Annotated in this window: 202 protein-coding genes, 3 tRNA genes and 3 pseudogenes (1 of these 208 running past the window's edge); 110 read left to right on the forward strand and 98 right to left on the reverse strand. The window is 63.3% G+C overall.

The window, feature by feature from the left end; all coding sequences use genetic code 11:
* The first annotated feature begins 497 nt into the window (after positions 1 to 497).
* The 5 genes from A4C63_RS20785 (at position 498) to A4C63_RS20805 (ending at position 4723) form a co-directional block, all read left to right on the forward strand.
* Positions 498 to 839, forward strand: coding sequence for a hypothetical protein (locus tag A4C63_RS20785; RefSeq protein WP_063914372.1), 342 nt, complete (start codon positions 498 to 500; stop codon positions 837 to 839).
* A gap of 198 nt (positions 840 to 1037) precedes the next feature.
* Positions 1038 to 1937, forward strand: coding sequence for a TauD/TfdA family dioxygenase (locus A4C63_RS20790; protein ID WP_063914373.1), 900 nt, complete (start codon positions 1038 to 1040; stop codon positions 1935 to 1937).
* 18 nt (positions 1938 to 1955) lie between these two features.
* A complete protein-coding gene (locus A4C63_RS20795) occupies positions 1956 to 2975 on the forward strand; it encodes an ABC transporter substrate-binding protein (RefSeq protein ID WP_063914374.1) in 1020 nt (339 codons plus the stop codon).
* Positions 2976 to 2981: 6 nt separating this feature from the next.
* Positions 2982 to 3845: an ABC transporter ATP-binding protein gene (locus A4C63_RS20800; protein WP_063914375.1), complete on the forward strand. Its 864-nt coding sequence runs from the start codon at positions 2982 to 2984 to the stop codon at positions 3843 to 3845.
* Between the two features lie 14 nt (positions 3846 to 3859).
* On the forward strand, positions 3860 to 4723 hold the full coding sequence (locus A4C63_RS20805) for an ABC transporter permease (RefSeq protein WP_063914376.1): 864 nt from the start codon (positions 3860 to 3862) through the stop codon (positions 4721 to 4723).
* A 118-nt stretch (positions 4724 to 4841) separates the two neighbouring features.
* Here the strand turns inward: A4C63_RS20805 and A4C63_RS20810 are convergent, their stop codons facing one another.
* Positions 4842 to 5402: a WYL domain-containing protein gene (locus A4C63_RS20810; RefSeq protein WP_063914377.1), complete on the reverse strand. Its 561-nt coding sequence runs from the start codon at positions 5400 to 5402 to the stop codon at positions 4842 to 4844.
* Positions 5403 to 5609: 207 nt separating this feature from the next.
* On the opposite strand from A4C63_RS20810, the gene A4C63_RS20815 reads away from it, so the two are divergent.
* The 11 genes from A4C63_RS20815 (at position 5610) to A4C63_RS20865 (ending at position 16050) form a co-directional block, all read left to right on the forward strand.
* A complete protein-coding gene (locus tag A4C63_RS20815; protein ID WP_063914378.1) occupies positions 5610 to 6404 on the forward strand; it encodes a tetratricopeptide repeat protein in 795 nt (264 codons plus the stop codon).
* Positions 6405 to 6638: 234 nt separating this feature from the next.
* Positions 6639 to 7091: a MarR family winged helix-turn-helix transcriptional regulator gene (locus A4C63_RS20820; protein WP_063914379.1), complete on the forward strand. Its 453-nt coding sequence runs from the start codon at positions 6639 to 6641 to the stop codon at positions 7089 to 7091.
* Positions 7088 to 9175 carry an FUSC family protein gene (locus A4C63_RS20825; RefSeq protein WP_063914380.1) on the forward strand — a complete coding sequence of 696 codons (2088 nt, stop codon included), beginning with the start codon at positions 7088 to 7090 and terminating at the stop codon, positions 9173 to 9175. The genes A4C63_RS20820 and A4C63_RS20825 overlap by 4 nt, the downstream gene beginning before the upstream one ends.
* Positions 9172 to 9384: a DUF1656 domain-containing protein gene (locus A4C63_RS20830; protein WP_003255905.1), complete on the forward strand. Its 213-nt coding sequence runs from the start codon at positions 9172 to 9174 to the stop codon at positions 9382 to 9384. The genes A4C63_RS20825 and A4C63_RS20830 overlap by 4 nt, the downstream gene beginning before the upstream one ends.
* Entirely contained in the window at positions 9381 to 10256 is an 876-nt protein-coding gene (locus A4C63_RS20835; protein ID WP_063914381.1) for an HlyD family secretion protein, read from the forward strand. Before A4C63_RS20830 ends, A4C63_RS20835 begins: the two co-directional genes overlap by 4 nt.
* On the forward strand, positions 10253 to 11671 hold the full coding sequence (locus tag A4C63_RS20840) for an efflux transporter outer membrane subunit (protein WP_063914382.1): 1419 nt from the start codon (positions 10253 to 10255) through the stop codon (positions 11669 to 11671). The genes A4C63_RS20835 and A4C63_RS20840 overlap by 4 nt, the downstream gene beginning before the upstream one ends.
* A gap of 528 nt (positions 11672 to 12199) precedes the next feature.
* Positions 12200 to 12526, forward strand: coding sequence for a type II toxin-antitoxin system RelE/ParE family toxin (locus A4C63_RS20845; protein WP_063914383.1), 327 nt, complete (start codon positions 12200 to 12202; stop codon positions 12524 to 12526).
* A 13-nt stretch (positions 12527 to 12539) separates the two neighbouring features.
* Positions 12540 to 12824: a helix-turn-helix domain-containing protein gene (locus tag A4C63_RS20850; RefSeq protein WP_063914384.1), complete on the forward strand. Its 285-nt coding sequence runs from the start codon at positions 12540 to 12542 to the stop codon at positions 12822 to 12824.
* Positions 12825 to 13175: 351 nt separating this feature from the next.
* Positions 13176 to 13451, forward strand: a complete 276-nt coding sequence (locus tag A4C63_RS20855; protein ID WP_063914385.1) for a hypothetical protein — start codon at positions 13176 to 13178, stop codon at positions 13449 to 13451.
* A complete protein-coding gene (locus A4C63_RS20860; protein ID WP_025337270.1) occupies positions 13448 to 13699 on the forward strand; it encodes a DUF3077 domain-containing protein in 252 nt (83 codons plus the stop codon). The genes A4C63_RS20855 and A4C63_RS20860 overlap by 4 nt, the downstream gene beginning before the upstream one ends.
* Before the next feature lie 407 nt (positions 13700 to 14106).
* Positions 14107 to 16050 (forward strand): FTR1 family protein, encoded by a 1944-nt coding sequence (locus A4C63_RS20865; RefSeq protein ID WP_063914386.1) that lies wholly within the window; start codon positions 14107 to 14109, stop codon positions 16048 to 16050.
* Positions 16051 to 16200: 150 nt separating this feature from the next.
* Here A4C63_RS20865 and A4C63_RS20870 read toward each other — a convergent pair whose 3' ends face one another.
* Both A4C63_RS20870 and A4C63_RS20875 read right to left on the reverse strand, forming a co-directional pair.
* Entirely contained in the window at positions 16201 to 16446 is a 246-nt protein-coding gene (locus A4C63_RS20870; protein ID WP_015268535.1) for a TIGR02647 family protein, read from the reverse strand.
* Positions 16447 to 16516: 70 nt separating this feature from the next.
* The gene (locus A4C63_RS20875; RefSeq protein WP_063914387.1) at positions 16517 to 16819 is read right to left on the reverse strand and encodes a hypothetical protein; all 303 of its coding nucleotides are present in this window, start codon (positions 16817 to 16819) and stop codon (positions 16517 to 16519) included.
* Between the two features lie 148 nt (positions 16820 to 16967).
* On the opposite strand from A4C63_RS20875, the gene A4C63_RS20880 reads away from it, so the two are divergent.
* Positions 16968 to 17630 (forward strand): glutathione S-transferase, encoded by a 663-nt coding sequence (locus tag A4C63_RS20880; protein ID WP_063914388.1) that lies wholly within the window; start codon positions 16968 to 16970, stop codon positions 17628 to 17630.
* A gap of 105 nt (positions 17631 to 17735) precedes the next feature.
* Here the strand turns inward: A4C63_RS20880 and argH are convergent, their stop codons facing one another.
* Positions 17736 to 19130: an argininosuccinate lyase gene (gene argH / locus A4C63_RS20885; protein ID WP_063914389.1), complete on the reverse strand. Its 1395-nt coding sequence runs from the start codon at positions 19128 to 19130 to the stop codon at positions 17736 to 17738.
* Positions 19131 to 19426: 296 nt separating this feature from the next.
* Here argH and A4C63_RS20890 point away from each other — a divergent pair, with 296 nt between their 5' ends.
* From A4C63_RS20890 to A4C63_RS20920, 7 genes are all read left to right on the forward strand, one after another.
* On the forward strand, positions 19427 to 20170 hold the full coding sequence (locus A4C63_RS20890; protein ID WP_063914390.1) for a LytTR family DNA-binding domain-containing protein: 744 nt from the start codon (positions 19427 to 19429) through the stop codon (positions 20168 to 20170).
* Between the two features lie 243 nt (positions 20171 to 20413).
* On the forward strand, positions 20414 to 21355 hold the full coding sequence (gene hemC / locus A4C63_RS20895; RefSeq protein ID WP_063914391.1) for a hydroxymethylbilane synthase: 942 nt from the start codon (positions 20414 to 20416) through the stop codon (positions 21353 to 21355).
* The gene (locus A4C63_RS20900) at positions 21352 to 22119 is read left to right on the forward strand and encodes a uroporphyrinogen-III synthase (RefSeq protein WP_063914392.1); all 768 of its coding nucleotides are present in this window, start codon (positions 21352 to 21354) and stop codon (positions 22117 to 22119) included. The genes hemC and A4C63_RS20900 overlap by 4 nt, the downstream gene beginning before the upstream one ends.
* 45 nt (positions 22120 to 22164) lie before the next feature.
* Positions 22165 to 23265, forward strand: coding sequence for a uroporphyrinogen-III C-methyltransferase (locus A4C63_RS20905; protein WP_063914393.1), 1101 nt, complete (start codon positions 22165 to 22167; stop codon positions 23263 to 23265).
* Positions 23262 to 24500: a heme biosynthesis protein HemY gene (locus A4C63_RS20910; protein WP_063914394.1), complete on the forward strand. Its 1239-nt coding sequence runs from the start codon at positions 23262 to 23264 to the stop codon at positions 24498 to 24500. The genes A4C63_RS20905 and A4C63_RS20910 overlap by 4 nt, the downstream gene beginning before the upstream one ends.
* 221 nt (positions 24501 to 24721) lie before the next feature.
* Entirely contained in the window at positions 24722 to 25228 is a 507-nt protein-coding gene (locus tag A4C63_RS20915) for a disulfide bond formation protein B (protein WP_063914395.1), read from the forward strand.
* A 230-nt stretch (positions 25229 to 25458) separates the two neighbouring features.
* Positions 25459 to 25929 (forward strand): Rsd/AlgQ family anti-sigma factor, encoded by a 471-nt coding sequence (locus A4C63_RS20920; protein WP_063914396.1) that lies wholly within the window; start codon positions 25459 to 25461, stop codon positions 25927 to 25929.
* Between the two features lie 9 nt (positions 25930 to 25938).
* Here the strand turns inward: A4C63_RS20920 and A4C63_RS20925 are convergent, their stop codons facing one another.
* The gene (locus tag A4C63_RS20925) at positions 25939 to 26577 is read right to left on the reverse strand and encodes an FKBP-type peptidyl-prolyl cis-trans isomerase (protein WP_063914397.1); all 639 of its coding nucleotides are present in this window, start codon (positions 26575 to 26577) and stop codon (positions 25939 to 25941) included.
* Positions 26578 to 26956: 379 nt separating this feature from the next.
* Between A4C63_RS20925 and A4C63_RS20930 the strand changes: the two genes are divergently transcribed.
* Positions 26957 to 28084 (forward strand): AlgP family protein, encoded by a 1128-nt coding sequence (locus A4C63_RS20930; protein ID WP_063914398.1) that lies wholly within the window; start codon positions 26957 to 26959, stop codon positions 28082 to 28084.
* Here the strand turns inward: A4C63_RS20930 and A4C63_RS20935 are convergent.
* Complete coding sequence (locus tag A4C63_RS20935; RefSeq protein WP_063914399.1) at positions 28060 to 28542, reverse strand: TIGR02444 family protein; 483 nt, start codon at positions 28540 to 28542, stop codon at positions 28060 to 28062. The genes A4C63_RS20930 and A4C63_RS20935 overlap by 25 nt on opposite strands.
* Positions 28543 to 28592: 50 nt before the next feature.
* Here A4C63_RS20935 and A4C63_RS20940 point away from each other — a divergent pair, with 50 nt between their 5' ends.
* The 3 genes from A4C63_RS20940 to A4C63_RS20950 all read left to right on the forward strand — a co-directional run bounded on the left by A4C63_RS20940 (position 28593) and on the right by A4C63_RS20950 (position 31922).
* Positions 28593 to 30503, forward strand: a complete 1911-nt coding sequence (locus A4C63_RS20940; RefSeq protein ID WP_063914400.1) for an ATP-binding cassette domain-containing protein — start codon at positions 28593 to 28595, stop codon at positions 30501 to 30503.
* The gene (locus A4C63_RS20945) at positions 30503 to 31090 is read left to right on the forward strand and encodes a mechanosensitive ion channel family protein (RefSeq protein ID WP_063914401.1); all 588 of its coding nucleotides are present in this window, start codon (positions 30503 to 30505) and stop codon (positions 31088 to 31090) included. The genes A4C63_RS20940 and A4C63_RS20945 overlap by 1 nt, the downstream gene beginning before the upstream one ends.
* Positions 31091 to 31289: 199 nt before the next feature.
* Positions 31290 to 31922 (forward strand): LysE family transporter, encoded by a 633-nt coding sequence (locus tag A4C63_RS20950; RefSeq protein ID WP_063914402.1) that lies wholly within the window; start codon positions 31290 to 31292, stop codon positions 31920 to 31922.
* Between the two features lie 110 nt (positions 31923 to 32032).
* Here A4C63_RS20950 and A4C63_RS20955 read toward each other — a convergent pair whose 3' ends face one another.
* Together A4C63_RS20955 and A4C63_RS20960 are read right to left on the reverse strand one after the other, a co-directional pair.
* Entirely contained in the window at positions 32033 to 32785 is a 753-nt protein-coding gene (locus A4C63_RS20955) for a slipin family protein (RefSeq protein ID WP_063914403.1), read from the reverse strand.
* 2 nt (positions 32786 to 32787) lie between these two features.
* On the reverse strand, positions 32788 to 34134 hold the full coding sequence (locus A4C63_RS20960) for a nodulation protein NfeD (protein WP_063914404.1): 1347 nt from the start codon (positions 34132 to 34134) through the stop codon (positions 32788 to 32790).
* Between the two features lie 98 nt (positions 34135 to 34232).
* Between A4C63_RS20960 and A4C63_RS20965 the strand changes: the two genes are divergently transcribed.
* From A4C63_RS20965 to A4C63_RS20975, 3 genes are all read left to right on the forward strand, one after another.
* Positions 34233 to 34691 (forward strand): aminoacyl-tRNA deacylase, encoded by a 459-nt coding sequence (locus tag A4C63_RS20965; protein ID WP_015268554.1) that lies wholly within the window; start codon positions 34233 to 34235, stop codon positions 34689 to 34691.
* A 61-nt stretch (positions 34692 to 34752) separates the two neighbouring features.
* The gene (locus A4C63_RS20970) at positions 34753 to 34995 is read left to right on the forward strand and encodes a DUF2789 domain-containing protein (protein ID WP_063914405.1); all 243 of its coding nucleotides are present in this window, start codon (positions 34753 to 34755) and stop codon (positions 34993 to 34995) included.
* Between the two features lie 68 nt (positions 34996 to 35063).
* Complete coding sequence (locus tag A4C63_RS20975; protein WP_063914406.1) at positions 35064 to 35702, forward strand: hypothetical protein; 639 nt, start codon at positions 35064 to 35066, stop codon at positions 35700 to 35702.
* Between the two features lie 6 nt (positions 35703 to 35708).
* Here A4C63_RS20975 and A4C63_RS20980 read toward each other — a convergent pair whose 3' ends face one another.
* The gene (locus A4C63_RS20980) at positions 35709 to 36146 is read right to left on the reverse strand and encodes a CBS domain-containing protein (protein ID WP_063914407.1); all 438 of its coding nucleotides are present in this window, start codon (positions 36144 to 36146) and stop codon (positions 35709 to 35711) included.
* A 217-nt stretch (positions 36147 to 36363) separates the two neighbouring features.
* Positions 36364 to 38094 (reverse strand): dipeptidase, encoded by a 1731-nt coding sequence (locus A4C63_RS20985; protein WP_063914408.1) that lies wholly within the window; start codon positions 38092 to 38094, stop codon positions 36364 to 36366.
* Between the two features lie 269 nt (positions 38095 to 38363).
* Here A4C63_RS20985 and A4C63_RS20990 point away from each other — a divergent pair, with 269 nt between their 5' ends.
* The gene (locus A4C63_RS20990) at positions 38364 to 39773 is read left to right on the forward strand and encodes a PLP-dependent aminotransferase family protein (protein ID WP_063914409.1); all 1410 of its coding nucleotides are present in this window, start codon (positions 38364 to 38366) and stop codon (positions 39771 to 39773) included.
* Here A4C63_RS20990 and panB read toward each other — a convergent pair.
* Genes panB through A4C63_RS21035 form a run of 9 tightly spaced genes read right to left on the reverse strand, consistent with a single transcriptional unit; the run spans position 39761 to position 49613 of the window.
* On the reverse strand, positions 39761 to 40576 hold the full coding sequence (gene panB / locus A4C63_RS20995) for a 3-methyl-2-oxobutanoate hydroxymethyltransferase (protein ID WP_063914410.1): 816 nt from the start codon (positions 40574 to 40576) through the stop codon (positions 39761 to 39763). The genes A4C63_RS20990 and panB overlap by 13 nt on opposite strands.
* A gap of 47 nt (positions 40577 to 40623) precedes the next feature.
* The gene (locus tag A4C63_RS21000; protein WP_063914411.1) at positions 40624 to 41877 is read right to left on the reverse strand and encodes an ATP-grasp domain-containing protein; all 1254 of its coding nucleotides are present in this window, start codon (positions 41875 to 41877) and stop codon (positions 40624 to 40626) included.
* Positions 41858 to 43114, reverse strand: a complete 1257-nt coding sequence (locus A4C63_RS21005; RefSeq protein WP_063914412.1) for a methylaspartate mutase — start codon at positions 43112 to 43114, stop codon at positions 41858 to 41860. The genes A4C63_RS21000 and A4C63_RS21005 overlap by 20 nt, the downstream gene beginning before the upstream one ends.
* A gap of 2 nt (positions 43115 to 43116) precedes the next feature.
* Entirely contained in the window at positions 43117 to 44613 is a 1497-nt protein-coding gene (locus tag A4C63_RS21010; RefSeq protein WP_063914413.1) for a hypothetical protein, read from the reverse strand.
* Positions 44610 to 45848, reverse strand: a complete 1239-nt coding sequence (locus A4C63_RS21015) for an acetyl-CoA carboxylase biotin carboxylase subunit family protein (RefSeq protein ID WP_063914414.1) — start codon at positions 45846 to 45848, stop codon at positions 44610 to 44612. Before A4C63_RS21015 ends, A4C63_RS21010 begins: the two co-directional genes overlap by 4 nt.
* A 34-nt stretch (positions 45849 to 45882) precedes the next feature.
* A complete protein-coding gene (locus A4C63_RS21020) occupies positions 45883 to 46341 on the reverse strand; it encodes a cobalamin B12-binding domain-containing protein (RefSeq protein ID WP_063914415.1) in 459 nt (152 codons plus the stop codon).
* Positions 46338 to 47561 carry an MFS transporter gene (locus A4C63_RS21025; RefSeq protein ID WP_063914416.1) on the reverse strand — a complete coding sequence of 408 codons (1224 nt, stop codon included), beginning with the start codon at positions 47559 to 47561 and terminating at the stop codon, positions 46338 to 46340. Before A4C63_RS21025 ends, A4C63_RS21020 begins: the two co-directional genes overlap by 4 nt.
* Positions 47554 to 48624, reverse strand: a complete 1071-nt coding sequence (locus A4C63_RS21030) for an LLM class flavin-dependent oxidoreductase (RefSeq protein ID WP_063914417.1) — start codon at positions 48622 to 48624, stop codon at positions 47554 to 47556. Before A4C63_RS21030 ends, A4C63_RS21025 begins: the two co-directional genes overlap by 8 nt.
* 59 nt (positions 48625 to 48683) lie before the next feature.
* Positions 48684 to 49613 (reverse strand): asparagine synthetase A, encoded by a 930-nt coding sequence (locus A4C63_RS21035; RefSeq protein WP_046616403.1) that lies wholly within the window; start codon positions 49611 to 49613, stop codon positions 48684 to 48686.
* A 187-nt stretch (positions 49614 to 49800) separates the two neighbouring features.
* On the opposite strand from A4C63_RS21035, the gene A4C63_RS21040 reads away from it, so the two are divergent.
* The 3 genes from A4C63_RS21040 (at position 49801) to A4C63_RS21050 (ending at position 53885) form a co-directional block, all read left to right on the forward strand.
* Complete coding sequence (locus A4C63_RS21040) at positions 49801 to 51117, forward strand: MFS transporter (RefSeq protein WP_063914418.1); 1317 nt, start codon at positions 49801 to 49803, stop codon at positions 51115 to 51117.
* Positions 51114 to 52502 carry an amidase gene (locus A4C63_RS21045; RefSeq protein WP_063914419.1) on the forward strand — a complete coding sequence of 463 codons (1389 nt, stop codon included), beginning with the start codon at positions 51114 to 51116 and terminating at the stop codon, positions 52500 to 52502. The genes A4C63_RS21040 and A4C63_RS21045 overlap by 4 nt, the downstream gene beginning before the upstream one ends.
* Positions 52503 to 52565: 63 nt before the next feature.
* Positions 52566 to 53885 (forward strand): OprD family outer membrane porin, encoded by a 1320-nt coding sequence (locus A4C63_RS21050; RefSeq protein WP_063914420.1) that lies wholly within the window; start codon positions 52566 to 52568, stop codon positions 53883 to 53885.
* Positions 53886 to 53891: 6 nt separating this feature from the next.
* Here A4C63_RS21050 and A4C63_RS26005 read toward each other — a convergent pair.
* Both A4C63_RS26005 and A4C63_RS21055 read right to left on the reverse strand, forming a co-directional pair.
* Positions 53892 to 54067 (reverse strand): annotated as a pseudogene (locus tag A4C63_RS26005) (FAD-dependent oxidoreductase); the annotation flags it as partial.
* Positions 54068 to 54174: 107 nt separating this feature from the next.
* Positions 54175 to 54251 (reverse strand) — tRNA-Arg (locus A4C63_RS21055).
* Between the two features lie 207 nt (positions 54252 to 54458).
* Between A4C63_RS21055 and A4C63_RS21060 the strand changes: the two genes are divergently transcribed.
* The 8 genes from A4C63_RS21060 (at position 54459) to A4C63_RS21095 (ending at position 61655) form a co-directional block, all read left to right on the forward strand.
* Positions 54459 to 55208 carry a GntR family transcriptional regulator gene (locus A4C63_RS21060; protein WP_063914421.1) on the forward strand — a complete coding sequence of 250 codons (750 nt, stop codon included), beginning with the start codon at positions 54459 to 54461 and terminating at the stop codon, positions 55206 to 55208.
* Positions 55205 to 56929, forward strand: coding sequence for a fumarate reductase/succinate dehydrogenase flavoprotein subunit (locus A4C63_RS21065; protein ID WP_063914422.1), 1725 nt, complete (start codon positions 55205 to 55207; stop codon positions 56927 to 56929). Before A4C63_RS21060 ends, A4C63_RS21065 begins: the two co-directional genes overlap by 4 nt.
* Before the next feature lie 63 nt (positions 56930 to 56992).
* Positions 56993 to 57238: a ferredoxin family protein gene (locus tag A4C63_RS21070; protein WP_046616397.1), complete on the forward strand. Its 246-nt coding sequence runs from the start codon at positions 56993 to 56995 to the stop codon at positions 57236 to 57238.
* Positions 57239 to 57356: 118 nt separating this feature from the next.
* Positions 57357 to 58763 carry an ABC transporter substrate-binding protein gene (locus tag A4C63_RS21075; protein ID WP_063914423.1) on the forward strand — a complete coding sequence of 469 codons (1407 nt, stop codon included), beginning with the start codon at positions 57357 to 57359 and terminating at the stop codon, positions 58761 to 58763.
* A gap of 15 nt (positions 58764 to 58778) precedes the next feature.
* Positions 58779 to 59561, forward strand: a complete 783-nt coding sequence (locus A4C63_RS21080) for an ABC transporter permease (protein WP_063914424.1) — start codon at positions 58779 to 58781, stop codon at positions 59559 to 59561.
* Entirely contained in the window at positions 59561 to 60412 is an 852-nt protein-coding gene (locus tag A4C63_RS21085; RefSeq protein ID WP_063914425.1) for an ABC transporter ATP-binding protein, read from the forward strand. The genes A4C63_RS21080 and A4C63_RS21085 overlap by 1 nt, the downstream gene beginning before the upstream one ends.
* Positions 60409 to 61374 carry a HEAT repeat domain-containing protein gene (locus A4C63_RS21090; RefSeq protein WP_063914426.1) on the forward strand — a complete coding sequence of 322 codons (966 nt, stop codon included), beginning with the start codon at positions 60409 to 60411 and terminating at the stop codon, positions 61372 to 61374. The genes A4C63_RS21085 and A4C63_RS21090 overlap by 4 nt, the downstream gene beginning before the upstream one ends.
* Entirely contained in the window at positions 61374 to 61655 is a 282-nt protein-coding gene (locus tag A4C63_RS21095) for a gamma-butyrobetaine hydroxylase-like domain-containing protein (protein WP_063914427.1), read from the forward strand. The genes A4C63_RS21090 and A4C63_RS21095 overlap by 1 nt, the downstream gene beginning before the upstream one ends.
* Before the next feature lie 152 nt (positions 61656 to 61807).
* On the opposite strand, the gene A4C63_RS21100 is transcribed toward A4C63_RS21095, so the two are convergent.
* Both A4C63_RS21100 and A4C63_RS21105 read right to left on the reverse strand, forming a co-directional pair.
* Positions 61808 to 62671 carry an ABC transporter ATP-binding protein gene (locus tag A4C63_RS21100; RefSeq protein WP_063914428.1) on the reverse strand — a complete coding sequence of 288 codons (864 nt, stop codon included), beginning with the start codon at positions 62669 to 62671 and terminating at the stop codon, positions 61808 to 61810.
* Positions 62668 to 64269 (reverse strand): ABC transporter permease, encoded by a 1602-nt coding sequence (locus A4C63_RS21105; protein WP_256202961.1) that lies wholly within the window; start codon positions 64267 to 64269, stop codon positions 62668 to 62670. The genes A4C63_RS21100 and A4C63_RS21105 overlap by 4 nt, the downstream gene beginning before the upstream one ends.
* Positions 64270 to 64566: 297 nt before the next feature.
* On the opposite strand from A4C63_RS21105, the gene A4C63_RS21110 reads away from it, so the two are divergent.
* Positions 64567 to 65604: an ABC transporter substrate-binding protein gene (locus A4C63_RS21110; protein ID WP_063914429.1), complete on the forward strand. Its 1038-nt coding sequence runs from the start codon at positions 64567 to 64569 to the stop codon at positions 65602 to 65604.
* Between the two features lie 37 nt (positions 65605 to 65641).
* On the forward strand, positions 65642 to 66547 hold the full coding sequence (locus A4C63_RS21115; protein ID WP_063914430.1) for a TauD/TfdA family dioxygenase: 906 nt from the start codon (positions 65642 to 65644) through the stop codon (positions 66545 to 66547).
* Positions 66548 to 66647: 100 nt separating this feature from the next.
* Here the strand turns inward: A4C63_RS21115 and A4C63_RS21120 are convergent, their stop codons facing one another.
* Positions 66648 to 67562 (reverse strand): LysR family transcriptional regulator, encoded by a 915-nt coding sequence (locus A4C63_RS21120; RefSeq protein WP_063914431.1) that lies wholly within the window; start codon positions 67560 to 67562, stop codon positions 66648 to 66650.
* Positions 67563 to 67718: 156 nt separating this feature from the next.
* Between A4C63_RS21120 and A4C63_RS21125 the strand changes: the two genes are divergently transcribed.
* From A4C63_RS21125 to A4C63_RS21145, 5 genes are all read left to right on the forward strand, one after another.
* Positions 67719 to 70091, forward strand: a complete 2373-nt coding sequence (locus A4C63_RS21125; protein WP_371106122.1) for a TonB-dependent receptor — start codon at positions 67719 to 67721, stop codon at positions 70089 to 70091.
* A 17-nt stretch (positions 70092 to 70108) separates the two neighbouring features.
* Entirely contained in the window at positions 70109 to 71785 is a 1677-nt protein-coding gene (locus tag A4C63_RS21130) for an aryl-sulfate sulfotransferase (protein WP_063914433.1), read from the forward strand.
* A 338-nt stretch (positions 71786 to 72123) separates the two neighbouring features.
* On the forward strand, positions 72124 to 73566 hold the full coding sequence (gene gabD, locus A4C63_RS21135) for an NADP-dependent succinate-semialdehyde dehydrogenase (RefSeq protein ID WP_015268576.1): 1443 nt from the start codon (positions 72124 to 72126) through the stop codon (positions 73564 to 73566).
* Between the two features lie 183 nt (positions 73567 to 73749).
* Entirely contained in the window at positions 73750 to 75027 is a 1278-nt protein-coding gene (gene gabT, locus A4C63_RS21140) for a 4-aminobutyrate--2-oxoglutarate transaminase (RefSeq protein ID WP_063914434.1), read from the forward strand.
* Positions 75028 to 75163: 136 nt separating this feature from the next.
* On the forward strand, positions 75164 to 76423 hold the full coding sequence (locus A4C63_RS21145) for a response regulator (protein ID WP_063914435.1): 1260 nt from the start codon (positions 75164 to 75166) through the stop codon (positions 76421 to 76423).
* Between the two features lie 191 nt (positions 76424 to 76614).
* Here A4C63_RS21145 and A4C63_RS21150 read toward each other — a convergent pair whose 3' ends face one another.
* Positions 76615 to 77643 (reverse strand): sensor domain-containing diguanylate cyclase, encoded by a 1029-nt coding sequence (locus A4C63_RS21150; protein WP_063914436.1) that lies wholly within the window; start codon positions 77641 to 77643, stop codon positions 76615 to 76617.
* A gap of 100 nt (positions 77644 to 77743) precedes the next feature.
* On the reverse strand, positions 77744 to 78928 hold the full coding sequence (gene desA, locus A4C63_RS21155; RefSeq protein WP_063914437.1) for a delta-9 fatty acid desaturase DesA: 1185 nt from the start codon (positions 78926 to 78928) through the stop codon (positions 77744 to 77746).
* Between the two features lie 146 nt (positions 78929 to 79074).
* Between desA and dibA the strand changes: the two genes are divergently transcribed.
* Positions 79075 to 80970, forward strand: coding sequence for a phosphodiesterase DibA (dibA, locus tag A4C63_RS21160; protein WP_063914438.1), 1896 nt, complete (start codon positions 79075 to 79077; stop codon positions 80968 to 80970).
* A 93-nt stretch (positions 80971 to 81063) separates the two neighbouring features.
* Here the strand turns inward: dibA and A4C63_RS21165 are convergent, their stop codons facing one another.
* From A4C63_RS21165 to tcyJ, 9 genes are all read right to left on the reverse strand, one after another.
* Positions 81064 to 81708 (reverse strand): methionine ABC transporter permease, encoded by a 645-nt coding sequence (locus A4C63_RS21165; RefSeq protein WP_008096606.1) that lies wholly within the window; start codon positions 81706 to 81708, stop codon positions 81064 to 81066.
* Entirely contained in the window at positions 81698 to 82807 is a 1110-nt protein-coding gene (locus tag A4C63_RS21170; protein WP_063914439.1) for a methionine ABC transporter ATP-binding protein, read from the reverse strand. Before A4C63_RS21170 ends, A4C63_RS21165 begins: the two co-directional genes overlap by 11 nt.
* Before the next feature lies 1 nt (position 82808).
* Positions 82809 to 83609, reverse strand: a complete 801-nt coding sequence (locus tag A4C63_RS21175; protein WP_063914440.1) for a MetQ/NlpA family ABC transporter substrate-binding protein — start codon at positions 83607 to 83609, stop codon at positions 82809 to 82811.
* Positions 83602 to 84987: an LLM class flavin-dependent oxidoreductase gene (locus tag A4C63_RS21180; protein WP_063914441.1), complete on the reverse strand. Its 1386-nt coding sequence runs from the start codon at positions 84985 to 84987 to the stop codon at positions 83602 to 83604. Before A4C63_RS21180 ends, A4C63_RS21175 begins: the two co-directional genes overlap by 8 nt.
* Positions 84987 to 86168, reverse strand: a complete 1182-nt coding sequence (locus A4C63_RS21185) for an SfnB family sulfur acquisition oxidoreductase (RefSeq protein ID WP_063914442.1) — start codon at positions 86166 to 86168, stop codon at positions 84987 to 84989. The genes A4C63_RS21180 and A4C63_RS21185 overlap by 1 nt, the downstream gene beginning before the upstream one ends.
* A gap of 141 nt (positions 86169 to 86309) precedes the next feature.
* Positions 86310 to 87551 (reverse strand): SfnB family sulfur acquisition oxidoreductase, encoded by a 1242-nt coding sequence (locus tag A4C63_RS21190; RefSeq protein ID WP_063914443.1) that lies wholly within the window; start codon positions 87549 to 87551, stop codon positions 86310 to 86312.
* A 326-nt stretch (positions 87552 to 87877) separates the two neighbouring features.
* Entirely contained in the window at positions 87878 to 88636 is a 759-nt protein-coding gene (gene tcyN, locus A4C63_RS21195) for an L-cystine ABC transporter ATP-binding protein TcyN (RefSeq protein ID WP_063914444.1), read from the reverse strand.
* A 2-nt stretch (positions 88637 to 88638) separates the two neighbouring features.
* Positions 88639 to 89307 carry a cystine ABC transporter permease gene (gene tcyL, locus A4C63_RS21200; protein ID WP_063914445.1) on the reverse strand — a complete coding sequence of 223 codons (669 nt, stop codon included), beginning with the start codon at positions 89305 to 89307 and terminating at the stop codon, positions 88639 to 88641.
* Positions 89304 to 90098, reverse strand: a complete 795-nt coding sequence (gene tcyJ / locus A4C63_RS21205; protein WP_063914446.1) for a cystine ABC transporter substrate-binding protein — start codon at positions 90096 to 90098, stop codon at positions 89304 to 89306. The genes tcyL and tcyJ overlap by 4 nt, the downstream gene beginning before the upstream one ends.
* A gap of 393 nt (positions 90099 to 90491) precedes the next feature.
* On the opposite strand from tcyJ, the gene epsC reads away from it, so the two are divergent.
* Together epsC and betT are read left to right on the forward strand one after the other, a co-directional pair.
* Entirely contained in the window at positions 90492 to 91424 is a 933-nt protein-coding gene (epsC, locus tag A4C63_RS21210) for a serine O-acetyltransferase EpsC (RefSeq protein WP_063914447.1), read from the forward strand.
* Positions 91425 to 91756: 332 nt separating this feature from the next.
* Positions 91757 to 93718, forward strand: coding sequence for a choline transporter BetT (gene betT / locus A4C63_RS21215; protein WP_218186509.1), 1962 nt, complete (start codon positions 91757 to 91759; stop codon positions 93716 to 93718).
* A 114-nt stretch (positions 93719 to 93832) separates the two neighbouring features.
* Here betT and tauD read toward each other — a convergent pair whose 3' ends face one another.
* From tauD to tauA, 4 genes are read right to left on the reverse strand one after another with little or no spacing between them, the layout of a single operon-like run.
* Positions 93833 to 94666: a taurine dioxygenase gene (gene tauD, locus A4C63_RS21220; protein ID WP_063914606.1), complete on the reverse strand. Its 834-nt coding sequence runs from the start codon at positions 94664 to 94666 to the stop codon at positions 93833 to 93835.
* A 48-nt stretch (positions 94667 to 94714) separates the two neighbouring features.
* The gene (tauC, locus tag A4C63_RS21225) at positions 94715 to 95554 is read right to left on the reverse strand and encodes a taurine ABC transporter permease TauC (RefSeq protein ID WP_063914449.1); all 840 of its coding nucleotides are present in this window, start codon (positions 95552 to 95554) and stop codon (positions 94715 to 94717) included.
* A complete protein-coding gene (gene tauB / locus A4C63_RS21230; RefSeq protein ID WP_023660883.1) occupies positions 95551 to 96339 on the reverse strand; it encodes a taurine ABC transporter ATP-binding subunit in 789 nt (262 codons plus the stop codon). Before tauB ends, tauC begins: the two co-directional genes overlap by 4 nt.
* A 27-nt stretch (positions 96340 to 96366) precedes the next feature.
* Positions 96367 to 97338, reverse strand: a complete 972-nt coding sequence (tauA, locus tag A4C63_RS21235; protein WP_063914450.1) for a taurine ABC transporter substrate-binding protein — start codon at positions 97336 to 97338, stop codon at positions 96367 to 96369.
* 550 nt (positions 97339 to 97888) lie between these two features.
* On the opposite strand from tauA, the gene A4C63_RS21240 reads away from it, so the two are divergent.
* The 8 genes and pseudogenes from A4C63_RS21240 to A4C63_RS21275 all read left to right on the forward strand — a co-directional run bounded on the left by A4C63_RS21240 (position 97889) and on the right by A4C63_RS21275 (position 105050).
* On the forward strand, positions 97889 to 99229 hold the full coding sequence (locus A4C63_RS21240) for an OprD family porin (RefSeq protein ID WP_063914451.1): 1341 nt from the start codon (positions 97889 to 97891) through the stop codon (positions 99227 to 99229).
* Positions 99230 to 99396: 167 nt separating this feature from the next.
* Positions 99397 to 100035, forward strand: a complete 639-nt coding sequence (locus A4C63_RS21245) for a peroxiredoxin (RefSeq protein ID WP_015268594.1) — start codon at positions 99397 to 99399, stop codon at positions 100033 to 100035.
* Positions 100036 to 100321: 286 nt separating this feature from the next.
* A complete protein-coding gene (gene ssuE, locus A4C63_RS21250) occupies positions 100322 to 100915 on the forward strand; it encodes an NADPH-dependent FMN reductase (protein WP_063914452.1) in 594 nt (197 codons plus the stop codon).
* 84 nt (positions 100916 to 100999) lie between these two features.
* On the forward strand, positions 101000 to 101965 hold the full coding sequence (locus A4C63_RS21255) for a sulfonate ABC transporter substrate-binding protein (RefSeq protein ID WP_063914453.1): 966 nt from the start codon (positions 101000 to 101002) through the stop codon (positions 101963 to 101965).
* A gap of 59 nt (positions 101966 to 102024) precedes the next feature.
* Positions 102025 to 103173, forward strand: a complete 1149-nt coding sequence (ssuD, locus tag A4C63_RS21260) for an FMNH2-dependent alkanesulfonate monooxygenase (protein WP_063914454.1) — start codon at positions 102025 to 102027, stop codon at positions 103171 to 103173.
* Positions 103174 to 103183: 10 nt separating this feature from the next.
* Complete coding sequence (gene ssuC / locus A4C63_RS21265; RefSeq protein ID WP_063914455.1) at positions 103184 to 103981, forward strand: aliphatic sulfonate ABC transporter permease SsuC; 798 nt, start codon at positions 103184 to 103186, stop codon at positions 103979 to 103981.
* Positions 103926 to 104790 (forward strand): annotated as a pseudogene (gene ssuB, locus A4C63_RS21270) (aliphatic sulfonates ABC transporter ATP-binding protein). Before ssuC ends, ssuB begins: the two are co-directional and overlap by 56 nt.
* A gap of 44 nt (positions 104791 to 104834) precedes the next feature.
* Positions 104835 to 105050, forward strand: coding sequence for a molybdopterin-binding protein (locus tag A4C63_RS21275; RefSeq protein ID WP_003255829.1), 216 nt, complete (start codon positions 104835 to 104837; stop codon positions 105048 to 105050).
* Positions 105051 to 105189: 139 nt separating this feature from the next.
* Here A4C63_RS21275 and A4C63_RS21280 read toward each other — a convergent pair whose 3' ends face one another.
* The 4 genes from A4C63_RS21280 to A4C63_RS21295 all read right to left on the reverse strand — a co-directional run bounded on the left by A4C63_RS21280 (position 105190) and on the right by A4C63_RS21295 (position 110260).
* Positions 105190 to 105822, reverse strand: a complete 633-nt coding sequence (locus tag A4C63_RS21280) for a TetR/AcrR family transcriptional regulator (protein WP_063914456.1) — start codon at positions 105820 to 105822, stop codon at positions 105190 to 105192.
* Complete coding sequence (gene gshA, locus A4C63_RS21285) at positions 105822 to 107399, reverse strand: glutamate--cysteine ligase (RefSeq protein ID WP_172827544.1); 1578 nt, start codon at positions 107397 to 107399, stop codon at positions 105822 to 105824. Before gshA ends, A4C63_RS21280 begins: the two co-directional genes overlap by 1 nt.
* 153 nt (positions 107400 to 107552) lie before the next feature.
* The gene (locus A4C63_RS21290) at positions 107553 to 107936 is read right to left on the reverse strand and encodes a PaaI family thioesterase (RefSeq protein WP_003257433.1); all 384 of its coding nucleotides are present in this window, start codon (positions 107934 to 107936) and stop codon (positions 107553 to 107555) included.
* On the reverse strand, positions 107936 to 110260 hold the full coding sequence (locus tag A4C63_RS21295; protein ID WP_063914458.1) for a Tex family protein: 2325 nt from the start codon (positions 110258 to 110260) through the stop codon (positions 107936 to 107938). The genes A4C63_RS21290 and A4C63_RS21295 overlap by 1 nt, the downstream gene beginning before the upstream one ends.
* A gap of 217 nt (positions 110261 to 110477) precedes the next feature.
* Here A4C63_RS21295 and ompR point away from each other — a divergent pair, with 217 nt between their 5' ends.
* Both ompR and A4C63_RS21305 read left to right on the forward strand, forming a co-directional pair.
* On the forward strand, positions 110478 to 111218 hold the full coding sequence (ompR, locus tag A4C63_RS21300) for a two-component system response regulator OmpR (protein WP_012270052.1): 741 nt from the start codon (positions 110478 to 110480) through the stop codon (positions 111216 to 111218).
* Between the two features lie 13 nt (positions 111219 to 111231).
* A complete protein-coding gene (locus A4C63_RS21305) occupies positions 111232 to 112545 on the forward strand; it encodes an ATP-binding protein (RefSeq protein WP_063914459.1) in 1314 nt (437 codons plus the stop codon).
* Positions 112546 to 112660: 115 nt separating this feature from the next.
* On the opposite strand, the gene rimK is transcribed toward A4C63_RS21305, so the two are convergent.
* Both rimK and A4C63_RS21315 read right to left on the reverse strand, forming a co-directional pair.
* On the reverse strand, positions 112661 to 113566 hold the full coding sequence (gene rimK, locus A4C63_RS21310; RefSeq protein ID WP_015268602.1) for a 30S ribosomal protein S6--L-glutamate ligase: 906 nt from the start codon (positions 113564 to 113566) through the stop codon (positions 112661 to 112663).
* Positions 113563 to 114012, reverse strand: coding sequence for an ATP-dependent zinc protease (locus A4C63_RS21315; RefSeq protein ID WP_170931083.1), 450 nt, complete (start codon positions 114010 to 114012; stop codon positions 113563 to 113565). The genes rimK and A4C63_RS21315 overlap by 4 nt, the downstream gene beginning before the upstream one ends.
* A gap of 142 nt (positions 114013 to 114154) precedes the next feature.
* On the opposite strand from A4C63_RS21315, the gene A4C63_RS21320 reads away from it, so the two are divergent.
* Positions 114155 to 114556 carry an RNA-binding S4 domain-containing protein gene (locus A4C63_RS21320; RefSeq protein WP_013970457.1) on the forward strand — a complete coding sequence of 134 codons (402 nt, stop codon included), beginning with the start codon at positions 114155 to 114157 and terminating at the stop codon, positions 114554 to 114556.
* A gap of 111 nt (positions 114557 to 114667) precedes the next feature.
* Here A4C63_RS21320 and A4C63_RS21325 read toward each other — a convergent pair whose 3' ends face one another.
* Positions 114668 to 115462, reverse strand: coding sequence for a phosphatase PAP2 family protein (locus tag A4C63_RS21325; RefSeq protein WP_063914460.1), 795 nt, complete (start codon positions 115460 to 115462; stop codon positions 114668 to 114670).
* A 122-nt stretch (positions 115463 to 115584) separates the two neighbouring features.
* On the opposite strand from A4C63_RS21325, the gene hslO reads away from it, so the two are divergent.
* From hslO to A4C63_RS21340, 3 genes are all read left to right on the forward strand, one after another.
* Positions 115585 to 116484 (forward strand): Hsp33 family molecular chaperone HslO, encoded by a 900-nt coding sequence (hslO, locus tag A4C63_RS21330; RefSeq protein WP_063914461.1) that lies wholly within the window; start codon positions 115585 to 115587, stop codon positions 116482 to 116484.
* Between the two features lie 179 nt (positions 116485 to 116663).
* Positions 116664 to 118205 carry a phosphoenolpyruvate carboxykinase gene (locus tag A4C63_RS21335; RefSeq protein ID WP_063914462.1) on the forward strand — a complete coding sequence of 514 codons (1542 nt, stop codon included), beginning with the start codon at positions 116664 to 116666 and terminating at the stop codon, positions 118203 to 118205.
* Between the two features lie 226 nt (positions 118206 to 118431).
* On the forward strand, positions 118432 to 118872 hold the full coding sequence (locus A4C63_RS21340; RefSeq protein WP_063914463.1) for a thioesterase family protein: 441 nt from the start codon (positions 118432 to 118434) through the stop codon (positions 118870 to 118872).
* Positions 118873 to 118927: 55 nt separating this feature from the next.
* Here A4C63_RS21340 and A4C63_RS21345 read toward each other — a convergent pair whose 3' ends face one another.
* From A4C63_RS21345 to fdhD, 3 genes are all read right to left on the reverse strand, one after another.
* Positions 118928 to 119410 (reverse strand): glycine zipper domain-containing protein, encoded by a 483-nt coding sequence (locus tag A4C63_RS21345; protein WP_063914464.1) that lies wholly within the window; start codon positions 119408 to 119410, stop codon positions 118928 to 118930.
* A gap of 316 nt (positions 119411 to 119726) precedes the next feature.
* Positions 119727 to 122072: an FdhF/YdeP family oxidoreductase gene (locus tag A4C63_RS21350; RefSeq protein ID WP_063914465.1), complete on the reverse strand. Its 2346-nt coding sequence runs from the start codon at positions 122070 to 122072 to the stop codon at positions 119727 to 119729.
* A gap of 5 nt (positions 122073 to 122077) precedes the next feature.
* Positions 122078 to 122908, reverse strand: a complete 831-nt coding sequence (fdhD, locus tag A4C63_RS21355) for a formate dehydrogenase accessory sulfurtransferase FdhD (protein ID WP_063914466.1) — start codon at positions 122906 to 122908, stop codon at positions 122078 to 122080.
* A gap of 174 nt (positions 122909 to 123082) precedes the next feature.
* Here fdhD and lysM point away from each other — a divergent pair, with 174 nt between their 5' ends.
* Complete coding sequence (lysM, locus tag A4C63_RS21360; protein ID WP_063914467.1) at positions 123083 to 123523, forward strand: peptidoglycan-binding protein LysM; 441 nt, start codon at positions 123083 to 123085, stop codon at positions 123521 to 123523.
* A 111-nt stretch (positions 123524 to 123634) separates the two neighbouring features.
* Here lysM and yrfG read toward each other — a convergent pair whose 3' ends face one another.
* Positions 123635 to 124297 carry a GMP/IMP nucleotidase gene (yrfG, locus tag A4C63_RS21365; RefSeq protein WP_063914468.1) on the reverse strand — a complete coding sequence of 221 codons (663 nt, stop codon included), beginning with the start codon at positions 124295 to 124297 and terminating at the stop codon, positions 123635 to 123637.
* 64 nt (positions 124298 to 124361) lie between these two features.
* Here yrfG and nudE point away from each other — a divergent pair, with 64 nt between their 5' ends.
* Both nudE and cysQ read left to right on the forward strand, forming a co-directional pair.
* A complete protein-coding gene (nudE, locus tag A4C63_RS21370) occupies positions 124362 to 124928 on the forward strand; it encodes an ADP compounds hydrolase NudE (RefSeq protein WP_015268611.1) in 567 nt (188 codons plus the stop codon).
* Positions 124925 to 125743 (forward strand): 3'(2'),5'-bisphosphate nucleotidase CysQ, encoded by an 819-nt coding sequence (gene cysQ, locus A4C63_RS21375; protein WP_063914469.1) that lies wholly within the window; start codon positions 124925 to 124927, stop codon positions 125741 to 125743. The genes nudE and cysQ overlap by 4 nt, the downstream gene beginning before the upstream one ends.
* A 129-nt stretch (positions 125744 to 125872) precedes the next feature.
* Here cysQ and A4C63_RS21380 read toward each other — a convergent pair whose 3' ends face one another.
* From A4C63_RS21380 to rfbC, 4 genes are read right to left on the reverse strand one after another with little or no spacing between them, the layout of a single operon-like run.
* Positions 125873 to 126328 carry a YiiD C-terminal domain-containing protein gene (locus A4C63_RS21380; RefSeq protein ID WP_063914470.1) on the reverse strand — a complete coding sequence of 152 codons (456 nt, stop codon included), beginning with the start codon at positions 126326 to 126328 and terminating at the stop codon, positions 125873 to 125875.
* A complete protein-coding gene (locus A4C63_RS21385) occupies positions 126325 to 127734 on the reverse strand; it encodes a sigma-54 dependent transcriptional regulator (protein ID WP_063914471.1) in 1410 nt (469 codons plus the stop codon). The genes A4C63_RS21380 and A4C63_RS21385 overlap by 4 nt, the downstream gene beginning before the upstream one ends.
* Positions 127731 to 129545, reverse strand: a complete 1815-nt coding sequence (locus A4C63_RS21390) for an ATP-binding protein (protein ID WP_063914472.1) — start codon at positions 129543 to 129545, stop codon at positions 127731 to 127733. The genes A4C63_RS21385 and A4C63_RS21390 overlap by 4 nt, the downstream gene beginning before the upstream one ends.
* 42 nt (positions 129546 to 129587) lie before the next feature.
* The gene (rfbC, locus tag A4C63_RS21395; protein WP_063914607.1) at positions 129588 to 130133 is read right to left on the reverse strand and encodes a dTDP-4-dehydrorhamnose 3,5-epimerase; all 546 of its coding nucleotides are present in this window, start codon (positions 130131 to 130133) and stop codon (positions 129588 to 129590) included.
* Positions 130134 to 130413: 280 nt separating this feature from the next.
* On the opposite strand from rfbC, the gene aguA reads away from it, so the two are divergent.
* Together aguA and A4C63_RS26850 are read left to right on the forward strand one after the other, a co-directional pair.
* Positions 130414 to 131520, forward strand: a complete 1107-nt coding sequence (gene aguA / locus A4C63_RS21400; protein ID WP_063914473.1) for an agmatine deiminase — start codon at positions 130414 to 130416, stop codon at positions 131518 to 131520.
* 186 nt (positions 131521 to 131706) lie between these two features.
* Positions 131707 to 131904, forward strand: a complete 198-nt coding sequence (locus A4C63_RS26850) for a hypothetical protein (protein WP_082888390.1) — start codon at positions 131707 to 131709, stop codon at positions 131902 to 131904.
* Positions 131905 to 132036: 132 nt separating this feature from the next.
* Here A4C63_RS26850 and A4C63_RS21405 read toward each other — a convergent pair whose 3' ends face one another.
* Positions 132037 to 134136: a TonB-dependent siderophore receptor gene (locus A4C63_RS21405; protein WP_063914474.1), complete on the reverse strand. Its 2100-nt coding sequence runs from the start codon at positions 134134 to 134136 to the stop codon at positions 132037 to 132039.
* A 505-nt stretch (positions 134137 to 134641) separates the two neighbouring features.
* Here A4C63_RS21405 and A4C63_RS21410 point away from each other — a divergent pair.
* Positions 134642 to 135961 (forward strand): OprD family porin, encoded by a 1320-nt coding sequence (locus tag A4C63_RS21410; protein ID WP_063914475.1) that lies wholly within the window; start codon positions 134642 to 134644, stop codon positions 135959 to 135961.
* A gap of 134 nt (positions 135962 to 136095) precedes the next feature.
* Here the strand turns inward: A4C63_RS21410 and A4C63_RS21415 are convergent, their stop codons facing one another.
* The 3 genes from A4C63_RS21415 to A4C63_RS21425 form a co-directional block, all read right to left on the reverse strand.
* Positions 136096 to 137760, reverse strand: coding sequence for an FMN-binding glutamate synthase family protein (locus A4C63_RS21415; protein WP_063914476.1), 1665 nt, complete (start codon positions 137758 to 137760; stop codon positions 136096 to 136098).
* A 115-nt stretch (positions 137761 to 137875) separates the two neighbouring features.
* Positions 137876 to 139264 carry an ATP-binding protein gene (locus tag A4C63_RS21420; protein WP_063914608.1) on the reverse strand — a complete coding sequence of 463 codons (1389 nt, stop codon included), beginning with the start codon at positions 139262 to 139264 and terminating at the stop codon, positions 137876 to 137878.
* 1 nt (position 139265) lies between these two features.
* The gene (locus A4C63_RS21425; RefSeq protein WP_063914477.1) at positions 139266 to 139985 is read right to left on the reverse strand and encodes a response regulator; all 720 of its coding nucleotides are present in this window, start codon (positions 139983 to 139985) and stop codon (positions 139266 to 139268) included.
* Positions 139986 to 140125: 140 nt separating this feature from the next.
* Between A4C63_RS21425 and A4C63_RS21430 the strand changes: the two genes are divergently transcribed.
* Positions 140126 to 142423, forward strand: a complete 2298-nt coding sequence (locus A4C63_RS21430; protein ID WP_063914478.1) for a TonB-dependent siderophore receptor — start codon at positions 140126 to 140128, stop codon at positions 142421 to 142423.
* A gap of 431 nt (positions 142424 to 142854) precedes the next feature.
* Here the strand turns inward: A4C63_RS21430 and A4C63_RS21435 are convergent, their stop codons facing one another.
* Positions 142855 to 143061: a DUF3079 domain-containing protein gene (locus tag A4C63_RS21435; RefSeq protein ID WP_063914479.1), complete on the reverse strand. Its 207-nt coding sequence runs from the start codon at positions 143059 to 143061 to the stop codon at positions 142855 to 142857.
* A gap of 177 nt (positions 143062 to 143238) precedes the next feature.
* Here A4C63_RS21435 and A4C63_RS21440 point away from each other — a divergent pair, with 177 nt between their 5' ends.
* Both A4C63_RS21440 and A4C63_RS21445 read left to right on the forward strand, forming a co-directional pair.
* The gene (locus tag A4C63_RS21440) at positions 143239 to 143592 is read left to right on the forward strand and encodes a type II toxin-antitoxin system HigB family toxin (protein ID WP_063914480.1); all 354 of its coding nucleotides are present in this window, start codon (positions 143239 to 143241) and stop codon (positions 143590 to 143592) included.
* Between the two features lie 46 nt (positions 143593 to 143638).
* Positions 143639 to 144112, forward strand: coding sequence for a type II toxin-antitoxin system HigA family antitoxin (locus tag A4C63_RS21445; RefSeq protein WP_063914481.1), 474 nt, complete (start codon positions 143639 to 143641; stop codon positions 144110 to 144112).
* Positions 144113 to 144542: 430 nt separating this feature from the next.
* On the opposite strand, the gene A4C63_RS21450 is transcribed toward A4C63_RS21445, so the two are convergent.
* The 5 genes from A4C63_RS21450 to A4C63_RS21470 all read right to left on the reverse strand — a co-directional run bounded on the left by A4C63_RS21450 (position 144543) and on the right by A4C63_RS21470 (position 147679).
* A complete protein-coding gene (locus tag A4C63_RS21450) occupies positions 144543 to 145574 on the reverse strand; it encodes a hypothetical protein (RefSeq protein ID WP_172827545.1) in 1032 nt (343 codons plus the stop codon).
* A gap of 295 nt (positions 145575 to 145869) precedes the next feature.
* The gene (locus A4C63_RS21455; RefSeq protein ID WP_256202962.1) at positions 145870 to 146502 is read right to left on the reverse strand and encodes a DUF3106 domain-containing protein; all 633 of its coding nucleotides are present in this window, start codon (positions 146500 to 146502) and stop codon (positions 145870 to 145872) included.
* Entirely contained in the window at positions 146477 to 147058 is a 582-nt protein-coding gene (locus tag A4C63_RS21460; RefSeq protein WP_063914483.1) for a DUF6036 family nucleotidyltransferase, read from the reverse strand. Before A4C63_RS21460 ends, A4C63_RS21455 begins: the two co-directional genes overlap by 26 nt.
* A 198-nt stretch (positions 147059 to 147256) precedes the next feature.
* A tRNA-Thr gene (locus tag A4C63_RS21465) sits at positions 147257 to 147332 on the reverse strand.
* A 98-nt stretch (positions 147333 to 147430) separates the two neighbouring features.
* Entirely contained in the window at positions 147431 to 147679 is a 249-nt protein-coding gene (locus tag A4C63_RS21470; RefSeq protein WP_063914484.1) for a hypothetical protein, read from the reverse strand.
* Between the two features lie 570 nt (positions 147680 to 148249).
* Here A4C63_RS21470 and A4C63_RS21475 point away from each other — a divergent pair.
* Positions 148250 to 148540, forward strand: coding sequence for a DUF3077 domain-containing protein (locus tag A4C63_RS21475; protein ID WP_003257466.1), 291 nt, complete (start codon positions 148250 to 148252; stop codon positions 148538 to 148540).
* Positions 148541 to 148891: 351 nt separating this feature from the next.
* Here A4C63_RS21475 and A4C63_RS21480 read toward each other — a convergent pair whose 3' ends face one another.
* The 5 genes from A4C63_RS21480 to A4C63_RS21500 form a co-directional block, all read right to left on the reverse strand.
* Positions 148892 to 150097 (reverse strand): methyltransferase, encoded by a 1206-nt coding sequence (locus A4C63_RS21480; protein WP_063914485.1) that lies wholly within the window; start codon positions 150095 to 150097, stop codon positions 148892 to 148894.
* A gap of 128 nt (positions 150098 to 150225) precedes the next feature.
* Positions 150226 to 150915: an ABC transporter permease gene (locus A4C63_RS21485; RefSeq protein ID WP_063914486.1), complete on the reverse strand. Its 690-nt coding sequence runs from the start codon at positions 150913 to 150915 to the stop codon at positions 150226 to 150228.
* Positions 150915 to 151607 carry an ABC transporter permease gene (locus A4C63_RS21490; RefSeq protein ID WP_063914487.1) on the reverse strand — a complete coding sequence of 231 codons (693 nt, stop codon included), beginning with the start codon at positions 151605 to 151607 and terminating at the stop codon, positions 150915 to 150917. Before A4C63_RS21490 ends, A4C63_RS21485 begins: the two co-directional genes overlap by 1 nt.
* Positions 151608 to 151661: 54 nt before the next feature.
* Complete coding sequence (locus A4C63_RS21495; RefSeq protein ID WP_063914488.1) at positions 151662 to 152417, reverse strand: ABC transporter substrate-binding protein; 756 nt, start codon at positions 152415 to 152417, stop codon at positions 151662 to 151664.
* Between the two features lie 11 nt (positions 152418 to 152428).
* On the reverse strand, positions 152429 to 153202 hold the full coding sequence (locus A4C63_RS21500) for an ABC transporter ATP-binding protein (protein ID WP_003257472.1): 774 nt from the start codon (positions 153200 to 153202) through the stop codon (positions 152429 to 152431).
* A 664-nt stretch (positions 153203 to 153866) separates the two neighbouring features.
* Here A4C63_RS21500 and gabP point away from each other — a divergent pair.
* Entirely contained in the window at positions 153867 to 155252 is a 1386-nt protein-coding gene (gene gabP, locus A4C63_RS21505; protein ID WP_013970487.1) for a GABA permease, read from the forward strand.
* Between the two features lie 179 nt (positions 155253 to 155431).
* On the opposite strand, the gene A4C63_RS21510 is transcribed toward gabP, so the two are convergent.
* Positions 155432 to 155875: a hypothetical protein gene (locus A4C63_RS21510; protein WP_013970488.1), complete on the reverse strand. Its 444-nt coding sequence runs from the start codon at positions 155873 to 155875 to the stop codon at positions 155432 to 155434.
* 239 nt (positions 155876 to 156114) lie between these two features.
* Between A4C63_RS21510 and A4C63_RS21515 the strand changes: the two genes are divergently transcribed.
* Positions 156115 to 156348: a hypothetical protein gene (locus A4C63_RS21515; protein ID WP_063914489.1), complete on the forward strand. Its 234-nt coding sequence runs from the start codon at positions 156115 to 156117 to the stop codon at positions 156346 to 156348.
* A gap of 56 nt (positions 156349 to 156404) precedes the next feature.
* Here A4C63_RS21515 and ppk2 read toward each other — a convergent pair whose 3' ends face one another.
* The 7 genes from ppk2 to A4C63_RS21545 all read right to left on the reverse strand — a co-directional run bounded on the left by ppk2 (position 156405) and on the right by A4C63_RS21545 (position 162496).
* Positions 156405 to 157385 carry a polyphosphate kinase 2 gene (gene ppk2, locus A4C63_RS21520; RefSeq protein WP_063914490.1) on the reverse strand — a complete coding sequence of 327 codons (981 nt, stop codon included), beginning with the start codon at positions 157383 to 157385 and terminating at the stop codon, positions 156405 to 156407.
* A gap of 259 nt (positions 157386 to 157644) precedes the next feature.
* Positions 157645 to 157809 (reverse strand): hypothetical protein, encoded by a 165-nt coding sequence (locus tag A4C63_RS26605; RefSeq protein ID WP_172827546.1) that lies wholly within the window; start codon positions 157807 to 157809, stop codon positions 157645 to 157647.
* 3 nt (positions 157810 to 157812) lie between these two features.
* Positions 157813 to 158535, reverse strand: coding sequence for a zeta toxin family protein (locus A4C63_RS21525; protein ID WP_063914491.1), 723 nt, complete (start codon positions 158533 to 158535; stop codon positions 157813 to 157815).
* 215 nt (positions 158536 to 158750) lie between these two features.
* Positions 158751 to 158826, reverse strand: a tRNA-Phe gene (locus A4C63_RS21530).
* 90 nt (positions 158827 to 158916) lie between these two features.
* A complete protein-coding gene (locus A4C63_RS21535; RefSeq protein WP_003257478.1) occupies positions 158917 to 159189 on the reverse strand; it encodes an oxidative damage protection protein in 273 nt (90 codons plus the stop codon).
* Complete coding sequence (gene mutY, locus A4C63_RS21540) at positions 159186 to 160253, reverse strand: A/G-specific adenine glycosylase (RefSeq protein ID WP_063914492.1); 1068 nt, start codon at positions 160251 to 160253, stop codon at positions 159186 to 159188. Before mutY ends, A4C63_RS21535 begins: the two co-directional genes overlap by 4 nt.
* A complete protein-coding gene (locus tag A4C63_RS21545; RefSeq protein WP_063914493.1) occupies positions 160250 to 162496 on the reverse strand; it encodes an AsmA family protein in 2247 nt (748 codons plus the stop codon). Before A4C63_RS21545 ends, mutY begins: the two co-directional genes overlap by 4 nt.
* A 284-nt stretch (positions 162497 to 162780) precedes the next feature.
* Between A4C63_RS21545 and A4C63_RS21550 the strand changes: the two genes are divergently transcribed.
* From A4C63_RS21550 to hisF, 5 genes are all read left to right on the forward strand, one after another.
* Positions 162781 to 164442, forward strand: coding sequence for an OFA family MFS transporter (locus tag A4C63_RS21550; RefSeq protein WP_063914494.1), 1662 nt, complete (start codon positions 162781 to 162783; stop codon positions 164440 to 164442).
* 246 nt (positions 164443 to 164688) lie between these two features.
* Positions 164689 to 165282 carry an imidazoleglycerol-phosphate dehydratase HisB gene (hisB, locus tag A4C63_RS21555; RefSeq protein ID WP_003255736.1) on the forward strand — a complete coding sequence of 198 codons (594 nt, stop codon included), beginning with the start codon at positions 164689 to 164691 and terminating at the stop codon, positions 165280 to 165282.
* On the forward strand, positions 165283 to 165921 hold the full coding sequence (gene hisH / locus A4C63_RS21560; RefSeq protein WP_063914495.1) for an imidazole glycerol phosphate synthase subunit HisH: 639 nt from the start codon (positions 165283 to 165285) through the stop codon (positions 165919 to 165921).
* A 70-nt stretch (positions 165922 to 165991) separates the two neighbouring features.
* Entirely contained in the window at positions 165992 to 166729 is a 738-nt protein-coding gene (gene hisA / locus A4C63_RS21565) for a 1-(5-phosphoribosyl)-5-[(5-phosphoribosylamino)methylideneamino]imidazole-4-carboxamide isomerase (RefSeq protein WP_063914496.1), read from the forward strand.
* Between the two features lie 10 nt (positions 166730 to 166739).
* A complete protein-coding gene (gene hisF / locus A4C63_RS21570) occupies positions 166740 to 167510 on the forward strand; it encodes an imidazole glycerol phosphate synthase subunit HisF (RefSeq protein WP_025337372.1) in 771 nt (256 codons plus the stop codon).
* Positions 167511 to 167630: 120 nt separating this feature from the next.
* Here the strand turns inward: hisF and choV are convergent, their stop codons facing one another.
* From choV to choX (A4C63_RS21585), 3 genes are all read right to left on the reverse strand, one after another.
* Positions 167631 to 168809, reverse strand: a complete 1179-nt coding sequence (gene choV, locus A4C63_RS21575) for a choline ABC transporter ATP-binding protein (RefSeq protein WP_063914497.1) — start codon at positions 168807 to 168809, stop codon at positions 167631 to 167633.
* Positions 168806 to 169654, reverse strand: coding sequence for a choline ABC transporter permease subunit (gene choW / locus A4C63_RS21580; RefSeq protein WP_172827548.1), 849 nt, complete (start codon positions 169652 to 169654; stop codon positions 168806 to 168808). Before choW ends, choV begins: the two co-directional genes overlap by 4 nt.
* A gap of 80 nt (positions 169655 to 169734) precedes the next feature.
* Positions 169735 to 170682, reverse strand: a complete 948-nt coding sequence (choX, locus tag A4C63_RS21585; RefSeq protein ID WP_063914499.1) for a choline ABC transporter substrate-binding protein — start codon at positions 170680 to 170682, stop codon at positions 169735 to 169737.
* Positions 170683 to 171135: 453 nt separating this feature from the next.
* On the opposite strand from choX (A4C63_RS21585), the gene A4C63_RS21590 reads away from it, so the two are divergent.
* Entirely contained in the window at positions 171136 to 172512 is a 1377-nt protein-coding gene (locus tag A4C63_RS21590) for an L-serine ammonia-lyase (protein WP_063914500.1), read from the forward strand.
* A gap of 498 nt (positions 172513 to 173010) precedes the next feature.
* On the forward strand, positions 173011 to 174117 hold the full coding sequence (locus tag A4C63_RS21595; protein ID WP_025337376.1) for a GlxA family transcriptional regulator: 1107 nt from the start codon (positions 173011 to 173013) through the stop codon (positions 174115 to 174117).
* 119 nt (positions 174118 to 174236) lie between these two features.
* On the opposite strand, the gene A4C63_RS21600 is transcribed toward A4C63_RS21595, so the two are convergent.
* The 5 genes from A4C63_RS21600 to choX (A4C63_RS21620) form a co-directional block, all read right to left on the reverse strand.
* Positions 174237 to 174494 carry a hypothetical protein gene (locus A4C63_RS21600; protein WP_046614493.1) on the reverse strand — a complete coding sequence of 86 codons (258 nt, stop codon included), beginning with the start codon at positions 174492 to 174494 and terminating at the stop codon, positions 174237 to 174239.
* A 368-nt stretch (positions 174495 to 174862) separates the two neighbouring features.
* Positions 174863 to 175339: a thioesterase family protein gene (locus A4C63_RS21605; RefSeq protein ID WP_063914501.1), complete on the reverse strand. Its 477-nt coding sequence runs from the start codon at positions 175337 to 175339 to the stop codon at positions 174863 to 174865.
* A gap of 10 nt (positions 175340 to 175349) precedes the next feature.
* Complete coding sequence (locus A4C63_RS21610; RefSeq protein ID WP_063914502.1) at positions 175350 to 176315, reverse strand: L-carnitine dehydrogenase; 966 nt, start codon at positions 176313 to 176315, stop codon at positions 175350 to 175352.
* Between the two features lie 18 nt (positions 176316 to 176333).
* The gene (locus tag A4C63_RS21615) at positions 176334 to 177218 is read right to left on the reverse strand and encodes a 3-keto-5-aminohexanoate cleavage protein (protein ID WP_063914503.1); all 885 of its coding nucleotides are present in this window, start codon (positions 177216 to 177218) and stop codon (positions 176334 to 176336) included.
* 121 nt (positions 177219 to 177339) lie between these two features.
* Positions 177340 to 178284 (reverse strand): choline ABC transporter substrate-binding protein, encoded by a 945-nt coding sequence (choX, locus tag A4C63_RS21620; protein ID WP_063914504.1) that lies wholly within the window; start codon positions 178282 to 178284, stop codon positions 177340 to 177342.
* Between the two features lie 147 nt (positions 178285 to 178431).
* On the opposite strand from choX (A4C63_RS21620), the gene A4C63_RS21625 reads away from it, so the two are divergent.
* Positions 178432 to 179376 carry a GlxA family transcriptional regulator gene (locus A4C63_RS21625; RefSeq protein WP_063914505.1) on the forward strand — a complete coding sequence of 315 codons (945 nt, stop codon included), beginning with the start codon at positions 178432 to 178434 and terminating at the stop codon, positions 179374 to 179376.
* A gap of 97 nt (positions 179377 to 179473) precedes the next feature.
* On the opposite strand, the gene A4C63_RS21630 is transcribed toward A4C63_RS21625, so the two are convergent.
* On the reverse strand, positions 179474 to 179875 hold the full coding sequence (locus A4C63_RS21630) for a lysozyme inhibitor LprI family protein (RefSeq protein ID WP_063914506.1): 402 nt from the start codon (positions 179873 to 179875) through the stop codon (positions 179474 to 179476).
* A gap of 286 nt (positions 179876 to 180161) precedes the next feature.
* Here A4C63_RS21630 and A4C63_RS21635 point away from each other — a divergent pair, with 286 nt between their 5' ends.
* The 7 genes from A4C63_RS21635 to A4C63_RS26020 all read left to right on the forward strand — a co-directional run bounded on the left by A4C63_RS21635 (position 180162) and on the right by A4C63_RS26020 (position 189676).
* A complete protein-coding gene (locus A4C63_RS21635) occupies positions 180162 to 181139 on the forward strand; it encodes a dipeptidase (RefSeq protein WP_023382781.1) in 978 nt (325 codons plus the stop codon).
* 77 nt (positions 181140 to 181216) lie between these two features.
* Positions 181217 to 181747 (forward strand): DUF5943 domain-containing protein, encoded by a 531-nt coding sequence (locus A4C63_RS21640; protein ID WP_046614486.1) that lies wholly within the window; start codon positions 181217 to 181219, stop codon positions 181745 to 181747.
* 15 nt (positions 181748 to 181762) lie between these two features.
* Positions 181763 to 183823, forward strand: coding sequence for a dimethylglycine demethylation protein DgcA (gene dgcA, locus A4C63_RS21645; RefSeq protein ID WP_063914507.1), 2061 nt, complete (start codon positions 181763 to 181765; stop codon positions 183821 to 183823).
* A gap of 187 nt (positions 183824 to 184010) precedes the next feature.
* On the forward strand, positions 184011 to 185963 hold the full coding sequence (gene dgcB / locus A4C63_RS21650) for a dimethylglycine demethylation protein DgcB (protein ID WP_063914508.1): 1953 nt from the start codon (positions 184011 to 184013) through the stop codon (positions 185961 to 185963).
* Positions 185963 to 187195 carry an electron transfer flavoprotein subunit alpha/FixB family protein gene (locus A4C63_RS21655; protein ID WP_063914509.1) on the forward strand — a complete coding sequence of 411 codons (1233 nt, stop codon included), beginning with the start codon at positions 185963 to 185965 and terminating at the stop codon, positions 187193 to 187195. The genes dgcB and A4C63_RS21655 overlap by 1 nt, the downstream gene beginning before the upstream one ends.
* Positions 187196 to 187205: 10 nt before the next feature.
* Positions 187206 to 187976, forward strand: coding sequence for an electron transfer flavoprotein subunit beta (locus A4C63_RS21660; RefSeq protein WP_003257512.1), 771 nt, complete (start codon positions 187206 to 187208; stop codon positions 187974 to 187976).
* Positions 187977 to 188851: 875 nt separating this feature from the next.
* Positions 188852 to 189676 (forward strand): RHS repeat-associated core domain-containing protein, encoded by an 825-nt coding sequence (locus A4C63_RS26020; protein ID WP_082888391.1) that lies wholly within the window; start codon positions 188852 to 188854, stop codon positions 189674 to 189676.
* Between the two features lie 27 nt (positions 189677 to 189703).
* Here A4C63_RS26020 and gbcA read toward each other — a convergent pair whose 3' ends face one another.
* Entirely contained in the window at positions 189704 to 190996 is a 1293-nt protein-coding gene (gbcA, locus tag A4C63_RS21665; RefSeq protein WP_063914510.1) for a glycine-betaine demethylase subunit GbcA, read from the reverse strand.
* 294 nt (positions 190997 to 191290) lie between these two features.
* Here gbcA and gbcB point away from each other — a divergent pair, with 294 nt between their 5' ends.
* Positions 191291 to 192391 carry a glycine-betaine demethylase subunit GbcB gene (gene gbcB, locus A4C63_RS21670; protein WP_063914511.1) on the forward strand — a complete coding sequence of 367 codons (1101 nt, stop codon included), beginning with the start codon at positions 191291 to 191293 and terminating at the stop codon, positions 192389 to 192391.
* A gap of 135 nt (positions 192392 to 192526) precedes the next feature.
* On the opposite strand, the gene A4C63_RS21675 is transcribed toward gbcB, so the two are convergent.
* Positions 192527 to 194152, reverse strand: coding sequence for a methyl-accepting chemotaxis protein (locus A4C63_RS21675; protein WP_063914512.1), 1626 nt, complete (start codon positions 194150 to 194152; stop codon positions 192527 to 192529).
* A 276-nt stretch (positions 194153 to 194428) separates the two neighbouring features.
* Here A4C63_RS21675 and A4C63_RS21680 point away from each other — a divergent pair, with 276 nt between their 5' ends.
* From A4C63_RS21680 to A4C63_RS27135, 4 genes and pseudogenes are all read left to right on the forward strand, one after another.
* Positions 194429 to 194659: a hypothetical protein gene (locus A4C63_RS21680; RefSeq protein WP_063914513.1), complete on the forward strand. Its 231-nt coding sequence runs from the start codon at positions 194429 to 194431 to the stop codon at positions 194657 to 194659.
* Positions 194656 to 194958, forward strand: coding sequence for a cell division protein ZapA (locus tag A4C63_RS21685; RefSeq protein ID WP_003257516.1), 303 nt, complete (start codon positions 194656 to 194658; stop codon positions 194956 to 194958). Before A4C63_RS21680 ends, A4C63_RS21685 begins: the two co-directional genes overlap by 4 nt.
* 224 nt (positions 194959 to 195182) lie before the next feature.
* Positions 195183 to 196211 (forward strand): annotated as a pseudogene (locus A4C63_RS27130) (cache domain-containing protein); the annotation flags it as partial.
* A gap of 135 nt (positions 196212 to 196346) precedes the next feature.
* Complete coding sequence (locus tag A4C63_RS27135) at positions 196347 to 197075, forward strand: methyl-accepting chemotaxis protein (RefSeq protein WP_370464271.1); 729 nt, start codon at positions 196347 to 196349, stop codon at positions 197073 to 197075.
* A gap of 106 nt (positions 197076 to 197181) precedes the next feature.
* Here A4C63_RS27135 and A4C63_RS21695 read toward each other — a convergent pair whose 3' ends face one another.
* Entirely contained in the window at positions 197182 to 198222 is a 1041-nt protein-coding gene (locus tag A4C63_RS21695) for a low specificity L-threonine aldolase (RefSeq protein WP_063914515.1), read from the reverse strand.
* Between the two features lie 220 nt (positions 198223 to 198442).
* The gene (locus A4C63_RS21700; RefSeq protein ID WP_063914516.1) at positions 198443 to 198880 is read right to left on the reverse strand and encodes a hypothetical protein; all 438 of its coding nucleotides are present in this window, start codon (positions 198878 to 198880) and stop codon (positions 198443 to 198445) included.
* A gap of 352 nt (positions 198881 to 199232) precedes the next feature.
* Between A4C63_RS21700 and A4C63_RS21705 the strand changes: the two genes are divergently transcribed.
* The 7 genes from A4C63_RS21705 (at position 199233) to fdhA (ending at position 208308) form a co-directional block, all read left to right on the forward strand.
* The gene (locus tag A4C63_RS21705; RefSeq protein WP_063914517.1) at positions 199233 to 200486 is read left to right on the forward strand and encodes a serine hydroxymethyltransferase; all 1254 of its coding nucleotides are present in this window, start codon (positions 199233 to 199235) and stop codon (positions 200484 to 200486) included.
* A 15-nt stretch (positions 200487 to 200501) separates the two neighbouring features.
* Positions 200502 to 201752 (forward strand): sarcosine oxidase subunit beta family protein, encoded by a 1251-nt coding sequence (locus A4C63_RS21710; protein ID WP_063914518.1) that lies wholly within the window; start codon positions 200502 to 200504, stop codon positions 201750 to 201752.
* Positions 201753 to 201766: 14 nt separating this feature from the next.
* Complete coding sequence (locus A4C63_RS21715) at positions 201767 to 202102, forward strand: sarcosine oxidase subunit delta (protein WP_039613194.1); 336 nt, start codon at positions 201767 to 201769, stop codon at positions 202100 to 202102.
* Positions 202099 to 205116, forward strand: a complete 3018-nt coding sequence (locus A4C63_RS21720) for a sarcosine oxidase subunit alpha (protein WP_063914519.1) — start codon at positions 202099 to 202101, stop codon at positions 205114 to 205116. Before A4C63_RS21715 ends, A4C63_RS21720 begins: the two co-directional genes overlap by 4 nt.
* 182 nt (positions 205117 to 205298) lie before the next feature.
* Positions 205299 to 205931, forward strand: coding sequence for a sarcosine oxidase subunit gamma (locus A4C63_RS21725; RefSeq protein ID WP_063914520.1), 633 nt, complete (start codon positions 205299 to 205301; stop codon positions 205929 to 205931).
* Positions 205932 to 205943: 12 nt separating this feature from the next.
* Entirely contained in the window at positions 205944 to 206801 is an 858-nt protein-coding gene (purU, locus tag A4C63_RS21730) for a formyltetrahydrofolate deformylase (RefSeq protein WP_025337397.1), read from the forward strand.
* Positions 206802 to 207108: 307 nt separating this feature from the next.
* Positions 207109 to 208308, forward strand: coding sequence for a formaldehyde dehydrogenase, glutathione-independent (gene fdhA / locus A4C63_RS21735; protein WP_039613198.1), 1200 nt, complete (start codon positions 207109 to 207111; stop codon positions 208306 to 208308).
* Positions 208309 to 208505: 197 nt separating this feature from the next.
* Here fdhA and A4C63_RS26025 read toward each other — a convergent pair whose 3' ends face one another.
* Positions 208506 to 209459, reverse strand: a complete 954-nt coding sequence (locus A4C63_RS26025; protein ID WP_082888392.1) for an RHS repeat-associated core domain-containing protein — start codon at positions 209457 to 209459, stop codon at positions 208506 to 208508.
* Between the two features lie 240 nt (positions 209460 to 209699).
* Between A4C63_RS26025 and A4C63_RS21745 the strand changes: the two genes are divergently transcribed.
* Complete coding sequence (locus tag A4C63_RS21745; RefSeq protein WP_063914522.1) at positions 209700 to 210275, forward strand: DUF2780 domain-containing protein; 576 nt, start codon at positions 209700 to 209702, stop codon at positions 210273 to 210275.
* Between the two features lie 137 nt (positions 210276 to 210412).
* Here the strand turns inward: A4C63_RS21745 and A4C63_RS21750 are convergent, their stop codons facing one another.
* Entirely contained in the window at positions 210413 to 211762 is a 1350-nt protein-coding gene (locus A4C63_RS21750; protein ID WP_063914523.1) for an APC family permease, read from the reverse strand.
* A 245-nt stretch (positions 211763 to 212007) separates the two neighbouring features.
* The gene (locus A4C63_RS21755; protein ID WP_063914524.1) at positions 212008 to 212895 is read right to left on the reverse strand and encodes an acyltransferase; all 888 of its coding nucleotides are present in this window, start codon (positions 212893 to 212895) and stop codon (positions 212008 to 212010) included.
* Between the two features lie 182 nt (positions 212896 to 213077).
* Between A4C63_RS21755 and A4C63_RS21760 the strand changes: the two genes are divergently transcribed.
* Positions 213078 to 213578 (forward strand): ATP-dependent zinc protease, encoded by a 501-nt coding sequence (locus A4C63_RS21760; RefSeq protein ID WP_063914525.1) that lies wholly within the window; start codon positions 213078 to 213080, stop codon positions 213576 to 213578.
* 114 nt (positions 213579 to 213692) lie between these two features.
* Here A4C63_RS21760 and A4C63_RS21765 read toward each other — a convergent pair whose 3' ends face one another.
* The 5 genes from A4C63_RS21765 to aceE form a co-directional block, all read right to left on the reverse strand.
* Complete coding sequence (locus A4C63_RS21765; protein ID WP_063914526.1) at positions 213693 to 214316, reverse strand: glutathione S-transferase; 624 nt, start codon at positions 214314 to 214316, stop codon at positions 213693 to 213695.
* A gap of 3 nt (positions 214317 to 214319) precedes the next feature.
* Positions 214320 to 214988, reverse strand: a complete 669-nt coding sequence (gene msrA, locus A4C63_RS21770; protein ID WP_003255654.1) for a peptide-methionine (S)-S-oxide reductase MsrA — start codon at positions 214986 to 214988, stop codon at positions 214320 to 214322.
* A gap of 212 nt (positions 214989 to 215200) precedes the next feature.
* Positions 215201 to 217891 (reverse strand): bifunctional diguanylate cyclase/phosphodiesterase, encoded by a 2691-nt coding sequence (locus A4C63_RS21775; RefSeq protein WP_063914527.1) that lies wholly within the window; start codon positions 217889 to 217891, stop codon positions 215201 to 215203.
* A 304-nt stretch (positions 217892 to 218195) separates the two neighbouring features.
* Positions 218196 to 219833 carry a dihydrolipoyllysine-residue acetyltransferase gene (aceF, locus tag A4C63_RS21780; RefSeq protein WP_063914528.1) on the reverse strand — a complete coding sequence of 546 codons (1638 nt, stop codon included), beginning with the start codon at positions 219831 to 219833 and terminating at the stop codon, positions 218196 to 218198.
* 13 nt (positions 219834 to 219846) lie between these two features.
* Complete coding sequence (aceE, locus tag A4C63_RS21785; RefSeq protein ID WP_046614465.1) at positions 219847 to 222492, reverse strand: pyruvate dehydrogenase (acetyl-transferring), homodimeric type; 2646 nt, start codon at positions 222490 to 222492, stop codon at positions 219847 to 219849.
* A 383-nt stretch (positions 222493 to 222875) separates the two neighbouring features.
* On the opposite strand from aceE, the gene glnE reads away from it, so the two are divergent.
* Positions 222876 to 225809, forward strand: coding sequence for a bifunctional [glutamate--ammonia ligase]-adenylyl-L-tyrosine phosphorylase/[glutamate--ammonia-ligase] adenylyltransferase (gene glnE / locus A4C63_RS21790; RefSeq protein WP_063914529.1), 2934 nt, complete (start codon positions 222876 to 222878; stop codon positions 225807 to 225809).
* Between the two features lie 203 nt (positions 225810 to 226012).
* Positions 226013 to 226028, forward strand: the beginning of a protein-coding gene (waaF, locus tag A4C63_RS21795) for a lipopolysaccharide heptosyltransferase II (RefSeq protein ID WP_063914530.1). The gene runs 1034 nt beyond the window's last position; only the first 16 of its 1050 coding nucleotides appear in the window; the start codon lies at positions 226013 to 226015; the stop codon falls past the right edge of the window.

A 226028-nucleotide genomic window follows, 5' to 3' on the forward strand; every position in this document is an offset into this window, starting at 1 on the left:
GTTAAGGCACGCAATCAACTGCGCGAAGCCCTCAGGGTCATTCTTGACTTGAAAATGCGGGATTTTCTCAGGGAAAAAACCCACATCCAGAGTCGCTTGCGAAACATCGAGACCAACGAAGTAGGAAATCATCGCCACGCCCTCTTACACTGAAGAAGTGAGAGCACTCTGACTTAGCCCTAGCTTGTGATTTCGAGTTCGCGGCTCATTCAACTGTTCGGGCTTATGGTCAGAGTGAGAGGTGGATGGTGACTAGGCTCCCACTCGTGCTTTAGGCACCGCTGGCTATCAGTCTGCCATCCACTGCTCTCACCCTTTTGAGTTTAATGGGCCTTGAAGACACAAGCTGGCTTGCCGGCGATTGGCCGCTCAGCGGCCACGGCTCTTTCCTGACATCCTGCGACAGCGCATACTCTGGCGCCGGGCCGGCGTGCCCGGTGATCTTTGCCTATGCTGCTGTCTACCATCAAGGAACCAACGTGACGAGGAACACCGCCATGTTCTACGTGCAACGCGACGCCGCTGGCCAGTTGCTGCGGGTAGAAGCAGCCGCTTTTGACCAGTTCACCGAAATGCTCCCCGCCGACCATGCCGATATCCAGGAATGGTTTGCCGATGACGTCGTGGAAAACAGCCTCAACCAGCTCAAGCAAAGCGACCTCGACATGATCCGCGTGCTCGAGGACCTGATCGACGTGCTGACCGCCAAGGGGGTGTTCAAGATCACCGACCTGCCCCCCGGTGCGCAGGCCAAGCTGCTTAACCGTTCTACAGCGCGCAAGGCGCTCAGCAGCCTGAACAACCTCATCGATGAAGAAGAGCAGGGCGGGCTGATCTGACTGCGCAACGCCCTTACAGCAGTTTTATGGTTATTCATTAACGGTATTTAAAATATAACTCTTATGACTTTATAGTCACCTCCACTGCGTACCCGTCGACCAATCGATGCGCCGCACGACTTGAACCCACACGGGAAATCCCCGTGCGTTTCTGATCGTTGCGCGCCATTGAAGTCGCGCACTGCGTGGGAGTGAAAAATGTCAGCCGCCTCGAACGCCTTGTCGATCATCGACAGCGCCCAGCCGCAACGCTTCGAAATCCGCCCGTTCTCCGGTGCCGTAGGCGCCGAGATCATCGGCCTGGACCTGGCCAGACCGGTCAACGCCGAGGATTTCACCCGTATCCATCGCGCCCACCTCGACCACCATGTGCTGGTGTTCCGCGACCAGCGCATCAGCCCTGACCAGCAGATCGCCTTCAGCCGCCGCTTCGGCCCATTGCAGATCCATGTGCTCAAACAGTTCCTGCTCGCCGGCCATCCCGAGATCCTGATCGTTTCCAACATCATCGAAAACGGCCAGAACATCGGCCTGGGCGATGCTGGCAAGTTCTGGCACTCGGACCTGTCGTACAAGGAACTGCCCAGCCTTGGCTCCATGCTGCATGCCCAGGAGCTGCCCAGTGAAGGCGGCGATACCCTGTTCGCCGACATGCACAAAGCCTGGGACGCCGTACCCGCATCCCTGCGCAACGTGGTCGAGGGCCGCAGTGCCGCCCACTCCTACACCGCCCGTTACGCCGAGACCAAATTCGAAGGCAACTGGCGCCCGAGCCTGACCGCCGAGCAGTTGGCGCAGGTACAGGAAGTCATCCACCCGGTGGTCCGTACCCACCCGGAAAACGGCCGCAAGGCGCTGTTCGTCAGCGAAGGCTTCACCACCCGCATCGTCGGCCTGCCAGACGACGAAAGCCGCGACGTGTTGCAGCAGCTGTATGCCCTGAGCGTGCTGGAGCAGAACATCTACCGCCACCAGTGGCAGCCCCACGACCTGGTGTTCTGGGACAATCGCTCGTTGATCCACCTGGCCACCGGCTGCCCCGCACACCTGCGGCGCAAGCTGTACCGCACCACCATCCAGGGCGATGCCCCGTTCTGACGACTGAGGAAACCCATCATGCGTAAATCCATCAGCCGCCTGGCGGCAAGCATTGGCCTGGGCGCAAGCCTGGTCGTCGGCAGCCTGGCGGCCCCCGCAACGGCGCAAGCAGAAGGCAAGATTCGCATCGCCGAGCAGTTCGGCATTGTCTACCTGCTGCTGAACGTAGTGCGTGACCAGCATCTGATCGAAAAACATGGCAAGGAGCAGGGCATCGACATCGAAGTCGATTGGGCTCAGCTGTCGGGTGGTTCGGCCATCAACGACGCACTACTGTCCGGTTCGGTGGACATCGCCGGCGCCGGTGTCGGCCCGCTGTTGACCGTGTGGGACCGCACCAAGGGCCGACAGAACGTCAAGGCCGTGGCCTCGCTGGGCAACTTCCCGTACTACCTGGTCAGCAGCAACCCCAACGTGAAGACCATTGCCGACCTCTCCGACAAAGACCGCATCGCCGTACCGGCGGTAGGCGTTTCGGTGCAGTCACGCTTCCTGCAGTACGCCGCCGCCCAGCAGTGGGGCGACAAGGAATACAACCGCCTCGACAAATACACCCTGGCCGTGCCGCACCCGGATGCCACTGCCGCGCTGCTGGCCGGCGGCACCGAACTCAACGGGCACTTCTCCAACCCGCCGTTCCAGGACCAGGTGCTGGCCAACAAGAACGTGCACGTGGTGCTCAACAGCTACGACCTGCTCGGCCCCAACTCGCCCACCTTGCTTTTCGCCACCGAGAAATTCCGCAAGGACAACCCCAAGACCTACAAGGCCTTCGTCGATGCGCTGGCCGAAGCCGCGGACTTCGCCCAGAAGGACAAGGCGGCCGCCGCCGACACCTACATCCGCGTGACCAAGGCCAAGATCGACCGCGACACGCTGATCAAGCTGATCGACAACCCGCAGTACGAGTTCACCGTCACGCCCAAGAACACCTACAAGCTGGCCGACTTCCTCTATCGGGTAGGCGCCATCAAGCACAAGCCGGAATCGTGGAAGGACTACTTCTTCCAGGATGAACGCCCGCTGCAGGGGAGCTGACCGATCATGACCGCCCCATTGCCAGGCCACACGGCCAGCAACCTGAGCCGTGTCGCCACGCCGCCCTTGCTCAAGGTGGATAACCTCAGTCTCGAATACCGCACCGCGCAACGCGTGGTGCGGGCCACCCACCAGGTCAGCTTCGAAGTCGACCGTGCCGACCGTTTCGTGCTGCTCGGCCCCTCCGGCTGCGGCAAGTCCACCTTGCTCAAGGCCGCGGCCGGGTTCATCTCGCCCCAGGAAGGGCAGATTCTGCTGCAAGGCCAGCCGGTCAACGGCCCTGGCCCCGACCGCATCGTGGTGTTCCAGGAGTTCGACCAGCTGCCGCCGTGGAAGACGGTGAAGCAGAACGTCATGTTCCCGCTGCTGGTGTCGGGCCAGCTGAAACGCGCCGAAGCCGAGGAGCGGGCACTGCACTACCTGGAAAAAGTCGGCCTGGCAGCCTTTGCCGATGCCTACCCGCACACCCTGTCGGGCGGTATGAAGGCGCGCGTGGCGATTGCCCGGGCCTTGGCCACGCAGCCGAAGATCCTGTTGATGGACGAACCGTTCGCGGCACTTGATGCGCTGACCCGACGCAAGATGCAGGAAGAATTGCTGCTGCTGTGGGAAGAGGTGCGTTTTACCCTGCTGTTCGTTACTCACTCCATCGAAGAAGCACTGGTGGTCGGCAACCGCATCCTGCTGCTGTCGCCCCACCCGGGGCGGGTGCGCGCCGAAGTGCACAGCCACCAGTACGACCTGGGCAGCCTGGGGGGCAGCGACTTCCAGGCCAGTGCCCGGCGCATCCACCGTTTACTGTTCGATGAGGCGGATGCGCCTGAACAGCCCGACGATCTTGGTTTCAACGATATCCGCATCGCCTACTGACAGGAGCTTCAGCCATGACCACTACACCTGTACGCCAGGAATACGAGGTGCAGCTGGAGCCCCTGCTCAGTGTGCCTTTGGAGCGCCAGCTACCGCTGGCGCAACGCCTGTGGCAGCACGGCTGGCTGCGCAAGGCGGTCATCCTGCTGGTGATCGCCGTGCTGTGGGAGGCCATCGCCCGCTACCAGGGCAACGATCTGTTGCTGCCGACCTTCCTGCAGACGGCCACGGCGCTGTGGGACGGCCTGGTCAGCGGGGAGTTGCCGGCCAAGGTTGGCGTGTCGCTGGTGATTTTGCTCAAGGGCTACCTGCTGGGGATCATCCTGGCCTTCGGCCTCACCAGCTTGGCGGTGTCGACCCAGCTTGGGCGCGATCTGCTGGGCACGCTGACCTCGATGTTCAACCCGTTGCCGGCGATTGCCCTGTTGCCCCTGGCCTTGCTGTGGTTCGGGCTGGGTGACAACAGCCTGATCTTCGTGCTGGTGCACTCGGTGCTGTGGGCGCTGGCGCTGAACACCTATGCCGGCTTCCTCGGCGTGTCCGAGACGCTGCGCATGGCTGGACGCAACTATGGCCTGAAAGGGCTGCGGCTGGTGCTGCACATCCTGGTGCCGGCGGCGCTGCCGTCGATCCTGTCGGGGCTCAAGATCGGCTGGGCGTTCGCCTGGCGCACACTGATCGCTGCCGAGCTGGTGTTCGGGGCCAGCAGTGGCAAAGGCGGGTTGGGTTGGTACATCTTCCAGAACCGCAACGAGCTATACACCGACAAGGTGTTTGCCGGGTTGGCGGTGGTGATCCTGATCGGCTTGCTGGTGGAAGGACTGGTGTTCAATACCCTGGAGCGGCTGACGGTGCGGCGCTGGGGGATGCAGCGCTAGCAGGTAAACCTGTACCGGCCTCTTCGCGGGCTTGCCCGCTCCCACAGGAAAACCACACGTTTCAGAATCTGTAGAGCACCTGTGGGAGCGGGCAAGCCCGCGAAGAGGCCGGCACAGGCTACAAATTCTGGTACTGCGCAGCCGCATTGCTCAGGATCCTGCCAATCTCCTCCCGTAAGCCGGCAGGCTGCTCCACCACCACCCCATCCCCATGGCTCAACAGCCACCAGCGCAGCGGCCAGCCATCACTCACTGTGGCCCGCAACCGATGCCCGTGCTCCAGCGGCGTCAGCTGCATGTCACTGCTTAGCGGCGCATCCCGCAACTGCCGCGCCAGCGCATCGCTGATCCGCGCCACCAACCCCACCCCCTCACCCCGGGCCGGTTGCAAGGCATCGCCACGCAGGTGCGTCAGCAAGTCGAAATTGCCGCGCAGCTCGCCCACGGCGCTTGCCGACCAGTGCCAGCCAAACGGGATGCTCTTGTCATTGCGTTCCAGCGGAAATATTAGCGACAGCTCATTGAGGTCGCGCTCGACAGTGCGTTTGCTGACAGTGAAGCCCACGTCACGCAGGCGCCATACCAGCTCGGCGCTGGTAATACCTGGGGAACGGCTGGGCAGTTGGCGCAGCAGCGCCCACTGCCGGCTGAGGGTGGCGCGAGTGGTGGCGAACGGCAAAAGATAACGTCCTTGTCTAGGCTTGCCGCAATAGGATGGCGGCAGGCGTGGGTCATGGCAATTGGCCACAGCCTGCTCAGATCAAGGAAGTCGCATTTGGTTGCCTGGTGCCGAATCGTTCGCGACAGGTTTTGACGCTACGTCACGCAGAATCACGCCTCATCACAGCCAAAGGTTGGGGCTGTGTGTCGTTCAATGAGGATGAACATGTCTGCTGCCAGCAATATCCATTCGCTGCTTGCCCGCCTTTTGCCCGAGCGGGTCATTGCCCCACCGGCCGCTGTCGGGAGGCGACAGCGACTGTTTGTCGGGATAGGGATGCCCAGCCAGCGTTCGCTGCTGGTCAGCCGCCTGGACGAAGCCAGCGACATGCAGGCGGTGTATGTCGACCTGCGCCGCCAGGCCTTGCAAGGCAACGTGGCGGCGCTCAACGACCTTGGCTGGATCTGGCTCAACGGCAAATACTGGCGTGCTGACACCGTGTTGGCCGGCCACCTGTTGCGCATGGCGGCCCTGCAGGGCAATGCCGCGGCGTGGTTCAACCTTGGGCAGCAACATTACTTCGGCAAGGGCATCGAGCCCTCTTACGTGCAGGCGGCGGAATGCTACCGGCAGGCGTTCGAGCGGGGCATGCTGCATGCTGCTGCCGCGCTGGGTGACCTGTACGAGGAAGAGGTGTGTAACGGCGGCCAGCAGTGGCAGGTCGACCTGGTGCAGGCTTACCAGTGGTTCCTGCGCGGGGCCGAGCGGGGCGAGGCACGCTGTCGTTTCGAGGTGGGTTACAGGTTGATGCACGGGCTGTACGTGGAGGCTGACCTCAAGGCCGCGCTCTACTGGCTGGAGCTGGCGGCAGCGGCGGGGGTGGTGCAGGCGGCCGAGGAGCTGGCGGTGCACTTCAGCAGCGGCGACGAGGTACGGTACCAGGAGTGGCGGGACCGAGCGGTGCAGATGGGCAGCACACTGGCCTTGACCATGAAGCTGGAAGACCAGATACAGCCCTGAATTTGCTGTTGCCTGTACCGACCCTTTCGCGGGCTCGCCCGCTCCCACAGGGATCGCACAAACTTCAGGTCCTGTGAGATCCCTGTGGGAGCGGGCAAGCCCGCGAAAGGTCTAGTACAGACAAAAGCATGAACAACATTTCACCCAAGCTATCCGTCACCCCCGGTTGACGACAGGGGTAGGCACAGGCGTATATTGATAGTTAGCAAACTATGAATATCCTTGGTTCCTGTCATGTCCCTTGATCTCCTGCGCCTGCAAGTCAGCAGTGGCATGGTGGTTGCCGCCCGCCATTGGCGGCGCATTTGCCATACCGCCCTGACCGGTTACGGTATTTCCGAGGCCTGCGCCGCGCCGTTGCTGATGATCGTGCGCCTGGGCGACGGCGTGCATCAGGTGGCCGTGGCCCAGGCCGCCGGCCTGGAAAGCCCATCGCTGGTGCGCCTGCTCGACCAACTGTGCAAGGCTGGCCTGGTATGCCGCAGCGAGGACCCGCTGGACCGCCGCGCCAAAGCCCTGAGCCTGACCGCCGAGGGCCGCGCCCTGGCCGAATCCATCGAAGCCGAACTGGTGCGCCTGCGCCGCGAGGTGCTGCAGGATATCGACCAGGCCGACCTGGAAGCCGCCTTGCGCGTGCTGCGTGCCTTCGAAGCTGCCGGCCTGGGCAACACAGGCGGGGCGGCATGAACGGTTTCTTCAGCTCGGTGCCCCCCGCCCGCGACTGGTTCTATGGCGTGCGTACCTTTGCCGCCTCCATGATCGCCCTGTACATCGCCCTGCTCATGCAGTTGCCGCGCCCCTATTGGGCCATGGCTACGGTGTATATCGTTTCCAGCCCGTTCCTTGGCCCCACCAGCTCCAAGGCCCTGTACCGTGCCGTGGGTACGCTGCTCGGCGCCGGCGGGGCGATTTTCCTGGTACCACCGCTGGTGCAGTCGCCGTTGCTGCTGAGCATCGCCATCGCCCTGTGGACCGGCACCTTGCTGTTCCTTTCGCTGAACCTGCGCACCGCCAACAACTACGTGCTGATGCTGGCTGGCTACACCTTGCCGATGATCGCCCTGGCTGTGGTCGACAACCCGCTGGCAGTGTTCGACGTGGCGTCTTCCCGCGCCCAGGAAATCTGCCTGGGGATCGTCTGCGCGGCGGTGGTCGGGGCGATCTTCTGGCCACGCCGGCTGGCGCCGGTTGTAGTCGGTGCCACCGGCAGCTGGTTCACCGAGGCGATCCGCTACAGCGACACCTACCTGGCCCGTGATGTCAGCGCCGACAAAGTTGGCGGCATGCGCGGGGCGATGGTTGCCACCTTCAACTCGCTGGAGCTGATGATCGGCCAGCTCGGCCATGAAGGCGCCGGTCCGCACACCCTGAAGAACGCCCGCGAGTTGCGCGGGCGCATGATCCATCTGCTGCCGGTGATCGACGCCCTCGACGACGCCCTGGTAGCCCTCGAAGGCCGCGCCCCGGCTCAGTTCGCCCAGTTGCAACCGCTGCTCGATGCCGCCCGCGAATGGCTCAAGGGCACCGCCGACAGCGCCTCGGTCGCCCGCTGGACCGCCCTGCACGAACAGATCGAGCGCCTGCAACCCGGCGCCGCAGCCCTCGACCAGCGCGCCGAACTGCTACTGTCCAACGCCCTGTATCGCCTGACCGAATGGGCCGACCTGTGGCAGGACTGCTGCAGCCTGCAACACGCCCTGCGCAGCGACGATGCCCAACCCTGGCGCGCGGTGTACCGCCACTGGCGCCTGGGCCGCCTGACGGCGTTCTTCGACCGTGGCCTGATGCTGTACTCGGTGGCCTCCACCGTGCTGGCGATCATCGTCGCCTGCGGCCTGTGGATCGGCCTGGGCTGGAACGACGGCGCCAGCGCAGTGATCCTCGCTGCCGTGTCGTGCAGCTTCTTCGCCGCCATGGACGACCCGGCGCCGCAGATCTACCGGTTCTTCTTCTGGACGCTGATGTCGGTCATCTTCTCCAGTCTCTACCTGTTCCTGGTGCTGCCCAACCTGCACGATTTCCCGATGCTGGTGCTGGCCTTCGCTGTGCCGTTCATCTGCGTCGGCACCCTGACCGTGCAGCCGCGCTTTTACCTCGGCACTTTGCTGACCATCGTCAACACCTCGACCTTCATCAGCATCCAGGGCGCCTACGACGCCGACTTTTTCACCTTCCTCAACTCCAACCTGGCGGGGCCCGTGGGGCTGCTGTTCGCCTTCATCTGGACCCTGGTGATGCGCCCGTTTGGCGTGGAGCTGGCGGCCAAGCGCATGACCCGCTTCGCCTGGCGCGACATTGTCGAAATGACCGAGCCGGCCACCCTGGCCGAGCACCGCCAGGTCGGTGTGCAAATGCTCGACCGCCTGATGCAGCACCTGCCGCGCCTGTCGCAAACCGGCCAGGACAGCGGCGTGGCACTGCGTGACCTGCGCGTGGGGCTGAACCTGCTCGACCTGCTGGCCTATATGCCGCGTGCCGGCCAGCAGGCTCGCGAACGCCTGAACACGGTGATCGAGGAAGTTGGCGCGCACTACGCCGCCTGCCTGCGCGCCGGTGAGCGTCTGCACGCTCCGGCCGCGCTACTGCGCAACATGGAGCGCGCGCGCCTGGCGCTGAACCTTGATGAGCTGTACGAGCGCGGTGATGCCCGCACCCACCTGCTGCACGCCCTGAGCGGCCTGCGCCTGGCGCTGCTGCCGGGCGTGGAGGTGATGCTCGAGCCAGCCGAACAACCGCAACTGCCCCCCGGCCTCGACGGAGCGCCCCTGTGATTGGTGAACTGGATATCAGCGGGGTATTCCTGCCCACGCTGCTGGTGATGATGTTTGGCACCTACCTGCTGTTCCTCGGGGTGCACGCGGTGCTGGTGCGCCTGCATTTCTACCGCCTGGTCTGGCACCGGGCGTTGTTCAACGTTGCCCTGTATGCCGTGCTGCTTGGTGCGGTGGACCACTTTTGCCGAAACCTGATGCTGCCATGAAAAAACCTTTGCTGACCCTGGGCCGTGTGGTCCTGACCTTGCTGGTAGTGACCTTCGCCGCCGTGCTCGTGTGGCAGATGGTGGTCTACTACATGTTCGCCCCCTGGACCCGCGACGGCCACATCCGCGCCGACGTGATCCAGATCGCCCCGGACGTGTCCGGGCTGATCCAGAAGGTCGAGGTGCGTGACAACCAGACCGTCAAACGCGGCGATGTGCTGTTCACCATCGACCAGGACCGCTTCACCCTGGCCCTGCGCCAGGCCAGGGCGACCCTGGGTGAGCGCCAGGAAACCCTGGCCCAGGCCTCCCGCGAAGCACAGCGCAACCGCAAGCTGGGCAACCTGGTGGCCGCCGAACAGCTGGAAGAAAGCCAGTCCCGCGAGGCCCGTGCCCGTTCCGCCGTCAGCGAAGCGCAGGTGGCTGTCGATACAGCCCAGCTCAACCTGGACCGCTCGGTGGTGCGCAGCCCGGTGGACGGTTACCTCAATGACCGCGCACCGCGTGATCACGAATTCGTCACCGCCGGCCGCCCGGTGCTGTCGGTGGTCGACAGCGCCTCGTACCACGTCGATGGCTACTTCGAGGAAACCAAGCTTGGCGGTATCCACATTGGCGATGCCGTGGACATTCGCGTCATGGGCGACAACACCCGCCTGCGGGGCCATGTGCAAAGCTTTGCCGCCGGTATCGAAGACCGCGACCGCAGCAGCGGCGCCAACCTGCTGCCCAACGTCAACCCGGCGTTCAGCTGGGTACGCCTGGCCCAGCGTATTCCGGTGCGCATCGCCTTTGACGAAGTGCCGCAGGACTTCCGCATGATCGCCGGGCGAACCGCCACGGTGTCGATCATCGAGGGCCAGCGCCCATGAAACAGCTGATCCTGGCAGGGCTGTGTCTGTCGCTGGGGGCCTGCATGATGGTTGGCCCCGACTACGAAGTACCGAAGGACGCGGCGGTGCAACGCAGCGACCTTAACGGCCCGCTGCGCCAGGATGCCGACAGCGTGGTATCGGCACCAGTGCCCGAGGACTGGTGGCAGCTGTACCAGGATCAACGGCTGAACGAGCTAGTGCGCCAGGCCCTGAGTGCCAACACCGAACTGCGTGTGGCTGCCGCCAACATTGCCAAGGCACGCGCCCAGGTCGAGGTGGCTGAGTCGCAAGGTGGCTTCAACGGCGGCGTCAAGCTTGGCGCCCAGCGCCTGCAGGAGTCGGGTGAAGCCTTCCTGCTGCCCGAGAAAGTGCCGGTGGCCAACATCGGCGAGGCCATCATCAGTGCCTCGTACCAGTTCGACCTGTGGGGCACCTTCAAGCGTGGCACCGAGGCGGCCAAGGCCAATGCCGACGCAGTGCAGGCCGCCGCCGACACCGCCCGCATCACCCTGGTGGCGGACGTGGTCAAGGCCTATACCCAGGTGTGTTCAGCCAACGAGGAATACCACATTGCCCGCGAGTCGCTCGACCTGCAGGAGCAGAGCGTGAAGCTCAACCAGCGCCTGCGCGATGCCGGGCGTGGCGACGAAACCCAGGTCACCCGCTCGCAGACCCAGTTCAAATCCTTGCGCGCCGAACTGCCACGCTTCAAGGCGGAGCGCGAGACCGGCATGTACACCCTGGCCGCTTTGTTGGCCAAACCGGTCGACCAACTGCCTGCCGGCACTGCCGATTGTGCCGAGCTGCCGCACCTGAACCAACTGGTCCCGGTGGGCGATGGCGCTGCGCTGCTCAAACGCCGCCCAGATGTGCGCCAGGCCGAACGCCAGCTGGCTGCTGCCACCGCCTACATCGGCGTGGCGACTGGCGCCCTGTACCCGGATATCAGCATCGGCGCCCAGGTGGGCACCATCGGTATCCTCGAGAACCTCGGCGAGCCGTCTACCAACCGCTGGGGTTTCGGCCCACAGATCAGCTGGACCATCCCCACCAACGGCACCCGCGCCCGCATTCGCATGGCCGAAGCCTCGACCCAGGCGGCGCTGGCGAACTTCGATGGGGTGGTGTTGAACGCCATTCGCGAGACCCAGACCCGCCTGGCGCAGTACAGCGCACTGCTGGACCGCCGCGACGCGCTGGCCGAGGCGGAGAAGTCGGCCAAGGAAGCGGCGGACCAGACGCACCGGTATTACCAGGCTGGGCGTGAGTCGTTCCTGGCCGATCTACAGGCGACGCGCACCTATACCGACATGCGCGCGCAGTTGGCAGCGGCCAATAGCCAGGTGGCGCAGGGGCAGATTGGGGTGTTTCTGGCGTTGGGTGGGGGGTGGAAGGGCACTGCCAAGCCTTGAGGCCCAATCGCCGGCAAGCCAGCTCCCACAGGTACTCCACCGCTTTTGAGGCCTGTGGTTCACCTGTGTGAGCCGGCTTGTGCATGCCTTGAAGTTGGTGCGGACCATGTGGGAGTTGGCTTGCCGGCGATCGAGGGCAAAGCCCTCGCCTAGGTTCTAGAGCTGTAAGACATTTCCGAACCAGAAACCAAATGCTTCAGTTCGGACGCCATGTCGAATTATCCTACAGCACCTGTCGGAAGGTGCTGTCTTGGCTGGGAAGCACACCAGGTTTAATGTCCTCGGCTCGCCTTTTCAGGTGAGTTGCCTCACTTCTGTTGCCCAATCCTTTCTGTTTTAGTCGGTGTCGACAATAGACATTTACAGGCTTGATGTTATATCGGTATCGATATAATTTGTGTGCAGGCTCCTGGAATCTGTGCATTGCCATGTACGCCAGAAAGGTGCAGCGGCATGACCAAACACACGGGTGAGGCATGAGGCGCAAGCACAGCTGGCGATTGGAGCGATGGCGAAGGGGCATGCGGCATGTGGGACGGTCAGAAGCCTATCGAATGGGTAGGCGGCAGCAAGGATGATGTGCGCAGGTTTCCACCAGTGGCGAGGCAGCGGGCTGGGTATCAGCTGGACTTGATCCAGTCCGGTGAAGAACCTACCGACTGGAAGCCGATGGAGAATGTGGGGCAGGGTGTTCGGGAGATCCGCATCAAGTGTAAAGACGGTGCTTTTCGCGTGTTCTATGTTGTAAACCGCCCGGAGGCTGTCTATGTCCTGCATGCATTCCGCAAGACAACTGAAAAGACGGATAAGCGCGATATTGATGTGGCGAAAGCCCGATTCAGGTCGCTGGACTGAGAGGTGATCAACAATGGCGAATGAACGCTCGGCATCTGTATGGGACGCGCTGGCCGATACGCCAGAAGAGGCTGACAACCTTCGGCTGCGCTCGCAGTTGATGCGGACTTTGGTCAAGACGGTACGTGCCTGGGATCTACCTCAGAAGGATGCGGCGCGTCGGCTACATGTCACTCAACCGCGCTTGAGTGAGCTGTTGAACGGGAAGATTGACAAGTTCTCTCTGGATGCACTGGTGAATCTGCTGGCCAATGCCGATCTGGAAGTGGATTTCACGGTGAAGAAAAAGCTCGCCTGAATCGGCCGTTTTCAGCAAACACTGAGATGGGGATCCGTAAGACATTTCCGAACATGAAACCAAATGCTTCAGTTTCGGCTTTCTGTCGAATTATCCTACAGCACCTGTCGGAAGGTGCTGTCTTGGCTGGAAAGTGTTCCCAGAATACTGTCGTGGGGTCGCCTCGCAAGGCGATCGGGCGTGAGACACCCGGATTTCATTCGGTAGCACCGCTTTATGGCGGTCGTGTGCGGACAGGCTTTGGCCTGGCCGGGGTTACCGTATGTCCCGTGTCTCACACCGTGCACGACTGCCACCCAACTTCGTGAGACAAGGAGGAGAGCAGTTCAATCCCCCATACGGAGTTCCGCCATGAACAAGCTCGTCCCCGATCCACCTGTTACCGATCTGCTTCTGCTCGACCCTCCCGCGCTCTCGCTAATCGATCCACTCAGCCCCAAAGACGGCGAAGAGCTGATCAGCGCCCTCACCCTGACCATCGACCACACCACCACAGTCCTGCTCGACAACCCTCCCGGCGACATGCGCAATGCCATGGGCATGAACATTCGTTTGCTCTGCCGCCTGATCAATGCCGTGTGCGACCGCACCCATGCAACCCACCGCGATCAAGGAGCGACCCGATGAGCAATGACCCCAGAGATTCTGCAACCGCCGGGGTGGAAACCTTCGACCTGTTCCGCCTGCAGCCAAACGTACCGTTCAGCCATGCTTTTTCGCAGTTATCGGTGTTACTCGGCTGTATCCGCCACCTGACCACCGAGGCGGAGATGGAGAATGACCGCATTGCCGGTAGCGCTGCGCGGATACTCAGCGAGATGGCCAAGGCCTTGATCGATGATATGGAGCGGGGGATGAACAAGGTTCTTCAATAGCCATCAGGAACCTAGGGCCGCATCAGGAGGCTCCGCGTTAGGGCTGGAAGGGATCGCCGTTAGAGGTTCTTCGCCTGTGAGAGCGAGCGCCGCCCGCGCGGCGCATCGCGAGCAAGCTCGCTCCTACATCTGTTTCGGGCCAATTATTCCTGAGGCATGGGCGCGCGGCCCCTTTTTATTCACCTCGATATTGCGTGGGACAAACAAGGCGATCGCGCGCTGGTACAGGCGACACTGGCCCGAAACAAATGTAGGAGCGAGCTTGCTCGCGATGCGCCGCGCGGGCGGCGCTCGATCTCACAGGCGAAGAACCTCTAACGGCGGACATCCCACTTCATCAGATTTGTACCAAGATTTTTCATGAAATCCGCCCGGCACCCTTGAGCGAAGCTAAGTGGAAGTGAACAATGTTCTCTTTCGCATTCCCTTCGAGACTGGCCATGAAAACCCGTTCCCGTCTGCTTGCCTGGCTGCCGGCTTTATTGCTCGGCCCGGTACTGGCGCTGTGCAGTGCCCTGGCGCTGGCCGAAGCCCCCGCCGAGGCCACCAAGGCTTTGCACCTGCTCGACTACATTGGCGCCGACTACCCGCCGACCGTGCAGGATGGCAAGGTCATCGACGATGGCGAATACCGCGAGCAGCAAGAGTTCAGCGCGGTATTGGCTGAGCTGGTGAAGGGTCTGCCTGCCAATACCGAGCAAGCGGCACTGGAGCAGGGCATCCAAGCGCTGCGCCAGGCCATCGACCAGCGCCAGGACGGCCCGGTGGTGGCCAAGCAGGCCCGCCAACTGGGCGCGCGCCTGGCAGTGGCCTATGAGGTCAGCCAGGCCCCGGTAATCACCCCGGACCCGGCCCGTGGTGCTTCGCTGTACGCACAAAACTGCGCGATCTGCCACGGTGAAACCGGTGCCGGTGATGGACCGGCCGGCGTGGGCCTTGAGCCTGCACCCGCCAACCTGCGCGATGTATCGCGCCTCGACCAGTTGAGCCTGTTCGACCTCTACAACACCCTGGCCCTGGGCATCGATGGCACCGAGATGCCGTCCTTTGCCGACCAGCTGGATGACCGCCAGCGTTGGGACGTGGCTGCATACATTGCCGGTTTCACCGCCAATCCACAGCCTGGCAAAGGCGACAAGACCTGGAACATCGCCGACCTGGCCCGGCAAACCCCGGCCGAAGTCGCCGTCAGCGAAGGCGCCACGGCCGTGGAGGCTTTCCGCGCCCAGCGCGCCCAGCCGCCGCAGGTCAAACGTGGCCCGGCACAATTGCTCGAATACACCGCCAGCACCCTGGACAAGAGCCTGGCGGCCTACCGCGCAGGTGATCACGACCAGGCCTATGACCTGTCAGTAGCGGCCTACCTGGAAGGCTTCGAGCTGGTGGAAAGCTCGCTGGACAACATCGATACCCAGGCGCGCAAGGACACCGAAAAATCGCTGATGGCCTACCGTCAGTCGCTGCAGGACGGCTTGCCCGTGGCCCAGGCCGAACAACGCCTGAGCGAAGCCAAGGCCAAGCTGGAGCAGGCTTCCAGGCTGCTGGGCAGCGATGGTCTGAGCTGGTCGCTGAGCTTTGTATCCGGCTTGCTGATCTTGCTGCGCGAAGGCCTGGAGGCGATTCTGGTGCTGGCGGCGATCCTGGCCTTCCTGCGCAACACCGGCCAGCAGTCGGCAGTGCGCAGCGTCAACATTGGCTGGGGCCTGGCGCTGGTCGCCGGTTTCGCCACCTGGGCCCTGGCGGCCTACGTGATCGACGTCGGTGGCGCCCAGCGCGAGCTGCTGGAAGGCTGCACGGCGCTTTTCGCCGCGGTGATGGTGCTGTGGCTTGGCGTGTGGATGCACGACCGCCGCCATGCCGCCGCCTGGAAGGACTACATCAAGAGCAGCCTGGTCAGTGGCGGCGGACGCTTCGGTTTTGCCGTGCTGGCGTTCTTCTCGGTATACCGCGAACTGTTCGAAGTGATCCTGTTCTACGAAACCCTGTGGCTGCAGGCCGGCCCGGCCGGGCACCAGGCGGTACTGGCGGGCGGTGCCACGGCGCTGGTGCTGCTGGTGGGGTTGGCCTGGGTAATTCTGCGTGGTTCGGCCAAGCTGCCGCTGTCGCTGTTCTTCAGCATCAACGCCGCGCTGCTATGTGCCTTGTCGGTGGTGTTCGCCGGGCATGGCGTGAAGGCACTGCAAGAGGCCGGGGTGCTGGGCACGCGGCCGGTGGCGTTCTTCGAATTCGACTGGCTGGGGATCCACGCCGATGCCTACTCGCTGTCAGCGCAGGCGCTGGCCTTGCTGGCCATCGTGTTCTTGTACGGGCGCTCGCGCCTGGCGGAAAGGCGCAGGGCAGCGGCCAACTGATCGCCTGACAGGCTGGCGCGGCCCCCTGTGGGAGCGGGTTTACCCGCGAAGCAAGCGGCGCGGTGTATGGCACCGGCTTCGCCGGTGTTCGCGGCTAAAGCCGCTCCCACAGGGACCGCGCGAGTTTCAAAGTTTGAGCAAGACCGCCATTCAAGCCGGCTGTGGCGCCTTGAGAATGTTCTGCAACAGCTGGACACTTTCGACGGCGTCATGACCCAGGCTGGTCAGGTAGCCGCCATCAGGTTGATCGGTCAGCCCCTTTTCATGCAGGCGTTGCGCGGCGGCCACCAAGGCAGGGGAAGCGTTCTTGTGAATCTTGATGCCTTCCTGGCTGCTGTCGTGCTTGAACAGCGAAAGGACTTCCAGTTCAGCGATCAGATCGGGGGTAAAAGGCATGGCGACTCCTGACTTCCAGACAAGGATGACGGCACCGTTCTACGGTGCCTGATCTTCGAGTGTAGCCGGGTTATTCGTCCTCGCCTTGATCCATCTCAGGCGGTAACTCTGGCAGCGCCCGCAGCGCGCTTTCATACCACTCGCTGTTGAACGCGCGGTCTTCCACCAGCATGTTGTCGATCTCGAAGGCCAGCACATGGGCCATCAGGTTGAGAATGTCTTCACGCTCATAGCCAACCAGGGTCAGCTTGTTGAAGGTGGCCTTGGCCGCAGGCGGCTCGCCGCTTTCTATCTGGTTCTCGATAGCCTGGGTCAGCGTTGCCTCGGCGAAGGCTTCGTCGTCGTCATTGTCGATGTCGGTGGGCTCGCTCATGGCGGTACTCCTAGGATGGGATGCACAGTGTGCCACGCCTGTGGCAGCAATGCCCGGGCATTGACGGGGTGCATGACGCTGGTCAGGGGGCGGCTGATCGGTCTATAAAAGCCGGGCCAACCCCTTACGGCCTGGAGGCTGTTACCTCATGCTCAAGCTTTATGGATTCTCGGTCAGCAACTACTACAACATGGTCAAGCTGGCCCTGCTGGAAAAAGGCCTGCCCTTCGAGGAAGTCACCTTCTATGGCGGCCAGGCGCCCCGGGCGCTGGAAGTGAGCCCGCGAGGCAAGGTGCCGGTGCTGCAGACCGAACACGGCTTCCTCAGCGAAACCAGTGTGATCCTCGACTATATCGAGCAGACCCAGGGCGGCAAGGCGCTGCTGCCGGCCGACCCGTTCGGGCAAGCCAAGGTGCGTGAGCTGCTCAAGGAAATCGAGCTCTACATCGAACTACCGGCGCGTACCTGTTACGCCGAGTCTTTCTTTGGCATGTCGGTGGAGCCGCTGATAAAGGAAAAAGCCCGTGCCGACCTGCTGGCCGGTTTTGCCACGCTCAAGCGCAACGGCCGCTTCGCACCCTATGTGGCGGGTGAGCAACTGACCCTGGCAGACCTGATGTTCTGCTTCTCGGTCGACCTGGCCTGTGCCGTGGGCAAGAAGGTGCTGAACATCGACTTCCTGGCGGACTTCCCGCAGGCCAAGGCGTTGTTGCAGCTGATGGGCGAGAACCCGCACATGGCGCGGATCGTGGCGGACAAGGAGGCGGCGATGCCGGCCTTCATGGAGATGATTCGTAGCGGCAAGCGCTAAGTCTGGTGTTGGACCCTTCGCGGGCACGCCCGCTCCTACAGGGAAACGATGTACCTGTGGGAGCGGGCGTGCCCGCGAACGAGGGCGAAGCCCTCGCAATGGGCCTTAACGCGAAGTCAGCAGCGCCTTGCCGCGGGCCACGGCGGCACGCACCTGCGCCGGCGCAGTACCACCAATGTGGTTACGGGCATTCACCGAGCCTTCCAGGGTCAGCACGGCAAACACGTCCTGCTCGATCTGGTCGCTGAACTGGCGCAGTTCGTCCAGGCTCATTTCGGCCAGGTCCTTGCCGGTGTCCACGCCATACTTCACCGCGTGGCCCACGATCTCGTGGCAGTCACGGAACGGCAGGCCACGGCGTACCAGGTAGTCGGCCAGGTCGGTGGCGGTAGAGAAGCCGCGCAGGGCCGCTTCACGCATGATGGCGTGCTTGGGCTTGATTGCCGGGATCATGTCGGCAAAGGCACGCAGCGAGTCGCGCAGGGTGTCGGCGGCGTCGAACAGCGGTTCCTTGTCTTCCTGGTTGTCCTTGTTGTAGGCCAGCGGCTGGCCTTTCATCAGGGTCAGCAGGCCGGTCAGGGCGCCGAACACGCGGCCGCTCTTGCCACGTACCAGTTCTGGCACGTCCGGGTTCTTTTTCTGCGGCATGATCGAGCTGCCAGTGCAGAAGCGGTCTGGCAGGTCGATGAACTGGAACTGCGCGCTGGTCCACAGCACCAGCTCTTCGGAGAAGCGCGACAGGTGCATCATCGCCACGCTGGCGGCGGCGCAGAATTCGATGGCGAAGTCGCGGTCCGACACGCCATCCAGCGAGTTGCCGGCCACGGCTTCGAAGCCCAGCAGCTTGCAGGTGAGTTCGCGGTCGATCGGGTAAGTGGTGCCGGCCAGTGCGGCGCTGCCCAGGGGCATGCGGTTGGCACGCTTGCGGCAGTCGACCAGGCGCTCGTAGTCGCGGCTGAGCATTTCGAACCAGGCCAGCAGGTGGTGGCCGAAGGTGACCGGCTGGGCCGTCTGCAGGTGGGTGAAGCCGGGCATGATGGTTTCCGCTTCACGCTCGGCCTGCTCCAGCAGGCCCTGCTGCAGGCGGGTGATTTCGGCCAGGATCAGGTCGATTTCGTCACGCAGCCACAGGCGGATGTCGGTGGCCACCTGGTCGTTGCGGCTACGGCCGGTGTGCAGCTTCTTGCCGGTGATGCCGATACGGTCGGTCAGGCGTGCCTCGATGTTCATGTGCACGTCTTCGAGATCGACGCGCCAGTCGAATGTGCCGGCCTCGATCTCGCCCTGGATGGTCTTCAGGCCATCGATGATGGTGTCGCGCTCGGCATCGCTGAGCACGCCGACCTGCGCCAGCATGGTGGCATGGGCGATCGAACCCATGATGTCGTGGCGGTACAGGCGCTTGTCGAAATCGACCGAGGCGGTGAAACGGGCGACGAAGGCGTCGACGGGTTCACTGAAGCGGCCGCCCCAGGACTGATTGGTCTTGTCGGTGCTCATGGATTCACTCATTGCAGGCGTGAACGAAAAAGAGGCGCCGATGATAGCAGGGTTGGGCGGGCCGCCGCAGGGCGCTGGTCGAGAGAAATGCACGGAAAACGGCAGAGAAGGATTTGCAGGAATGAACGGCAGTGTTCCACGGACCGTCTACAGTTGGACTGAGGACTGGCAGTGAATCTGCCAGCCGAGTGAATCTTTGGCCATCGCACCGGTCTAGAGCGTGACCTTAGTGTCGCTCGAACCATACCTGTCTACGCTATACCTGTGCGAGACTCATTCAGGAATCCAGCGCAATTATGAATGTCCTGATCGTTGATGACGAACCCCAAGGCCGTGAGCGCCTTAGCCGGCTGCTCGGCGAACTGGAGGGTTACACCGTGCTGGAGCCTAGCGCCACCAACGGCGAGGAGGCCCTGGCGCTGATCGAAAGCCTCAAGCCCGATGTGGTCCTGCTGGACATCGGCATGCCAGGCCTGGATGGCCTGCAGGTTGCTGCTCGCCTGTGCGAGCGCGAGGCGCCGCCGGCGGTGGTGTTTTGCACCGGGGACGATGAATATGGTGCCGAGGCTTTCAAGGACAGTACCCTCAGCCATGTGACCAAACCTTTCCAGGCCCAGGCCTTGCGCGATGCCCTGCGCAAGGCCGAAAAGCCCAACCGCGGCCAGTTGGCGGCGCTCACCCGACCGGGTAATGAAGGTGGCGGCCCGCGTAGCCACATCAGTGCCCGTACGCGCAAAGGCATCGAGCTGATCCCTTTGCCCCAGGTGATCTACTTCATTGCCGACCACAAGTACGTGACCTTGCGCCACGAGGCCGGGGAAGTGCTGCTCGACGAGCCGCTCAAGGCCCTGGAAGACGAGTTTGGCGAACGCTTCGTGCGTATCCACCGCAACGCGCTGGTCGCCCGTGAGCGTATCGAACGCCTGCAGCGCACCCCGCTGGGGCATTTCCAGCTGTACCTGAAAGGCCTGGACGGGGACGCCCTGACCGTCAGCCGGCGCCATGTGGCCGGTGTGCGCAAGATGATGCAGACCCTCTGAGCCCTTTGCGCAAGTCTGTGGATTTGCTCGGGCCTTGTGGGAGCGGCCTTGTGTCGCGAAAGAGCCGCAAAGCGGCCCCAGCAAATTATGCATCGCTGCCGAAACCCAGGGGCCGCTGTGCGGCCCTTTCGCGACACAAGGCCGCTCCCGCAGCAAACCACGCATGGCCTGTTGATCCGTATCTGCTAGCGATACCGGCGATGCTGTTATCATCGACAGCATTTCTCTGGATCGGGGCGTTCCATGTCCACTCGCGAAATCCGCATTGCCACCCGTAAAAGTGCCTTGGCCCTGTGGCAGGCCGAATACGTCAAAGCCCGCCTCGAGCAGGCCCACCCCGGTCTGCTGGTAACCCTGGTGCCCATGGTCAGCCGTGGTGACAAGCTGCTCGACGCTCCGCTGGCGAAGATTGGCGGCAAGGGCCTGTTCGTCAAGGAACTGGAAACCGCCTTGCTGGACAATGAAGCCGACATCGCCGTGCATTCGATGAAGGACGTGCCCATGGACTTCCCCGAAGGCCTGGGCCTGTACTGCATCTGCGAGCGCGAAGACCCGCGCGATGCCTTCGTCTCCAACCGCTTCGCCAGCCTCGACGCGCTGCCGGCCGGCAGCATCGTCGGTACCTCCAGCCTGCGCCGCCAGGCCCAGTTGCTGGCGCGTCGCCCGGACCTGCAAATCCGCTTCCTGCGCGGCAACGTCAACACTCGCCTGGCCAAGCTGGATGCCGGTGAATACGACGCCATCATCCTTGCCGCCGCCGGCCTGATCCGTCTGGGCTTCGAAGACCGCATCACCTCCACCATCAGCGTCGATGACAGCTTGCCGGCTGGCGGCCAGGGCGCGGTGGGCATCGAGTGCCGCAGCGCCGACCACGAAATTCACGCGCTGCTGGCGCCGCTGCACCATGCCGACACCGCCGACCGGGTGGTGGCCGAGCGTGCCTTGAACAAACGCCTGAATGGTGGCTGCCAGGTGCCGATTGCCTGCTATGCGGTACTGGAAGGTGACCAGCTGTGGCTGCGTGGCCTGGTTGGCCAGCCCAGCGGCGGCACGCTGCTGGTGGCCGATGCCCGCGCGCCTCGTACTGCCGCCGAAACCCTGGGCGTGCAAGTGGCCGAGGACCTGCTGGGGCAGGGTGCCGAGGCCATCCTCAAGGAAGTCTACGGCGAGGCCGGCCACCCGTGAGCCAATGGCGCCTGTTGCTGACCCGGCCTGCCGAGGACTGTGCGGCACTGGCGCAAAGCCTGGCGGCGGCGGGGGTGGGCAGCAGCTGCCTGCCGCTGTTGGCGATCGAGCCCGTCGCTGTGGGTAACCAGCAACGCCTGTTGCTGGAAGGCCTGCCGGGCTTCCAGGCGATCATCGTGGTCAGCAAGCCGGCTGCCCGGTTGTTGCTTGAGCAACTGGCCGAGGCCGGCCTTCAGCCACCCGTGCAAGGTTGGTTCACTGTGGGCGAGGCGACCGCCGCCGTGCTGCAGGGTGCGGGCCTGGCGGTGAGCGTCCCGCCACGTGGTGATGACAGCGAAGCGTTGCTGGCGCTGCCAGCCCTGCGCCAGGCAGTTGCTGTGCCGGCGCCACGGGTCTTGATCGTTCGTGGCGTCGGAGGTCGCGAACTGCTGGCAGAGCGTCTTGCAGAGCAAGGTGCTAGTGTCGATTATCTGGAACTGTATCGTCGCTGCCTGCCGGCTTACCCGGCGGGCACCCTGATGCGCCGCATCGAAGCGGAACGCCTCAATGGCCTGGTGGTCAGCAGTGGGCAGGGTTTTGAACACTTGCAGCAGATGGCCGGTGCCGACTGGCTGCAGCTGGCGCGTCTGCCGCTGTTCGTGCCCAGTCCTAGGGTCGCCGAACAGGCCAGGGCCGCCGGGGCCCAACAGGTTGTGGATTGCCGTGGCGCCAGTGCCACGGCCTTGCTGGCAGCCGTGCAGCGCAGCGCTGCACCTGCCTCTTAAGGCGCTAAGCTGAACGCGATGCGCCCCCATGCAAAGGATGGATACGTGAGCGAGACTGTCTTGTCCAATAACGATCAGCCGTCGGCACAAGCGCCGGCGGAACCCGTCACCACCCCACCTGCCAAGCGCTCCGGCAGTGGCCTTGCAACGCTGGCCCTGCTGTTGGGTGCGGCCGGGGTGGCGGTAGGTGGCTGGGGTGTCTGGCAGGTGCGTCAACTGCAAGGCAGCGAATTCAACCAGGGCCAGCACATCGAGGCGCTGAACCAGCGCGCCGAGGCCCTGCAGCAGCGTGAGCAGCAGATCAGCGCGCAACTGGCCAGCCTGCCGGCGGCCAGCGAGCTGGAAGACCGCCGCCGCCTGGTAGCGCAGTTGCAAGGCGACCAGCAACGCCTCAGCCAGCGCCTGGAAACCGTGCTGGGCGAAAGCCGCAAGGAATGGCGCCTGGCCGAAGCCGAGCACTTGCTGCGCCTGGCCACCCTGCGCCTGTCGGCGCTGCAGGACATCACCAGTGCCAAGGCCTTGGTCGAGGGTGCTGACGAGATCCTGCGCGAGCAGAGCGATCCGGGGGCCTTCGCCGCCCGTGAGCAGCTGGCGCGTAGCCTGGCCACGCTCAACAGCACCCAGCAACCGGACCGTACCGGCTTGTTTCTCAAACTGGCCGCGCAGCGCGAGCTGGTGCAGCAACTCAGCGCCCAGTCGCCGGAGTTCGAAACCAATGCCGACGCCCTGGGCGCTCTGACCGCCGATGGTGATGGCGCCAGTCGCCTGTCCCAGTGGTGGGCCGAGATCTCCAAGTACTTCCAGATCGACTTCAACGCCGATGACAACGTGCGGCCGCTGCTGGCCGGGCAGCAACTGAACCAGCTGCGCCTGGCCCTGAGCCTGACCATCGAACAGGCCCAGTGGGCAGCGCTCAATGGCGATAGCAAGGTCTACACCCAGGCGCTGGACGACGCCCGCAGCGTGCTGCTGGCCAACTTCAACGCCGACAACCCGCAAAGCAAGGCCATGCTTGACAGCCTCAATGCCCTGGCCGAGCAGCCGGTGTCGGTGGTTACCCCCGACCTCAGCGAAAGCCTGGCCGCAGTACAGGCCTATATCCAGCGCCGCCACCTGCCGGCCGAGGCTGAAGGGGGCAAGCCATGAAGCGTGTCTACCTGCTGGCCGTGCTGGCGATCGTGGTTGCGGCGGCGCTGGGTATTGCAGTCGCCAAGCACAGCGGCTACGTGCTGATCTCCTATGGCAGCTTCCGCTACCAGTCGGGGTTGTGGGCGGCCCTGGCCGGCTTGCTGGCTGTGGTTGTGCTGCTGTGGCTGGTGCGCTACCTGGTCGGCCTGGTGCTGACTTCCAGCGGCGTGGTCAACCCATGGTCGCGGCGTAATCGCAGCCGGCGCGTTCGCCTGGCCATCGAGCAAGGCCAACTGGACCTCGCCGAGGGCCGTTGGGCCAGTGCCCAGCGCCACCTGCACCGTGCCGCAGAGGCCGAGCGCCACCCGTTGCTGTATTACCTCGGTGCCGCGCGTGCTGCCAACGAGCAAGGCCGAACCGAAGACAGCGATAACCTGCTGGAGCGTGCCCTGGAGCGCCAGCCGCAAGCGGAACTGGCTATCGCCCTGACCCATGCGCAGTTGCAGATGGACCGTGGCGAAAGCGATGGCGCCCTGGAAACCCTGCTGGCCATGCAGGAGCGCCACCCGCACAACAGCCAAGTGCTGCGCCTGCTGCAGCGCCTGCACCTGGAGCGCGGCGACTGGTCGGCACTGATCCGCCTGCTGCCCGACCTGCGCAAGGGCAAGGTGCTGCCGGCTGCCGAGCTGGCAGCCTTGGAGCAACGTGCCTGGGGCCAGAACCTGTGCCTGGCCACCACCCGTGGCGAGGACGCGCAAAGTGCCCGTCAGGCCCTGGAGCGCGCCTGGCAGCAACTGACCGCGGCCCAGCGCCAGGAGCCACAGCTGGTGCTGGCCTACGCCGAGCAATTGCGCCAGGTGGGTGCCCAGAGTGAAGCCGAACAAGTGCTGCGCACCGCCCTCAAGCGTGAATACGAAAGCCACCTGGCTCGCCTGTACGGCCTGGTGCGCGGCGATGACCCGGTGCGCCAGCTGCAAACTGCCGAAGGTTGGCTCAAGGCCCACCCGCAAGACGCCAGCCTACTGCTGACCCTGGGCCGCCTGAGCCTGCAGAACCGCCTGTGGGGCAAGGCGCGCGACTACCTGGAAAGCAGCCTGCGCATGGAGCGCAACCCCGAGGCCTGCGCCGAGCTGGCGCGCCTGCTCGCCGGCCTTGGCGAGACCGAGCGCAGCAACCAGCTGTTCCAGGAAGGCCTGGGCCTGTTGGACGAGCGCCTGCTAGCCCTGCCTTTGCCAGAAGGCGTACGCGCCTGACCTACCCCAGGGCCCGCGCCAAGGCGCGGGCCCTGGGGGCGGGTAACTTGTCTCTTGATGTAAGTTAGATCTGCAGTCCACTTCTTCAGACGTTTCCTACCTCATGGCTGGAAATTTCCTTCGCGATTCAGCGACTTGTCATTGCTGTCGCGCCTTGAAACAAAGCGTGTCTTTCCACTACCGTTTCAAGCCACTTCATTATCCCGGGACCTTCACCGCCCATGCTGCCGGCCCGTTTGCGCACCTTTTTTCTACCTGCCTGCCTCGCTGCACTGGCGGTACTGGCCGCGTCCTTCCACCTGGAAAACGTCCTGGGGCTGATGCCTTGCCCGTTGTGCTTCAGCCAGCGGCTGCTGCTTGGCGTGTACGCGCTGCTGTGCCTGGCGGCAGTGCTACAGGCACCGGGTACGGCGGGCATTCGCTGTTACGCGCGGGCGACGCTGGGCTGTTCGCTGGCCGGTGCGTTGCTGGCAGCACGGCATGTCTGGTTGCAGGGGGCTGACGGGGCCATCCCTGTCTGCCCGGTGCCGATCGGGCGGCTGTTGGAGCAGTCCTGGGGCGAGGCGGCTCGGCAACTGTTGTTCGGTGGCCCGGATTGCAACTCGCTGACCTGGAGCTTTCTCGACCTGACTTTGCCCGAGTGGAGCCTTCTGGCTTTTCTGCTTTTGGCGGTGCTGCCCTTGAGTTGCCTGCTGGCGTATCGTTTCCGCACCCTGGCGAGAACATGACCTGGCGCAAGGCTGGGCCATTGGCGCGACCAATGGCCGTGTAACAGGGTATTAAACACTTGTATGAACTTTGTCCGCTGCGTACCTTGAAGGGCAGCACGCACGGGAATAATCTCCCAGCACGCATACCGAAAACACAACTGCTCGATGCCGCCTGCTGATGTCACCTTTGTGCTGCACGGTCGTGGTGCGAGGTGCAGCGGCATCTACCCAGAAGGGAAGAGATCGCCATGCTCGATAGTTGTCAGAACGCTCAGGAACGCTGGGGTGGGGTTCACAAACTGATCGACCGCTGGCTGGAGGAGCGCCAGGAACTGGTGCAGGCTTTCCGCGCACTGCGCGAAGCCAAGCCGGCCTTCGCCGACAAGGACACCAACGGGGAGTTTTGCGCGCTCCTTGTCGACTACGTTTCGGCGTGGCACTTCGAGGTCTGCGAGCAACTGGTCAGTGAGGCCAAGGCTTTCGGAGACGAAAAGGCGCTGAAGCTGGCCGAAGAGATCAACCCTCGGATCAACGACAGTACTCAGATCGCACTGGCCTTCAATGACCATTGCGCCAAGGGTGAGTGCAAGGACACCGAACGCTTTGCCGAAAAGCTGGGCAAGCTGGGTGGCCTGCTGCACGAGCGCTTCGAACTGGAAGACTGCCTGATCGAAGTGTTGCACAACGCGCACAAGGAAGAAGGTGCGGTCCAGGCCTGAGGGTTGGCGTCAGTCGCCAACCGCCAGCAGTTCGATCTCGAACACCAGGGGTGTGTAGGGTGCGATCAGGTCCCCTGCGCCCTCGGCGCCATAGGCTTGCGCCGACGGAATCACCAGGCGCCATTTGGCGCCGGCGTGCATTCGCGGCAGGGCCACCTGCCACCCTTCGATCACCGAATCCAGGCTGAACCATTGGGGCGTCTGGTTCTGGTCGAACACCGAGCCGTCTGGCAGCCTGCCCACATAGCGCACCTGCACCTTGCCACCGGCTTTGGGCTGCGCGCCCGTACCTGCTTGCAGTTCGCTGTAGAGCACGCCCTCCGGTAGTTCGTGCACACCATAACTACCACGCTCGTTGGCCATGAAGCGTGTTTCGGCAGCCTGCAGCTTCTGCATGGCGGCATCGCCTTCCTGCGTTTCATGCTGCTGGAGCACGGCCTGCATGCGTGCCTTGTCGAGTTTCAGCGGTTGCCCCTGGTAGGACTGGCGCAGGCCTTCGATCAGCGCATCCAGTTGCAGGCCCGGCATCTCTTGGCGCAGCCGCTCACCCAGGCTGGCGCCGAGGCTGTAGGCAAGGTCATGTTCGTCGCTGTCGGCCAGGGCGATGGGGGCCAGCAGGCATAAACCTAAAACAAGATATCGAGGCATGGTCAGTTCCTGCGCCAATGAGCGGGGAAGTATGCCAGTGTTCCGTTTTGTATTGTGTGCTCGCGGTCCTTGTAGGAGCGGCCTTGTGTCGCGACAGGGCTGCAAAGCAGCCCCGGCAATATCTGTGGTGGTGCTGAAATCCAGGGGCTGCTCCGCAGCCCATCGCGACACAAGGCCGCTCCTACAGGGGGCTGTGCATTACAGATAAGTGGCAAATATCAGCAATGATTTATTCAGCAACTACACTTGCTCGGAGCTGCAAGATAACAACTTTGCCCAGGCATGCAACGCGGCGTAAATATTACTGTCAACATGCCCTAGCGGCGGTAGCAGCAGAAGCATAGTATGAGCCGCAATCTCGTCAGCCAGGAGGTAAACCATGTCGGCCAAAAAGAAGCCAGTAAGTACGCCGTTACACCTGCTCCAGCAACTTTCGGGCAGCTTGCTCGAACACTTGGAGGATGCCTGCTCGCAAGCGCTGGCTGATGCGGAAAAACTGCTGGCCAAGTTGGAAAAGCAGCGTGGCAAGGCCCAGGAAAAACTGCACAACGGTCGCCTGAAACTGCAAGACGCGGCCAAGGCAGGTAAAGCTAAGGCGCAGACCAAGGCGCAAAAAATCATTGGCGAACTGGAAGAACTGCTCGACTCCCTCAAGGAACGTCAAACCCAGACCCGTTCTTATATCCAGCAACTCAAGCGCGATGCCCAGGACAGCCTCAAGTTGGCCCAGGGTGTAGGCAAGGTTCGCGAAGCTGCAGCCAAGGCGCTTGATCAACGTGCTGCCAAGACCGCCAAACCCGCTTCCAGGGCTGCTGCCGCCAAACCTGCAGCCAAACCAGCTGCCAAGGCTACTGCTGCGGCCAAACCTGCAGCCAAGCCAGCCGCCAAGGCCACAGCTGCGGCCAAACCTGCAGCCAAGCCAGCCGCCAAGGCCACTGCTGCGGCCAAACCTGCAGCCAAGCCAGTTGCCAAGGCTACTGCTGCGGCCAAACCTGCAGCCAAGCCAGCGGCCAAGGCCACTGCTGCAGCCAAACCTGCAGCCAAGCCAGCAGCCAAGGCCACTGCTGCAGCCAAGCCAGCTGCCAAGGCTACTGCTGCAGCCAAACCAGCTGCCAAGGCTACTGCTGCAGCCAAGCCAGCTGCCAAGGCCACTGCTGCAGCCAAACCTGCAGCGAAGCCCGCTGCCAGAGCCACTGCCGCTGCCAAACCTGCGGCCAAGCCCGCTGCCACAGCCAAGCCAGCGGCGGCCAAAGCACCAGCCAAAGCCGCTGCTGCCAAGCCAGCCGCGAAGCCAGCTGCCGCCAAGGCTCCAGCACGTGCGGCCGCCAAACCCGCCGCCAAGCCAGCAGCTGCCAAGCCTGTTGTCAGCAAGTCAGCCGAAGCCAAACCGGCTACGCCTGCCGCCAGCACCCCAGCCGCCGCGACCAACTCGGCCACCCCGGCAGCTTCGGTAGCACCATCGGCACCCGCCAGCACCCCGGCTCAGGCACCGTCTTCGGCGTCCTGAAACGTTGCCGCCGCGACGCGCAATCGAACCAGCGCGTCGTGGTGGCGGGCCTGGTCCGGCACCAGCCGGGCCAGCCAGTCGTCCACGGGCTCATGGGCGCCTGCCGGCCACTGTCGCGAACGCTCCTGCAAGCGCTCAAGCAAGGCTTTCTCGGCCTGTAGCTCCAACCCCTTCACCTGCTCACGCAACGCCGCCAGCTGCGCATCATTTTGCGCTGCTGCTCGCCACTGTTGGCGCAAGCTACGTAATGGGTTGACCACTTCGCGCTGCCAGGGCTCGGTAACCTCGCGCAATGCCTGTACGCGTTCGTCCCGCACGGCCACGCCACGCGCCTGCAGCCAGGTTGCGCACAGCAGCAGACAGACATCGCCACCCTGCGCCTGCAGGGCGAGGCAGGCCGCTTCCACGCCGGGCCTGGCATACAGGGCCAGGGCGTGATTCCACAGGTCGGTGTGCATGGTTCCACTCGCGCTATGGGCCGAGGAAGCTGGTAGACTCCGCGACCATCATGATCAGACTATCCAACCTCACTTTACAGCGTGGTCCGCAGCGCTTGCTAGAAGGCGCCGAGATGACCCTGCACACCGGTCACAAGGCCGGCCTGATCGGCGCCAACGGCGCCGGAAAATCCAGCCTGTTCGCCTTGCTGCGCGGTGAGCTGTCACCCGATGCCGGCGATTGCCAGCTGCCCGGTGACTGGCGCATCGCCCACATGCGCCAGGAGGTCGACACCCTCGACCGCCTGGCCGTGGACTATGTGCTCGACGGCGACGCGCGCCTGCGCAAGGTCCAGGCCGAACTGGCCGCGGCCGAGCAGGCCCACGACGGTACCGCCCTGGCGCGCCTGCACATTGAGCTGGATAGCGCCGACGGCTATACCGCCGACGCCCGTGCACGCAAGTTGCTGGCCGGCCTGGGCTTCACCAACGAGCAGATGGACCGCCGCGTCGGTGACTTCTCCGGTGGCTGGCGGATGCGCCTGAACCTGGCCCAGGCCCTGATGTGCCCGTCCGACCTGCTGCTGCTCGACGAGCCCACCAACCACCTGGACCTGGACGCTATCCTGTGGCTGGAGGACTGGCTCAAGGGCTACCCCGGCACGCTGTTGCTGATCTCCCACGACCGCGACTTCCTCGACGCTGTGGTCGACCATGTGCTGCACGTCGAGCAGCGTAAGCTGAACCTGTACAAGGGTGGCTACACCGCCTTCGAGCGCACCCGTGCCGAGCGCCTGGCGCAACAGCAGCAGGCCTACGAGAAGCAGCAGGCCCAGCGTGCGCACATGGAAAAGTACATTGCCCGCTTCAAGGCCCAGGCCACCAAGGCCCGCCAGGCACAGAGCCGGATCAAGGCCCTGGAACGCATGGAGGAGCTGTCGGCGGCGCATGTCGATTCGCCGTTCGACTTCGTCTTCCGCGAGTCGCAGAAAATCTCCAGCCCGCTGCTGAGCCTGTCCGAAGGCCGCCTGGGTTACGGTGACAAGGCCATCCTCGACAAGGTCAAGCTGCAGCTCACCCCCGGTGCGCGCATTGGCCTGCTCGGCCCCAACGGTGCCGGCAAGTCGACCCTGATCAAGAACCTCGCGGGCGAGCTCGAGCCGCTGTCGGGTCGCCTGGTGCGCGGCGAGAACCTGGCGGTGGGCTACTTTGCCCAGCACCAACTGGACTCGCTGGACGACAAGGCCAGCCCGTTGCTGCACCTGCAGCGCATCGCCCCCACCGAGCGCGAGCAGACCCTGCGCGATTTCCTGGGTGGCTTCGACTTCCATGGCGACCGTGTCGACGAGCCGGTGGTGAACTTCTCCGGTGGTGAAAAAGCCCGCCTGGCACTGGCACTGATCGCCTGGGAGCGGCCGAACCTGCTGCTGCTCGACGAACCGACCAACCACCTCGACCTGGAAATGCGCCTGGCGCTGACCATGGCCCTGCAGGAGTTTGCCGGTGCCGTGGTGGTGGTGTCGCACGACCGTCACCTGCTCAAGAGCACCACCGACGACTTCCTGCTGGTGGCCGACGGCAAGGTCGACACCTTCGATGGTGACCTGGACGACTACAGCCGCTGGCTGGTCGAGTATCGCCAGCGCAGCGCGCCGGCCAGTACCGCTCCGGTCAACCCGGACAAGACCGACAAGAAAGCCCAGCGCCAGGCTGCCGCAGCCTTGCGTCAGCAACTGGCCCCGCACAAGAAGGCCGCCGACAAGCTGGAAACCGAGCTCAACCAGGTGCACGCGCAGCTGGCCGAGATCGAGGCCGCGTTGGGTGATGGTGGCCTCTACGACGCGTCGCGCAAGGACGAATTGCGTGACCTGCTGGCGCGCCAGACCAAGCTCAAGCAGCGCGAAGGCGAACTGGAAGAGGCCTGGATGGAAGCGCTGGAAACCCTCGAAAGCATGCAGGCCGAGCTCGAGGCGCTGTCCTGATGGAGGAACTGCGTTCGCTGCTGCCAGGGCAATGGATGGACACCTTCTGGCTGGGCTTGCAGATCCTGTTGATCCTGGTAGCGGCCTTCGTCCTGCAGCGCATCGTTGCACGCGGGCTGAGCCGCCTGAGCCAGCGTTACCCGTTGCCGCCGGAACTGCTGGTGCCGGTGCGTGGCGGCCTGCGCTGGCTGATCATGGGCAGCGCGTTGCTGTTTGTGCTGGAGCGCCTGGGTGTGTCGGCGACGGTGCTGTGGACAGCACTGTCCGGCTTCGTCGCGGTGGCGGCGGTGGCCTTCTTCGCCATGTGGAGCGTGCTGTCCAACCTGCTGTGCGCGGTGCTCATCTTCACCGTCGGGCCGTTTCGCATCGGTGACGTGGTCGAACTGGTCGACACCCTGGACAAGCCGGGCGTGAAAGGCCGGGTGATCGCCATCAACCTGCTGTTCACCACCCTGATGGAAATGCCCGAGGCGGGTGGGGCGCTGGTGCAGGTGCCCAACAGCCAGTTCTTCCAGAAGTCGGTACGGCGCTGGCGGGGGACTGAGGTGCAGTCCATGCACAAAGAGTCGTCCGCCGAGGCTGACTGAACCTGCATCGGCCTCTTCGCGGGTAAACCCGCTCCCACAGGTATTGCGCTGTCCTCAAAGGCTGTGGATTCCCTGTGGGAGCGGGCAAGCCCGCGAAGAGGCCAGTACAGGCAAAATAAATCCTGCAAAATTTACTGGTTATTTTTTCACCAACACCTTAGCTTAACGTTTTGCAACAGATGTTCGAGCGAGGTGTGTGATGTCGATGGAAGTGTGGTTGGGCTTCTTTGCCGCCTGTTGGGTGATCAGTCTTTCACCCGGTGCCGGGGCGATTGCCTCGATGTCCAGCGGCCTGCAATACGGCTTCTGGCGTGGTTACTGGAACGCCCTGGGCCTGCAACTGGGCCTGATCATGCAAATCGCCATCATTGCCGCCGGCGTCGGTGCCGTCCTGGCCGCCTCGGCCACGGCCTTCCAGGTCATCAAATGGTTCGGTGTCGCCTACCTTATCTATCTGGCCTACAAGCAGTGGCGTGCCCTGCCCATGGACATGAGCGATGAGTCCCCCGTGCGCCCGATCGGTAAACCGCTGAGCCTGGTTTTCCGTGGCTTCCTGGTCAACGTCAGCAACCCGAAGGCGCTGGTGTTCATGCTGGCGGTGCTGCCGCAGTTCATCAACCCGCATCAACCGCTGTTACCACAGTATGTGGCGATCACGGTGACCATGGTCACCGTGGATATGCTGGTGATGGCGGGGTACACCGGATTGGCTGCGCGGGTGTTGCGCTTGCTGCGTACGCCCAAGCAGCAGAAGCGTTTGAACCGGACGTTTGCCGGGTTGTTCATTGGTGCTGCAACCTTCCTGGCGACTCTGCGCCGCGCGCCAGTCTGACAGATCGTATGTAGGCCATTCGCGGGCTTGCCCGCTCCCACAGGTATTACTGCAGCCCTGAGCGCAGCGCAGTACCGGTGGGAGCGGGCAAGCCCGCGAATGGGCCACCTCTATTTTTGCTTGTCCACCATCCCTTTGAGCAAATCCACCGGCAGCGGAAACACGATGGTCGAGCTCTTGTCCCCGGCAATAGCCCCCAACGTCTGCATGTAGCGCAACTGCATCGCCCCCGGCTCCTTGCTCAGCATCTGCGCCGCCTGCATCAGCTTCTCCGACGCCTGCAACTCACCCTCGGCATGGATCACCTTGGCCCGCCGTTCACGCTCGGCCTCGGCCTGGCGGGCAATGGCGCGCACCATCGATTCGTTGAGGTCGACGTGCTTGATCTCCACGTTGGCCACCTTGATGCCCCAGGCGTCGGTCTGTGCATCCAGCACCTGGCGAATGTCCGAGTTCAGCTGCTCGCGTTCGGCCAGCAGTTCATCCAGTTCGTGCTTGCCGAGCACCGCACGCAGTGTGGTCTGGGCCAACTGGCTGGTTGCCACGAGAAAGTCCTCGACCTGAATGATCGCCTTCTGCGGATCGAGCACGCGGAAGTACAGCACGGCGTTGACCTTGACCGAGACGTTGTCGCGGGTGATCACATCCTGCGGCGGTACATCCAGCACCACGGTGCGCAGGTCGACCCGAACCATTTGCTGGATCACCGGGATCAACAGGATCAGCCCCGGCCCCTTCACCTGCCAGAAGCGCCCCAGCTGGAATACCACGCCGCGCTCGTATTCGCGCAGGATGCGGAACGCCGACAGCAACAGCATCGCCAGAACGATCAGCACCGCGCCGAAGCCCAATTGCATGAACATGGTCATTCTCCTTGCGCCGCGGGCGCGGCGGCGCTCACTTCCAGCATGACGCCATGGCGCGCGGTCACCCGCACGTTCTGGCCCGCTTGCAGTGGCGTTGCACACTGCGCCTGCCATTGCTCGCCCTGGGCCAGCACAAAGCCACAGAACGGGTTGCCCGCCATCACCTGGGTGACGGTGACCAGGCTGCCGACGAGGCCGGCGTCACCGCTGACCAGCGCCCGTCGGCGGGCCTTGAGGGCCATGCCCAGCACGCCGCCGATCAGCAGCGCCGAGAGCACCGCCAGGGTGCCGATCAGGGCCAGCGGGATACCGAAACCGGGGGCATCGGTGTCGATCAGGATCAGCGCGCCGACCACGAAGGCGACGATGCCGCCAAAGCCGACCACGCCGAAACTGGGCAGGAAGGCTTCGGCGATCATGAAGGCGATACCGAGCAATATCAGCGCCACCCCGGCGAAGCTCACCGGCAACAGCTGCAGGGCATACAGCGCCAGCAGCAGGCAGATGCCGCCGACTACGCCACCTACCGTCGAGCCGGGGTTCATGAACTCGAACAGCAGGCCGTACACGCCGATCATGATCAGGATCAGCGCCACGCTGGGGTTGGTGATTACCGCCAGCACGCGTGTGCGCCAGTCCGGCAGATGCTCGACCAGGCTGGCACCGGCGGTCTGCAGTTGCTGGGGCTGGCCAGCGACAGTGAGCGTTTTGCCATCGAGCTTGCGCAACAGGTCGGGCAGGTCGTCGGCCACCTGGTCGATCACGTCAAGCCGCAAGGCCTCGCTGGCGGACAGGCTGACCGCCTCGCGCACGGCCTTTTCCGCCCAGTCGGCATTGCGCCCGCGCAGCTGCGCCAGGCCGCGAATGTAGGCCGCCGCATCGTTGACCTGCTTGCGCGCGAGGGTTTCGTCATCGCTGCCTTTGGCCTTGTCGTCCTTGGGTGTGCCCGGCGGGGCGCCGATCTGCACGGGCGTGGCGGCACCCAGGTTGGTACCGGGTGCCATGGCCGCAACATGGCTGGCGTAGAGGATATAAGTGCCGGCGCTGGCGGCGCGGGCCCCGCTGGGGGCGACGAAGGTGGCGACCGGCACGGGGCTGGCGAGAATCGCCTTGATCATCTGGCGCATGGCGCTGTCCAGCCCGCCCGGGGTGTCCATACGGATAACCACCAGTTGCGCGCCCTGCGCCTGGGCCTGGCCGAGGCTGCGTACCAGGTAGTCGGCACTGGCCGGGCCAATGGCGTCATCGATGCCCAGCACCCAGACTGCACCGGGCGCTGCCAGGCCGCCTGGCGTGATGCCAAGCAGCAACAGCAGCAACAGCCAGCGCCAGCAGCGGGCGATCACCTGTCGTCACCTCGTTTGCCTCTATTGCACAAGTTTAGCCCTGCCTGCTGGTACCCGGCCTAAAATTGGAAATTGGGGGGCGAAACCGGAGGTGCATCATGCGTATGGCAAAGACCCTGCAGGATCGCCTGGACAAGGCCAACTGCGACTACGACATCATTCCCCATCCTCATTCGGCCACCAGCCTGGAGTCGGCCCGTACGGCCGGCGTACCCGCCGAGCGGGTCGCCAAGTCGGTGATGCTCGATGACCGTCATGGCAACTACATCATGGCCGTGCTACCGGCCAACCGGCATCTGGACATGACCAAGGTACGCATGTCCGGGGCCTGGCAACTGACCCGTGAAAGCGGCCTGCCGAGCCTGTTCGGCGACTGCGAGCGCGGTGCCGTACCGGCCCTTGGCGATGCCTACCAGATAAAAATGCTGGTCGACCCGAGCCTGACCCGCCAGGGCGATGTCTACCTGGAAGCGGGTGACCACGATCACCTGATCCACATGAGCATGGAGCAGTACATGAAACTGGTGCCGCACGCCGAAGTGCGCGAGCTGTGCTGATGTTTTCACACCAATGCCGGGCGGGCGTCGTGGACGGCTTGCCTGGCTCTCAGGAGGAACCATGGAAGCGCCGATCCATCCGTTTGCCGAACTGTTCAAACAACTGGGCCTGCCAGACGATGCGGTGAGCATCGATCAGTTCATCGCCAGCCACTCGCCACTGAAGAACGACATCAAGCTGGTGGATGCTCCGTTCTGGAACGCTTCCCAGCGCGAGTTTCTCAAGGACAGCATCAACGAGGACGCCGACTGGGCGGAGCCGTTCGATCAACTCAACGAAGCGTTGCGTCGCCCTCGAAAATAAAGCGCCGAGTGGCACCTGACGAGTGATTGGCCGTTGCTATGCTCAGGAAAACAAGAGGGGATAGCGCGATGAAAGATCCCTACGCACCAGGGTTCTGGTGCTCCGTGACGATCCTGGGCACCCTGACGGCCAGTTACTTCTATGGCATCAGGCAGACGCAACAGATGAACCAGGCGGTGCATTTCCTGTATGCCGCTGCCGCTGTCACTGTGGCGGTTGCACTGGTGGCACTGGCCTGGATCGCCTGGCAGCAGCTGCACCTGAACAAGCGCGAAGTGGTGCAGGGGCGAACGTTGCTGACCATCTGGAACACCAAGGTTGCGCTGCGCCGCGTCGAGACGGTGTTCGACCGCTATTTCTGGGGCAGTTACTGGCATTCGGGGCGCACCTTCGAAGAGGTCATGGGCGAACTCAAGGGCACGCCGCTGGAGCAGAGCCTGGATGCCCTGAAACGCCAGTGCCGCCTGCTCGACCGCGAAATTCATGACCACCATCACCATTGGCTGGCCAATGCCCGCGACCTGTCCAGCGTGGCCCAGGCCATGGCCCGTGAACGCTACCAACTGGATCTGGGCGAGCCAACCCGCAGCGGCCATGGCAATACCGCTGTGCTCAACCGGGACCTGGAAGTGCTGGTGTACACCTGGTCGGCGCGCCTGCGCAGCTTCGACCATCAACTGGACGAACTGGAGCGCGCCTACCATTGAGGCGTTTCATTCACCGCGGATGTATTGCTCCAGTTGCAGGATCAGGCTGGCCTGTTCGGCGATGGTTTCCTTGACCAGGTCGCCGATCGACAGCAGGCCGAGCAGCTCGCCATTGCTGACCACCGGCAGGTGGCGCAGATGGCGATTGGTCATCAGGTTCATGCAGTACTCGAGGTTCTGCTTCGGTTCCACGGTGACCACCGGCGCACTCATGATTTCGCGCACGGGGGTCGCGGCGGACGAGCGGCCCTTGAGTACCAGTTTGCGCGCATAGTCCCGTTCACTGACGATACCCACCACCTGGTTGCCCTCGACCACGGGCAGCGCACCGACGTTTTTCTCCGCCAGCAGCTTCAGGGCGTCGAGTACCGAGTCATCCGGGCCAATGGTGTACACGGTCTGGTGCTGGGACTTGGTCTTGAGGATCTGTTCGACGGTCTTCATACGGGCCTCTGCGGGTGGAAAAAGCGATGTCTCGGAGTAAATAAAGCATCCGGTACGGCGCTCTGCACGGCAATGCAGGAAACGGCATCGAGTCGATTGAAAAACGTCATGAATGGTCGCCTGTGCCGGCCTCTTCGCGGCTAAAGCCGCTCCCACATCGAAACCTGTGCGATCCCTGTGGGAGCGGCTTTAGCCGCGAAGAGGCCGGTACAGCCAATCAGAGCTTCGGCAGCTGCCCGATCCGTGCCACCATCTCGCTCACCACCTGCAAGTCCAGCATGAACTGCTCAACGGTCTTGAACTCGTTGTCGTTGTGCCCGGTGTACTTCACATCCGGCATGGCCAGGCCGAACTGCACGCCGTTGGGCAGGTCATGTACCGAGGTCGCACCCGCCGAGGTACCAAACTCGTGCTTCATGCCCAGGTTCTCGGTAGCCACGTCAAGCAAAGCCTTTACCCATTCGCCCTCGGGGTTGCGGTACATCGGCTCATCCAGGCTGTAGTCGAAGGCCACCGAGGTGTGGCTTTGCCGGGTCCATTTGCCGAGTTTGTCGGCCAGTTCGTCCTTGATCGTGGCAATTGGCTTGCCTTTCGGAATGCGCAGGTTCACCGCCAGTTTCAGGCCTTTTTCATCCACCCCGACAAAGGTCAGCGAGGCAGTCAGCGGGCCCATGAACGGGTCCTTGAAGGCCACGCCGAGCTTGTTGCCCAGGTAGTCCAGGCCCCAGTTGTCGGCGGCGTAGCGGGCGGCGTCGGTGAAGTGGTTGTGCTTGAGCGGTACATCCTGGCCAAGGCCGTTGATGAAACCGAGCATGCGCGCCACCGGGTTTACCCCGGACTCCGGTTCCGAAGAGTGGGCGGAAACGCCGGTCACGGTGAGCAACACCTGCTTGCCGTCGGCCTTGGCGGCGATGCTGAAGTCGCCGCCATTGCGCTTCGCGTATTCGGCGCCGGCTTTTTCCAGCTGGCTGGCCAGCTTCGCCGGGTTGTCGGTGACCAGGGTCGCGACCGAGGTGGTCGGGATCTGGTTGGTGGCCAGGCCGCCGGTCAGGTTGACGATCTCGGCGCCCTTGCCACTGGCCTGGCGCTTGCTGAAGCTGGCCATGACCGTGCCGTAGCCTTTCTCGGCGATGACTACCGGGTAGCCGCCATCGAGGGCCAGGTTGTAGTCAGGCGTGGGGTTGCGCTCGAAGTAGTAGGGGATGGCATCGCCGCTGGTTTCTTCGGTGGTGTCGATCAGCAGCTTGAACTGCCGGGCCAGCGGCAGGTTCTCGTCCTTGGCCACTTTCAGTGCGTACATCGCCACGACAATGCCGTTCTTGTCGTCTTCGGTGCCGCGGCCGTACATGCGGTCGCCGACCAGGGTGACCTTGAACGGGTCCAGGCGCGTGCCATCGGCCAGCTTCCAGTTGTCCGGGTTGACCGGCACCACGTCGGCATGGGCATGGATGCCGACCACTTCCTTGCCACTGCCCAGCGAAATCTCGTATACCCGGTTGTCGATGTTGCGAAATGCCAGGCCGAAGCTCTCGGCAAGGGCCTTGATCTTGTCAGCGATCCTGAGGAATTCGGGGTTTTCGTGCTGCGGTGTGCCTTCGACGCTGAAGGTCGGGATGGCCACTAGTTCACGCAGGGTTTCGCTGGCGGCCTTGCCGTACTTGATGCGGGTGTACAGGCCGAGCAGGCGGTTGATTTCGTTCTGCTGCTCGGCGGCCAATGGCTTGCCGGCCAGGTAGGCATCGAGGGTTGCCACGAGGTTGTCGGCCTTGGCCAGGTCGCTGCCTTTGAGCTTGCCGAGGAACTGCTTGAAGTCGCTTGGGTCGCTGCCGTCAAACGCTTTGACGATGGCAGCTGACTGCTGCTGGGTGAGATTGGCCTGGGCCGGCTGGGTGAACAGCCCGATGCTGGCCAGCAGCAGGGTGGTGGCGGTGATTTTTTTCAGGTGCATGGTTGTGTGCATTCCTTCGCCAATCATTGTGTGGGTTACCCGTCAGGAAACGGGAAGACGCCCACGCTAACACCAATGACCCTTGGCACGGGAGTACCAGAAGCGCGACATGTCGCACAAACGAAAAAGTCCCGGGCAATTTGCCGGGGCCTTTCTGTGCTTCTGTCCCGTCCTGAGCAAGGTTCATACCTACAGCCCGGGGCCTAGCGCAGCGCGCGGGATTCGCGTGTAACCTGTGCCTGCGCTTTTTCACAAGTGACCCCGTGAGTATGGAAGCAGACAACAACACCAAGTCCCACTACACCTACCAGGCCGTGTACCGGTACCTGCTCGATTGGATCGAGGCCTCACCGTCGGACGTTGAACAGCGCCTGCCGTCGTTGCGCCAGCTGGCCCAGCGCCTGAACGTGTCGGTGTCCTCCACCAAGTACGCCTATTCGCTGCTCGAAGATGAGGGCCGTGTGTACGCGAGGCCCAGGCACGGTTATTTCACCCGAGCCAGCAAGACGCCGCTGCACGGCGAATGTTCACCCAGCCTGCTCGATACGGTGTTCTCCAGCGCCCGCCAGCCCGGCATGCTGGCCCTGAGCAGCGACGCGCCGGCCATGCTGCTGTCGCTGGAGAAACCGCTGCTGATGATCGAGCGTGAACTGGCGCGCCAGTACCCCCGCTCCCATGCGCCGCTGTACCAGCCGTTCGGCGAGCCGGAGCTGCGCGGTGTGCTGGCCGACCGCTACACTCGCTCGCCCCAGCGCTACTGGCATGCCGAGCATGTGTTCATCGGCTCGGACCTGCGCAGCATCCTCGAGCTGTCGCTGCGCGCCCTGGGCTTGGAAGGCCAGGTGGCGCTGGTCGAGTCGCCTTGTTCTTGGGCGGTGCTGCGGCAGTTGCTGGCTGCGCGCATGACCATCGTCGAGGTGCCTTTGCGCGCCGACGGCCGTTTCGACCTGGAGCAGTTCCGTCAGTTGCTGCATGCCCAGCCCGTGCGCCTGGCGGTGCTGTCATCGGCCACCAATGTGCCCCAGGGCGGGTTGATGCCGGCCGCGGACAAGCGGCAGATCTCCCGCTGGCTGGCCGAGCGGGATGTGTGGCTGTTCGAGAACGATGGCTACGGCGAGTTCTGCTTTGAGGCGTCGCCGGCCCGCTATCGCGACTTCGCCGACCCCAACCGCTTGCTGGTGTTTTCCACGCTCGACAAAGTCATCGGATCCGAGGCGCCCTATGGATATCTGCTGTGTCGGCGCCAAACCGAGCAGTTGCAGCAGCTGTTTCTGGAACGTGCCTTCCGCCTATCGCCGATACGCCAGAAGGCCATCGCCAAGATGTACACCTCCCGCCGGGTTGACCAGCACTTGCAGTTGCTGCGCGCCATGCTGCGCGAACGCATGCAGCACATGCAGGGCCTGCTGGAGCTCCACGGCCAGGGTTACCTGCGCTGGGTCGCGCCCCAGGGCGGGGCCAGCCTGTGGCTGGAAGCGACCCGGCCGGTGGAAATGCGCCGGGTATTCCAGCGCCTGCTGAGCCAGCGCATCGTCATCGCGCCCGGGGAAATCTTCAGTCAGCGGGGCCTGTGGCGTAGCCATCTGCGCTTGTGCTACACGCTGGACTGGAGCAAGGACATTCCCCAGGCGCTGCAGCGCCTGGTCAAGGCGATCCAGGACGAGGCTCAGACGCCGTAGCAGTGCTCAAGCGTAGGGAAGGTGCCGTCACGCACCTCGTCTGCGAAGTGTGTGCAGGCCTGGCGAATCACACCGGCGACATCGGCGTACTGCTTGACGAACCGTGGCACATGCTCACCCCCCAAGCCCAGCAGGTCCTCGGTGACCAGCACCTGGCCGTCGCAGGCCGGGGAGGCGCCGATACCAATGGTTGGCTTGTCGCTGGCCTCGGTTATGGCCCGGGCCACCGGCTCGGCGACGCCTTCGAGCAGCAGCGCGAAGGCGCCCGCTCGCAGGTTGGCGCGTGCATCGGCCATCAATGCCGCGCCGCTTTCCGAGCTCATGCCTTGGGCCTTGTAGCCGCCCATGACGTTGACGAACTGCGGCATCAGGCCGATGTGCGCCATCACCGGCACACCGCGCTCAACCAGAAATTCCACGGTGCCGGCCAGCACCTGGTTGACTTCCAGTTTCACCCCGGCGCAGCCGGTACGGGCAAGCACCTCGGCGCAGTTGCGAAACGCCTGCTCGGGGCTCTCCTGATAGCTGCCGAACGGCATGTCGGCGATCACGCAGGCCAGGCGCGTGCTGTCGACCACCGCGCGGGTATGGGCGATGGTCTCGTCCAGGCGCATGCCCAGAGTAGAACTGCGGCCGTAGCCGACCATCGCGGTGGAGTCACCGACCAGGATGAAGTCGACCAGGGGGTCGATTACCTGGGCAATCGCGCTGGAGTATGCCGTCAGCGAGACGATCTTCTGACGGCCTTTCATGGCCACCAGTTGCGGGACAGTCATTCGTCCGTTACGGATATGCGTGCTCATCAGTGTCTCCTTAGTGGTGAAACGGCCCCGGTAATCGGGGCTCCCGGTTACAGCCAGTCTTGCTCCCACGTCCGCCAGGCGAGTTGGTCCTGGCGGATGCGGTCAGGTTGCGGATGGACCATGAACACGGCCCCCGGCGAACTGTTGAGGTCGACGGTCGGCGCCAGGGCGCGGCCGTCGCTGAAACGCCAGCGGGCGCTGTGGTAAGAGGCCAGCTGGTCGAGGTGCGAGGTTACCCGGCCCAGGTCGAAGCGACCCTGGCCACGGGCGATCAGGTTGAGGGTGCAGGCCGCCTGCAACTGGCGATAGCGCCGTGGGCGCTGCAGCAGGCGCGCTGGGGTCAGGCAGGCCTCGACGGTCAGGCTGACCTGGTCGGCGCCGGTGGCAGCCTGCAGGGCGGGTGGGTTGGCCAGACCGGACAGGCGCGCGCCGGTTTCCAGCAGGCGTGGCCCGGCGGCGGTGAGGATCACCTCGGTGTGCGCCGGGCCCTCACCGATGGCCAGGGCATCGAGCACGCCCTCGACATAGCCGACCAGGGCCTCCAGGCACGGGTCGTCGGGGGCCAGCAGGTATTCGCTGTCGTAGATCTTTCGCCCATCCTCGCTCAGGGTCTTGGTGCAGCGCCAGGCGTCGCTGAGCCAGTGCCGGCCTTGGTGGCTGACGGTGTTGATCACGTACTCGTCCCCTTCGAGGTACTCCTGCACCAGCACTTCATGGTTGTCGCACATCATCAGGTTGGTGCCGCCGAGGATGGCGTCGGCGGCATCGCGGACCTGGCTGGCGTTGCGGCAGATGAACACCTGGTCGGAGCCGGCGCTGTCCAGGGGCTTGACCACCACCGGCCGCGCGCCATGGGCCTGGAACCAGGTGCAGGCCTGCTCGGCGCTGCCGGTGCGCAATTGCGCTGCCACCGGCAGACCTGCGGCGGCCACCTGCTCGGCCATCAGCGCCTTGTCGCGGCGCGCTGCCGACAGCGCCGGGTCGTTGCCCGGCAGGCCAAGGGTGGCGGCGAGGCGGTCGGCCAGTTCAACGCCGAACTCGCTACCGGTCAGCACGGCTTCGGGGTGCTGGGCCGCCAGCACCTGACACAGTGGCTCGAAGCCGACCTCGTGCAGTTGGTAGCGCTGGGCGAACAGGGCCTGCGGGCAGCTGGCGGCGAAGGCGGCCGGCATGTCCCGTCGCGAGCTCACATGCAGCAGCGGGCGGTGCTCGGCCAGGGCACGAGCGAGGAAGGCCCCGGTGGAGTAGGCGTCTACCAGTACCAGTGGGCGCTGGCCGGGTTCAATGCAAGGGTTGGTCATAACGGTTCACCATGTAGTACAGCATCTGGAACAGTTGGTTGGCGCGCACGCCGTGTTCGGCGTTGCCTGCCGCATGGCTACGCGCAAGCGGCAGGCCGCCCAGGGTGGCCCAGCGCAGCGCACCGTGGTCGTCGATCAGGGTGGTGGCGCGGCCGGCGTTGTCGGAGTGCAGGCAGTAGGGAATATCCAGCAAGCCTCGGGCGAAGGCCTGTAGCAGCGCAATGCCCAGGTCGGCGTGCAGGTCGAGCACGGCGTCGACCAGTTGCCTGGTTTCCATCAGGATTTCCTCGTAATAGCCTTGGTTGGCGGGATCGAGCGCCGCTGGTGCCTGCGTCGCGCTGCTGCTGGCCATGTCCAGCGCCTGAAGGTTGTCGCGCACCGAGGGAATCTGTCGGGCTTCGGCCACGGTCTTGACGATCAGCCGTTCGCAACCGGTGGCCTTGGCCAGGCGGGCGCTGTCGACGATCAACCGGCGGGCGCCATGTTCGGTGCAGGGGAACACGCCCATGTAGGTGTACACCACCACGTGCCAGTGGATATCGCCCAGGTAGTGCGCCGCCAACTGGCGCAGGGCGCGCAGCGCGCCTTGGTCCTGGGCCATGCTGGTGCCCTGGGCATAGCTCAGCGACACGCTGCGGATGCCGTACTGGCGAAAGAACATGGCTTCGAGCAGGCCGACCGCCAGCAGCATCGAGGGTGGGCATAACTGACCCAGCAGGCAGCCGCCGAAGCTCTCGATATGGCCATGCGCGGTGCCCTCGGCCAGCGCACGGCAGCTTTGTCCCCAGGCGTCCACCGCACGCAGCAGCGGCAAGCGGCTGTAGGGCATGCAGTAGGACACAGGGCCGCCTTCGGTGGCATCCAGGCCAACTGCGGCCATGCGCTTGAAGATGTTCTGCGGCTGGGCCGTGCCATGGCGTACCTGGATCGGAAAGTGCTCGCTGTAGAGGCCGTCGAGCATGCCGCGCAGGGCTTCCAGCGGGTGGCTGACGATGGGAAAGCCATTGAGCGGGCTGCCGTCGTTGAGGCAGCGCAGGGCGCTCTGGTAATCGCCGACACGGGTGTAGCTGTCGAGGGTGATGGTGCCCAGGGCGCCTGGCTGGCGGGCCACGGCCTCCAGGCCAGCACGCATGCTGGGGATGTCGGCGAAACCCATGCGCGGCTGCACCACGAGCTGCCCGCGCTCGCGGGCGCGTTCGATGAAGCGCTGGAAGTGGCTGGTATTGGTGCTGGCCATGGTCAACGTCCCGACACCAGTTCGACCACCTGTTCACCGGTGATCGGATCGTGACGCACGATCCGGCCCTTGTGCGGGTCGCCGGCGCGCACTCGGGCGATCAGCGAGGCATCGCTGTCGAAATCGATGGGCGCGTGCCGGTAAAGGCTGCGCAATGCCGCCAGCGGCAGACCGCTGACCTCACCGAGCCATTGGCCGAGCATCTCGTCCTCGGCCTGGCCGTCAAGCAGCGCGTGCAGGTCTTCCAGGCGCCCGACAATCTGAGGATGACGCAGGTTCAGGTATAGCGCCAGGTCACGGCCATGGCTGACGAAGGGCGAGAACTGCATGCAGACAAGCTGCTCTTCGTCGAGGTCAAAAGCCGAGCGGGCGAAGCTGTCGGCCAGGGCGCGCCGGTTGGCCATGCCGGTGGCGCCGGCGTAGGGCGCCAGGGCCAGCTCGATAAGACGATCGGGCATTTCCTTCTTGCGCATCAAGGCCTGGGCCAGTTCCAGGTATTCGGCCAGGCCATCGTCGTAGCTGCGTCCCTGCACCTGCTCGGCCTTGAGCCCGCGCAGGTGGGCCATGAGCATCGGGTTGGCGCAGTCCGACTCGGTGAAGCTGAATGCCAGCTCCTCGAAACGGAAGCCGAGGAACTCGGTGATCAGCTCCCAGTGGTCGTCGACCCGGTAGCTCACCAGGTCGTAGATGCTGATGAACGCAGGTTCCCCGCCGGCGTTACCGGTACTGACCCGACGCTCGTCAAGTGCGGCGTCGAAGCCTTCGCCGAGCAGTTCGATGAAGTAGGCCTGGGCGATACCGTCCAGCGCCTGCAGCAGCCCGCGAAAGCCTTGGCGGCGGCAGGCCTCGACGTTCAGCCCCAGGCGTTCGGCCAGGCGCATGATCCAGGTGAAGTAGTGCTTCTGTTCCTTGCGCGAGTCGCCGGTGACCACCGCATCGACGCCACCCTGCCACCAGGCGGCGCGGCCGAAGAAGTCGGCCACCGCAAGGTTGCAGCTGTTGCAGAAGGTCGGGCGCCCGTCGCCGGCGGTGCGGTGGCCGTTCATCAGCACGTCGAAGCGGTTCATCGCCTTCACCTGGCTGGGGAAGGGCAGGTGGCGTTCGAACGGGCGGATCTGCCGGTGGTCGACCACCAGCATCTCGACCCGCGCGTCGCCGTACAGCGCCAGGGCATGGTAGACCCGGTCGATGTTGGCCATCACCGCGTCGGCCACCCCGGCATGACGCATGTTGGCGATGCGCAGGTGGAAGGTGCGACCATGGGTGACGGCCAGGTGCAGCTGGGTCGCGCGCAGCAGCGACACGGTATAGGAGCTGTCCTTGCCGCCGCCATAGGCGACCATCAGGCGGTAGTCGGCCAGGCCTGCCAGGCCTCCGGCGGCCTCGATCAGGCGTTCGCCGAACACGCGCACGGCGTTCTGGTCGTTGTCGCTCAGGTAATGGGTGAGCCGGGCCAGCAGCGCGGCGTCGTCGTGTTCGGTACGTGCGGCGTGGTTCATGCTGGTTGCGTCTCCAGGCGGTAGTGTTCGATGACGTGTCGGATGTCTCGCTCGATGCCGGCCTGGTCGCTACCGGTGAAAATGAAACGTCCGCCCTGCAGCGCGTCGTAGCCGCCGCCAGCCTCCAGCACCTCGCCGGGCTGGGGCAGCAACTCGCGCCAAAGCGAAGCGACCTGGGGGCGCTGCGACGGTGCTTCGAGCACTGTGCACGGCAGTTGCCGCGGCTTGGGGATGATCAGCCAGCCGCCGCTGGGGTCGCTGTCCTGGCCGGGCAGGGTGGCAGGCTCGCCGAGCAGGTTCTTCAGCCAGTGCTCATAGAGATTGACGCCGAATACCCGGTTGATCAGGTGTGGCACCTCGCTGCCGCCAACCCGCGCACCCACTTCCAGGAATACCAGGCGACCGTCCTCGCACACGAACAGCTCCAGGTGGAACGCGGTGTCGCGCAGCCCCAGCGCCTGCAGGCACTGGCGACTGAAGTCGGCGATGCGCGTACGCAACGGCGAGGCCTGCAGCAACACCGAGCCCAACGGCTGGTGCCGGGCGAAGTCCAGGCAACTGTTGAGGTAGCGCGACACGGCCTGGAACGGCACCTGACCGGTAGCGTCGGTGTAGCCGTCGATGTGGTATACCTGGCCCTCGACGAAGGCCTCCACTTCGTGGCGCGCCAGGTCGACGCCGTCGAGCGCGGCCAGCAGCTGGCGCTCGTCATCGACCCGCACCACGCCGATACTGGCGGCGCCGTCCACCGGCTTGACGATCAGCGGGTAGCCGGTCGCGTTGGCGAAGTCCAGGGTGTGTTCCAGGTTATGGCAGCGGGTGAAGGCCGGCACGGCCAGGCCATGCTCTTGCAGCACGTGTTTCATCCGCGCCTTGTCGCGGTACACATCGACTTCGTCCGGCCCATGGCCGGGAATGTTCAGTGCCTGGCGCACCTGGGCGGCGATTTCGAGGGTGAATTCGGACAAGGCGATCAGCAGGTCGACCGGGCCGACCCGTTCGATCACTTCAGTCACTGCGGCCAGCAACTGAGGGTACTGGTTCACGTCCTCGACCTGCACCATGTGGGCGATCTGCTCGCGCGGCGTCAGCACGCCGAGCGCGCCGGGGCCGTCGACCACATAACTGATGCGGTGGGCATGGTGATCGAAGAAGGCTTCGTAGCGGGTCAGTTCGTTGTCCCAGCGCTGGCCGTCGTGGAAGCGCGGCCAGCGGTTGACGATCACGATATGCATGGGTTCGTTCCTTGTTCGGGCAACAGAATGGGGCTCAGGTCCAGTGCGTCACGTCGCCGGTGCCGAGCACCAGCGAGTGACGGGCCTGGGCCAGGCGATCGAGGTGGCGCTGGAAGGCGTCGAGGGCGTCGGCCTCGGTGAACACCGCGTCGTACCCGGCAGCCAGCAGTTCCTCGTGGACCGCGCGGGTCTGCGCCTCGGAGGTGGTCAGCTTGCCGCCAATCACAACGTGCAGGTGCGGGTGCTGCTGGCGCAGCACGCGGATCAGTGCCAGGCCCTGGGAGTAGCCGTGGCCGTTGACACTGCTGATCACCAGCAGATGCGCGTGTCGGTGCTGGTCGACGGCGTCGAGCACGGCCTGAGCCGGTGTGCAGCTGCCCAGGTTCTTCACCTCCAGGCCGCGCTCGCCCAGCCACAGTTGCAGGTACACCAGGTTCCACATGTGCGAGTCGGATTCGACCGTGGCCAGCAGGCACAGGGGTTGGCTTTTCATCGGGATGCCTCCATGGCTGGGTTGTCAGTGCCAAGTGCGGCGTTCAGGCGCCGCGTGGTCAGGTGGAACAGCAGGGCGCCCGGCACGCTCAGCAGCAGACCCAGGGCGAGGATCAGGCCCTGAATGCCGTAGCGTTGGCCGATGCTGGCGCTGAGCAGGCCGCCCAGCGGGTAGGACGCCAGGTTGAGCAGGTAGAAAGGGCCCATTACCTTGCCCAGGTGCTTGCGCGGGATCACCTTGATCCGCTGGGTGCGGTTGAACACGTTGAACAGGGTGCAACCGGCCATGGCCAGGACGAAGCTGGCACCGTAGGCGAGTACGCCATTGGCTATGCCCATGGCCAGGATCCCGCCGCACAGCACGGCGAAACCCAGCGCGCCCACCTGGTGGATCGACAGTCTTGTCAGCAACCACGGCACCAGCAGGAAGTTCAGCAGGCCCAAAGCCCCGGCGGCGCTGTTGATCAGGCCGAAGGCAGCGTCGGTGGCCTGGAACACGTCGCTGACGACGAAGGCATTGGCGCTGAGCACGCAGGCGAAGGCCAGGTTGATGCTGCAATTCAGCAGCGCCAGGCTGATGATCGGCGGGTTACCCAGCAGCAGCTGCCAGCCCTGGCGCAGGGCGGCGAGCACAGGTTGCCGAGCACTGTCGGCGTGGGCGTTGGGCAGACCGCGCCAGCACAGTGCTGCCAGCAGCAGCGCGACGGCGGCCAGGCCCAGCAGCGCCAGCTTGCCGCTGTACAGCACTAGCGCGGCGGCGCAGGCCGGGCCCAGCACCTGCGCCAGCAGCTCCATGTTCTGCACCAGCGACTGGGTGTGGGCCAGGCGCTCGGCCGGCGCCACCTGCGGCACGGTGCGCTCCACGGCCATGCGCACCGGAGCCATCAGCAGCGACAGCAGTACGCCGTTGGCCGCCAGCGCCCAGACCGTCAGGGCCGGCGCCAGGCTGCAGCACAGTACGGTCAGCCCCAGGCTGGCGGCGCGCAGCACGTTGGCCCACTGCAGCAGATTGCGTCCGCCTACACGGTCCGCCAGCACCCCGGCGAACGGGTAAGCGAGCAGCGCCGGCAGCCATTCCAGGGCGAACACCAGCCCGGAATAACCCAGGCTGCCGGTGACCTGGTAGACCATCAGCGGGACGGCGAACAGCACCGTCTGTTCGGCCATCAGGCCCAGCAGCAGGCCGGCGCCGAAGCGGCGCAGGGGCGGGTGCTCAGCCATGCTGGCGGTCCAGGTCGGCTTCAAGTTCGCGCAAGCGTGGCAGCACGTGCTGGCAGAAGCGGCGCATCTCGTCGCGGGTCGGCCAACCGGAGAAGATGAACTCGCTCACCCCGGCCTTCTTGTACTCAAGCAGGTAGGCGGCCACTTCCTCGTAGCTGCCCACCACGCACAGCGCCGGGCCGCCTCGGTAGGCCACAGCACCCGACCAAAGCATCGGCGACAGCCAGTCGTGATGGGCACCCTCGGCCAGACGGAACGATGTCTTGACCGCCTCGGAGTCGCAGCGGGCGACAAACTGGCGCACCCATTCGCGGTGCTGCTGGTCGGGGTTTTCCATCATTGCGTCGACCTCGGCCAGTGCCTCGTCGCGGGTTTCTCGCGCCAGCACGTGCATGCGTATGCCTACCGAGCGTCCGGCCGCGAGTACTTCGCGCGCGGCCTCGGCGATGCCTTCGGGCGTGTCGCCGTAGCGCAGCCAGCAGTCGCTGTGGGATACCGCGACCTGCTGGGCGATGCCTGAGGCGCCGCTCAGATACAGGCGTGGCCGCTCGAAGTCCTTGAACGGGAGGCCCAGCTGGGCCTTGTCCAGCTGGTAGAAGTCGCCATGGTGGCTGAGTGGCGTTTCCCCGGCCCAGAAGCGCCTGAGAATCTCGATGAACTCGCAGGTGCGCGCATAGCGGCCATCGTGGGCAACGTAGTCACCGTAGTACGCCTGCTCGTCCGGCGAGATGCCGGCCACCAGGTTCAGGGCGATGCGCTTGTCGGACATCCACGACAGCGTGTTGACCACCTGGGTGAACAAGGTCGGGTGCAGCAGCCCGGGGCGGTAGGCAAGGATGAACTTGACGTTGCGAGTTTCACGCACCAGCGCGCCGATCATCGGCAGCGGGTCGGGCATGTGGTAGCTGATGCCCATCAGCAGCGAGTCGATGCCCAGTTTGTCGGCCTCCTGGGCGAAATCGACGATACCGGCGAAGTCCAGGCGCCCGGTGTCGTACTTGTCGGAGGCTTTCTGCTGGCCGCTGTCGAGCGGCGAGCACCAGTGAATGCGCAAGGGGGTCATGCGGGTGTCTCCGGAAAAGGCCCGCCGTCAGAGCGGGCCGGTGCGAGGGAGTGAGGGGCTCAGAACAGGAAGTCGCTGCCGACACTGCGGTCGAACAGGGCGACATCGCGGATATGGCGCTTGCCGCAGATGAAGCGCAGCAGTCGTTCAATGCCCAGGCCGCCGCCGGCGCTGGGGTGCAGCAGCCCCTGGCGGGCTGCTTCGAGGAAGTTGCCGAACGGGGTCAGGTCCATGTCCAGCTCGTTCATGCGGTAGAGGATCTGACCGTGCTCGTACTCCCGTTCGGCGCCCGATAGTGCCTCGCCATAGCCCTCGGGCCAGACCAGGTCATAGTTGTTGTAGTGGCCGCGTTGGCCGGGGGTCTCGCGGTCGTAGAACTCGCGGCGGTGGTTGGTGATGAAGAACGGCGTATGGGCCTTTTCCGACATCAGGCGCTCGAAGTCATCGCCCAGTTCGGCCTGCAGTTCGTCGGTGCTGTACACCGGGAAGGCGGTTTCGTAACGCGGCAGTTCACGGCCCAGCTGGGCCAGTTGCGCGGCGCAGTGTTGGCGCACCTCGTCCAGGGTGTGCTTGACCATCTGCTCGATCAACTGCATGGCCTGCTGCATGGTGCCGCCGCGAATCTCGAAGTCGAACTGGGAGAACTCCAGCAGGTGACGCTGGGAGTCCTTGATCTCCGGCTTTTCCAGGCGGATGTTCGGCGCGACGATGAAGATGCGCTCGTGGCCGCGGGCGGTCAGGGCCAGCTGCTTGTGGAAGATCATGCTGGCGGTGAGTTTCAGGCGCCGCTGCTGGTACTGGATCTCGGCCGGGTACACCGCGTGGTTCAGGGGGTCGGTGATCGGCGACATCAGTATCGGCAACAACTGGCGGAAGTCACGGTCGAGCAAAAAGGTCTGCAGGGCGTGCAGCACACGGCCACGGATAATAGCCACTGCTTCGACGTCCGGGTGGTCAAATGCGGCGATCTGGCGCTGAATTTCTTCCATGTTGGGGCCATCTTGTGGGTCAAAGGTGGCCCGATTATTGGCTTTCGCTGTCAAAACTCAATGTACAGATTCAGGTGAAAAAGCGACCCAGACGCGCTTTTTATTGTCCTGTCCGCCTGCGACGGTGACCATGAGCCCGACCGGTTCTGCCGCGCCTTCGTTACCCGATTACAGGACACCCATGCCAATGACGGCCCACCCTCGACCCGTTTCCACGCGCTTCGGCCGCGCCGACTACAAGACCCTGGGCCTTGCCGCGCTGGGCGGCGCGTTGGAGATCTACGACTTCATCATCTTCGTGTTCTTCGCGCTGATTCTCAGCGAGCTGTTTTTCCCACCGCACATGCCCGAATGGCTGCGCTTGCTGCAGAGCTTCGGCATATTCGTCACCGGCTACCTGGCGCGGCCGCTGGGGGGCATTCTGCTGGCGCACTTCGCCGACCGTCTGGGGCGCAAGCGTGTGTTCAGCCTGAGCATCCTGATGATGGCGTTGCCGTGCCTGCTGATCGGCCTGATGCCGACCTACGCGCAGATCGGTTACTGGGCGCCGTTGCTGTTGCTGGCCCTGCGCATCCTGCAGGGCGCCGCCGTAGGCGGCGAAGTGCCCAGCGCCTGGGCGTTCGTCGCCGAGCACGCACCGGCCGGCCACCGCGGCTTCGCCCTGGGCATGTTGCAGGCCGGGCTGACCTTCGGCTACCTGCTGGGCGCGGTCACCGCGGCGGTGCTGGCGCGGGTCTATACCCCACAGGAGATGCTCGATCACGGCTGGCGCTTGCCGTTCATCCTGGGCGGTGTGTTTGGTCTGGTCGGTGTCTGGTTGCGTCGCTGGCTCAGCGAAACGCCGGTATTCGTCGCCCTGCAGGCCCGCCGCGCAGCCGACCCGGAGCTGCCGTTGCGCACCGTGCTGCGCGGGCACCGGCGAGCCATCGCCCCGGCACTACTGCTGACCTGCCTGCTGACCTCGGCAGTGGTGGTGTTGGTGGTGATTACCCCGACGGTGATGCAGAAGCGCTTCGGACTGCCGGCGGACCAGACCTTCGCCCTGAGCAGCCTGGGTATCGTCTTCCTCAATATCGGTTGCATCCTCGCCGGGCGCATGGCCGACCGCCTCGGCCCCTGGCGCGCCCTGGCGATCCACAGCGCCCTTCTGCCCGTCGGGGTGGCGGCGCTGTACGCCAGCCTGATTTTCGAATTGCCGCTGATCGGCGTGGCCTACGCGCTGGCCGGCCTGTGCTGCGGCGTGGTCGGGGTGGTGCCGTCGATCATGGTCGGGCTGTTCCCGGCGGCCATTCGCGTGTCGGGGATATCCGTCACCTACAACATCGCCTACGCTTTGTGGGCGAGCGTTACACCGTTGCTGCTGATCGCCCTGATGCCCTGGAACCAGTGGGTCGCGGTGGGCTTCAGCGTGCTAATGGGCGCAGTGGGGCTCTGCTGTGTGCGCCTGTTCGCCCAGCGCGGGCCGGACGTCGAAAACGCCGGTATGCCGGCAGGTGCCAAATGAGCTGCGGCCCTTTGCAGTGGCTGTCGGTGGCCGAACTGACGGCGCTGTATGATCGCCGCGAGCTGTCGCCACTGGAGTACCACCAGTACCTGATCGACCATGTACAGCGCCGCGAGCCGGCCCTGAATGCGCTGTGCCAGTTCACCCCTGAGCTGGTGCTGGAGCAGGCCGCTGCGTCCACCCAACGTTGGGCCAGGGGCGCGCCGCTCGGGCCGTTGGATGGCGTGCCGGTGACCTTGAAATCGTTGATTGCCACCCGTGGGCAGCTACTCGATCAGGGGTGCGCGGGCCTGGAGCCGCGCCTGGCAGTAGCCGACGCGCCACCGGCGGCGCGCCTGCGCGAGGCGGGCGCGGTACTGCTGGGCAAGACCTGCGTGCCGGATTTCGGCATGTTGTCCTCGGGCCTGTCGAGCCTGCACGGCATCACCCGCAACCCATGGAACACGGCACTCAACCCCGGTGGCTCGAGCGCCGGGGCGGCGGCCGCGGCAGCGGCGGGCTACGGCCCGCTTCACCTGGGCACCGACATCGGTGGTTCGGTGCGCCTGCCGGCCGGCTGGTGCGCGCTGGTGGGCTTCAAGCCGACCCTCGGGCGCATACCCATCGACCCGTATTATACCGGCCGCTGCGCCGGGCCCATGACCCGCACGGTAGACGACTGCGCGGCGATGATGGCGGTGCTGGCACGCCCAGACCAGCGTGATGCCACCAGCCTGCCGGTGGCCGAGCTCGACTGGGGGCTGCCCCCGGTGAGCGTGCGCGGCCTGCGGGTGGGGCTGCTGCTTGAACCCGGCTGCGGCCTGCAGCCCGACGCGCAGACCTGCGCCGCGGTGCGCGCCGCCGCCGGGCTGTTCGAGGCGCAGGGCGCCAGGCTGGTGGAGGTGGCGCCATTGATGGAGCGTCGTCTGCTCGACGGCCTCGACCGCTTCTGGCGCGCGCGGCAGTGGAGCGAACTCCGCCAGCTGGCGCCCGAGCGCCTGGCCCAGGTGCTGCCGTACATCCGCCAGTGGGCCGAGCCGGCCCGCCACATGACGGCGGTGGAGGCGGTGGAAGGCTTCAACCAGACCTTCGAGATGCGCCGGCGCGCTGCGCGGCTGTTCGAGCAGTGCGACCTGCTGCTGTCGCCGACCAATCAGGTGCAGGCCTATCCCGCCGAGCTGGCCTCCCCCGGCAACGACCCGCAACTGCCGTTCGAACACATCGTGTTCACCGTGCCTTGGAACATGGGCGAGCAACCGGCGCTGTCGATCAACTGCGGCTTCAGCGACCAGGGTATGCCCATTGGCTTGCAGATGGTCGCCCCGCGCTTCGCCGACACTTGGCTGCTGCGCCTGGCCAAAACCTTCGAAACCTGGCGCGGGCCGATCCGGCACTGGCCCGAGTGACCCCATGCCGTGCCAGGCAGGCGCGGCACCGACCTTCGTTCACGGACAGGACACCCCTTGCACATGCAAAGACGCACACTCCTGTGCTGCGCCCTCATCACGCCCTGCGTGGCTGCTGGCCAGCCCGGCTTCATCGACGGCAGCCGTCTGGACCTCAACCTGCGGCACTACTACTCCAACCAGCATACGCAGGGCGACACCTACCTGGCGATCCGCAAGGACGGCCGCCTGACCCCCACGCGCCTGCGCGAGACCTGGGTGCAGGCGGCGATGCTCGACTATGCGTCAGGCTACACTCGCGGCGTGCTCGGCATTGGCGTGGATGCCTCGCTGTACAGCGCGATCAACCTGAGTCGCGGCCATGGCCGGGTGGCCAACGGTGGCGACCGGGTACTGGTGGACAGCGACGGCGACGCCATCCCCACCTGGAGCCGCCTGGCTGTCGGCGCGCTGCGCCTGCGCCTGGCCGGCAGTACCTTGCGGGTTGGCCGACAACGCCTGGACAATCCGATCCTGCGCTACAAGGATAACCGGGCGCTGCCGTCGAGCTTTCAGGGTGTGGCGCTGAGCGACCAGAGTATCGCTGGCCTGCAACTGGACGCCGGGCGCTTCGACCGGGCAATTCCGCGCACCGGCACCGGCAGCGAGCGGCTGACCAGCACCTTCGGTGACCGGGCGGTGAAGGCCGATTCGATCAGCTATGTCGGTGCCCGTTACAGCGGCGCGCTGTCTGCCAGCCTGTACGGCTCGCACCTGGCAGACACCTGGCAGCAGCTGTACGTGGGGCTGGGCGGCACGCTGGGCGATCGGGCCAAGCTGGCTGTGCGCCCGGCCTTTCACTACTACCGCACCCGCGACAGCGGCCAGCAGCAGCTGGGCTACATCGACAACCAGGCCTGGAGCCTGGCCACCACGCTGGCGCACCAGGCCCATGGTCTGACGCTGGCCTGGCAGCAGGTCGAGGGCAACGAGTATTTCGACTATGTGTGGGAGTCGACCGGCAACTACATGGCCAACTCGCTGTATTCGGACTACAACGGCCCGAACGAACGCTCCTGGCAGTTGCGCTACGACTTCGATGCCAGCGCCTACGGCGTGCCGGGCCTGAGCCTGGGGTTGTGGCACGCCAAGGGCTGGGGCATCGATGGCAGCCACTACCAGGGCGACCGCAATGGCCGCCACGCCGGATACAACGTGCGCGGTCTGCGCGGCGCGCGGCATGAAGAGAATGGCCTGGTACTCGGCTACGTGCTGCAGGGCGGCGCCTGGCGCGACACCAGCGTGCGTACCATCGTCTACAACCATCGCGCCCATGGCGGGCAGATCGATGGCAGTTACGACGAAGTGCGGCTGGTGGTCAACATGCCGCTGCGATTGTTCTGAACTTCCTCAACCCAGCGCCTTGTGCCGCCGGTACCAGAGCGTGCCCAAGGCCAGCAGCAATGCGGCCCAGTGGGTCACGTTCAGGCCGTGCCTGGCATAGCGCTGGGAATAGAATACGTTGGGGGGCGTGCCGGCCGACTTGAGCGAAACGGTTGGCGGTGATGCTGATCTCCGGCCCATTGATAGTCCAGGCGCACATCGGCCATTTGCGCTGTGGCAAAGTGACTTTCAGGACCAGGGCAGATTCTGCGCGGAAGCGCCAATCCCTTGTGACACAAGGGAAAGAAGATGGCGCACTCGGCGGGATTCGAACCCACGACCCCTGCCTTCGGAGGGCAGTACTCTATCCAGCTGAGCTACGAGTGCAACGCGCACGCATGATACCCATCTGTGGTGGTGGCGTCCATCACCTTGATCTGTAGCCATTTTTCCCTTTAGCCGTGAAGCGGACGGCAATGGCACTCAAAAATGCCTCTATCCATATGCAATATCGATATTTCCACAGTCGCTGTTATGCCCTCTATTCTCTGGTCACAACTTGTTATAACAAGTAATCGATCAGTGAAGAGACCTATGGCCGAACTGCTTCCCCTGTCCCCGGTACCGCTTTACACCCAGCTCAAGGAATTGCTGCGCGAGCGCATCCTCGATGGCACTTATCCGCCACATAGCCGCATGCCCTCGGAAAGCGAGCTGGGCAAGGCCTTCGACGTCAGCCGCATCACCGTGCGCCAGGCGCTGGGCGACCTGCAGAAGGAGGGGCTGATTTTCAAGATTCATGGCAAGGGCACCTTCGTCGCCAAGCCCAAGGCATTCCAGAACGTCAGTACCCTGCAAGGATTGGGCGAGTCGATGTCGCAAATGGGTTATGAGGTAATCAACCGTCTGCGCAGCTTCCGACATGTGCCGGCCAACGCCTTGGTGGCCACACGGCTACAGGTCGAGGAAGGTAGCCTGGTCACCGAGATCCGCCGGGTGCGGCTGATCAACCGCGAGCCGGTCTCGCTGGAGCTGACCTGGCTACCCAAGGCTGTCGGCGAAAAACTGGAAAAGGCCGACCTTGTCACCCGCGACATTTTCCTGCTCCTGGAAAACGACTGCGGCATTGCCCTGGGCCACGCCGACCTGGCCATCGATGCCGTGCTGGCCGACAGCGACCTGACCCAGGCCCTGGATGTTGAAGAAGGCTCGCCGATCATGCGCATCGAGCGCCTGACCCATGCCGCCGACGGTACGCCACTGGACTTCGAACACCTTTACTACCGCGGCGATGCTTTCCAGTACCGCCTGCGCATCGACCGCCAGAAGGGGAGCAAGGCATGAGCATCCAGACCCAGGACTACGACATCATCGTCATCGGTGGCGGCACCGCCGGGCCGATGGCGGCGATCAAGGCCAAGGAGCAGAACAAAAACCTGCGTGTGCTGCTGCTGGACAAGGCCAACGTCAAGCGCAGCGGTGCCATCAGCATGGGCATGGATGGCCTGAACAACGCGATCATCCCCGGCCACGCTACCCCCGAGCAGTACACCAAGGAAATCACCGTGGCCAACGACGGCATCGTCAACCAGGCCACGGTGCATGCCTACGCTACCCACAGCTTCGAAACCATCGAGCAGCTCGACCGCTGGGGCGTGAAGTTCGAGAAGGACGAGACCGGCGACTACGCGGTGAAGAAGGTTCACCACATGGGCGCCTACGTACTGCCCATGCCCGAAGGCCACGACATCAAGAAAGTGTTGTACCGCCAGCTCAAGCGTGCCCGGGTCGAGATCAGCAACCGGATGGTCTGCACCCGTGTGCTGCTCGATGGCGAAGGCGCTGCGGCTGGCGTGCTGGGCTTCGATTGCCGCAGCGGCGAGTTTCGCGTTTTGCGAGCCAAGGCGGTGATCCTTGCCTGCGGCGCGGCCGGGCGCCTGGGCTTGCCGTCGTCGGGTTATCTGATGGGCACCTACGAGAACCCGACCAACGCCGGTGATGGCTATGCCATGGCCTACCATGCAGGTGCCGAACTGGCCAACCTCGAGTGCTTCCAGATCAACCCGCTGATCAAGGACTACAACGGCCCGGCCTGTGCCTACGTCACCGGCCCACTGGGTGGGTATACCGCCAACAGCAAGGGTGAGCGCTTTATCGAGTGCGACTACTGGAGCGGCCAGATGATGTGGGAGTTCCACCAGGAACTCGAGGGCGGCAATGGTCCGGTGTTCCTCAAGCTTGATCACCTGGCCGAGGAAACCATCCAGAACATCGAAGAGATCCTGCACAGCAACGAGCGCCCCAGCCGGGGCCAGTTCCACGCCGGGCGTGGCACCGATTATCGCCAGCACATGGTCGAGATGCATATTTCGGAGATCGGTTTCTGCTCGGGGCATTCGGCGTCGGGGGTGTGGGTCAATGAAAAGGCCGAGACCAGCGTCAAAGGGCTTTATGCCGCGGGCGATATGGCAGCGGTGCCGCACAACTACATGCTCGGGGCCTTCACCTATGGCTGGTTTGCCGGTGTGAACGCTGCGCATTACGTGATCGGGCGCGAGTTCGCCGAGGTCGAGGCCGAACAGGTCGAGCGCGAGCGCGCGCGGGTGTTCGCCCCGCTGCAGCGTGAGCATGGCCTGCCACCGGCCCAGGTCGAGTACAAGCTCAGGCGCATGGTCAACGATTACCTGCAGCCGCCGAAGGTGACCCGGAAGATGGAGATCGGCCTGGCACGCTTTGCCGAGATCGAGCGTGACCTGGACCAGATGAAGGCCAGCAACCCTCATGAACTGATGCGTGCAATGGAAGTTTCGGTGATTCGCGATTGCGCGGAGATGGCCGCGCGGGCCTCGCTTTTCCGCGAGGAAAGCCGCTGGGGGTTGTACCACCACCGTGTGGACTTCCCCGAGCGCAACGATGGCGAGTGGTTCTGCCATTGCCATCTGAAAAAGGGCGAGAGCGGAGAAATGACCAGCTTCAAGAAAGCGGTCGAGCCTTACCTGATTGCGTTGGGCGCAGAAGAGCAGATCGCCTACGACCAGCTGCGGGTAAAGGCCGATGCAGCCTAGGCGACCTGTGCCCTGTGAACACTATCGAAGAACGAGGGCCGCAGGCCCCGAGGACGTCGTGAAATGGCCTACCAGCCGCAAGAAATCTTCTTTCGCAGCAGTGCCCCGGTCACCATCGACGAAGACAAGTGCATCGCCGACAAAGGCTGCACCGTCTGCGTCGAGGTTTGCCCCATGGACCTGTTGGCGATCAACCCGGCCACCCAAAAGGCCTACATGGCCTTCGACGAATGCTGGTACTGCATGCCCTGCGAAAAGGACTGCCCCACCGGTGCGGTGAAGGTCGACATCCCGTACCTGCTGCGCTGACGCATCCCGCCATCCGGCGCACCACCGGACGCCCTCCTGCTGTGCCCCTCGTTTCCCACCACCCAAGCCGGGCGGCGGAGACGACCCAACTCTTATAACGACTCGAGGGGAAACACCCATGCGCCTTGTTGCAACCGTGGCCGGCCTCGCGCTGGCGCTCACCGGCCTGAATGCCAGCGCCGAAACCATCCGCATCGCCATTGGCACCCAGGACACCACCATCAACTGCGCCACTGGTGGCCTGCTGATACGCGAGCTTGGCCTGCTGGACAAGTACCTGCCGCATGACGGCAAATACAAAGATGCCAGGTATCAGGTGGAGTGGAAGAACTTCACCAGCGGTGCGCCGCTGACCAACGAAATGGTCGCTGGCAAACTCGACTTCGGCGCCATGGCCGACTTCCCCGGGTCGTTCAACGGCGTTGCTCACCTGGATGCCGGCAAGCGCAGCCTGTTTGTAAGCGTGCTGTCGGGCAGCGTACACGGCAGCGGCAACGGCATCGTCGTACCTGCGGCGTCCAGCGTGCAATCGCTGGCTGAACTCAAGGGCAGGACCATTTCCGTGCCGTTCGCCTCCACCGCCCACGGCATGCTGCTGCGTGCCGTAGCAGCCCAGGGCTGGGACCCGCAGAGGGATGTGCGAATCATCGCCCAGGCGCCGGAAATCGCCGGTTCCGCCCTGCGTAGCAACCGCATCGAGGCCCATGCCGACTTCGTGCCGTTCGCCGAACTGTTCCCCAACCGCGGCTTCGCCCGCAAGATCTATGACGGCGCCCAGGCCAACGCACCGACCTTCCATGGCGCCCTGGTCGATGCAGGTTATGCGAAGAAATACCCGGAAGTGGTCACCGCCTACCTGCGCGCCAGCCTCGAAGCCGATCGGCTGATCGCTGCGGAACCTGAGAAGTACAGCGAGTTGATCGAGAAAGTCACCGGCATCGAAGCCGAGGTCAATTACCTGTTCCACGGCCCACTCGGCTTGCAGACCCGCGATCTGACCTGGAAGCCTGAATACCGTCAGGCGGTTGCCACTTCCATCGATACGCTCAAGCTGCTTAAAAAGACCGACCGCGGCCTCGACACCGACAAGTTCATCGACGACCAGTACATCCGTGCGGCCTTCAAGGAGGCTGGCCTGGACTACGACAAGGCGCTGAAGGACTACGACCCGCAGCCACTCAAGGCCAATGACGCGCTGACAGGCAAACCGATCACCGACTTGAGCCGTCTGGCGCAGATCTGGGTGCGCGGTGAAGGCAAGGTCCGCCACTACGCTTCGCCGGAGGCCGCGCTTGGCGCCTTGGCCCAGCTGGAGCAGGAGGGCAAGGACATCCGCGCCATATACGCCCAGGCCGCCGACAGCGGAATCAAGTTGCTGGCGAACCAGGCCTGGTTCGTACGCAACGCCAAGGGTGAACTGGCGGCGTTCCTGCTCAAGGACCAGGCCGAGCAGTATGCCAAGGCCCATGGCGGTGAAGCGCTGGACTTCGTCAGCGCCAACCAGAAGCTGGTCGCCCAGCGCTAATCGGGAGGCACCGACATGACCTGCAACCTCAAGCGCTGGCCGGTGCGCCTGACTTCGCTGCTGGCCTGCCTGCTGTTCTGGCAGGTCGCGGCGAGCATCAGGCTGGACCTCGGGCTGCTGACGTTCACCTATGTCCCCACACCGAAGGCGGTGCTGGAAGCTGCCTGGCAGTTGCTGACCTCCAGCACCCTGCTGGCGCACCTGGGCAGCAGCCTGTCGCGGGTGTTTGCCGGTTATGCCACCGCGGCGCTGATTGGTGTGGCTCTGGGGTTGTTGATCGGTCGCTCGAAATGGGCAGAGGACACCCTGTTGCCGCCACTCGAAGTGCTGCGGCCGATTCCGGCGGTGGCGTGGATCCCGCTGGCGATACTGATGTTCCCGTCGTCGGAACTGTCGATGGTGTTCATAACGTTCACTGGCGCGTTGTTCCCCATCCTGCTGAACACCGTGCACGGCGTCGAGGCCATCGACCCGCGCCTGGTAGCATCGGCGCGCAGCCTCGGTGCAGGGCGTTGGTCGATCCTGCGCGAAGTGGTGTTGCCTGGGGCGTTACCGAACATCGTCACGGGCCTGGCCATCGGCATGGGTACCTCATGGTTCTGCCTGGTCACCGCCGAGATGATTTCCGGACAGTTCGGGATCGGCTACTACACCTGGGAGTCCTACACCTTGCAAAACTACCCGGACATCGTCGTCGGCATGCTGCTGATCGGCGTGCTGGGCATGGGCAGCAGCGCCCTGGTCAAACGACTTGGGGAGTTGGTCACGCCTTGGTATCGCACGCGGAGGGCCAGCTGATGAACAGTTATCAACCAGCGCCAGGGCGTATCGACGGGCATGGCCTGTCGATTCGCCTGGGGCACGGCAGCGAAGCATTCGAGGCGGTGCGGCGTCTGGACTTTGCCGTAGAGCCAGGCGAGTTCGTCTGCATTCTTGGCCCTTCCGGTTGCGGCAAGTCGACGTTGCTCGGCGCCCTGGCCGGGCACCTGGTGCCCAGCAGCGGCCAGTTGAGCGTGGATGGCCAGACCGTTGCCGGGCCGTCACCGCAGCGTGGCATGGTGTTCCAGCACCACACCTTGCTGCCCTGGCGTAGCGTGCTCGACAACGTGGCCTTCGGCTTGAAGATGCAGGGTCAGGGCCGCGCCGAACGTCGCCGGCAGGCTCGCGAAATGCTGCAACTGGTGGGGCTGGACGACTTTGCCGAGCGCTGGCCCAGCCAGCTGTCCGGCGGTATGCAGCAACGGGCCGAGATTGCCCGGGTGCTGATCAACCGCCCGCGGCTATTGCTGATGGACGAACCCTTCGGTGCCCTGGATGCGCAAACCCGTACACGCATGCAGGAGCTGTTGCTGGATATCTGGGCAAGCATCCGCACCACCGTGGTGTTCGTCACCCACGATATCGACGAGGCGCTGTTCCTGGCCGACCGTATCCTGGTGATGAGTCCGCGACCTGGTCGCTTTATCGAAGACCTGCACCTGGAATTTCCGCGCCCACGCCGCGCCAGCCTGCTGACCAGCCCTGAATTCACTCACCTCAAGCGTCACTGTCTGGCCTTGCTCCGTCACGAGGAAGGCCGCGAACTTCCGCGCCTGACCCCGCTGGGCCTGCCGGACACTGAGCACCCACCGCTACGGATCGCGCTATGACTGAACGAACGACTGACAACCCCGACATCCTTGCTCTGCTGCCTCGCCTTGGTGCCGCTGACGCAGGTGTGCGCCGCATCGCCCTGATCGAACTGGCCGACCTGGAAGACCCGGATGGCTTGCCATGGCTTACCGATGCACTGCTGGTGGATGCTGCCGACGAGGTGCGTGCCGAGGCCGCGCGCCTGCTCGAGGCCTGGGAAGAACCCGAAGTTGTGCAGGTCCTGTGCGCTGCGCTGGCCGATGCTGCCGAGCCGGTACGGCTGGCTGCCGCGCAGAGCCTCAGCGAACTCAAGAGCCTTGAAACCGGTCAGCTGATCCTGCCATGGGTCAAGCATGCTGATGCCTTCGTCCGTGCCAGCGCCCTGCGTGCCTTGCGCGAGCTGCGCCTGGAAGACGCTGCGGCGCCTGCACTGCTGGCCCTGGCCGATGACGACGCCGCGGTCCGGCGTGAGGCCGTGGGTATTCTTGGCTGGCTCAAGCACCAACCGGCGTTGCCAGCATTGGCAAAGCTTGCCGAAGACGAGCCGGACACCGAGGTGCGCCGCGCGGCCATCGGTGCGCTGGGCCTCGCGCGCGACAGCTCGGTGGTGCCAGCATTGGTGGCTGCATTGACTGACAAGGCCTGGCAAGTGCGCGAAGAAGCCGCCACCACGCTAGGCAAGGTGGGCCTGGCCCCAGCAGGCCCAGCACTGGTAAATGCCCTTGCCGATGACTTCTGGCAAGTACGTTTGCGTGCGGCTAGGTCTCTGGGGCGGCTGCGTCATGCTGCGGCACTGGACGCGCTTGGCGAGTTGCTTGGCCACGGTATTGCCAACCTGCGCAAGGAGGCGGCTCTGGCCCTGGGGGAGCTGGGCCAGGCGCGTGCCTTGCCGGTGCTGCAGGCCGCCGAGGCCGATAACGACCCCGAGGTGCGCAAGGCTGTGCGGATTGCCATGGCGCAACTGCGCGGGGCCTCCTGATGAACGCCCCACAAGCTATTCGCAACATGCGCGGGCCTGGGCAACTGGTGCTGCAATGGCAAGACGGCGAACATAGCCTCAGCCATGCCCGCCTGCGCGGTGCCTGCCCCTGTTCGCAATGCCGGGCGGCACGGCTGCAGGGGGGCATCAGCCTGGTGCGTGATGATGTGCGCGTGGTGCAAATCGAGCCGCAAGGATATGGCGTACAACTGGTGTTCAGCGATGGGCATGAGCGGGGTATCTACCCTTGGGCTTACCTGCGTGACCTGATTGCCCAGTGAGTCTTTTTCGCGGGCATGCCCGCTCCCACAGGTTTGATGCGAGGCTCAGAAAATGCGCGGTTCCTGTGGGAGCGGGCAAGCCCGCGAACACCGGCGTAGCCGGTGCCAGCCACCGCGTTGGATTCTTCGAGGGCATGCCCGCTCCCACAGGCTCAGAGCGCAATCAGCTCCGGCCTGAGCCCTTCGACCCGTCGCACCGGCGGCGCCAGGTAGCCGCCATCCCCGGTGATCTGGTGCAGCACCTTCTCTCGCAGCCCGTGAAGTGCTACGCCCGTACGCAACCGTGGGTGTGGCAAGTCGATCTCCACCACCGACTTGATCCGCCCCGGCCTCGGCTCCAGAACCACCACCCGGTCGGCCAGGTAGGTCGCCTCTTCGGCGTCATGGGTTACCAGTAGCGTGGTGATGCCGGCACGTTCGCGAATGGCCAGCAGCTCGTCCTGCAGTTGCTGGCGGGTCAGTGCATCCAGTGCGCCGAACGGCTCGTCGAGCAGCAGGATACGCGGGCTGGCTACCAGGCCTCGGGCAATCGCGACGCGCTGGGCCATGCCGCCGGACAGCTGGTGTGGATAGGCCGACTCGAAGCCGACCAGCCCCACCAGTTGCACGAACTCGTGTACCCGCCGCGCGCGTTCACCCTGGGTTAGCGGTTCGTTGACCAGGCCCAGGGCAATGTTCTGTTCCACGCTCAGCCAGGGGAACAGCCGGTGTTCCTGAAACACGATGCCGCGTTCGCTACCAATGCCGCTGACAGTGTGGCCGTCGACACGGATGTTGCCGCTGTAGTCGGTATCCAGCCCTACCAGCAGGCGCAGCAGGGTGGACTTGCCACAGCCGGAAGCGCCGACGATGGCGATGAATTCGCCTTGGTTGATCGACAGGTTGAAGTTGCGGATGGCTTCCAGCGGCTGGCCATCGACGCTGAACACTTTGCCGACCCCCTCGAAGCTGACCAGAGGCGGGGAGGCATCGGGCTGGTTGGCCGCGTGCAGGTGCGAGGTATTGAAGGCGTTCATGCGGTTCTCCAGCGCGTGGCGCGTGATTCGAGGCGTTGTCCAAGGGTGCCGAGCAGGGCACCGACCAGGCCGATCAACAGCATGGCGGCCATTACCTGGTCCATGCGGAACAGTTGCTGGGCGCCGATCATCAGGCTGGCGATGCCGCCGTCCGAGGGCATGAAGTATTCGGCGCCGATGGTGCCCAGCCAGGCGTAGATCAGCGACAGGCGCAGGCCGGCGAAAATGGCCGGGGCCGCACCAGGCAGCACTAGCAGGCGCAGGCGTTGCCATAGGGTCAGGCGCAAGGTACGCGCCGCTTCGCCAAGCTGTGGCGAGAGGCTGGCGATGCCGCGCTGGGTGGCGATCAGCAACGGGAAGAACGCAGCCATGCCGACGAATACCTGCTTGGCCCCTTCACCCAGGCCGAACCAGGCCGTGAGCAGCGGCACCCAGGCAAACAGCGCTACCTGACGCAAGGCCGACAGGCTAGGCCCGAAGACACGTTCGGCATTGGCCGAAAGCCCCAATAGCAAACCGACCAGCAGGCCAGCGCCACCGCCCAGCAGCAAGCCGGCCAGGGCGCGCTGCAGGCTCAGCAGCAAGGCCTGCGGCAGCGAACCATCAGCCAGACCGGTCAGTAGGGTGCGCAACACTTCAAGTGGCGAGGTCAGGATGTTGCTGTCGACCCAGCCAAAGCTGCTGCAGGCCTGCCACAGCGCTAACAGTGCCAGTGGTAGCAGCAGGCTTTGCCAACCTTGCGGCACGGGGCCACGCTGCTGCTCTCCTGTGGCCGCTTGCGGCCAGTACAGCAGGCGCTTTTCCAGGGCGGAGAAACTGCGCTCGAGCAGCGCGCCGACCAGGCCGATCACCAGGATGCACAGCAGTACCAGGTCGAGCATGAACAGCTGTCGTCCCCACACCATCAGGTAGCCAATCCCTTCGCTGGAGGCCAGCAGTTCGACCGCCAGCAGCGAGGTCCAGCCGGTGGCCAGGGCCAGGCGCACGCCGGTGAGGAAGGCGGGCAGGGCAGCCGGCAGCAGCAGGCGCAGGAACAGTAGATGGCGAGGCAGGCGCAGCACTGCAGCGGCCTCTCGCAGCTTGGGCTGGGCATCCCGTACACCGACCAGCGTGTGCAAGGTAACGGGGACCACCACGGCTTTCACCAGCACCACCAGCTTGAGCAACTCGCCGATCCCGAAGAACAGCATGAACAAAGGGATCCAGGCCAGGGTAGGAATCTGTGCCAGTGCCACGAAGGTCGGCAGCACCAGCGTCTGCGCTCGCCGCGAAGCACCCAGCCAGACACCCAGCAGCAACCCGCTGCCGATGCCGACCGCCAACCCCCAGAACAACCGCTGCAAGCTTATCCACAGATGCCCCCACAACTCGCCGGAGCCAAACTCCACCGCGCTCTGCCACACCAATGCGGGTGCCGGCAGAATCTGCTCGCTCATCCAGTGCTCCCGGCTGGCCACTACCCACAGCAATGCAACCAGCACAGGCAAGACCCAAGGCAACAGGCGGGCGCGATCCTTGTGGGAACGGCCTTGCGTCGCGAAAGGGTCGCGCAGCGCCCCCCGGAGCCACCCCCGACCTCTGCTCAGAACTCCATTCATCGGCCATCTCTCGAAGCGTTGTTAGGTTATTCATTTAGGGAATTAAAAATTCCAAAAAATGACTTTCAAGAGATAAGAGCATGCGCTTCATGCATACGGAAGCCTCTCGCCGTTGCGTTTTCCTCATATTTTCCATGCATTTTCCGCAAGCCAGCCGCAGGCCCGCATGCCGCCTGATTTATGCCTTCCAGTTACTGAAGAATGAAGTTTTGATCTTTGTAGGTTCTAACCAGACCTGCCTAGCTTCTGGCCAAAGCGCCGGCCATCGCCGGTGGCAGCCTGCCAAGGAGCCTTGCCATGAAAACCCCGCTGCGCCACCTGATCACTGCCCTTGGGCTGGCCTTCACCCTCAGCGCCCACGCGGCTGAACCGGCCAAGCCCGCAAGCATCCGCATCGCCGTGCCCGACCTCAGCGCGGGCAGCAAGCCCAGCGCCGGTGGCGTGGTCGACGTGCTGCGTGACCAGCAACTGCTGGAGAAAGAATTTGCCAAGGACGGTATTCGTATCGACTGGCACTTCTTCAAGGGCGCCGGGCCGGTGGTGAACGAGGCGTTGGCCAACGGCCAGGCCGATTTCGCCTACCTCGGCGACCTGGCCGCCATCGTCGGCAAGGCCAATGGCCTGGATACCCGCGTGCTGTCGGCGGGCGTACGTGGGGTAAAGAGCTACCTGGGCGTGGTGCCCGGCTCCGGCATCAAGACCCTGCACGACCTCAAGGGCAAGCGCGTGGCGGTGTTCCGTGGCACCGCCAACCAGCTGTCGTTCGCCAGCGCCCTGGCCAGCCAAGGGCTGAGCGAGCGCGAGCTGAAGGTGATCAACCTGGACTTCAACGCCGCCAACGCCGCGCTGGCCGCCAAGCAGATCGACGCCACCTGGGGCCTGTCCAACCTGCTGTCGCTTCGCGAGCGCGGGCTGGTCGAGCTACCGGTCAACTCGCGTGACCTGGAAGGCGCTGGCAGCACCCAGGCGGTGCTGCTGGGCACTGGCGATTTCATCCGCAAATACCCCGAGCTGGTGCAGCGCCTGGTCAATGCCCAGCAACAGGCCAGCGCCTGGCTGCGCGACGAACACAACCGCGAGGCCTACGTCGAGCTGGTGGCCAGCAATGCCAACTGGCCGCGCAGCATCCTCAGCGACGACTTGGCCAAGGAAGACCTTGCCCATTACTTCGATCCACGCCTGGACGCCGAATTCGTCGGCCAGCTGCAGCAGGGCGTGGACCTGGCCGCCAAGGAGCGCCTGATCCGTCGCAGCTTCCAGGTGGCCGACTGGATCGAACCGCGCTTCCTCGATGCCGCCCTGCAACAGAAACAGGCCGTGCAGGCCGCCCGCTGAACTTCAGAAACCCGACAATGACCGCAAGGACACGACCATGAGCAACGCCGCCCTGGCCACCGCGCCACAAACCTTCGAACTCGACATTCACCCTGTTGCCGGCCGTATCGGCGCCGAAATTCGCGGGGTGCAATTGTCCGCCGACCTTGATGCCGCCACCCTCGATGCCATCCAGGCCGCGCTGGTGAAGCACAAGGTGATCTTCTTCCGTGGCCAGACCCACCTGGATGACCAAAGCCAGGAAGCCTTCGCCAAGCTGCTCGGCGAGCCGGTCGCCCACCCCACCGTGCCGGTGGTCGACGGCACCAGTTACCTGTTGCAGCTTGATGGCGCCGAAGGCCAGCGGGCCAACTCCTGGCACACCGACGTGACCTTCGTCGATGCCTACCCCAAGGCCTCGATCCTGCGCAGCGTGGTGGCGCCGGCATCCGGTGGCGACACTGTGTGGGCCAACACCGCCACGGCGTACCAGGAGCTGCCCGAGCCGCTGCGCGAGCTGGCCGACAAACTGTGGGCGGTGCACAGCAACGAATACGATTACGCCAGCGTGAAGCCCGATGTGGACCCGGCCAAGCTGGAGCGCTATCGCAACGTATTCACCTCGACGGTGTACGAGACCGAGCACCCGGTGGTGCGCGTGCACCCGATCAGTGGCGAGCGGGTGCTGCAGCTGGGGCATTTCGTGAAGCGCATCAAAGGTTATTCGCTGGCGGATTCGCAGCACCTGTTCGCGGTGCTGCAAGGGCATGTGACGCGCCTGGAGAACACCGTACGCTGGCGCTGGCAGGCAGGGGACGTGGCGATCTGGGATAACCGCGCGACGCAGCATTATGCGGTGGATGATTACGGCACCCAGCCGCGTGTGGTGCGGCGGGTGACCCTGGCTGGTGAAGTGCCGGTCGGGGTGGATGGCCAGTTGAGCCGGACAACCCGCAAAGTTTGAGAGATTTAGAAGACCCTGTGGGAGCGGATTTACCCGCGAATGCGTCAATGAATTCGCCATCGTATTCGCGGGTAAACCCGCTCCCACAGGGGGGCGTCGGTCACACCTCGGTATCGCAGGCAATCAACTGCCTGACCAGCCCCTGAGCCAACGGCGATAGCCCATACCCCACCCGGCTCACCACCCCATAGCGGGTGTAGAACGCTTCCTCCTGCTCCACCGTTAGGTCGGCCAGCTGCAATGCCACCAATCCCCCGTCACGCTGATACGGCCGCAAGTTGGCATTGCAGGCAATGCCGATGGTGTCCGAATGCATCACCACATTCAGCAGCGCATAGCCATGCTCGCACTCCACCGTCGGCAGAAAATCCTGCCGCCCGCTGAGGTCGCTGAGGATCTTGCGGATGTTCGGCGGGCGGAAGGTGGTGGCCAGCGGGTAGTCGAACAGGTCACGCGCCTGCACGGTCTCGCGCTCGGTCAACGGGTGCCCGACGCGGCAGCAGAAATGCCAGCGCTGCGGCGCCAGCTTGTGCACCTGGTAGTCCGGGTCAGACTCGAACTGGCGGGTGTCGGCGACGAAGAACTCGATCTCCTCGGCAACCAGTTTGCGGTTCAGCGCCTGCCAGTTATCCACCTGGAAGCAGGTACGCGCCGCCGGGTATTCGGCGACGAAGCGGGCCACTGCCCGCGGCACCAACCCCCCGGCTGGCGCCGGGCCGGAGCCGAAGCGCACCACGCCGGTGGTGGCGCCATTGAACTGGTGAATCTCGTTGACCAGGTTGTGCGCCCCATGCACCAGCCGCCGCGAGTGTTCCAGCACCAGCAAGCCCTGGCGGGTTGGCGCCAGCTCCTTGCTGGCGCGGTCCACCAGGCGGCAGCCGATGTTGTGCTCGAGGGTCTGGATGCTGCGGCTGAACGCTGATTGCGACAGGTTCACCGCAGCCGCCGCAGCAACGAAGCTGCGGTGCTCGACAAGGGCAATGTAGTGGCGCAGCTGACGGAGATCGATATGCATTTTTTACATTGAAACTTTCGGTCGAATGCAATTGCTGACAAGGGTTAGCCCCCTTATAAAGGGAGTCACTTATTCCACAAAATATGAATTACAAATATTTATATCGCCTAAAAGAATATAAGCCCGACTGACCGCGATTCGGTTCCGCCAACGGAAATGCTCGCCAGGGCCCATGCCTCAAGGAGCATTTGCATGTCCGGAGTTTCCCGTTGGCCTGCGCGCGCGTCGCGTTTCACCTTGCAACCCTTGGCTGCCGGCGTACTACTGGCGGCGTCCTCTGCCAGCTTCGCCGAAGAGCCGGTCAGTGCCACCCCGGCGGTGGAGCAGGAAGCCAAGCTCGGCACTGTCACGGTCAACGCCCGCCGCCGCGAAGAAACCGCGCAAAGCGTGCCCACGCCGATCAGCGTGCTCGACAGCGAAACCCTGGAAAGCCAGCGCATCTACCGCGTGCAGGACCTGCAGCAACTGGTGCCCAGCACCAACGTCGCTTACGTTCATGCCCGCCAGTCGAGCATCTCGATCCGTGGGCTGGGCAACAACCCGGCCAGCGATGGCCTGGAAGGCAGCGTCGGCATCTACCTGGACAACGTCTACCTCGGCCGCCCCGGCATGGCGGTGTTCGACCTGCTGGATGTGGAGCAACTGGAAGTGCTGCGCGGCCCGCAAGGCACGCTGTTCGGCAAGAACACCACCGCCGGCGTGCTCAACATCACCACACGCAAGCCCACCTTCCACCGCGAGGGCAGCATCCAGCAGTCGATTGGTGAAGACGGCTACCTGCAAACCCAAGGCAGCTTCTCGGGGCCGATCAGCGACACGCTGGCCGGGCGCATCAGCGCCTATCGCACCGAGGACGACGGCTATGTGAAGAACGTCCACAACGGCGACGACCTCAACGGCGGCAAGCGCCAAGGCTTTCGTACCCAGCTGCTGTTCAAACCGAGCGAAACCTTCAACCTGCGCTGGATCGGCGAATACAACGAAGAAGATTCCGACAATGGCATCCTCAGCCTGTACAGCACCGGGCCGACCATCAATGGCGTCAACCGCTACGAAAGCCTGGCCGCCCAGGCTGGCGCGACGCTGGTGTCGGGCAAGCACCGCAAGGTCAACTTCGACGCCGACCAGCAAGTGACGGTGTTCCAGGGCGGTACCTCGGTGGAGGCCAACTGGACCTTGCCCAACGACTTCACCCTGACCTCGATCACCGCCTACCGCTGGTGGGACTTCACCCCGCGCAACGATGACGGCCTCAACGTGCCGGTGTTCTACAGCGCCGGGGTATCGGTGCGCGACAAGCAGTATTCCCAGGAGATCCGTTTGGCCTCACCCACCGGCGGTGCCTTCGACTACGTGCTGGGCGCGTACTACTTCAAGCAGGACCTGGACAACAAATCCTTCACTTTCTACGGGCCGCAGGCGGACATCTGGAACCTCACCCCGGCCGGCGCCCTGGCCAACGTCGACACCATTGGCAACGGGCACATCGACACGGACAGCTACGCCCTGTTTGCCCAAGGCACCTGGCACATCACCGACCGCCTGGACTTCACCGCCGGCATTCGCGGCACCTATGAAGAAAAGAGCGCCTGGGTGACCCGCGATGCACCAACCGGTGGCGCAGCAGTAACCGGGGCCGCCGCAGCAGCGCGCCAGGGCCGGGTAGGGGCCTACGACTCAGGTGATCTCAACCAGTACAGTTTCAGCCCCTCCGGCCTGCTGGGCCTGAGCTACCGCTTCAACGAGCAGTTGCTGGGCTACGCCACCCTGACCCACGGCGAGAAGTCTGGCGGTATCAACCTTACCGTTGGCGCTGCGCCACGGCTGGGCACCGACTCGCTGCTGGTCGGCACCGAGCAGGTCAACAACGCCGAAGTCGGCTTGAAAAGCTCGCTGTTCGATGACCGCCTGCAACTCAATACCAACCTGTTCTGGGCCGAAGTGCATGGCTACCAGGCCAACGTCTACGACCAGATCAACCGCGTGCAGTACCTGGCCAACGCCGGCAGCGTGCGCTCGCGTGGCCTGGAGTTTGAAGCCACGGCGTTGCCGGTGCGCGGCCTCACGGTCAACTTCAACGGCTCGTGGAACGACGTGCGCTACACAGACTACAAGGACGCCCCATGCCCGCCTGAAGTGAGCCTGGCCAATGCCACTGCCACCTGCGACCTGTCCGGCCACCAGGTGGTCGGCGCCTCCAAGTACATCGCCAACCTGAACACCCAGTACAAGTGGCAGGCCAGCGAGCACATCGAACCCTATGTCACCGCCAGTTACGCCTTCCGCTCGAAGGCGGTGGGCACCATCGACGATTCCGATTTCGGCCAGATCCCCAGCTACGCGCTGGTCAACCTTTCCGCCGGTGTGCGCCTGGACCAGGGCGACGGCGTGGTCGACCTGTCGCTGTGGGTGAAGAACGCCGGTGACAAGACCTACTTCACCAGCCTGTGGAACTCCGCCAACGGTGGCTATGCCGGCGTGCTCGGCACCCCGCGCACTTTCGGCGCCACCGCCCGTTACGACTTCTGAGCACAAGGAGCTATGCCATGAATGCCAAGACCGAAACCCCTGCATTGCCTGAAGGCGCCTGCCTGACCGCCAAGGTCCCTGAACGTGACGAGGCGCTGCTCGGCGACGTGGTGGTCAACCCGTATCGCCTGGCGCCGCTGACCGCGATCATTCGCGACGGTGGGCGCAGCCTGAGTGCCGCGCACGTACGCGTGTTGGGGCGGGGCGAGCGCGGTGTGGACATCGCCTACGAGGTCTCCGACCGCTCGTTGTGGACCTACGGCGGTATCCCGGTATTCGGCCTGTACCCGGATCACGTCAACCAGGTGGAAGTGACCTACAAGTTCGACGGCGAGCGTATCCGCGAGCAGTACCAGATCTACGCACCAGCGGTGCGCCTGCCGGTGGTGGCCAAGCAGACCGCCGCCTTGCCTGAGGTGCAGCCGGTCAAGGTAGCGCCAGGCTTTGAAAAGCGCCTGTACCTGTTCAACCACCTGCAGGGGGACATCCCGGGCGGGCGAGCCTTCAAATGGAACGCACTGGGCGGCGCGGCAGAATGGGACCAGGTGGGTAACAACTGGATCGCCGACAGCAATGGCGACGTGCGCTGGTACCTGGACATCGAGCAGATCCACGACTCCAACCGTCGTGATGGCCTGGGTGGCACCATGGGCTTCCAGCAGACCCGCGATGGCAAGCTGATCTGGGGTCAAGGCCAGACCTACTCCAAGTACGACCTGCTGGGCCGGCGCATCTGGCAACGCACGCTGCCCGACAAGTTTGCCGATTTCTCCCATGAAATCCGCGAGACCGCCAATGGCACCTACCTGCTGCGGGTGGGCACCAGCGACTATCGCCGGCCCGACGGCAAGCGCGTGCGCTCGATCCGCGACCACATCATCGAGGTCAACGAGGCCGGTGATGTGCTGGACTTCTGGGACCTCAACCAGATCCTCGACCCGTACCGTGGCGATCTGCTGGAGACCTTGGGCAAGGCAGCCATCCAGTTGCCGACTGGGGTGCAGAAACAGGACGAACGGCTGGCCAACGAACTGGCCGAGGGCGACTTGCCCTTTGGTGACACTCCGGGGGTGGGCACCGGGCGCAACTGGGCACACGTCAATGCCATCGATTACGACGCTGATGACGACAGCATCATCGTTTCAGCACGGCATCAGGGCGTGGTGAAGATAGGCCGCGACAAGCAGGTGAAGTGGATTCTCGCCTCGCCCCAAGGCTGGCCTGAGCGTCTGCGCAAGAAAGTACTGACGCCGGTGGCGAGCGAAAGCTTCGACTGGTCGTGGACCCAGCATACCGCCTGGCTGACCGGCAAAGGCACGCTGACCGTGTTCGACAACGGCTGGGGCCGCGACTTTGCGCCAACCAGGCTGACCGGAAACTACAGCAGGGCGGTGGAGTACCGTATCGACGAGGCCAAGGGCACGGTCGAGCAGGTATGGGAATACGGCAAGGAGCGCGGCGACGAGTGGTACAGCCCGGTGACCTCGGTGGTGGCTTACCGGCCGGAGACCGACACCCAGTTCATCTACTCGGCGTCGGTGAACTTTCTGACTCCGGAGAAACTGACCACCACCGTGCTCAACGAAGTGCGGCGCGGGACCCAGGAGGTGCTGGTGGAGCTGAAGGTGCACAGCCGGCAGCCGGGCAGCGTGGGTTACCGGGCCTTGGTGATCGACCTGGCCAAGGCGTTCTGATTCATCCCTTCCGGGAGGGCCGTCGGTCCTCCCATCACATTTCCTTCAGCGCGTTCGTCTAACCTGTACTGGCCTCTTCGCGGGCACGCCCGCTCCCACAGGTACTGCACCGAGTTCGAAACCGGTGGGGTACTTGTGGGAGCGGGCGTGCCCGCGAAGAGGCCCGTTGCCATTATGCAAATGATGAAATTTCCGCCAGGGTGTTCAACCATTCGTTCTTTTTTTCGAACAGCCTATTGTCCAACACCCCAGCAGCCGCTTAGCATTCGTTTGAGATTTCAAACGCTCGATGCCCTGCCTTGGGCGCTTTTCAACAATCAACAATTCGGGAAGCCGACATGCAGCTCAAAGACGCTCAGTTGTTCCGCCAGCAAGCCTACATCAATGGTGAGTGGCTGGATGCGGACAACGGCCAGACCATCAAGGTCACCAACCCGGCCACTGGTGAAGTCATCGGTACCGTGCCGAAGATGGGCACCGCGGAAACCCGCCGCGCCATCGAAGCCGCCGACAAGGCCCTGCCGGCCTGGCGTGCCCTGACCGCCAAAGAGCGTTCGGCCAAGCTGCGTCGCTGGTTCGAACTGATGATCGAGAACCAGGACGACCTGGCTCGCCTGATGACCACCGAACAAGGCAAGCCGCTGGCCGAAGCCAAGGGCGAAATCGCCTACGCCGCTTCGTTCATCGAGTGGTTCGCCGAAGAAGCCAAGCGCGTCTACGGTGACACCATCCCCGGCCACCAGCCAGACAAGCGCCTGATCGTCATCAAGCAGCCAATCGGCGTTACCGCGGCCATCACTCCGTGGAACTTCCCGGCCGCCATGATCACCCGTAAAGCCGGCCCGGCCCTGGCCGCTGGCTGCACCATGGTGCTCAAGCCTGCCTCGCAGACCCCATACTCCGCCCTGGCCCTGGTCGAGCTGGCCCACCGTGCCGGCATCCCGGCTGGCGTGCTGAGCGTGGTTACCGGCAGCGCTGGCGAAGTTGGCGGTGAACTGACCGGCAACTCCCTGGTTCGCAAGCTGTCCTTCACCGGCTCGACCGAAATCGGTCGCCAGCTGATGGAAGAATGCGCCAAGGACATCAAGAAGGTTTCCCTGGAGCTGGGTGGCAACGCCCCGTTCATCGTGTTCGACGACGCCGATCTGGACAAGGCGGTCGAGGGCGCGATCATCTCCAAGTACCGCAACAACGGTCAGACCTGCGTCTGCGCCAACCGTATCTACGTGCAGGACGGCGTCTACGACGCGTTCGCCCAGAAGCTGGCTGCCGCAGTTGCCAAGCTGAAGATCGGTAACGGCCTGGAAGAAGGCACCACCACTGGCCCGCTGATCGACGGCAAGGCTGTCGCCAAGGTCCAGGAACACATCGAAGACGCCGTTGGCAAAGGCGCCAAGGTCCTGTCCGGTGGCAAGATCATCGAAGGCAACTTCTTCGAGCCGACCATTCTGGTCGACGTACCGAAGACCGCTGCCGTCGCCAAGGAAGAGACCTTCGGCCCGCTGGCGCCGCTGTTCCGCTTCAAGGACGAGGCCGAAGTCATCGCCATGTCCAACGACACCGAGTTCGGCCTGGCCTCGTACTTCTACGCTCGCGACATGAGCCGTGTGTTCCGTGTTGCCGAAGCCCTGGAATACGGCATGGTCGGTATCAACACCGGCCTGATCTCCAACGAAGTAGCACCGTTCGGTGGCATCAAGGCTTCGGGCCTGGGCCGCGAAGGTTCCAAGTACGGTATCGAGGACTACCTCGAAATCAAATACCTGTGCATCAGCGTCTGATCGCACGGTAACGGCTTTACCTCTGCCAGCGGGGCGCGAGAGCGACGTCTCGCTGGCCTTTTTTACATCGCAGTACCTGGTGGCCAGGGCGTTCACGGCAGTCGATCAACGAATACTGTTCGCGAGCACTCCCAGCCACCCCCGAATAAAAGCGCCACTCCAAACCGGCGCAATGAGGGCATTATGAGCAAGACCAACGAATCCTTGATGCAACGTCGTGTCGCCGCCGTCCCACGTGGCGTTGGCCAGATCCACCCGATCTTCGTCGATACCGCGAAGAACTCGACCGTGATCGACGTTGAAGGCCGCGAACTGATCGACTTCGCCGGCGGCATCGCAGTACTGAACACCGGCCACCTGCACCCGAAAGTGGTTGCGGCCGTGCAAGAGCAGCTGACCAAGGTCAGCCACACCTGCTTCCAGGTGCTGGCCTACGAACCCTATGTAGAGCTGTGCGAAAAGATCAACAAGCTGGTCCCAGGCAACTTCGACAAGAAGACCCTGCTGGTCACCACCGGCTCCGAAGCCGTTGAAAACGCCGTCAAGATCGCCCGTGCCGCCACTGGCCGCGCTGGCGTCATCGCCTTCACCGGCGGCTACCACGGCCGTACCATGATGACCCTGGGCCTGACCGGCAAGGTCGTGCCGTACTCCGCTGGCATGGGCCTGATGCCAGGTGGCATCTTCCGCGCCCTGTTCCCGAGCGAACTGCACGGCATCAGCGTTGACGACGCCATCGCCTCGGTCGAGCGCATCTTCAAGAACGACGCCGAGCCGCGCGACATCGCCGCGATCATCCTTGAGCCGGTACAAGGCGAAGGCGGCTTCCTGCCAGCGCCGAAAGAGCTGATGCAGCGCCTGCGCGCCCTGTGCGACCAGCACGGCATCCTGCTGATCGCAGACGAAGTACAGACCGGCGCTGGCCGTACTGGCACCTTCTTCGCCATGGAACAGATGGGCGTTGCGCCTGACCTGACCACCTTCGCCAAATCCATCGCTGGCGGCTTCCCGCTGGCCGGCGTGTGCGGCAAGGCCGAGTACATGGACGCCATCGCTCCAGGTGGCCTGGGTGGCACCTACGCCGGTTCGCCGATCGCTTGCGCCGCGGCCCTGGCCGTGATCGAAGTGTTCGAAGAAGAGAAACTGCTGGACCGCAGCAAAGCTGTGGGTGAGCGCCTGACCACTGGCCTGCGCGAAATCCAGAAGAAGTACCCGATCATCGGCGACGTCCGTGGTCTGGGCTCGATGGTCGCTGTCGAAGTCTTCGAGAAAGGCACTCACACCCCGAACGCTGCTGCTGTTGGCCAGGTTGTCGCCAAGGCTCGCGAGAAGGGCCTGATCCTGCTGTCCTGCGGCACCTACGGCAACGTCCTGCGTATCCTGGTTCCGCTGACCGCCGAAGACGCTCTGCTGGACAAAGGTCTGGCTATCATCGAAGAATGCTTCGCTGAAATCGCCTGATGTAATGCGCTTCAGAAAAAACCCGCTTCGGCGGGTTTTTTTTGTGCCCAGGAAAGCCATGGGGCGCTATCGTTGTCGGAGGATTTGCTCAGGAAGCTGCGACGGACTGTGTGTCAGGGTTATTCAGGAGTTGGCGATGAGCGCTGCAGACCCCACCCCACCAAGCGTACTGATTGTCGAGGGCGACCCCTGGGTACGTGACATGCTCAGCGAAATGCTGCTCAGCGTGCGCTGTGATGCCCGCCTGCAGGTCTGCGCCGATGGCTCGCAGGCTTTGAGCGCGCTGTCCAGCAAGCCCGACTTGATCATCGCCGCTCGCGAGCTGCCCGGCGTCGATGGCCTTGACCTGTTGCGCAAGGTGCGCGCCAAAGGCTCGGGTTTGCCGTTCATCCTCATGAGCAACCGCAGTGACAGCGCCAGTGTGCGCGAGGCACTGCCCCTGCACCCCACGGCCTACCTGAGCAAGCCGCTGAACCTGGACACCCTGCGCAAGCGCCTGGAAGAGCTGCTGCTGGCGGTTGGCGAAGAGATCGCCTGCCCGGCGCCGGCCTTGCAGGCAGGTGCCAGCCTGCCGGCCTACCTCGAGCAGCGTCGCGCTACCGCCGATGGCGGGCCGCTGCTGGCCGATGTGCAGGTGGCCATCAAGCGTGCGCTCAACCCCCAGGGCCTGAACCTTAGAGTGCTTGAAGAGGAAGTGCAGGGCGACCCGCAGATCACTGCCGTCCTGATCGCTGCGGCCAACAGCGCAGCGCTGCACCGCGAAGCACCTGTGCAGACGTTGTTGCAGGCCTTGAACAAGCTTGGCAGCACCCAGAGCATGAACCTGATACTGGGCATGACCCTCAAGCGCAGTGCGCGCCTCAGCGACCCGCTGCTGGCCGAGCATGCGGCCCGATACTGGGACCTTTCGCTGCACGCTGCCGAGTATGGGCGGACCTTGGCGCGCATGCTTGAACTGGACGAGGGGCGTTGCTACTGCGCAGGACTGCTGCATTGCCTGGGCGACCTGGCGGTGCTGCGCTGCTTGCAGGAATGGCGACTGGCCGGGGGCGAGCTGGATGAGGACCAGGTGCAGCTTTCGCTCAATGAGTTCGGTGCGGCGTTCGGCTCGGCGCTGCGTACGCGTTGGCGGCTACCGTTGGGATTGCGCGAGTTGATCGCGGCGATCTACCAGTTGGGCGGCGGGGTTTATTCGCGGGAGATCCTGGCCATGAACCTGGCCGGGCAGCTGTCGCGGCTGCCGGCTGGGCAGGGGCTGGAAAAGGTGGCCAGCAGCAAGACCGCGCGCCTGCTCAAGCTAGGCCTGCCGGAGCTGAGCCGGTTGCGTAAGGTGGAGAACCCGGAGGTGAAGCCGCAGGAAGAGCCGCCGGTAGCCGAGGCCGAGGTTTCCAGCTGAGATTCTGGGGCTAGGTTCGTTGAACCCGGCGCAGATCCTGTGGGAGCGGCCTTGTGTCGCGAAAGGGCTGCGAAGCAGCCCCAGCCATTTGTGCATCTGCGCTGAGATCCAGGGGTTGCTTTGCAGCCCTTTCGCGACACAAGGCCGCTCCCACAGGGACCGCACAGGCCAGCAAGTACTGTGTAAGGCAGTCAGCCGCGGACGATCTGGTTCTTGCCCTGTCGCTTGGCCTGGTACATCGCCGCATCGGCCCGCGCATACAGGCTGTCCAGCGCCACATCCTCGTCAGTCAGCCCGGTCACCCCTTGGCTCACCGTCACTCCGTAAGTCTGCTCCCCATGGCTGAAGCTCAGCCGCTGGATCTGCCGTTGCAAGCGCTCGGCAATCTGTTCCGCCACCTGGGCAGTGCAGCCCGGAAACACCGCTGCGAACTCCTCGCCACCAATGCGCCCGAACAGGTCACCACGCCGTAGCACGGCCTTGCCGCTATCGGCGATTTGCTGCAACACCTGGTCGCCTTCCTGGTGACCGTAGCTGTCGTTGATGCGCTTGAAGTCGTCGATGTCCAGCAGCAGGAAGGCCAGTGGCGTACCGTCTTCGCGCGCGCTGTCGAAGGCTTGCTGGGCGCATTCGAAGAAGTGCCGGCGGTTGCTGCTCTGGGTCAGCGCGTCGGTGGTGGCCAGGCGCTGCAGCTCACCTTCGAGCTGCTTCTTCTCGGTGATGTCTTCGGCGATGCCGACGATGATCACCCGGTCGCCCTCGCGTTGCTGGTTGACGTAGCACTTGTCGCTCAGCCAGCGTAGCTGGCCGTCGGCATTGAGGATGCGGTATTCGCGGTCCTCCACCGAACCCTTGAGCAGTACCTGGGCCAGGCTGCGCTCTGCGAACTCCAGGTCGTCGGGGTAGATGCTGTCGCGCCACTCGTTGTAGTCGGCCAGTACCAGGCTGGCCGGGCGACCGAAGATGCGCTCGTAGGCTGGGCTGACGTACAGCACCTGGCGGGTTTCCCAGTCGAAGGCCCAAAGCACCGCGTTGACGCTGTCGAGCAGCGAGCTGAACAGCTGCTCGCGCTCGCTCAGGCGGGCAACCTCGCCCTGGGCGTGGAGCAGCGCAAGCAAGGTCTTGGCGGCCTCCGGAGGGGGCGTGCCGGGCAGTGTCGTTGGAATGTTCTTGGCCATGTGCACGGAGCAGGTCTCGGCGTGTAAGCGTGCGGCCAGCATCTGGCCCGCCACGCGGGCGATGTGCCGAGTTTGAGTGTAAACGAAGGGGCGAAGTTCCGGGCGGCACGCCCCGCCAAGGGGGCGTGCCGATCAACGGCGGTCAGGCGCCGGTCGGGCGCAGGGAGTAGGTCTTCAGTTGTGCTGCGAAGTCGCGCAGGGCATGGATGCCGCTGGTTTCGGCCTCGTGTACCCAGTCCTTCATGGCGGCCAGCATGTCGTGGCCATTGGCGCTGGTGCGCGCCCAGATCTGCTGCAGGGCCAGGCGTTTTTCGTAGATGGTCTTCAACGCCTGGCTGTGGGCGAGTATCGACTCGATGCGCACATGGTGGCGGTCTTCCAGCAGGCTGGTCTCGCGTGACAACAGGCGCTTGGCGCGGCGGAAGTGGTGGCGCAGCGAGGCATCGACGCGGGCCAGCTCCTGCTTGACCAGTGGGCCGATCACCAGCTTGCGGTACTGGGCCATGATCTGGAAGCGGTTGTTGAGGATCGCCATGGCAGTGTCCATGTCCAGGCTGGCCTTGCCGGCCACCCGGTGGGCGATGGGCGCCACGCGCTGCACCTTGGCCAGGTGCAGCAGGCAGAACAGGCGGATCCACGCCCAGCCCATGTCGAACTCCCAGCGCTTGACCGACAGCTTGGCCGAGTTGGGGTAGGTGTGGTGGTTGTTGTGCAGCTCTTCACCACCGATGACGATGCCCCACGGCACCAGGTTGGTGGCGGCGTCGCGGCACTCGAAGTTGCGGTAGCCGAGGGCGTGGCCCAGGCCGTTGACCACGCCGGCGGCCCAGAACGGAATCCACATCATCTGCACCGCCCAGATGGTGATGCCGATGGTGCCGAACAGCAGCAGGTCGATCACCGCCATCAGTGCGATGCCGACCAGCTTGTAGCGCGAGTAGAGGTTGCGCTCGATCCAGTCGTCCGGGCAGTTCTTGCCGTAGATGCGCAGGGTTTCGGGGTTGCGTGCCTCCTCCCGGTAAAGCTCGGCACCTTTGCGCAGCACCGTGCCCAGGCCCTTGTACAGCGGGCTGTGCGGATCATCGGGGGTTTCGCATTTGGCATGGTGCTTGCGGTGCACGGCGGTCCATTCGCGGGTGTTCTGTGCCGTGGTCAGCCACAGCCAGAAACGGAAGAAGTGCTTGAGCGCGCCATTGAGCTCCAGGGCCCGATGCGCGGAGTAGCGGTGCAGGTAGACCGTGACGCTGACGATGGTCACGTGGGTCATCAACAGGGTGATGCCGACCAGTTGCCAGGCCGACAAGTCGAGCAGGCCGTTGTACCACATAGGTGTAAATACCCTCGGAATGCAGGAGGAGGGGCTGATTATCCCTTGGGCAGGAAATAAATACAGTCACCCGTTCAGATAGGAGGTCACGACATGTTTCAGCCTTTATAATGCCCCATCATTTCCTATGGGCAATTGCACCCGACATGTCTGTTTCCGTTCGCGACGCCTTGCGCATGGCTGCGCTGTATGTGGTGCTCTCGATCCTCTGGCTGACGCTGGCCGAGGTGGTGCTGCGCGGCATGACTGACGACCCTCTGGCTCTGAACGTGGGCCGGCAGATCAACGTGGTGGTCTGGGTGCTGTTCAGTGCCTTGCTGATCTATGTGTCGCGGGTGCGCCTGCTCAATTTCATCGGCCGTGGCGCACGTTTGCGTTGCGAGGACCGCGAACGGCTGCGCATGGCTGCCGCCGTGTTCGACAGCACCCTCGAGGGCGTGCTGGTGACCGACCGCCAGGGCCTGATCGTGCACGTCAACCGTGCCTTCATGCGTATTACCGGCTACCAGCAGGACGAGGTCATCGGCCAGCGCCCGAACAAGTTCAAGTCGGGCCGTCATGGCCTGGCGTTCTACCAGCAGATCTTCGCCACCCTGGCGGAAAAGGGCGAGTGGAGCGGCGAAATCTGGAACCGGCGCAAGAGCGGCGAAATCTACCCGCAGTGGCAGACCATTTGCGCCATCCGCGACGATGAGGGCGAGCTCAGCCATTACGTGGCGGTGTTCAGTGACATCAGCGCGATCAAGCATTCGGAACAGGAACTGGCCTACCTGGCCCACCACGACCCGCTGACCGGCCTGCCCAACCGCCTGCTGTTCACGGACCGGGTCGAGCAGGCCCTTGCCGCAGCCCAGGCCAACAAGCGCGGTTGTGCCCTGCTGTTACTGGACCTGGACCACTTTCAGAGCATCAACGACGGCCTTGGCCACACCATCGGCGACCAGTTGCTGAAGCTGGTCGGCGAGCGCCTGGGTGAAGTGCTGGGCAGCGGCGTGACTCTGGCGCGTCTGGGGGGCGATGAATATGGCGTGCTGGCGGAGAACTGCCAGGAGGTCGGCCAGGCGGGCAAGCTGGCACAGGGCATCATCGAGCGCATGCGCGAGCCATTTCTGTTCGACGGTAACCGCCTGTTCATCAGTGTCAGCGCAGGCATCAGCCTGTTCCCCAGCGATGCCTTGAGTGCCGAGCAGTTGCTGCGCAACGCCGACTCGGCTTTGTACAAGGCCAAGAGCAACGGGCGAGCCTGCTATGCGCTATACACCGAAGAGCTGACCGCCCACGCCCAGCACCGGGTCGAAACTGCCGGAGAGCTGCGCCGGGCCATGGAGCAGGACGAGCTGCGAGTGTTCTACCAGCCAGTGCACGACCTGGCGACCGGCCGCCAGGTCGGCGTCGAGGCCCTGGTGCGTTGGCAACACCCCCAGCGCGGCTTGGTACCGCCAGGTGAATTCATCCCGATTGCCGAGCGCACCGGGCTGATTGCCGAGATCGACACCTGGGTGCTGCACCAGGCCTGCCGGCAAATGGTGCAGTGGCAGGCTGAGGGCCGGAAGCTGGCCTTTGTGGCGGTGAATATCTCCAGCCGCCTGTTTGGCCAGCACAAGTTGTACCAGCAGGTGGCCGAGGTGCTGCACGACACCGGCCTGGCCCCGGCCTTGCTGGAGCTGGAGGTGACAGAGAGCGCGGTGATGGAAGACCCGGACGTGGCGCTGGAACAGTTGCATCGCCTGCGTGAACTGGGGGTGACCCTGGCCATCGACGACTTCGGCACCGGGTATTCATCGTTGTTGCGCCTAAAGCGCTTGCCGGTGCAGAAGCTGAAAATTGACCAGGGCTTCGTTGCCGGGTTGCCGCTGGATGAGGACGACATCGCGATCGTCCGGGTGATCATCGCCCTGGCCCGCAGCATGGGCATGCAGGTGCATGCCGAGGGCATCGAGCAGGCAGAGCAGGCCAGCTTCCTGCTGCAGGAGTTGTGTCAGCTGGGGCAGGGCTACTGGTTCGGGCGGCCGGTGCCTGCCGGGGATCTTCGCTGGGGTTGAAGGCCCCTTCGCGGGCATGCCCGCTCCCACAGGGATATCGTTGTATTCAAACCTTGTGCAGTACCTTTGGGAGCGGGCGTGCCCGCGAAGAATTCAACGCTTGTTCAGGCCTTTCGCCAACCGGTCGCCACCGAGCTGGATCAACGCCACCAACGCCACCAGCATGGCGATCACGGTCAGCATGATCTGGCTGTCGAAGCGCTGGTAGCCATAGCGGTAGGCGATATCCCCCAGGCCCCCGGCACCGATCGCTCCGGCCATGGCCGAGGAGTTGATCAGGGTTACCAGGGTAATGGTGAACCCCCCCACGATCCCCGGCAGAGCCTCGGGCAGCAGCACGTGCCAGACGATGTGCCAGCGCCGGCAGCCCATGGCCTGTGCAGCCTCCACCAGGCCGTGATCCACTTCACGCAGGCTGACCTCGGCAATCCGCGCGAAGAACGGTGTGGCGGCAATGGTCAGCGGCACCACCGCCGCCCACACGCCGTAGGTTGTGCCCACCACCAGGCGGGTAAAGGGGATCAGCGCGACCATCAGGATCAGGAACGGGATCGAGCGGAACAGGTTGACGAAGGCGCCCAGCACCCGGTTCAGCAGCGGCGCCTCGAAGATCCCGCCCTTGTCGCTGGTGACCAGCAGCACCGCCATCGGTACCCCCACCAGCAGGGCGATCAGCGACGACACGCCGACCATCAGCAGGGTATCGAGCAAACCTTCCAGCAGGCGATCAAACCACATGGCCCAGTACCTCCACGTCCTCGGCCCAGCGGCGCGCGCGTTCCAGCAATTGATGGGTGTCGTGCGGCGAGTGCTGCACCGACAGGATCAGCTGCCCCAGGGCATGCTCGCCAATGGTTTCCACACCGCCCTGCAGCAGGCGCACGCGGCCGCCAAGGTCGTTGAACAGGGCAGACAGTTCGGGCTCGCCGAGCAGGGTCAGCCTCAGCACCACGGCACTGTCGCGGCTCGCCGGGCTGGCCCGCAGGCTGGCTCGCAGCGCGGTTGGTAACCTGGCCTGCAAAGGCGCGAGCAGGGTGCGGGTGACCTCGTGGCGTGGTGAGCCAAACACCCGCCAGACCTCGCCCTGCTCGACCACTTCTCCGCGTTCCAGCACCACCACCCGGTGGCAGATATCGCGGATTACCGCCATCTCGTGGGTGATCAGCACAATGGTCAGGCCCAGGCGCTGGTTGATGTCGCGCAGCAGTTCGAGAATGGAAGCGGTGGTTTCCGGGTCCAGCGCCGAGGTGGCCTCGTCGCACAGCAGAATCTCGGGGTCATGCACCAGCGCCCGGGCAATGCCCACGCGCTGCTTCTGCCCGCCGGACAGCTGCGCCGGGTAAACGTGGTGCTTTTCCTGCAGGCCGACCAGTTCCAGCAGTTGGCGTACCTTGCGCTGGCGTTCGGCCTTGGCCACACCGGCCACCTTCAGGGGCAGCTCGACGTTCTGCCACACGGTCTTGGCCGACATCAGGTTGAAGTGCTGGAAGATCATGCCGATGCGCCGGCGCAGGGCCACCAGGTGGTCCTCGTCGAAGGGTGCGATGTCCACCTGGTCGATCAGCACCCGGCCCTGGCTGGGTTGTTCCAGGCGGTTGATGGTGCGCAGCAATGATGACTTGCCGGCGCCGCTGCGGCCGATGATGCCGAAGATCTCGCCACGGCGGATGTTCAGGTCGATGCCTTGCAAGGCCGGTTGCGCCTGGCCCGGGTAGGTCTTGCCCAGGCCGATGAAGCGCACGTGGGCTTCATTGACCTCCGGGCGCAGGGCCTGCTCCCTGGCCGTTGACGGCAGTGGTTGTAAGGTGGGCGCCCGGAGCGCGCTGGCCTGGCTCATGTCAGCCCTCCCAACCGGCCTGGTAAAGCTTGCCGTGGGCTTTGTCCAGGGCTGCGCGCACCGCTGGCGAGTGCTGGTAGATGTCGACGAACCTGGCCAGGCGCGGATCGTCCTTGCTTTGCGGGCGAATGACGAACTGGATCACGTACTCCTTGTTCTCCAGGCCGTCGAACAGCAGGGCCGAGCCTGCGTCGAAGCTGTTGGCCAGGCGGATGTAGGCCGGGTAGCCCTGCACCAGGTCGGCGTCGTCATAGGCACGTACCAGTTGCACGGCCTCCACCTGAAGGATCTTCAGTTTTTTCGGGTTGGCGACGATGTCGTCCTCGGTGGCCTTGTAGCCGACCCCCGGCTTGAGGGTGATCAACCCGGCCTTGGCCAGCAACTGCAGGCCACGGCCGCTGTTGATCGGGTCGTTGGCGATGGCCACGCTGGCGCCTTCGGGCAGGTCGGCGAAGCTTTTGTACTTTTTCGAGTACAGGCCGACGTTGTTGATGATGCCCGGGGCGTAGGGCACCAGGTTGAACCCCGCGGCCGCCTTGGCGTTTTCCAGGAACGGGATGTGCTGGAAGTAGTTCACGTCGATGTCGCCGCTGTTGAGGCTGACATTGGGCGCGATCCAGTCGCTGAACTCGACCAGCTTCACTTCCAGGCCTTGCTTGTGCGCTTCTTCCACTGCGGCTTCCAGCGGGATGGCAAATGCGGCGGTGGTGCCGATCTTCAGCGGTTCGGCAGCCAAGGCGCTGGCGGACAGGCCGAGGGTGAGGGCAATGGCCGCGACGGGCCGGAACAGTTTATCAAGCATGGTGCAGGGCTCCAGTCGGGGTAGAGGTATAGCGGTAAGCCGAGCCAGGGTGGTCGGCAGGCAGGTGCGGGTGGTCGGCCTGGAACAGTTTTTCGCGCAGGGTGCCTTCGGCGTAGGCGGTCTTGTAGCGGCCACGCTGTTGCAACTGCGGGATGACCAGGTCGATGAAGTCCTCGAAGCTTTCCGGGGTAACGGTGCGGGTCAGGTTGAAACCGTCCAGGCCGGTTTCATCGATCCAGGCGATCAGCTGCTCGGCCACCTGTTCGGGCGCGCCGACCAGGGTCACGTAGCGACCACCCAGGGCGTGCTGCTGCAGCAGGCGCCGGCGGGTCCAGGCGTTGTCCTGCAACTGGCGCGTGGCGGACTGGATGGCGTTGCCCTGGCTGAAGGCAATCGGCTCGTCCAGCGCGTAGGCGGCGAAATCGATACCGGTGGACGCGGCGAAGTGCGCGACCCCGGCCTCGGCGCTGGCATGGTGCAGGTACTCGGCGTGCCTGGCCTGGGCCTGCTGCTCTGTGGCGGCGACGATCACCGTGATGCCCATGAACACCTTGACCGCCTGCGGGTCACGGCCAGCGGCCTGGGCGGCGGCGCGCACCTTGTCGACCTGGGCACGGGTGGCGGCCTTGTCCTGGCCACTGATGAACACGCATTCGGCATGGTTGCCGGCGAAGGCCAGACCACGCTGCGAGCTGCCGGCCTGGAACAGTACCGGGGTACGCTGCGGCGAGGGTTCGCACAGGTGGTAGCCGTCGACCTTGTAGAACTCGCCCTGATGGTGGATCTTGCGCACCTTGTCGGGCCTGGCATAGACGCGCTGCTGGCGGTCGGCGACCACGGCATCGTCGGCCCAGCTGCCTTCCAGCAGCTTGTACAGCACCTGCAGGTACTCGTCGGCCTGGTCGTAGCGGCGGTCATGCTCCGGTTGCTGCGCCAGGCCCATGGCCCGGGCGGCGCTGTCGAGGTAGCCGGTGACGATGTTCCAGCCCACCCGGCCATTGCTCAGGTGGTCCAGGGTGGAAAGGCGCCGGGCGAACAGGTACGGCGCCTCATAGGTCAGGTTGGCGGTAAGACCGAAACCCAGGTGGCGGGTGACGGCGGCCATGGCCGAGACCAGCAGCAGCGGGTCGTTGACCGGCAGCTGGATCGACTCCTTGAGGGTGACGTCCAGCGACTGGCCGTAGATGTCGTAGGTGCCGACGATGTCGGCGATGAACAGCCCGTCGAACAGGCCGCGCTCCAGCAGGCGCGCCAGGCTGGTCCAGTAGTCCAGGGTCTTGTATTGGGTCGAGGTGTCCCGTGGGTGGGTCCACAGGCCGTGGTTGATGTGCCCGACGCAGTTCATGTTGAAGGCATTGAGCAGGATCTGCCTGGCCATCAGATGGTCCCCCGGCGTGGTGGGTTGGCATCGTTGAGGTAGTAGTTGCCGATGGCGTGGTACTTCCAGCGCACCGGGTCGTGCAGGGTGTGCACGCGGGCGTTGCGCCAGTGGCGGTCGAGGTTGTGTTCGGCCAGGGTGGCCTGGCTACCGCCCAGTTCGAACAGGGTGGTGCCGGCCGCGAGGGAAATCTCTGTGCTGATGGCGCGGGCCTCGGCCACCGCGATGGATGCGGCTGCCACGTTGTCGGCAGTGCTGTCGTCGCAGGCACGGTCCAGGTATTCACCGGCACGCTCCAGCAAGGCTTCGGCGGCATGCAGGCGGATTGCAAGGTGGCCGAAGCTTTTCAGCGTCAGCGGGTCATCGCTGGCCTTGTCCAGGCCGGAGTCGACCCAGGGGCGGCTGCGGGTCCGCACGAAGTGCAGGGCATCTTCGTATGCGGCGCGAGCGATGCCGGTGTCGATGGCCGCATGAAGGATCTGCGCCAGTGGGCCGACCGGGGTGGGGCGTTCGAAGGCGCTCTGGAACGGCACCACGTCGGCGGCGCTGACGTACACATTGTCGAACACCACCGAGCCGCTGCCGGTGGTGCGCTGGCCGAAGCCGCTCCAGTCGTCGATCACCTGCAGGCCTTTGCTGTCGGCCGGGACGAAGGCCAGGTGCTGCACGCCCTGTTCATCGACCACCGAAGTGGGAATGCGTTGGGCGTAGATGGCGCCGGTGGCGTAGAACTTGAGGCCATTGATGCGAAAGCCCTCGCCGTCGCGGGTCAGGCGGGTGGTGCGCTCGTTGGCGGTTCTGGTGCCCAGTTCGGCCAGGGCGTTGCCGAAGCGCTTGCCCGCCAGTACTTCGGCGTACAGGCGTTGTTGTTGTTCGGGTGTGCCGTTTACCCGCAGCACTTCCAGAGCGTAGAAATGGTTTTGCGGGATCTGCCCGAGCGAGCCGTCGGCCTGGGCGATGCGGGCGATGACCTTGGCCAGGGTGACGTTGGACACGCCGGCGCCGCCGAAGGCCTTGGGCACGCTGATGGCCCACAGGCCGGAGCGGGTGAACAGCTCGAGTTCGGCGTGCGGCAGGCGGCGCTCGCGGTCGCGCAGGGCGCTGTCGCGGCGCAGGTTTTGGGCGACTTCTTCGGCAACGTTCAGGGCTTGGGTGTCGTCGGTAATGATGCTTGTAGTCATGGTGTTCTCCGGGGGCCGCTGCGCGGCCCTTCGCGGGCTCGCCCGCTCCCACAGGTAAAGTGATGCCTGTTCAGGCGGTGGTTATCCTGTGGGAGCGGGCGAGCCCGCGAAGGGCTGCGCAGCAGCCCCAAAGGCAGCAAGTCAGATCCAGGAATGCCGCGCAGGCAAGGTGCCGTTAAGGTGGTAAGCGCCGACCGCGTGGTACTTCCAGCGCACCGGGTCATGCAGGGTGTGCACCCGGGCATTGCGCCAATGGCGGTCGAGGTTGAACTCGGCGAGGGTGGCGCGGCTGCCGGCCAGCTCGAACAACTTCTCGCTGGCCTGCAGGGCAATCTCGGTAGTCAGCACCTTGGCCTCGGCTACCGCGATCGAGGCTCGCGCCGCGCTTGCTGCGTCGATCGGCGCGGCATTGACCTCGTCGAGGACCCGCGCGGCCTTGCGCAGCAGCGCTTCGGCGGCGTGCAGCTCGAGCTTCAGACGGCCGATGTCGGCGATTACATAGGGGTCGTCGCTGGCGCGGTCCACGTTGGCCTCGATCCATGGCCTGGCCTTTTCGCGCACGAAGCTGATGGCGTCTTCGATGGCCGCTTCGGCAATGCCGGCATCGATCGCCGCCTGGATCAGCTGCGAGGCCGCACCCTGAATATTGGGAATGTCGCGCTGGCGCCAGTTGTCGATCACCAGGTCGGCATCCACCGGTACCTGGTCGAGCAGCACGGTGCCGCTGGCAGTGGTGCGCTGGCCGAACCCGGACCAGTCATCGACGATGCGCAGCCCCGGGCTGCCCCGGCGTACGAACGCCAGGCGCTGGCGGCCTTCGTCGTCCAGTGCCTTGACCGCCACCCAATGGGCGAACAGGGCGCCGGTCGAATAGAACTTCTCGCCGCTGATGCGATAGCTGTCGCCGACACGGGTGATCCTGGCCTTGAGCGTCAGGGTGTCCTTGGTGCCACGTTCGGGTCCGGCATTGCCGATGCGCCAGCCGTCCAGCACGCTGCGGAAGATCACCGCCTGCTGCGCTTCGGTGGCGGTCAGGCGCAGCAGTTGCAGCATGCCGAACTGGTTCTGCGGGATTTGCCCCAGGGCCGGGTCGGCGGCACTGATCAGGCGGAATACTTCGGCCACGGTCTCGAACGACACATCAGGGCCGCCGTGGGCCTTGGGTACGCTGATGCTGCCCAGGCCGCTGCGGGTGAACAGTTCGATTTCGGCCCATGGCAGTTTACGTTGCTGGTCGCGGCGGGCGGCCTGCTCGCGGGCGACCTCGGCCAGTTCGCGGGCTGCTTGCAGGGCTTCGGCGTCGTTGCGCAGTACCTTGGCCGGCAGCAGCAGGGGCGAGCTGTCGAGATCGCTGTGGAATTGGGTATTGGCTTGGCTGGACATCAGTACCGCTCCTTGGCTGCACTCAATGCCCTGGCGTTACGCACTGGGGTGATTGTGATCCTGACCATTCCTGACCTCACAAAAAAGTAATGCCGCTACAGCTGATCGCGACAGATGTGTGCTGGTCCGGTGGTCCGGTATATATACCCTAATGCTTTATAAAAAGTTTATGAACTAACTCTTTGGAATATGTATAGAAGGAGCTATTTGCTCTGGATGTGCCGGCCTCTTCGCGGGCACGCCCGCTCCCACAGGTACAGCACAGATCTTGAAATCGGTGCCACACCTGTGGGAGCGGGCGTGCCCGCGAAGAGGCCGCAACAGGTTTACTCGGAGGCAGCAGTCCCCAGGAACTTGCGCAGGAACTGCCGGGTACGCTCTTCCTTCGGCGCCGCAAACAGAGCCTTTGCCTCACCCTGTTCCACGATCACGCCCTTGTCGAAGAAGATCACCCGGTTCGCCACATCCCGGGCAAAGCTCATCTCGTGGGTGACGATGATCATGGTGCGTTTCTCCTCGGCCAGGCCGCGGATGGTCGCCAGCACTTCACCCACCAGTTCGGGATCCAGCGCCGAGGTCGGCTCGTCGAACAGGATCACCTCCGGCTCCATGGCCAGGGCGCGGGCGATGGCCACCCGTTGCTGCTGGCCACCGGACAGGCGCCGCGGGTAGGCGTCTTCCTTGCCTGCCAGGCCGACCTTGGCCAGCAGGCGCCGGCCCAGTTCGATGGCCTGCTCGCGGGGCGTCTTCTTGACGATCACTGGTCCCTCGATCACGTTTTCCAGGGCGGTGCGGTGAGGGAACAGGTTGAAGTTCTGGAACACGAACCCGGCCTGCTGGCGCAAACGGCGGATCGCACTTTGCTGGCCACCCAGCGGGCGGTTGGCGTCGATGCTGATGTCGCCAATCTGGATCTGCCCGGCATCGGGTGTTTCCAGCAGGTTGAGGCAACGCAGGAAGGTGGTCTTGCCCGAGCCGCTGGGGCCGATGATGGCCACCACTTCGCCGGGCTGCACGGTCAGGTCGATACCGTCGAGCACGGTCTGGCCCTTGAACCGCTTGGTCAGGCCTTTGACTTCAATCATGCTCAATGCTCCTGGTCATGCTGGTTGACGCGCGCTTCCATGCGGTTCTGGAAGTGCGCGAGGATGCTGCACAGCACCCAGTAGATGACCGCCACCGCCACGTACATGGTGAATACTTCGAAGGTGCGCGCAGTAATCAGCTGGGCCTGGCGGAACAGCTCGGGCACCTGGATGGTCGCTGCCAGGGCGGTGTCCTTGACCAGCGAGATGAAGCTGTTGCCCAACGGCGGCAGGGCGGTGCGCAAGGCCTGGGGCAGGATCGCCCGGCGCATGGCCTGGACGCGGGTCATGCCGATACTGGCGGCGGCTTCCCACTGGCCACGGTCGATCGAGGAAATCGCCGCGCGCAGGATCTCGCAGATATAGGCGGCCATGTTCAGCGACAGGCCTATCAGCGAGGCCGGGATCGGGTCGAGCTCGATACCGATCTGCGGCATGCCGAAGTAGATGACGAACAGCTGCACCAGCAGCGGCGTGCCGCGGAAGAACGACACGTAGACCCGCGCCAGCCAGTTCAGCGGCAGAATCTTCGACAAACGCATCAGCGCCAGGGCAAAGCCCAGCAGCAGGCCGAAGAACATGCCGCCAACACTGAGCAGCACTGTATAACCCGCGCCCTTCAGCAGGAAGGGCGTGGAGTCGACAACGAGTTGCAGGCTTTCAGCGATCATTTGGTGACATCGGCACCGAAGTATTTCTCGGACAGCTTGGCCAGCGTGCCGTCAGCCTTGAGCTTGTCCAGCGCCTTGTTGATCGCTGCCAGCAGTTCCGGCTCGCCCTTGCGCAGGGCCACGCCGCTTTCCAGGCGCGAGAAGGCATCGCCGGCCAGTTCGGTGTCCTTGGCTTTCTGCGCGTATTCCAGCGCAGCAAGGCGGTCGATCAGGATGGCGTCGATGCGGCCGTTGCGCAGGTCGGCGAACTTGCTCGGGTCGTCTTCATAGGTGCGCACATCGGCTTGCGGCACGTCCTGCTTGACCCATTGCTCGTAGTTGGTGCCCAGGCCTACGCCGACCTTTTTGCCGGCCAGGTCGGCGGCCTTGTGGATGTTCAGCTGCTCGGCCTTCTTCTTCAGGATCAGCGCCTGGATGCCGGAGATGGTGTAAGGCTCGGAGAAGTCGTACTTCTTCTTGCGCTCTTCGGAAATGGTCACCTGGTTGATCACCACGTCCAGGCGCTTGGATTCCAGTGCGGCGAGGATGCCGTCCCACTTGGTCGGCTGTACCTTGGCCTTTACCCCCAGCTCTTTGGCCAACAGTTCGGACAGCTCCACTTCGAAGCCGGTCAGCTTGCCGTTTTCGTCCTGGAAGCTGAACGGTGGGTAGGTGCCTTCGAGGCCGACGTTGATCACGCCTTTTTCCTGGATGGTCTTCAATTGCTCGCCGGCGAAGGCCTGGCTGAGCAGGCCGGCACCCAGCAGGAGTGCCAGGCTGGCGTTGAGTAGCGGTTTGGCGAATTTCGACATGACAGAGCCCCGCGCTTGTTGTGGAAGTAGTGGGTGGCGACTATAGAGTTGGCTGCTTAGGCCAGGAAATACTAAAAAATTATTTTGTTATTTCCTTTTTGGTTTTTGCCAGTTGCTGGCTGCTTTGAGGGTAGGCGAGGTTGCCTGCTCCGTCATCGCGGCTTATGCCTGACTTAGCGCAGGATGGAATAAAGCGTTGTTTTTTCCAAGAGACGGATTTGCCGTAGAGTGGATTGCATGTAGGCAGGTCCGGCCCTTTCGCGGGTGAACCCGCTCCCACAGGTACAGCACAGGGCTTGAAATTTGTGCGGTCCCTGTGGGAGCGGGCGAGCCCGCGAAGAGGCCGGACCTGCCAATAAAAATGAGTTTGGCCTACTCAGGCAGGAGAAAACCGTGAGCGAACAACCTTCATCCGGGCATTGGCAGTTGCAGAGCATCGTCACCGGCCTGCGCGCTGCCCGTGAACAATGGCGTACCCGCAATGGCCGCAGCATTGGCGAGCAGGGCGGGCGTGAGCTGCCTTCGCGCGAGGCGATGCGGCAGATTCTGGAGCAACTGTGCGGCGCACTGTTCCCCATGCGCCTTGGCCCGGTCGACCTGCGTGAAGAAAGCGAAGACTTCTACGTTGGCCATACGCTGGATGCCGCGCTGACTGCCTTGCTGGCCCAGGCCCGCCTGGAGCTGCGCTACGCCGCGCGGCAAAGCAAGGGCGAGCTGGCCGGCGTCGATGCCCATGCGCTGAGCCTGGTGCAGGGCTTCGCCGCCGCCCTGCCGGGCCTGCGCGTGCTGCTCGACACCGACGTGCTGGCCGCCTACCACGGCGACCCGGCGGCGCGCAGCGTCGATGAAGTGCTGCTGTGCTACCCGGGCATCCTGGCGATCATCCACCACCGCCTGGCGCACCACCTGTACCAGGCCGGCCTGCCGTTGCTGGCGCGGATCAGCTCGGAGCTGGCGCATTCGGCCACCGGGATCGACATTCACCCCGGGGCGCAGATCGGCCCGAGCTTCTTCATCGACCACGGTACCGGTGTGGTGATCGGCGAAACCGCGATCATCGGCGAGCGTGTGCGCATCTACCAGGCGGTGACCCTGGGTGCCAAGCGCTTCCCCAGCGATGAATCAGGCACGCTGCACAAGGGCCTGCCACGCCACCCGATCGTCGAGGACGATGTGGTGATCTATGCCGGGGCCACGGTGCTGGGGCGGATTACCATCGGCAAAGGCTCGACCATTGGCGGCAATGTGTGGCTGACCCGCAGTGTGCCGGCCGAGAGCAACATTACCCAGGCCAACCTGCAGCTGGATTGCCAGGACAAGAATTGATCTAGCATTTCTTTATCCTGTACTGGCCTCTTCGCGGGCTTGCCCGCTCCTACAGGGACCGCACAAATATTGAATCTTGTGCAGTATCTGTGGGAGCGGGCAAGCCCGCGAAGAGGCCAGTGCAGGAGGGCACCAATCAGCGCCCCAATTCGCATTGAAATCCGATCCATGTTTAACTTGAACGCTTGTTCAATGAAAAACGCTGGTCCGCTGCCGGTGTTCAACAGGAGGATTCCTTTGCTGAACCCGTTCATTCCGAACCTTACGTCATTCGACGAGGTGCACCCCCAATGAGTGCATCGACCTCTTCACTTGCCAACGGCAAGATCCGCATGAACCCCCCGGTGTTCTATTTCGCGGCAAGTTTCATCCTCATCTTCGGCCTGGTGGTCATTTCCTATCCGCAAGCAGCAGGCGACTGGTTGCTGGCGGCGCAGAACTGGGCGGCCAATACGGTCGGCTGGTACTACATGCTGGCGATGACGCTGTACCTGGTCTTCGTGGTGGTCACCGCCTTGTCCGGCTACGGCAAGATCAAGCTCGGTGCCGACCACGACGAGCCCGAGTTCAGCTACCTGTCGTGGGCCGGCATGCTGTTCGCCGCCGGCATCAGCATCACCTTGTTCTTCTTCTGCGTTTCCGAACCCTTGACCCACATGCTGCAGCCGCCCCAGGGCGAAGCGGGCACGGCCGAGGCCGGGCGCCAGGCGATGCAGATCCTGTTCCTGCACTGGGGCCTGCATGGCTGGGGCGTGTTCGCCTTCGTCGGCATGGCCCTGGCCTACTTCGCCTACCGGCACAACCTGCCGCTGGCCTTGCGTTCGGCGTTGTACCCGCTGATCGGCAAGCGCATCAACGGGCCGATCGGTTATGCGGTGGACGGTTTCGGCATCATCGCCACGGTGTTCGGCCTGGGTGCCGACATGGGCTTTGGCGTGCTGCACCTGAACGCCGGCCTCGACTACCTGTTCGGCATCGACCACAGCCAGTGGGTGCAGGTACTGCTCATCACCCTGATGATGGGCGCGGCGGTGGCCGTGGCCGTCGCCGGGGTGGAGAAGGGCGTGCGGGTGATGAGCGACATCAACCTGTTCCTGGCCTGCGCGCTGTTACTGTTCGTGTTGTTCGCCGGGCCTACCCAGCACCTGTTCAACACGCTGATCCAGAACCTCGGCGACTACCTGGGGGCCTTGCCGCGCAAGAGCTTCGACGTCTATGCCTACGGCGAGAACCGCGACTGGCTGGGCGGCTGGACGGTGTTCTACTGGGCCTGGTGGATTGCCTGGGCGCCGTTCGTGGGCCTGTTCATCGCCCGCATTTCCCGTGGCCGCACCATCCGCGAGTTCGTCTTTGGCGTGCTGTTGATTCCGCTGGGCTTCACCTTGGCGTGGATGTCGATCTTCGGCAACAGCGCCCTGGACCAGGTCATCAACCACGGCATGACCGCGCTGGGCCAGTCGGCGCTGGATAACCCGTCGATGAGCCTGTACCTGCTGCTGGAGACCTACCCCTGGAGCAAGACGGTGATCGCCGTGACGGTGTTCATCAGTTTCGTGTTCTTCGTCACCTCGGCCGACTCGGGCACCGTGGTGCTGTCGACCTTGTCGGCCAAGGGTGGTGACACCGACGAGGACGGGCCGAACTGGCTGCGCATCTTCTGGGGCGCGATGACGGCGCTGATCACCAGTGCGTTGTTGTTCGCCGGCAGCATCGATTCGCTGAAGTCGGCGGTGGTGCTGACCTCGTTGCCATTCTCGCTGATCTTGCTGTGCATGATGTGGGGACTGCACAAGGCGTTCTACCTGGAGTCGCAACGGCAGATCGCGCAGATGCATTCGCTGGCCCCGTTCGCCCAGTCACGCCGCGGCCGTGGTGGCTGGCGCCAGCGCCTGAGCCAGGCGGTGCACTTCCCGTCGCGTGATGAGGTGTACCGCTTCATGGACGACGTGGTACGACCGGCGATTGCCGATGTGCGTGAGGTGTTCGAGCAGAAGGGGTTGGTGCTGATTACCCAGGACGACCCGAGCCACGACAACGTCAGCTTGAAGATTGGCCATGGCGAGGAACAGCCGTTCATTTACCAGGTGCAGATGCGTGGTTACTTCACGCCATCGTTCGCCTTGGGTGGTCTGGGTACGCAGGAGTTGAAGAACCGCCGGTACTACCGGGCGGAGGTGCACCTGAGCGAAGGCAGCCAGAACTATGACCTGGTGGGCTACAGCAAGGAGCAGATCATCAACGACATCCTCGACCAGTACGAACGGCACATGCAGTACCTGCATCTGGTCCGCTAGATCGCTGGGGCCGCCTTGCGGCCCATTCGCAGCACAAGGCTGCTCCTACAAGGGATCGCGCTTCGCTGTAGGAGCAGCCTTGTGCTGCGAATGGAGGCCAAAGGCCTCCCAGTTTCAGAAGGGTGCATCTCCAAGAATGGTCGCCCGATGCATCACCCGCCGGTTCGGCCGGTAGTCATCCACGGCAAAATGCTGGGTCACGCGGTTGTCCCAGAAGGCCACGTCATTCTCCTGCCACCGCCAGCGAATGCTGAACTCCGGCCGCGTCGCATGGGCGAACAGCAGTTTCAGCAGCGCCTCGCTTTCCAGCTCGCTCAGCTCATTGATGCGCGTGGTAAACCCCTCATTGACGAACAACGCCTTGCGCCCGCTCACCGGATGCGTACGCACCACCGGGTGCGCCAGTGGCGGGTTGTTGCGCCGGGTGGCTTCCCAGCGCGCCAGGTCTTCCGGCGTGGTGCCAAAGCGCTCCAGCGGGAACGACTTGGTGAAGTCATGGGTGGCGGTCAGCCCGTCGAGCATCTCGCGCAGCGGCGCCGACAAGGCTTCGAAGGCTGCGATGCCGCTGGCCCACAGGGTGTCGCCACCGTAGGCCGGCAGCTGCTTGGCGCTGAGCACCGCGCCCAGGGCCGGGGTCGGCAGGAAGGTCACGTCGGTGTGCCATACGGCGTTGTCGCGCACGTCGGTAACCGCCGTGTCGAGGATCAGCACCTGCGGGGTTTCCGGCACATTGGGGTAGATCGGGTGGATGTGCAGGTCGCCGAAGCGGGCGGCAAAACGCGCCTGCTGCTGCGGGTTGATCGGCTGGTCGCGGAAGAACAGCACCTGGTGCTGCAGCAGCGCCTGCTCGATGGCGTCACGTTCTTCGGCGGTGATATCGCGGCTGATGTCCACGCCGCTGATCTGGGCGCCGAGCGCCGGGCTGAGGGGGGTGATGGTCAGGCTCATGTCGGTCTCTTCAATCAGGCGCCAGGCTGCTGGCGTGGTCAACAGGGTTCAGTGGCTCTGCCCGTGCCAAGGCACCAGTTTGCGTTGCAGGGCACGCAGGCTCATTTCCAGGGCGAAGGCGATCAGGGCGATCAGCAGAATGCCCAGCACCACCACATCGGTAACCAGGAACTGCGCCGCCGACTGCACCATGAAGCCCAGGCCGCTGGTGGCGGCGATCAGCTCGGCGGCCACCAGGGTCGACCAGCCGACCCCCAGGCCAATGCGGATGCCGGTGAGGATGTCGGGCAGGGCGCTGGGCAGGATCACGTGGCGGATCAGCTGGGCCTTGGTCGCGCCCAGCGATTGCGCGGCACGCAGCTTGGCCGGGTCGACCGTGCGCACGCCGGTAGCGGTGGCAATGGCGATGGGGGCAAAGATCGCCAGGTAGATCAGCAGCACTTTCGACAGCTCGCCGATGCCGCACCAGATGACGATCAGCGGCAGGTAGGCCAGCGGTGGGATCGGCCGGTAAAACTCGATCAGCGGGTCGAGAATGCCGCGGGCGACGCGGTTGTAGCCGATGGCGATGCCCACCGGGATGGCGGTGAAGGTGGCGGCCAGCAGGGCCACGCCGATGCGTCCCAGGCTGGCACCCAGGTGCTGCCACAGGCTGGCATCCATGTAGCCCTGGGTCAGCAGGGTCCCGGCCTTGCTCAGGATATCGGCGGGCGAGGGCAGGAACAGTGGCTCGATCCAGCCGGCCGCGGTCACCAGCCACCAGGCCAATAGCAGGCTGGCCAGGGTCAGGGTGCTGATCCAGCGAGTGGGCAGGGGGCGTCGCAGCGTGGCGGCTGGTCGGTGTTGGGCGTTGCGTTTGCCGGTGACCGGCAGGTCCAGGCTGCTCATGCGCGCTCCTGCAGGCTTTGACGTTGAGAGAACACCCGCGCCAGTACATGCTCGCGGGTTTCGATGAATGCGGGGTCGGATTTGATCGCCCGTGCCGATTCACCGGCTGCATAGCGTTGGCCGAAGTCCAGTTGCAGGCGCTCCACCACGCGCCCGGGGTTGGGCGCCAGCAGCACCAGCTCGCTGGCGAGGAACACGGCTTCTTCGATGTCGTGGGTAATCAGGAACACCGGCTTGGCGGTGCGCTGCCACACCTGCAGCAACAACTCCTGCATCTGCTCGCGGGTGAAGGCATCGAGTGCGCCAAACGGCTCGTCCATCAGCAGCACCCGTGGGTCGGCCGCCAACGCCCGGGCCAGGCCCACACGCTGTTTCTGGCCACCGGACAATTGCCAGATACGCCGCTCGCCAAACCCGTCGAGGTCGACCAGGGCCAGCATTTCGCGGGCCTTGGCTTCACGCTCGGCGCGTGGCACACCGGCCAGTTCCAGGCCAAAGGCGACGTTGCCCAGCACGTTCTGCCAAGGCAGCAGCGCATCGTCCTGAAACACCACGCCGCGCTCGGCGCCGGGGCCCTGCACGGGGACGCCGTCCAAAGTGATGCGCCCGCCGCTGGGGGCGACGAAGCCAGCGATCAGGTTGAGCAGCGAGGTCTTGCCGCTGCCGGAAGGCCCCAGGGCCACCAGCAGTTGGCGCGGCCCCAGGCTCAGGTTGATGTCGGCCAGTACCGGGGTTTCGGCACCGGGGTACTGTGCGCTGATGCGCTCCAGTTCGAGCAAGGCCATGGCAGGCTCCGGTCGGTTTCTACAGGCTTAGTTGGGGAGGTACTGGGCGCTGACGTACGGCGAGTAGTCCGGCAGCACCGCGTCGACCTTGCCTTGCTGCTTGAGGAAGGTGGCCGTGTCGGTCAGCGCCTGGGTGGTCGGCGCACCCAGTGCGTTGGCCTGGTCGGCGGCCAGCGGGTAGACGTTGCCCTGCAGCAGCACCGGGATGTCGGCAGGCTTGGCGCCCGACAGTTTGGCCAGCTTGCTCACGTTGTCGGGGTTGGCCAGCCAGGCTTGCGGGTTCTTGCGGTAGTCGGCGTAGGCATCGAGGGTGACCTTGGCAAAGGCCTTGACCACGTCGGGGTGCTTGGCGGCGAAGTCCTTGCGCACGATCCAGGCGTCGAAGGTCGGTGCGCCTTTCTTGGCCAGCTCGCCGGAGGTGATCAGCACCTTGCCGTTTTCCTTGGCCACGCCCAGGGCCGGGTCCCAGACATAGGTGGCGTCGATGTCGCCGCGCTTCCAGGCGGCAATGATCGCCGGCGGCGCCAGGTTGAGGATCTGCACCTTGGCCGGGTCGATGTTCCAGCTTTTCAGCGCGGCCAGCAGGCTGTAGTGGCCGGTGGAGACGAACGGCACGGCGACTTTCTTGCCGACCAGGTCTTGCGGCGTCTTGATGCTGTCGCGGGCAACCAGGGCTTCACCGGCGCCAATCTGCGTGGCGATCAGGAAGGTCTCGACTGGCAGCTTGCGGGTGGCGGCGGCGGCCAGCGGGCTGGAGCCCAGGTAGCCGATCTGCACATCGCCGCTGGCTACGGCAGTGATCACGTCGGCGCCGTTGTCGAATTTGCGCCAGTCGATGCTGGCCTTGCTGGCTTTTTCGTAGTCGCCATCGACCTGTGCCACCTTGGCCGGGTCGACAGTGGTCTGGTAAGCCACGGTCAGGTCGGCAGCCTGGGCCAACCAGCTGGCGCTGGCGAGGGTCAGGGCGGCGAACAGGCGCAGCGGAGCGTGCGGGATCATGGTGAACCTCTCGTCAGGCAATCGATGTGATGGATGGCGAGAAGGCTAAGTGATCTAAGAAAAGTAAAATAAATAACTTTTTTGCATTAGCTTAGGAGCCAATTGCTTTAACCGTGCCCCTGTGGGAGCGCGCATGCCCGCTCCCACATCGACCGCACAAAGGTTGCAACGTAGGTGATCTTGCGCAATGGCGAAATCACAGACGGCTGCTAGGCTTTTTCGTCCCTATAGAACGATACGGAATTAGGTTATGAGCAAACGTTTGCAAATAACCAATGGTTATTAGAGGCGAGCTGCTGCTAACGAATGGCAGTAACAGTTCCTAACATATTCCGTAAAAATCTTACCAATTCATAAAACGGTCATTTTGGATTTATAGGATTGTCATTATCCTGTAGCGCAGGTGGCGTCTTAGACCAAAGTCGCGAAACGTTTAGAAACGATTGACTTAACGGTCACGCTTTGGGACTAAATCGCCAATCCACGGTGAGCGGGGCAGCAGATCCCACCGCCAGAGATACACAAGAATTAGAACGTAGAGGAGCAAAATATGTACAAGTCCAGCCTGGCCCTGGCCGTGGCACTGGGGGTTCTCGCCCAACAAGCAGGCGCTGCCGGTTTCGTTGAAGACAGCAAACTGTCGCTCAGCTCGCGCACCATGTACTTCAACAACGACAACCGTGAAGACCACGCAAAACCTGGCGCAGAACGTCCAGATCAGCGTGAATCCGGCCAGGGCTTCAAGCTCGACTACCTCTCCGGTTTCACTGAAGGTACCGTTGGCTTTGGTGTTGATGCCCAAGCGCTGTGGGGTATTCACCTGGATGGTGGCGAGGGTTACCACAAGGGCGGTTTCTTCCCGGATGACGGCAAAGGCTCCGCAGCCCAGTGGGCTCGTTTCGGTGCCAACGCCAAGGCTCGCTTCTCGAAGACCGAAGCGCACTTCGGTAGCGCGCTCGCGCCGAACCTGCCGATCCTGGTCTCCAACGATGGTCGTCTGCTGCCGCAGACCTTCGAGGGTGGCACCATCACCTCGAAGGAAATCGACAACCTGACCATCAACGCCGGTCAGCTGACCCACGCCATGGGTCGTGCCTCGAGCAACCGTACCGGCTTGTCCGTTGCGGGCGCTACCGCTGAAAGCAACAAGTTCCGCTACGGCGGCCTGGACTACAAGCTCACTCCAGACCTGACCCTGCAGTACTACTACTCGAACCTGGAAGACTTCTACAAGCAGCACTTCCTGGGTGCTACCCACGTCTTCAAGATTGCTGACGACCAGTCGTTCAAGACCGACCTGCGCTACTTCGATAGCAGCAGCGACGGCAAGAACGGCAACGACAGCACCTACAACTTCAACAACAACGGTGGCTACGCCAAGAACACCGGCGAAATCGACAACAAAACCTGGTCCGCCATGTTCACCTATACCCTGGGTGGCCACGCGCTGATGCTCGGTCACCAGCAGGTTGGCGACGACGGTGGCTTCGTATGGCTGAACCAGGGCAGCCTGGTTAACGACAGCGGCACTTCGGAAGGTGCTGGTGGTTCCAGCTTCTACCTGTTCACCGACAGCATGATCAACCAGTTCGCCCGTGCTGGCGAGAACACCACCTTCGGTCAGTACTCCTACGACTTCGCGGCTCTGGGCGTTCCAGGCCTGAAGGCATCGCTGGCCTACCTGCGTGGTGACGATATCCGCAACAAGTCGGGCAACGGCACCTACAACGAGTGGGAACGTGACGCACGCGTCGACTACACCATTCAGCAAGGCACCTTCAAAGGCTTGGGCTTCAGCCTGCGTCAAGGCGTCTACCGTGGTAGCGGCGAGAGCAGCTCTGACCAGGATCAGGCCCGCTTCATCGTGAACTACACTTACGCCTTCATGTAAGTTCCAGCGTTACCGAAAGAGCCTCGCCTAGTGCGAGGCTTTTTTGTACCTGCAATTCTGTATGACCAATGGTTATAAATAAATCAGTATTTATTCTTTTTGTTTTTAATCGAATGCAGGCACATTGAACCCACACGGTACAGAACCCAGCACAGGAGCCGCAGCCCATGAGCCTTAAACTCGGCGATATCGCCCCCGATTTCGAACAGGATTCCAGCGAAGGCAAAATCCGCTTCCACGAGTGGCTGGGCAACAGCTGGGGGGTGTTGTTTTCCCACCCGGCCGACTTCACCCCGGTGTGCACCACCGAGCTGGGCCTCACCGCCAAGCTCAAGGACGATTTCGCCAAACGCGGGGTCAAGGCCATCGCCCTGTCGGTGGACCCGGTCGATTCGCACCACCGCTGGATCGATGACATCAACGAAACCCAGAACACCGTGGTCAACTTCCCGATCATTGCCGACGCCGACCGCAAGGTGTCCGACCTGTACGACCTGATCCACCCGAACGCCAGCGACACCCTGACCGTGCGCTCGCTGTTCGTCATCGACCCGAACAAGAAGGTGCGCCTGACCATCACCTACCCGGCCAGTACCGGGCGCAACTTCAACGAAATCCTGCGGGTGATCGACTCGCTGCAGCTGACCGACAACCACAAGGTCGCCACGCCAGGTAACTGGCAGGACGGAGACGACGTGGTGATCGTGCCCTCGCTGAAGGACGAGGAAGAGATCAGGCAGCGCTTCCCCAAAGGTTACCGGGCGGTCAAACCCTATCTGCGGCTTACTCCGCAGCCTAATCGCTAAAGGATTCCTCGTTGCATTGCTCTTAGCCAAGCAGGGATATTCGGGCCGTTTCGACGGCCCTTTTTTATGCCTGCTGAAACCGCATTGGCTTCTTCGCGGGCTTGCCCGCTCCTACAGGAATTGTGCAGGTCTCAGGTTTGCCACAAAACCTGTGGGAGCGGGCGTGCCCGCGAATGGGCCTGAAAGTAAAAAAACATAATGGAATAAACAAATGAAAAAATATGATTTCTAGATATATGTGGCGGCTGTTAATGTCACTCCCAACAGAACACAAGGAAGCGCTGCAATGCTGGTCGTCTCAATCGGTGGTAGCCCCAGTACCCGTTCACGCTCCGGCGTGCTGCTGGAGCGTTCGCGCCAGTGGCTGCAGGACCGTGGCGTCGAGGTAGTGACGTTCCAGGTGCGTGACTTTCCCGCCGAAGACCTGCTGCACGCCCGTTTCGACAGCCCGCAGGTGCAGCACTTCCAGCAGCTGGTGGCCCAGGCCGATGGCCTGATCGTCGCCACGCCGGTGTACAAGGCCTCGTTCGCCGGTGCCCTGAAAACCTTGCTCGACCTGCTGCCCGAACGCGCCCTGGCACACAAGATCGTGTTGCCGATCGCCACCGGCGGCAGCATCGCCCATATGCTGGCGGTGGATTACGCACTGAAACCCGTGCTGTCGGCACTCAAGGCGCAGGAGACCCTGCAAGGGATCTTCGCCGACGACAGCCAGGTCGCCTACGCAGAAGGCACCAGACCCGCGCAGCTGGTAGCAGCGCTGGAAGAACGCCTGCTCGACGCGCTGGAAACCTTCCACGTTGCCTTGGCCCGCCGGCCGCGCCCCGTGGCCCCAGGCGTATTGAACGAACGCCTGATCAGCGCTCGCTGGAGCATCTGACCGGCTCAACCCGCTTCACCACCTTACTCGCCCGACAACGAGGCAAGCAGGTGCAACCCGAACCCACTCGCACAGGAGAGCGCCATGCGCACAGTCTTCTTGCGTCGCGGTCTGGTCGCCCTGTTTGCGGCGGCTGTGTCCTTCGGCGCCATCACCCAAGCCCAGGCCGAGAGCCTGCGTATCGGTTACCAGAAATACGGCACTCTGGTGCTGCTCAAGGCCAAGGGCACGCTGGAAAAGCGCCTGGCCGAGCAGGGCGTGCAGGTGCAATGGACCGAGTTCCCCGGCGGCCCGCAGCTGCTTGAAGGGCTGAACGTCGGCTCCATCGATTTTGGCGTAACCGGCGAAACCCCACCGGTGTTCGCCCAGGCCGCCGGTGCCGACCTGCTGTACGTCGCCTATGAGCCGCCAGCGCCGCACAGCGAGGCGATCCTGGTGCCGAAGGGCTCGTCGATCCAGTCGGTCAAAGACCTCAAGGGCAAGAAAGTCGCCCTCAACAAAGGCTCCAACGTTCACTACCTGCTGGTTCGCGCCCTGGAAGACGCGGGCCTGAAATACAGCGACATCCAGCCGGTGTACCTGCCCCCGGCCGATGCCCGCGCCGCCTTCGAGCGTGGCAGCGTGGATGCCTGGGTGATCTGGGACCCGTACCAGGCTGCCGCCGAGAAACAGCTGCAGGCTCAAACCCTGCGCGACGGCAAGGGCCTGGTCGACAACCATCAGTTCTACCTGGCCACCCGCAACTACGCGACCCAGCACCCGGCGGTGATCAACACCCTGATCGAAGAAGTGCGCGCCGTGGGTGAATGGTCCCGGGCCAACCCGCAGGAAGTAACCGACCAGGTCGCGCCGCTGCTCGGCCTGCCCACCGACATCACCCTGACCTCGGTCAAGCGCCAGGGCTACGGTGCCGCGCCGCTCACCGCCGACGTGGTGGCCGCGCAGCAGAAGATTGCCGACACGTTCCAGGCGCTGAAGCTGATTCCCAAGCCGCTGAGCATCAAGGACGTGATCTGGACACCCCCGGCCAAGGTCGCCAGTGCGCCTTGATTGATTTGCCTACGCCGGGGCGCCGCCCTGGCTGAGCCCCCCTTGAGGAGACAACTCCAATGAGCCTTAACATTTTCTGGTTCCTCCCTACCCATGGTGACGGCAAGTACCTGGGCACTTCCGAGGGCGCCCGCGCCGTCGACCACGGCTACCTGCAGCAGATCGCCCAGGCAGCCGACCGGCTCGGCTTTGGTGGTGTGCTGATCCCTACCGGGCGTTCCTGCGAGGACTCCTGGCTGGTCGCGGCATCGCTGATCCCGGTGACCCAGCGCCTGAAGTTCCTGGTCGCCCTGCGCCCCGGGATCATTTCGCCGACCGTGGCGGCACGCCAGGCGGCAACCCTTGATCGCCTGTCCAACGGCCGCGCGCTGTTCAACCTGGTCACCGGTGGCGACCCGGACGAGTTGGCCGGTGACGGCCTGCACCTGAACCATCAGGAACGCTATGAAGCCTCTGTGGAGTTCACCCGTATCTGGCGCAAGGTGCTCGAAGGCGAGGTGGTCGACTACGACGGCAAGCACATCCAGGTGAAGGGCGCCAAACTGCTCTACCCGCCGATCCAGCAACCACGCCCGCCACTGTATTTCGGCGGTTCCTCCGAAGCTGCGCAGGACTTGGCCGCCGAGCAGGTCGAGCTGTACCTGACCTGGGGCGAGCCGCCGAGTGCGGTCGCCGAAAAAATTGCCCAGGTGCGTGAGAAAGCCGCCGCCCAGGGCCGCGAAGTGCGCTTTGGCATCCGCCTGCACGTGATCGTGCGGGAAACCAACGAAGAGGCCTGGGCCGCTGCCGACAAGCTGATCTCGCACCTGGACGACGACACCATCGCTCGCGCCCAGGCCTCGCTCGCGCGCTTCGACTCGGTCGGCCAGCAACGCATGGCCGCCCTGCACAACGGCAACCGTGACAAGCTGGAAGTCAGTCCCAACCTGTGGGCCGGTGTCGGCCTGGTACGTGGCGGTGCCGGTACCGCACTGGTCGGCGATGGCCCGACCGTGGCGGCACGGGTCAAGGAATACGCCGAGCTGGGCATCGATACCTTCATCTTCTCCGGTTACCCGCACCTTGAAGAGTCGTACCGGGTGGCCGAGCTGCTGTTCCCGCACCTGGATGTGCAACGCCCGGAGCAAGCCAAGACCGGCGGGTATGTGAGCCCGTTTGGCGAAATGGTGGCCAACGACATCCTGCCCAAGTCCGTCGCGCAGAGCTGAGGGCCAGGCCATGAGTCGTGCAACTTCCAACAACCTTGGTCAGCTCCTGGCGCCATGGGCGCTGCCGGTACTGCTGCTGGCCGCCTGGCAGCTGGCGGTCAGCGCCGGTTGGCTGTCGACGCGCATCCTGCCGGCGCCCAGCGCCGTGGTCAGCGCCGGCGTGGAGCTGGTGCGCAGTGGCGAGATCTGGACCCACCTGGCCATCAGTGGCTGGCGTGCCGGGCTGGGCTTTGTCATCGGTGGCAGCATCGGCCTGGTGCTGGGCTTCATCACCGGCCTGTCGAACTGGGGTGAACGCCTGCTCGACAGCTCGGTGCAGATGATCCGTAACGTGCCACACCTGGCGCTGATCCCGCTGGTGATCCTGTGGTTCGGTATCGACGAGTCGGCAAAGATCTTCCTGGTCGCGCTGGGCACGCTGTTCCCGATCTACCTGAACACCTACCACGGCATCCGCAACGTTGACCCGGCGCTGGTGGAAATGGCGCGCAGCTACGGCCTGTCCGGCTTCGGGCTGTTCCGCCAGGTGATCCTGCCCGGGGCACTGCCATCGATCCTGGTCGGCGTGCGGTTTGCCCTGGGTTTCATGTGGCTGACCCTGATCGTTGCCGAAACCATCTCGGCCAACGCCGGCATTGGTTACCTGGCAATGAACGCCCGCGAATTCCTGCAGACCGACGTGGTGGTGCTGGCCATCGTCCTGTATGCCGTGCTCGGCAAGCTTGCCGACCTCGCCGCCCGCGGCCTGGAGCGTGTGTGGCTGCGCTGGCACCCGGCCTACCAAGTGGCCAGGAAGGAGGGCGCATGACTGTGCTCAAGGAACAGCCGCCACGCCTGCTGCGTGGCATCCCGCTGGCGTCCAGCGGCCTGCGCAAGACCTTTGGCCAGCGCGAAGTGCTCAAGGGCATCGAGCTGCACATTCCGGCCGGCCAGTTTGTCGCCATCGTCGGCCGCAGTGGCTGCGGCAAGAGCACCTTGCTGCGCCTGCTGGCTGGTCTCGACCAGCCCACTGCAGGCCAGTTGCTGGCCGGAGCTGCGCCGCTGGAACAGGCCCGCGAAGAGACCCGCCTGATGTTCCAGGACGCGCGCCTGCTGCCGTGGAAGAAAGTGATCGACAACGTTGGCCTGGGCCTGTCTGGCGACTGGCGCCCGCGTGCGCTGGAAGCTTTGGAGTCGGTTGGCCTGGCCGACCGCGCCAATGAATGGCCGGCGGCACTCTCGGGTGGCCAGAAGCAGCGCGTCGCCTTGGCCCGGGCGCTGATCCACCAGCCGCGCCTGCTGCTGCTGGACGAGCCGCTCGGGGCGCTGGATGCATTGACCCGTATCGAGATGCAGCAACTGATCGAACGCCTGTGGCGTCAGCACGGTTTCACCGTGTTGCTGGTTACCCACGATGTCAGCGAGGCAGTCGCCGTGGCTGACCGGGTGATTCTGATCGAGGACGGCGAGGTCGGGCTCGACCTCACTGTCGACCTGGCACGGCCCCGGGCGCGCGGTTCGCACCGCCTGGCCGCGCTGGAAAGCGAAGTGCTCAACCGTGTTCTGTCGGCCCCGGGCGCTGCGCCCGAGCCGGATCCTGTAGCCCCTTTGCCCACGCAGTTGCGTTGGGCGCACTGAATGACTCACTCACCAAACTGAAGCCATAGAGAAGGAATCAAATCATGACCATCAAAGCCATCAACGTTCGCAACCAGTTCAAAGGCACCGTGAAGGAAATCCTCGAAGGCCCGGTACTGTCGGAAATCGACGTGCAGACTGCCTCGGGCATCGTCACTTCGGTCATCACCACCCGTTCCGTGCGTGAGCTGGAATTGCAGGTGGGGAGTGAAGTGATTGCTTTCGTGAAATCGACTGAAGTGTCTATTGCCAAGCTGTGATGGGTGTGGGCCATGGGGCTGCTTTACAGCCCTTCGCGGGCACGCCCGCTCCCACAGGTACTGCGCAGGTTTCAGGTTTTGCGCGGACCCTGTGGGAGCGGGCGTGCCCGCGAAGGGCCGCACAGCGGCCCCAATGATCTCAGCTGGAACGCTTGGCCAGAAACGGCGGCAGATACAACCCCAGGTACGCCTCGAACACCCGCTTGCCTTCCTCGGCCATGCGCGGGGTGATCGCCTCATGCAGCTGCACCGACCGCGCATACACCCGGTCGCTCAATTCCATGGCCAGGGCAAACACATCCACATCCACCGGCACCACCGGCAGATGAAAGTGCTGGTCAAACAACTTGTGCATCAAGTCGCCCAGCTCCATGTCGTGCTGCCGATCGGCCTGCACCACTTCGCTCAGCCCATGCTGGGCCAGGATCAGCTGCCGCGCTGCGGCATCCTCGTTGTAGATATCCAGCATGCGCTGCTCGATCAGCCGTGACAGTTCGTGCCAGGTGTTGAACGCATTGCTGTCGATCGGCGCGCTCAGCGCTTCACGGAAGGCCCGGTGCACATCGGCCGTCAACGCCTCCAGCAGCGCCGGCACGCTGGCGAAGAAGTGGTACACCGAAGACGGTGGAATCTGCGCGCGCTCGGCCACGCTGTAGATCGACAGGCCCGCCACCCCCAGTTCGGCCAGCAACTCGCGTGCAGCCGCCAGGATCGCCTCGATCCTGGCCTGGCTGCTGGCGCGCGGTTTGCGCGGGGTGGCAGTGCGGGTCATCAGTTGCTGATCGCCAGGATGCTGGCCTGGTAGGCGCCGACGAACAGGTCGAAGTCGCCGACTTCCTGCTGCTCCAGGCGCGACTGTTCGGCCAGCGAGTCGCGGGCGAGGGTTTCGAAGGCCTGCTGGCGCTCGGCGGGCAGTGGTTGCTCGCGGAAGGTTTCGGCGTGGATACGGCTCTGGCGCAGGGCGAACTTGACGAAGCTTTCGTCATGCTCGGTCATGCGTGCCAGCACTTGTGCCGATGGGGTCAGCGAGGCGTCGTCGACCTTGGCCTGCTGGGCATCCAGGGCCTTGCCGTGTTCTGCACCGCCCTGCGCCTGGTCCAGCAGCTCGGCCAGTGGCCGGATGCGCTCGATCAGCTCGCTGGCCCAGTCCTTAAGGCCGATCGGCTGGCCATTGCGGCGCAGTTCGAGGCCCGGGCGACGGCCTTCCTTGACCACGGTCAGGAAGTTGTTGGTGCACTGGCCGCATTCGCCGTTGTCCAGTTGCGGGCTGTCTTCCAGCGCGCAGAACAGCAGGAACGCGTCGAGGAAGCGCGCTTCGGTCAGGTCGATGCCTACCGGCAGGAATGGGTTGATGTCCAGGCATCGCACTTCCACATACTGCACGCCGCGCGAGGTCAGGGCCTGGATCGGCCGCTCGCCGGTGTAGGTGACGCGCTTGGGGCGGATGTTCGAGTAGTACTCGTTTTCGATCTGCAGGATGTTGGTGTTCAGCTGTACCCACTCGCCGTCCACGTGCGTGCCGACTTCAACGTAGGGCGGGTAGGGCGTACCCACCGCCTTGCGCAGGCTGTCGGTGTAGCTGGCCAGGTTGTTGTAGCACGGCGTCAGGCCAGCCTGGGCGTTGCTCTGGTAGCCCAGGTCGCTCATGCGCAGGCTGGTGGCGTAGGGCAGGTACAGGGTTTCGGCATCCAGCTCTTCGAGCTGGTGCGGGCGGCCACGCAGGAAGCCTTTGTCCAGGGCCGGCGAGGCGCCGAACAGGTACATCAGCAGCCAGCTGTAACGGCGGAAATTGCGGATCAGCGCGATATAGGCCGACGACTGGTAGTCGCGGTCGCTCTCGCTGCCGCCTTCGGCAGCGCGCAGCAGTGGCCACAGCGCTTCGGGCAGCGAGAAGTTGTAATGGATACCGGCGATGCACTGCATGGTGCGGCCGTAGCGCAGGGCCAGGCCCTTGCGGTAGACGTGCTTGAGCTTGCCGATGTTCGAGCTGCCGTACTCGGCGATCGGGATGTCCTCCTCGGCCGGCAGCGTGCAGGGCATCGACGGGCTCCACAGGTATTCGTCGCCCAGCTTGCTGTAGACGAAACGGTGGGTCTCTTCGAGGCTTTCCAGCACCTTGGCCGGGTCGGGCAGGGCCGGGGTGATGAACTCCAGCAGCGACTCGGAATAATCGGTGGTGATCTGCTCGTTGGTCAGCGCCGATCCCAAGGCTTGCGGATGCGGGGTCTGGGCCAGGCGACCTTCGTCGGTCACGCGCAGGCATTCGCGCTCAATACCGTGCAGGCACTGCTTGAGCAGGGGGAGATTGGCGCCGAGCAGGCTCAGGCGGCGGTTGAGGAGGTCGCTCAAGATGTATTCCTTCACGCGTCAGTCGCCCCAATATGGGGGTAGAGATAACGGTCTACAAGGGTAGGAAGAAAGGAACTGGCGTTGTCGCCTGGTTAACGCGGATCCAGCAGTGCCAGCGCACTGCTGAAAATACCGCAGATACTGCTTGGTGAGCTAGAGAACCGCGAAGGTTCCTTGCGCTTTCGCCACCAGCTTGTCGCCCTGGACTACGTCGGCGTCGACTACCAGGGTGCGCCGCCCGGCATGAAGCACACGGGCGGTGCACAGCACCTCGCCGTCACTGACGGCGCGCATGTAGTTGATCTTGCACTCGATGGTGACGCTTTGCTGGTCGAAGCCATGGCTGGCCGAGCAGGCCAGGCCCATGGCGATGTCCACCAGGCTGAAGATCGCCCCGCCATGCAGCTTCTGGCCACGGTTGCGCAAGTGTGGCTCAAGCGCCAGGGCTACTTCGGCAACACCTGTTTCCAGGCGTTGCAGGCGGCAGCCGAGGAGCTGGCTGAAGGCGCTTTCGACGTATTCGCGTGGAACGTCCATCACTTCTTCTTCAGCTGCTTGGCGTTGGCGAACAGGGCGGCCATGGCGTTGTTGGCCGGGGCCGCAGTGGCGGTTTCGCGCTGGCGCGGCGCCTGCTGCTGGCGGTTGCCGCCATTGCCACGGTTACCACCGCGGTTGCCGTCGACCTTCTCGCCCGGGGTGTCACTCATGCGCATGGACAGGCCGACGCGCTTGCGCGGGATGTCCACTTCCATGACCTTGACCTTGACCACGTCGCCGGCCTTGACCGCTTCACGCGGGTCCTTGACGAACTTCTCCGACAGCGCCGAGATGTGCACCAGGCCGTCCTGGTGCACGCCGATGTCGACGAAGGCGCCGAAGTTGGTGACGTTGGTCACCACGCCTTCGAGGATCATGCCCGGCTCCAGGTCCTTGAGGTCTTCGACGCCGTCCTGGAAGGTGGCGGTCTTGAACTCGGGGCGTGGGTCGCGGCCAGGCTTGTCCAGTTCCTGCAGGATGTCGGTGACGGTCGGCAGGCCGAAGGTTTCGTCGGTGAATTTCTTCGGGTCCAGGCGCTTGAGGAAACTGCTGTCGCCGATCAGCGAGCGGATGTCGCGGTCGGTGTCGGCGGCAATGCGCTGCACCAGCGGGTAGGCCTCGGGGTGCACTGCGGAGGCGTCCAGCGGGTTGTCGCCGTTCATCACGCGCAGGAAGCCGGCGGCCTGTTCGAAGGTTTTCTCGCCCAGGCGGCTGACCTTTTTCAGCGCTGCACGGGTGGCGAACGGGCCGTTGGCATCGCGGTGGGCGACGATGTTCTGCGCCAGGGTGGCGTTAAGGCCGGAGATGCGCGTCAGCAGCGCCACCGAGGCGGTGTTGACATCCACGCCCACGGCGTTCACGCAGTCCTCGACCACGGCGTCCAGGCCGCGCGCCAGTTTCAGCTGGGACACGTCGTGCTGGTATTGGCCGACACCGATGGATTTCGGGTCGATTTTCACCAGCTCGGCCAGCGGGTCCTGCAGGCGGCGGGCAATCGACACGGCGCCACGGATCGACACGTCCAGGTCCGGGAATTCGCGGGCAGCCAGTTCCGATGCGGAATACACCGAAGCGCCGGCCTCGGAGACCATGACCTTGGTGATCTTCAGCGCTGGATACTTTTTGACCAGTTCTGCCACCAGCTTGTCGCTTTCGCGGCTGGCGGTGCCGTTGCCGATGGCGATCAGCTCCACCGAGTGCTTGGCGCACAGTGCGGCCATGATGGAAATGGTGCGGTCCCAGTCGTTCTTCGGCGCGTGCGGGTAGACCGTGGTGTGGTCCAGCAGCTTGCCGGTGGCATCGACCACGGCGATCTTGCAGCCGGTGCGCAGGCCCGGGTCGAAGCCCAGGGTGGCGCGCGGGCCGGCCGGGGCGGCCAGCAGCAGGTCGTGCAGGTTGTGGGCGAACACGTTGATCGCCTCGCCTTCGGCGTTGTCGCGCAGCTCGCCGAACAGGTCGGTTTCCAGGTGGGTGTACAGCTTGACCTTCCAGGTCCAGCGCACCACTTCGCCGAGCCACTTGTCGGCCGGGCGGTTGCGGTTCTCGATGCCGACGTGGTTGCCGATCATCAGCTCGCACGGGTGCAGGGTGCCGGGCAGTTCTTCGCCAACTTTCAGCGAGGCGCTCAGCACGCCTTCGTTGCGCCCGCGAAAAATGGCCAGGGCGCGGTGCGACGGGGCGTTGCGCAGCAGTTCGTCATGGGCGAAGTAGTCGCGGAACTTGGCGCCTTCTTCTTCCTTGCCAGGCACGACGCGGGCGCTGAGCACCGACTCCTGCTTGAGGAAGCTGCGCAGCTTGTCGAGCAGGGCGGCGTCTTCGGCGAAGCGCTCCATGAGGATGTACTTGGCGCCTTCCAGCGCGGCCTTGATGTCGGCCACGCCTTTGTCGGCGTTGACGAAGCGCGCGGCTTCGCTTTCCGGGGCCAGGTCGGGGTTGTTGAACAGGCCGTCGGCCAGCTCGCCGAGGCCGGCTTCCAGGGCGATCTGGCCCTTGGTGCGGCGCTTCTGCTTGTACGGCAGGTACAGGTCTTCGAGGCGGGTCTTGGTGTCGGCCAGCTTGATCTCGCGGGCCAGTTCCGGGGTCAGCTTGCCCTGTTCCTCGATGCTGGCCAGGATGCTGGCGCGGCGCTCGTCGAGTTCGCGCAGGTAGCGCAGGCGCTCTTCCAGATGGCGCAGCTGGGTGTCGTCCAGGCTACCGGTCACTTCCTTGCGGTAGCGGGCGATGAAGGGCACGGTCGAGCCTTCGTCCAACAGGCCCACGGCCGCCTCGACCTGCTGGGGGCGTACGCCCAGTTCCTCGGCGATACGGCTGTTGATGCTGTCCATGTAAACCACCTGACATTTGTGAATACGGGGGTCGCCTGTGGGCCTGTCGCCCGGCGGCGCTGGATGAAAGCCGCGCATTATACCCATCGCAAACGGCTTGCGGTGATGGCGCCCGGCCAGCCGGAACTGGCGCCGGGGGAAAAATCTGCTAACAATGCTCACGCAACGTGCAGCAATGGCTACGCCATAATGCGCGGCGATATCAGAGGAGTTATTCATGACCGGCACGCCAAACACCGCTGAAGGTGACAAGATTCTCATCGTCGACGACGACCCGGGGCTGAGCAGCCTGCTGGAACGTTTCTTCACCAGCAAGGGCTACCGTGCCCGCGCGGTGCCCAACACCGAGCAGATGGACCGCCTGCTGCAGCGTGAAGTGTTCAACCTGGTGGTGCTCGACCTGATGCTGCCCGGCGAAGATGGCCTGTCGGCGTGCAAGCGCCTGCGCCAGCAGAACAACCAGATCCCGATCATCATGCTTACCGCCAAGGGCGACGAGCTCAGCCGTATCAAGGGCCTGGAGCTGGGCGCCGACGACTACCTGGGCAAGCCGTTCAACCCGGACGAGCTGATGGCCAGGGTCAAGGCCGTGCTGCGCCGTCAGGCACCGAGCGTGCCGGGTGCGCCTGGTAGCGAAGACGAGTCGGTCACCTTCGGCGACTATGAGCTGTCGCTGGCCACCCGTGAACTCAAGCGTGGCGACGAAGTGCACATGCTCACCACCGGCGAGTTCGCTGTGCTCAAGGCACTGGTGATGCACGCACGCGAGCCGCTGACCCGCGACAAGCTGATGAACCTGGCCCGTGGCCGCGAGTGGGATGCGCTGGAACGCTCCATCGACGTGCAGATCTCGCGTCTGCGCCGCATGATCGAGCCGGACCCGTCCAAGCCGCGTTATATCCAGACCGTCTGGGGCGTGGGCTACGTGTTCGTGCCGGACGGAAACGCCGGTAAATGATGCCGCGCCGTCGATGAAAACACCGCTCTGGTTTCCGCAAAGTTTCTTCGCCCGCACCCTGTGGCTGGTGTTGATCGTCGTCCTGTTCTCCAAGGCCTTGACCCTGGTCTACCTGTTGATGAACGAGGACGTGCTGGTCGACCGTCAGTACAGCCACGGTGTGGCGCTGACCCTGCGCGCCTATTGGGCGGCCGACGAAGAAAACCGCGACAAGATCGCCGAAGCGGCTGGCCTTATCCGGGTCACCGGCTCGGGGGTGCCCGAGGGTGAGCAGCACTGGCCCTACAGCGAAATATACCAACGGCAGATGCAGGCCGAGTTGGGCGAAGACACCGAGGTACGGCTGCGCATTCATGCGCCGCCGGCGTTGTGGGTCAATGCACCAAGCCTGGGCCCGGGTTGGTTGAAGGTACCACTGTACCCGCACCCGCTGCGTGGGCAGAAGATCTGGAACGTGCTGGGTTGGTTCCTGGCCATCGGCCTGTTGTCCACCGCCTCGGCCTGGATATTCGTGCGCCAGCTGAACCAGCCGCTCAAGCGCCTGGTGTTCGCCGCCCGCCAGCTGGGCCAGGGGCGCAGCGTGCGCCTGCCGATCAGCGACACGCCCAGTGAGATGACCGAGGTGTACAAGGCCTTCAACCAGATGGCCGAGGATGTCGAGCAGGCCGGGCGTGAGCGTGAGCTGATGCTGGCCGGGGTTTCCCATGACCTGCGTACACCGCTGACGCGCCTGCGCCTGTCGCTGTCGTTGTTGAACAGCGACAGCGAACTGAGTGACGACATGGTCCGTGATATCGAGGACATGGACGCGATCCTCGACCAGTTCCTGGCCTTTATCCGCGATGGCCGAGACGAGCCGGTGGAGGAGGTGGACCTGGCCGACCTGGTGCGCGAGGTGGTGGCGCCGTACAACCAGCCGGAAGAACGGGTGCGGCTGTGCCTGGAGCCGATTCCACCGTTCCCGCTGCGCCGGGTTTCGCTCAAGCGCATGTTGGGCAACCTGATCGGCAACGCCCTGCACCACGCCGGCAAGGGGGTCGAGGTGGCCGCCTATGTGTCGGGCGACGAGAGTGCGCCGTATGTAGTGCTGAGCGTGCTGGACCGCGGGACGGGGATCGACGAGTCGGAGCTAGAGACCATCTTCAACCCGTTCATTCGTGGCGACCGGGCGCGCGGCGGCAAGGGCACCGGGCTGGGGCTGGCGATCGTCAAGCGGATCGCGGCGCAGCATGGCGGGAATGTGGAATTGCGCAATCGGTCCGGTGGCGGGATCGAGGCGCGGGTGAGGCTGCCGCTGGGGTTGTTGCTGCCGCGAAATGCCGTGTGATTGCCTGGGCCGCTTTGCGGCCCATTCGCAGCACAAGGCTGCTCCTACAGGGGGACGCGATCTCTTGTAGGAGCAGCCTTGTGCTGCGAATGGGCTGCAAAGCAGCCCCAGGATTTCAGCCCTTACCCTTGGTCCTGGTCTGGTTAGGCCCGCCGTTCTTCTCCAGGTGCTCGATGATCATGCCGGCCACGTTCTTGCCGGTGGTCACTTCGATACCTTCCAGCCCCGGCGACGAGTTCACCTCCATCACCAATGGCCCATGGTTGGAGCGCAGGATATCCACACCCGCCACACTCAAGCCCATCACCTTGGCCGCGCGAATGGCGGTCATGCGTTCTTCCGGGGTGATCTTGATCAGGCTGGCCACCCCGCCGCGGTGCAAATTGGAACGGAATTCCCCCGGCTTGGCCTGGCGCTTCATCGACGCGATGACTTTGTCGCCGACCACGAAGCAGCGGATGTCCGCGCCACCCGCTTCCTTGATGTATTCCTGCACCATGATGTTCTGCTTCAGCCCCATGAACGCCTCGATCACCGATTCGGCGGCCTTGGTGGTTTCGCACAGCACCACGCCGATGCCCTGGGTGCCTTCCAGCACCTTGATCACCAGCGGGGCGCCGTTGACCATCTGGATAAGGTCGGGGATGTCGTCCGGCGAGTGGGCGAAGCCGGTAATCGGCAGGCCGATGCCACGCCGCGACAGCAGTTGCAGCGAACGCAGCTTGTCGCGGGAGCGGGCAATCGCTACCGACTCGTTGAGCGGATACACGCCCATCATCTCGAACTGGCGCAGCACCGCGCAGCCATAGAAGGTTACCGAGGCACCAATGCGCGGGATCACCGCGTCGAAGCCTTCCAGCGGCTTGCCGCGGTAGTGGATCTGCGGCTTGTGGCTGGCAATGTTCATGTAGGCCCGCAGGGTATCGATCACCACCATTTCGTGGCCCCGCTGGGTACCGGCTTCGACCAGGCGGCGGGTGGAATACAGACGCGGATTGCGCGACAGCACAGCGATCTTCATGCAGCACCTGTTACAGGGGAAAGGGTGGCCGGGAAGGCCGGTTTGTCTTGGACGTACTTCAGGCCAGGGTTGACCACCAGCTGGCCATGGATCAGGGCCTTGGAGCCCAGCAACAGGCGGTAACGCATGTTCTTGCGGCAGGCCAGGGTGAACTCCACCTCCCACACACCATCGCCCAGGGCCAGTGACGTGCGGATGACATAGCGGGTCTGGGCCTGGCCGTTGGAGCTCTTGATGGTTTTCATGGTCACCAGCGGTGCTTCGCAGCGGCGGTGGCGCAACTGCACCACCGAGCCCAGGTGTGCAGTGAAGCGGACCCAGGGCTGGCCGTCGCGCTCGAACGGCTCCACCTCGGTGGCGTGCAGGCTGGAGGTGCTGGCGCCGGTGTCGATCTTGGCGCGCAGCCCGGCCACGCCAAGGTCGGGCAGGGCGACCCACTCGCGCAGGCCGATCACAGTCAAATGGTCAAATGTCTTCACGAAACGCACCCTGCGGATGAGGTGTTGAACTGTAAGCACGGCGGGGATTTTTTGCATCCGATCGTTACGGTAGTACAGTTCGATGAAACACAGCGTTCGAGGTAACGGGATGGCACAAAAAGCCGAAGACGACGACAAGGTTCGCCTGGACAAATGGCTGTGGGCGGCACGCTTCTACAAGACCCGCGCGTTGGCCAAGGCGGCGATCGAGAGCGGCAAGGTGCATTGCCGGGGCGAGCGCTGCAAGCCGGGCAAGGAACCGCGGGTGGGTGACGAGTTCGTGCTGCGTACCGGGTTCGATGAACGTACCGTGGTGGTGAAGGCGCTGTCGGTGGTGCGGCGTGGGGCGCCAGAGGCGCAGACGTTGTACGAAGAGACCGAGGACAGCGTGCGTCGGCGTGAGCAGGCGGCTGAACTGCGCAAGGCCGGGGCGATGGGTGTGACCACCGATGGGCGGCCGACCAAGAAGCAGCGGCGGCAGATTCACCAGTTGCATGGCAGCTTCGAATAGCCGGGGCCGCGTTGCGGCCCTTTCGCGACACAAGGCCGCTCCTACAGGAAATCGCGTTCCCCGGTAGGAGCGGCCTTGTGTCGCGATGGGCTACGCAGTAGCCCCAAGGATCTAGCGGGTCACCGCCAAGCGCCCGACCAACGGTAACTTGGCCGCGATCGCGAACAACGGCGCTGTCCAGCGCATCAGCACCGCACTACCCTTGGCCGCCAGCGGTGTGTAGCAGCTCCAGCCCAACGCCAGCACTGCCATCAGCAGCCCGCCGATATAGTCATCCTGCCCCCAGTGGGCACCGGCCACCAGGCGCGGCAACATGAACAGTACCGCCAGCCCCCAGACCACCAGGTACTGCACCAGGCGGCGGCTGAACACGCTCATGAACAGCGCCCAGACCAACAGCACCGAGGCATGGTCCCCCGGGAAACTCTTGCTGGAACGGTCCTTGAGCTCCCAGGCCGCCTCCAGGTTCGGGTAGTAGTCGCTGAGGTGCACCACCTCGTCGAACATCATCGACGGGCTCTTGTGCTGCCAGCCGGCTGCATCCACCCACTTGGAAAACAGCGCGCGAATCACCACTAAGAGGGTTAGCGTGACCAGAAAGCCGAAAAAGGCCTGGCGAACCTGGGTTGCCTTGAACACCCAGTCGCCACGGATAAGCACTGCCAGAAGGATCAGGCCGACGACGATGTCGAACGGGCGCAGGCTGCCGATGGTCCAGATGTAGCGCCATGTGGTGTTGTCGGCTAGCGGCGCATTCAGGCTGTGGAACAGCCACTCGTCGAAAGTCAGGCACAGGATCTGGCCAATGGGCCATAACCAGAAAGACAGTAGAGCGATGGGAAGCAGCGTACAGGCTGCCAATGGCCCCCAGGACCACCTTGCTTGGAACAGTGGTCGATTATCCATAAAATACCTCTATTGCAAACAGGAATCGGAGCGCCTTGTGAGCGCTCTGTCACGGGGTTCTCGCATGTTTCTCGACAACCCTTGTAACCATTTTGTCATCATTTTTTAGATAGCCAAAACCTATGAGCGACTTGCCTGATACCGATTTCACCCAACGTTTCATCTTCGACGAGCGCGATGTGCGCGGCGAGTGGGTGTCTCTCGACGACAGCTACGCCGCGGTGCTGGCGCGTCATGAATACCCGCAGCCGGTACAGGCGCTGCTCGGTGAGCTGATGGCCGCCACCGCCTTGCTGGTGGGGGCGTTGAAGTTCGACGGCCTGCTGATTCTGCAGGCGCGTTCGGAAGGGCCGATCCCGCTGCTGATGGTGGAGTGCTCGGGCGAGCGCGACATCCGAGGCATGGCGCGTTATGACGCCGAGCAGATCCCTGACGGCGCCACCCTGTCGCAACTGATGCCAGACGGCCACCTGACCCTGACCATCGATCCGGTCAAGGGCCAACGCTACCAGGGCACCGTGGATCTTGATGGCGCCACCCTGTCGGAGTGCTTCACCAACTACTTCGTCCAGTCGCAACAGCTCAATACCCGCTTCTGGCTCAACGCCGAAGGCGGCAAGGCCCGTGGTCTGCTGCTGCAGCAACTGCCGCGCGATCGCCAGCCGGACGATGAAGAGCGTGAAGAAAGCTGGCAGCACGTTGTGGCATTGGCCACCACGCTCAAGGCTGATGAGTGGGCGCTGGACAACGAAACCCTGCTGCACCGCCTGTACCACGAAGACGCCGTGCGCCTGTTCGACATCCAGCCGCTGCGCTTCAATTGCAGCTGCTCACGCGAACGTTCCGGCAATGCGCTGGTCAGTTTGGGCGAGCACGACGCCAAGGCGCTGGTGGAAGAATGCGGCGGGCAGGTGGAGATCGATTGCCAGTTCTGTAACGAGCGCTATTTCTTCGACGCCAGCGATGTGGCGCAACTGTTTGCCGGTGGCGGTACTGACGTAGCCTCAGAAACTCGTCACTGAAACGTTTAACCACAGGATAATCTCCTGTCTAATTGCGCAAAAGCGCAGTTCTGACAGGAGGGGCCTACTTTTTTTGGGCGTTTCTGGCATAATCCGGCCACTTTTTTCGCTGTAGTAGTTTTTTCAAGACAACTACAAAACGTTTGGAGCACTCGGCCTCGGGCCGGATGGGGTATCTCATGACGCAAGCCAACAACACCGTGTACACCGACCTGAGCGTCGATGAGCTGGTAAAAGAAGCGCTGCAACGCGGTGAAGGCGTACTAGCCGATACTGGTGCACTGGTCGTGGAGACTGGTCACCGTACTGGCCGTTCGCCGGCTGACCGTTTCATCGTCGAAGAACCTTCCACCCAGGACGCCATTGCCTGGGGCCCGATCAACCGCAAGTTCCCGGCCGACAAGTTCGATGCCCTGTGGGACCGCGTCGAGGCGTTCAACAACGCCCAGGATCACTTCGTTTCCTACGTCCACGTAGGGGCGGCCGCCGAGCACTACCTGCCGGTGAAGATGACCACCCAGACTGCCTGGCAGAACCTGTTCGGTCGTTGCCTGTTCATCAACCCGGAGCAGTACAACCCGGCTGGTCGTGGCGAGTGGCAGGTCCTCAACGTCGCCAACTTCGTGTGCGAACCTGAGCGTGACGGCACCAACTCCGATGGTTGCGTGATCATCAACTTCGCCCAGAAGAAGGTGCTGATCGCTGGCATGCGCTACGCCGGCGAAATGAAGAAAGCCATGTTCTCGGTGCAGAACTTCCTGCTGCCGGCTGCCGACGTACTGCCGATGCACTGCGCCGCCAACATCGGCGAAGCAGGCGATGTGACCCTGTTCTTCGGCCTGTCCGGCACCGGCAAGACCACCCTGTCGGCCGACGAAAGCCGTTACCTGATTGGTGACGACGAGCACGGCTGGGGCGAGGGCGTGGTCTTCAACATCGAAGGCGGTTGCTACGCCAAGTGCATCGACTTGTCCGAGAAGAACGAGCCGGTCATCTGGAAAGCCATCAAGCATGGTGCCGTGCTGGAAAACGTCGTTCTCGACGCCAACAAGCACGCCGACTACAGCGATGTCAGCCTGACCCAGAACAGCCGTGCGGCCTACCCGCTGGAGCACGTTGCCAAGCGTTCCGAAGCGAACCTGGGCGGCGAGCCGAACGCAGTCATCTTCCTGACCTGCGACCTGACTGGTGTTCTGCCGCCGGTTTCGATCCTGAACAACGAGCAGGCGGCCTACCACTTCCTGTCCGGCTACACCGCGCTGGTCGGTTCCACCGAAATGGGTTCGGGCAGCGGCATCAAGTCGACCTTCTCCACCTGCTTCGGCGCCCCGTTCTTCCCGCGCCCGGCTGGCGAGTACGCCGAGCTGCTGATCAAGCGTATCAAGGGCTTCGACTCGAAGGTCTATCTGGTCAACACCGGCTGGACCGGCGGTGGCTACGGCGTTGGCAAGCGCTTCAGCATCCCGACCACCCGTGCCGTGATCGCTGCGATCCAGAGCGGCGCGCTGATCGGTGCCGAAACCGAGCACCTGGACATCATCAACCTGGACGTGCCGAAGGCCGTTCCGGGCGTTGAAACCGAGCTGCTCAACCCGCGCACCAACTGGGCTGACAAGGCTGCCTACGACGAGGCCGCCAAAGGCCTGGCCAAGCTGTTCATCGAAAACTTCAAGAAGTTCGAAGTTTCCGACGCCATCAAGGCCGCAGGCCCGCAGCTGTAAGCTGAGCCTACCTGTAACGAAAAGGCCGCCCCAACGGGCGGCCTTTTCGTTTTCTACTGCCTGTGCCGGCCTCTTCGCGGCTAAAGCCGCTCCCACAGGCACTGCACTGCATTCAACGTTGGTGGTGTACCTGTGGGAGCGGCCGCGAAGAGGCCCGCACAAGCAGCGGAAATCCGGTTTTTCTGTTTCACTGTCAGCATCCATTGCGAAGACAAGAGCCAGCCAGATGACCGAATCCCCCCAGCGCACTGCCTTCTCTCACTTCCACCCCATCCTCACCCGTCCCCAGGACAATGACCTGAACGGCCATATCGCCGGTGCCACCGTGCACGGCTTTTTCGAAACCGCCATCCAGGCGTTCCTCGTCGAACAGGCCGAACTGGACCTGCGTGACGGCGAGCTGGCGGCCTTCGTGGTCAGTTCGGCGGCGGATTTCTACGCGTTGCCGGGCTTCCCGGACGTGCTGGAAGTGGGGCTGGGGGTAACGCGCCTGGCGGGCAGCACGGTGGAGTACCGCCTGGCGCTGTTCCGCCCAGGGGAGCCGGAGGCGTGTGCGGCAGGCACGGTGGTGCAGGTGTTCATCGAACGCACCAGTGGCCGGCCTGTGGCGTTGCCAGCGGTGTTGCAGGTGATCCTGTCTGGCATCCTGCTGGAACAGCAGGCATAAAAAAGCCCCGCTGGCAGGGGCGGGGCTTTTGTTGCCGGGGCAGGGCCCTCAGGCGTTAGTCGCGCCAGTGGCGCTTGTGCTTGCGGTGGCCGTAGTGGTGGCCACGGTCCCAGTGGCGACGGTCGTCGTCATAGCCACGACGGTAGCGGCGGCCATCGTGGTAATCGTCTCTGTCGGCCTCTTTACCCATGTAGTTACCCAGTGCGCCACCGGCGCCACCGCCGGCTGCCGCGCCAATGTAGCTACCGGTAGTGCCGCCCATGGAGCGGCCGACCACGTTGCCGCCTGCGGCGCCCAATGCGCCACCGATGGCTGCCTCACCACGCTGGTGCTTGTTGGCACCGACTGCACTGCCAGCTGCGCCGCCCAGGCCAGCGCCGATCGCGCCGCCTGTGCTACCACCAATGGACTGGCCCACGACAGAGCCCAGTACCCCACCCAATGCGCCGCCAATGCCGGCCTCGGTGGTGCCGCCTGCCATGGCAACGCCGCTGAGCAAGCTGAAAGACAACAACAGTATCGAGGAGTACTTCTTCATCAAGAGAGCCTCATAGGGATGACGAGGCGAATTTGAGCCCAACAAGCGCGCCTGGCAACGGAAATCCGACGAGTAACACGACTTGTGCACAATTCTCTAACTTACTGTATTTACTATGAAACTTTATTGTTTTTCCGCTGTCTGAAGCCTTTATGACGAAGCCCTGAACCGATATGGAACAGGGCTTTTTTGTTTTTTGCGGTAGGGCTTCCGGCCTCTTCGCGGGCACGCCCGCTCCCACAGGTACAGCACAGGAATCGAAACATGTGGACTTCCTGTGGGAGCGGGCGTGCCCGCGAAGAGGCCAACACGATTCCTACAGGATACGCCCGTCGTCCCGCGCCCGCTCCAGCTTGATGGCAATGAACTTCGACGTCGGCGTATGGCTGCCATCGCCAATGCTTTCCAGCGGCACCAGCGGGTTCACCTCCGGGTAGTAAGCCGCCGCCTGCCCGGCCGGGATGTCGAAGGCCAGCAGGGTAAAGCCGTGCACGCGGCGCACATGCTCATCCCCCCACAACGACACGATGTCGACCTGCTGCCCCGGCTGGAAGCCCAGGCGGATGATGTCGGCTTCGTTGGCGAACAGCACCTCGCGCTGGCCGCGTACGCCGCGGTAACGGTCATCCAGGCCGTAGATGGTGGTGTTGTACTGATCGTGCGAGCGCATCGACTGCATGATCAGGTCCGGCACTTGGCCGCTGGCGCGTACGCGCTCGTCGAGCAGCGTGTCGGGCAGCAGGTTGGCCTTGAAGTTGGCGCGGCCGGTGCTGGTCTTCCATTCGCGGCTGGCGGCGCTGTTGCCCAGGTAGAAACCGCCCGGCTCGCGCAGGCGCTGGTTGAAGCCGCTGAAGCCGGCGATGGTGTCGCCGATCAGCTCGCGAATACGGTCATAGTCCGCCACCAGCCAGTGCCAGTCCACGGGCTTCTTGCCCAGGGTGGCGGCGGCGATACCAGCGATCACCGCCGGCTCCGAGCGCATCTGCGTCGACAGCGGCTTCAGCTGGCCATTGGAGGCGTGGACCATGCTGAACGAGTCCTCTACCGTTACCGCCTGTGGCCCTTCGGCCTGCAGGTCGATGTCGGTGCGGCCCAGGCACGGCAGGATCAGTGCCTGCTTGCCGTGCACCAGGTGGCTGCGGTTGAGCTTGGTGCTGATGTGCACGGTCAGCTCGCAGTTGCGCAATGCCTGGGCGGTGCGTTCGGTGTCCGGCGTGGCCTGGGCGAAGTTGCCGCCCAGGCCGATGAACACCTTGGCCCGGCCTTCGAGCATGGCGTGGATCGCCTCGACGGTGTTGTGGCCGTTGTGCCGGGGCACGGGGAAGCCGAAGCGCTGCTCGATGGCGTCCAGCAGGGCCACCGGTGGGCGTTCGTTGATGCCCATGGTGCGGTCACCCTGCACGTTGCTGTGCCCGCGCACCGGGCACAGGCCGGCGCCTGGTACGCCGATGTTGCCGCGCAGCATCTGCAGGTTGACGATTTCCTGGATGGTCGGCACCGAATGGCGGTGCTGGGTAATGCCCATCGCCCAGCACATGATCACCCGCTTGCCGCGGCAATACATGCGCGCGGCCAGTTCGATGTCGGCCAGCGCCAGACCGGACTGGGCCTGGATGTGCTCCCACGGGGTAGCATCCACCACCGCCAGGTACTCGTCGACGCCATGGCCATGTTCGGCAATGAAGGCGTGGTCGAAGATGGCCGGTTCGCCCTTGGCCTGGGCTTCGCGTTCCCATTGCAGGACGAACTTGGCCATGCCGCGCAGCATCGCCATGTCGCCGCCCAGGGCCGGGCGGAAGAATGCGGTGTTGGTCGGCCGGTCGCTGTTGGTCAGCATTTCCAGCGGGTTCTGCGGGTGCTGGAAGCGCTCCAGGCCCCGTTCCTTGAGCGGGTTGATGCACACCACCTGCGCCCCGCGTTTGACCGCATCGCGCAGCGGGTCGAGCATGCGCGGGTGGTTGGTGCCGGGGTTCTGGCCCCAGACGAAAATCGCGTCGGCATGCTCGAAGTCGTCGAAGGTGACAGTGCCCTTGCCGACCCCGACGCTTTGCCCCAAGGCCACGCCACTGGCCTCGTGACACATGTTCGAGCAGTCGGGGAAGTTGTTGGTGCCGTAGGCGCGTACGAACAACTGGTACAGGTATGCCGCCTCGTTGCTGGCGCGCCCCGACGTGTAGAACTCGGCCTGGTCAGGGTTGGCCAGCTTGTTCAGCTCGCGGGCAATCAGGGCGAAAGCGGCATCCCAGCTGATCGGCTGGTAGCGATCGCTAGGCGCGTCATAGACCATCGGCTCGGTCAGGCGCCCCTGGTACTCCAGCCAGTAGTCGCTCTGCTGCAGTAGCGAAGTGACGCTGTAGCGGGCAAAAAAGGCAGCATCGACGCGGCGCTTGGTCGCCTCCCAGTTCACCGCCTTGGCACCGTTCTCGCAGAACTTGACCATGCCGCTTTCCGGCGAATCGCCCCAGGCGCAGCCGGGGCAGTCGAAACCGCCGTTCTGGTTGGTCTTGAGCAGGGCGCGAATGTTCTTCAGTGCGTTGTCGCTGCCGACCCAGGCCTTGGCCACGCTGCGCAGCGCGCCCCAGCCACCGGCGGGGCCGTGGTAGGGCTTGTAGCGAGGGGAGGAGGCTGGGGCGTTGTCCGGGAGGTGTTGGTACGAGGTCACGAGTGTTACGACTCCGCCGCTGGGCTGTAGACCCGCGGTGCGCTGTGCTTGGGCAGATGGATAAGGTTGAGGTTGTGCTTGCGCGCCCATTGCAGGGCAAGGCCGGTGGGCGCTGACAGGCTGACCAGGGTCTGGATACCGGCCCGCAACACTTTCTGGATCAGCTCCAGGCTGCAGCGGCTGGTGACGATAGCCAGGCCGCCCTGGCTGTCGATGCCTTGGCGCAGCAGGGCACCGATCAGCTTGTCGAGGGCGTTGTGCCGGCCGATGTCTTCACGACCGAGCAGCAGTTCGCCATGGCGGTCCATGAACAGCGCCGCATGCACCGCGCCGCAGTGCTGGCCGAGGGGCTGGAAGGCATCGATGCGCTCACGCAGGCCGACCAGCCATTGCGCCGGTGGCAACGGCGCGCCAGGCAGCTCGGCCAGCTCTGGCAGTGCCTGCTCCAGCGCTTCGACCCCGCACAGGCCGCAACCACTGGTGCCGGCCAGCTGGCGGCGCTGGTTTTTCAGGTTCCAGAATGCACGGCTTGAAATCTCCAGGTCGGCATACATCGCCGAGCCGCTGCCGGAGAGCTTCAGGTCGTAGATTTCCGTGGGGCCTTCGACAATACCGCTGCCGACACTGAAGCCGACGGCGAAGTCTTCCAGGTCGGTTGGGCTGACCAGCATCACCGCCTGGTTGAGGCCGTTGTAGGCAATGGCCAGCGCCACTTCTTCGGCCAAGGGCGTATTGTCGCGTCTGGCGTCGCTGAGCTGGACGTAGTCGTAGCTGTTGCTGGCGGCGGGCATGGACAAGGGCGATGAGGCCGCGCAGACCGGAGGTTTGCTGTTCATCGGGGTGGGGCTATCGGCAGCTTTCGGATAGCACAAGCCTAGGCGTGCGGGCCGACGGCGTCTAATCGCTAGGGTCTATGCCTTGATAGACCGCGTCGATGGGTCGCATGGGGCAACAGGGGGAAAGCTGGCCTAGACTGCTGTGTCCGAGGTTTCGTCAACAAGGAGAGCGCTATGAGCTTGTTCAGTTTCGTCAAGGAAGCGGGCGAGAAGTTGATCGACCTGCTGACCCCCGGCAATGCCAATGCCGAAGAGCAGCTGAAGAAACACGTGGAAAGTGTTGGCCTGGGCAATCCGAATATCATGGCCACTGTAGAGGGGGACAAGATCATCCTCAAGGGCGAGGTGGCCAGCCAGGAGGAGAAAGAGAAGATCATCCTGGCGGCGGGCAACATCGCTGGCGTGGCCAGTGTCGATGACCAGATCATCGTGACCGGGCCGGTGGCCCAGGCGGCGCGGTTCGTGACGGTTGAGAAGGGCGATACATTGAGTGCCATTTCGAAGAAGGTGTATGGCGACCCCAACAAGTACCAGAAGATCTTCGAGGCCAACAAACCGATGCTCAAGCACCCGGACAAGATCTATCCGGGGCAGGTGCTGCGTATTCCTGACTGATCTCTGCAGCCTGTACCGGCCTCTTCGCGGGTAAACCCGCTCCCACAGGGATCGCACACAGTTCAGGCCTGTGGTGATCCTGTGGGAGCGGGTTTACCCGCGAAAGGGCCTTCACAGGCCTGCCAACAATTCCCGGTAATCCTCGACCGCCGCAAACTCTTCGGTATCCCGCGGCCCTGCCTGGCTATCCGGCTGGCGCACCGCCAGCAGATGCCCCACGCCAAACCGTCTGGCACTGCGCAGAATCGCCAGGGTGTCATCGATGAACAGGCTGCGCTCCGGTTCAAAGCCAATGTCTGCCTGCAAGGCATCCCAGAACTGCGGGCTTTCCTTCGGGTAGCCATAGTCATGCGAGCTGATCAGCCGCTCGAAATATGGCGCCAGCTCCACCCGCTCCAGCTTCAGCGACAGCGAATCCCGGTGCGCATTGGTGATCATCACCACGCGCTTGCCCGCGTCGCGGATCGCTGCCAGGAAGGTATCGGCATCCGGGCGCAGGGCGATCAGGTCGGCGATTTCCTGTTTCAGCTCGCGGATCGGCAGCCGCAGCTCGCGGCTCCAGAAGTCCAGGCAATACCAGTTCAGCGTACCGGCATTGCGTTCGAACAGCGGCTGCAGCTCCATTTCCGCCATGGCCCGGCTTACCCCGTGCAGCTCGGCATAGCGCTGGGGCAGGTGATCCAGCCAGAAGCGGTTGTCGTAATGCAGGTCAAGCAGGGTGCCGTCCATGTCCAGCAGGACGGTATCGATGGCAGACCAGGGAAGAACAGGCATGGGAAACTCTCGATCAGTCGGCAAGCCACGGTATAGTAACCCGTTCACGCCAAGGAGCCGCCCCATGCGCCAGAAACCCACCGTCCTCAGCCGCGAAATCGTCGCCAGCAGCCGCCTGTTTCGCGTCGAAGCCGTGCAATTGCGCTTCAGCAATGGCAACGAACGCACCTACGAGCGCCTGGTGGGCCGGGGCAATGGCTACGGGGCGGTGATGATCGTGGCCATGCTCGACGCCGAGCACGCAGTGCTGGTGGAGGAATACTGCGGCGGCACCGACGAATATGAGCTGTCGTTGCCCAAGGGCCTGATCGAGCCGGGCGAGGACGTGCTGGCGGCAGCCGACCGGGAGCTCAAGGAAGAAGCCGGTTTTGGCGCGCGCCAGCTGGAGCACCTCACCGAGCTGTCGCTGTCGCCGGGCTACATGAGCCAGAAGATCCAGGTGGTGCTGGCCAGCGACCTGTACGAGGAGCGCCTGGAAGGCGACGAGCCGGAGCCGATGCGGGTCGACAAGGTCAACCTGCGCGAGCTCTCGGCCCTGGCCATGCACCCGCAGTTCACCGAGGGGCGTGCCCTGGCGGCGCTGTACCTGGCGCGTGACCTGCTGATTCAGCGGGGGCTGCTGGAAGCATGAACGACCTGCAATTGATGCACGAAGTGGTCAAGCTGGCCCTGTTGGCGGGCGAGGCAATTCTGCCGTTCTGGCGCGCCGATGTGGCCGTGACCAACAAGGCCGACGATTCGCCGGTCACCGCCGCCGACCTGGCGGCGCACCGGGTGATTGCCGATGGCCTGCTGGCGTTGGCGCCGCAAATCCCGGTGCTGTCCGAAGAGGACTGCAACATTCCGTTGGCCGAGCGCCAGGGCTGGAGCCGCTGGTGGCTGGTCGATCCGCTGGACGGCACCAAGGAATTCATTGCCGGCAGTGAAGAGTTCACGGTCAACATCGCCCTGGTCGAAAACGGCGAGGTGGTGTTTGGCGTGGTGTCCATGCCGACCAACGGGCGCTGCTATTTCGGTGGTCGCGAATTGGGGGCCTGGCGTGCGGAGGCCGGTGAAGCAGCCCAGCCGATCCAGGTACGCAACGCGCCGCCTACAGGTGGGCGCTTTACCGTGGTTGCCAGCCGTCGGCATTCCAGCCCGGAACAGGAAGCACTGTTGGCGGGGCTGGGGATGGCGGTGGGGGAGCTGGAACTGGCCAATATCGGCAGTTCGTTGAAGTTCTGCCTGTTGGCCGAGGGTAGCGCCGATTGCTATCCGCGCCTGGCCCCGACCTCGCAGTGGGACACCGCGGCGGCGCAGGGGGTGGTGGAAGGAGCAGGGGGCGAAGTGATCGGGCTGGATGGCTTGCCGTTCCGGTACCCAGCGCGGGAATCGTTGCTCAACCCGCATTTCCTGGCGTTGCCGGCCAATGCTGCGTGGCGTCAAGCCTTCCTGAACCTGATCTGACGACTCCACAGGTGCAGCAATTCTTCGTAGCTACGCAGAACCTGTGGGAGCGGGCAAGCCCGCGAACACCGGCGGTGCCTGCTTCGCGGGCGCGCCCGCACCCACAGGGATCGCGACAGCCTTCCAGTTTCAGCGGTGCAGGACGTACTGGCCGCTGAATTTCACCGCAGGCTCGTCGCTTCCGGCATTGCTCACCGTGGTCTCCAACGTCAACCGCGCCCGGCCACGGCGCTGGTACAGGGTCACGAAACGCTCCCAGGTTTTCTCATCCGGGGCCGCACAGCGCGCCACCGCCGCTCCGGTAACCGGCAGCGGATAACTGATCTGCCCTTCCTGGATGACGATATGCCCGTCATCGATCCCCGACTCGCGCAGGCGCAGGTGCAGCCAGCCCCAACCCACCAGCACCGCGGCGCAGTACAGGCTGCCGCCGAACATGGTGCTCTTGTGGTTGACGTTGGCCGCCAGCGGCAATTGCAGGCGCAGGGTGTGCTGCTGCCAATCGAGCACCTCCAGGCCCATTTCGCGGGTCAGGGGGATGTCGCCGTGCAGGACGGACTGCAGGTACAGGCTATCGGTGTTCATTGACGGTTGTCCTCTTGATCGTCATGCCCGCCGCTACCACCGTCAAAGCTCAAGCCGTGCTTGCGCAGTTTGTCGTGCAGGGTCTTGCGGGGGATGCCCAGCGCCTCGGCCAGGCTACGCATGGAGCTGTGTGGCTGGGCCAGTTCGGCAGCGATCAGCGAGCGTTCGAACTGCTCTACCTGTTCGCTAAGGTTGCCGTTCAGCATCGGTGCCGAAGGCATTGCCGCAGGCGGCGCCTGGCCGTCCAGGGCCAGTTCCAGGCCAAGGGCGAAACGTTCGGCGGCGTTCTGCAGCTCGCGTACGTTACCGGGCCAGTCGTGGCGCAGCAGAATGGCGCGCTGGGCTGGCTGCAGGCTGTGCGGCGGCAGGCCATGGCGCTGGCTGGCAGCGTCAGCGAAGTGCTGGAACAGCACCAGGATGTCATCGCCGCGTTCGCGCAGCGGTGGTATACGCAGCGGCGCCACGTTCAGGCGGTAATACAGGTCGGCGCGGAAGCGCCCCTGGTCGGCAGACTGGCGCAGGTCCTCCTTGGTCGCGGCGATGATGCGGATGTCCAGCGGGATCAGCTGGTTGCCGCCCAGACGCTCGACCACCCGTTCCTGCAGCATGCGCAGCAGTTTCACCTGCACATCCAGGCTCATGCTCTCGATTTCGTCGAGGAACAGCGTGCCGCCATTGGCGAACTCGAACTTGCCGATGCGGCGTTTCTGCGCGCCGGTGAACGCACCGGGCTCATGCCCGAACAGCTCGCTTTCGACCACCGACTCGGCCAGTGCGCCGGCGTTGATCGCCACGAACGGCCCGTCGCGGCGGCTGGACAGGTCGTGCAGGGCGCGGGCCACCACCTCCTTGCCGGCACCGGTCTCACCCAGGATCAGCACATCGGCGCGGGTGCCGGCCAGGGCGCCGATCTGCTCGCGCAGGCGCTGCATGGCCGGCGACTGGCCCACCAGGCGGGTGGCCAGTTGCTGGCGGTCGCTAAGGGCCAGGCGCAAGCTGCGGTTGTCCAGCACCAGGCGGCGCAGGGCCAGGGCACGGCGCACACTGTCGAGCAGGGCGTCGCTGGCAAAGGGTTTTTCCAGGAAGTCATAGGCGCCGGCGCGCATCGCCTGCACCGCCAGCGGCACATCACCGTGGCCAGTGATCAGCAACACCGGCAGCTCGTTGTCACGACCGTGCAGTTGTTCCAGCAGCTGCAGGCCATCGATGCCCGGCATGCGGATGTCGCTGACCACCACGCCGGGCCAGTCGGCCTCGATGCGGTCTGCCAGGCCCTGGGCATCAGCCAGGGCGACCACCTTGAGCCCGGCCAGGTCCAGGGTCTGGCTCAGGGCCTGGCGCAGGTGCGGGTCGTCGTCGACCAGGATGACCTGGGCTCGGCTGTCGATCAGTGTCTCGGTGGTCATGCCGAGGGGTCCTCCGAATTGGGCAAAGTAGCGCCAGGCGCGGCCACACGCAGCTGCAGGGTCAGCAGTGCGCCACCTTCCGGGTGGTTGGCCAGCAGCAATTCACCGCCCAGGGCGCGCATCAGGCTTTCGCAGATGGCCAGGCCCAGGCCCAGGCCCTGGGTGCGGGTCTTGGTGGTGAAGAACGGCTCCTTGGCGTGCTCCAGGGCCTGGCGGCTGAAGCCGGGGCCGTTGTCGCGAATGTACAGGTAGACGCAGTCATCGCGCTGCTCGGCACTTAGCCACAGGCGGCGCGGGTTGGCCTTTTCGGTCAGGGCGTCGAGGGCATTGGCCAGCAGGTTGCCGAGCACCTGGCGCAAGCGGGTCTCGCCGGCCTGTACCCACAAGGTGGCTTCCGGCAGGTCGCGGATCAGCTCGACGGCCATTGCCCGGCGGCGCTTGGCCAGCAGCGCCAGGGCGTCGTCCAGGGCCGGCTGCAGGGCCACGCTCTCCGGGGCGTGGCGGTCACGGCGGGCGAAGGCGCGCAGGTGGGCAATGATCGAGGCCATGCGCCCGGTCAGCTCGCCGATCAGCTTGAGGTTGCCGCGGGCGTCTTCGATACGCTGGTGGTCAAGCAGGATCTCGGCGTTTTCTGCGTAGCTGCGGATGGCAGCCAGCGGCTGGTTGAGCTCATGGCTGATGCTGGCCGACATAGTGCCGAGCACCGACAGCTTGCCAGCCTGTACCAGCTCATCCTGGGCGCGTACGGCCTCCTGTTGGGCGTTCTCGCGCTCCAGCACGGCGCTCTTGAGCCGGGTGTTCAGGCCTTCGAGGTCGGCGGTGCGCTCGGCCACGCGTTTTTCCAGTTCCTGGCGGCCACGGGCCTCGAAGTCGATGCGGTCGATATAGTGTCGGCGCCGCTGCATCACCAGGCCGGCCAGCAGCATCAGCACCAGCAGGGTGGCAGCGCCGATGGCCATCACGGTTTGCACCGAACGGTCGACCAGCGTGCGCGGGGCGAGGATGCTGACCTGCCAGCCGGTTTCCTTGATGTCGCGGGTCTGGCTTATCCAGGCGTCCGGGCTGAGCACCAGCGGTTGCGGGGCCTGGGTCGGGTAGGGCTGGATGGCGATGATGGCCTGGCGCTCGGCATCGGTCAGCGCGCGGGTCGCGCGGAAGCGCCAGTCGGGCCGCGAGGTCAGGATGACCACGCCATTGTGGTCGGTCAGCAACAGCTGCTCGGGGGTGCGGCCCCACAGGGTTTCGGTGTGGTCGAGGTCGACCTTGACCACCAGTACGCCAACGATGCGTTCACGGTCATGCACGGCGGCGGCAAAGAAGTAGCCGCGCTTTGCCGATGTGGTGCCCTGGCCGAAGAAGCGCCCCAGGCGGCCGGCCATGGCTTCGTTGAAGTAGGGGCGGAAAGCGAAGTTGCGGCCGACGAAGCTGTCGCGTTTGTCCCAGTTGGAGGCGGCCAGGGTGTTGCCGTTGACGTCCATCAGGTACATCACCTCGGCGCCGGTCTGCTGGACGATGTCCTTGAGCAGGCGGTTGGCGTTGGTCACCGCTTCCAGGCGCAACGGGTCGGCCAGTACCCCGCGCAGCGCCGGCAGGTCGCCGAGTATCTGCGGCAAGGTTTCGTAGCGGTGCAGGGTACCGAGCAGGTTGGCGACGTACAGGTCGAGGGTCTGGCGGTTTTGCGAGGCCAGTTCTTCCTGGTAGTAACGTTCGGCCAGGTGATGCAGGGGCCACAGTAATGGGGCCAGGCACAGGGCCAACAGGGCCAGGCTGCGCCAGCGGGGACGGCGTGGGGGCGTGGGTTTTGCAATCATCACGTAAAGGCGCCAGATAAGTCTGACGCAATTATGCGCTAGTTAAGGCAGCAGTTCCGCCTCTGCCAACGGCAGGCCGCGTTTGTCCTTGTCCGACAGCACCGGTGGTTGCTGCAGCCGCCAGTCGATGGCCAGGGTCGGGTCATCCCAGCGGATGCAGCGGTCGGCGCCCGGGTTGTAGTAGTCGGTGGTCTTGTAGAGGAACTCGGCCGACTCGCTCATCACCGCAAAGCCATGGGCGAAGCCGGGTGGAATCCACAGCTGGCGATGGTTGTCGGCCGACAGCTGCACCGCGACCCATTGGCCGAAGGTCGGCGAGCTCTTGCGTACGTCTACCGCAATATCACGGATTTCTCCCTGCACCACGCGCACCAGCTTGCCTTGGGTGTTTTCCACCTGGTAGTGAAGCCCACGCAGCACGCCCTTGATGGAGCGCGAGTGGTTGTCCTGGACGAACTCGACATTCACGCCGGTTTGCCGGGCGAACTCACGGGCGTTGAATGCCTCGAAGAAAAAACCACGGCTGTCACCGAAAACCTTCGGCTCGATGATCAGTACTTCAGGGATTGCGGTAGGGATGATGTTCATGGTGGTTCGCTGGCCCGTTTTGCCCACGTATTGACCCTAGCCGGTCTCGCCGGTTTTTTCCGCCTTGCGCTACAACGGGGTTAACAAGGTCTGGCTAAGGTAGATGTCATACCGTTTTGCTCCCCACTCAAGGCTGTATTTGTACCGATTGTTATCGGTTTAAGTGCGTGAGTGATTGATGGATTTCCCGATTACCGGGCTTCAAATATCGATATATATCGGTTATAAATTGGCAAACGCCCCAGCACAGTCCGGCTCAGGGCCATCACAGAGGTCAACCATGAAAACCCTCAACTCCACTCCCCGTGCCGATGGTTTCCACATGCCCGCCGAGTGGGCCCCGCAAACCCAGGTGTGGATGGTCTGGCCGGAGCGCCCGGACAACTGGCGCCTGGGCGGCAAGCCGGCGCAGGCTGCCCATGTGACCCTGGCCAAGGCCATTGCCCGCTTCGAGCCGGTAACCGTCGCGGTTTCTGCTGGTCAGTACGAAAATGCCCGTCGTCAGCTCGACCAGCCGAACATCCGCGTGGTCGAGATCAGCAATGACGACGCCTGGGTGCGTGACACCGGCCCGACCTTCGTCATCAACGACCAGGGTGAAGTGCGCGGCGTGGACTGGGGCTTCAATGCCTGGGGCGGCTTCGATGGCGGCCTGTACGCACCGTGGAACCGCGACGAGGAGCTGGCGGCCAAGGTACTGGAAATGGAGCGCTGCCAGCGCTACCACACCGAAGGCTTCGTGCTCGAGGGTGGCTCGATCCACGTGGACGGCGAAGGCACCGTGATCACCACCGAAGAATGCCTGCTCAACCGCAACCGCAACCCGCACCTGAACCGCGAGCAGATTGAAGCGGTGCTGCGCGACCATCTGGCGGTGGATACCGTGGTCTGGCTGCCGGATGGCCTGTACAACGACGAGACCGACGGCCACGTCGACAACTTCTGCTGTTACGTGCGCCCGGGGGAAGTGTTACTGGCCTGGACCGATGATTCCAACGACCCCAACTATGCACGTTGCCACGCCGCCATGGAGGTGTTGAAGAACACCCGCGATGCCAAGGGCCGTGAGTTTATCGTGCACAAGATGCCGATCCCGGGCCCGCTGTTTGCCACCGCCGAAGAGTGTGCCGGTGTCGATCAGGTGGCCGGTAGCCAGGAGCGCGACCCATCGGTGCGCCTGGCCGGCTCTTACGTCAACTTCCTCATCGTCAATGGCGGCATCATCGCGCCGAGCTTCGACGACCCAGCAGACGCTGAGGCCAGAGCGATTCTGGCGAAGGTTTTCCCCAACCATGAGGTGGTGATGATCCCAGGCCGTGAACTGTTGTTGGGCGGTGGCAACATCCACTGCCTGACCCAGCAGCAGCCTGCGCCGGTAAAGCGTTGATCGCACGGTGAATGAAGGGGCCCGTCACATGACGGGCCTTTTTTGTTTCCGGGGGCCGTCCGGAGGCCATTGCTGGCATATGTTTTGTATTGTTTTCAGTTAGATAGCTCGGCCAGGCCGCGCTCTCGGATCTGTAACAACACTTACGTAAATTAGCCGCTCACGGGCCAGGGAGTACGTGTAGAAATGAATGCAGCAAGTGAGTCGGCATTGCGCCCATCGGCAGTGAATCACCAATCGCTCAGGCTTGTGGCGAAGTGGTTGAAACACCATGGAAGCATCAGGGTCAGGACGACCGACACACGACGTCTGCTTGCCGGACGATACCCCCAAGGCTTGATCAGCGAAGCAGAAATGCAGGCGCTGATGGCGGTTTGGCACTGATCGATTGCTTGAACCTGTATCGGCCCCTTCGCGGCTAAAGCCGCTCCCACAGGGACACCACATGTCTCGAACCCTGTGGAGTACCTGTGGGAGCGGGCGAGCCCGCGAAAGGGCCGGTACAGGCAATAAAGATCAGAAGCTGTAACTGCCAGTCACCACCAGGCTGCGCGGGTCACCCACCTGGATCTGCGCCGCACTGGTCGCCGAACTGTAGTAGGTCTTGTCGGCGATGTTGCTCAGCGCCGCCCGCACATCCCAGTCATGCGTGCGGTACCCCGCCAATGCATCCCAGCGGCCATAGCCCGGTAGCACCGTGGTGTTCTGGTTGTCCGCATAACGCTCACCCACCAGCGTCAGGCCGGTTTCGGCGTACCAGCCCAGCTCCGGTTTCCAGGTCACGAACAGGCTGCCATTACGCTTGGCCACGTCATTGATGCGGTTGCCTTCCTGGCCGTTGTTGTCCTTGACGATGGTCGCATCCTGCAGGCCGATCCCACCGCGCACGTACCAGTTGCCGACGATATTGCCGGTGGCGGTCAGCTCGATGCCGCGCGAACGCTGCAAGCCGCTGAGCAGGATGTTTGCCGGGTTATGTGGGTCGCGGGTGCGGCGGTTGTACAGTTCCAGCTCGTAGATGGCCAGGGTGGTTGTCAGGCGCTGGTCGAGCCAGTCGCTCTTCACCCCGATTTCCTTCTGGCGGGTTTCTTCCGGCTTGGCGTCGTTACCGTTGCCCTTTGCGCCTGGGGTGATGCCGATCAGACCGCCACCTACAGGCGAGAAGGTCTTGCTCCACGAGGCGTAGAACGAATGGTCACGCCATGGGGTATAGACCACGCCCAGGCGCGGACTGGTGCTGTTGCTGTCCTGCGGTTCGCGCACGCCATCCTTGTTGGTGGTTTCCACTTCAAACTGGTCGAAGCGCACGCCAGCCAGGACTTGCCACTGATCGTTCAAGCGGATCTGGTCTTGCAGATAAAGGCCGCGGCTATCGACCACGGTATGGTTGTCACTAAACACCGTCATCGGGCCATTGTGCTGCTGGCTGCGGTCGGGGTTGCCAAGGTCAAGGCCTGGTACCGCCTGGCCACCTTCCTTGACAGGCAAAGTGGTGTACAGCAATGGGTCACGTTTCTGGTTGCCGAACTCCAGGCCCAGCAACAGCTTGTGCTCCAGGCCCAAGGTGTCGAAGTCGCCCTCGGCCTCCAGGTTGTTGAACAGGTTGCGGGTGTTCAGGTCTTGCTGCCAACGCTGGCGGGTAACGGTGTTGTTACTGGCGTTGTAGCCCGTGACGTAGGTGTTGTCGAACTCACTGTCGAGCGTGAACAGGCCCAGGGTATGGCGCAGCTGCCAGGTTTCGTTCAGCTGGTAGTTCAGGCGCGAGCGCAGCGACTGGGCGCGGTCGTCGATGTAGTCGCGCTGGGTATCGCCATAGGTGGTGCTGCGGCTGACATCGGCCGGGCGGCCGTTGACCCCGGGGATGCCACGGTCCGGGGTGCGGTTGTAGCGGCTGTATTCGTATTGCACCAGCCAGTTCAGGTCGGGGGTGACCTGCCAGCTGATCGATGGGGCGAATAGCTGACGGCTGCCGTCGATGCCGTCGCGGAAGCTGTTGTTGTCCTGGTTGCCCATGTTCAGGCGCAGGCTGACGGTGTCGCTGGGGTCGGCGCTGAGGTCGGCATACAGGCTGCGCAGGTCTTCGCTGCCGGCCTGCGCCTCGATGGTCGAGCGGCGGCCGGGTTCTGGCGCCTTGCTGACCCGGTTGACGATACCGCCCTGGCTGCCACGGCCATACAGCACCGCTGCCGGCCCCTTGAGCACTTCGACCCGCTCGATGTTATGCAGGTCGCGAATGTACTGGCTGTCGTCGCGAATGCCGTCCAGGTAGAAGTCGTTGCTGGCCTCGAAGCCGCGAATGCGCACGCTGTCGAAGCGGGTGTCGGCACCGCTGCTGACGTTGGGGATGCCTTCCAGCGCCTTGCCCAGGGTATTGCTGCCGTAATCCAGCACGTTGGCGGCCTTTACCGTGTCGATGGCCTGCGGCACATAACGTACCGGCGTCGAGGTGCGGGTCGCGGTGCTTACCTCCTTGACCCGCGGGTTGTCCTTCTCGCGCTCGCTGTCGGCGGTGACCGACAGTTCCGGCAGGGTGGTGGTGGCAGCACTGGCCAGGCCGGCGCTGAACAGCAGCGACAGGCCAAGCGTCAGGGGTGAAAGACGGCAGGGTACAAGCATGGGCACATCCGGATCGAGCAAGTGAAAAATAGATGCAGATGGTAATGCGTGTTATTTGCTGTTGCTTGAGTATTCGTAAAGGGTTGTATTTACATGTGTATCTTTTTGTAACATTGACAGTTACACCGCATGTTTTTGCAGAAGCCGCCTTGTACCGCGGAAAGTCCGTCCAGAGAAAATTGTCCGCTCGATCAAAAGGACTTTTCGCACGCGAGATAAATTGCCCACTGATAGCGCCAACCGGTATGGAAATGCACTGGTACCGTCGGTGATTTTGGTTATATCAACCTGCATTTCACGACTTTTTGACATTTGTAATCGCACACGGCTAGGATTCGGCCAACGCCTGCTGGCCATGCTCTTGGCCATGCTGCTGCCAGAGGCCGCCGTGTGATTACCGGCAGGCCTTCCAGTCTGGATCCGCATAGCGTCGAACCTACGAAGGGGCGTTGGTTCCTGGCGTCATATTGCAGAGCGTTTTTGATTAAGAAATAAGGAAAACAACATGTTGAAAACCAGGATCAGCCTGGTCGCCCTGGCGATGATCGCCGCGACCCAGGCACAGGCCAATGATCAGGCCGACAGCAAAGGCTTCATCGAGGACAGCCACGCCAACGTTCTGCTGCGCAACGCCTACATCAACCGTGACAAGAAACACGGCACCGACGACCAGATCGAATGGGGCCAGGGCGTCATCGCCAACTTCTCCTCCGGCTTCACCCAGGGCACCGTCGGTGTCGGCGTCGATGCATTCGGCCTGTACGCCGTGCGTCTGGACGGCGGCAAGGGCCACAACGGTGGCGCCGGTGTCGACTTCTTCAAGCCTTCGGACTTCAAGGACGAGAACGGCAACGCCAACTCGCCGCACAACCTGGCCCGTGGTGGCGCTGCTGTGAAGTTCCGCATCTCCAATACCGTGCTCAAGTACGGTGACCAGATGCCGGCACTGCCAGTGCTGCAGTACGACGACGCGCGTCTGCTGCCAGAAAGCTTCACCGGTACCCTGATCACCTCCAAAGAGATCCAGGGCCTGGAACTGAACGCCGGCCGCTTCACCCAGGAAGCGCGCAAGAGCGCCGAGCGCCGTGACGGTGGTGGCCTGAAGTCGATCAACGTCCTTGGTGGTAGCTACAAGTTCACCGACAACTTCACCGCTTCGCTGTACACCGCCGACAACGAAGACGTGATGAAGAAGCACTACCTGGGCTTGAACTACGTCTTCCCGATCGCCAGCGACCAGTCCCTGACCCTGGACTTCAACGGCTACAAGTCGGACATCGACGACAAGTTCGTGAAATCCGCTGGCCTGAACGGCGACTCCAACACCATCTGGAGCCTGGCAGCCACCTACGCGTACGGTGCGCACTCGTTCACCATCGCCCACCAGCGCAGCACCGGCAGCACCGGCTACAACTACGGCTGGTACCAGAACGAGGGTGGCGTGGGTGACGGTGGTTCGACCATCTACCTGGCCAACTCGTACTGGTCCGACTTCAACGCCGAAGACGAGCGTTCCTGGCAGCTGGGCTACGGCCTGGACTTCGGTGCCTACGGCATCCCGGGCCTGACCTACAAGCTGGCCTACGTGGTGGGTGACAACATCAACACCCGCAACGTCGCCAACCCGCAGGGCTTCGGTGAAGGTAAAGAGCGCGAGATCTTCAACCAGATCCGTTACGTGGTGCAGGACGGCCCGGCCAAGGACCTGTCGATCAAGCTGCGTAGCTCGTTCGTGCGTACCAACAACGCCGTGCAGCAGAACGGTTACAACGACGACGGCAACGAAGTCCGCGTATTCGTCGAGTACCCGATCAGCATCTTCTGATCCTGATCTGATGGCCTAGGGGCTGCTTTGCAGCCCATCGCGACACAAGGCCGCTCCCACATTGATCGGCATGCGCAGGACCATTGTGGGAGCGGCCTTGTGTCGCGAAAGGGCCGCAAAGCGGCCCCCGGCTTTCACGCCGGCTCCACTGCCCTGCGCCGCACCCCGGCAACTTTCACCTCTCCCTCCCCAGTCTCCGGCGCAAAGCTGTCACTGCGCGCCATCCGCCACATCCGCGCATAAAACTCGCTTTCAATCGAGCCACTGAGCAATTCGCCCGGCTTGAGGAATGTGTGCAGGTCCGAGAACAGCCCGATTTCGCTGGGGCTGATACGTCGCGCCAAGTGTTTGGGCTTGAGCTCCGAAGGGTGTTCCAGGCCTGCGGCAGCCAACATTTCGGCGAGCGTATGCAGTGTGTTGCGGTGGAAGCTGGCCACCCGTTCGGCCTTGTCCGGTACCACCAGGGCGCGCTGGCGCAGCGGGTCTTGCGTGGCCACGCCGGTCGGGCATTTGTTGGTGTGGCAGCTCTGCGACTGGATGCAGCCGATGGCAAACATGAAACCGCGCGCGGAGTTGACCCAGTCCGCCCCGATGGCCAGCACGCTGGCGATGTCGAAGGCGCTGACGATCTTGCCTGCCGCGCCAATGCGGATGCTGGCGCGCAGGTTCAGGCCGACCAGGGTGTTGTGCACGAACATCAGGCCTTCGCGCATCGGCACGCCCATGTTGTCGCTGAACTCGCGGGGTGCCGCACCGGTGCCGCCTTCCTTGCCATCGACGACGATGAAGTCCGGCGTGATGCCAGTGGCCAGCATGGCCTTGGCAATGCCCATGAACTCCCAGGGGTGGCCCAGGCAGAATTTGAACCCCACCGGCTTGCCGCCCGACAGCTCGCGCAGGTTGGCCACGAACTGCAGCAATTCGACCGGGGTGCGGAAGGCACTGTGCGCCGCCGGCGAGATGCAATCCTCGCCCACGCGCACGCCACGGGTGGCGGCAATCTCGGGGCTGACCTTGTGCCCCGGCAGGATGCCGCCGTGGCCCGGCTTGGCGCCCTGGCTGAGCTTGATCTCGATCATCTTCACCTGCGGCGAGCGCGCCTGCTCGGCGAAGCGCTGCGGGTCGAAGCGGCCGTCCTCGGTGCGGCAGCCGAAGTAGCCACTGCCGATCTCCCAGATCAGGTCACCGCCATGTTCGCGGTGGTAAGGGCTGATGCTGCCTTCGCCGGTGTCATGGGCAAAACGGCCCATGCGTGCACCGCGGTTGAGGGCAGCGATGGCGTTGGCGCTGAGGGCACCGAAGCTCATGGCCGAGATGTTGAAGATCGACGCCGAGTAGGGCAGGCGGCATTGCGGCCCGCCGATGGCGATGCGAAACGATGCCGGGTCTGGCGTGGCCACTGGCAGCATGGAATGGCTGATGAACTCGAAGCCGGGCTTGTAGGCATCGTTGAGGGTGCCGAAGGCCTTCTCGGCGCTTTCGTTCTTGGCCCGGGCGTAGACCAGCGAGCGCTGCGAGCGGGAGAACGGCAGCTTGTCGTCGTCGCCCTCGATCAGGTACTGGCGGATTTCCGGGCGGATGGTTTCGATCAGGTAGCGGATGTTGCCCAGGATCGGGTAGTTGCGGCGCACGGCGTGGTGGCTTTGGCGCAGGTCGTTCAGGCCAACCAGGCTCAGTAGCGCGGTGATCAGGGTTACAGGCCACAGCCAGGCATGCTGGGGAAGCAGCGGCAGGCTGGCGAAGGTGAACAGCAGGCAGAGGGCGAGGCAGGCGTAGCGGCTGGGTAGAGAGTGTTTCATGGGTCCATCGCAGGCAGGATGACCGGGCATAGGATAGGCAAAGGCGGGGAGCGGAAAACCTGGGTAATCGGTAAAAGACTGTTACCTGATCGCGTGTTTCCAGGCTCATGCGCTCCTACAGGGGGGCGCGCAAAGGCTGATTGGGTAGCAACACGCTGACCCGCAACCCACCCCCCTCGCGGTTGGCCAGCAGCAACTCGCCCCCATGGCTGGCAGCAATCCGCTGGGCAATGCTCAACCCCAGCCCATATCCCCCGGAGGCCTGATTACGCGACCCTTCACCGCGCACGAACGGGTCGATGATGGTCGCCAGCAAGCCCGGTGCAATCCCCGGTCCGCGGTCGTCGATATGGATGAACACGCCCGTGGTAGCTCGCTCCAGCGTGACCGAAACCTCCTTGGCATAACGCAACGCATTGACCAGCAGGTTCTGCAGGCAGCGCTGCAGCAGCAGGGCATCGGCCCGCAGGCTGCCCGCCTGGCCATGCACCGGCAACGGCTCTTCGGCAGTGGCCAGCTCCGCGCACTGGCGCATCACCAGCCGGTCCAGGTCCATCTGCTGCAAGTTCTGCTGCTCCCCCGCGCGCAGGTAATCGAGCACCTGGCCGATCATGTCGTCCATCTGCGTGATGTTCTGCCGCAGGCGCTGCCGGTGTTCGTCGTCCGGCAGGCGCTCCAGGCGCAGGCGCATGCGCGTCAGCGGGGTGCGCAGGTCGTGGGATACAGCGGCCAGGAAGTAGGCCTTGTCGTTGACCATCGCAATCAGCCGCTGCTGCATGGCGTTGAAGGCCTGGGCCGCCTGGCGCACTTCCTCCGGGCCATCCAGCGCCAGGGGCGGCTGCTCGAGGTTGCTACCCAGGCCGCGCGCGGCATCGGCCAGGCGCCATAACGGGCGCAGGCACAAGCGCACCGCAACGAGGCACACCAGCAATACCGCGACGATGCGCAGCGCGTACACCCGCAACAGGTAATCGCTGATCAGCACCCACGCTGACTCGCCGCTCCAGCCTTGCAGTTCCTGGCCTTCGATGGTCAGCCAGTGCCCATCGGCCAACGGCACCGCGAACTGCAGATGCGCCTGGGCCGTGCGCAGGCCGAACAGGCTGCGCCAGACGATCGGCTGGCCCTGTTCATCGGTCAACTGCACCTTCATCAGGCGCACGTCCTGGGCATGCCCCAACTCGTACTCGAGGGCCTGGTGCAACAACAGTTCGATACGCCTGCGCCCACGACGCTCGTCCTGTACCGGCGTGGGCAGGGCTTCGCTGCAACGCAGTTGGTAATGCGCTGGCACCTGTAGCGCACCGGCACGGCAGCCGGCCTGGGCGATCAACGGCGCGCTGCGTGCGGCGATCAGCCGGACAGGGGCCTCGAGTACCTGGGCAAAACGCACATCGAACCAGATGCTGCTCGACATCAACTGGATCAGCACGGTGCCGCTGACCATGATCAGCAGCAACTGGCCGAACAACGTGCGTGGCCACAGCCGGCGAAGCCAGCGCATGTCAGGCATCGGCCCCGTTGGCGGCGATGCTCAGCAAATAGCCTTCGTTGCGGATGGTGAGGATTTGCGCGGCACCCGCCGGCGCGTGGCGCAGGTGCTGGCGCAGGCGGCTGACGCACATGTCCACCGAACGGTCGTCTGGCAGGTGGTCGCGGCCGAACGCACTGCGCGTCAGCTGATCGCGGGACACCACGCGGCTGTTGGCTTCCAGCAGCTCGCGCAATACGCGGTAGTCGGAGCGGGGCAGGGTCAGGGTCTCGCCATCGGGGCGGGTGAGCAGGCGCTTCGCATGTTCCAGGCGGAAGCCGGCGAACAGATGGGCTTCCTCTGCCGGCGCTTCGGCGGGGGCATCCAGGCGTTGCGGACGGCGCAGCACGGCCTTGATCCGGGCGATCAGTTCGCGTGGCTCGAAGGGCTTGGCCAGGTAGTCATCGGCACCCACTTCCAGGCCGATGATGCGGTCCAGCGTGCTGCCCTTGGCCGACAGCATGATCACCGCCAGCCCAGGCGTGGCTTGCAACTGGCGGCACAGGCTCAGGCCGTCTTCGCCCGGCAGCATCAGGTCGAGCACCACCAGCTCCACCTTGTGCCGGGCCAGTTGTTCGCGCATCTGCTCGCCGTGGGCCGCTGCCAGCACGTTATAGCCGGCATCTGCCAGGTAATCACAAAGAAGTTCGCGGATCTCGTCGTCATCATCGACAACAAGCAGAGTTGTGCTCATGCGGAAAAACACCTGTTCGGTGAGGGCCGGTGGCGCTCGTTACGTTCGATTACATCCCCATACAAGCCGGGTCTGGAGCCCGGAGGGCCGATCCCTAGAATCCTAACAAAAAATCATCTGCAAATACGAAGCCTTCCCAAATGAACGCCGAGAGCACCCCGAACGCCTTCCCTTCCATCAGCCGAGACGGCATTTGCCTCAAACCGCTGGCCTTGTTCATCGCCGTAGCCGTCAGTGGTGGCGCGATGGCTGCCGACAGCAAACCCCTGGAGCTGGACGCCACCCAGATCGAAGACAGCGCCCTGCTGCCCGCCGACGAAGTCGGCCAGCTGGGTTACACGGTCGAAAGCACCCGCAGCTCCACCGGCCTGGCCCTGACGCCGCGGCAGACACCGCAGTCGGTCACCACTATTACCCGCCAGCAGATGGACGACCGCGACATCCACACCATCGAGCAAGCGCTGGAAACCACCCCGGGGGTGACCGCGAGCAAGTCCGAAGTGGGCGGGCGTACCGACTACCGTGCCCGTGGTTATTCGATCAGCAACTGGAAGGTCGATGGCCTGCAGTTCCAGGGCGGCTCCGACTTCAGTGGTGGTGGCAACGCGCTGAACATGGACCTGTACGAGCGCATCGACATCGTGCGCGGTGCCAACGGCCTGCTGGGCGGCACCGGCGATCCGTCGGCCACCGTCAACCTGATCCGCAAGGCACCGACCAGGACGTTCGGCGGTAGCGCCTATGCCACCTATGGCAGCTGGGACAAGCGCCGCCTGGGCGCCGACCTCAACCTGCCGCTGTCCGAAGACGGCCGCCTGCGTTCGCGCTTCGTGATGACCCAGCAGGACGCCAATTCATTCCGCGACAACCAGTCCGAACGCTCCCGCGCTGCGCTGGCCAACTTCGAGTTCGACCTGGACGACGCCACCACCCTCGGTGCCGGCTACCAGTACGAGTACAACAAGATTGTTGGCGGTGGCTGGGGAGCGAACATCCCGATCTGGTACCGTGATGGCAGCAAGACCGACCTGCCGCGCAGCACCAACGTGGTACCTAGCTGGAGCTTTGGCGAGTACACCACCCGCACCGCGTTCGGCTCGCTGGAGCACCGCTTCGACAACGACTGGACCCTGGACCTGAAAGCCGCCCAGAGCACCGCCGAAACCCTCAACCACCGCGGCCTGGCCAAGGTCAACTCGGCGGGCCGTGGCAGCTACGGCGGCTACTGGGACCAGGATGGCAGCGGTGCCGTGCTCAACGGCCTGCACAGCTCCACCGACACCACCCAGCAGTCGGCGCAGATCGACCTGTCCGGCCCGTTCCAGCTGTTCGGCCGTAGCCACCAGGCGATGGTCGGCTACAACGACAGCCGCACCGTGGCCTGGTCGCCGGAATACACCTGCACCATGGTCGGCGACGGCATGGCCAGTGCGCCTGCGCTGGGTTGCCAGTTCCGCGCCAACAACGGCTTCCCGCTGACCGACTGGCGCAATGGTGTGGATGACGACTACAACATCATCGCCTCGCGCACCGGTCGCCACAGCAAGACCACCACCCGCCTGCAGGGCATGTACGCGGCAACCCGCCTGAGCATCACCGACCCGCTGTCGGTCATCCTTGGCGTGCGCACCAGCAACTACTCAGCCACCACCCGCAGCGTGGCTGGCGCACGTACCAGCCAGGAAGAGAATGGCATCGTCACCCCGTACCTGGGCGCCGTGTACGACCTCAACGACAACTACTCGCTGTACGCCAGCTACACCGACATCTTCACCCCGCAAACCGCTGAAACCAGCAGCGGCAGCAAGGTCGAGCCGATTCGCGGGCAAAGCTACGAGACGGGTATCAAGGGGGAGTGGTTCGATGGCCGCCTGAACGCCTCGGCGGCGTACTTCCGCACCAAGCAGGAAAACAAGGCAGTGCTCGACGGCGACCTCACCACCCCCACCGGTGGCGATGCCTACAAGGCCGGTTCCGGCCAGGAAACCGACGGTATCGACCTGGAAGTCGCCGGCGCCCTGACCCCCAGCTGGAACCTGTACGCTGGCTACACCTACCTGCACTTCCGCCGCGTCGACAGCGACGGCCGCAGCGACCCGTCACACCTGTTCAAGGCCTCGACCACCTACCGCCTTTCCGGCCCGCTCGACCGCCTGACACTGGGCGCCGGGGTGACTGCGCAGAGCAACATCCGCGCAATCTCCAGCCCGGCAGGCCAGCCGAGCAATGGTGTGAGCAACGGTGCCACTGACGTGAACTGGTCCGGTTATGCCATCTGGAATGCCATGGCCAAGTACCAGCTGACCGACGACACCAGCGTCAGCCTCAACGCCAACAACCTGTTCGACAAGCACTACTACACCCGCTACGGGTTCTATGCCGGGGCAATCTACGGCGACCCACGCAACCTGTCGCTGACGGTCAGCACGGCGTTCTGATCAACCGCACCTGGGGCTGCTGCGCAGCCCATCGCCGGCAAGCCGGGCTCCCACAGGTACTTTGGGAGCAACTAACAGGTGGCGCGATCCCTGTGGGAGCGGGCGCGCCCGCGAACACGGGCGAAGCCCGTGCCATCCACCGCGGCACCTGATTCGCTGGGTCGGCGCCAGGCTCAAACCATGCGCTGTACCTGTGGTAGATGGCCCAGCCCTTTGGGCTGCGCTGTCGCGTAGATAACTGAAATTGCAAGCAATCCGCGTCCCCTGTGGGAGCGGCTTTAGCCGCGAAGAATCCAACGCGGTGTATGGCACCGGCTGCGCCGGTGTTCGCGGCTAAAGCCGCTCCCACATGGCCCCTGCTAATTCAATGAGTTATGTGCAGCTCAATGAGAGCCCGGCTTGCCGGCGATGGGCCGCAAAGCGACCCCCTTTCACCTGGGCCCAGTCCCTTGCTCGCGATCAATCGGCTTCTCCAGCCGGTCCTCGAAACTGTCCCAATCCTCACCAAACAGTTCCACCGGGTGCATGGTCCGACTCGCGCCATTGCCACAGGCCAATGACTTGGCCGGGCAGTACAGGTCGCAGCCCCAGCAGATGCGCTCCGGGTGGCTGGGGTTTGTGGGGAATTTCTTGGCCATGGTCAGCTTCCCTCTGAACTATGTCCCCAACCTATACCTCGGCCCGCTATTCAGCTTGATCGACATCAATATCCCGGTGAACCTCAGCAGAGCGCATATTCCGGATCCAGATATCTGGTTGACAGATATCTGGATCCGGAATAATTTGTAGGCACCTTGGTACGCCGAGACAACACGATGCGAGTGATAACGAAAGCGGCGGTTACCAAAGCCATCGAAGCTCACGCCCAGTGGAAAGCCCCCCTGAGCCTGTGGCTCACGACCTTTGATAGGGCGACGCTGCGCTTCGAGTCTTTTGAGCAGCTAAGGGACACGTGGTCTACCGCCTCTGGCTGGAACGTTGACCGCATTCCTTGTTCAAAACTCAGGCCCGCCAGCCGAAAAGGGCCGCTTGATGTCTATGTGTTCGATATCAAGAAAAACGAATGCCGTCTGATCGCATGGCTCAACACACGAACGGGCACCCTCTATATCAAGGCCATTCTGTCGCACGCGGAGTACGACAAGTGGTGCAAGAGCGATGTCAGGTAGCCGCCTGGCACTTGCCCAAAACCTACCGATTCGACAGGTGACAACCATGAAGCGGGATAAAATCGAAGCGAATGGACTAGATGCCTTCATCGCCAATATTTCACCCATGCTGGATGGCCTGAACGCCCAGATGGCAACCATGGCCCAGCTTCTTGCTGCCTGCCATGACCCCATCAAGGACGATGCTGAGCTCCAGGCGCGGATGGCATTGATCGATGAGCTCTACTCGCATGCCGACAGCGAAGGTCACGCAGCAGCGCGCTTTGCAGAGATGGTGGCGGATCGTGTCTACGAGTATGAGAGTGAGTCGGTACTCGTGCCGTTTGCGAGCCAGGCCGAAGCGTTGGCCTTCCTGCTGTTGGACAGAGGCGTGAAGCAGAAGGACCTTGCCTCTATAGCAACTCAGAGCGCGGTTTCAGAGATTTTGAACAACAAGCGGAAGATGACGGTTGCCCAGATAAAGGGCTTTGCTGAGTTTTTCAGCGTACCGGTCGAGTTTTTCATGCATGGGGTGGTTTGAAATCGGTAGGGTTGCTGGGATCGCGGGACACAGAAGGCAAAAAAGGCTCACCTTTCGGTGAGCCTTTTTTGATACTGCGTATGGTGCGGCACCAGACGAACGGTTGTAGGCCGTGAGGTCCCGATTTTTTCGGGATTGGAATTTGGTGGATTTTTTGACGCACCTCATAGGGTACCTATAAAAATCAGCTAGTTATGGCTTTATGTGGAATCGAGTCGGGAATTTTTAGACTCTTTTGATTGATGCTGTGCGAGAGGATGTCTGCTGCGGGATCCTGTTTCCCCTTCACTTAGAATTCGCAAGCTCAATAATTTCTTCTGGAGATGCAGGTGAGTTCTGTAACCGTAGGAGCCAGCCATGCTTGGCCATGAGCGGCAAAGCCGCCCCAAAGAATTGACTTTGTCACCAAATAAGCGCCGCTTCAGTCTGCTTAATTGGCCACGTGATCCCCTTTCCTAACAGCATATTCACCCGGACCTGAAGCGATTGCATCACTGTCGGTGCAAAATACGACATTCTGAAGATAATCTTTTACTACCGCCCACTCCGCTCGCTTATTCGCGAATCGAATTACGTTGGCGCTCGCAGTAACCGGATCTTGTGGCGCCGTAAGTCCTTGGGCTTTCCAGGAGGCAAGCTTGTCAGTCTGATGGTGTTGGTCGGTATCTTGGTGAGTATATGAATAAAACTGAATAACACGTCCTGACGGGCAAGCGGTCGACGGACTGAAATCGCGAAGAGTATGCCCGCGGGAGTAAGAATCCTGAATCACATGGAGTAGCGAACCCAATGCCATTTGCGAGGTGTATTTACGCTCCGAAAGACGATAGGTGGGAGCGAAAAGATAGTTTATTGTCCAACCCTGCTGGTGACTGAAGTGCTTTTGAAAGTCTGTTGTCTCCACATCTTTGAATTTTGTTTCTGCGTCAATCCGGCCAGTAGCAACCAAGTATGCAAATTCTGCCCACGAAAGAATGTCGGCCTGAGTTACTGCCGCAGGCTGGTTGTCCGAACTGGCCATTGCATGAAGAAACTGAAGGTCACCATAGTGTGAACGATACTGCATGTAATAGTTTTGGGTGATCTTGGCATCTTTTCCTTTATAGTTTCTTCCGGTTTTGGCGATCAGGTTGCCATCGCGCATCCATGCACTCCATTTGGCATGGCGGTAACCCCATCCAAATAAGAGTTGGTTTGGATCGTCATTCCACCAAACACCTCTAATCAGCGAGTCCTGCTTGTTGCCTTTTGGGTTTGCGCCGGGGGACGGGGTATCGGTGGAGCACTTGATGACAAGTAGTGCTGATCCGGTCTGTCCCTCTTCACATTCCCGAGCTCGATAGGTGAGCTCTTCATGCAGAGGCCAGTATACCTTTCCTGATATGTTGGAGCCTTTCCAGTATTTATCTGCTTGAGGGTTGATCTGATAAGAGTGCGCAATTCCGGAAAATCCGATGGTCACGACGATTGTGGTTATCCTTCCATAGATGTTCAGCAAAATATTCGCCCTCGGTAAGTGATGCCGAAAGGCTAGCATCGCAAAAGGGGGCACGCCAGGTTTTGAGGGATGAGGTGGTTTTGGAGAATCGTCTACCTCTCAGTGAAGCAAGATTTAGCCACCGGGTGCTTGCGAAATGTCGCCACCGTCAAACAGCTTGTAGGCGCGTCCGCGAGGTTTCGCCGTACGGCATTTGAGGTTGCTGAGAGGAACGGTTAGGCGTGACACTACAAACCTCAACTGACCCAACATTACCGGATCAGTGGTGAGGGGAACGCGTTGCCAACTGGGCGTAGCCGTTCGGCAGATGATGGGCATCTACAAAGTGCCGGGTTTGCAGTTCTAGCACCATGTTCATCAGACTGGATACGGGCTCAGCCACGCCCCACGTAGCAGCAACCTTGTCGTAACGGTTTACCGCTTGCGCCTTTTCTACCAGTTTTCCATTCAGATCTTGAGACAGATCCTTCCAGCGGGTGACCAGCTTCTTCATCTGCTCGGCTTGTTCCGGCTTCATGCATGGAAAACGGCGAAGCCGGTCAACCAGATACATCAGGCGCCGCTTCCTTACGGGGGCGAGCCTTGGCATGTTCAAACGATTTTCCAGCGCTTCACGCATATCCTCGTTTCTGTACCAGAAGAGGAGAGCGAAAGTCTCGGCAACGGCCTTGTCGAGCTTGTCCAGCGAGGTTTTTGTAGCTTGAACGACCAGGTGATCGAGTGCCTGACGGGCATGTTGATCAGAGGGAGGCATCTCAGAGGAAACAAGCGCCCAGAGTTTTTCTAGCGAGTAATCGAGCGGGGAGGTGTCGCAATGCTGGGCCCCATGCGCCGTATTCGAGGGCACAGTCATCGCCTCACTGGTATTACTGGCCCCACTCTCGCGCTTCATCGAGAATCAACCTCAGGCAGCTGGTTACGGTGCTTCTATCACAGGGGTAATAGTCGATTGCCTCCTTGGCAAGCCTATCAAATTCCTTGAGATTCAGCTTGCCTGACCTGATAAGCAGATTGATGTCATCCTGGTCGCGTTCGGTGAATCTCCCGAGTTTTGAAATGGCGAGGTCGATCGGGTGAGCTATGAAAACCTGTAAAGGAGAACACTCCTGGCCGGGAAGGAGGATTGCCCGCGCATCGTAGTCTTCATGCAAGGGGCATAGCGAGTTATTGAATTGCTGGTCGAACACCACGGACAGGTCCTGACCATCCTGCTCGTAGTCTTCCGGCGCGGCATAAACTGCCTTGATCTCGTCCCTGAGCAGGTGTTCGCTGGCCTGAATCTCCGCATCGATATCCGCACTGCCCCGGGCATTCGTCAGCAGGTGCAAGGCGCACCCGCCAAAGACATAGATCTTGACTGTTCCCGAACACCGCCCAGCCAGTAGAGGCAAGGCTCTGTCGAAGAGCTGGCGCACGGCCTGCGCCAAAGGGGTTTGCAGGTGCAGCATGAGGCAGGGCTCCTGAGGTTGGCAGGGCACTTTACTCACGGATGGCGCCAGAGTTGTTTCGTTGAAACATCGCTTTGCAAAAAAGCCCTGGCTGTAGCGCATGCCTTCAGCGCCTGTTAGCACCGACGATTTCGGTGAGGACCTGCGGCGAAAACAAAAAAGGCCCACCTTTCGGTGAGCCTTTTTTGATACTGCGTATGGTGCCGGCACCAGGAATCGAACCCGGGACCTACTGATTACAAGTCAGTTGCTCTACCATCTGAGCTATACCGGCAATGGGGCGTCATTATAACGATCGGTTGGCGCCTGTAAACCACTTCGTTGCGAATGTTCGCAAATGACCTAAGTCACCGACCTAAAAGAAGAATTTTCCTACCAGCCACGGTGAATGGTGGTGACGCTTGGCTCGGTTTTGCCCGGGTTGAAGAACAGCTTGTCATTGTCGCAGCCGCGCTTGCGGCAGGGGCTTTCGGTGCGCAGGGGCAGGCCGTTGTCGCCGCCCAGCTGCATGCCGGGGTGGTTCCAGCCCAGGCTGCTGTTGGGGTGGGGAGCGGTGCCGCTGGCGCAGCCGGTCAGGGCCAGGGTGAGGGTCAGCAGGGCGAGGGGCTTGGTCTGGGTCACGATGGTCGGGTCCGTTAGTCCATGTCGGTTCTGGCGCAACGCCAGAAGGTCGCGGGGCTGGCGGGCAGCGCGCGACGTCACTTTTTAATGATTTGGGGGGCGGATGATACACCGTTGCGGTGGTCGGGCATTAGCTTTGTGTTGCTTGTGATGGCCTATTCGCGGGCTTGCCCGCTCCCACAGGATCTCCACAAGCCTGGAAACTGTGTAGTACTTGTGGGAGCGGGCGCGCCCGCGAAAGGGCCGTCAGCTGTACGAAGATTCTGAACTTGGGAGCTAATGGCTTCAGGGTTTGGATGCTTCGGAACTATCCTACGCGCGCCGCCGAAGTATCGCTGTTGTCGGGGAAGTGGCTCACGGATACCGTTTTCGGGTCGCTCTGGCGACCGGGTGTGAGAACCCGATTACGAATTTAGCGGCCCCGTAATGGCGACCGTGCGCGGGCAGACTTCGGTCTGGCCGAGGCTTCCTATATTCACTCGGTTTCTCACCCCGTGCACGGTTGCCGCCCTTTATTCCGTGAGAAAGAATGAAGGCGGTAACTCCTTGAGGAATATAGGAGTTTGAAAATTGAAAACGATCGATACAGATCCCCGCAGCCCCAAGCCAATCACCACCGCAGGCGTGGAAACTTTCCTCGCAGCCGGCAACCCATCCCTCAATCTGCTACGCGTCGAGCCCGGTGTCCCAGTCGATGCTGCCTACGAACATGTCTCGATCCTGATGGGCTACATCAAGCACCTGGTGCGCGAGGGGGATATGGAGGATGACCATAAATTTCTGGGTGCCGCCGATTATCTGTGCGACATGGCCAAGGCGTTGATGAACGATATCGAGATTGCCAAGAACAAGGCGCATTGAAAGGTGTGGGAGTGGGCACGGCATTGCATGGCACGGGCTTCGCCCGGGTTCGCGGGCACGCCCGCTCCCACAGGAATTGCGCAAACCTGCAGATTTTTGAGCAAGAAAAAGAACTCACAAAGGCTCCGCAAACAATGCTTGCGCCAACCACAAGAAATGTTTATGCACAAGTGGCATCGGCGACTTGCGCGAAAGGCATGCCGGAGCGCTACACCGCCTGTCTTTGCGCAAACGCCTGTTTTTACTGGCCTTGACGGGCAAGCCGGAATAAGCCAAGCGCTTGAAATAGCGCTTGGATCCAACAGGTAATCACAAGCTTGTTCACAGAGTTATCCACAGGTTGTGCTGCGGCTAACAGTCGCGTTCGGCGAGGATAAGCAGGTTGCGCGGGGTAAGTGGATAGTCGCAGAACAGGCCAAGGCGCACGTTGTAGCCTTGTTCTTCGAGGAACAGGGCGCGATCGAGTACCAACCACAGCTCCAGCGGCCGGCGGAACAGGTTGCGCACGCGCTCCAGGTTGCGGACCTCGGCCAGGCGCTGCCAGCCGGCGGCTTCCAGGGCTGCCCAGTCCGGGTTGCCAGTCAGCTGCAATTGCTTGAGTTCGGCCAGGTCGCGGCAGTACTGATCGAAGGGCTTCTCCAGCCAGGCTACGGGTAGTGACGGTGTCGGCAGGTACTCATCGGTCTGGCGTTGCTGGCGCTGCAGCAGGTCGAAGCCCAGGCGCCGGGCCATCGAGGTGTCGCGCTGGCGCCGCACGCGGGCGCCGGCGGTAACGGTTTCGCTCAGGGGCAGGCCCAGGTCGTCCAGTGACAGCCGCAGGCTGGAGGCTTGGGCGGCTGTGGATAACGCCTGGTACTGCTGCGCCGCGATGCGGTTGTAGCAGCAAGGGGCCACGGCCAGCTGTCGGCAGCCTTGCTGGCTGGCCAGTTGCATCAGGTGCACATGCAGGTCGCCACAGGCGTGCAGGGCGACCACGCTTTTGTCGCCAGCCAGGTGGCGGGCGCTGTCATCGGCCATCACATCCTGGTGCACATGTTGCGCCGGCAAATGGTGGTGCGCGCTCAGGGCCTGGCCGGCGGCGACCAGCTCGGTGTCGTACTCCAGGCAGGTCAGCTGCTGGCCGGGTTGCAGCAGGCGGCGGCCCAGGTGGCCTTTGCCGGAGCACCAGTCCAGCCAGTGGCGGGGCTGTTCACGGAAGGCCAGGTGGCTGGCGAAGGCTTCGATCTGCTGCCATTTGCGGCCGGGGACGGCGACGTCGAGGCGGTGCGCGGCGGTGGGTAGATCGGTCGCCGGGAGGTTGCCGAGGGCCGAAAGCTGTTGGGCTTGCTGGGCCAGTTGCGGGAACGGGGCAGGCAATGGGGCAGCGGTGTTATCGGTTTCGGCGTCTGCCAGGGAGCATTGGCGCAGGTGGGCGGCAAGTTCGGGGTGGGCGGCTTCCCAGGCCAGTTGCAGGGTGGTGAAGGGGCGGGGTTTCCACAGCTGCTGGTGCTCGATCAGGAACTGGTCGAGGGCCTGGAAGCGGGTGCTTAGGTGGGGGCTGTGGAGGTGGTTGGGCATGGCAAGGATGTGTGGTGGGTTCGAGGGCCTCTTCGCGGGCACGCCCGCTCCCACAGGTATAGCGCCACATTCAAGGTTGGCGCTACACCTGTGGGAGCGGGCGTGCCCGCGAAGCAGTCAGTGAGGTATCAGCGGCCCTGGCAGGCATCCACGCGCAACCAGCGCTCCAGCAGCTTGAAGCCTTGCACCAGTACGAACGAGATCACCAGGTAGAACACCCCGGCGGCAAAGAAGATTTCTACCGGTAGGTAAGTGCGGGCAATGATGGTACGGGCCATGCCGGTCAGTTCCAGCAGGGTCACGGTACTGGCCAGGGCGCTGGCCTTGAGCATCAGGATCACTTCGTTGCTGTACGCCGGCAGGCCGATGCGCGCGGCGCGTGGCAGCATGATGTAGAACAGCGTCTTGCCCCGCGACATGCCCAACGCCCGTGCCGCCTCGATCTCGCCCTTGGGGATCGCCTGCAGCGCGCCGCGCAGGATCTCGGCGATGTAGGCGGCGGTATGCAGGGTCATGGTCAGCACGGTGCACCAGAACGGGTCGCGCAGGTACGGCCACAGCGAACTCGAACGCACCATGTCGAACTGCGCCAGGCCGTAGTAGACCAGGAACAGCTGCACCAGCAGCGGCGTGCCACGGAAGAAGAAGATGTAGCTGAACGGCACGGCGCGCACGTACCAGTGGCGCGAGGAGCGGGCGATGCCCAGCGGGATGGCCAGGATCAACCCGGCAACCACTGCGATGGCCACCAGCTCCAGGGTCAGGGTCGCACCCTGGGCCAGGCGTGGCAGCCATTTGATGATGACTTCCCAATTCATTATTCGGCCCTCGCAAAGCCGCGAGCGGCGCGTTTTTCCATGAAGTGCATGCCGGTCATGGCAATGATGGTCAGGCTCAGGTAGATGCAGGCCGCGACCATGTAGAAGGTGAACGGCTCTTTGGTCACGGTCACGCCGATTTGAGCATGGCGCATGATTTCTTCCAGGCCGATCACCGAAACCAGGGCGGTGTCCTTCATCAGGATCATGAACAGGTTGCCAAGGCCGGGCAGAGCTATGCGCCACATCTGCGGCAGGATGATCCGCGACAGGATGCGGCCCTTGGACAGGCCCAGCGCCAGGCCGGCTTCACGGTGGCCCTTGGGGATTGCCAGGATCGCGCCACGGAACACTTCGGTGGCATAGGCGCCAAAGCACAGGCCCAGGGCAATCACGCCCGCAGCGAAGGCGCTGAGCTCCAGGCCCGGCAGGTTCAGGGCTTCGCCGAGGGCGTTCATCAGCCCGACGGTGCCGAAATAGATAAGCAGTACCCAGAGCAGTTCGGGCACGCCGCGAACCAGGGTCGAGTAGAAGCCGCCAAGCCATTGCAGCGGCTTGATCGAGGAAGTCTTGGCCAGGGCGCCGAGCAGGCCCAGCACCAGGCCCAGCAGCAAGGCGCAAAGCGCCAGTTTTACGGTCATCAGGGTGCCGGCCATCATGGCCGGACCGAATCCGTGCAGGTCGATATTCATGGGCAGGTCATTCTAGGGACTGGCGCGCCGCAAGGGCGCGCCGGTCGGGGCGGATCATTCGATGCTGAACGGGAAGTACTTGTCGTTGATCTTCTTGTACGTGCCGTCGGCCTTGATTTCTGCCAGGGCCTTGTTCAGGTCGTCGCGCAGCTTGGTGTCACCCTTGCGCACGGCAATGCCGATCTTGTCGCTGTCCATCACCGGCTCGCCCTTGAACTCGAAGTTCGAGCCGTCTTTGCTCTTCAGCCACTCGTACTGCACGTACTTGTCGGCCAGGATGCCGTCGATGCGGCCGGAAACCAGGTCGAGGTAGGCGTTTTCCTGGGTGTCGTACAGCTTGATCTCTACGTCGTCACCGTAGTTGTCTTCCAGCCAGGTGCCAGCCAGGGTGGCGCGCTGGGTGCCGATCACCTTGCCCTTGAGCGAGGCCTTGTCGGTCTTGAAGTCGGCGTTTTTCGGCGCGATGAACTGCAGCTTGTTGGAGTAGTACGGCTCGGTGAAGTCCACCGCCTGCTTGCGCTCGTCGGTGATCGACAGCGACGACACCAGGAAGTCGAACTTCTTGGCGTTCAGGGCCGGGATGATGCCGTCCCAGTCGGAGGTGACGACCGAGCACTCGACTTTCATCTTGGCGCACAGGGCGTCGCCGATGTCTTTGTCGAAGCCGACCACGTTACCGCTGGCATCCTTGTTGTTGAACGGTGGGTAGGCGGCTTCGATACCCATGCGCAGTTTTTCTGCGGCCAGGGCGTTGGCCGACATTACCAGCGTGGCAGCAGTTGCCAGGAGGAACTTCTTGTAAGTGTGCATGTATTGCTCCGTTAGCGGTGGCTGGACATGAATTGCTTGCAACGCGCCGAGGTCGGGTTTTCGAAGACCTGCTGCGGCGATCCCTGCTCTTCGACCAGGCCTTGGTGCAGGAAGACGACTTCACTGGACACATGGCGGGCAAAGCTCATCTCGTGCGTCACCAGCAGCATGGTACGGCCTTCTTCGGCCAATGCGCGGATAACGTTTAGCACTTCCTGGACCATTTCCGGGTCGAGCGCCGAAGTTGGCTCGTCGAACAGGATGACCTTGGGCTTCATGGCCAGGGTACGGGCAATGGCGGCGCGCTGTTGCTGGCCACCGGAAAGCTGGGCGGGGTAGCTGTGGCGCTTGTCGTAGATGCCGACCTTGTTCAGCAGGGCTTCGGCGGCTTCGATGGCCTCGGCCTTGCTCTGGCCGAGCACGCGGCGTGGCGCCTCGATGATGTTGTCGAGGATCGACATGTGCGGCCACAGGTTGAAGTTCTGGAAGACGAAGCCGATCTCGCTGCGCAGGCGGTTGATCTGGCGGTTGTCGGCGGCGACCAGGTCGCCATTCTTGGCGGCCTTGAGCTTGAGGGCTTCACCGGCGACCAGGATTTCGCCCTGGTGCGGGTTCTCGAGCAGGTTGATGCAGCGCAGCAGGGTGGACTTGCCGGAGCCGGACGACCCCAGTATGGAGATCACGTCACCGTCGCGCGCGGTCAGCGAAATGCCCTTGAGAATTTCCTGCTCGCCGTAGCGTTTGTGCAGATTGCGGATTTCCAGCGCGGGCGTGGCCTGAGCCATGTGCGGTCCTCATGTGTACGGGTGCGTTCCCAGCTGTTGGCGGCCTTCCTGGCGTGCGCCAAGCTAGCATAGCGGCATTATCACGGCCAACAGGGTCGCTGGGCACTCGGGGCGCTGGTGGGGCAGTTTGTCGCATCGTTGCAGCGCAACGTCGCGCGGATGTCCGCGAAGGTGTCGCCCAGCACCAGAGCCTTGATGAAAAAAGGCGCGATGGTGCCAGCTTTGGCCCGCTCATGGAAGCGGTTTTAGACCTTTCGCGGGCACGCCCGCTCCCACGGGTTCTTTAAAAAGCCCAAATGGTTGCACCTGACCTGTGAGAGCGGGCGTGCCCGCGAACGGGGGCGGTCAGGTCTTGAGGTTGTACCTGTAGGTTGCACTTTTTGGCATTGCAGTGGTGCACAGGTGTTACCTGGGAGCACCTTTGGTGCATTTGTAAGTGGGTATTTCAGTAATCCGATGATTTGGCGGCCTTTCGGTCAGCCACTGGCCGAAAGCCCTCCAAACCGCGTACTAAAAGGCCCGCCGACTTTTCTGACGAATGTATTCAGCACATGGCGCGCTTATTGCCTGTAGGAAACCGCCGATTGCAGCGACGCCCAGGTCAACCCCAGGCGCGCTCCGTAACCGCAGTCGGCGTGGTCCACTCCTTACAAAGGTAGTTTTAATGAGCGGTAACAATTCCAATGACCTCGCTCAGGGGCTCAAACAACGGCATGTGACCATGCTGTCCATCGCTGGCGTCATCGGTGCCGGTCTGTTCGTTGGCTCCGGCCACGCCATCGCTGCTGCCGGCCCTGCCGTGCTGCTAGCCTATGCTGCCGCCGGTACGCTGGTCGTGCTGGTCATGCGCATGTTGGGTGAAATGGCGGTCGCCTCGCCTGACACCGGGTCGTTTTCTACATATGCCGACCGCGCCATCGGGCGCTGGGCCGGTTTCACCATTGGCTGGCTGTACTGGTGGTTCTGGGTGCTGGTCATTCCGCTGGAGGCCAACGCCGCCGCGGCCATTCTGCATGCCTGGTTCCCTGCGGTTGACCTGTGGGCGTTCTCCCTGGTCATCACCCTGGCGCTGACCCTGACCAACCTGTGCAGCGTGAAGAACTACGGCGAGTTCGAGTTCTGGTTCGCCCTGCTCAAGGTGCTGGCAATCATCGGTTTCATCGCTGTGGGTTGTGCTGCCTTGTTCGGCTTTGTGCCGAGCAGCCAGGTAAGCGGTGCCAGCCACCTGTTCGACACCCAGGGCTTCATGCCTAACGGCCTGGGCGCGGTGCTGGCAGCCATGCTGACCACCATGTTCTCGTTCATGGGTACCGAAATCGTTACCATCGCCGCCGCCGAGTCGAAGGACCCGGGCAAGCAGATCAGCCGCGCCACCAACTCGGTGATCTGGCGTATCTGCCTGTTCTACCTGGTGTCGATCTTCCTGGTCGTGGCCCTGGTACCGTGGAACGACCCGGCCCTGGCCGAGACCGGTTCCTACCAGACCGTACTGAGCCGCATTGGCGTGCCGAATGCCAAGCTGATCGTCGACATCGTCGTGCTGATCGCCGTGACCAGCTGCCTGAACTCGGCGCTGTACACCTCGTCGCGCATGCTGTTCTCGCTGAGCAAGCGTGGTGACGCCCCGGCCATTGCCCAGCGCACCACCAAGTCGGCGACCCCGCACGTGGCGGTACTGCTGTCCACCGCAGCGGCGTTCCTCTGCGTGTTCGCCAACTTCGTGGCCCCGGCCCAGGTATTCGAGTTCCTGCTGGCCAGCTCTGGTGCCATTGCGCTGCTGGTGTACCTGGTGATTGCCGTATCGCAGCTGCGCATGCGCGCCCAGCGTGAAGCCCGCGGCGAGAAGATCACCTTCAAGATGTGGCTGTTCCCGGGCCTGACCTGGGCGACCATTGCCTTCATCATTGCCATTCTGGTGGTGATGGCGCTGCGTGAGGACCACCGCGCCGAAATCATCGCGACCGCACTGCTGAGCATTGGTGTGGTGGCGGCTGGCTTGCTGGTGCACCGCAAGCGTGAAGCTGCCGGGCGGGTGGCGCTGGATAACTGATCCGCGCTGGCTGAAATGAAAAGGCCGCGTCCTGTGAAGGGCGCGGCCTTTTTATTGCCTGTACCGGCCTCTTCGCGGGTAAACCCGCTCCTACAGGTACACCACATATCTCAATTGCGGTGATATCCCTGTGGCAGCGGGTTTACCCGCGAATGGGCGGGGCAGGTCACATGGCCCTGTCAGCCAAACTGCTTCTGCTGCTGTTGCTGCTTGGCAACCAGCTCGGAAGCCGCCACGTAGGCTGCCTGGAACTCATCGCTTTCCAGCCAGGCCATGGTGGCTTCTTCGTCGGCCCCATCCAGCCATTTGCGGTAGGCGTTGAACACCAGCACGATGTAGTCGGTGGCGTGTTCTTCCTTGTGCCCTTTGAGCACCAGGGCCAGCAGCGGGTCCACCAGGAACACCGAGATCATCGGCACCAGGCCGCCTTCCTGGGCTTCCTTCATTTTCTTGAACAGCGGGTCGTAGCTGCCCGACTCCATGGCCTTGTTGTACACCTGCTCGATGCTGGCGCTGTCGCCGGCACTGGCCTTGACTGCCTGGCCGCTGCGTACCATGCGGTTCTGCTTGGCCTTGCTGGCGGCGCGCTTGGCGCGTTTCTGTTGCTTGGTAGGGGTGGCCATGGGGCAATCCTTGGGTGTGTCTGAAAGTGCGCGTATTGAAGCGCAATTGCCCGAGAAACCCAAGTCGTGTGCCGAGGCAACGCAGGCTGGGGCGTTCTGTCATGGACATGCCTCCTGATTATGCCTGCTACCCGGCCTGCGTAACGTCTCTCCCGCTGTCACCCATGTTCGGGTGGCAGCTCGACATTGCGCCAAATCGGCGTTTGCAAATGCGCACAGTTGCGCTGAAGGAGAGAGCGATGAAGCACTACTATCTTGTGACCCTGTACGGCTATGACGGGGAGGGTGAGCTTTTCTATTCGACGGGGTTCGCCAAATGCAACCTGCAGTCAATCACCAAGGCTGACCTTGAGGCGATTGTTCAAAAAGGCAAAGAGGACAGTGAGTTCGAACTTAACCTGCACGGAGTTTCCTATCTGGGCGAAATGACCGAGGATGCCTTCGAGCATCTTCGTTCCATGCAGGACGAATAAGATTCGCCCGCAGCCCGTCTTCGGGCTGCGGTGTCTGTCGAAGGCGGGTCGAGTTTTCAGGCTGCTGGCTGGGGTGCCTCGTCTTCTTCGAACCCGCGTGAAGCCCGGCCTACCAGCAGAGGGTCGGGTGCATGTGCCACCTGAGGGTCCTTGTCCGGGTAGTCCAGCGCGTGCAGGAAATGCCGGATGCAATTGATCCGCGCACGCTTCTTGTCATCGGACTTGATCACCGTCCATGGCGCATCGGCCGTGTCGGTATGGAAGAACATCGCCTCCTTGGCAGCGGTGTAGTCGTCCCACTTGTCCAGCGACTTGATGTCGATTGGCGACAGCTTCCAGTGCTTGAGCGGGTCGTCGCGGCGCGAGATGAAGCGGCGCAGCTGCTCTTCGCGGTTCACCGAGAACCAGTACTTGAACAGCAGGATGCCGCTGTTGCACAGCATCCGCTCCAGGTCCGGGGCCTGGCGCATGAATTCCAGGTACTGCAGCGGCGTGCAGAAATCCATCACCTTCTCGACCCCGGCGCGGTTGTACCAGGAGCGGTCGAAGAACACCATTTCACCCGCCGTGGGCAGGTGCTGGATGTAGCGCTGGAAGTACCACTGGCCTTTTTCCTGCTCGGAAGGTTTTTCCAGGGCAACGATGCGAGCACCGCGAGGGTTGAGGTGTTCCATGAAACGTTTGATGGTGCCGCCCTTGCCTGCGGCATCGCGCCCTTCGAACAGGATCACCACCCGCTGGCCGGTTTCCTTCACCCAGCTCTGTACCTTCAGCAACTCGATCTGCAGCGCGTGCTTGGCCTTTTCGTAGTCCTGGCGACGCATGCGGGTGCGGTAGGGGTAGCTGGCCGGCAGGCGGGCCGAGGTGCTGTCTTCGTTGCTGCCCTTGGGGGCGGTGGCGACTTGCAGTGCCGCAGGTTGCTGGCTGATGCTGGTGATGGTCGGCTCCGGCTTGCGCTGGCGGGGGCGGCGCGTGCGGGCTGTGGTAATGGCGGGCTCGCTGGGGGCGGGGAGCAGGAGGGGGGATTCTTCGCTCATGGAGGTCCTTGCGAGGTCAGGTCGAATGTCCACCTGGCATCTTAAGGATGAGCGATTGATAGCGTTTTGATGTTGGTCAACTTAGGTTGCCTGAATGAGCCATTTCTGCCTGCGGTTCATTGATCTGGAGGCAGATGAGGAGGGAGTGAAAATAAGGGGTATGACAGCTGGCGGAAGATGGTGTGCTTCAACGGGCCCTTTATAGGCCCTTGAGGTGGCCGCAGGGTTGATGCAGCCCAGCAGCCATTGAGCACAGGCCTTACGCAGATTTGGCAGCAGCCTCGAGCATGACTGCTTTCTGGCGTTTTGTGGCTTCAACGAGCACAGTGTTATACACGCGTTTCTTCTCGTCGGACTTGGCATTGCGAATGAACTCCGCGAAGGGGCTTTTTACCTTCTCGGGTGTGGACTTGAAGAGGCTCATGCTTCACTCCTGGGGGTTCTCAAGCGTCGCCTTCAGTTGTTCGCGGGTGAAACGCTCGGGAATGTGGTAGTCGATTTTGTCAACGCCTGCCTTGTAAAGGCGGTTCGAGTTATCAATGTGCTTCAACAGTAGGTCAACGTGGACCTCTTTGCCATACTCTAGCTTAAGGGTATTCACCACGTCACGAGCGGCGAAATACTGTTCGACGAAATGGTCGACCAGAATCCGTCGTCCTTCAGCTTGCTCCCGGGCCTTCACGAACTCCCATGCCAGCTGCGGATTCTGGTAGACGTAGAGAATCTGAACGTAGCGCCCCTTCTGTAGCGAGCGATCAATGTTGCGCCGTGCTACATCCAGGTTGGCCAGCGTCCCATCAAGCAGGAACGACTGGTGCTGTTTGAGGGCGAAATCCAGGATTTTTTCTACCACGATGGAGACCGCGCCTTGGAAGAGGTAGGCGTTTCCGCCTTGGTAGTCGGCAAACTCACTGCGCAGCTCGTCAGGATCAATCCGAAGGATTGGCTGATCGGAGAACAGGTTCAGAAGCTCAATGGAAGCCTCCGTCTTGCCTGCGCCGGGTGAACCAGACATGAAAACCGACACTGGCTCTTGCTCGGCCGGGTACCGATCAGTGCAGGTGAGTTTTCTGGCGATCGCTTTCTTATTGCCTTTGGCAAACGCTATCGCGCTGTCCCATAGCTGTTGCTCTTCTGCCGTAAAAACCATTTGCCTCTCCTTTCAAGCGGGCCGCTTGGGAGAGGAGTCTCGGCTTGAGTAGTAACGGAGTCCAGTGCCTTGTCATGACGGTATGTTGCAGTAGGGGGGGGGGCGCTGGCCGGAGAGGTGGAACGGGTAGAAAACCACAGACAACAAAAAACCCGCACTAGGCGGGTTTCTTGTTGTCGCTTCGGGTAACTTTGCAACCACCAGAAGCTTGAAGGTGGTGCCCAGAGACGGAGTCGAACCGCCGACACGAGGATTTTCAATCCTCTGCTCTACCGACTGAGCTATCTGGGCGACGAGGTGAATTAAATAGACTTTCAGACCGCTCGTCAACGACTTTTTGAAAAAATTTTAAATTAATTCCGTCGCTTACGTTCCGTGGGGTCATTCCGAGGGTGGAACGTAGCCTTCCGCCTGGGCGTATTCTTCGCCAGCGAAAAACTTGTCCATCTCGCCCTGGAGGAATTTGCGGTCCTCGGCGTTCATCATGTTCAGGCGCTTTTCGTTGATCAGCATGGTCTGGTGCTTCTGCCAGTCGGCCCAGGCTTTCTGCGAGATGTGTTCGAAGATGTCCTGGCCCTTGGCGCCGGGGTAGGGCGGGCGCTCCAGGCCTGGCAGTTCTTCTTTGTACTTGCGGCACATCACGGTGCGGGTCATCGGGCGTCTCCTGCGATCAGTTCGTCGGCCGCGCGTTTGAGCAGCTTTTTCACCGGGGCGGCTAAGCCCAGGCGCGGCGGGGTGGCGAGGTTATACCAGAGCCAGTCGGCCTCGGCCACGTGCTGGCCGACCGGGTCGACGCGTACCAGCCAGGGTTCGATCGCCAGTTGGAAGTGGCTGAAGGTATGGGTCAGGCCTTCCATGGCGCGGCTGTCAGCCAGGCGCAGGCCGTGCTGGTAGGCCAGGTCGTCGAGCTGGGCGATGTCGTCCAGCTCCGGCAGGCTCCACAAACCACCCCACAGGCCGCTGGACGGGCGGCGGTAAAGCAGGATGGCGCCTTCTTGGTTGGCCAGCAGCGGCATCAGTGTGCGCCGTTGCGGCAGTGCCTTGCGCGGCTTGGGCTCGGGGTAGCGGGTTTCTTCACCGTGCAGGTGCGCTTCGCAGCCGCGCTGCAGCGGGCAGATCAGGCAACTGGGCTTGCTGCGGGTGCACAGCGTGGCGCCCATGTCCATCATCGCCTGGGTGTAGTGGTTGGCGCGCTGCAACGGGGTAAAGCGTTCGGCCGTGGCCCACAGCTGGTTGGCCACCTTGGGCTCGCCGGGGTAGCCGGCCTGGGCGGTGTAGCGGGCCAGCACGCGCTTGACGTTGCCGTCGAGGATCGGTGCGCGGATGCCCATGCTGATGCTGGCGATGGCGCCGGCGGTGGAGCGGCCGATGCCGGGCAGCTCGGTGAGCTGCTCGACACTGCGCGGGAATTCACCACCATGCTGTTCGACCACGATCTTCGCGGCCTTTTGCAGGTTGCGCGCCCGGGTGTAGTAGCCCAGGCCCGTCCACAGGTGCAGCACTTCGTCCTCCGGCGCCTCGGCCAGGGCCTGCACGGTCGGCAGGGCCTGCATGAAACGGTCGAAGTAGTTGAGCACGGTGCTGACCTGGGTCTGCTGCAACATGATTTCCGACACCCACACCCGGTACGGGGTGATGCCCTGTTGCCAGGGCAGGTCGTGCCGGCCGTGTTCGTCATACCAATCCAGCACGGCGCTGGAGAACTGCTCGGGGCTCATCGCTTGAACAGCCCCTTGAGCGCGTCTTTCACTTCCGGGCTCACTTTGTCTCCGAGTTTTTCATCGATCTTGTCTTGCAGGCGGTTGCCAGCCAGCTTGGCGGCTACTTTGCCCAGGCCGTTCTGGTCCAGGCGGCAAGCCTTGGCGCCCAGCTCCAGCGGGCCGCGGCAGCGCAGCGGTATTTCGACACCCACATAGCGTTCGTTGACCTGGCAGGCCGGGTCCGGCATGGCGCGCTGGTCGCCTTCGACGACCACGCCAACGTTGTAGTCCATGCCCAGCACGCGCAGGTCGAGGTCACCATGGCCGTTGACGGTCAGGCCCGGAATGCGCGCCTTGAGGTCCGGGTTGTTGGCGACGCCATTGCGCACCACCAGGCTGCCACGCAGTTCCTGGAACGGTGTGTCCTTGCCGCGTGGCTCGCCGTTGAGCGATTTGCGGTTCAGCGTGGCGATGGCCTGGCACAGTTGCTGTTCCAGGTTGGCATTGACCAGCACGCCGTCGTTGATGACGAAGTTGGCGTTGCCGTTGAGGGTGTCGACCAGGGCCTTCTGGCTATTGCCGGTGGCCGTCAGGTCGCTGGTCAGGGTCAGCAGGCCTTTGACCGGTGGTGTCTGTTCCTTGCCCTCGGTCTTTATGAAGTGTTCCACCGGCACCCGCTGGATGCTGGTGTTGACACCCAGTTGCGGCACGGCAGGGCGCACATCGACAGTGCCCTTGGCCTCGAAGGTGCCGTTGTACAGCTCACCGCGCAGGGTTTGCAGGGTCAGCAGGCCGCCCTGGCCGATGGCCTTGAGCTGGGCGTCTTCGATCGGCAGTTTGTCCAGGGTCAGCGAGCCGAAGGCCAGGTCGGCCTGCAGGTCGAGGGCGCGCAGGCGGTCGACCGGCAGCAGCTTGTCGTCGCTCCAGGCCACCTGGGTCGGGGCGTTGGGCAGCGGCGTGGTGCCGGCACCGGCGACTGCGCTGGCCTCTTGTTGCTTGACTTCGGCCTGGCGTGCGGCGGTGGCGCCCTTGGCCTCTTCGCTCTTGGCCGGCAGGTAGCGGTCGGCGTCGAAGGTGTCGCCTTTGAGCTGCAGGCGCAGGGCCTGTCTGGCGAAGTCTTCGACGGCCACGCGGCCACTGAAGGTGCTGTCGTCCAGCTTCACCGCCAGGTCTTCCAGGGCCAGGCTGTTCGGCGTGCCCTGCAGGCGGGTGACCAGCTCCAGCTTGGCGAAGGCCGCCGGGTCGTTGGTGGCCGGCAGCGGGCGGCCGATGCTGTCGAGGAAGGTGCGCAGGTCGAACTGGGCGATGGACAGGCCACCGCTCAGCTGTGGCGCCTTGTCCAGGTCACGCAGGTTCAGTTCGCCCAGGGCGCGCAGCTGGTTGGCCGAGACTTTCAGGCCGCTCCACGAGGCGACATTGGCGGCCAGGTCGACCAGCAACTGGCCCTGGGCGGCGAAGGTCACGGCCTTGCCGCCGGTGGGTTCACCCGAGGTTTCGCCCGACAGGCGCATGTCTTCGAAGTTGTAGCGCTTGAGCTTGCGGTCGAAGCGCAGCTCGCCGGCCAGTTCGGTGCGGGCCTTGATGTTCGGCTGGCTGGCACTGAGGAAGGCGCTGGCCTTGAGCGGAATGTTCGCCCCTTCGTGGACCGGGCCGGTGCTCAGCTGGATGCTTTCGGCGCTGTAGCTCTGGCCGGTCTTGGCATCGGTGTACTGCACGCGGGCGTTGTTCACGGTCAGGCTGTCGATGTCCAGCTTGACGGCGCGTTCGTTGCTGGCGGCCGGCGCCGACGCCTGTTCGGTCGGTGCCTGGGCTGGAGCACTGGCCTGCGCATCGGCGCTGGCGCCGTTTTGCGCGGGCAGCGGCTTGCCAATGTCTTCCCAGTTGCCATGGCCGTGTTCGTCACGGGCCAGGGTCAGGTTCAGGCCCTCGACGCGCACGTCACTCATCTGCACTTCACGGCGCAGCAGTGGCAGCACCCGTACCGACAGGCCGAGCATTTGCAGGTCGGCGAATGGCTCCTTGGGTTTGTTCAAGGTGGCGATGCTCGCCTCGTGCAACTCCAGGCCCAGCCACGGGAACAGGCTCCAGCCAATGTCACCGTTGAGGGTCAGCTCGACGTGAGCCTTGTCACGTGCCAGCTGGCGAATCTCGTCTTTGTAGTCGTTGGGATCGAAGAGGTGGGTCAGGGCGAAGCCCAGCGCCACGATGATCAGCAGCAACCCGAGAAGCCCAAGTCCCAGGATTTTGCCGAACGCTTTCATGGGCGAGTCCTTGTAGTCCGTTATTGAAATTCAAGCGCCAGAGTATAGCGCCGCAGCCGTTGCCCCTGCGTATTCGTCTAGAGATACAGGGTGTTTCCTACGCGTACAGCAGATGGTACGGCTTTCGACAGTATTTTTGCTGTACGCGATCAGCTGTGGACTTCAGAAAGAGGACCGTTTCAGCCGAGCAAAAATTAACGATATCAGATTGCTTTCATGCTACTTGGTGCTGCTACCCTTGCGCCGCTTTGCCTGCACCCTCCCTATAAGAAGGACCTAATCCTATGAGTAGTACCGTCGCGGCGGGGACCCTGGCCAGTGCGCCAGGCTTCCTGTCGAAGGAGCGCATCATCGCCCGCCCGGGCTTCAACCGCTGGCTGGTCCCGCCCGCCGCCCTGGCCATTCACCTGTGCATCGGCATGGCCTATGGCTTCTCGGTGTTCTGGCTACCACTGTCGCAAGCCCTCGGCATCACCGCCCCGGTCGCCTGCGCGGCGGACATGGGCTTCATGGCCCGTATGTTCAGCGCCGAATGCGATTGGCCGATCTCCATGCTGAGCTGGATCTACACCCTGTTCTTCGTCTTCCTCGGTTGCTCGGCGGCCGTGCTGGGTGGTTGGCTGGAACACGCCGGCCCGCGCAAGGCCGGCCTGGTGTCGGCGCTGTGCTGGTGCGGCGGCATGCTGATTTCGGCCCTTGGCGTGAAAACCCACCAGCTGTGGCTGATGTGGCTGGGTTCCGGCGTAATCGGCGGTATCGGCCTGGGCCTGGGCTACATCTCGCCAGTGTCGACCCTGATCAAGTGGTTCCCGGACAAGCGCGGCATGGCCACCGGTATGGCGATCATGGGCTTCGGCGGCGGGGCCATGGTCGGTGCGCCGCTGGCCACCGCGCTGATGGGCCACTTCGGCAATGCGCAGGAAGTGGGTGTGTGGCAGAGCTTCGTCGCCATGGCGGCGATCTACTTCGTGTTCATGATCGCCGGTGCCCTGGCGTATCGCGTGCCGCCGACCGGCTGGAAGCCTGAAGGCTGGAGCGCCCCGGTGAAAAAGGCTGGCAACACCATGGTCACTGACCGCCACGTGCATGTCAGCGTGGCCTGGAAGACCCCGCAGTTCGCCTTGATCTGGTTGGTGCTGTGCCTGAACGTGTCGGCGGGTATCGGCATCCTCGGCATGGCTTCGCCATTGCTGCAGGAAGTGTTCGCCGGCAAGTTGCTGGGCAACGAGCTGAGTTTCAGCGAGCTGAACAGCACCCAGCTGGCGCAGATTGCCGCGATCGCCGCCGGCTTCACCGGCCTGCTGAGCCTGTTCAACATCGGCGGGCGGTTCTTCTGGGCGTCGTTCTCCGACTACATCGGCCGCAAGAATACCTATTTCGCCTTCTTTGCCCTGGGCGTGGGCTTGTACAGCCTGGTGCCGAACATGGGGCACCTGGGTAACGTGGCGCTGTTCGTGGCGGCGTTCTGCATCATCCTGTCGATGTACGGTGGTGGTTTCGCCACGGTACCGGCCTACCTGGCCGACCTGTTCGGCACGCAGATGGTCGGCGCCATTCATGGCCGCCTGCTGACCGCCTGGGCGGCGGCGGGGGTGCTGGGGCCGGTGCTGATCACCTACCTGCGCGAGTACCAGTTGGCGGCGGGGGTGGAGCGTGCAGCTGCTTATGACATGACCCTGTACATCCTCGCCAGCCTGCTGGTGCTGGGCTTTGTCTGCAACATGCTGGTGCGACCGGTGGCCGACAAGCATTTCATGAGCGATGCCGAACTGGCTGCCGAGCGGGCGTTGAGCCATGACAAAGGTGCCGACGGGGCGCGGTCGCTGGAGTGGAAGGCGGCGCCGGGTAGCCTGCCGCTGGTGTTGCTGGCCTGGGCGGTGGTGGTCGTGCCGTTGGCCTGGGGTGTTTGGATTACCCTGCAGAAGACGGCTGTGCTGTTCCATTGATTGGGGGCGCTTTGCGCCCCTTTCGCGACTCAAGGCCGCTCCCACAGGTGACCGCATGCCTCTGTGGGAGCGGCCTTGTGTCGCGATGGGCTGCAAAGCAGCCCCAGATCACCCGGTTGTATAGACCTGTAGCGGCATTCGGCCCCCGTAATTGCTTGCTTTGCCATATGTCATCCGCGTTTCAAGCCGGCGCGTTCTAGGCCTATAATGAAGCCCTTTTCGCCTAATGATTTTGCGGAGCTGGTGATGGTCGAACGTAAGGCTTCCGTCGAGCGCAATACCCTGGAAACCCAGGTCAAGTGCTCGATCAACCTCGATGGCAGTGGCAAGGCCCGATTCGATATCGGTGTGCCTTTCCTTGAACACATGCTGGACCAGATCGCCCGCCATGGGCTGATCGATCTGGATATCGAGTGCAAGGGTGACACGCATATCGACGATCACCATACCGTCGAAGACGTCGGCATCACCCTGGGCATGGCATTCGCCCAGGCCATCGGTGACAAGAAGGGCATCTTCCGCTACGGCCACGCCTACGTGCCGCTGGACGAAGCGCTGTCGCGCGTGGTCATCGACTTCTCCGGTCGCCCGGGCCTGCAGATGCACGTGCCGTACACCCGCGCCAGCGTCGGTGGCTTCGATGTCGACCTGTTCCAGGAGTTCTTCCAGGGCTTCGTCAACCACGCCCTGGTGACCCTGCACATCGACAACCTGCGTGGCCACAACACCCATCACCAGATCGAGACCGTGTTCAAGGCTTTCGGCCGCGCCCTGCGCATGGCCATTACCCTCGACGAGCGCATGGCCGGGCAGATGCCTTCCACCAAAGGGTGCCTGTAAATGCAGACGGTAGCCGTAATCGACTATGGCATGGGCAACCTGCACTCGGTGGCCAAGGCGCTTGAGCATGTAGGTGCCGGTAAGGTGCTGGTCACCAGCGATGCTGCGGTTATCCGCGAAGCCGACCGTGTGGTGTTTCCGGGGGTGGGCGCGATTCGCGACTGCATGGCCGAAATCCGCCGCCTGGGCTTCGACAGCCTGGTGCGCGAAGTCAGCCAGGACCGCCCGTTCCTCGGCATCTGTGTGGGTATGCAGGCACTGCTTGACCACAGCGAAGAAAACGACGGTGTCGACTGCATCGGCCTGTTCCCCGGCCAGGTGCGTTTCTTCGGCAAAGACCTGCAGGAAGACGGCGAGCACCTGAAGGTGCCGCACATGGGCTGGAACGAAGTCGGCCAGACCAACGACCACCCACTGTGGCACGACATCCCCGACCGAGCGCGGTTCTACTTCGTGCACAGCTACTACATCAATGCCGGCAAGCCGGCCCAGGTGGTCGGCCGCGGCCATTACGGTGTCGATTTCGCTGCCGCGCTGGCCGATGGTTCGCGCTTTGCTGTGCAGTTCCACCCGGAGAAGAGCCATACCCATGGCCTGCAGCTGCTGCAGAACTTCGTCGCCTGGGACGGGCGCTGGTAACCCATAGCTTCAAGCTTCGAGCTGCAAGCCTCAAGCAAGCTTGCAGCTCGTGACTTTCTGAGGAACAAGCATGCTGATTATCCCCGCTATCGATCTGAAGGACGGTGCCTGCGTGCGCCTGCGCCAGGGCCGCATGGAAGACTCCACGGTATTTTCCGACGACCCGGTGAGCATGGCCGCCAAGTGGGTCGAGGGTGGCTGCCGCCGCCTGCACCTGGTCGACCTCAACGGCGCCTTCGAAGGCCAGCCGGTCAACGGTGAAGTGGTCACCGCCATTGCCAAGCGTTACCCGACCCTGCCGATCCAGATCGGCGGTGGCATCCGCTCGCTGGAAACCATCGAGCACTACGTCAAGGCTGGCGTCAGCTACGTGATCATTGGCACCAAGGCGGTCAAGCAGCCGGAGTTCGTTGCCGAAGCGTGCAAGGCCTTCCCGGGCAAGGTCATCGTTGGCCTGGACGCAAAAGACGGCTTCGTCGCCACTGATGGCTGGGCTGAAGTGAGCTCGGTGCAGGTTATCGACCTGGCCAAGCGTTTCGAGGCCGATGGCGTCTCGGCGATCGTCTACACCGACATCGCCAAGGACGGCATGATGCAGGGCTGCAACGTGCCGTTCACCAAGGCGCTGGCAGAAACCACCTCGATCCCGGTGATCGCCTCGGGCGGCATCCATAACCTGGGCGACATCAAGGCCCTGCTGGACGCCAAGGCCCCGGGCATCATCGGCGCCATCACCGGCCGTGCCATCTACGAAGGCACCCTCGATGTCGCCGAGGCCCAGGCCTTCTGCGACAACTACCAAGGCTGAGGACTGAACCATGGCACTGGCCAAGCGCATCATCCCTTGCCTGGACGTGGACAACGGCCGGGTGGTCAAGGGCGTCAAGTTCGAGAATATCCGTGATGCCGGCGACCCGGTGGAAATCGCCCGTCGCTACGACGAGCAAGGTGCCGACGAAATCACCTTCCTCGACATCACCGCCAGCGTCGATGGCCGCGACACTACCCTGCATACCGTCGAGCGCATGGCCAGCCAGGTGTTCATCCCGCTGACCGTGGGCGGTGGCGTGCGCACCGTGCAGGACATCCGCAACCTGCTCAATGCTGGTGCCGACAAGGTTTCGATCAACACGGCTGCGGTGTTCAACCCGGAGTTTGTCGGCGAGGCAGCGGACCGTTTCGGTTCGCAGTGTATCGTTGTCGCCATCGACGCCAAGAAGGTGTCCGGGCCGGGTGAGCAGCCGCGCTGGGAGATTTTCACCCACGGTGGGCGCAAGCCGACCGGGCTGGATGCCGTTGAATGGGCGAAGAAGATGGAAGGCCTGGGGGCTGGCGAGATCCTGCTGACCAGCATGGACCAGGACGGCATGAAGAACGGCTTCGACCTGGGTGTTACCCGTGCGATCAGTGATGCGCTGGGTATTCCGGTGATTGCCTCGGGTGGTGTGGGGAACCTGCAGCACCTGGCTGACGGCATTCTGGAAGGGCACGCCAGTGCGGTGCTGGCGGCCAGTATCTTCCATTTTGGCGAGTACACGGTGCCAGAGGCCAAGGCCTATATGGCTTCGCGCGGGATCGTCGTTCGCTGACAGAATGCCGGGAGGGCTTTGCCCTCCATTCGCAGCACAAGGCTGCTCCTACAAGGTTACGCGGTCCTTTGTAGGAGCAGCCTTGTGCTGCGAAAGGGCCGCAAAGCGGCCCCAATTCCGTCAACCGTGGTTCTTGCCGAGCAGCGCGTGATAAAGCTCGGTATCCCCAAGAATCCCCACCACCTTGTCGTTGTCCTGCAACACCAGCTTGTTGCCGGTCTGGTAACGAATCTGCAGCGCGTCGCGCATGCCGATATCTGCATTTACCAACGTTGGGCGGCGGCCCAGCAGCTCCACATCCTGCCCTGGTGCCCAGTTCTGCAGGTCAAGCCCGTTCTGCCCTTGGCGTGCGCGCTTGATCGAGCCACCTTCGCCAAGGTCCAGCCACGAGTCGATGCCGGGATCGATGCACACCGAGCCATTCACCCGCTTGCAGTTGTCCAGGCTGCGCATCAGGCTGCGCCCGCACAGCACGTTCAGCGGGTTGGTATGGGCGACGAAGGTGCGCACATACTCGTCGGCCGGGTTGAGCACGATCTCTTCCGGCTTGCTGTACTGGATGATCCGCCCGTCCTTCATGATCGCGATGCGGCTACCCAGCTTCAGGGCCTCGTCCAGGTCGTGGCTGACGAACACGATGGTCTTGCTCAGCTTGGCCTGCAGGCCAAGCAACTCGTCTTGCAGGCCTTGGCGGATCAGCGGGTCCAGTGCCGAGAACGGTTCGTCCATCAGCAGGATGTCGGCATCCATCGCCAGCGCCCGGGCCAGGCCCACGCGCTGCTGCATGCCGCCAGACAGTTCGTCCGGCTTCTTGTTGCGCCACTGGGTCAGGCCCACCAGCTCAAGCTTCTCGTCAACCAGCTTGCGCCGTTCCTTCTCTGGGCGGCCCTGCATTTCCAGGCCAAAGCTGATGTTCTCACGCACCGTCAGCCAGGGCATCAGGGCGAACTTCTGGAACACCATGGCAATGCGCTTGGTGCGCATCATCTTCAGCTCGGCCGGGGTGCAGTGGGCAATGTCGATGTGCTTGCCTTCGTGCTCGACGAACAGCTTGCCGCGGCTGACGGTGTTGAGGCCGTTGATGCAGCGCAGCAAACTCGACTTGCCCGAACCGGACAGGCCCATCAGCACGCAGATCTCGCCCTTCTGGATATCCAGGTTGGCCTTCTCGACACCTACCACCAGGCCGGTCTGCTTGAGGATCTGCTCGCGGGTCTGGCCCTGGTCGAGCAGGGCCAGCGCTTCGCGCGGCTTGTTGGAGAAGATGACGTCGACGTCTTCGAAACGAATGATGCTCATGCTTCACCCCTTACCGGCAGGTCCGGTTGCTTGCAGATACGGTCGAGCATGATCGCCAGCAGCACGATCGCCAGGCCCGCTTCGAAGCCCAGGGAAATATCGGCGGTGTTCAGTGCGTTGACCACAGGTTTGCCCAAGCCGTCAGCACCGACCAGGGCGGCAATCACCACCATCGACAGCGACAGCATGATGCACTGGGTAACGCCGGCTGCGATGCTTGGCATCGCGTGCGGCAGTTCAATCCGGGTGAGCAGCTGGCGCCGCGAGCAGCCAAAGGCCTTGCCGGCGTCCATCAGCTCTTGCGGGACGTCGCAGATGCCCAGGTAGGTGAGGCGGATCGGCGCGGCGATGGCGAACACCACCGTCGAGATCAGCCCCGGCACCACACCCAGGCCGAACAGGGTCAGGGTGGGGATCAGGTAGACGAAGGTAGGTACCGTCTGCATCAGGTCGAGTACCGGGCGCATGGCGGTATAGAACATTGGTTTGTGCGCGGCGACGATGCCCAGCGGCACGCCGATGGCCACGCACACCACCGTGGCGAAGGTGACCTGCGCCAGGGTTTCCATGGTCTCCTGCCAGTAACCCAGGTTGAGGATCAGCAGAAACGACAGGGCAACGAATGCGGTCAGCGCCCACTTGCGCTGGATGAAATGCGCCAAGGCGGCGAACAGAGCGATGAGCACGAACGGATTGAAGAAAGTCAGGGCGCTGGTGACGCCATGGATCATGAACTCCAGGCCTTGCGCGATGGCGTCGAAGTAACTCGCGCCGTTCTGGGTCAGCCACTCGACGAACGACGCGATGTACTGGCCCAGAGGTATTTTCTGATCGATAAGCATGATAGCGAGCTTCCACCTGCATAGATTGAAATCACCCGGGGCAGGCACGGGCCTGCCCCGAGGTAGCGCTATTGCGTATTTCGTTATTGCGTCAGCTTGGCCTTGGCCGCCTCAAGGCCGGGTTTGCCATCCACGGTGGTAACGCCGGCCAGCCAGGCCTCCAGTTTGCCAGGGTTGTCCTTGAGCCACTTCTTGGCAGCCGCCTCGGGTTTCATCTTGTCGTCCAGGACATAGCCCATCATGGTGCTTTCATCCTTGAGCTCGAACGACAGATTCTTCAACAGCTGGCCAACGTTGCTGCATTCCTGCACATAACCCTTGCGGGTGTTGGTCAATACGGTCGCCTTGCCGAAGTCGGGGCCGAAGAACTCGTCCCCGCCGGTCAGGTACTGCATCTTGAAGCGGGTGTTCATCGGGTGCGGTTCCCAGCCGAGGAACACCAGCGCCTCGCCGCGTTTCTGCGCGCGGTCGACCTGCGACAGCATGCCGGCCTCGCTGGACTGGACGATCTTGAAGCCGGCGTCCTTCAGGCCGAAGGCGTTCTTGTCGATCATGCTCTGGATGGTGCGGTTGCCATCGTTGCCGGGTTCGATGCCGTAGATCTTGCTGTCGAGTTCTTTCTTGAACTTGGGAATGTCGCTGAAATCCTTCAGGCCCTTGTCATACAGCGCCTGGGGCACGGCCAGGGTGTATTTGGCGTTTTCCAGGTTGGCGCGCACGGTTTCTACAGTGCCGGCGTCGCGGTATTGCTTGATGTCGTTCTCCATGGTCGGCATCCAGTTGCCGAGAAACACGTCCAGGTCCTTGCCGGTGGCCAGCGACTTGTAGGTCACCGGTACCGAGATCATGGTGGTGTGGGTCTTGTAACCCAGTGCTTCGAGCACAACGCTGGTGGTCGCGGTGGTGACCGTGATGTCGGTCCAGCCGACATCCGAGAACCGTACCGTCTGGCATTGCTCGGGTTCGGCGGCCTGGGCCAGCAAAGGCGCGGACAGCAACGCAACCAGCAAAAGCGAGGGTGAACCTTTCATGGATGGACTCCTGTGATTTTGTCTTCGGGTTCGCTTGGGTCGCCGGGCTTTCTCAGGGTCCGGTCGACCAGGCCTGCAGAGGGCAGGATGCGTGGCCGTGCTTTACGAGTCGCTTTCGATAATCCTCCAGCGCTGGGCAATCGCCTACTGGTGGGGTCGTAACCAGTACGGAACGGGTCGTATCCAGTATGGGCGATGTCGCTTATGGATTTTTCCACCCCTTCAGCCGCATTTTTACGTCACCAGGCCGCCGGAAAGCGGCGAGGTGAGGGCAGCTCCACACGTAAAAACAGCGCGGCGCTGCTGGACAAAAGTACGTCGGTTGCAGACGGCGAGGGGGGCGGTAAAAGCCCGATGATGCGTGCATTCAAGGCGGCCCGCTGTTTCAGCCTAGCAGCTGCCCCGCCCTGCGCATGGCGCGCAGAGACAAGCCCAGCAAGAGGTGATTCGATAATGGCCATCAGCGTGTTCGACCTGTTCAAGATCGGTGTCGGGCCCTCCAGCTCCCACACCGTCGGCCCCATGCGTGCTGGCGCCCTGTTCGTCCAGGGCCTGCGCGAACGCGGCGAGCTGGAACGTGTGAAGCGGATCGAAGTGCGCCTGTATGGCTCGCTGTCGGCCACCGGTATCGGTCACGGCACCGACAACGCCACCATCATGGGCTTGATGGGCGAATGGCCTGACGCCATTGACCCGACCCAGATCGTGCCGCGTATCGCCGACCTGCGTGAAACCAACACCCTGCAGCTGGACAACCGCCTGCCCATCGAATTCGTCTGGGCCCGCGACATGCTGCTGCTGGACGAGAACCTGCCGTACCACCCCAACGCCATGACCCTGATTGCCGAAGGCGAGCAGGGCGAGTTGCACCGCGACACCTACTACTCGGTGGGTGGCGGTTTCGTGGTCGATGCCGCCCAGGCCGCCAGCGGCGTGCTGGATGCCGACCAGACGGTGCTGCCGTACGACTTCAACAGCGCTGCCGAACTGCTGCGCCTGTGCAAGCAAAACGACCTCAGCGTGTCGCAATTGATGATGGCCAACGAGAAGGTCTGGCGCAGCGAGGAGGAGATCCGTGCCGGCCTGTACAAACTCTGGGAGGCCATGCAGGAGTGCGTCAACAATGGCTTGAAGTACGAAGGCACGTTGCCCGGCGGCCTGAACGTACGCCGCCGTGCCGCCAAGCTGCACCGCAGCCTGCAGGAAATCGGCAAGCCCAACGTGATCGGCTCGACCATGAGCGCCATGGAGTGGGTCAACCTGTTCGCCCTGGCGGTCAACGAAGAGAACGCCGCCGGCGGGCGCATGGTCACTGCGCCGACCAATGGCGCTGCCGGCATCATTCCGGCGGTGCTGCATTACTACATGCGCTTCAGTGATGCGGTGAACGAGTCCAGCGTGGTCGACTTCTTCCTCGCCGCTGCGGCAGTGGGCATCCTGTGCAAGAAGAACGCGTCGATTTCCGGTGCCGAGGTTGGCTGCCAGGGTGAAGTCGGCTCGGCCTGTGCCATGGCCGCAGCGGGCCTTGCCGAAGTGCTGGGCGCTACGCCGCCGCAGGTGGAGAACGCCGCTGAAATTGCCCTGGAACACAACCTGGGCCTGACCTGCGACCCGGTCGGCGGGTTGGTGCAGGTGCCGTGCATCGAGCGCAACGCGATTGCTGCGGTAAAGGCCATCAACGCAGTGCAGATGGCCCTGCGTGGTGACGGCGAGCATTTCATTTCCCTCGACCAGGTAATCCGCACCATGCGCGATACCGGGGCCGACATGCACGACAAGTACAAAGAGACCTCGCGCGGTGGCCTGGCGGTCAGCGCTATCGAATGCTGATAGTTTGATCTGGCCTCAAGGCCCCCTTCGCGGGCACGCCCGCTCCCACAGGAACTGTGCAATCCCTGTGGGAGCGGGCGTGCCCGCGAAGGGGGCCTTGAGATTGAAACAGGTGCAGCACAGCTACAAATGTCTCTTTATGGTGCAAACGACGCATACCGATCGTCGGGTGTCGTTATCAGTGTGGGCATTGTCGGTGACACTCAAGAGTGTCGTTTCTGGGCATCCTAAACTGCGCGTGTCACCAAATTGCTCAGCCGTTACACGCACAACGCCTAGCACGCCTGTTTTGCGAAGATTGGCCAACGCGGTCAAAGCACCTGATTTGCCTAACAAAGGCGTCGTTTTCAGTTTTTTTTGGATAGCCGTTCAATTTCAGGCACGGCGTTTGCGTTGAGATTGGCACCAAAGCCCCTGCACATGAAATCGGGGCCATACATAACAAGAAATCAGTGCCCGCCTGAGGCACACCCTGCATTTGTGTGAGGAGAAATCGCGATGACGTCGTACACCTCCGGGAACCCAACCCAGAACCGCACAGCCCCCCAGTCCATCGGGTTTCTCCTATTGGACAATTTCACCCTGATTTCCCTGGCGTCGGCCGTCGAGCCGCTGCGCATGGCCAACCAGCTGTCCGGCCGTGAGCTGTACCGCTGGCACACCCTCACCGCCGATGGTGGGCAGGTGTGGGCCAGCGATGGCTTGCAGATAACCCCTGACGCCGCCATGCACAGTGCGCCCCCCATTGATACCGTGATTGTCTGTGGCGGCGTGGGCATCCAGCGCAGCGTTACCCGCGAGCATGTCACCTGGTTGCAAACCCAGGCCCGCCAGTCGCGCCGTCTGGGCGCGGTATGCACCGGCAGTTGGGCCTTGGCCTGTGCCGGGCTGCTGGATGGTTTCGATTGCAGCGTGCACTGGGAATGCCTGGCGGCCATGCAGGAGGCCTACCCGCGGGTCAACATGAGTACCCGCCTGTTCACTCTCGACCGTAACCGCTTCACCAGCTCTGGCGGCACTGCGCCGCTGGACATGATGCTGCACCTGATCAGCCGCGACCACGGCCGTGAACTGTCGGCGGCGATCTCCGAAATGTTCGTCTACGAGCGCATCCGCAACGAGCAGGACCACCAGCGCGTGCCACTCAAGCACATGCTTGGCACCAACCAGCCGAAGCTGCAGGAAATCGTTGCGCTGATGGAGGCCAACCTCGAAGAGCCGATCGACCTGGACGAACTGGCGGTATACGTATCGGTATCGCGCCGGCAGCTCGAGCGCCTGTTCCAGAAGTACCTGCACTGTTCGCCGTCGCGTTACTACCTGAAGCTGCGCCTGATCCGCGCCCGGCAGCTGCTGAAGCAGACGCCGATGTCGATCATCGAAGTGGCGTCGGTGTGCGGCTTCGTGTCGACCCCGCACTTCTCCAAGTGCTACCGCGAGTACTTCGGCATTCCGCCGCGTGACGAGCGCGTGGGTTCCAACACTGCGCAGCAGGTGGCGATGATGCCGATCCCGCAGGCCATGACCCTGTCGCCGCACAGCGGGCCGATGGCGGCCCTGAGCCAGGCGCGCAACGAGTCGACCTTTGCCAGTGTAAGGCTCTGAAACAGCACTGGCCTCTTCGCGGGTAAACCCGCTCCCACAGGTACTGCACTGAATTCAAAAGCAGTGCAGTACCTGTGGGAGCGGGTTTACCCGCGAAGAGGCCAGTACAGGAAAACGAATCAGGCGCGCTTGTTGAACTGCGCCAACGCCGGCAACAGCTGTTTGTCGATGGCCTGGCGCACCGCCGGCAGGATCGTCGCACTGCCGGTATACATCTGCTCCACCATCCCCTTCAGCGCCCGTGCATTGGGCTCGGTCAGCCCGCGCACCACCGCTTCGCAGGCCTGCTCGGCAGTAGCCCCGGCCGGAATCTCAAACCCCCGCGCGCGCAGGTGGCCTGCCAGATCGTCCTGGTCAATCAAATCCGCATGCATCATGGCTGTTGTCCCTTTTATCGCTAAGAGAGTGCTGCTGTGATTTACGACCGATTCTGTGACGCTGGCGACATACCCGCAACAACAGAATGGCGCCATGGCTGCTTTGGCTAAGAACAGGTCGTTTCCGGCTAAATCCACCGTTCGGGAAGTGCGCACACTCAAGCCATCTACCGCAACGAAGGGTTTGGTCACCCACGTTAGTGCATGGATGTTGCTCGCTCTTGGCCCCGGATGCTCACGGCTTTCCGGGGTTATTTTTTTCAAGCCGGAATATATGACCTGTGGGAGCGGGCGTGCCCGCGAATGCGATGGTGGGTTTACCGCCGCATTCGCGGGCACGCCCGCTCCCACAGGTTATGTGCTTTTTCTCACTTTGCTGCAGGCAGGCCTATTACCCGGCCCACGAACTCGGCCGGCGGCAGATCCTGTTGCTGCTCCACCAAGCCTTGCAGCAACCCGACACTCTGCTCACTGAACGGCGCCGACTTCGGCCCCGCCAGGTCCACATGCAGCAGCATCTGCTCACTGGCTGCCAGCGCCTCGTCGAACCCCGCCCGGTGCAGGCTGTGGTAGACATGCAGGCGCTTGCGGTCGAAGCCGATGACCTGCGTCTGCACCCACACCTCAGTGCCCAGCTTCACTTCGTGCAGGTAGTTGATGTGCGCCTCCAGGGTGAACAGTGAATTACCGCTCTGCCCACGGCTGTCGGCATCCAGGCCGATGCGCTCCATCAGCGCATCGGTGGCATAGCTGAAGATCAGCAGGTAGAAGGCATCGCGCAGGTGCCCGTTGTAGTCGACCCAGTCCTCCTGGACCGGGGTGCGGTAGGTAATCAGTGCGGGCATCGCGGTCTCCTCAGTCGCCGAAAGCCATACCGTGGCTGGCCTTGCTGGTCTTCACCGCTTCCAGCACTGCCAGCAGGGTGTCATCACGATAGCGCTCCAGCGCGGCGATGCTGCGTTCGCCCAGTTGCTCCGCGGTGCCTTCGACCACATCGTCGATCAGCTTGTCGGTGAGCTCCGGGGCTGGCAGGTAGGTCCACGGCAGCTTCAGCGCCGGGCCGAACTGGGCCATGAAGTGGCGCATGCCTGCATCGCCACCGGCCAGGGTGTAGGTGAGGAAGGTGCCCATGAACGACCAGCGCAGGCCGGCGCCGAAGCGGATGGCATCGTCGATCTCGCCGGTGCTGGCCACGCCGTCGTTGACCAGGTGCAGGGCCTCGCGCCACAGAGCTTCGAGCAGGCGGTCGGCGATGAACCCGGGCACTTCCTTGCGCACGTGCAGCGGGCGCATGCCCAGGGCGGTGTAGATGGTCCTGGCAGCTTCGATGGCCTCCGGGGCGGTGCGGTTGCCGCCGACGATTTCCACCAGCGGCAGCAGGTACACCGGGTTGAACGGGTGGCCGACCACGCAGCGCTCGGGGTGGGTGGCCGACTCGTAGAATTCGCTGGGCAGCAGGCCCGAAGTGCTGGAGCCGATGATCGCGTCGGGTTTGGCGGCAGCGCTGATCTTTGCGTGCAGGTCGAGTTTCAGGTCCAGGCGCTCAGGTGCGCTTTCCTGGATGAAGTCGGCGTCGCGGACGCATTCCTCGATGGTGGCGACGAACTTCAGGCGGTCTTGTGATGCGCCCGGCGCCAGGCCTTGCTTCTCCAGCGCGGGCCAGGCGTTGGCGATGCGCTTGCGCAAGGCCTGCTCGGCGCCGGGTGCCGGGTCCCAGGCGACCACGTCCAGGCCGTGGGCCAGGGCGCGGGCGACCCAGCCGCTGCCGATCACGCCACTACCCAGGGCGGCGAAGGTCTTGATCTCGGTGATGAAGGTCATGTTGGTCTCCTGAAAGGATCAGCGGCGTTTGAGGTTCATCTTTTCCCGGCCCTCGGCCGGGGTCAGTACACGGGCGCCAAGACGCGAGATGATTTCCACCGCGCGCTCGACCAGTTGGCCGTTGCTGGCCAGTACGCCACGGTCCAGGTACAGGTTGTCCTCCAGGCCTACCCGCACGTTGCCGCCAAGCAACACGGCCTGTGCTGCCATTGGCATCTGCATGCGGCCGATGCCGAACCCGGCCCAGGTGACGTTGGCCGGCAGGTTGTCGACCATCGCCTTCATGGTGGTGGTATCGGCCGGCGCGCCCCACGGGATGCCCAGGCACAGTTGGAACAGCGGATCGTCCAGCAGGCCTTCCTTGATCATTTGCTTGGCGAACCACAGGTGGCCGGTGTCGAAGATTTCCAGTTCGGCTTTCACCCCCAGTTCAGTGATGCGCTTGGCGCCGGCGCGCAGTTGCGCCGGGGTGGAGACGTAGATCGAGTTGCCGTCGCCGAAGTTGAGGGTGCCGCAGTCGAGGGTGCAGATTTCCGGCAGCAGTGCTTCGACGTGTGCCAGGCGCTCCAGTGGGCCGATCAGGTCGGTGCCCGGGCCAAATTCCAGCGGTGTTTCACCCGGGCCGATTTCCAGGTCGCCACCCATGCCGGCGGTAAGGTTTACGATGATGTCCACGTCGGCTTCGCGGATGCGTTCCATGACTTCGCGATACAGCGCCACGTCGCGGCTGAAACGGCCGGTTTGCGGGTCGCGAACGTGGCAGTGGACCACAGTGGCGCCGGCCTTGGCGGCCTCTACGGCGGACTCGGCGATCTGCTTGGGGGTGACTGGAACAAGGTGGCTTTTCGAAGCGGTGTCGCCGGCGCCGGTGAGGGCGCAGGTGATGATGACGTCGTGGTTCATGGCGGGGTTCCTTGTGGTGTCTGGTGGCCTTTTCGCGGGTAAACCCGCTCCCACAGGGGACGATGTTGCCCCTGGCATGTGCATGACTTGTGGGAGCGGGTTTACCCGCGAATGGGTCGGATCAGTTGGCGCTGAGGTTGAGGTTGTCGGCAGCCGGCTTGCCATCGAAGGTGGTCACACCCTCCAGCCAGCGGGCCTTGTCCTCGGGGTGGTCCTTGAGCCACTGGCGGGCTGACTCCAGCGCATCCTTGTGGTCGAGCAGCGGCTGCATCATGCGGCTCTCGTCCTCGGCGCTGAAGTTCAGGTTGGCCAGCAGGCGGTGGGCGTTGGGGCAGCGTTCGGCGTAGTCCGGTGCGGTCACCGTCCACACTGTCGCGCGGCCTTCGTCAGGGCCCAGGGCATCCTGGCTGTCGCCCAGGTAGACCATGTCGATGTTCACGTTCATCGGGTGCGGCGCCCAGCCGAAGAACACCACGGCCTCGTTGCGCCGCACCGCGCGGTCGACGGCGGCGAGCATGCCGGCCTCGCTGGACTCGACCAGCTGGAACTTGCCCAGGCCGAACTGGTTCTTGGCGATCATCGCCTTGATCTGGGTGTTGGCGCCCGAACCTGGTTCGATGCCGTAGATCTTCCCGCCCAGTTCCTTTTCGAACTTGTGGATGTCGGCGAAGGTCTTCAGGCCCTTGTCGGCCAGGTACTTGGGCACCGCCAGGGTGGCGCGGGCGTCTTCCAGGCTGGGCTTGTCGAGCACCTTGACCTGCTTGGCGTCGACGAACGGGGTAATGGTCTGGGTCATGATCGGGTTCCAGTAACCCAGGAACATGTCCAGGCGCTTGTCGCGAATACCGGCGAAGATGATTTGCTGCGAAGCGCTGGTCTGCTTGGTCTGGTAGCCCAGCCCGTCGAGCAGCACCTGGGCCATGGCGCTGGTGGCGATGACGTCGGTCCAGTTGACCACGCCCAGACGGACGTTCTTGCAGGCCGCAGGCTCGGCGGCGAATAGTGGGGAAGCGGCGATGCTACTCAGAGCAAGGGTCAACAGGCTGCGGCGGATCAAGCTGTGCATGGTGGCTCTCCATCGGCAGTGCATATTGTTATTGGGGTTCGACCTCTCTGGGTCGTATGAAGAAGCTACGCTGCTGTCAGGGTGGAAAATCGCACCCTGGCGACCAACATTTGCACGGAGGCGACCACCTTTGCCGTGGAGCATGCAATGCCGCAAATCATTCACTTTCTGTTGTTGCCCGGGTTCTCGGCCATGGGTTTCATCAGTGCCCTGGAGCCACTGCGGGTGGCCAACCGCTTCAAGGGCCCGTTGTATCGCTGGCAGGTATTGAGCCTGGATGGCGGGGCGGTGCAGGCCAGCAATGGCATGTCGGTGAACGCCGACGCCGCACTGGCAGCGGGCGAACCTGGCGGCATCCTGCTGATCGTCGCCGGCTTCGAGCCACTGGCCTTTTACGGGCCGACGCTGCAGCAGGCGCTACGCCGCCTGGACCATGAGGGGGTGATTCTGGGTGGCATCGATACCGGCGCGGTGGTGCTGGCCGAGGCTGGCCTGCTCGACGGCCACCGCGCCACCGTGCACTGGGAGGCGCTGGAGGCGTTCAAGGAGAATTATCCGAGCCTGCAGGCGACCCAGGAGCTGTTCGAGATCGACCGGCGGCGCATCACCTGTGCCGGTGGCACCGCTTCGATCGACCTGATGCTCGATCTGATTGCCCAGGCCCACGGTAGTGAACTGGCGGTGCAGGTGTCGGAGCAGTTCGTGCTCGGACGTATCCGCCAGCGACAGGACCACCAGCGCATGCAGATCGCCAGCCGCTATGGCATCAGCAACAAGAAGCTGGTGAAGGTGATTGGCGAAATGGAGCGCAACACCGAGCAGCCGCTCAATACCCAGGTGCTGGCCGAAGCGGTGCAGGTGACCCGGCGCCAGCTGGAGCGGCTGTTTCGCGTGCACCTGGATGACACCCCCAGTGGGTTCTACTTGCGACTGCGCCTGGACAAGGCACGGCAGTTGTTGCGCCAGACCGACATGAGTGTGCTGGAGGTGGGGGTGGCGTGCGGGTTTGAGTCGGCTTCGTATTTTACCCGCTGCTACCGGGCACGGTACCAGCGTTGCCCGCGGGAGGACCGCTTGGCCCGGGTGGTTTGATTTCCCCCTGCACCGGCCTCTTCGCGGGCACCCCCGCTCCCACAGATTGCGCAGTACCTGTGGGAGCGGGGGTGCCCGCGAAGAGGCCGGTACAGGCTTACTGCTGGCCGATGGACTGCAGGTACTCCGAGCGGTCATCACTGCGCTGCGCCACGCAGGTATCCCACGCCGCCTCGAACGCCTTGCTCCCGGGCTTCTCGGCGTAGGTCTCGACCTTGCAGTCGGCATCGCGCAGCTGCGCCCACAGCTTCTCGGCCGCGTCCATGCGCCCGACCAGCGCACTGGCCTGGTCGCTTTCATCGGCATACTGGTCGCGGATGCGCTGGATCAGTTCGTCATACGCCGCTTTCAGCTCGCGCTCGGCGGTCTGCTTGTTGAACGCAGCGCAGGCGTAGGTCTGCTGGTCGGTCTCGACGTTGTCGCACGGGGTGCTTTCTTCCTCGCCGGCCTGGGCGCCCGATACGACAGCCAGCAGTACCAGCCATGCCATTGATTTCATCCGTTTTCTCCTCAACAGGCTGACCAATCGCTGGGATTCTCGCTCAGCCGACGGCAAGGCGGTAGCTCCCTGACGAAATGTTCATAAAGCCGCCGGAAACGTCGTTATCGAGACTGTCTCTCATCGCCAGACACCGCGCCAGAAGGCCTGTTGTCGCGCATTGACGCTTTCGGCAAACCCCCTGTCGTTTTTGCATCGGGGCGCCTTTGGGCACAGGCATATGCTGGCCCCAAAGCGCCGGCAATAAGGTTTGGCGCAAACCCATTCAATAAAAGGGGACAGCCTGATGAGCCCAGCCGAACTTCACGCCGACAGTATCGTCATCGACGGCCTGATCATTGCCAAATGGAACCGCGAGCTGTTCGAGGACATGCGCAAAGGCGGGCTGACTGCGGCCAACTGCACGGTGTCGGTCTGGGAAGGCTTCAAGGCGACCGTCGACAACATCGCTGCCAGCCAGAAGCTGATCCGCGAAAACAGCGACCTGGTGATGCCGGTGCGCACCACCGCCGACATCCGCAAGGCCAAGGAGCTGGGCAAGACCGGCATCCTCTTCGGCTTCCAGAACGCCCATGCGTTTGAAGACCAGATCGCCTACGTCGACGTGTTCAAGCAGTTGGGCGTGGGCATCGTGCAGATGTGCTACAACACCCAGAACCTGGTCGGCACCGGTTGCTACGAGCGTGATGGCGGCCTGTCGGGCTTCGGGCGCGAGATCGTCGCCGAAATGAACCGTGTCGGCATCATGTGCGACCTGTCCCACGTCGGCTCCAAGACTTCCGAAGAAGTCATCCTCGAGTCGAAAAAGCCGGTCTGCTACTCGCACTGCCTGCCGTCGGGCCTGAAAGAGCACCCGCGCAACAAGTCGGACGAAGAGCTGAAGTTCATCGCCGACCACGGTGGCTTCGTCGGCGTGACCATGTTCGCGCCGTTCCTGGCCAAGGGCATCGACTCGACCATCGACGACTACGCCGAAGCCATCGAGTACACCATGAACATCGTCGGTGAAGACGCCATCGGTATCGGTACCGACTTCACCCAGGGCCACGGCCAGGACTTCTTCGAGTACCTGACCCACGACAAGGGTTACGCCCGTCGCCTGACCAACTTCGGCAAGATCATCAACCCGCTGGGCATCCGCACCGTGGGCGAATTCCCCAACCTCACCGAAACCTTGCTCAAGCGCGGCCACTCCGAGCGCGTGGTGCGCAAGATCATGGGCGAGAACTGGGTCAACGTCCTCAAGGACGTGTGGGGCGAGTAAGCCGCTCTCCAAGCCTGAAAGCCCCTGCCAGCAACGCCGGGGCATCCCGATAAAAAATTTTATGGAGTTGAGTTTCCATGGCCAAGATCGCCCCGCAATTGCCAATCGAAGTCGACAGCGAGACCGGTGTCTGGACCAGCGACGCCCTGCCGATGCTGTATGTGCCACGCCATTTCTTCGTCAACAACCACATGGGCATCGAAGAAGTCCTGGGCGCTGACAAGTACGCCGAGATCCTCTACAAGGCCGGCTACAAGTCCGCCTGGCACTGGTGTGAAAAAGAAGCCGAGTGCCATGGCCTGGAAGGCGTGGCGGTGTTCGAGCACTACATGAAGCGCCTGAGCCAGCGCGGCTGGGGCCTGTTCGAAATCCAGGACATCGACCTCGACAAGGGCACCTGCAGCGTCAAGCTCAAGCACTCCGCGTTCGTGTACGTCTATGGCAAGTGCGGTCGCAAGGTCGACTACATGTTCACCGGCTGGTTCGCCGGCGCCATGGACCAGATTCTCGCTGCCCGCGGCAGCTCGATCCGCACCGTGGCCGAACAGGTCTATGGCGGGTCGGAAGAAGGCCACGAAGATGGCCTGTTCGTCGTCAAGCCGTTGTAAGCCGGAGATAGCGTCATGGCATTCGAAGCAATGTTCCAGCCGATCCAGATCGGCAAACTGACCATCCGCAACCGTGTGCTCAGCACCGCGCACGCCGAGGTCTACGCCACTGACGGCGGCATGACGACCGACCGCTACGTGAAGTACTACGAAGAAAAGGCCAAGGGCGGTATCGGCCTGGCGATCTGCGGCGGCTCGTCGGTGGTGGCCATCGACAGCCCGCAGGAATGGTGGTCGTCGGTCAACCTGTCGACCGATCGCATCATCCCGCACTTCCAGAACCTGGCCGACGCCATGCACAAGCATGGCGCCAAGATCATGATCCAGATTACCCACATGGGCCGTCGCTCGCGCTGGGACGGCTTCAACTGGCCGACCCTGATGTCGCCGTCGGGTATCCGTGAGCCCGTGCACCGCGCCACCTGCAAGACCATCGAGGTGGAAGAGATCTGGCGCGTGATCGGCAACTACGCGCAAGCTGCCCGCCGCGCCAAAGAAGGCGGCCTGGACGGCGTGGAACTGTCGGCCGTGCACCAGCACATGATCGACCAGTTCTGGAGCCCGCGTGTAAACAAACGTACCGACGAATGGGGCGGCACCTTCGAAGGCCGCATGAAGTTCGGCCTGGAAGTATTGAAAGCCGTGCGTGCCGAAGTCGGTGACGACTTCTGCGTGGGCATGCGTATCTGTGGTGACGAGTTCCACCCCGATGGCCTCAGCCACGAGGATATGAAGCAGATCGCCGCCTACTACGACGCCACCGGCATGATCGATTTCATCGGCGTGGTCGGCTCGGGTTGCGACACCCACAACACCCTGGCCAACGTCATCCCCAACATGAGCTACCCGCCGGAGCCGTTCCTGCACCTGGCCGCCGGCATCAAGGAAGTGGTCAAGGTCCCGGTGCTGCACGCGCAGAACATCAAGGACCCGAACCAGGCCACGCGCATCCTGGAAGGCGGCTATGTCGACATGGTCGGCATGACCCGTGCACACATCGCCGACCCGCACCTGATCGCCAAGATCAAGATGGGCCAGGTCGACCAGATCAAGCAGTGCGTCGGTGCCAACTACTGCATCGACCGCCAGTACCAGGGCCTGGATGTGCTGTGCATCCAGAACGCCGCGACCTCCCGCGAATACATGGGGGTGCCGCACATCATCGAGAAGACCACCGGGCCCAAGCGCAAGGTCGTCGTCGTTGGCGCCGGCCCTGCCGGTATGGAAGCGGCCCGCGTGGCTGCCGAGCGCGGCCACGACGTGACCGTGTTCGAGAAGAAGGACCAGATCGGCGGGCAGATCACCATCGCCGCCAAGGCGCCGCAGCGCGACCAGATCGCCGGTATCACTCGCTGGTACCAGCTGGAGTTCGCGCGCCTGAAGATCGACCTGCGCCTGGGCACCGCCGCTGACGTGGCAACCATCCAGGACCTGCGCCCGGACATCATCGTACTGGCGGTGGGTGGGCATTCGTTCCTGGAGCAGAACGAGCACTGGGGCGCCGCCGAAGGGCTGGTGGTCAGCAGCTGGGACGTGCTCGACGGCAAGGTTGCGCCGGGCAAGAACGTGCTGGTGTACGACACCATCTGCGAGTTCACCGGCATGTCGGTGGCCGACTTCATCGCGGACAAAGGCAGCCAGGTCGAGATCGTCACCGACGACATCAAGCCGGGCGTGGCCATGGGCGGTACCACCTTCCCGACCTACTACCGCAGCATGTACCCGAAAGAAGTGATCATGACCGGCGACATGATGCTGGAAAAGGTCTACCGCGAAGGCGACAAGCTGGTGGCGGTGCTGGAGAACGAATACACCGGCGCCAAGGAAGAGCGCGTGGTCGACCAGGTGGTGGTGGAGAACGGCGTGCGTCCTGACGAGCAGCTGTACTACGCGCTGAAGGAAGGTTCGCGCAACAAAGGCCAGATCGACGTGGAGGCGCTGTTCGCCATCAAGCCACAGCCGATCCTCAGCCAGCCGGGCGAAGGCTACCTGCTGTACCGCATCGGCGACTGCGTGGCCCAGCGCAACGTGCATGCGGCGATCTACGACGCCTTGCGCCTGTGCAAGGACTTCTGATCGCACTGGCATGAACACCGCCCCCGAGGGCGGGATTGGCCCCCTGTGGGAGCGGGTTTACCCGCGAATGCGTCAGCACTGACAACACCGTTGCCTGACCGGACGCATTCGCGGGTGAACCCGCTCCCACAGGGTCCGCGCCGCGCTTGAGAGTGGCGCAAGAATCCAGCTGTTGTGGGAGCCTCCCATGTTGAACACCCTTCTACCCATCCTGCTGTTCGCTGCCCTTGGCCTGGCGGTGCTCGGCGCCCTGCGCCGGGTGCGCATGTGGCGGCGTGGCCGGCCGTCCAAGGTCAACCTGATCGGCGGCCTGCTGGCCATGCCGCGCCGCTACCTGGTGGACCTGCACCATGTGGTCGAGCGCGACAAGTACATGTCCAAGACCCACGTGGCCACCGCAGGCGGCTTCGTGCTGTCGGCCGTGTTGGCCATCCTGGTACACGGCTTCGGCCTGCAGAGCAAGATCCTCGGCTATGCGTTGCTGGTGGCCACGGTAATCATGTTCAGCGGCGCCATCTTTGTCTTCAAACGCCGCCTCAACCCGCCTTCGCGCCTGTCCAAGGGCCCGTGGATGCGCCTGCCGAAAAGCCTGTTGGCGTTCGCCGCAAGCTTCTTCATCGCCACCTTGCCGGTCGCCGGCATCCTGCCGGCCAATACCGGTGGCTGGGTGATGGTCGGTATTCTCGGCCTGGGCGTGCTGTGGGGCGTGTCGGAGCTGTTCTTCGGCATGACCTGGGGCGGCCCGATGAAACACGCCTTCGCCGGTGCCCTGCACCTGGCCTGGCACCGCCGCGCCGAACGCTTCGGCGGCGGCCGCTCCACCGGCCTCAAGCCGCTGGACCTGGAAGACCCGAATGCGCCGCTGGGCGTGGAAAAGCCGGTGGACTTCACCTGGAACCAGCTGCTGGGCTTCGATGCCTGCGTGCAGTGCGGTAAATGTGAAGCCATGTGCCCGGCCTTTGCCGCCGGCCAGCCGCTGAACCCGAAAAAGCTCATCCAGGACATGGTTATCGGCCTGGCCGGTGGTACCGACGCGCAGTTCGCCGGCAGCCCTTACCCGGGCAAACCGATCGGTGAACACGGCGGCCACCCGCACCAGCCGATCGTCAATGGCCTGGTCGACGCCGAAACGCTGTGGTCGTGCACCACCTGCCGTGCCTGCGTCGAGGAATGCCCGATGATGATCGAGCACGTCGATGCCATCGTCGACATGCGCCGTCACCTCACCCTGGAAAAAGGCGCTACCCCGAACAAGGGCGCCGAAGTGCTGGACAACCTGATCGCCACCGACAACCCGGGCGGTTTCGCTCCTGGTGGCCGCATGAACTGGGCCGCCGACCTCAACCTGCAACTGCTGTCGGAGGTGAAAACCACCGAGGTGTTGTTCTGGGTCGGTGACGGTGCCTTCGACATGCGCAACCAGCGCACCCTGCGCGCGTTCGTCAAAGTGCTCAAGGCTTCGGGCGTGGACTTTGCCGTGCTCGGCCTGGAAGAACGCGACAGCGGCGACGTGGCACGCCGCCTGGGCGACGAGGCGACCTTCCAGCAATTGGCCAAACGCAATATCCAGACCCTGGCCAAGTACAAGTTCCAGCGCATCGTCACCTGCGACCCGCACAGCTTCCATGTGCTGAAGAACGAGTACGGCGCCCTGGGCGGCGACTACCAGGTGCAGCACCACAGCACCTACATCGCCGAACTGATCGCGGCCAACAAGCTCAACCTCGGCCAGCACAAGGGTGGCAGCGTCACCTACCACGACCCGTGCTACCTGGGCCGTTACAACGGCGAGTACGAAGCCCCGCGCGAAGTGCTCAAGGCGCTGGGTATCGAAGTGCGCGAGATGCAGCGCTCGGGCTTCCGTTCCCGTTGCTGCGGTGGTGGCGGCGGTGCGCCGATCACCGACATCCCTGGCAAGCAGCGTATACCGGACATGCGCATGGACGACATCCGCGAGACCGAGGCCGAGCTGGTAGCCGTGGGGTGCCCGCAGTGCACCGCCATGCTCGAAGGTGTCGTCGAACCGCGCCCACAGATCAAGGACCTGGCCGAACTGGTGGCCGACGTGCTGATCGAAGAGGACGCGCCCTCTGCCCCAAAGCCGCAAACGGCCAAACGTGAACCTGCGGAGGTGCACTGATGAGCGACATTATCCGCCGCGACCCACGCGCCGAGTGGATCGCCCGTAACCGTCTGCACCCGCTGCATGCAGCGATGCAGACGCAACAGACCAGCTGGATGGGGCCCAACGGCCTCATCCGCAAGAACCCCCATGCGATCGCTGCAGGCTTCATCGGCCCGGCCGGCATCAAGCGCATCGACCGCAGCGGCGCCCAGCAGGGCACCGCTGTGGGCGGGCGGCGCACGGCGGCGGCCGAGGTCAAGCTGCCGCTGCACCAGGTGCCGGCGCCGGCGTTCTACATTGCCGTGGTGCCGGACATGGTCGGCGGCCGCCTGAGCAGCCACGACCGCGACCTGCTCGGCCTGGCCCACAGCCTGGCCGGCAGCGACGGTGCGGTGCTGGCGGTGGTGTTTGGCGAGCACAAGGAAAGCAACTTTTCCACAGCCGGGGTCGACCGCCTGCTGGTCATCGAGGGCGAGGCTTTCGAAGGTTATGCACCGGAGCAACTGGTACAAGGCCTGCGGGCTGTTGATAACCAGTTCACCCCGCGCCACTGGCTGCTACCAGACAGCCGCACCGGTGGCGGCGAACTGGGCCGGCGCCTGGGCGCGGCACTGGGCGAGCGCCCGGCGACGCGGGTATGGCAGGTCAAGGACGGCCAGTGCATCGGCCGTGCCGGTGCCGGCCAGCAAGACCTGCAGCGCGCCGTACCACGCCTGATCCTGGCGGCGGGCGAGTGCGCCGAGCCGGTCAGCGAAACCCGTCACGAAGCCTTGCCTGTGGAGTTGTCCACAAGCGTGGCGCGCAGCCTGTCGCGCATCGAAGACCTCGGCTCGGTGGCCGTGGACCCGGCCGCCATTGCCATGGCCGAGGCCGAATTCATCGTCTCGGGCGGCAACGGCGTCAAGGACTGGGACCTGTATCACAAGGCCACAGCCGCCCTCGGCGCAACCGAAGGCGCCTCGCGGGTGGCGGTGGACGACGGCTTCATGCCGCGCAACCGCCAGGTGGGTGCTACTGGTACCTGGGTCACTGCGCGGGTCTACGTGGCTGTGGGTATCTCGGGCGCGATCCAGCACCTGCAGGGCATCGGCGCCTGCGACAAGGTGGTGGCGATCAACATGGACCCGGGCTGCGACATGATCAAACGGGCCGACCTGTCGGTGATTGGCGACAGCTCGGCGATTCTCAAGGCACTGATCGAGGCTGTGGACAACTACCGCAGCGGCGGCCAGCGCGACGCGGCATAAGGGCACGAGCATGAGTACGAAAGTGATCAGCCTGGTTTCCATCGGTGCCCACCCCAGCTCCGGTCGCGCCCGCCGCGCCGAGCAGGATGCCCGTGCCGTGGAGTTGGGTTTGCAGCTGGCTGGGGATAACTTGCAGGTGGTGCATGCTGGTGACCCACGGGAAGAGGCGCTGCGTGCCTACCTGGGCATGGGCCTGGACCATCTGGATGTGCTGGAGCAACCGGCCGGTGCCGATGTGCTGGGCGTGCTCGGGGATTACCTGCGCGACGCCGGGGCACAGCTGGTGCTGACCGGCAGCCAGGCCGAGACTGGCGAGGGGTCGGGCATGTTGCCGTTCCTGCTGGCCGAAAAGCTCGGCTGGCCGTTGATTGTGGGGCTGGCCGAAGTGGAATCGATCGACAACGGCACCGCCCAGGTGCTGCAGGCTTTGCCGCGTGGTCAGCGGCGTCGGCTGAAAGTGCGCCTGCCGCTGCTGGCGACTGTGGATAACGCAGCGCCCAAGCCGCGCCAGAGTGCTTTCGGGCCGGCGCGTCGGGGTGTACTGGCGGCGCGCAACGTGGCCATCGTCGAAGACGAACTGCTGGCCGAAGCCGAACTGCAACCGGCCCGCCCACGGCCCAAGCGGCTGAAGGTGATCAAGGCCAAGAGCGGCGCCGACCGGATGAAGGCGGCAACCGCCAAGGCCAGTGGGGGCGGTGGCAAGGTGCTGAAGGATGTTTCGCCCCAGGAAGGCGCCGAGGCCATCCTCAAGCTGCTGGTGGAAGAGGGCGTGCTGCGCTGAAACCTTACGCGGTCCCCGTGTAGGAGCGGCCTTGTGTCGCGATGGGCCGCAGCGCGGCCCGAGGATCTCGAGTCCGATTCAAGATTGCCGGGGCTGCTACGCAGCCCATCGCCGGCAAGCCACCTCCCACAGGTACAGCGCAGCCTCAATAGCTGCAAGGTCCCTGTAGGAGCAGCCTTGTGCTGCGAAGAGGCCCGTACTGACAATGCCTATCTGTTGCTCATACCGGGCTCTTCGCAGCACTAGGTTGCTCCTGCAAGGGTGTTCCAGCTGCAGCCGGAAAGTTTTGCCCACCAAATCTGTTCGCCAAGGTGTGGATAAAGTGTTGGCGCATGTCTACAGCCCTTGTATTACGTGGCCTTCAAGGTTTTGATCAAAAAACGATCAGGCATTCTCCCAGCCTTCGCATGCGTGCGCGTCAGCCTCCTCCTGATTTTGCCCACAATCGCTGTTAGCCGGTCTGTGGATAATCTGTTCGGTAGCGCCTGTAAGCCCCGTAGTTAAAGGCTTTCATAGAATTGTTCAAAAAATGATCAAATCCGACTGAAGCCTTCCTAATCCCCGATAATCAGGGCCTTGAGTCGTTTATCCACAAATCGATTGGAAAAATTTCATCGGTTGCTCACAAAGTCTGTTGGCGTCTCTGTGGACAAAGTGTGTGCAGAGGCCGCCGAGCCATTATCAGCAAGACTTTCAATGGCTTGGTCAAAAAACGTTCGATTTGGGCTAGAAGGAGACGGGGGAGCGCCGGACAACATTTTCCACAGGGGCTGTGTATAACCTTGGGATAAATCACCGCTACCTGTCATTTATGCCAGTTTCATCTCGATTTCAATGCTCTTAGGATCGAGGCAGCCCCTTTGGAGATCCTGCCTATGAATCTGGTGCATTTACTGGCCATCGACTTGCAGAGCTCTGTCCTGAACGAGTCAGACAGCGTCGGTAGGGTTTACACACCCTACGGGTGTTCCGCTATCCAGGGTGGGCCGATGAGTGCGTTCTGTGGCGAGCCGAAAGATCCGCTGACAGGCTGCTATCACCTGGGTAACGGTTATCGCCAGTTCAATCCGATGCTCATGCGTTTTCACTCGGCAGATGCATTCAGCCCGTTCGGTGAAGGCGGCCTCAATGTGTACATGTATTGTGCAGCCGATCCGGTGAACCGCCACGATCCCAGTGGCGCTATCCCTTTTTGGCTGCCACAGGTGCAGCGCGCTCTGACAGCAACGTTGCATGTGGTTTCGCCGGTGGCGCTCATGGTCGGCCCAACCCCTAAAGGGAGGCTTGCGATAAATGCCTCGCGGACGGCATTAATGGGGTCTGCCACCAGCGCCGTAGGGGCTGGACTCGGCCTTGCCGGAGTTGCCGCAGCTCCCTACGTCTCTGCCGCTGGGACCGGGCTGCTGCTGACGGGTGCGGGCACCCGCCTGGTAAAGGCACTTTGGGATAATCGATCGAGGCTCTGGCACGGCGTCAAGAAAAATGTCAGATCGAATCTCAGAACGATTTTCCAGGGGCGAATTAAGAAGAAAAAGTCCAAGAGAACGCCGCCGAGCAGTCCGAAAAAGGATTCGGTACATTCGGTTTATGTGATCGATAGTGAGAGGGGCTCCTTGCCGAATGCTCCAGATGACGGATCTCTACCAGCGGCGATTGGCGCGAACATCCGGGGAGCAAAGGGAGGAGGTCCAAGCCTGTGATTCACCCACAGGCTTGGTTGGCGCGTATCACTGCGCCTGCACTTCCTTCAGATATGCCGCCGGCTCCGCCCCCAGGTTGTTCAGCAGCCGCTGGCTGTACCAGTCAATGAAGTTGACCACGCCAAACTCGTAGGTCTTCGAGTACGGCCCTGGCTGGTAGGCGGTGGAGTTGATACCACGCTGGTTCTCTTCGGCCAGGCGACGGTCCTGGTCGTTGGTGGCGTCCCACACTTTGCGCATGCGTTCCGGGTCGTAATCGACACCTTCCACGGCATCCTTGTGCACCAGCCACTTGGTGGTGACCATGGTTTCCTGGGCGCTGATCGGCCACACGGTGAACACGATCATGTGGTCGCCCATGCAGTGGTTCCACGAGTGCGGCAGGTGCAGGATACGCATCGAACCCAAGTCCGGGTTCTTGATACGGCCCATCAGCTTCTGGCAGGCCTGCTTGCCGTCCATGGTCATCGACACGGTGCCTTTGAGCAGCGGCATGCGCACGATGCGGTTACGCAGGCCGTGGCTCTTGTGCAGGTACGGGATTTTCTCGGCTTCCCAGGCGGCAGCGGAGGCGGCCACGTGGTCCTTGAATTCCTGGCTGGCGCGTGGGTCGTTGGTGTCGTCCCATTCCAGCAGGGTTTGCAGCAGCTCCGGGTGCGAACCGTTGCAGTGGTAGCACTCGCGGTTGTTTTCCAGCACCAGCTTCCAGTTGGCCTTTTCCATCAAGGTGGTTTGCACCGCCACCTTGGTGTTCTCCATGTCGTACGGTTCCATGTAGTGGTCCAGGGTAGCCAGGAACTCGTCGATGGCCGGCGGGTTTTCCGCCAGGCTGATGAAAATGTAGCCACCAGCGACCTTAACGTTCACCGGCTTCAGGCCGTACTGGTTCATGTCGAAGTCGGCACCCATTTCGGTACCGGCGAACAGCAGGCGACCGTCCAGTTCGTAGGTCCACTGGTGGTACGGGCAGACCAGCTTGGCCACCTTGCCCTTGTCGCTGACGCACAGACGCGAACCACGGTGGCGGCAGACGTTGTGGAAGGCATGCACTTTACCTTCGGCGCCACGCACCACGATGATCGGGTTCTTGCCGATCTGCAGGGTGATGTAGTTGCCCTTGGCCGGGATCTCGCAGGTCATGCCGGCGATCAGCCACTCCTTGTGGAAGATCTCCTGCATGTCGATCTGGAACAGACGCTCGTCGTTGTAGAAAGGCTGGGGCAGCGAGTAGGTGCGCTCGCGGGTCTGCAGCATCTCGGCGGTGGCCTTGCGTGCAGGTTCCAGTGGATCGCCCAGGCTCAGGGTTGCGGTGACGTCCATCGTGTATTCCTCGGGGCCGTGTGCGGCCGGCAAAAGGTGGCTAATCGTTGTTGTGGTGCCGCAAGGCTGCTCATCAAGAAACAGCTAGTTGTTTTGCCGTGGAGTGTGCGTCCGAAGGCGCCATGAACCGTATCCATGGGCGACATGGCCGATTTGAATTACGACGCGCCAGCCCTTGCAGCACGGGGCTGGTCGCGATGAGCACGCCGATGTCGCTGGCAGGAATGTACGTCGTCTTCAGCTTGCGCATTATCCAAGCCATAAAAGGCCAATAGTCGGCTGCTGGAGATGAACATGTCCGATACCTTCCTCAATCCGGTCACTACCCAGACCTGGGCCAACGGCCGCCACATCGTGCGCTGCGTCAAGGTCATCCAGGAGACCTGGGACGTGCGCACGTTCTGCTTCATGGCCGACCAGCCGATCATGTTCTTCTTCAAGCCAGGGCAGTTCGTCACCCTGGAGCTGGAGATCGAAGGCAAGCCGGTGATGCGCTCCTACACCATCTCCAGTTCACCGTCGGTGCCCTACAGCTTCTCGATCACCGTCAAGCGTGTACCGGGCGGGCTGGTGTCCAACTTCCTCCACGACACCATGCACGAAGGCGCCGAGCTGCCAGTGCACGGCCCGGTGGGGCTGTTCAACGCCATCGACTTCCCGGCGCAGAAGGTGCTGTACCTCTCGGGCGGCGTCGGTATCACCCCGGTCATGTCGATGGCGCGCTGGTTCTACGACACCAACGGCAATGTCGACATGGTGTTCGTGCACAGTGCCCGTTCGCCGAAGGACATCATCTACCACCGCGAGCTGGAGCAGATGGCTTCGCGCATCCCCAACTTCAGCCTGCACATCATTTGCGAAAAGCATGGCCTGGGCGAGCCGTGGGCGGGTTACCGTGGCTACCTGAACCAGCGCCTGATGGAGCTGATCGCGCCGGACTACATGGACCGCGTGGTGTTCTGCTGCGGCCCGACACCCTACATGACTGCGGTCAAGCGCATGCTCGAAGCGGTCGGCTTCGACATGAAGAACTACCACGAGGAGTCGTTCGGTGCGACGCCGGCCGAAGCCAAGGCCGATGCGGTGGAGCACGCCGAGCAGGCTGCTGACGCGCCGGAGCTGGATGCGGCCGACCTCAACCTGGTGGAGTTCATCGGCAGCGAGAAGAGCATCCGCATCGCCCCGGGCGAGACCGTGCACGCGGCGGCGGCCAAAGTTGGCCTGATGATCCCGAAAGCCTGCGGCATGGGTATTTGCGGCACCTGCAAGGTGCTCAAGCTGGGCGGCGAAGTGGAGATGGAGCACAACGGCGGCATTACCGAAGAGGACGAAGCCGAGGGCTACATCCTGTCGTGCTGCAGCGTGCCGAAAGGGGATGTGCGGATCGATTACTGATCCGGGAATGCAGGGGGCTGCCTTGCAGCCCTTTCGCGACACAAGGCCGCTCACACACAGCCCCCGGTTACGCCGGTCAATGTGGGAGCGGCCTTGTGTCGCGATGGGCCGCAAAGCGGCCCCGGCTATCTGAAGTCAGGTGCGGAAGCGCGCCACCATCCCATTCAGATCCACAGCCAACCGCGACAACTCCGCACTCGCCGCACTGGTCTGATGCGCCCCGGTAGCACTCTGCACCGACAGGTCATTGATGTTCACCAGGTTGCGGTCCACTTCCCGCGCCACCTGCGCCTGCTCTTCCGCCGCACTGGCAATCACCAGGTTGCGCTCGTTGATCTGCGCCACCGCCCCGGCAATGGTGTCCAGCGCCATACCCGCGCCACGGGCAATATTGAGGGTGGACTCAGCGCGTTCGGTGCTGGTGCGCATCGATTCCACTGCCTCTTCCGTACCCCCCTGAATACTGCCGATCATCCGCTCGATCTCACTGGTCGACTGCTGGGTACGATGAGCCAGCGCCCGTACCTCATCGGCCACTACGGCAAAACCACGGCCCGCCTCACCAGCGCGCGCTGCCTCGATCGCGGCATTGAGTGCCAGCAGGTTGGTCTGGTCGGCCAGGCCACGGATCACATCGAGCACCTTGCCGATATCACGCGATTGCTCAGCCAGATGGGTGATCAGCGTGGCGGTGGCTTGCACGTCGCCGCTCATGCGCTCGATGGCACCCACGGTTTCCATGACCAGGTCGCGGCCATCGCCAGCCGAACGGCTGGCTTCGCTGGAGGCCTCCGAGGTGCTGACTGCATTGCGCGCCACCTCTTCCACGGCGCTGGTCATCTCGGTCACCGCAGTGGCGGCCTGTTCGATTTCGTTGTTCTGCTGCTGCAGGCCACGGGCGCTTTCGTCGGTGACGGCGTTCAGCTCCTCGGCAGCCGAGGCCAGTTGAGTCGCAGAGCCGGCAATCAGCAGCAAGGTGTCGCGCAGCTTGTCCTGCATGCGGGCCATGGCGCGCAGCAGGCGGGCAGCTTCGTCGGTACCCTCGGTATGGATGACGTGGGTCAGGTCGCCGTCGGCAATTTGTTCGGCGCACCTGAGCGCCTCGTCAATCGGCTTGACGATGCTGCGGGTCAACAGCAGGGCGCAGGCAAAAGTCAGCAGGGTGGCGGCGACCAACAGGGCGATCACCAGGGAGAACGCCACGTCGTACTGGCTGGCGGCTTTCGCGTTGGTGTCACGGGTCTGCTCGGTATTGATGCGCACCAGGGTCTCCATGATCTTGTTGATCTGTTCGGAGGTGGCCAGCACGTCACGGTTGAGAACCTCCCTCAGTTCGTCGAGGCGGCCGGCCTGGCTCAGGCTGCGCATGTGCGATTCCAGCTGGCGGTACTGGTTTAGCAACTGTACGTATTGGTCGTACGCGGCCTGTTCGTCGGCGGCACTGATTAGCGGCAGGTAGACCTGGCGCGCGCGGTCGATCTCCTGGTTGCGCTGATCCATCAGGTTGAGGGTGTCCTGCTGGTTTTGCGGCTCGCGATTCACCAGAAGGCGGTAGGCGAGGCTGCGCATGCGCAGGTTCAGCACGTTGAGCTCATCGAGGGTTTTGATGGCGGGCACGCTGACCTGTTCGATGACCAGGCCGGCCTCGCGGATGTTGCCCATCTGTACCAGGGAGAAGATACCAAGGGCGAGCATCAGCAGGCCGATAAGCGCAAAGCCAAGCAGTGCGCGCGGGGCAATATTCATGTTGCGTAATGACATGGTACGGGCAGATCCAGGCAAGTGAGGGAGACGCAACCTGTGCGACAGGATGTGACTCCTTGAGTATCGGTCGTGACTGGTCAGTCTTGAGTGTGCGCCTGGCAAAATTGCGCGGCGGCTCCGGTGTTCCTGACCGGCGGTTGATCCAGGTCGGAACAAGGGCGTGGTTCCTCTGTCAATCTGCGGGTTAGACACCTCGTGAATCCGATATTTAATGGCGATGGGCCGCACTTTTCTTTATCGTGTGCGCCCCTCGCAACAACCTGAGATAGACCCATGCTGGAAGCTTCCCTGAATCAAATCGAGCAACTGGTCAGCGACCTGATGCAGAAGAACGCTCAACTCACCGAGCAGAACATCGCCCTCGGCCAGGAACTGGCCCAGGCCAAGGAAGAGAACGAAACCCTGCAGCTGTCGCTGATGGAGCAGGAAGAGAAGAACGGCAGCACCGCCGCACGCCTGCAGGCGCTGCTCGAGCGCGCCAACGCCGGCGTCGTAGGCGCATGACACTGCGAGCGCAACCGATCAATGTCGTGTCGATCCTCGGCAATGACTATTCGATCAAGGCGCCTGAAGGCCAGGAAGCTACCCTGGCCCAGGCGGTGCAAATGCTCAACACGGCGCTGGCCCAGACCAAGCGTCAGTACCCGACCCTGATCGGCGACAAGCTGCTGGTGCTGGCCGCGCTGAACCTGTGTTCGCGGCAGATCGAGCTGCAGGATGAGCACCGCAAGACGCTGGAGCGTACCCAGGCGCAGATCGACGCCACGGTGGACGCCATCGTGCGGACCATTGCCGAACAATAAGGCCCTGCACCGCCCCCTGTGTGAGCGGGTTTACCCGCGAATGCGTCAGTGGATCAACCATCGCATTCGCGGGTAAACCCGCTCCCACAGGGGCGGCGGATTGCTTCAGATCACTGGATTAACTGGATACGCAAGTGTATACACTTTCCGCAAAACAATAATGTGCGGGGAGTAGGGGCATGCGTATCTGGCGTAAGAGCATCCAGCGGCAATTGATCACCAGCATGGGCGCCGCCCTGCTGGCGAGCATCCTGGTGGTGGTTATCATCTTCACGGTGGCGCTCAACCGCCTCACCGAACGGTACCTGGTCGACACCGCGCTGCCCGCCAGTATCGAGGCCATCCGCAACGACATCGAGCGCATGCTGGGCCAGCCGCTGGTGGCGGCGGCGGACATTGCCGGCAACACCCTGCTGCGCGACTGGCTTGCGGCCGGTGAAGACCCCGCCCGGGTCGCGGCATTCATCGAGTACCTTACCGCCGCCAAGCAGCGCAACCAGGCCTTCACCACCCTGTTCGTCTCGACCGAAACCGGCCACTACTACAGCGAGAATGGCCTGGACCGTACCCTCAGCCGCAGCAACCCCAAGGACAAATGGTTCTACGGCTACATCGACAGCGGCGCCGAGCGCCTGATCAATATCGACATCGACGGTGCCACAGGCGAGCTGGCGCTGTTCATCGACTACCGCGTGGAAAAGAATGGCCAACTGGTCGGCGTGGCCGGCATGGGCCTGCGCATGACCGAGCTGTCGCAGCTGATCCATGACTTCAACTTTGGCGAGCACGGCAAGGTGTTCCTGGTGCGTAACGATGGCCTGATCCAGGTTCACCCGGACGCTGCCTTCAGTGGCAAACGCCAGCTCACCGAGCAGCTCGGCGCGGATGCCGCCAAGGCGCTGATGACCGGCGGCGAAGGCCTGCGCAGCAGCCGCTTCAGCCGTGACGGCGAAAGCTACCTGGCGCTCGGCCTGCCCCTGCGCGACCTCAACTGGACCTTGGTGGCCGAGGTGCCGGAGGAGGAGATCTACGCGCAAATGCATCAGGCGGTATGGCTGACCAGCCTGATCGGTGGTGCCGTGGCGCTGGTGTCGCTGCTGCTGGTGGTGGTGCTGGCGCGTGGCCTGGTGCGGCCGATCCGGCGCGTCACTGCGGCGTTGGTGCAGATCGGCAGTGGCGCGGGTGACCTCAGCCACCGGCTGGATGATTCACGCCAAGATGAACTGGGCGACCTGGCACGTGGCTTCAACCGCTTCCTTGACAGCCAGCGCCGGCTGATCGGCGAGGTACTGCACACCTCCGAGCGGCTGCACCAGGCGGTCGAGCAGGTGACGCAGGTGGTGGACAACACCGCCGAGCGTTCCGGGCGGCAGCAGGAAATGACCGAAATGGTCGCCACTGCCGTGCACGAAATGGGGTTGACCGTGCAGGACATTGCCCGCAACGCCGGCGATGCGGCGCAGGCCTCGCAGTCGGCGCGGGATGAAGCCTTGCAGGCGCGCGAGGTGGTGCAACGCTCGATCCGTGGTATCGAGGGCATGTCGGGTGATATCGGCAAGGCGGCCGATGCGGTCAGCCAGTTGGCCGATGAAGTGGCCTCGATCGATGAAGTCCTAACGGTGATTCGTAGCATTTCCGAGCAGACCAACCTGCTGGCGCTGAATGCCGCCATCGAGGCGGCCAGGGCAGGGGAGATGGGGCGTGGATTTGCCGTGGTGGCCGATGAGGTTCGTACTTTGGCCCGGCGCACGCAGCTGTCCACCGACGAAGTGCAGCAGATGATCCAGCGACTGAAACAGGGCGCGGGTTCGGCGGTGAGCTCGATGCAGGCGGGGCAGCAGGCGACGGGTAGCGGGGTGGAGTCGAGCCAGCGAACCGGGGCGTCGTTGGGTGCGATTACTGACCAGGTGGAGCACATTAGCGACATGAACCATCAGGTAGCCACGGCGACCGAGGAGCAGTCGGCGGTGACCGAGGAGATCAACCGTACGGTGCAGGGGATTTCCGACCTGGCGCGGGAGACGGCGGCAGAGGTGCGGGGATGCCGCGAGGAATGCCAGGCGTTGCGTGGTTTGGCGGATGACCTGGCGCGGCAGATGGGTGGGTTCAGGCTTTAGAACGGTGTTGGCTTCTTCGCGGGCTTGCCCGCTCCCACAGGTACTGCACCGCTCTCGTCGGTGGCGGTATTCCTGTGGGAGCGGGCGAGCCCGCGAATGCGGCCTGTCAGGCGCGGATGATGGCGCGGATATCCGCCGCCAGCTCGCGCACCCGCTCTTCCTCGGTATCCCACGAGCACATGAACCGTGCCCCGCCACTGCCGATGAAGGTATAGAACCGCCACCCCCTGCCGCGCAGCGCTTCGATCGCGTGCTCCGGCATCTGCAGGAACACCCCGTTGGCCTCCACCGGGAACATCAGCTCCACCCCTGGCAAGTCACTCACCAGCGAGGCGAGCAACTGCGCGCAATGGTTGGCGTGATTGCCATGGCGCAACCAGGCGCCATCTTCCAGCAGGCCCACCCAAGGCGCCGACAAGAAACGCATCTTCGACGCCAGTTGCCCGGCCTGCTTGCAGCGGTAGTCGAAGTCCTCGGCCAGCTGGCGGTTGAAGAACAGGATCGCCTCGCCCACCGCCATGCCGTTCTTGGTGCCGCCAAAGCACAGCACATCGACGCCGGCCTTCCAGGTCAGCTCGGCCGGGCTGCAACCCAGGAACGAGCAGGCATTGCTAAAGCGCGCGCCGTCCATGTGCAGGTTCAGCCCCAGCTCCTTGCAGGTGGCGCTGATCGCCTTCAGCTCGTCGGGGCGATAGACGGTGCCCACCTCGGTGGCCTGGGTAATGGTGACCACGCGTGGCTTGGGGTAGTGGATGTCCTGGCGCTTCAGCGCCACTTCGCGGATCGACTGCGGCGTCAGCTTGCCGTTGACGCTGGGCGCAGTCAGCAGCTTGGAGCCGTTGGAGAAAAACTCCGGCGCACCGCACTCGTCGGTTTCGACGTGGGCGGTCTCGGAGCAGATCACGCTGTGGTAGCTCTGGCACAGCGAGGCCAGGGCCAGGGAGTTGGCGGCGGTGCCGTTGAAGGCGAAGAACACCTCGCAGTCGGTTTCGAACAGGTTGCGGAAGTACTCCGCGGCGCGTCCGGTCCACTGGTCGTCGCCGTAGGCGCGGTCGTGGCCATGGTTGGCCTTCTCCATGGCGGCCCAGGCTTCGGGGCATATGCCGGAATAGTTGTCGCTGGCGAATTGTTGGCTCTTATCTGTCATGACACTGTCCTGTGAACGACGCAGAACAGCACTCTAAACCATGGTAGGGCCAGTTGCCTATACAAGCAGCGCAGCGTTGTTTGTCGCCATTCGATACACCACTCGATCTGTGCGGAGGTTGCTTTCGTTTGAGGATCAAGAATCCACCTGCTCAGCCCTTGGAGCAAAAGCAGGTGGACGAACAGTAACATGTTGTTTCTCAGGGGGATGTGGCGAGAAGTTATTCCAGGTGGATGTACCAGGCAGAGTCACCTTCTACCCCATTGTCTACATACGCGGCTACGAAACGTTTAGCAACTTTGTACTGATAACCTTTATACGCCAACTGCTCACCAACTGATGTTCGCAGCAGGACCTCTGCTTGATCGTCGCTGGGCTCAAAGCTGTTGCCGTCAGGAAGGTAAACATACATCGTATAATACGTTCCAGTATTATTTTTATCAGGCAGGGAGTGGGTGGGTTTGGCAGGGTTTTCAGCGGCCCAATTAATTTCAGGTGCCAGAGATTTATTGATGCCGCTTAATACGCCGTTTTCCTCAATGTCGTGCTTTGTATCATAAATCAAAACTTCATCTTTGACCGTCACGTTGCACAGTGTGGCTGTTTTTTTCGGGTCCAAGTCGAACGCTAGTTTTTTGAATTTCACTTTGATTGACATTTTAGTATTCCACTGTAGTTAAATTCTAAATGTTTCGTGACTTGCGCCTAGCACAGCAGCGCATGACTTGATGGTGCAGGGGAGGTTGCGAGCCCGCAACTAGCAGAAATGATAGGTGGCGAGCGTATATGTAGTTGAATCTCGGTCACCCAGCCCGGCGAAAAAACACTCAGAAGACAAGGCGGGAGCAGCGATAGCCGGGCTGAAAACCGTATTGCCGCTCAGCGCAATGTCGTAAACGCGCCATTGCAAGGCGTGCGCAGGCATCTGACCCGCCCCGGCCAGTCATAACATCGCCACAAAGGGCCACAGTGCCCCACGACAAAAAACGATCGCTGCCGGGAGATACACGATGTTCAGCAAGCAAGACCAGATCCAGGGTTACGACGATGCACTGCTGGCGGCGATGAATGCCGAAGAACAGCGCCAGGAAGACCACATCGAGCTGATCGCCTCGGAAAACTACACCTCCAAGCGCGTGATGCAGGCCCAAGGCAGCGGCCTGACCAACAAGTACGCCGAAGGCTACCCGGGCAAGCGCTACTACGGTGGCTGCGAGCACGTGGACAAGGTAGAAGCCCTGGCCATCGAACGCGCCAAGCAGCTGTTCGGTGCCGACTACGCCAACGTCCAGCCGCACTCCGGCTCCTCGGCCAACGGTGCCGTCTACCTGGCCCTGCTGCAGGCCGGTGACACCATCCTCGGCATGAGCCTGGCCCACGGCGGCCACCTGACCCACGGCGCCAAGGTGTCGTCCTCGGGCAAGCTGTACAACGCTGTGCAATACGGCATCGACACCAACACCGGCCTGATCGACTACGACGAAGTCGAGCGCCTGGCTGTCGAGCACAAGCCGAAAATGATCGTTGCCGGCTTCTCGGCCTACTCCAAGACCCTCGACTTCCCGCGCTTCCGCGCCATCGCCGACAAGGTCGGTGCGCTGCTGTTCGTCGACATGGCCCACGTAGCCGGCCTGGTTGCCGCTGGCCTGTACCCGAACCCGATCCCGTTCGCCGACGTAGTCACCACCACCACCCACAAGACCCTGCGCGGTCCGCGTGGTGGCCTGATCCTGGCCAAGGCCAACGAAGAGATCGAGAAGAAGCTCAACGCCGCCGTATTCCCGGGCGCCCAGGGTGGCCCGCTGATGCACGTGATCGCCGCCAAGGCCGTGTGCTTCAAGGAAGCGCTGGAACCTGAGTTCAAGAGCTACCAGAAGCAAGTCATCGAAAACGCCCAGGCCATGGCCCAGGTGTTCATCGACCGTGGCTATGACGTGGTCTCCGGCGGTACCGACAACCACCTGTTCCTGGTCAGCCTGATTCGCCAGGGCCTCACCGGTAAGGATGCCGACGCCGCCCTGGGCCGCGCGCACATCACCGTCAACAAGAACGCCGTGCCGAACGACCCGCAGTCGCCGTTCGTCACCTCGGGCCTGCGCATCGGCACCCCGGCGGTCACCACCCGTGGCTTCAAGGTCGCGCAGTGCGTGGCCCTGGCCGGCTGGATCTGCGACATCCTCGACAACCTCGGTGACGCAGACGTCGAAGCCGATGTGGCGAAGAACGTCGCGGCCCTGTGCGCAGATTTCCCTGTTTACCGCTGAGTGGAGTCACACACCATGCAACGTTACTCGGGCTTCGGCCTTTTCAAGCACTCCCTCAGCCACCACGAGAACTGGCAGCGCATGTGGCGCACGCCAACCCCTAAAAAGGTCTATGACGTGGTTATCGTCGGCGGTGGCGGCCATGGCCTGGCCACGGCCTACTACCTGGCCAAAGAGCACGGCATCACCAACGTTGCCGTGATCGAGAAGGGCTACCTGGGCGGCGGCAACACCGCCCGTAACACCACCATCGTGCGTTCCAACTACCTGTGGGACGAGTCGGCGCACCTGTACGAGCACGCCATGAAGCTGTGGGAGGGCCTGTCCCAGGACCTCAACTACAACGTCATGTTCTCCCAGCGCGGCGTGTACAACCTGTGCCACACCCTGCAGGACATGCGTGACTCCGAGCGCCGCGTCAGCGCCAACCGCCTGAACGGCGTGGATGGCGAGCTGCTCAACACTGCCCAGGTCGCGGCCGAGATCCCGTACCTGGACTGCTCGAAGAACACCCGCTACCCGATCCTCGGTGCCACCGTGCAGCGCCGTGGCGGCGTGGCCCGTCACGACGCCGTGGCCTGGGGCTTCGCCCGTGCCGCCGACGCCCTGGGCGTGGACCTGATCCAGCAGACCGAAGTGATCGGTTTCCGCAAGGAAAACGGCGCGGTCATTGGCGTGGAAACCAACAAAGGCTTCATCGGCGCCAAGCGCGTCGGCGTGGTCACTGCCGGTAACTCCGGGCACATGGCCAGGTTGGCCGGCTTCCGCCTGCCGCTGGAATCGCACCCGCTGCAAGCACTGGTATCCGAGCCGATCAAGCCGATCATCGACAGCGTGATCATGTCCAACGCCGTACACGGCTACATCAGCCAGTCCGACAAGGGCGACCTGGTGATCGGTGCCGGTATCGACGGCTGGGTCGGCTACGGCCAGCGCGGTTCGTACCCGGTGATCGAGCACACCCTGCAGGCCATCGTCGAGATGTTCCCCAACCTCTCGCGCGTGCGCATGAACCGTCAGTGGGGCGGTATCGTCGATACCTCGCCGGACGCCTGCCCGATCATCACCAAGACCCCGGTCAAGAACATGTTCTTCAACTGCGGTTGGGGTACTGGCGGCTTCAAGGCGACCCCGGGTTCGGGCAACGTCTTCGCCGCGAGCCTGGCCAAGGGCGAAATGCACCCACTGGCCGCGCCGTTCTCCATGGACCGTTTCTACAGCGGCGCACTGATCGACGAACACGGCGCTGCCGCCGTCGCCCACTAACCGGAGACACCGTCATGTTGCATATTTTCTGTCCCCACTGCGGCGAGCTGCGCTCCGAAGAAGAGTTCCACGCCTCTGGCCAGGCGCACATCGCCCGCCCGTTGGACCCTAACGCCTGCTCCGACGAGGAGTGGGGTACCTACATGTTCTACCGTGACAACCCACGCGGTATTCACCACGAACTGTGGGACCACGTTGCCGGCTGCCGCCAGTACTTCAACGTCACCCGTGACACCGTGACCTACGAAATTCTGGAAACCTACAAGATTGGCGAGAAGCCGCAAGTGACCGCCAGCGGCAAGCAAAGCAGCGCCGCGTCGACCGTCAAAGGCCAAGGGGAAAAAGTATGAGCCAGACCTATCGCCTCGCCAGCGGCGGCCGTATCGACCGCAGCAAGGTCCTGAACTTCAGCTTCAACGGCAAGACCTACCAGGGTTATGCCGGTGACAGCCTGGCCGCCGCGTTGCTGGCCAACGGCGTCGACATCGTCGGCCGCAGCTTCAAGTATTCGCGTCCACGCGGCATCATCGCCGCCGGTACCGAAGAGCCGAACGCCATCCTGCAGATCGGCTCCAGCGAAGCCACCCAGATCCCCAACGTGCGTGCCACCCAGCAGGCGCTGTACGCAGGTCTTGTAGCCACCAGCACCAACGGCTGGCCGAACGTCAACAACGACGTCATGGGCATCCTGGGCAAGGTGGGCGGCAGCATGATGCCGCCGGGCTTCTACTACAAAACCTTCATGTACCCGAAATCGTTCTGGATGACTTACGAGAAGTACATCCGCAAAGCCGCCGGCCTTGGCCGCGCGCCGCTGCAGAACGACCCGGACAGCTACGACTACATGAACCAGCACTGCGACGTGCTGATCGTCGGCGCCGGCCCTGCTGGCCTGGCCGCCGCACTGGCCGCTGCCCGCAGCGGTGCCCGCGTGATCCTGGCTGACGAGCAGGAAGAGTTCGGCGGCAGCCTGCTCGACACCCGCGAAACCCTCGACGGCAAGCCTGCTACCGATTGGGTCAACGCCGTGGTCAAAGAGCTGGAAAGCCTGCCGGAAGTGACCCTGCTGCCACGTGCCACGGTCAACGGCTACCACGACCATAACTTCCTGACCATCCACGAGCGCCTCACCGACCACCTCGGCGACCGCGCCCCGATCGGCCAGGTTCGCCACCGCGTGCACCGCGTGCGTGCCAAGCGCGTAGTGCTGGCTGCCGGCGCCCACGAGCGCCCGCTGGTGTATGGCAACAACGACGTGCCGGGCAACATGCTGGCTGGTGCCGTGTCCACCTACGTACGCCGTTACGGCGTGGCCCCGGGCCGCAAGCTGGTGCTGTCGACCAACAACGACCACGCCTACCGCGCCGCGCTGGACTGGCACGACGCCGGCCTGCAAGTGGTCGCCATCGCCGACGCCCGCCACAACCCGCGTGGCTCGCTGGTTGAAGAAGCACGTGCCAAAGGCATCCGCATCCTCACCTCCAGCGCCGTGATCGAGGCCAAGGGCAGCAAGCATGTTACCGGCGCCCGTGTGGCCGCCATCGACGTGCAGGCACACAAGGTCACCAGCCCTGGCGAAACCCTCGAGTGCGACCTGATCGCCACCTCCGGCGGTTACAGCCCGATCGTGCACCTGGCTTCGCACCTGGGCGGTCGTCCGGTATGGCGTGAAGACATCCTCGGTTTCGTGCCGGGCGATGCTCCGCAGAAACGCGAATGCGTGGGTGGCATCAACGGCGTCTACGCCCTGGGCGACGTGATCGCCGATGGCTTCGAAGGCGGCGTTCGCGCAGCCACCGAAGCGGGCTTCAAGGCCACCGTTGGCAGCCTGCCGAAAACCGTTGCGCGCAAGGAAGAGGCCACCGTGGCGCTGTTCCAGGTGCCGCACGACAAAGGCACTGCCCGTGCACCCAAGCAGTTCGTTGACCAGCAGAACGACGTCACCGCAGCCGCCATCGAACTGGCCACCCGCGAAGGCTTCGAGTCGGTCGAGCACGTGAAACGCTACACCGCGCTGGGCTTCGGTACCGACCAGGGCAAACTGGGCAACATCAACGGCCTGGCCATTGCCGCCCGTTCGATCGGCATCACCATCCCGGAAATGGGCACCACCATGTTCCGCCCGAACTACACGCCGGTGACCTTCGGCGCGGTAGCCGGCCGTCACTGTGGCCACCTGTTCGAGCCCGTGCGCTTCACCGCCCTGCATGCCTGGCACGTGAAGAACGGCGCCGAGTTCGAAGATGTCGGCCAGTGGAAGCGCCCATGGTACTTCCCGAAAGCCGGTGAAGACATCCACGCCGCCGTGGCCCGTGAATGCAAGGCCGTGCGCGACAGCGTGGGCCTGCTGGACGCCTCGACCCTGGGCAAGATCGACATCCAGGGCCCGGATGCGCGTGAGTTCCTCAACCGCATCTACACCAACGCCTGGACCAAGCTCGACGTGGGCAAGGCCCGCTATGGCCTGATGTGCAAGGAAGACGGCATGGTCTTCGACGACGGCGTAACCGCCTGCGTCGGCGACAACCACTTCATCATGACCACCACCACTGGTGGCGCCGCCCGCGTGCTGCAGTGGATGGAGCTGTACCACCAGACCGAGTGGCCGGAACTGAAGGTGTACTTCACCTCGGTCACCGACCACTGGGCCACCATGACCCTGTCCGGCCCGAACAGCCGCAAGCTGCTCAGCGAGCTGACCGACATCGACATGGACAAGGAAGCCTTCCCGTTCATGACCTGGAAGGAGGGCAACGTCGGCGGCGTACCGGCCCGGGTGTTCCGTATCTCGTTCACCGGCGAGCTGTCGTACGAAGTCAACGTGCAGGCCAACTACGCCATGGGCGTGCTGGAACAGATCATCGAGGCAGGCAAGAAGTACAACCTGACCCCGTACGGCACCGAGACCATGCACGTACTGCGTGCCGAGAAGGGCTTCATCATCGTTGGCCAGGACACCGACGGCTCGATGACCCCGGACGACCTGAACATGAGCTGGTGCGTGGGCCGCAACAAGCCGTACTCGTGGATCGGCCTGCGTGGCATGAACCGCGAAGACTGCGTGCGCGAGAACCGCAAGCAGCTGGTAGGACTGAAACCGGTCGACCCGACCAAGTGGCTGCCCGAAGGCGCCCAGCTGGTGTTCGATCCGAAGCAACCGATCCCGATGGACATGGTTGGCCACGTCACCTCCAGCTATGCGTCCAACTCCCTGGGCTACTCGTTCGCCATGGGTGTGGTCAAAGGCGGCCTCAAGCGCATGGGCGAGCGCGTGTACTCGCCACAGGCGGATGGCAGTGTGATCGAGGCGGAGATCGTGTCTTCGGTGTTCTTCGATCCGAAGGGTGAGCGGCAGAACGTTTGAGGCTTCACCGGTAGCTCTGATTGGAATGCGACCTCTGTGGGAGCGGGTTCACCCGCGAATGCGATGGTGAATTCACCGCCCTCTTCGCGGGTAAACCCGCTCCCACACTGGGTCTCCTCAGTCTGTGACTACAGGTTCTACCTCAGGTCTTCGCGATCAACAGAATTCAAGGCAGGTAAGAAATGAGCGCTATCAACGTCTTCCAGCAAAACCCCGGCGCCGAGGCCAAGGCCCAGTCGCCACTGCACCACGCCGACCTGGCCAGCCTGGTTGGCAAAGGCCGCAAGAACGCAGGTGTGACCCTGCGTGAACGCAAGTTCCTCGGCCACCTGACCATCCGTGGCGACGGCCACAACCCGGACTTCGCCGCCGGCGTGCACAAGGCCCTGGGCCTGGAGCTGCCAGTGGCGCTGACCGTGGTCGCCAACAACGAAATGTCGCTGCAATGGATGGGGCCGGACGAGTGGCTGCTGATCGTCCCGGGGGGCCAGGAGTTTGCCGTCGAGCAGAAGCTGCGCGCGGCCCTCGAAGGCCAGCACATCCAGGTGGTCAATGTCAGCGGCGGGCAGAGCCTGCTGGAGCTGCGCGGCCCGAACGTGCGCGAAGTGCTGATGAAGTCCACCAGCTATGATGTTCACCCGAACAACTTCCCGGTGGGCAAGGCTGTCGGCACCGTGTTCGCCAAGTCGCAACTGGTGATCCGCCGTACCGCCGAAGACACCTGGGAGCTGGTGATTCGCCGCAGCTTCGCCGACTACTGGTGGCTGTGGCTGCAGGACGCTTCGGCCGAGTACGGCCTGAGCATCGAGGCTTAAGGAGAACAGAACATGAGTCGGGCACCGGATACCTGGATTCTCACCGCCGACTGCCCGAGTATGCTCGGCACCGTCGACGTGGTGACGCGTTACCTCTTCGAGCAGCGCTGCTACGTGACGGAGCACCACTCCTTCGATGACCGGCAGTCGGGGCGTTTCTTCATTCGCGTGGAGTTCCGCCAGCCGGACGATTTCGACGAAGCCGGCTTTCGTGCCGGCCTTGCCGAGCGCAGCGAAGCGTTCGGCATGGCGTTCGAACTGACTGCACCGAATCACCGACCCAAGGTGGTGATCATGGTGTCCAAGGCCGACCACTGTCTGAACGACCTGCTGTATCGCCAGCGTATTGGTCAACTGGCCATGGACGTGGTCGCGGTGGTGTCCAACCACCCCGATCTCGAACCCCTCGCGCACTGGCACAAGATCCCTTACTACCACTTCGCCCTCGACCCCAAGGACAAGCCTGGGCAAGAGCGCAAGGTACTGCAGGTGATCGAGGAAACTGGCGCCGAGCTGGTGATTCTTGCGCGTTACATGCAGGTGCTGTCGCCCGAGCTGTGCCGGCGCCTGGATGGCTGGGCGATCAACATTCACCACTCGTTGCTGCCAGGGTTCAAGGGTGCCAAGCCTTATCACCAGGCGTACAACAAGGGTGTGAAGATGGTCGGTGCCACGGCGCACTACATCAACAACGACCTCGACGAAGGGCCGATCATTGCCCAGGGTGTCGAGGTGGTGGACCACAGCCATTACCCGGAAGATCTGATTGCCAAAGGGCGCGACATCGAATGCCTGACCCTGGCGCGGGCTGTCGGTTATCACATCGAGCGGCGGGTGTTCCTCAACGCCAACCGGACGGTCGTTCTCTAATAACCTGTACCGGCCTCTTCGCGGCTAAAGCCGCTCCCCCAGTTACTGCTGCTCTTGAAACCAGCATCGAACCCTGTGGGAGCGGCTTTAGCCGCGAAGAGGCCAGAACAGGCCACCGCCTCTGTTTTACCCTCCCATATCTTCCAACGACACCCCTGCCGCTAAAAGGCATCTCCCTGTCGCTTCCAGTCAGCGCATATCGGCCCATCCGGCCCACAATTCCCTGCATTCCAGAAACACATGCCGCCCACGGATGGCGGCGCGTTCAACCACCGCTGCATAAATATAAATCAAGCGAGGTAAGAGCATGTCTGGCAATCGTGGAGTGGTATATCTCGGCGCCGGCAAGGTCGAGGTGCAGAAGATCGACTACCCGAAAATGCAGGACCCACGCGGCAAGAAGATCGAGCATGGCGTGATCCTGAAGGTGGTCTCCACCAACATCTGCGGCTCCGACCAGCACATGGTCCGCGGCCGCACCACTGCCCAGGTCGGCCTGGTCCTGGGCCACGAAATCACCGGTGAAATCGTCGAGAAAGGCCGCGATGTCGAGCGCATGCAGATCGGCGACCTGGTCTCGGTACCCTTCAACGTCGCCTGTGGCCGTTGCCGCTCCTGCAAAGAGATGCACACCGGTGTCTGCCTCACCGTCAACCCGGCCCGCGCCGGCGGTGCCTACGGCTACGTCGACATGGGCGACTGGACCGGCGGCCAGGCCGAATACGTGCTGGTGCCGTACGCCGACTTCAACCTACTGAAACTGCCGGAGCGCGACAAGGCCATGGAGAAAATCCGTGACCTGACCTGCCTGTCCGACATCCTGCCGACCGGCTACCACGGTGCCGTGACTGCCGGTGTCGGCCCGGGCAGCACCGTCTACGTCGCCGGTGCCGGCCCGGTTGGCCTGGCCGCCGCTGCTTCGGCGCGCCTGCTGGGCGCTGCCTGCGTGATCGTCGGCGACCTCAACCAGGCTCGCCTGGCCCACGCCAAGTCCCAGGGCTTCGAAGTGGTCGACCTGTCCAAGGACACCCCGCTGCACGAGCAGATCGTCGATATCCTCGGCGAGCCGGAAGTGGATTGCGCCATCGACGCCGTAGGCTTCGAGGCACGCGGCCATGGCCACGAAGGTGCCAAGCATGAAGCGCCGGCCACCGTGCTGAACTCGCTGATGCAGGTTACCCGCGTTGCCGGCAACATCGGTATCCCGGGCCTGTACGTGACCGAAGACCCGGGCGCGGTGGATGCCGCCGCCAAGATCGGCGCGCTGAGCATCCGCTTCGGCCTGGGCTGGGCGAAATCGCACAGCTTCCACACCGGCCAGACCCCGACCATGAAGTACAACCGCCAGCTGATGCAGGCGATCATGTGGGATCGGATCAACATTGCCGAAGTGGTGGGTGTGCAGGTGATCAACCTGGACCAGGCGCCGGAAGGGTACGGTGAGTTCGATGCAGGTGTGCCGAAGAAATTTGTGATCGACCCGCACAAGATGTGGGGTGCGGCGTAACAACCGTCGTTAGACAAGAGCCCCTCGAATCGAGGGGCTTTTTTATGGCTGTTCCGGTCTAATAGGAAGGTTGCAAATTTAAGTCTGGCGCCGAGCTGGTTTGCCGACGATGGGGTCAGCCCTGCCACACCATCTCTTAGGCATCATTCCCGACTCAGCATCATCCATCAGCGCCTTGGCCAAACGCTGTACCCAGGCTATTGCTCCCACTGAAAATGGCGCTTGTCGGTTCTTACGTTACGTACTTCTTCATTCGTCCGTTTAGGCCGTTGTTGAAGATAATCTTGATATTTTTGCCTATCTATTTGCTCTTTCAATTTTTGATTTTGTATTTTGGTTTTGATTCTATTCTCAATTTCATCGAGTGCGGCATAAAACACTTTGGATACTTCCACCTGCTGTTCATCTAGTGATTTATAGAACTCTGAGAATTCTCCATTTCCGCGGCTATAGTGTTTTTCTCTATATTTTTTGGCTTCCTTGCTTAGAGCTTTTACTCTGGGGAGGTTGTTGCGTTTATTTAGCATCTCTTTTCTTGATGCCATTAATTGTTTAAGGTTTCCTGAAGTGCTCGAAATTTCAAGGTTGTTGAGTGCGATGGATCTGTCTATGCGTTGGGTGTTGTAAGTTTCGACTTGCTTGGTGAGCGATTCTTTTCGGCCGAAAATGTTTCTAACACCTTTCCAGAATTTCATGTGGCCTGAAGGGTCGATATTATTTATCGGATCACCCCCGCAGTAGCTGTAAGCGTTGATTCCGCCGGCATCAAAAGGGCTGAGAGTGTCAGGGCAGGTGAATCTCATGTTATGGAAGCTATAGGGTCGGTTATAACCGATTCCGAGTAGGTAGAGCCCTAGCTCAATAATTAGAAGTTCTCCGTTGTATCCCGGAGTGGTCCCTGCGCTGGGGGTGTTTGACATGTTTCCGTATGGGGTATAGGCAATAGGTCGTTCGGTGCTGCCTGATTTTTTCAGGACGCTTGCCGAGTCGTCAGTCAAATAAAGCTTTACAGGGTTTTCAATGTCACCTTGCCAATCGCCAAGTACATTTTGGTCGTTGCGAAATAATGTGCGATTTCCCGTTGGTGTTTTCAGGTTGTGGGGGCGCCCGCCCATATAAAAAAATTGTTGGCCTAAGTTTCTAGCACTCATGGTAACCCTCGGCTGTGGAGTTCAAGGTCATGCATGAGTATCAAACGACTTTTTTGACAGCGCTACTGGCAAAAATGATAGGTCCATATGGCGCCGGCCAGCGAGGTGTATTTGCATGATGTGTCAGCGATTTTCGTTCCGCGATCACATCACATCTGATGTCTGTACCGGAACAAACACCAAAACCCTGAGTCAAATTCCTCGTTTCCCAGGCCATCCCGGCCGACGAGGTCCCTCCCGATGAAAGCATTCACCCTGGCAACCCTGATGACCCTGGCCGCTAGCCCGGTGTTCGCCTTCAACCTCAGCGACGCCGCCAACGCCGTGTCTGCCATGCAGAACCAGCAACAGCATGGCCAGGTGCAGGCGCCCGAGGCGCAGGCCAATTTGCTCAACACCTTGGGCAGCCAACTGAATATCACCCCCGAACAGGCCATTGGCGGGGCAGGGGCGATGTTGGGGCTGGCGCGCAATAACCTGAGCAGCGATGACTATGGGCAATTGACCAAGGCGGTGCCGGGGCTGGACCTGCTTGCGGGGGCCAGTGCACTGGGTGGTTTGAGTGGCCTGGGTGAGTTGCTGGGTCAGAACAGCGGGAGCCAGTCGGCCTTGAACAATGCGCTGGGCAGCAATGTGGAAAACCGCAGCGACCTGGACAATGCGTTCAAGGCGCTGGGCATGGATACCGGGATGATCGGGCAGTTTGCGCCGTTGCTGCTGCAGTACCTGGGGCAGCAGGGGATTGCCGGGTCGTTGTTGCAGAACCTGGGCAGCTTGTGGACTGCCCCGGCGCCATTGACCCAACCTTCGGTCTGATCATTTTCTAACACCAGTACCGGCCTCATCGCCGGCAAGCCGGCTCCCACAGGGTTATCGTTGCCCTCAGCTGGCGCTGTACCTGTGGGCGCTGGCTTGCCGGCGATGAGGCCAGCACAGCCAGCGCAATTTTCAGGTCATGTAGCTTCGGTGAAGTCCACCAACCGCACTGGGCGACGGAAGCCGGCGGTCAGCACAGCCAGGTACGCCAGGCCCAGCGCAAACCAGCACAGGCCAATGACCAAGGTCAGCGCCGACAGGCTGGTCCACAGCCACAGTGTCAGCCCCAACCCCACCAGCGGCACCAGGCCATAGTTCAGCAGCCCTTTGAGGCTGCGCTGCGAGGCATCGTCCAGCAGATGGGTCTTCACCACCGCCAGGTTCACCGTCGAAAACGCGACCAGCGCACCAAAGCTGATCAGCGAGGCAAGGGTCGCCAGGTCGATTACCAGTGCCAGCAACGAGAACGCCGAAACCAGCAAAATGGCGAACACCGGCGTGCCAAAACGCGGTGACAGGTAGCCGAAAGTGCGCTGCGGGAGCACCTTGTCGCGCCCCATGGTGAACAGAATACGCGACACCGCCGCCTGCGAGGCCAGCGCCGAGCCCAGGCTGCCAGCGACATACGCAGCTGTGAAGAAGTTGGCCAGGAACTGCCCGCCCGCCTTGAACATCACCTCGTTGGCCGCCGCGTCGGCATTGGCAAAGGCGGTGCCCGGCAGTACCAGCTGGCTGACGTAGGCCAGCACGGTGAACAGCAAACCGGCGAACAGGGTGGTGAGGATGATGGCCCGTGGCACATCGCGGCGGGCATCGCGGCATTCTTCAGCCAAGGTCGAGACAGCATCGAAGCCGAGGAACGACAGGCACAGCACCGCAGCCCCTGCCATCAGGGCGCCAAAGCCCGGCTGCGAACCGTCGCCCAGCAGCGGCGACAGCAGGTCGAGCGGCTGGCCAGCCAGAGACTGGCAGGACAGGGCGACGAACACCACGATGAAGATGATTTGCGCGCCAACGATCAGGTTGCTGGTCTTGGCCACCGAGTGAATGCCGACCACGTTGAGCACCGTGACCAGGGCAATCGAGGCCAGCGCGATCGACCACGCGGGGATGGCCGGAAAGGCGATGTTGAGGAACAGGCCGATCAGCAGGTAGTTGATCATCGGCAGGAACAGGTAATCCAGCAGCAGCGACCAACCGGCCAGGAAGCCGATGTTCGGGCCGAAGGCCATGTTGGTGTAGGAGTACGCCGAGCCCGCGACCGGGAAGCGTTTGACCATGAAGCTGTAGGAGGTGGCGGTGAACAGCATGGCCACCAGCGTGACGATATAGGCGCCGGCAGTGCGGCCACCGGTGAGCTCGGTGACGATGCCGTAGGTGGTGAAGATGGTCAGCGGGACCATGTACACCAGGCCGAAGAACACCAGGGCGGGCAGGCCGAGGACACGGCGGAGCTGGGTGGGGGTAGAGCTGGGTGGGTTGGCCATCGTTCGATCCAGAGCATTTTTGTAGTTGTGCTTTGGTCGATTTTTATCCACTTAGGTGGGGGATGACAAAAAAGTAATCCTTATGCTGATTATTAGCCTGGGTTCTAATCGGATTCTTGCAGTGCCTGTTCCGGCCTCTTCGCGGGTAAACCCGCTCCCACAGGGGACCCACAGGTATTGAGTGCTGCGCAGTACCTGTGGGAGCGGGTTTACCCGCGAAGAGGCCAGTACAGGCAGTAAAGATCTCAGCCCATCTCCACCCGCAGCTGCTCGATCCGCTGGTCCTTCTCCACCCACAACTGGTTCACCCAGGCCTGCACGGTCCGGCGGAACTCGGGATCATTCTCGTAATCCCCCGACCACAGCACCGGGTCCAGCTCGCGCACGCGAATGTCGATAATCACCCGGCTGATGCTGCCATTGAGCAAGTCCCAGAACCCCGGCGCCTTGTTGCCGGGGTACACGATGGTCACGTCCAGCAAGGCATCCAGCTGCTCCCCCAATGCCGCCAGCACGAACGCCACGCCACCCGCCTTGGGCTTGAGCAGGTAGCGATACGGCGACTGCTGCTGCTGACGCTTGGCCTCGGTGAACCGCGTGCCTTCCAGGTAGTTCACCACGGTCACCGGCTGGCGCTTGAACAGTTCACAAGCCGCCTTGGTGATTTCCAGGTCCTTGCCCTTGAGCTCCGGGTGCTTTTCCAGGAAGGCCTTGCTGTAGCGCTTCATGAACGGGTAATCCAGCCCCCACCAGGCCAGGCCCAGCAGCGGCACCCAGATCAGCTCCTTCTTCAGGAAGAACTTGAAGAACGGTGTACGGCGGTTGAGGCTCTCGATGAGTGCCGGAATATCGACCCAGGTCTGGTGGTTGCTGACGGCCAGGTACGAAGTGTCCTTGCGCAGGTTCTCGACGCCGCGGATATCCCACTGGGTAGGGATGCACAAGGCAAAGATGGCCTTGTCGATCTCCGACCAGGTCTCGGCCACCCACATCACCGCCCACGAGGCATAGTCACGCCCACGCCCCGGCAGCACCAGTTTGAGCAGGGCGAAGACCAGCAGCGGGCAGATCAACACCAAGGTGTTGAGCAGCAGCAGGGTAGTTGTGAGGATGCCGGTCAGCAGGCGACGCATAAAAAGACTCTTGTTGTGGGAGATAAACGGTTGGCAATGATAAGCAGGGCGGTGGCCTACGCCAAATTTCCAATGCCCTGCGGCAGGGACAAATGTTTCACATTATGTTGGTTAGGCTTGTGACAGCGAACCTATCCTGCCAGTGCAGTCTAAGCACTGACTCTTCTCAAGGAAGCCTGCCTGTGAAACCTCTGCTTGCCCTGTTGTCGTTGCTGGCGCTGCCGGTCATGGCCGCCGAACCCACGATCTACGGCCGTTACGAGAACATAGCCCTGCCCGAACTGGGCGAAACCCTGAAAGCCAAGATGGACACCGGTGCCTTCACTGCGTCGCTGTCGGCCAAGGACATCGAACTGTTCACCCGCGATGGCGACGAGTGGGTACGCTTCCGCCTGGCCACCAAGGACTCGGACGGCAAGGTTTACGAGCACAAGGTCTCGCGCATCAGCAAGATCAAGGGCCGTGCCGACGAAGAGGAGGAAGGTGATGCGCCGGAAATCTCCAAGCGCCCGGTGGTCGACCTGGAGCTGTGCCTGGGTGAGGTGAAGCGCACCGTGGAGGTCAACCTGGTGGACCGCAGCAGCTTCAACTACCCGCTGCTGGTGGGCTCCAAAGCGCTGCGCGAGTTCAAGGCGGCGGTCAACCCGGCCAAGAAGTTTACCGCTGGCAAGCCTGACTGCTGATTTCGGCTGGCTTTACTGGCCCTTTCGCGGGCAAGCCCGCTCCCACAGGTATCGCGCAAGTCTAACGCTGTGCGCCGTACCTGTGGGAGCTGGCTTGCCGGCGATGGCGGCCTTTCAGGCTACTGGAGAGGTAGCGACCATCGACGGCCGCTTGACCACCTCGGCATACCACGCCGCCAACCCAGGCTGGCGCTCACGCCAGCCGAACTCCGGCTGACGCAAATCCAGGTACCCCAGTGCACAGGCCACACCAATCGCCGCCAGGTCGAACCCGGACATCAACTCGGGCAAATGTTCCTGCTCCAGGTTGGCCAGGCTACGGCGAATCTTGTCGCCCTGCGCCTGCAACCAGCCATCCCAGCGTTTCTCCTCGGGCCGCAAGAAGCTTTCATAGCGCGACAACACCGCCGCATCCATGATCGCATCAGCCTGCGACACAAGGGTCATGCGCCGCCAGCGCGCCGAGCCTTCGCGCGGCAGCAGCGGCAGGCCGACGTGCTGCAGGTCGAGGTATTCGCAGATCACCCGGCTGTCGTGCAGTATCGTGCCATCTGCCAGGCGCAGGGCCGGGATCTTGCCGATCGGGTTGTCCTGGTTCAGTTGCGGGTCGCCGCTGATCGGGCTGATGTTCACCGGCTGCAGCTGCACACGCTCAAGCTGGCCGGTCTCGTGCAACACCACCATCACCTTGCGCACGAATGGTGAGAATGGCGAGTGGAACAGGGTCATCGTGCTCATGCGTCAGTTACCCTGCAGGCTTGGTGGCAGGCACACGCCGGTACCGCCGATACCGCAGTAGCCGTCCGGGTTCTTGGCCAGGTACTGCTGGTGGTAGGCCTCGGCGAAGTACACGGTTGGTGCTTGGTCGATTTCGGTGGTGATCTCGCCGAAGCCGGCCTTGCTCAGTTCAGCCTGGAACGCATCGCGGCTGGCCTTGGCCTGTTCCAGCTGTTCTGGGCTGGTGCAGTAGATGGCCGAGCGGTACTGGGTGCCGATATCGTTGCCCTGGCGCATGCCCTGGGTCGGGTTGTGCAGTTCCCAGAACATCGCCAACAGCTCGCGGTAGCTGACCTTGTCCTTGTCGAACACCACCAGCACCACCTCGGTGTGGCCGGTCAGGCCCGAGCAGACTTCCTCGTAGGTGGGGTGGGGGGTGAAGCCGCCGGCGTAGCCGACCACCGTGCTGACCACGCCTTCACGCTGCCAGAAGCGGCGTTCGGCACCCCAGAAGCAACCCAGGCCGAAGATGGCGAAGTCGATGGCACCTTCGAAGAAGGGCCCAAGCAGTGGCGTGTCTTTGAAGACATAATGGAACTCGGGCAGGCTCATTGGCGTTTCGCGGCCAGGCAGGGCCTGTTCCGCGGTAGGCATGACGTTTTTGTTCACCAGGATTTCCGAACGCAGGACCATGGCCGTTCCTCTGTATGTCAGTTGAATAGGTGTTGGGGCCTTCGCGGGCATGCCCGCTCCCACAAGATCACCGCAGGATTTCAATGCTGTGGTGGACTCATGGGGGCCACAGGCTCACCACAGGGTCTGAATGCTGTGGGGTACCTGTGGGAGCGGGCGTGCCCGCGAAAGGGCCCGAATGGTTTCTATAGTGCCCGAGGTTTACGCGGCTGTCAGGCCACCGGACCACGCGGGTAACGCTTCAGCCGTTCAGCCAGTTCCCGCCCCGGGATCGGCCGGTCGAACAGGTAGCCCTGGCCCACGTCGCAGCGGTGCCGGCGCAGGAACGCCAGCTGCTCTGGCGTCTCGATCCCCTCGGCCACCACCTTCAGCTTGAGGTTGTGGGCCATGGCCACCACCGCCGAGGTGATTTCCATGTCGTCCTGGTTATCCGGGATTTCATTGATGAAGCTGCGGTCGATCTTGAGGATGTCGATCGGAAACTTCTTCAGGTAGCTCAGCGACGAATAACCGGTGCCGAAGTCGTCCATGGCCAAGGTCAGGCCCAGGTCCTTCAGCTCATCCAGCTGGCGGTGGGTGTCTTCGCTGGCCTCCAGCAGCAGGCCTTCGGTCAGTTCCAGCTCCAGCAGGTGCGGGGGCAGGGCTTCTTCCTTGAGGATGGTGCTGATCGACGCCACCAGGTCCGGGTCGGAGAATTGCTTGGGCGACAGGTTGATGGCCACATGCAGGTTGCCCATGCCGGCCTCGCGCAGCTGCTGGCTCATGCGGCACGACTGGCGTACCACCCATTTGCCGATGGGGATGATCAGGCCGGTCTCTTCCGCCACGCTGATGAACTGGTCCGGGCGGATCATGCCGCGCTCGGGGTGGTTCCAGCGCAGCAGTGCTTCCAGCCCCAGCAGGCGGCCGCTGCGCAGGCACAGCTTGGGCTGGTAGAACACCTCCAGCTCGTTCTGGGTCAGGGCACGACGCAGGTTGTTCTCGACGAACAGCTTGTAGCTGGCTTCGGCATTGAGCACTTCGGTAAACACCTGCACCTGGTGCTTGCCGTTGGCCTTGGCCTTGTGCAGCGCGAGGCCGGCGTTCTTCATCAGGCTCGCCGGGTCGGCACCGTGCAGTGGCGCGCAGGCCAGGCCCACCGAGGCGGTGACGTTGATCAGCTGGTTATCGACGAACATCGGCTTGTCGAGGGTGCGCAGCAATTGCTGGGCGACGCCCTGGCCATCTTCCAGGCTGGTGTCGTCGAGCAGCACGGCGAACTCGTTACTGGCAAAGCGCGCCAGGATACCGCCGGTGTGCAAGCTGTTGCGCAGGCGTCGGGCCAGGCTGATCAGCAGCTTGTCGCCGGTCTGGTGGCCGAGGCTGTCATTGATGCGTTTGAAGTTGTCAATGTCCACCAGCAGCAGGCACATCGAGTTTTCGCCATCGCGGGCAAAGCGCTCGTCCAGGCTACGGATGAACGCCGGGCGGTTGCCCAGGTTGGTCAGGTTGTCGGTGTAGGCCAGGCGCTCGATGCGCTGCTGGGCCAGCTTGGTCTGGGTGACGTCTTCGTAGATGCCGATATAGTGGGTCAGCTCACGGTTGTCGCCGTAGACCTTGGAAATCGACAACTGGCCCCAGTAGGGCTCGAGGTTCTTGCGCCGGCTCTTGAACTCGCCCTGCCAGCTGTTGCCCATGGCCAGGCTCGACGGCGAGTCGAACAGCAGCTCGCTCAGGTTTTCCAGCGCCGGCAGCTCGCCCAGGTGGCGGCCTTGCACTTCCTCGGTGCTGTACTGGGTGATGGCGGTAAAGCTGGGGTTGACGTACTCCACCACGCCGTCGCGGTTGACCAGCAGGAAGGCGTTGGCGCTCTGCTCGACGGCACGCTGGAACAGGTGCAGGGCGCTGGCGGCGGTGCGCCGGTTGTGGTTGGTGATGACCTGGGCGAACTGGTCGGCCAGCTCGCCGGCAAAGGCGATTTCGTCCGATTGCCAGGCCCGTGTCTGGCCGGTCTGCTCCAGGCACAGCACGCCGACTACCTGACCATCGACGCGAATACTGGCATCCAGCATCGCCTTGTTTTCCGGATACAGGCTTTGTGCCAGGGCGCGGGTGCGCGGGTCGTGGCCGGCATTGTGAGCGTCGATGGCGCGGCTGGCGTGCAGCGCGTCGAGGTAGTCGGGGAAGCGGCTGGCATCGATGGCTTCGGGCTGGCGGTGCTCCTGCGCTTCCCGGTACCAGGCGGTGATCGGCTCCAGGCGCTGGTCTTCCAGGTGCCAGATGCTGGCAATATCGACCTTGTAGATCTCGCAGGCGCTGCGGGTAATCAGCTGGGCGGCTTCCCGCAGCGAGTTACCGGCGCTGTAGCGCTGACGGGCCAGGCGCAGGATCAGGTCCTGCTGGCCGCGTACCCGTTCCAGGTGCTCGAATTGTTCCTGCTGCGCGCGCTGGTTCAGTTGCAGTGCCAGTTGCAGGCGGTTGTTGCGCGACTCCAGGTCGCTGGCACCGGCCTCGCCGGTATCCTCGGGCTGCTCGTCGAACACGCTCAGGTAGCCGCGTAACAGGTGGCGGTTGTGCTGCTTGTAGGCTTCACCAGCCTCCAGCAGGCGTAGCGACGCAGCTGGCGTGTGCAAGGTGTAGCGCACGCGGTAGTAGCCGCGCTGGGCCAGTTGCAACTGGATCTCGTCGTGCAGCCGGTAGCGGGCCTCGGGCTCCATCAGGCTGGCATAGGGTGCGTCTACCAGGGCGCACAGGTCGCTGGCGTGCAGGCCGAACTGGCGCTCGCAGGCCGGGTCGAGGTAGAGCATGGACCAGGTGGCTTCGTTGAGCCTTTCGAAACGCAGCATGCCGAGCCGCGAGGGCACGGGTAACTGCGTGACGACCTCGGCCACCACACGGCTGGTGGCATCGGGTTGGCTTTTCATCGAAGACTCGCTTGAAGAGGTGACGCGGCTTTGGGGCGGCGGCGGATCTGGCAAGGTTGCATCATGTCCCGGAGGCTGGCAAGCAGCCATGCGTGATGCTGTGGACGGGTTATCGGCAAATCTTGGATCGCCTTGAGATTTTTGGCGTCTGGGCGGTCGAGCGCCGCGCTGGCGGCGCTCGATTTCACAGGCGCCAAACCTCTATCGGCAGGTAAAAAAAAGCCCCGCCAATCGACGGGGTTGAGGTACGAGCGTGGCAGCTCGAAAGGGTACTGCCCCTCGCGGTGAGGGGCAGTGTGCTGCCTTACAGCAGCATGGTGCGGATATCGGCCAGCACATCGCCCAGGCGCTTGGTGAAGCGCGCGGCGGCTGCGCCGTTGATCACACGGTGATCGTAGGACAGCGACAGCGGCAGCATCAGCTTCGGCTGGAAGGCCTTGCCATCCCAGACCGGCTGCATGGTCGCCTTGGAGACGCCCAGGATAGCCACTTCCGGCGCGTTGACGATCGGCGTGAAGCCGGTGCCGCCAATGTGGCCGAGGCTGGAGATGGTGAAGCAGGCGCCTTGCATCTCGTCGGCCGACAGCTTCTTGGTGCGGGCTTTTTCGGCCAGCGCAGCCGCTTCGGCAGCCAGTTGCAGCAGGCTCTTCTGGTCGACGTTCTTGATCACAGGGACCAGCAGGCCGTCCGGGGTGTCCACGGCAAAGCCGATGTGCACGTACTTCTTGCGGATGATGGCCTTGCCGCTTGGCGCCAGCGAGCTGTTGAAGTCCGGCAGTTCCTTGAGCAGGAAGGCGCAGGCCTTGAGCAGCAGTGGCAGCACGGTCAGCTTGACGCCAGCCTTCTCGGCCACGGCCTTCTGCGCAACGCGGAAGGCTTCCAGCTCGGTGATGTCGGCGGAGTCGAACTGGGTGACGTGCGGCACGTTCAGCCAGCTGCGGTGCAGGTTGGCAGCACCGACCTGCATCAGGCGGGTCAGGGCCACTTCTTCCACTTCACCGAACTTGCTGAAGTCCACGGCAGGGATCGGCGGGATGCCGGCGCCACCGGTTGCACCGGCGGCTGCCGGGGCTTCCTTGGCCTTCTGCATCATCGCCTTGACGTAGACCTGCACGTCTTCTTTCAGGATGCGGCCGTGCGGACCGGTCGCGGCAACCGCGCCCAGGTCAACACCGAATTCACGGGCCAGCTGACGAACCGCCGGGCCTGCGTGAACCTTGGCATTGCTGCCGGCAGCCGGTGCGGTGGCAACCGGTGCAGGAGCAGCAGCCGGGGCTGCAGCGGCAGGTGCGGCGGCCGGAGCAGCCTCAGCCTTGGCCGGGGCAGCAGCAGCGGCAGGTGCCGGAGCGGCAGCCGGCGCAGCGCCTGCAACTTTCAGCTTGAAGATCAGGTCGCCAGTGCCGACTTCATCTTCCAGCTTGCACAGGACTTCCTCGACCACGCCGGCAGCCGGCGACGGGATTTCCATGGAGGCCTTGTCGGACTCCAGGGTAATCAGCGACTGGTCGGCTTCGACGGTGTCGCCGACCTTGACCAGCACTTCGATGATCTTGGCCTTGCCCGACGAACCGATGTCCGGTACGTGGATGTCCTGCACGCTGGCGGCAGCCGGCGCTGCTGCTGGCGCAGGGGCAGCTTCGGCGGCAGGCGCTGGTGCAGCAGCTGGAGCCGGAGCGGCAGCCGGGGCCTCAGGGGCCGCAGCAGCGGCACCTTCGGCTTCCAGAACCAGCAGCTCGTCGCCTTCTTTCAGGCGGTCGCCCAGCTTGACCTTCAGTTCCTTGATGACACCGGCTTTCGGGGCCGGGATCTCCATGGAGGCCTTGTCGGACTCCAGGGTCAGCAGGCTCTGGTCAGCCTCGATACGATCACCGACCTTGACGAACAGCTCGATGATTTCACCTTCACCGCTGCCGATGTCAGGTACGCGAATGAGTTCGCTCACTTAAAAATACTCCTCAGCAGTCCAGTGGGTTGCGCTTGTCCGGGTCGATACCGAACTTGACGATAGCGTCTGCAACAACCTTTGGTTCGATCTCGCCACGGTCAGCCAGGGCTTCCAGGGCAGCCAGCACCACGAAGTGGCGGTCGACTTCGAAGAAGTGACGCAGCTTCTTGCGGCTGTCGCTGCGACCGTAACCGTCGGTACCCAGGACCTTGAACTCTTTGCTCGGTACCCACTGGCGAATCTGCTCGGCGAACAGCTTCATGTAGTCGGTGGAGGCGATGACCGGGCCCTTGCGACCGTTCAGGCACTGCTCGACGTAGGTCTGCTGTGGCTTCTGGCCAGGCTTCAGGCGGTTGGCGCGTTCCACGGCCAGGCCGTCGCGACGCAGTTCGTTGAAGCTGGTGACGCTCCACACGTCGGCACCGACGTTGAACTCTTCACGCAGGATCTTCGCCGCTTCGCGGACTTCGCGCAGGATGGTGCCGGAGCCCATCAGCTGTACGTGGTGCGCGGCTTCGCGGGTGTCTTCTTCCAGCAGGTACATGCCCTTGATGATGCCTTCCTCGACACCGGCCGGCATGGCTGGCTGCTGGTAGGATTCGTTCATCACGGTGATGTAGTAGAAGATGTCCTGTTGCTCTTCGGTCATCTTCTTCATGCCGTCCTGGATGATCACCGCCAGCTCGTAGCCGTAGGTCGGATCATAGGTGCGGCAGTTCGGGATGGTGCCCGCCATCATGTGGCTGTGACCGTCTTCGTGCTGCAGGCCTTCACCGTTGAGGGTGGTACGGCCGGCGGTACCGCCGATCAGGAAGCCACGGGTGCGGCTGTCGCCAGCGGCCCAGGCCAGGTCGCCAATGCGCTGGAAGCCGAACATCGAGTAGAAGATGTAGAACGGCAGCATCGGCTGGTTGTGGCAGCTGTACGAGGTACCGGCAGCGATGAACGACGACATGGCGCCGGCTTCGTTGATGCCTTCCTCGAGGATCTGGCCCTTCTTGTCTTCGCGGTAGAACATCACCTGGTCTTTATCGACTGGCTCGTAGAGCTGGCCGACCGACGAGTAGATGCCCAGCTGGCGGAACATGCCTTCCATACCGAAGGTACGGGCTTCGTCCGGGATGATCGGGACGATGCGCTGGCCGATTTCCTTGTCCTTGACCAGCTGCGCCAGAATACGCACGAAGGCCATGGTGGTGGAGATTTCGCGGTCGCCCGAGCCGTCCAGGATCGCTTTCAGCGTTTCCAGTGGCGGGGTCGGTACGCTGAAGCTCTTGGCGCGGCGCTGTGGCACGAAACCGCCGAGGGCAGCACGGCGCTCGGCCAGGTACTTGGCTTCGGCAGAACCTTCTTCCGGCTTGAAGAACGGCAGGTTCTCCAGGTCGGCATCCTTGACCGGGATGTCGAAGCGGTCACGGAAGTGACGCAGGCTGTCGACGTCGACCTTCTTGGTGTTGTGTGCGGTGTTCTTGGCTTCGCCGGCACCGGTACCGTAACCCTTGATGGTCTTGGCCAGGATGACGGTAGGCTGGTCCTTGTGGTTGACCGCCTGGTGGTACGCCGCGTAGACCTTGTACGGGTCGTGGCCGCCACGGTTGAGCTTCCAGATCTCTTCGTCGGACAGGTCTTCGACCATGGCCTTGAGCTCTGGGGTGTTGAAGAAGTTCTCACGAACGTACGCGCCGTCTTTGGCTTTGTAGTTCTGGTACTCGCCGTCGATGACTTCGTCCATGCGGCGCTGCAGGGCACCGTTGGTGTCCTTGGCGAACAGTGGGTCCCAGAAGCGGCCCCAGACGACCTTGTTGACGTTCCAGCCACCGCCACGGAACACGCCTTCGAGTTCCTGGATGATCTTGCCGTTGCCGCGAACCGGGCCGTCGAGGCGCTGCAGGTTGCAGTTGATGACGAAGATCAGGTTGTCCAGCTTCTCGCGGCCGGCCAGGGCGATTGCGCCCAGGGATTCCGGCTCGTCGCACTCGCCGTCGCCCATGAAGCACCAGACCTTCTGCTTGCCGGCCGGGATGAAGCCGCGGGCTTCCAGGTACTTCATGAAGCGTGCCTGGTAGATGGCCTGGATCGGGCCCAGACCCATCGATACGGTCGGGAACTGCCAGAAGTCAGGCATCAGCCATGGGTGCGGGTACGAAGACAGGCCGTTGCCGTCCACTTCCTGACGGAAGTTGTTCATCTGGTCTTCGCTGATGCGGCCTTCCATGAAGGCACGGGCGTAGACGCCTGGCGAGGCGTGGCCCTGGAAGAAGATCAGGTCGCCGCCGTGTTCTTCGGTCGGTGCCTGGAAGAAGTAGTTGAAGCCGATGTCGTACAGGGTGGCGCTGGAGGCGAAGCTGGAGATGTGTCCGCCCAGGTCCGAGTCTTTCAGGTTGGTACGCATGACCATGGCCAGGGCGTTCCAACGCACCATCGAGCGAATGCGGCGTTCCATGAACAGGTCGCCAGGCATGCGTGCTTCGTGGGTGACAGGGATGGTGTTGCGGTATGGCGTGGTGATCGCATACGGCAGCTGGGAGCCACTACGGGTGGCCAGCTCGCCCATACGGGTCATCAGGTAATGAGCGCGGTCTTCGCCTTCTTTGTCGAGGACCGACTCCAGGGCATCCAGCCATTCCTGGGTTTCGATTGGATCGAGGTCTTGCATGGCTTGCTCCAGGGCGGAAAGGCAACCAGAATCGATTGCCTGAAGTTGCGACTGGCCTTATGGGCAGACGTCGTGAATTCTTGGATTACCGGGGTGTCCTCCGGCGCCGTGTAGTTTTACTACATTTGCTTTCGCATTTCATGCTTTTACACGACACGGGTAGTAGTAAAACTACATTTGTGCGACGTTTCGTCGCATGCTGGCTTGTGAGGAAAAACGTTCATGTTGGTTGGCGTTGTGTCGCGAGCGGGTAATTCTTGATGGTTGTTGCCATTTTTTCGTTCATTTCAGCTATTTCCAACTTTTGTACGACAGTCCAACCGTGGTCCGGCTTCCCCTTGGCCGCTTCTTCCCCTCTATTTCACGCCGATCAAGGATAGACCATGCGCCTACCTTTGCCGTCCGATCTGCCCGCTACCCTGCAACCACTGGTCGCGCGCAACCAGCAATTCATCAGCGATGCCGTGGCTGCCCACCCGGAACTCGACCTGCAGGCCTGGAGCCCGCTGCACCGGCAACAGTTCGACCAGGTTGCCGCCGCCAGCGACTTCGTGCTCGGCCTGGCCCGGCGCGAGCCGGCCATGTTGTTTGGCCTGCTGGCCAGTGGCGAGCTGGACCGGCGTTACGCCGCAGGCGAACTGCGCGGTCACATCGCGGCAGCCGCCCAGGCGGCGCAGAGCGAGGACGAGCTGGCACGCAACCTGCGCCGCGAGCGCAACCGCCAGCAGATGCGCATCATCTGGCGCGACATCACCCGCCAGGCCGCGCTGGGCGAAACCTGCCGCGACCTGTCCGATCTGGCCGATGCCGCCATCGACGAAGCCTACCAATGGCTGTACCCGCGCCACTGTCAGCAGTTCGGTACGCCTGTCGGCAACCGCAGCGGCCAGCCGCAGCACATGGTGGTGCTGGGGATGGGCAAGCTGGGCGCGGTGGAGCTGAACCTGTCGTCGGACATCGACCTGATCTTCGCCTTCCCCGAAGGCGGCGAAACCGAAGGGGTGAAGCGCTCGCTGGACAACCAGGAGTTCTTCACCCGCCTGGGCCAGCGCCTGATCAAGGCACTGGACCCGGTCACCGTCGACGGCTTCGTGTTCCGTGTCGACATGCGCCTGCGCCCGTACGGCTCGGCCGGCGCGCTGGTGCTCAGCTTCAATGCCCTGGAGCAGTACTACCAGGACCAGGGCCGTGACTGGGAACGCTACGCGATGATCAAGGCGCGGGTGGTGGCCGGTGATCAGGCGGCCGGTGCGCAGTTGCAGGAGATGCTGCGGCCGTTCGTGTACCGCCGTTACCTGGACTTTTCCGCGATCGAAGCGCTGCGCACCATGAAGCAGCTGATCCAGCAGGAAGTGCGGCGCAAGGGCATGGCCGACAACATCAAGCTGGGTGCCGGGGGCATTCGCGAGGTGGAGTTCATCGCCCAGGCCTTCCAGCTGATCCACGGCGGGCGCGACCTCAGCTTGCAGCAGCGGCCTTTGCTGAAAGTGCTGGCCACCCTTGAAGGCCAGGGCTACCTGCCACCGGCCGTGGTTGCCGAACTGCGCGAAGGTTATGAATTCCTGCGTTATGCCGAGCACGCCATCCAGGCCATTGCCGACCGTCAGACGCAGATGCTGCCGGACAGTGAGACCGATCAGGCGCGGGTGGCTTACATGCTCGGTTATGCCGACTGGCAAAGCTTCCATGACCAGCTGATGCACTGGCGTGGCCGCATTGACTGGCACTTCCGCCAGGTGATCGCCGACCCGGATGATGAAGACGGCGAGGGCGAACTGGTGGTGGGGGGCGAATGGTCGCCGCTGTGGGAGCAGGCGCAGGATGAAGATGCCGCTGGCCGCCAACTGCAAGAGGCCGGTTTCCAGCAGCCCGCCGAAGCTCTGCGGCGCCTGGCCGCGCTGCGCTCCAGCCCGCAGCTGCGCTCCATGCAACGGATCGGACGTGAACGCCTGGACGCCTTTATCCCGCGGTTGCTGGCCCAGGCCGTGGAACATGACAACCCCGACCTGGTGCTCGAGCGCGTGCTGCCGCTGGTCGAGGCCGTAGCGCGGCGTTCTGCCTACCTGGTGTTGCTCACCGAAAACCCCGGCGCCTTGCGCCGCCTGCTGACCCTGTGCGCCGCCAGCCCGTGGATTGCCGAGCAGATTGCCCGCTACCCGCTGCTGCTCGACGAACTGCTCAACGAAGGCCGCCTGTTCAGCCCGCCACTGGCGCCGGAGTTGGCCAGCGAGCTGCGCGAGCGCCTGACGCGCATTCCCGAGGACGACCTGGAACAGCAAATGGAGGCGCTGCGCCACTTCAAGCTGGCCCACAGCCTGCGCGTGGCCGCCTCGGAAATCAGCGGCAACCTGCCGTTGATGAAAGTCAGCGACTACCTGACCTGGCTGGCCGAAGCCATCCTCGACCAGGTGCTGGCCCTGGCCTGGCGCCAGACCGTGGCTCGCCACGGCCAGCCCAAGCGTAGCGACGGCAGCCTGTGTGACCCAGGCTTCATCATCATCGGCTACGGCAAGGTGGGTGGCCTGGAGCTGGGCCACGGTTCTGACCTGGACCTGGTATTCATCCACGATGGCGACCCGCAGGCCGAAACCGACGGCGCCAAGCCGATCGACAGTGCGCAGTTCTTCACCCGGCTGGGCCAGCGCATCATTCACCTGCTGGCCACCCAGACCAACTCGGGCCAGCTGTATGACGTGGACATGCGCCTGCGCCCGTCGGGGGCCTCGGGCCTGCTGGTGAGCTCGCTGGGCGCGTTCGAGCGCTACCAGCAGAACGAAGCCTGGACCTGGGAGCATCAGGCCCTGGTGCGCGCCCGGGTACTGGTGGGCTGCAAGCAGGTGGGCGCTGCATTCGAAGGCGTGCGCGCCAAGGTGCTGGGCCAGGCCCGCGACCTGGAAAAGCTGCGCAGCGAAGTGAGCGAAATGCGCGCCAAGATGCGCGATAACCTCGGCACCAAGGCTACCGCTGCCGGTACCGCGGCCAATGCCTTCGAGGCCGGTGTACCGTTCGATATCAAGCAGGATGCGGGCGGTATCGTCGATATCGAATTTATGGTGCAATACGCCGCTTTGGCCTGGTCTCACGACCATCCGGCCATACTTCGATGGACCGATAACATCCGCATTCTGGAAGAGCTGGAGCAGGCAGGGTTGATGCCGGCCAGTGACGCGGTGCTGTTGCGTGAAGTGTACAAGGCGTTCCGCTCGGCCTCGCACCGCCAGGCCCTGCAAAAGCAGGCCGGGGTGATCGATGCGGCGCAGTTTGCCGATGAACGCCGCGAAGTGCGGCGGATCTGGGGTGAACTGGGTTTGACCTGATACCGAGTTGGCTTCATTCGCGGGCATGCCCGCTCCCACAGGGAAAGCGCAGACCTAGAGGACTGTGCAATACCTGTGGGAGCGGGCGTGCCCGCGAATGGGCCATGTGAGTGGTACACTGTCCGCCACATAGCCTGAATATAAAGAGGGGAGGCCAGGCTGTACCGCAGTCTGCAGCCTCCCCGAGCGTTTCTGGACTAAGCATGAGAATACTGATCA

Source organism: Pseudomonas sp. p21, assembly GCF_001642705.1.
Lineage (GTDB): Bacteria > Pseudomonadota > Gammaproteobacteria > Pseudomonadales > Pseudomonadaceae > Aquipseudomonas.

Excerpts from the sequence above, each read along its gene's own strand:
- A4C63_RS20805 (WP_063914376.1), top strand. The coding sequence starts at position 3,860 with ATGACCACTACACCTGTACGCCAGGAATACGAGGTGCAGCTGGAGCCC.
- A4C63_RS21010 (WP_063914413.1), bottom strand. The coding sequence starts at position 44,613 with ATGAACCACGCCGCACGTACCGAACACGACGACGCCGCGCTGCTGGCC.
- A4C63_RS21685 (WP_003257516.1), top strand. The coding sequence starts at position 194,656 with ATGACACTGCGAGCGCAACCGATCAATGTCGTGTCGATCCTCGGCAAT.
- A4C63_RS20860 (WP_025337270.1), top strand. The coding sequence starts at position 13,448 with ATGAGCAATGACCCCAGAGATTCTGCAACCGCCGGGGTGGAAACCTTC.
- A4C63_RS21515 (WP_063914489.1), top strand. The coding sequence starts at position 156,115 with ATGAAGCACTACTATCTTGTGACCCTGTACGGCTATGACGGGGAGGGT.
- gbcA (WP_063914510.1), bottom strand. The coding sequence starts at position 190,996 with ATGGACGTCACCGCAACCCTGAGCCTGGGCGATCCACTGGAACCTGCA.
- A4C63_RS21445 (WP_063914481.1), top strand. The coding sequence starts at position 143,639 with ATGAAGCGGGATAAAATCGAAGCGAATGGACTAGATGCCTTCATCGCC.
- A4C63_RS21095 (WP_063914427.1), top strand. The coding sequence starts at position 61,374 with ATGAACGCCCCACAAGCTATTCGCAACATGCGCGGGCCTGGGCAACTG.
- A4C63_RS20800 (WP_063914375.1), top strand. The coding sequence starts at position 2,982 with ATGACCGCCCCATTGCCAGGCCACACGGCCAGCAACCTGAGCCGTGTC.
- A4C63_RS21435 (WP_063914479.1), bottom strand. The coding sequence starts at position 143,061 with ATGGCCAAGAAATTCCCCACAAACCCCAGCCACCCGGAGCGCATCTGC.
- A4C63_RS21610 (WP_063914502.1), bottom strand. The coding sequence starts at position 176,315 with ATGACCTTCATCACCGAGATCAAGACCTTCGCCGCCCTGGGTAGTGGC.
- choX (WP_063914504.1), bottom strand. The coding sequence starts at position 178,284 with ATGCACAGCTTGATCCGCCGCAGCCTGTTGACCCTTGCTCTGAGTAGC.
- panB (WP_063914410.1), bottom strand. The coding sequence starts at position 40,576 with ATGAGCACGCATATCCGTAACGGACGAATGACTGTCCCGCAACTGGTG.
- A4C63_RS21655 (WP_063914509.1), top strand. The coding sequence starts at position 185,963 with ATGAGCGACATTATCCGCCGCGACCCACGCGCCGAGTGGATCGCCCGT.
- gabT (WP_063914434.1), top strand. The coding sequence starts at position 73,750 with ATGAGCAAGACCAACGAATCCTTGATGCAACGTCGTGTCGCCGCCGTC.
- aceE (WP_046614465.1), bottom strand. The coding sequence starts at position 222,492 with ATGCAAGACCTCGATCCAATCGAAACCCAGGAATGGCTGGATGCCCTG.
- nudE (WP_015268611.1), top strand. The coding sequence starts at position 124,362 with ATGCGCCAGAAACCCACCGTCCTCAGCCGCGAAATCGTCGCCAGCAGC.
- A4C63_RS21065 (WP_063914422.1), top strand. The coding sequence starts at position 55,205 with ATGAGCATCCAGACCCAGGACTACGACATCATCGTCATCGGTGGCGGC.
- A4C63_RS21015 (WP_063914414.1), bottom strand. The coding sequence starts at position 45,848 with ATGCATATCGTGATCGTCAACCGCTGGCCGCGCTTCCACGACGGCCAG.
- A4C63_RS21700 (WP_063914516.1), bottom strand. The coding sequence starts at position 198,880 with ATGTCAATCAAAGTGAAATTCAAAAAACTAGCGTTCGACTTGGACCCG.
- choX (WP_063914499.1), bottom strand. The coding sequence starts at position 170,682 with ATGAAAGGTTCACCCTCGCTTTTGCTGGTTGCGTTGCTGTCCGCGCCT.
- A4C63_RS20850 (WP_063914384.1), top strand. The coding sequence starts at position 12,540 with ATGGCGAATGAACGCTCGGCATCTGTATGGGACGCGCTGGCCGATACG.
- hisH (WP_063914495.1), top strand. The coding sequence starts at position 165,283 with ATGCAGACGGTAGCCGTAATCGACTATGGCATGGGCAACCTGCACTCG.
- A4C63_RS20785 (WP_063914372.1), top strand. The coding sequence starts at position 498 with ATGTTCTACGTGCAACGCGACGCCGCTGGCCAGTTGCTGCGGGTAGAA.
- tauC (WP_063914449.1), bottom strand. The coding sequence starts at position 95,554 with ATGAGCAGCCTGGACCTGCCGGTCACCGGCAAACGCAACGCCCAACAC.
- A4C63_RS21295 (WP_063914458.1), bottom strand. The coding sequence starts at position 110,260 with ATGGACAGCATCAACAGCCGTATCGCCGAGGAACTGGGCGTACGCCCC.
- A4C63_RS20835 (WP_063914381.1), top strand. The coding sequence starts at position 9,381 with ATGAAAAAACCTTTGCTGACCCTGGGCCGTGTGGTCCTGACCTTGCTG.
- desA (WP_063914437.1), bottom strand. The coding sequence starts at position 78,928 with ATGTGGTACAACGGCCTGCTCGACTTGTCGGCCTGGCAACTGGTCGGC.
- A4C63_RS20920 (WP_063914396.1), top strand. The coding sequence starts at position 25,459 with ATGCTCGATAGTTGTCAGAACGCTCAGGAACGCTGGGGTGGGGTTCAC.
- rfbC (WP_063914607.1), bottom strand. The coding sequence starts at position 130,133 with ATGAACATCATCCCTACCGCAATCCCTGAAGTACTGATCATCGAGCCG.
- A4C63_RS21390 (WP_063914472.1), bottom strand. The coding sequence starts at position 129,545 with ATGATTGCAAAACCCACGCCCCCACGCCGTCCCCGCTGGCGCAGCCTG.
- A4C63_RS21240 (WP_063914451.1), top strand. The coding sequence starts at position 97,889 with ATGTACAAGTCCAGCCTGGCCCTGGCCGTGGCACTGGGGGTTCTCGCC.
- A4C63_RS21510 (WP_013970488.1), bottom strand. The coding sequence starts at position 155,875 with ATGGCCACCCCTACCAAGCAACAGAAACGCGCCAAGCGCGCCGCCAGC.
- A4C63_RS21495 (WP_063914488.1), bottom strand. The coding sequence starts at position 152,417 with ATGCACACTTACAAGAAGTTCCTCCTGGCAACTGCTGCCACGCTGGTA.
- msrA (WP_003255654.1), bottom strand. The coding sequence starts at position 214,988 with ATGGTCCTGCGTTCGGAAATCCTGGTGAACAAAAACGTCATGCCTACC.
- A4C63_RS21345 (WP_063914464.1), bottom strand. The coding sequence starts at position 119,410 with ATGAAGAAGTACTCCTCGATACTGTTGTTGTCTTTCAGCTTGCTCAGC.
- A4C63_RS21120 (WP_063914431.1), bottom strand. The coding sequence starts at position 67,562 with ATGCATATCGATCTCCGTCAGCTGCGCCACTACATTGCCCTTGTCGAG.
- A4C63_RS21750 (WP_063914523.1), bottom strand. The coding sequence starts at position 211,762 with ATGGCCAACCCACCCAGCTCTACCCCCACCCAGCTCCGCCGTGTCCTC.
- A4C63_RS21715 (WP_039613194.1), top strand. The coding sequence starts at position 201,767 with ATGTTGCATATTTTCTGTCCCCACTGCGGCGAGCTGCGCTCCGAAGAA.
- aguA (WP_063914473.1), top strand. The coding sequence starts at position 130,414 with ATGAAAACCCTCAACTCCACTCCCCGTGCCGATGGTTTCCACATGCCC.
- A4C63_RS21720 (WP_063914519.1), top strand. The coding sequence starts at position 202,099 with ATGAGCCAGACCTATCGCCTCGCCAGCGGCGGCCGTATCGACCGCAGC.
- purU (WP_025337397.1), top strand. The coding sequence starts at position 205,944 with ATGAGTCGGGCACCGGATACCTGGATTCTCACCGCCGACTGCCCGAGT.
- cysQ (WP_063914469.1), top strand. The coding sequence starts at position 124,925 with ATGAACGACCTGCAATTGATGCACGAAGTGGTCAAGCTGGCCCTGTTG.
- A4C63_RS21405 (WP_063914474.1), bottom strand. The coding sequence starts at position 134,136 with ATGCTTGTACCCTGCCGTCTTTCACCCCTGACGCTTGGCCTGTCGCTG.
- rimK (WP_015268602.1), bottom strand. The coding sequence starts at position 113,566 with ATGAAGATCGCTGTGCTGTCGCGCAATCCGCGTCTGTATTCCACCCGC.
- A4C63_RS21100 (WP_063914428.1), bottom strand. The coding sequence starts at position 62,671 with ATGAACGCCTTCAATACCTCGCACCTGCACGCGGCCAACCAGCCCGAT.
- A4C63_RS21630 (WP_063914506.1), bottom strand. The coding sequence starts at position 179,875 with ATGAAATCAATGGCATGGCTGGTACTGCTGGCTGTCGTATCGGGCGCC.
- A4C63_RS21125 (WP_371106122.1), top strand. The coding sequence starts at position 67,719 with ATGCTCGCCAGGGCCCATGCCTCAAGGAGCATTTGCATGTCCGGAGTT.
- A4C63_RS20975 (WP_063914406.1), top strand. The coding sequence starts at position 35,064 with ATGAAAGATCCCTACGCACCAGGGTTCTGGTGCTCCGTGACGATCCTG.
- A4C63_RS21000 (WP_063914411.1), bottom strand. The coding sequence starts at position 41,877 with ATGACCAACCCTTGCATTGAACCCGGCCAGCGCCCACTGGTACTGGTA.
- A4C63_RS27135 (WP_370464271.1), top strand. The coding sequence starts at position 196,347 with ATGGTCGCCACTGCCGTGCACGAAATGGGGTTGACCGTGCAGGACATT.
- A4C63_RS20970 (WP_063914405.1), top strand. The coding sequence starts at position 34,753 with ATGGAAGCGCCGATCCATCCGTTTGCCGAACTGTTCAAACAACTGGGC.
- A4C63_RS21105 (WP_256202961.1), bottom strand. The coding sequence starts at position 64,269 with ATGAATGGAGTTCTGAGCAGAGGTCGGGGGTGGCTCCGGGGGGCGCTG.
- ompR (WP_012270052.1), top strand. The coding sequence starts at position 110,478 with ATGACCGGCACGCCAAACACCGCTGAAGGTGACAAGATTCTCATCGTC.
- hisA (WP_063914496.1), top strand. The coding sequence starts at position 165,992 with ATGCTGATTATCCCCGCTATCGATCTGAAGGACGGTGCCTGCGTGCGC.
- A4C63_RS20825 (WP_063914380.1), top strand. The coding sequence starts at position 7,088 with ATGAACGGTTTCTTCAGCTCGGTGCCCCCCGCCCGCGACTGGTTCTAT.
- A4C63_RS20875 (WP_063914387.1), bottom strand. The coding sequence starts at position 16,819 with ATGAGCGAGCCCACCGACATCGACAATGACGACGACGAAGCCTTCGCC.
- A4C63_RS20790 (WP_063914373.1), top strand. The coding sequence starts at position 1,038 with ATGTCAGCCGCCTCGAACGCCTTGTCGATCATCGACAGCGCCCAGCCG.
- A4C63_RS21175 (WP_063914440.1), bottom strand. The coding sequence starts at position 83,609 with ATGCTTGATAAACTGTTCCGGCCCGTCGCGGCCATTGCCCTCACCCTC.
- dgcB (WP_063914508.1), top strand. The coding sequence starts at position 184,011 with ATGTTGAACACCCTTCTACCCATCCTGCTGTTCGCTGCCCTTGGCCTG.
- A4C63_RS21535 (WP_003257478.1), bottom strand. The coding sequence starts at position 159,189 with ATGACCCGCACCGTGATGTGCCGCAAGTACAAAGAAGAACTGCCAGGC.
- ppk2 (WP_063914490.1), bottom strand. The coding sequence starts at position 157,385 with ATGAGCGAAGAATCCCCCCTCCTGCTCCCCGCCCCCAGCGAGCCCGCC.
- A4C63_RS21420 (WP_063914608.1), bottom strand. The coding sequence starts at position 139,264 with ATGCGCTGGCTTCGCCGGCTGTGGCCACGCACGTTGTTCGGCCAGTTG.
- A4C63_RS21380 (WP_063914470.1), bottom strand. The coding sequence starts at position 126,328 with ATGAACACCGATAGCCTGTACCTGCAGTCCGTCCTGCACGGCGACATC.
- A4C63_RS21145 (WP_063914435.1), top strand. The coding sequence starts at position 75,164 with ATGAGCGCTGCAGACCCCACCCCACCAAGCGTACTGATTGTCGAGGGC.
- A4C63_RS21775 (WP_063914527.1), bottom strand. The coding sequence starts at position 217,891 with ATGAAAAGCCAACCCGATGCCACCAGCCGTGTGGTGGCCGAGGTCGTC.
- A4C63_RS21045 (WP_063914419.1), top strand. The coding sequence starts at position 51,114 with ATGAGCTGCGGCCCTTTGCAGTGGCTGTCGGTGGCCGAACTGACGGCG.
- A4C63_RS21455 (WP_256202962.1), bottom strand. The coding sequence starts at position 146,502 with ATGAAGCGCGAGAGTGGGGCCAGTAATACCAGTGAGGCGATGACTGTG.
- A4C63_RS21305 (WP_063914459.1), top strand. The coding sequence starts at position 111,232 with ATGAAAACACCGCTCTGGTTTCCGCAAAGTTTCTTCGCCCGCACCCTG.
- A4C63_RS21635 (WP_023382781.1), top strand. The coding sequence starts at position 180,162 with ATGAGCCCAGCCGAACTTCACGCCGACAGTATCGTCATCGACGGCCTG.
- A4C63_RS20910 (WP_063914394.1), top strand. The coding sequence starts at position 23,262 with ATGAAGCGTGTCTACCTGCTGGCCGTGCTGGCGATCGTGGTTGCGGCG.
- gbcB (WP_063914511.1), top strand. The coding sequence starts at position 191,291 with ATGTCCGATACCTTCCTCAATCCGGTCACTACCCAGACCTGGGCCAAC.
- A4C63_RS20980 (WP_063914407.1), bottom strand. The coding sequence starts at position 36,146 with ATGAAGACCGTCGAACAGATCCTCAAGACCAAGTCCCAGCACCAGACC.
- A4C63_RS21500 (WP_003257472.1), bottom strand. The coding sequence starts at position 153,202 with ATGGCTCAGGCCACGCCCGCGCTGGAAATCCGCAATCTGCACAAACGC.
- A4C63_RS21130 (WP_063914433.1), top strand. The coding sequence starts at position 70,109 with ATGAATGCCAAGACCGAAACCCCTGCATTGCCTGAAGGCGCCTGCCTG.
- hslO (WP_063914461.1), top strand. The coding sequence starts at position 115,585 with ATGAGCGACTTGCCTGATACCGATTTCACCCAACGTTTCATCTTCGAC.
- A4C63_RS20930 (WP_063914398.1), top strand. The coding sequence starts at position 26,957 with ATGTCGGCCAAAAAGAAGCCAGTAAGTACGCCGTTACACCTGCTCCAG.
- tauB (WP_023660883.1), bottom strand. The coding sequence starts at position 96,339 with ATGGCCTTGCTCGAACTGGAGCGCATCAGCGCACAGTACCCCGGTGCC.
- A4C63_RS20795 (WP_063914374.1), top strand. The coding sequence starts at position 1,956 with ATGCGTAAATCCATCAGCCGCCTGGCGGCAAGCATTGGCCTGGGCGCA.
- A4C63_RS21640 (WP_046614486.1), top strand. The coding sequence starts at position 181,217 with ATGGCCAAGATCGCCCCGCAATTGCCAATCGAAGTCGACAGCGAGACC.
- A4C63_RS21035 (WP_046616403.1), bottom strand. The coding sequence starts at position 49,613 with ATGGAAGAAATTCAGCGCCAGATCGCCGCATTTGACCACCCGGACGTC.
- A4C63_RS21180 (WP_063914441.1), bottom strand. The coding sequence starts at position 84,987 with ATGGCCAGGCAGATCCTGCTCAATGCCTTCAACATGAACTGCGTCGGG.
- A4C63_RS21080 (WP_063914424.1), top strand. The coding sequence starts at position 58,779 with ATGACCTGCAACCTCAAGCGCTGGCCGGTGCGCCTGACTTCGCTGCTG.
- A4C63_RS20945 (WP_063914401.1), top strand. The coding sequence starts at position 30,503 with ATGGAGGAACTGCGTTCGCTGCTGCCAGGGCAATGGATGGACACCTTC.
- A4C63_RS20890 (WP_063914390.1), top strand. The coding sequence starts at position 19,427 with ATGAATGTCCTGATCGTTGATGACGAACCCCAAGGCCGTGAGCGCCTT.
- tauA (WP_063914450.1), bottom strand. The coding sequence starts at position 97,338 with ATGATCCCGCACGCTCCGCTGCGCCTGTTCGCCGCCCTGACCCTCGCC.
- A4C63_RS20940 (WP_063914400.1), top strand. The coding sequence starts at position 28,593 with ATGATCAGACTATCCAACCTCACTTTACAGCGTGGTCCGCAGCGCTTG.
- A4C63_RS21005 (WP_063914412.1), bottom strand. The coding sequence starts at position 43,114 with ATGGCCAGCACCAATACCAGCCACTTCCAGCGCTTCATCGAACGCGCC.
- A4C63_RS20880 (WP_063914388.1), top strand. The coding sequence starts at position 16,968 with ATGCTCAAGCTTTATGGATTCTCGGTCAGCAACTACTACAACATGGTC.
- yrfG (WP_063914468.1), bottom strand. The coding sequence starts at position 124,297 with ATGCCTGTTCTTCCCTGGTCTGCCATCGATACCGTCCTGCTGGACATG.
- hisF (WP_025337372.1), top strand. The coding sequence starts at position 166,740 with ATGGCACTGGCCAAGCGCATCATCCCTTGCCTGGACGTGGACAACGGC.
- A4C63_RS21290 (WP_003257433.1), bottom strand. The coding sequence starts at position 107,936 with ATGGACGTTCCACGCGAATACGTCGAAAGCGCCTTCAGCCAGCTCCTC.
- ssuD (WP_063914454.1), top strand. The coding sequence starts at position 102,025 with ATGAGCCTTAACATTTTCTGGTTCCTCCCTACCCATGGTGACGGCAAG.
- A4C63_RS21460 (WP_063914483.1), bottom strand. The coding sequence starts at position 147,058 with ATGCTGCACCTGCAAACCCCTTTGGCGCAGGCCGTGCGCCAGCTCTTC.
- tcyJ (WP_063914446.1), bottom strand. The coding sequence starts at position 90,098 with ATGTCGAAATTCGCCAAACCGCTACTCAACGCCAGCCTGGCACTCCTG.
- A4C63_RS21165 (WP_008096606.1), bottom strand. The coding sequence starts at position 81,708 with ATGTGGTTTGATCGCCTGCTGGAAGGTTTGCTCGATACCCTGCTGATG.
- A4C63_RS21030 (WP_063914417.1), bottom strand. The coding sequence starts at position 48,624 with ATGACCCCCTTGCGCATTCACTGGTGCTCGCCGCTCGACAGCGGCCAG.
- A4C63_RS21545 (WP_063914493.1), bottom strand. The coding sequence starts at position 162,496 with ATGAAAGCGTTCGGCAAAATCCTGGGACTTGGGCTTCTCGGGTTGCTG.
- A4C63_RS20950 (WP_063914402.1), top strand. The coding sequence starts at position 31,290 with ATGTCGATGGAAGTGTGGTTGGGCTTCTTTGCCGCCTGTTGGGTGATC.
- A4C63_RS20990 (WP_063914409.1), top strand. The coding sequence starts at position 38,364 with ATGGAAGCAGACAACAACACCAAGTCCCACTACACCTACCAGGCCGTG.
- tcyL (WP_063914445.1), bottom strand. The coding sequence starts at position 89,307 with ATGATCGCTGAAAGCCTGCAACTCGTTGTCGACTCCACGCCCTTCCTG.
- A4C63_RS21440 (WP_063914480.1), top strand. The coding sequence starts at position 143,239 with ATGCGAGTGATAACGAAAGCGGCGGTTACCAAAGCCATCGAAGCTCAC.
- A4C63_RS21110 (WP_063914429.1), top strand. The coding sequence starts at position 64,567 with ATGAAAACCCCGCTGCGCCACCTGATCACTGCCCTTGGGCTGGCCTTC.
- A4C63_RS21675 (WP_063914512.1), bottom strand. The coding sequence starts at position 194,152 with ATGTCATTACGCAACATGAATATTGCCCCGCGCGCACTGCTTGGCTTT.
- A4C63_RS20925 (WP_063914397.1), bottom strand. The coding sequence starts at position 26,577 with ATGCCTCGATATCTTGTTTTAGGTTTATGCCTGCTGGCCCCCATCGCC.
- A4C63_RS21605 (WP_063914501.1), bottom strand. The coding sequence starts at position 175,339 with ATGCCCGCACTGATTACCTACCGCACCCCGGTCCAGGAGGACTGGGTC.
- A4C63_RS21245 (WP_015268594.1), top strand. The coding sequence starts at position 99,397 with ATGAGCCTTAAACTCGGCGATATCGCCCCCGATTTCGAACAGGATTCC.
- A4C63_RS21280 (WP_063914456.1), bottom strand. The coding sequence starts at position 105,822 with ATGACCCGCACTGCCACCCCGCGCAAACCGCGCGCCAGCAGCCAGGCC.
- A4C63_RS21725 (WP_063914520.1), top strand. The coding sequence starts at position 205,299 with ATGAGCGCTATCAACGTCTTCCAGCAAAACCCCGGCGCCGAGGCCAAG.
- A4C63_RS20870 (WP_015268535.1), bottom strand. The coding sequence starts at position 16,446 with ATGCCTTTTACCCCCGATCTGATCGCTGAACTGGAAGTCCTTTCGCTG.
- A4C63_RS20865 (WP_063914386.1), top strand. The coding sequence starts at position 14,107 with ATGTTCTCTTTCGCATTCCCTTCGAGACTGGCCATGAAAACCCGTTCC.
- A4C63_RS21325 (WP_063914460.1), bottom strand. The coding sequence starts at position 115,462 with ATGGATAATCGACCACTGTTCCAAGCAAGGTGGTCCTGGGGGCCATTG.
- hemC (WP_063914391.1), top strand. The coding sequence starts at position 20,414 with ATGTCCACTCGCGAAATCCGCATTGCCACCCGTAAAAGTGCCTTGGCC.
- hisB (WP_003255736.1), top strand. The coding sequence starts at position 164,689 with ATGGTCGAACGTAAGGCTTCCGTCGAGCGCAATACCCTGGAAACCCAG.
- A4C63_RS20820 (WP_063914379.1), top strand. The coding sequence starts at position 6,639 with ATGTCCCTTGATCTCCTGCGCCTGCAAGTCAGCAGTGGCATGGTGGTT.
- A4C63_RS26020 (WP_082888391.1), top strand. The coding sequence starts at position 188,852 with ATGAATCTGGTGCATTTACTGGCCATCGACTTGCAGAGCTCTGTCCTG.
- A4C63_RS21490 (WP_063914487.1), bottom strand. The coding sequence starts at position 151,607 with ATGAATATCGACCTGCACGGATTCGGTCCGGCCATGATGGCCGGCACC.
- A4C63_RS20935 (WP_063914399.1), bottom strand. The coding sequence starts at position 28,542 with ATGCACACCGACCTGTGGAATCACGCCCTGGCCCTGTATGCCAGGCCC.
- A4C63_RS20965 (WP_015268554.1), top strand. The coding sequence starts at position 34,233 with ATGCGTATGGCAAAGACCCTGCAGGATCGCCTGGACAAGGCCAACTGC.
- A4C63_RS21550 (WP_063914494.1), top strand. The coding sequence starts at position 162,781 with ATGAGTAGTACCGTCGCGGCGGGGACCCTGGCCAGTGCGCCAGGCTTC.
- choV (WP_063914497.1), bottom strand. The coding sequence starts at position 168,809 with ATGAGCATCATTCGTTTCGAAGACGTCGACGTCATCTTCTCCAACAAG.
- A4C63_RS21150 (WP_063914436.1), bottom strand. The coding sequence starts at position 77,643 with ATGCTGGCCGCACGCTTACACGCCGAGACCTGCTCCGTGCACATGGCC.
- A4C63_RS21190 (WP_063914443.1), bottom strand. The coding sequence starts at position 87,551 with ATGTCCAGCCAAGCCAATACCCAATTCCACAGCGATCTCGACAGCTCG.
- ssuC (WP_063914455.1), top strand. The coding sequence starts at position 103,184 with ATGAGTCGTGCAACTTCCAACAACCTTGGTCAGCTCCTGGCGCCATGG.
- A4C63_RS21765 (WP_063914526.1), bottom strand. The coding sequence starts at position 214,316 with ATGAGCACGATGACCCTGTTCCACTCGCCATTCTCACCATTCGTGCGC.
- gabP (WP_013970487.1), top strand. The coding sequence starts at position 153,867 with ATGAGCGGTAACAATTCCAATGACCTCGCTCAGGGGCTCAAACAACGG.
- A4C63_RS21595 (WP_025337376.1), top strand. The coding sequence starts at position 173,011 with ATGACGTCGTACACCTCCGGGAACCCAACCCAGAACCGCACAGCCCCC.
- A4C63_RS21755 (WP_063914524.1), bottom strand. The coding sequence starts at position 212,895 with ATGCGTCGCCTGCTGACCGGCATCCTCACAACTACCCTGCTGCTGCTC.
- A4C63_RS21070 (WP_046616397.1), top strand. The coding sequence starts at position 56,993 with ATGGCCTACCAGCCGCAAGAAATCTTCTTTCGCAGCAGTGCCCCGGTC.
- fdhA (WP_039613198.1), top strand. The coding sequence starts at position 207,109 with ATGTCTGGCAATCGTGGAGTGGTATATCTCGGCGCCGGCAAGGTCGAG.
- glnE (WP_063914529.1), top strand. The coding sequence starts at position 222,876 with ATGCGCCTACCTTTGCCGTCCGATCTGCCCGCTACCCTGCAACCACTG.
- A4C63_RS21060 (WP_063914421.1), top strand. The coding sequence starts at position 54,459 with ATGGCCGAACTGCTTCCCCTGTCCCCGGTACCGCTTTACACCCAGCTC.
- A4C63_RS21320 (WP_013970457.1), top strand. The coding sequence starts at position 114,155 with ATGGCACAAAAAGCCGAAGACGACGACAAGGTTCGCCTGGACAAATGG.
- A4C63_RS26605 (WP_172827546.1), bottom strand. The coding sequence starts at position 157,809 with ATGAGCCTCTTCAAGTCCACACCCGAGAAGGTAAAAAGCCCCTTCGCG.
- A4C63_RS21185 (WP_063914442.1), bottom strand. The coding sequence starts at position 86,168 with ATGACTACAAGCATCATTACCGACGACACCCAAGCCCTGAACGTTGCC.
- A4C63_RS21385 (WP_063914471.1), bottom strand. The coding sequence starts at position 127,734 with ATGACCACCGAGACACTGATCGACAGCCGAGCCCAGGTCATCCTGGTC.
- A4C63_RS21425 (WP_063914477.1), bottom strand. The coding sequence starts at position 139,985 with ATGAGCACAACTCTGCTTGTTGTCGATGATGACGACGAGATCCGCGAA.
- A4C63_RS21090 (WP_063914426.1), top strand. The coding sequence starts at position 60,409 with ATGACTGAACGAACGACTGACAACCCCGACATCCTTGCTCTGCTGCCT.
- A4C63_RS21170 (WP_063914439.1), bottom strand. The coding sequence starts at position 82,807 with ATGAGCCAGGCCAGCGCGCTCCGGGCGCCCACCTTACAACCACTGCCG.
- A4C63_RS21660 (WP_003257512.1), top strand. The coding sequence starts at position 187,206 with ATGAGTACGAAAGTGATCAGCCTGGTTTCCATCGGTGCCCACCCCAGC.
- A4C63_RS21710 (WP_063914518.1), top strand. The coding sequence starts at position 200,502 with ATGCAACGTTACTCGGGCTTCGGCCTTTTCAAGCACTCCCTCAGCCAC.
- A4C63_RS21590 (WP_063914500.1), top strand. The coding sequence starts at position 171,136 with ATGGCCATCAGCGTGTTCGACCTGTTCAAGATCGGTGTCGGGCCCTCC.
- A4C63_RS20815 (WP_063914378.1), top strand. The coding sequence starts at position 5,610 with ATGTCTGCTGCCAGCAATATCCATTCGCTGCTTGCCCGCCTTTTGCCC.
- A4C63_RS26850 (WP_082888390.1), top strand. The coding sequence starts at position 131,707 with ATGAATGCAGCAAGTGAGTCGGCATTGCGCCCATCGGCAGTGAATCAC.
- A4C63_RS21050 (WP_063914420.1), top strand. The coding sequence starts at position 52,566 with ATGCAAAGACGCACACTCCTGTGCTGCGCCCTCATCACGCCCTGCGTG.
- A4C63_RS21695 (WP_063914515.1), bottom strand. The coding sequence starts at position 198,222 with ATGACAGATAAGAGCCAACAATTCGCCAGCGACAACTATTCCGGCATA.
- dgcA (WP_063914507.1), top strand. The coding sequence starts at position 181,763 with ATGGCATTCGAAGCAATGTTCCAGCCGATCCAGATCGGCAAACTGACC.
- A4C63_RS21415 (WP_063914476.1), bottom strand. The coding sequence starts at position 137,760 with ATGAAACACTCTCTACCCAGCCGCTACGCCTGCCTCGCCCTCTGCCTG.
- A4C63_RS21480 (WP_063914485.1), bottom strand. The coding sequence starts at position 150,097 with ATGCCCAACCACCTCCACAGCCCCCACCTAAGCACCCGCTTCCAGGCC.
- A4C63_RS21085 (WP_063914425.1), top strand. The coding sequence starts at position 59,561 with ATGAACAGTTATCAACCAGCGCCAGGGCGTATCGACGGGCATGGCCTG.
- argH (WP_063914389.1), bottom strand. The coding sequence starts at position 19,130 with ATGAGCACCGACAAGACCAATCAGTCCTGGGGCGGCCGCTTCAGTGAA.
- fdhD (WP_063914466.1), bottom strand. The coding sequence starts at position 122,908 with ATGAACAGCAAACCTCCGGTCTGCGCGGCCTCATCGCCCTTGTCCATG.
- A4C63_RS21600 (WP_046614493.1), bottom strand. The coding sequence starts at position 174,494 with ATGATGCATGCGGATTTGATTGACCAGGACGATCTGGCAGGCCACCTG.
- dibA (WP_063914438.1), top strand. The coding sequence starts at position 79,075 with ATGTCTGTTTCCGTTCGCGACGCCTTGCGCATGGCTGCGCTGTATGTG.
- ssuE (WP_063914452.1), top strand. The coding sequence starts at position 100,322 with ATGCTGGTCGTCTCAATCGGTGGTAGCCCCAGTACCCGTTCACGCTCC.
- A4C63_RS21680 (WP_063914513.1), top strand. The coding sequence starts at position 194,429 with ATGCTGGAAGCTTCCCTGAATCAAATCGAGCAACTGGTCAGCGACCTG.
- A4C63_RS20955 (WP_063914403.1), bottom strand. The coding sequence starts at position 32,785 with ATGTTCATGCAATTGGGCTTCGGCGCGGTGCTGATCGTTCTGGCGATG.
- betT (WP_218186509.1), top strand. The coding sequence starts at position 91,757 with ATGAACCCCCCGGTGTTCTATTTCGCGGCAAGTTTCATCCTCATCTTC.
- A4C63_RS21335 (WP_063914462.1), top strand. The coding sequence starts at position 116,664 with ATGACGCAAGCCAACAACACCGTGTACACCGACCTGAGCGTCGATGAG.
- A4C63_RS21020 (WP_063914415.1), bottom strand. The coding sequence starts at position 46,341 with ATGAAAAGCCAACCCCTGTGCCTGCTGGCCACGGTCGAATCCGACTCG.
- A4C63_RS21275 (WP_003255829.1), top strand. The coding sequence starts at position 104,835 with ATGACCATCAAAGCCATCAACGTTCGCAACCAGTTCAAAGGCACCGTG.
- A4C63_RS21115 (WP_063914430.1), top strand. The coding sequence starts at position 65,642 with ATGAGCAACGCCGCCCTGGCCACCGCGCCACAAACCTTCGAACTCGAC.
- A4C63_RS21615 (WP_063914503.1), bottom strand. The coding sequence starts at position 177,218 with ATGAACCACGACGTCATCATCACCTGCGCCCTCACCGGCGCCGGCGAC.
- A4C63_RS21485 (WP_063914486.1), bottom strand. The coding sequence starts at position 150,915 with ATGAATTGGGAAGTCATCATCAAATGGCTGCCACGCCTGGCCCAGGGT.
- A4C63_RS21340 (WP_063914463.1), top strand. The coding sequence starts at position 118,432 with ATGACCGAATCCCCCCAGCGCACTGCCTTCTCTCACTTCCACCCCATC.
- A4C63_RS20915 (WP_063914395.1), top strand. The coding sequence starts at position 24,722 with ATGCTGCCGGCCCGTTTGCGCACCTTTTTTCTACCTGCCTGCCTCGCT.
- tcyN (WP_063914444.1), bottom strand. The coding sequence starts at position 88,636 with ATGATTGAAGTCAAAGGCCTGACCAAGCGGTTCAAGGGCCAGACCGTG.
- A4C63_RS21075 (WP_063914423.1), top strand. The coding sequence starts at position 57,357 with ATGCGCCTTGTTGCAACCGTGGCCGGCCTCGCGCTGGCGCTCACCGGC.
- A4C63_RS21430 (WP_063914478.1), top strand. The coding sequence starts at position 140,126 with ATGAACGCCGAGAGCACCCCGAACGCCTTCCCTTCCATCAGCCGAGAC.
- lysM (WP_063914467.1), top strand. The coding sequence starts at position 123,083 with ATGAGCTTGTTCAGTTTCGTCAAGGAAGCGGGCGAGAAGTTGATCGAC.
- A4C63_RS21040 (WP_063914418.1), top strand. The coding sequence starts at position 49,801 with ATGACGGCCCACCCTCGACCCGTTTCCACGCGCTTCGGCCGCGCCGAC.
- A4C63_RS20840 (WP_063914382.1), top strand. The coding sequence starts at position 10,253 with ATGAAACAGCTGATCCTGGCAGGGCTGTGTCTGTCGCTGGGGGCCTGC.
- A4C63_RS21525 (WP_063914491.1), bottom strand. The coding sequence starts at position 158,535 with ATGGTTTTTACGGCAGAAGAGCAACAGCTATGGGACAGCGCGATAGCG.
- A4C63_RS21705 (WP_063914517.1), top strand. The coding sequence starts at position 199,233 with ATGTTCAGCAAGCAAGACCAGATCCAGGGTTACGACGATGCACTGCTG.
- gabD (WP_015268576.1), top strand. The coding sequence starts at position 72,124 with ATGCAGCTCAAAGACGCTCAGTTGTTCCGCCAGCAAGCCTACATCAAT.
- A4C63_RS21025 (WP_063914416.1), bottom strand. The coding sequence starts at position 47,561 with ATGGCTGAGCACCCGCCCCTGCGCCGCTTCGGCGCCGGCCTGCTGCTG.
- A4C63_RS21255 (WP_063914453.1), top strand. The coding sequence starts at position 101,000 with ATGCGCACAGTCTTCTTGCGTCGCGGTCTGGTCGCCCTGTTTGCGGCG.
- A4C63_RS20985 (WP_063914408.1), bottom strand. The coding sequence starts at position 38,094 with ATGCACCTGAAAAAAATCACCGCCACCACCCTGCTGCTGGCCAGCATC.
- A4C63_RS20855 (WP_063914385.1), top strand. The coding sequence starts at position 13,176 with ATGAACAAGCTCGTCCCCGATCCACCTGTTACCGATCTGCTTCTGCTC.
- A4C63_RS21745 (WP_063914522.1), top strand. The coding sequence starts at position 209,700 with ATGAAAGCATTCACCCTGGCAACCCTGATGACCCTGGCCGCTAGCCCG.
- A4C63_RS26025 (WP_082888392.1), bottom strand. The coding sequence starts at position 209,459 with ATGAGTGCTAGAAACTTAGGCCAACAATTTTTTTATATGGGCGGGCGC.
- A4C63_RS20845 (WP_063914383.1), top strand. The coding sequence starts at position 12,200 with ATGTGGGACGGTCAGAAGCCTATCGAATGGGTAGGCGGCAGCAAGGAT.
- tauD (WP_063914606.1), bottom strand. The coding sequence starts at position 94,666 with ATGAGCCTGACCATCACCCCCCTCAGCCCGGCGCTCGGCGCCCAGATC.
- A4C63_RS21410 (WP_063914475.1), top strand. The coding sequence starts at position 134,642 with ATGTTGAAAACCAGGATCAGCCTGGTCGCCCTGGCGATGATCGCCGCG.
- mutY (WP_063914492.1), bottom strand. The coding sequence starts at position 160,253 with ATGAGCCCCGAGCAGTTCTCCAGCGCCGTGCTGGATTGGTATGACGAA.
- A4C63_RS21625 (WP_063914505.1), top strand. The coding sequence starts at position 178,432 with ATGCCGCAAATCATTCACTTTCTGTTGTTGCCCGGGTTCTCGGCCATG.